The sequence below is a fragment of the Thioclava sp. F28-4 genome (assembly GCF_002020045.1).
GTDB lineage: Bacteria > Pseudomonadota > Alphaproteobacteria > Rhodobacterales > Rhodobacteraceae > Thioclava > Thioclava sediminum.
Window position 1 is genome coordinate 55,603 of the sequence record NZ_MPZQ01000005.1, and the last position, 224,459, is coordinate 280,061.

At 64.1% G+C, this 224,459-nt stretch carries 227 protein-coding genes (2 of these 227 only partly in view); 100 read left to right on the forward strand and 127 right to left on the reverse strand.

Annotation, left to right across the window (positions count from 1 at the left end; genetic code table 11):
- Nucleotides 1-21: the start of a YqgE/AlgH family protein gene (locus tag BMI87_RS12065; RefSeq protein WP_078521749.1), read on the reverse strand. It extends 540 nt beyond the left edge of the window; 21 of the gene's 561 nt are visible here — the first part of the coding sequence; the start codon lies at nt 19-21; the stop codon falls past the left edge of the window.
- Nucleotides 22-194: 173 nt separating this feature from the next.
- Between BMI87_RS12065 and BMI87_RS12070 the strand changes: the two genes are divergently transcribed.
- Nucleotides 195-1,052, forward strand: coding sequence for a protein-disulfide reductase DsbD domain-containing protein (locus BMI87_RS12070; RefSeq protein WP_078521750.1), 858 nt, complete (start codon nt 195-197; stop codon nt 1,050-1,052).
- A 25-nt stretch (nt 1,053-1,077) separates the two neighbouring features.
- Here the strand turns inward: BMI87_RS12070 and BMI87_RS12075 are convergent, their stop codons facing one another.
- The 3 genes from BMI87_RS12075 to BMI87_RS12085 all read right to left on the reverse strand — a co-directional run bounded on the left by BMI87_RS12075 (nt 1,078) and on the right by BMI87_RS12085 (nt 6,895).
- Nucleotides 1,078-4,446, reverse strand: a complete 3,369-nt coding sequence (locus BMI87_RS12075) for an efflux RND transporter permease subunit (RefSeq protein WP_078521751.1) — start codon at nt 4,444-4,446, stop codon at nt 1,078-1,080.
- A 1-nt stretch (nt 4,447) separates the two neighbouring features.
- On the reverse strand, nt 4,448-5,908 hold the full coding sequence (locus BMI87_RS12080) for an efflux RND transporter periplasmic adaptor subunit (RefSeq protein WP_078521752.1): 1,461 nt from the start codon (nt 5,906-5,908) through the stop codon (nt 4,448-4,450).
- Nucleotides 5,909-6,070: 162 nt separating this feature from the next.
- On the reverse strand, nt 6,071-6,895 hold the full coding sequence (locus tag BMI87_RS12085) for a uracil-DNA glycosylase family protein (protein WP_078521753.1): 825 nt from the start codon (nt 6,893-6,895) through the stop codon (nt 6,071-6,073).
- 98 nt (nt 6,896-6,993) lie between these two features.
- On the opposite strand from BMI87_RS12085, the gene BMI87_RS12090 reads away from it, so the two are divergent.
- The 4 genes from BMI87_RS12090 to plsY are packed head-to-tail and all read left to right on the forward strand — an operon-like array spanning nt 6,994 to nt 10,356.
- Nucleotides 6,994-7,959 carry an aspartate carbamoyltransferase catalytic subunit gene (locus BMI87_RS12090; protein ID WP_078521754.1) on the forward strand — a complete coding sequence of 322 codons (966 nt, stop codon included), beginning with the start codon at nt 6,994-6,996 and terminating at the stop codon, nt 7,957-7,959.
- Nucleotides 7,952-8,437, forward strand: coding sequence for a hypothetical protein (locus BMI87_RS12095; RefSeq protein ID WP_078521755.1), 486 nt, complete (start codon nt 7,952-7,954; stop codon nt 8,435-8,437). Before BMI87_RS12090 ends, BMI87_RS12095 begins: the two co-directional genes overlap by 8 nt.
- Nucleotides 8,438-8,447: 10 nt before the next feature.
- On the forward strand, nt 8,448-9,728 hold the full coding sequence (pyrC, locus tag BMI87_RS12100; protein ID WP_078521756.1) for a dihydroorotase: 1,281 nt from the start codon (nt 8,448-8,450) through the stop codon (nt 9,726-9,728).
- A 19-nt stretch (nt 9,729-9,747) separates the two neighbouring features.
- Nucleotides 9,748-10,356, forward strand: coding sequence for a glycerol-3-phosphate 1-O-acyltransferase PlsY (plsY, locus tag BMI87_RS12105; protein WP_078521757.1), 609 nt, complete (start codon nt 9,748-9,750; stop codon nt 10,354-10,356).
- A 6-nt stretch (nt 10,357-10,362) separates the two neighbouring features.
- On the opposite strand, the gene BMI87_RS12110 is transcribed toward plsY, so the two are convergent.
- Nucleotides 10,363-11,094, reverse strand: a complete 732-nt coding sequence (locus tag BMI87_RS12110; protein WP_078521758.1) for an SDR family NAD(P)-dependent oxidoreductase — start codon at nt 11,092-11,094, stop codon at nt 10,363-10,365.
- A gap of 149 nt (nt 11,095-11,243) precedes the next feature.
- Between BMI87_RS12110 and argB the strand changes: the two genes are divergently transcribed.
- The 4 genes from argB to BMI87_RS12130 all read left to right on the forward strand — a co-directional run bounded on the left by argB (nt 11,244) and on the right by BMI87_RS12130 (nt 14,358).
- Nucleotides 11,244-12,122 carry an acetylglutamate kinase gene (argB, locus tag BMI87_RS12115; protein WP_078521759.1) on the forward strand — a complete coding sequence of 293 codons (879 nt, stop codon included), beginning with the start codon at nt 11,244-11,246 and terminating at the stop codon, nt 12,120-12,122.
- Complete coding sequence (locus BMI87_RS12120; protein ID WP_078521761.1) at nt 12,115-12,753, forward strand: ferredoxin; 639 nt, start codon at nt 12,115-12,117, stop codon at nt 12,751-12,753. The genes argB and BMI87_RS12120 overlap by 8 nt, the downstream gene beginning before the upstream one ends.
- Entirely contained in the window at nt 12,750-13,268 is a 519-nt protein-coding gene (locus tag BMI87_RS12125) for a histidine phosphatase family protein (protein WP_078521763.1), read from the forward strand. Before BMI87_RS12120 ends, BMI87_RS12125 begins: the two co-directional genes overlap by 4 nt.
- Before the next feature lie 106 nt (nt 13,269-13,374).
- Nucleotides 13,375-14,358, forward strand: coding sequence for a malate dehydrogenase (locus BMI87_RS12130; RefSeq protein WP_078521764.1), 984 nt, complete (start codon nt 13,375-13,377; stop codon nt 14,356-14,358).
- Nucleotides 14,359-14,488: 130 nt separating this feature from the next.
- On the opposite strand, the gene BMI87_RS12135 is transcribed toward BMI87_RS12130, so the two are convergent.
- From BMI87_RS12135 to rplO, 18 genes are all read right to left on the reverse strand, one after another.
- Complete coding sequence (locus BMI87_RS12135; RefSeq protein WP_078521766.1) at nt 14,489-15,280, reverse strand: amino acid ABC transporter ATP-binding protein; 792 nt, start codon at nt 15,278-15,280, stop codon at nt 14,489-14,491.
- A gap of 16 nt (nt 15,281-15,296) precedes the next feature.
- Nucleotides 15,297-16,616, reverse strand: a complete 1,320-nt coding sequence (locus tag BMI87_RS12140) for an amino acid ABC transporter permease (RefSeq protein ID WP_078521768.1) — start codon at nt 16,614-16,616, stop codon at nt 15,297-15,299.
- 1 nt (nt 16,617) lies between these two features.
- On the reverse strand, nt 16,618-17,880 hold the full coding sequence (locus BMI87_RS12145) for an amino acid ABC transporter permease (RefSeq protein WP_078521770.1): 1,263 nt from the start codon (nt 17,878-17,880) through the stop codon (nt 16,618-16,620).
- Between the two features lie 137 nt (nt 17,881-18,017).
- Nucleotides 18,018-19,034 carry an amino acid ABC transporter substrate-binding protein gene (locus BMI87_RS12150; RefSeq protein WP_078521773.1) on the reverse strand — a complete coding sequence of 339 codons (1,017 nt, stop codon included), beginning with the start codon at nt 19,032-19,034 and terminating at the stop codon, nt 18,018-18,020.
- Nucleotides 19,035-19,253: 219 nt separating this feature from the next.
- Nucleotides 19,254-19,964: an ATP12 family chaperone protein gene (locus tag BMI87_RS12155; RefSeq protein ID WP_078521775.1), complete on the reverse strand. Its 711-nt coding sequence runs from the start codon at nt 19,962-19,964 to the stop codon at nt 19,254-19,256.
- Nucleotides 19,961-20,626, reverse strand: a complete 666-nt coding sequence (locus BMI87_RS12160; protein ID WP_078521777.1) for an HAD-IA family hydrolase — start codon at nt 20,624-20,626, stop codon at nt 19,961-19,963. The genes BMI87_RS12155 and BMI87_RS12160 overlap by 4 nt, the downstream gene beginning before the upstream one ends.
- Nucleotides 20,623-21,663, reverse strand: a complete 1,041-nt coding sequence (locus BMI87_RS12165; protein ID WP_078521779.1) for an RluA family pseudouridine synthase — start codon at nt 21,661-21,663, stop codon at nt 20,623-20,625. Before BMI87_RS12165 ends, BMI87_RS12160 begins: the two co-directional genes overlap by 4 nt.
- On the reverse strand, nt 21,660-22,037 hold the full coding sequence (crcB, locus tag BMI87_RS12170; protein WP_078521781.1) for a fluoride efflux transporter CrcB: 378 nt from the start codon (nt 22,035-22,037) through the stop codon (nt 21,660-21,662). The genes BMI87_RS12165 and crcB overlap by 4 nt, the downstream gene beginning before the upstream one ends.
- Before the next feature lie 44 nt (nt 22,038-22,081).
- Nucleotides 22,082-23,398, reverse strand: coding sequence for a replication-associated recombination protein A (locus BMI87_RS12175; protein WP_078521783.1), 1,317 nt, complete (start codon nt 23,396-23,398; stop codon nt 22,082-22,084).
- Nucleotides 23,399-23,484: 86 nt separating this feature from the next.
- The gene (locus BMI87_RS12180) at nt 23,485-24,075 is read right to left on the reverse strand and encodes an acyl-homoserine-lactone synthase (RefSeq protein ID WP_078521785.1); all 591 of its coding nucleotides are present in this window, start codon (nt 24,073-24,075) and stop codon (nt 23,485-23,487) included.
- A 53-nt stretch (nt 24,076-24,128) separates the two neighbouring features.
- Nucleotides 24,129-24,740, reverse strand: a complete 612-nt coding sequence (locus BMI87_RS12185) for an autoinducer binding domain-containing protein (RefSeq protein ID WP_078521787.1) — start codon at nt 24,738-24,740, stop codon at nt 24,129-24,131.
- Between the two features lie 245 nt (nt 24,741-24,985).
- Nucleotides 24,986-25,405: a 50S ribosomal protein L17 gene (gene rplQ / locus BMI87_RS12190; RefSeq protein WP_078521789.1), complete on the reverse strand. Its 420-nt coding sequence runs from the start codon at nt 25,403-25,405 to the stop codon at nt 24,986-24,988.
- A 140-nt stretch (nt 25,406-25,545) separates the two neighbouring features.
- Nucleotides 25,546-26,562: a DNA-directed RNA polymerase subunit alpha gene (locus BMI87_RS12195; RefSeq protein ID WP_078521790.1), complete on the reverse strand. Its 1,017-nt coding sequence runs from the start codon at nt 26,560-26,562 to the stop codon at nt 25,546-25,548.
- A gap of 120 nt (nt 26,563-26,682) precedes the next feature.
- Nucleotides 26,683-27,072 (reverse strand): 30S ribosomal protein S11, encoded by a 390-nt coding sequence (rpsK, locus tag BMI87_RS12200; protein ID WP_078521791.1) that lies wholly within the window; start codon nt 27,070-27,072, stop codon nt 26,683-26,685.
- A gap of 15 nt (nt 27,073-27,087) precedes the next feature.
- Nucleotides 27,088-27,456 carry a 30S ribosomal protein S13 gene (rpsM, locus tag BMI87_RS12205; RefSeq protein ID WP_078521793.1) on the reverse strand — a complete coding sequence of 123 codons (369 nt, stop codon included), beginning with the start codon at nt 27,454-27,456 and terminating at the stop codon, nt 27,088-27,090.
- 184 nt (nt 27,457-27,640) lie between these two features.
- Complete coding sequence (locus BMI87_RS12210; RefSeq protein ID WP_078521795.1) at nt 27,641-28,291, reverse strand: adenylate kinase; 651 nt, start codon at nt 28,289-28,291, stop codon at nt 27,641-27,643.
- Between the two features lie 30 nt (nt 28,292-28,321).
- On the reverse strand, nt 28,322-29,692 hold the full coding sequence (secY, locus tag BMI87_RS12215; protein WP_078521797.1) for a preprotein translocase subunit SecY: 1,371 nt from the start codon (nt 29,690-29,692) through the stop codon (nt 28,322-28,324).
- Nucleotides 29,693-29,795: 103 nt separating this feature from the next.
- Complete coding sequence (gene rplO / locus BMI87_RS12220) at nt 29,796-30,263, reverse strand: 50S ribosomal protein L15 (RefSeq protein ID WP_078521799.1); 468 nt, start codon at nt 30,261-30,263, stop codon at nt 29,796-29,798.
- 421 nt (nt 30,264-30,684) lie between these two features.
- Here rplO and BMI87_RS12225 point away from each other — a divergent pair, with 421 nt between their 5' ends.
- Both BMI87_RS12225 and BMI87_RS12230 read left to right on the forward strand, forming a co-directional pair.
- The gene (locus BMI87_RS12225; RefSeq protein ID WP_078521801.1) at nt 30,685-31,698 is read left to right on the forward strand and encodes an SDR family NAD(P)-dependent oxidoreductase; all 1,014 of its coding nucleotides are present in this window, start codon (nt 30,685-30,687) and stop codon (nt 31,696-31,698) included.
- Nucleotides 31,699-31,782: 84 nt separating this feature from the next.
- Nucleotides 31,783-32,961, forward strand: coding sequence for an MFS transporter (locus tag BMI87_RS12230; RefSeq protein ID WP_078521803.1), 1,179 nt, complete (start codon nt 31,783-31,785; stop codon nt 32,959-32,961).
- Here BMI87_RS12230 and BMI87_RS12235 read toward each other — a convergent pair.
- The 7 genes from BMI87_RS12235 to ectA all read right to left on the reverse strand — a co-directional run bounded on the left by BMI87_RS12235 (nt 32,958) and on the right by ectA (nt 41,782).
- Nucleotides 32,958-35,240 (reverse strand): FdhF/YdeP family oxidoreductase, encoded by a 2,283-nt coding sequence (locus BMI87_RS12235; protein ID WP_078521805.1) that lies wholly within the window; start codon nt 35,238-35,240, stop codon nt 32,958-32,960. The two genes, BMI87_RS12230 and BMI87_RS12235, sit on opposite strands and share 4 nt — an antisense overlap.
- 186 nt (nt 35,241-35,426) lie before the next feature.
- On the reverse strand, nt 35,427-36,440 hold the full coding sequence (gene cydB / locus BMI87_RS12240; RefSeq protein ID WP_078521807.1) for a cytochrome d ubiquinol oxidase subunit II: 1,014 nt from the start codon (nt 36,438-36,440) through the stop codon (nt 35,427-35,429).
- Nucleotides 36,437-37,855, reverse strand: a complete 1,419-nt coding sequence (locus BMI87_RS12245) for a cytochrome ubiquinol oxidase subunit I (protein ID WP_078521809.1) — start codon at nt 37,853-37,855, stop codon at nt 36,437-36,439. Before BMI87_RS12245 ends, cydB begins: the two co-directional genes overlap by 4 nt.
- A 165-nt stretch (nt 37,856-38,020) precedes the next feature.
- Nucleotides 38,021-39,451 (reverse strand): aspartate kinase, encoded by a 1,431-nt coding sequence (locus tag BMI87_RS12250; RefSeq protein ID WP_256376241.1) that lies wholly within the window; start codon nt 39,449-39,451, stop codon nt 38,021-38,023.
- A gap of 10 nt (nt 39,452-39,461) precedes the next feature.
- Nucleotides 39,462-39,863 carry an ectoine synthase gene (locus BMI87_RS12255; RefSeq protein WP_078521813.1) on the reverse strand — a complete coding sequence of 134 codons (402 nt, stop codon included), beginning with the start codon at nt 39,861-39,863 and terminating at the stop codon, nt 39,462-39,464.
- A gap of 53 nt (nt 39,864-39,916) precedes the next feature.
- A complete protein-coding gene (ectB, locus tag BMI87_RS12260; RefSeq protein ID WP_098409932.1) occupies nt 39,917-41,203 on the reverse strand; it encodes a diaminobutyrate--2-oxoglutarate transaminase in 1,287 nt (428 codons plus the stop codon).
- Between the two features lie 48 nt (nt 41,204-41,251).
- Nucleotides 41,252-41,782, reverse strand: a complete 531-nt coding sequence (ectA, locus tag BMI87_RS12265; RefSeq protein WP_232621702.1) for a diaminobutyrate acetyltransferase — start codon at nt 41,780-41,782, stop codon at nt 41,252-41,254.
- Nucleotides 41,783-42,035: 253 nt separating this feature from the next.
- On the opposite strand from ectA, the gene BMI87_RS12270 reads away from it, so the two are divergent.
- Nucleotides 42,036-42,515, forward strand: coding sequence for a MarR family winged helix-turn-helix transcriptional regulator (locus BMI87_RS12270; RefSeq protein WP_078522117.1), 480 nt, complete (start codon nt 42,036-42,038; stop codon nt 42,513-42,515).
- Between the two features lie 15 nt (nt 42,516-42,530).
- Here the strand turns inward: BMI87_RS12270 and BMI87_RS12275 are convergent, their stop codons facing one another.
- Both BMI87_RS12275 and BMI87_RS12280 read right to left on the reverse strand, forming a co-directional pair.
- On the reverse strand, nt 42,531-43,316 hold the full coding sequence (locus BMI87_RS12275) for a metallophosphoesterase (protein WP_078521819.1): 786 nt from the start codon (nt 43,314-43,316) through the stop codon (nt 42,531-42,533).
- Nucleotides 43,313-44,398, reverse strand: a complete 1,086-nt coding sequence (locus BMI87_RS12280; protein WP_078521820.1) for a diacylglycerol kinase family protein — start codon at nt 44,396-44,398, stop codon at nt 43,313-43,315. Before BMI87_RS12280 ends, BMI87_RS12275 begins: the two co-directional genes overlap by 4 nt.
- Before the next feature lie 250 nt (nt 44,399-44,648).
- Here BMI87_RS12280 and BMI87_RS12285 point away from each other — a divergent pair, with 250 nt between their 5' ends.
- The 3 genes from BMI87_RS12285 (at nt 44,649) to BMI87_RS12295 (ending at nt 47,753) form a co-directional block, all read left to right on the forward strand.
- Entirely contained in the window at nt 44,649-45,656 is a 1,008-nt protein-coding gene (locus tag BMI87_RS12285) for an ABC transporter substrate-binding protein (RefSeq protein WP_078521822.1), read from the forward strand.
- Between the two features lie 92 nt (nt 45,657-45,748).
- A complete protein-coding gene (locus tag BMI87_RS12290) occupies nt 45,749-46,660 on the forward strand; it encodes a proline/glycine betaine ABC transporter permease (RefSeq protein WP_078521824.1) in 912 nt (303 codons plus the stop codon).
- Complete coding sequence (locus tag BMI87_RS12295) at nt 46,653-47,753, forward strand: glycine betaine/L-proline ABC transporter ATP-binding protein (RefSeq protein WP_078521826.1); 1,101 nt, start codon at nt 46,653-46,655, stop codon at nt 47,751-47,753. The genes BMI87_RS12290 and BMI87_RS12295 overlap by 8 nt, the downstream gene beginning before the upstream one ends.
- Nucleotides 47,754-47,803: 50 nt before the next feature.
- Here BMI87_RS12295 and BMI87_RS12300 read toward each other — a convergent pair whose 3' ends face one another.
- On the reverse strand, nt 47,804-48,106 hold the full coding sequence (locus BMI87_RS12300; RefSeq protein WP_078521828.1) for a hypothetical protein: 303 nt from the start codon (nt 48,104-48,106) through the stop codon (nt 47,804-47,806).
- Nucleotides 48,107-48,424: 318 nt separating this feature from the next.
- On the opposite strand from BMI87_RS12300, the gene BMI87_RS12305 reads away from it, so the two are divergent.
- Together BMI87_RS12305 and BMI87_RS12310 are read left to right on the forward strand one after the other, a co-directional pair.
- Nucleotides 48,425-49,693 carry an efflux RND transporter periplasmic adaptor subunit gene (locus BMI87_RS12305; protein WP_078521830.1) on the forward strand — a complete coding sequence of 423 codons (1,269 nt, stop codon included), beginning with the start codon at nt 48,425-48,427 and terminating at the stop codon, nt 49,691-49,693.
- 10 nt (nt 49,694-49,703) lie between these two features.
- Nucleotides 49,704-52,772, forward strand: coding sequence for an efflux RND transporter permease subunit (locus tag BMI87_RS12310; RefSeq protein ID WP_078521832.1), 3,069 nt, complete (start codon nt 49,704-49,706; stop codon nt 52,770-52,772).
- A 143-nt stretch (nt 52,773-52,915) separates the two neighbouring features.
- Here the strand turns inward: BMI87_RS12310 and ptsP are convergent, their stop codons facing one another.
- From ptsP to BMI87_RS12330, 4 genes are all read right to left on the reverse strand, one after another.
- Entirely contained in the window at nt 52,916-55,159 is a 2,244-nt protein-coding gene (gene ptsP, locus BMI87_RS12315; RefSeq protein ID WP_078521834.1) for a phosphoenolpyruvate--protein phosphotransferase, read from the reverse strand.
- Nucleotides 55,160-55,199: 40 nt separating this feature from the next.
- Nucleotides 55,200-56,453 (reverse strand): aspartate kinase, encoded by a 1,254-nt coding sequence (locus tag BMI87_RS12320; protein WP_078521836.1) that lies wholly within the window; start codon nt 56,451-56,453, stop codon nt 55,200-55,202.
- Between the two features lie 156 nt (nt 56,454-56,609).
- Complete coding sequence (locus BMI87_RS12325) at nt 56,610-57,044, reverse strand: DUF1178 family protein (protein ID WP_078521838.1); 435 nt, start codon at nt 57,042-57,044, stop codon at nt 56,610-56,612.
- Between the two features lie 67 nt (nt 57,045-57,111).
- On the reverse strand, nt 57,112-58,320 hold the full coding sequence (locus tag BMI87_RS12330; protein ID WP_078522118.1) for a 3-deoxy-D-manno-octulosonic acid transferase: 1,209 nt from the start codon (nt 58,318-58,320) through the stop codon (nt 57,112-57,114).
- A gap of 168 nt (nt 58,321-58,488) precedes the next feature.
- Between BMI87_RS12330 and BMI87_RS12335 the strand changes: the two genes are divergently transcribed.
- Nucleotides 58,489-60,084, forward strand: coding sequence for a GMC family oxidoreductase (locus BMI87_RS12335; RefSeq protein WP_078521840.1), 1,596 nt, complete (start codon nt 58,489-58,491; stop codon nt 60,082-60,084).
- 156 nt (nt 60,085-60,240) lie between these two features.
- Here the strand turns inward: BMI87_RS12335 and BMI87_RS12340 are convergent, their stop codons facing one another.
- Complete coding sequence (locus BMI87_RS12340) at nt 60,241-60,993, reverse strand: EcsC family protein (RefSeq protein WP_078521842.1); 753 nt, start codon at nt 60,991-60,993, stop codon at nt 60,241-60,243.
- Nucleotides 60,994-61,044: 51 nt separating this feature from the next.
- Nucleotides 61,045-61,527: a GNAT family N-acetyltransferase gene (locus BMI87_RS12345; protein WP_078521843.1), complete on the reverse strand. Its 483-nt coding sequence runs from the start codon at nt 61,525-61,527 to the stop codon at nt 61,045-61,047.
- Nucleotides 61,528-61,599: 72 nt separating this feature from the next.
- Here BMI87_RS12345 and BMI87_RS12350 point away from each other — a divergent pair, with 72 nt between their 5' ends.
- Nucleotides 61,600-62,199, forward strand: a complete 600-nt coding sequence (locus tag BMI87_RS12350) for a flavin reductase family protein (RefSeq protein ID WP_078521845.1) — start codon at nt 61,600-61,602, stop codon at nt 62,197-62,199.
- On the opposite strand, the gene BMI87_RS12355 is transcribed toward BMI87_RS12350, so the two are convergent.
- Nucleotides 62,189-63,067 carry a DMT family transporter gene (locus tag BMI87_RS12355; RefSeq protein WP_078521847.1) on the reverse strand — a complete coding sequence of 293 codons (879 nt, stop codon included), beginning with the start codon at nt 63,065-63,067 and terminating at the stop codon, nt 62,189-62,191. The two genes, BMI87_RS12350 and BMI87_RS12355, sit on opposite strands and share 11 nt — an antisense overlap.
- A 137-nt stretch (nt 63,068-63,204) precedes the next feature.
- Between BMI87_RS12355 and BMI87_RS12360 the strand changes: the two genes are divergently transcribed.
- From BMI87_RS12360 to BMI87_RS12370, 3 genes are read left to right on the forward strand one after another with little or no spacing between them, the layout of a single operon-like run.
- Nucleotides 63,205-64,077: an S-methyl-5'-thioadenosine phosphorylase gene (locus BMI87_RS12360; RefSeq protein WP_078521849.1), complete on the forward strand. Its 873-nt coding sequence runs from the start codon at nt 63,205-63,207 to the stop codon at nt 64,075-64,077.
- A gap of 7 nt (nt 64,078-64,084) precedes the next feature.
- On the forward strand, nt 64,085-64,615 hold the full coding sequence (locus tag BMI87_RS12365) for an adenine phosphoribosyltransferase (protein ID WP_078521850.1): 531 nt from the start codon (nt 64,085-64,087) through the stop codon (nt 64,613-64,615).
- Nucleotides 64,612-65,034 (forward strand): NUDIX hydrolase, encoded by a 423-nt coding sequence (locus tag BMI87_RS12370; protein ID WP_078521852.1) that lies wholly within the window; start codon nt 64,612-64,614, stop codon nt 65,032-65,034. Before BMI87_RS12365 ends, BMI87_RS12370 begins: the two co-directional genes overlap by 4 nt.
- 123 nt (nt 65,035-65,157) lie before the next feature.
- Here BMI87_RS12370 and BMI87_RS12375 read toward each other — a convergent pair whose 3' ends face one another.
- From BMI87_RS12375 to coxB, 10 genes are all read right to left on the reverse strand, one after another.
- Entirely contained in the window at nt 65,158-66,561 is a 1,404-nt protein-coding gene (locus tag BMI87_RS12375) for an FAD-binding oxidoreductase (RefSeq protein WP_078521854.1), read from the reverse strand.
- A 110-nt stretch (nt 66,562-66,671) separates the two neighbouring features.
- Entirely contained in the window at nt 66,672-67,256 is a 585-nt protein-coding gene (locus tag BMI87_RS12380) for a GNAT family N-acetyltransferase (RefSeq protein ID WP_078521856.1), read from the reverse strand.
- On the reverse strand, nt 67,256-68,515 hold the full coding sequence (locus BMI87_RS12385) for a pitrilysin family protein (protein ID WP_078521858.1): 1,260 nt from the start codon (nt 68,513-68,515) through the stop codon (nt 67,256-67,258). The genes BMI87_RS12380 and BMI87_RS12385 overlap by 1 nt, the downstream gene beginning before the upstream one ends.
- Nucleotides 68,512-69,909, reverse strand: coding sequence for a threonine synthase (thrC, locus tag BMI87_RS12390; RefSeq protein ID WP_078521860.1), 1,398 nt, complete (start codon nt 69,907-69,909; stop codon nt 68,512-68,514). Before thrC ends, BMI87_RS12385 begins: the two co-directional genes overlap by 4 nt.
- Nucleotides 69,910-69,918: 9 nt before the next feature.
- Nucleotides 69,919-70,599: an SURF1 family protein gene (locus BMI87_RS12395; RefSeq protein WP_078521862.1), complete on the reverse strand. Its 681-nt coding sequence runs from the start codon at nt 70,597-70,599 to the stop codon at nt 69,919-69,921.
- 72 nt (nt 70,600-70,671) lie between these two features.
- Entirely contained in the window at nt 70,672-71,475 is an 804-nt protein-coding gene (locus BMI87_RS12400; protein WP_078521864.1) for a cytochrome c oxidase subunit 3, read from the reverse strand.
- A gap of 17 nt (nt 71,476-71,492) precedes the next feature.
- A complete protein-coding gene (locus BMI87_RS12405; protein WP_078521866.1) occupies nt 71,493-72,086 on the reverse strand; it encodes a cytochrome c oxidase assembly protein in 594 nt (197 codons plus the stop codon).
- Nucleotides 72,083-72,277 carry a hypothetical protein gene (locus BMI87_RS12410; RefSeq protein WP_078521867.1) on the reverse strand — a complete coding sequence of 65 codons (195 nt, stop codon included), beginning with the start codon at nt 72,275-72,277 and terminating at the stop codon, nt 72,083-72,085. Before BMI87_RS12410 ends, BMI87_RS12405 begins: the two co-directional genes overlap by 4 nt.
- Before the next feature lie 3 nt (nt 72,278-72,280).
- Complete coding sequence (gene cyoE, locus BMI87_RS12415) at nt 72,281-73,216, reverse strand: heme o synthase (protein ID WP_078521869.1); 936 nt, start codon at nt 73,214-73,216, stop codon at nt 72,281-72,283.
- A 34-nt stretch (nt 73,217-73,250) separates the two neighbouring features.
- Nucleotides 73,251-74,129: a cytochrome c oxidase subunit II gene (gene coxB, locus BMI87_RS12420; RefSeq protein ID WP_093476891.1), complete on the reverse strand. Its 879-nt coding sequence runs from the start codon at nt 74,127-74,129 to the stop codon at nt 73,251-73,253.
- 168 nt (nt 74,130-74,297) lie between these two features.
- On the opposite strand from coxB, the gene tldD reads away from it, so the two are divergent.
- The 5 genes from tldD to BMI87_RS12445 all read left to right on the forward strand — a co-directional run bounded on the left by tldD (nt 74,298) and on the right by BMI87_RS12445 (nt 81,322).
- The gene (tldD, locus tag BMI87_RS12425; RefSeq protein WP_078521872.1) at nt 74,298-75,722 is read left to right on the forward strand and encodes a metalloprotease TldD; all 1,425 of its coding nucleotides are present in this window, start codon (nt 74,298-74,300) and stop codon (nt 75,720-75,722) included.
- A 195-nt stretch (nt 75,723-75,917) separates the two neighbouring features.
- A complete protein-coding gene (dprA, locus tag BMI87_RS12430) occupies nt 75,918-77,048 on the forward strand; it encodes a DNA-processing protein DprA (protein ID WP_078521873.1) in 1,131 nt (376 codons plus the stop codon).
- Between the two features lie 102 nt (nt 77,049-77,150).
- Nucleotides 77,151-79,754, forward strand: a complete 2,604-nt coding sequence (gene topA, locus BMI87_RS12435; protein ID WP_078521875.1) for a type I DNA topoisomerase — start codon at nt 77,151-77,153, stop codon at nt 79,752-79,754.
- A gap of 230 nt (nt 79,755-79,984) precedes the next feature.
- Nucleotides 79,985-80,689: a CoA transferase subunit A gene (locus BMI87_RS12440; RefSeq protein ID WP_078521876.1), complete on the forward strand. Its 705-nt coding sequence runs from the start codon at nt 79,985-79,987 to the stop codon at nt 80,687-80,689.
- Between the two features lie 3 nt (nt 80,690-80,692).
- Nucleotides 80,693-81,322: a CoA transferase subunit B gene (locus BMI87_RS12445; RefSeq protein ID WP_078521878.1), complete on the forward strand. Its 630-nt coding sequence runs from the start codon at nt 80,693-80,695 to the stop codon at nt 81,320-81,322.
- 36 nt (nt 81,323-81,358) lie between these two features.
- On the opposite strand, the gene BMI87_RS12450 is transcribed toward BMI87_RS12445, so the two are convergent.
- Complete coding sequence (locus BMI87_RS12450) at nt 81,359-82,249, reverse strand: lytic transglycosylase domain-containing protein (RefSeq protein WP_078522119.1); 891 nt, start codon at nt 82,247-82,249, stop codon at nt 81,359-81,361.
- 354 nt (nt 82,250-82,603) lie between these two features.
- Between BMI87_RS12450 and BMI87_RS12455 the strand changes: the two genes are divergently transcribed.
- From BMI87_RS12455 to BMI87_RS12515, 13 genes are all read left to right on the forward strand, one after another.
- Nucleotides 82,604-82,876, forward strand: a complete 273-nt coding sequence (locus BMI87_RS12455) for a hypothetical protein (protein ID WP_078521880.1) — start codon at nt 82,604-82,606, stop codon at nt 82,874-82,876.
- A gap of 193 nt (nt 82,877-83,069) precedes the next feature.
- The gene (locus BMI87_RS12460) at nt 83,070-83,291 is read left to right on the forward strand and encodes a hypothetical protein (RefSeq protein ID WP_078521882.1); all 222 of its coding nucleotides are present in this window, start codon (nt 83,070-83,072) and stop codon (nt 83,289-83,291) included.
- A gap of 115 nt (nt 83,292-83,406) precedes the next feature.
- Nucleotides 83,407-84,276 carry a Flp pilus assembly protein CpaB gene (gene cpaB, locus BMI87_RS12465; RefSeq protein WP_078521884.1) on the forward strand — a complete coding sequence of 290 codons (870 nt, stop codon included), beginning with the start codon at nt 83,407-83,409 and terminating at the stop codon, nt 84,274-84,276.
- A 210-nt stretch (nt 84,277-84,486) separates the two neighbouring features.
- Nucleotides 84,487-85,878 (forward strand): type II and III secretion system protein family protein, encoded by a 1,392-nt coding sequence (locus tag BMI87_RS12470; RefSeq protein ID WP_078521886.1) that lies wholly within the window; start codon nt 84,487-84,489, stop codon nt 85,876-85,878.
- A 17-nt stretch (nt 85,879-85,895) separates the two neighbouring features.
- Nucleotides 85,896-86,525 (forward strand): OmpA family protein, encoded by a 630-nt coding sequence (locus tag BMI87_RS12475; RefSeq protein ID WP_078521888.1) that lies wholly within the window; start codon nt 85,896-85,898, stop codon nt 86,523-86,525.
- A 261-nt stretch (nt 86,526-86,786) separates the two neighbouring features.
- Nucleotides 86,787-88,055, forward strand: a complete 1,269-nt coding sequence (locus BMI87_RS12480; protein ID WP_078521890.1) for an AAA family ATPase — start codon at nt 86,787-86,789, stop codon at nt 88,053-88,055.
- A 19-nt stretch (nt 88,056-88,074) separates the two neighbouring features.
- Nucleotides 88,075-89,529 carry a CpaF family protein gene (locus BMI87_RS12485; protein ID WP_078521892.1) on the forward strand — a complete coding sequence of 485 codons (1,455 nt, stop codon included), beginning with the start codon at nt 88,075-88,077 and terminating at the stop codon, nt 89,527-89,529.
- A gap of 12 nt (nt 89,530-89,541) precedes the next feature.
- A complete protein-coding gene (locus tag BMI87_RS12490; protein ID WP_078521894.1) occupies nt 89,542-90,501 on the forward strand; it encodes a type II secretion system F family protein in 960 nt (319 codons plus the stop codon).
- Between the two features lie 10 nt (nt 90,502-90,511).
- Complete coding sequence (locus tag BMI87_RS12495) at nt 90,512-91,519, forward strand: type II secretion system F family protein (RefSeq protein WP_078521896.1); 1,008 nt, start codon at nt 90,512-90,514, stop codon at nt 91,517-91,519.
- A gap of 4 nt (nt 91,520-91,523) precedes the next feature.
- Nucleotides 91,524-92,093 carry a tetratricopeptide repeat protein gene (locus tag BMI87_RS12500; protein WP_078521898.1) on the forward strand — a complete coding sequence of 190 codons (570 nt, stop codon included), beginning with the start codon at nt 91,524-91,526 and terminating at the stop codon, nt 92,091-92,093.
- Nucleotides 92,094-92,120: 27 nt separating this feature from the next.
- The gene (locus BMI87_RS12505) at nt 92,121-92,993 is read left to right on the forward strand and encodes a lipopolysaccharide assembly protein LapB (RefSeq protein WP_078521900.1); all 873 of its coding nucleotides are present in this window, start codon (nt 92,121-92,123) and stop codon (nt 92,991-92,993) included.
- Between the two features lie 4 nt (nt 92,994-92,997).
- Complete coding sequence (locus BMI87_RS12510; protein ID WP_078521902.1) at nt 92,998-93,498, forward strand: prepilin peptidase; 501 nt, start codon at nt 92,998-93,000, stop codon at nt 93,496-93,498.
- Between the two features lie 142 nt (nt 93,499-93,640).
- The gene (locus BMI87_RS12515; protein WP_078521903.1) at nt 93,641-94,951 is read left to right on the forward strand and encodes an ATPase; all 1,311 of its coding nucleotides are present in this window, start codon (nt 93,641-93,643) and stop codon (nt 94,949-94,951) included.
- Between the two features lie 5 nt (nt 94,952-94,956).
- Here the strand turns inward: BMI87_RS12515 and BMI87_RS12520 are convergent, their stop codons facing one another.
- The 17 genes from BMI87_RS12520 to BMI87_RS12605 all read right to left on the reverse strand — a co-directional run bounded on the left by BMI87_RS12520 (nt 94,957) and on the right by BMI87_RS12605 (nt 111,012).
- The gene (locus BMI87_RS12520) at nt 94,957-95,811 is read right to left on the reverse strand and encodes a LytTR family DNA-binding domain-containing protein (RefSeq protein WP_146681594.1); all 855 of its coding nucleotides are present in this window, start codon (nt 95,809-95,811) and stop codon (nt 94,957-94,959) included.
- A gap of 105 nt (nt 95,812-95,916) precedes the next feature.
- Entirely contained in the window at nt 95,917-96,819 is a 903-nt protein-coding gene (gene folD, locus BMI87_RS12525) for a bifunctional methylenetetrahydrofolate dehydrogenase/methenyltetrahydrofolate cyclohydrolase FolD (protein ID WP_078521907.1), read from the reverse strand.
- A gap of 12 nt (nt 96,820-96,831) precedes the next feature.
- On the reverse strand, nt 96,832-97,710 hold the full coding sequence (locus BMI87_RS12530) for a bifunctional 5,10-methylenetetrahydrofolate dehydrogenase/5,10-methenyltetrahydrofolate cyclohydrolase (RefSeq protein ID WP_078521908.1): 879 nt from the start codon (nt 97,708-97,710) through the stop codon (nt 96,832-96,834).
- On the reverse strand, nt 97,691-98,011 hold the full coding sequence (locus tag BMI87_RS12535; RefSeq protein ID WP_078521910.1) for a chorismate mutase: 321 nt from the start codon (nt 98,009-98,011) through the stop codon (nt 97,691-97,693). The genes BMI87_RS12530 and BMI87_RS12535 overlap by 20 nt, the downstream gene beginning before the upstream one ends.
- A 67-nt stretch (nt 98,012-98,078) precedes the next feature.
- A complete protein-coding gene (locus tag BMI87_RS12540; protein WP_078521912.1) occupies nt 98,079-99,746 on the reverse strand; it encodes a formate--tetrahydrofolate ligase in 1,668 nt (555 codons plus the stop codon).
- An 81-nt stretch (nt 99,747-99,827) separates the two neighbouring features.
- The gene (locus BMI87_RS12545) at nt 99,828-100,418 is read right to left on the reverse strand and encodes an MOSC domain-containing protein (protein WP_078521914.1); all 591 of its coding nucleotides are present in this window, start codon (nt 100,416-100,418) and stop codon (nt 99,828-99,830) included.
- Entirely contained in the window at nt 100,418-101,227 is an 810-nt protein-coding gene (locus BMI87_RS12550) for a methyltransferase domain-containing protein (protein ID WP_078521916.1), read from the reverse strand. The genes BMI87_RS12545 and BMI87_RS12550 overlap by 1 nt, the downstream gene beginning before the upstream one ends.
- Nucleotides 101,228-101,245: 18 nt before the next feature.
- The gene (gene ftsH, locus BMI87_RS12555; RefSeq protein WP_078521918.1) at nt 101,246-103,159 is read right to left on the reverse strand and encodes an ATP-dependent zinc metalloprotease FtsH; all 1,914 of its coding nucleotides are present in this window, start codon (nt 103,157-103,159) and stop codon (nt 101,246-101,248) included.
- A gap of 82 nt (nt 103,160-103,241) precedes the next feature.
- A complete protein-coding gene (tilS, locus tag BMI87_RS12560; RefSeq protein ID WP_246832691.1) occupies nt 103,242-104,504 on the reverse strand; it encodes a tRNA lysidine(34) synthetase TilS in 1,263 nt (420 codons plus the stop codon).
- On the reverse strand, nt 104,476-105,309 hold the full coding sequence (gene ybgF, locus BMI87_RS12565; RefSeq protein WP_371326885.1) for a tol-pal system protein YbgF: 834 nt from the start codon (nt 105,307-105,309) through the stop codon (nt 104,476-104,478). The genes tilS and ybgF overlap by 29 nt, the downstream gene beginning before the upstream one ends.
- 5 nt (nt 105,310-105,314) lie before the next feature.
- Nucleotides 105,315-105,842: a peptidoglycan-associated lipoprotein Pal gene (gene pal / locus BMI87_RS12570; RefSeq protein WP_078521920.1), complete on the reverse strand. Its 528-nt coding sequence runs from the start codon at nt 105,840-105,842 to the stop codon at nt 105,315-105,317.
- 71 nt (nt 105,843-105,913) lie between these two features.
- Nucleotides 105,914-107,236: a Tol-Pal system beta propeller repeat protein TolB gene (tolB, locus tag BMI87_RS12575; RefSeq protein ID WP_078521923.1), complete on the reverse strand. Its 1,323-nt coding sequence runs from the start codon at nt 107,234-107,236 to the stop codon at nt 105,914-105,916.
- Nucleotides 107,237-107,338: 102 nt separating this feature from the next.
- Nucleotides 107,339-108,583 carry a cell envelope biogenesis protein TolA gene (locus BMI87_RS12580; protein ID WP_168175209.1) on the reverse strand — a complete coding sequence of 415 codons (1,245 nt, stop codon included), beginning with the start codon at nt 108,581-108,583 and terminating at the stop codon, nt 107,339-107,341.
- 19 nt (nt 108,584-108,602) lie between these two features.
- Nucleotides 108,603-109,082 carry a protein TolR gene (gene tolR, locus BMI87_RS12590; protein ID WP_078521929.1) on the reverse strand — a complete coding sequence of 160 codons (480 nt, stop codon included), beginning with the start codon at nt 109,080-109,082 and terminating at the stop codon, nt 108,603-108,605.
- Between the two features lie 2 nt (nt 109,083-109,084).
- On the reverse strand, nt 109,085-109,780 hold the full coding sequence (tolQ, locus tag BMI87_RS12595) for a protein TolQ (RefSeq protein WP_078521931.1): 696 nt from the start codon (nt 109,778-109,780) through the stop codon (nt 109,085-109,087).
- 115 nt (nt 109,781-109,895) lie between these two features.
- The gene (gene ybgC, locus BMI87_RS12600) at nt 109,896-110,297 is read right to left on the reverse strand and encodes a tol-pal system-associated acyl-CoA thioesterase (protein ID WP_078521933.1); all 402 of its coding nucleotides are present in this window, start codon (nt 110,295-110,297) and stop codon (nt 109,896-109,898) included.
- The gene (locus BMI87_RS12605; RefSeq protein WP_371326886.1) at nt 110,287-111,012 is read right to left on the reverse strand and encodes a hypothetical protein; all 726 of its coding nucleotides are present in this window, start codon (nt 111,010-111,012) and stop codon (nt 110,287-110,289) included. The genes ybgC and BMI87_RS12605 overlap by 11 nt, the downstream gene beginning before the upstream one ends.
- Before the next feature lie 384 nt (nt 111,013-111,396).
- On the opposite strand from BMI87_RS12605, the gene ileS reads away from it, so the two are divergent.
- Nucleotides 111,397-114,381: an isoleucine--tRNA ligase gene (gene ileS / locus BMI87_RS12610; RefSeq protein ID WP_078521935.1), complete on the forward strand. Its 2,985-nt coding sequence runs from the start codon at nt 111,397-111,399 to the stop codon at nt 114,379-114,381.
- Nucleotides 114,382-114,443: 62 nt separating this feature from the next.
- Here the strand turns inward: ileS and BMI87_RS12615 are convergent, their stop codons facing one another.
- The 3 genes from BMI87_RS12615 to motA form a co-directional block, all read right to left on the reverse strand.
- Nucleotides 114,444-114,836 (reverse strand): DUF805 domain-containing protein, encoded by a 393-nt coding sequence (locus BMI87_RS12615; RefSeq protein ID WP_078521936.1) that lies wholly within the window; start codon nt 114,834-114,836, stop codon nt 114,444-114,446.
- Nucleotides 114,837-114,915: 79 nt separating this feature from the next.
- A complete protein-coding gene (locus tag BMI87_RS12620) occupies nt 114,916-115,347 on the reverse strand; it encodes a flagellar FliJ family protein (protein WP_078521938.1) in 432 nt (143 codons plus the stop codon).
- Nucleotides 115,348-115,354: 7 nt separating this feature from the next.
- A complete protein-coding gene (gene motA, locus BMI87_RS12625) occupies nt 115,355-116,224 on the reverse strand; it encodes a flagellar motor stator protein MotA (protein ID WP_078521940.1) in 870 nt (289 codons plus the stop codon).
- Between the two features lie 232 nt (nt 116,225-116,456).
- Here motA and BMI87_RS12630 point away from each other — a divergent pair, with 232 nt between their 5' ends.
- Genes BMI87_RS12630 through BMI87_RS12640 form a run of 3 tightly spaced genes read left to right on the forward strand, consistent with a single transcriptional unit; the run spans nt 116,457 to nt 120,796 of the window.
- Nucleotides 116,457-117,593, forward strand: a complete 1,137-nt coding sequence (locus BMI87_RS12630; protein ID WP_078521942.1) for a hypothetical protein — start codon at nt 116,457-116,459, stop codon at nt 117,591-117,593.
- Nucleotides 117,594-117,596: 3 nt separating this feature from the next.
- Nucleotides 117,597-118,943 (forward strand): FkbM family methyltransferase, encoded by a 1,347-nt coding sequence (locus BMI87_RS12635; RefSeq protein WP_078521945.1) that lies wholly within the window; start codon nt 117,597-117,599, stop codon nt 118,941-118,943.
- The gene (locus BMI87_RS12640) at nt 118,940-120,796 is read left to right on the forward strand and encodes a hypothetical protein (RefSeq protein WP_078521947.1); all 1,857 of its coding nucleotides are present in this window, start codon (nt 118,940-118,942) and stop codon (nt 120,794-120,796) included. The genes BMI87_RS12635 and BMI87_RS12640 overlap by 4 nt, the downstream gene beginning before the upstream one ends.
- A 21-nt stretch (nt 120,797-120,817) precedes the next feature.
- Here BMI87_RS12640 and BMI87_RS12645 read toward each other — a convergent pair whose 3' ends face one another.
- Nucleotides 120,818-122,167: a FliI/YscN family ATPase gene (locus tag BMI87_RS12645; protein ID WP_210402477.1), complete on the reverse strand. Its 1,350-nt coding sequence runs from the start codon at nt 122,165-122,167 to the stop codon at nt 120,818-120,820.
- A gap of 86 nt (nt 122,168-122,253) precedes the next feature.
- On the opposite strand from BMI87_RS12645, the gene BMI87_RS12650 reads away from it, so the two are divergent.
- Genes BMI87_RS12650 through flhB form a run of 8 tightly spaced genes read left to right on the forward strand, consistent with a single transcriptional unit; the run spans nt 122,254 to nt 128,490 of the window.
- Entirely contained in the window at nt 122,254-122,625 is a 372-nt protein-coding gene (locus BMI87_RS12650; RefSeq protein ID WP_198453236.1) for a flagellar basal body protein, read from the forward strand.
- 21 nt (nt 122,626-122,646) lie between these two features.
- A complete protein-coding gene (gene flgC, locus BMI87_RS12655; RefSeq protein WP_078522122.1) occupies nt 122,647-123,057 on the forward strand; it encodes a flagellar basal body rod protein FlgC in 411 nt (136 codons plus the stop codon).
- Between the two features lie 7 nt (nt 123,058-123,064).
- On the forward strand, nt 123,065-123,385 hold the full coding sequence (locus BMI87_RS12660) for a flagellar hook-basal body complex protein FliE (protein ID WP_078521952.1): 321 nt from the start codon (nt 123,065-123,067) through the stop codon (nt 123,383-123,385).
- Between the two features lie 16 nt (nt 123,386-123,401).
- Nucleotides 123,402-123,671, forward strand: coding sequence for a flagellar biosynthesis protein FliQ (fliQ, locus tag BMI87_RS12665; RefSeq protein WP_078521954.1), 270 nt, complete (start codon nt 123,402-123,404; stop codon nt 123,669-123,671).
- Nucleotides 123,671-124,483, forward strand: a complete 813-nt coding sequence (locus BMI87_RS12670; RefSeq protein WP_078521956.1) for a lytic transglycosylase domain-containing protein — start codon at nt 123,671-123,673, stop codon at nt 124,481-124,483. The genes fliQ and BMI87_RS12670 overlap by 1 nt, the downstream gene beginning before the upstream one ends.
- A gap of 7 nt (nt 124,484-124,490) precedes the next feature.
- Nucleotides 124,491-126,581, forward strand: a complete 2,091-nt coding sequence (gene flhA, locus BMI87_RS12675; protein ID WP_078521957.1) for a flagellar biosynthesis protein FlhA — start codon at nt 124,491-124,493, stop codon at nt 126,579-126,581.
- 3 nt (nt 126,582-126,584) lie between these two features.
- Nucleotides 126,585-127,346, forward strand: coding sequence for a flagellar biosynthetic protein FliR (locus tag BMI87_RS12680; RefSeq protein WP_246832692.1), 762 nt, complete (start codon nt 126,585-126,587; stop codon nt 127,344-127,346).
- Nucleotides 127,347-127,356: 10 nt separating this feature from the next.
- The gene (gene flhB / locus BMI87_RS12685; protein WP_246832693.1) at nt 127,357-128,490 is read left to right on the forward strand and encodes a flagellar biosynthesis protein FlhB; all 1,134 of its coding nucleotides are present in this window, start codon (nt 127,357-127,359) and stop codon (nt 128,488-128,490) included.
- Between the two features lie 54 nt (nt 128,491-128,544).
- On the opposite strand, the gene BMI87_RS12690 is transcribed toward flhB, so the two are convergent.
- From BMI87_RS12690 to fliL, 4 genes are read right to left on the reverse strand one after another with little or no spacing between them, the layout of a single operon-like run.
- Nucleotides 128,545-129,177, reverse strand: a complete 633-nt coding sequence (locus tag BMI87_RS12690) for a MotE family protein (RefSeq protein WP_078521961.1) — start codon at nt 129,175-129,177, stop codon at nt 128,545-128,547.
- Nucleotides 129,171-129,548, reverse strand: coding sequence for a hypothetical protein (locus tag BMI87_RS12695; protein WP_078521963.1), 378 nt, complete (start codon nt 129,546-129,548; stop codon nt 129,171-129,173). The genes BMI87_RS12690 and BMI87_RS12695 overlap by 7 nt, the downstream gene beginning before the upstream one ends.
- Nucleotides 129,532-130,485, reverse strand: a complete 954-nt coding sequence (locus BMI87_RS12700) for a flagellar motor switch protein FliM (RefSeq protein WP_078521965.1) — start codon at nt 130,483-130,485, stop codon at nt 129,532-129,534. The genes BMI87_RS12695 and BMI87_RS12700 overlap by 17 nt, the downstream gene beginning before the upstream one ends.
- A gap of 2 nt (nt 130,486-130,487) precedes the next feature.
- Nucleotides 130,488-131,024 (reverse strand): flagellar basal body-associated protein FliL, encoded by a 537-nt coding sequence (gene fliL / locus BMI87_RS12705; protein ID WP_078521967.1) that lies wholly within the window; start codon nt 131,022-131,024, stop codon nt 130,488-130,490.
- Between the two features lie 195 nt (nt 131,025-131,219).
- On the opposite strand from fliL, the gene fliF reads away from it, so the two are divergent.
- The 5 genes from fliF (at nt 131,220) to BMI87_RS12730 (ending at nt 135,927) form a co-directional block, all read left to right on the forward strand.
- On the forward strand, nt 131,220-132,872 hold the full coding sequence (gene fliF, locus BMI87_RS12710; protein WP_246832694.1) for a flagellar basal-body MS-ring/collar protein FliF: 1,653 nt from the start codon (nt 131,220-131,222) through the stop codon (nt 132,870-132,872).
- A gap of 1 nt (nt 132,873) precedes the next feature.
- Nucleotides 132,874-133,524, forward strand: coding sequence for a FliH/SctL family protein (locus tag BMI87_RS12715; protein WP_078521969.1), 651 nt, complete (start codon nt 132,874-132,876; stop codon nt 133,522-133,524).
- Nucleotides 133,525-133,926 carry a FliM/FliN family flagellar motor switch protein gene (locus tag BMI87_RS12720; protein WP_078521970.1) on the forward strand — a complete coding sequence of 134 codons (402 nt, stop codon included), beginning with the start codon at nt 133,525-133,527 and terminating at the stop codon, nt 133,924-133,926.
- A complete protein-coding gene (gene fliP / locus BMI87_RS12725; protein ID WP_078521972.1) occupies nt 133,923-134,786 on the forward strand; it encodes a flagellar type III secretion system pore protein FliP in 864 nt (287 codons plus the stop codon). Before BMI87_RS12720 ends, fliP begins: the two co-directional genes overlap by 4 nt.
- A 124-nt stretch (nt 134,787-134,910) precedes the next feature.
- Nucleotides 134,911-135,927, forward strand: coding sequence for a flagellar motor switch protein FliG (locus BMI87_RS12730; RefSeq protein WP_078521974.1), 1,017 nt, complete (start codon nt 134,911-134,913; stop codon nt 135,925-135,927).
- A 24-nt stretch (nt 135,928-135,951) separates the two neighbouring features.
- Here the strand turns inward: BMI87_RS12730 and BMI87_RS12735 are convergent, their stop codons facing one another.
- The 7 genes from BMI87_RS12735 to BMI87_RS12765 all read right to left on the reverse strand — a co-directional run bounded on the left by BMI87_RS12735 (nt 135,952) and on the right by BMI87_RS12765 (nt 140,693).
- Nucleotides 135,952-136,782, reverse strand: a complete 831-nt coding sequence (locus BMI87_RS12735) for a DUF1217 domain-containing protein (protein WP_078521976.1) — start codon at nt 136,780-136,782, stop codon at nt 135,952-135,954.
- The gene (locus BMI87_RS12740; protein WP_078521978.1) at nt 136,776-137,210 is read right to left on the reverse strand and encodes a flagellar biosynthesis repressor FlbT; all 435 of its coding nucleotides are present in this window, start codon (nt 137,208-137,210) and stop codon (nt 136,776-136,778) included. The genes BMI87_RS12735 and BMI87_RS12740 overlap by 7 nt, the downstream gene beginning before the upstream one ends.
- A gap of 13 nt (nt 137,211-137,223) precedes the next feature.
- A complete protein-coding gene (locus BMI87_RS12745) occupies nt 137,224-137,625 on the reverse strand; it encodes a flagellar biosynthesis regulator FlaF (protein WP_078521980.1) in 402 nt (133 codons plus the stop codon).
- A gap of 159 nt (nt 137,626-137,784) precedes the next feature.
- Nucleotides 137,785-138,612, reverse strand: a complete 828-nt coding sequence (locus BMI87_RS12750) for a flagellin (protein WP_078521982.1) — start codon at nt 138,610-138,612, stop codon at nt 137,785-137,787.
- A gap of 119 nt (nt 138,613-138,731) precedes the next feature.
- Nucleotides 138,732-139,226, reverse strand: coding sequence for a hypothetical protein (locus tag BMI87_RS12755; RefSeq protein WP_078521984.1), 495 nt, complete (start codon nt 139,224-139,226; stop codon nt 138,732-138,734).
- Nucleotides 139,219-139,536, reverse strand: a complete 318-nt coding sequence (locus BMI87_RS12760; RefSeq protein WP_078521986.1) for a rod-binding protein — start codon at nt 139,534-139,536, stop codon at nt 139,219-139,221. Before BMI87_RS12760 ends, BMI87_RS12755 begins: the two co-directional genes overlap by 8 nt.
- On the reverse strand, nt 139,536-140,693 hold the full coding sequence (locus BMI87_RS12765; RefSeq protein ID WP_078521988.1) for a flagellar basal body P-ring protein FlgI: 1,158 nt from the start codon (nt 140,691-140,693) through the stop codon (nt 139,536-139,538). The genes BMI87_RS12760 and BMI87_RS12765 overlap by 1 nt, the downstream gene beginning before the upstream one ends.
- Before the next feature lie 152 nt (nt 140,694-140,845).
- Between BMI87_RS12765 and BMI87_RS12770 the strand changes: the two genes are divergently transcribed.
- Entirely contained in the window at nt 140,846-141,598 is a 753-nt protein-coding gene (locus BMI87_RS12770) for a response regulator transcription factor (RefSeq protein ID WP_078521990.1), read from the forward strand.
- 9 nt (nt 141,599-141,607) lie between these two features.
- On the opposite strand, the gene BMI87_RS12775 is transcribed toward BMI87_RS12770, so the two are convergent.
- From BMI87_RS12775 to BMI87_RS12790, 4 genes are all read right to left on the reverse strand, one after another.
- Nucleotides 141,608-142,675 carry a flagellin gene (locus BMI87_RS12775; RefSeq protein ID WP_078521992.1) on the reverse strand — a complete coding sequence of 356 codons (1,068 nt, stop codon included), beginning with the start codon at nt 142,673-142,675 and terminating at the stop codon, nt 141,608-141,610.
- A gap of 12 nt (nt 142,676-142,687) precedes the next feature.
- Nucleotides 142,688-144,100, reverse strand: a complete 1,413-nt coding sequence (gene flgK, locus BMI87_RS12780; protein WP_078521994.1) for a flagellar hook-associated protein FlgK — start codon at nt 144,098-144,100, stop codon at nt 142,688-142,690.
- A gap of 27 nt (nt 144,101-144,127) precedes the next feature.
- Complete coding sequence (locus BMI87_RS12785; protein ID WP_078521996.1) at nt 144,128-145,426, reverse strand: flagellar hook protein FlgE; 1,299 nt, start codon at nt 145,424-145,426, stop codon at nt 144,128-144,130.
- Between the two features lie 133 nt (nt 145,427-145,559).
- The gene (locus BMI87_RS12790) at nt 145,560-147,314 is read right to left on the reverse strand and encodes a lipopolysaccharide assembly protein LapB (RefSeq protein ID WP_146681595.1); all 1,755 of its coding nucleotides are present in this window, start codon (nt 147,312-147,314) and stop codon (nt 145,560-145,562) included.
- Between the two features lie 170 nt (nt 147,315-147,484).
- Here BMI87_RS12790 and flgF point away from each other — a divergent pair, with 170 nt between their 5' ends.
- The 5 genes from flgF to BMI87_RS12815 are packed head-to-tail and all read left to right on the forward strand — an operon-like array spanning nt 147,485 to nt 150,909.
- Nucleotides 147,485-148,222 carry a flagellar basal-body rod protein FlgF gene (flgF, locus tag BMI87_RS12795; protein WP_078521999.1) on the forward strand — a complete coding sequence of 246 codons (738 nt, stop codon included), beginning with the start codon at nt 147,485-147,487 and terminating at the stop codon, nt 148,220-148,222.
- Nucleotides 148,223-148,245: 23 nt separating this feature from the next.
- Nucleotides 148,246-149,031 carry a flagellar basal-body rod protein FlgG gene (flgG, locus tag BMI87_RS12800; protein WP_078522000.1) on the forward strand — a complete coding sequence of 262 codons (786 nt, stop codon included), beginning with the start codon at nt 148,246-148,248 and terminating at the stop codon, nt 149,029-149,031.
- Between the two features lie 4 nt (nt 149,032-149,035).
- Entirely contained in the window at nt 149,036-149,713 is a 678-nt protein-coding gene (flgA, locus tag BMI87_RS12805) for a flagellar basal body P-ring formation chaperone FlgA (protein ID WP_078522001.1), read from the forward strand.
- Nucleotides 149,710-150,465 (forward strand): flagellar basal body L-ring protein FlgH, encoded by a 756-nt coding sequence (gene flgH / locus BMI87_RS12810; protein ID WP_348638856.1) that lies wholly within the window; start codon nt 149,710-149,712, stop codon nt 150,463-150,465. The genes flgA and flgH overlap by 4 nt, the downstream gene beginning before the upstream one ends.
- Before the next feature lie 9 nt (nt 150,466-150,474).
- Nucleotides 150,475-150,909, forward strand: a complete 435-nt coding sequence (locus BMI87_RS12815) for a hypothetical protein (protein WP_146681596.1) — start codon at nt 150,475-150,477, stop codon at nt 150,907-150,909.
- 39 nt (nt 150,910-150,948) lie between these two features.
- On the opposite strand, the gene BMI87_RS12820 is transcribed toward BMI87_RS12815, so the two are convergent.
- The 6 genes from BMI87_RS12820 to BMI87_RS12845 all read right to left on the reverse strand — a co-directional run bounded on the left by BMI87_RS12820 (nt 150,949) and on the right by BMI87_RS12845 (nt 156,279).
- Nucleotides 150,949-151,620: a flagellar hook assembly protein FlgD gene (locus tag BMI87_RS12820; protein ID WP_168175210.1), complete on the reverse strand. Its 672-nt coding sequence runs from the start codon at nt 151,618-151,620 to the stop codon at nt 150,949-150,951.
- A 10-nt stretch (nt 151,621-151,630) separates the two neighbouring features.
- Nucleotides 151,631-153,001, reverse strand: a complete 1,371-nt coding sequence (locus BMI87_RS12825; protein ID WP_078522004.1) for a flagellar hook-length control protein FliK — start codon at nt 152,999-153,001, stop codon at nt 151,631-151,633.
- 13 nt (nt 153,002-153,014) lie between these two features.
- Nucleotides 153,015-153,779, reverse strand: a complete 765-nt coding sequence (locus BMI87_RS12830; RefSeq protein ID WP_078522005.1) for a hypothetical protein — start codon at nt 153,777-153,779, stop codon at nt 153,015-153,017.
- A 10-nt stretch (nt 153,780-153,789) separates the two neighbouring features.
- Complete coding sequence (locus BMI87_RS12835) at nt 153,790-154,533, reverse strand: sigma-70 family RNA polymerase sigma factor (RefSeq protein ID WP_078522006.1); 744 nt, start codon at nt 154,531-154,533, stop codon at nt 153,790-153,792.
- Between the two features lie 240 nt (nt 154,534-154,773).
- Nucleotides 154,774-155,181, reverse strand: coding sequence for a hypothetical protein (locus tag BMI87_RS12840; protein ID WP_146681597.1), 408 nt, complete (start codon nt 155,179-155,181; stop codon nt 154,774-154,776).
- A 348-nt stretch (nt 155,182-155,529) separates the two neighbouring features.
- A complete protein-coding gene (locus tag BMI87_RS12845; protein WP_078522008.1) occupies nt 155,530-156,279 on the reverse strand; it encodes a winged helix-turn-helix domain-containing protein in 750 nt (249 codons plus the stop codon).
- 322 nt (nt 156,280-156,601) lie between these two features.
- Here BMI87_RS12845 and BMI87_RS12850 point away from each other — a divergent pair, with 322 nt between their 5' ends.
- From BMI87_RS12850 to BMI87_RS12860, 3 genes are all read left to right on the forward strand, one after another.
- Nucleotides 156,602-156,871 (forward strand): MucR family transcriptional regulator, encoded by a 270-nt coding sequence (locus BMI87_RS12850; RefSeq protein WP_078522009.1) that lies wholly within the window; start codon nt 156,602-156,604, stop codon nt 156,869-156,871.
- Nucleotides 156,872-157,040: 169 nt separating this feature from the next.
- Nucleotides 157,041-157,505, forward strand: coding sequence for a MucR family transcriptional regulator (locus tag BMI87_RS12855; RefSeq protein WP_078522010.1), 465 nt, complete (start codon nt 157,041-157,043; stop codon nt 157,503-157,505).
- Between the two features lie 199 nt (nt 157,506-157,704).
- Nucleotides 157,705-158,868 (forward strand): flagellar motor protein MotB, encoded by a 1,164-nt coding sequence (locus BMI87_RS12860; protein WP_078522011.1) that lies wholly within the window; start codon nt 157,705-157,707, stop codon nt 158,866-158,868.
- Nucleotides 158,869-158,944: 76 nt separating this feature from the next.
- Here the strand turns inward: BMI87_RS12860 and dapA are convergent, their stop codons facing one another.
- On the reverse strand, nt 158,945-159,817 hold the full coding sequence (gene dapA, locus BMI87_RS12865) for a 4-hydroxy-tetrahydrodipicolinate synthase (RefSeq protein WP_078522012.1): 873 nt from the start codon (nt 159,815-159,817) through the stop codon (nt 158,945-158,947).
- Nucleotides 159,818-159,975: 158 nt separating this feature from the next.
- Between dapA and BMI87_RS12870 the strand changes: the two genes are divergently transcribed.
- Nucleotides 159,976-161,919, forward strand: coding sequence for a lytic transglycosylase domain-containing protein (locus BMI87_RS12870; protein ID WP_078522013.1), 1,944 nt, complete (start codon nt 159,976-159,978; stop codon nt 161,917-161,919).
- A 64-nt stretch (nt 161,920-161,983) separates the two neighbouring features.
- On the opposite strand, the gene BMI87_RS12875 is transcribed toward BMI87_RS12870, so the two are convergent.
- A complete protein-coding gene (locus tag BMI87_RS12875) occupies nt 161,984-162,856 on the reverse strand; it encodes a DMT family transporter (RefSeq protein ID WP_078522014.1) in 873 nt (290 codons plus the stop codon).
- The gene (mnmD, locus tag BMI87_RS12880) at nt 162,849-163,523 is read right to left on the reverse strand and encodes a tRNA (5-methylaminomethyl-2-thiouridine)(34)-methyltransferase MnmD (protein ID WP_078522015.1); all 675 of its coding nucleotides are present in this window, start codon (nt 163,521-163,523) and stop codon (nt 162,849-162,851) included. Before mnmD ends, BMI87_RS12875 begins: the two co-directional genes overlap by 8 nt.
- 49 nt (nt 163,524-163,572) lie before the next feature.
- Here mnmD and BMI87_RS12885 point away from each other — a divergent pair, with 49 nt between their 5' ends.
- A complete protein-coding gene (locus BMI87_RS12885) occupies nt 163,573-164,622 on the forward strand; it encodes an FAD-binding oxidoreductase (protein ID WP_078522016.1) in 1,050 nt (349 codons plus the stop codon).
- A gap of 212 nt (nt 164,623-164,834) precedes the next feature.
- Here BMI87_RS12885 and BMI87_RS12890 read toward each other — a convergent pair whose 3' ends face one another.
- The 7 genes from BMI87_RS12890 to BMI87_RS12920 all read right to left on the reverse strand — a co-directional run bounded on the left by BMI87_RS12890 (nt 164,835) and on the right by BMI87_RS12920 (nt 171,924).
- A complete protein-coding gene (locus BMI87_RS12890) occupies nt 164,835-165,578 on the reverse strand; it encodes a sterol desaturase family protein (RefSeq protein ID WP_078522017.1) in 744 nt (247 codons plus the stop codon).
- Between the two features lie 101 nt (nt 165,579-165,679).
- Nucleotides 165,680-166,096, reverse strand: coding sequence for a Na+/H+ antiporter subunit G (locus tag BMI87_RS12895; RefSeq protein WP_078522018.1), 417 nt, complete (start codon nt 166,094-166,096; stop codon nt 165,680-165,682).
- A 7-nt stretch (nt 166,097-166,103) separates the two neighbouring features.
- A complete protein-coding gene (locus BMI87_RS12900) occupies nt 166,104-166,373 on the reverse strand; it encodes a K+/H+ antiporter subunit F (RefSeq protein WP_078522019.1) in 270 nt (89 codons plus the stop codon).
- Nucleotides 166,370-166,861: a Na+/H+ antiporter subunit E gene (locus BMI87_RS12905; RefSeq protein WP_078522020.1), complete on the reverse strand. Its 492-nt coding sequence runs from the start codon at nt 166,859-166,861 to the stop codon at nt 166,370-166,372. The genes BMI87_RS12900 and BMI87_RS12905 overlap by 4 nt, the downstream gene beginning before the upstream one ends.
- A 13-nt stretch (nt 166,862-166,874) precedes the next feature.
- A complete protein-coding gene (locus tag BMI87_RS12910; protein WP_078522126.1) occupies nt 166,875-168,590 on the reverse strand; it encodes a monovalent cation/H+ antiporter subunit D in 1,716 nt (571 codons plus the stop codon).
- The gene (locus BMI87_RS12915) at nt 168,590-168,928 is read right to left on the reverse strand and encodes a Na+/H+ antiporter subunit C (protein ID WP_078522021.1); all 339 of its coding nucleotides are present in this window, start codon (nt 168,926-168,928) and stop codon (nt 168,590-168,592) included. The genes BMI87_RS12910 and BMI87_RS12915 overlap by 1 nt, the downstream gene beginning before the upstream one ends.
- Nucleotides 168,928-171,924, reverse strand: a complete 2,997-nt coding sequence (locus tag BMI87_RS12920) for a monovalent cation/H+ antiporter subunit A (RefSeq protein WP_078522022.1) — start codon at nt 171,922-171,924, stop codon at nt 168,928-168,930. The genes BMI87_RS12915 and BMI87_RS12920 overlap by 1 nt, the downstream gene beginning before the upstream one ends.
- Before the next feature lie 416 nt (nt 171,925-172,340).
- Here BMI87_RS12920 and BMI87_RS12930 point away from each other — a divergent pair, with 416 nt between their 5' ends.
- The 4 genes from BMI87_RS12930 to BMI87_RS12945 are packed head-to-tail and all read left to right on the forward strand — an operon-like array spanning nt 172,341 to nt 177,207.
- Nucleotides 172,341-173,993, forward strand: a complete 1,653-nt coding sequence (locus BMI87_RS12930) for a glucan biosynthesis protein (RefSeq protein WP_078522024.1) — start codon at nt 172,341-172,343, stop codon at nt 173,991-173,993.
- Nucleotides 173,990-174,202: a hypothetical protein gene (locus BMI87_RS12935; protein WP_078522025.1), complete on the forward strand. Its 213-nt coding sequence runs from the start codon at nt 173,990-173,992 to the stop codon at nt 174,200-174,202. Before BMI87_RS12930 ends, BMI87_RS12935 begins: the two co-directional genes overlap by 4 nt.
- A gap of 1 nt (nt 174,203) precedes the next feature.
- Nucleotides 174,204-176,018: a glucans biosynthesis glucosyltransferase MdoH gene (gene mdoH, locus BMI87_RS12940; protein WP_078522026.1), complete on the forward strand. Its 1,815-nt coding sequence runs from the start codon at nt 174,204-174,206 to the stop codon at nt 176,016-176,018.
- A complete protein-coding gene (locus BMI87_RS12945; protein ID WP_168175211.1) occupies nt 176,011-177,207 on the forward strand; it encodes an OpgC family protein in 1,197 nt (398 codons plus the stop codon). The genes mdoH and BMI87_RS12945 overlap by 8 nt, the downstream gene beginning before the upstream one ends.
- A 1-nt stretch (nt 177,208) precedes the next feature.
- On the opposite strand, the gene BMI87_RS12950 is transcribed toward BMI87_RS12945, so the two are convergent.
- Nucleotides 177,209-178,105 carry a LysR family transcriptional regulator gene (locus tag BMI87_RS12950; protein ID WP_078522028.1) on the reverse strand — a complete coding sequence of 299 codons (897 nt, stop codon included), beginning with the start codon at nt 178,103-178,105 and terminating at the stop codon, nt 177,209-177,211.
- A 123-nt stretch (nt 178,106-178,228) separates the two neighbouring features.
- Here BMI87_RS12950 and BMI87_RS12955 point away from each other — a divergent pair, with 123 nt between their 5' ends.
- From BMI87_RS12955 to trmD, 8 genes are all read left to right on the forward strand, one after another.
- A complete protein-coding gene (locus tag BMI87_RS12955) occupies nt 178,229-178,801 on the forward strand; it encodes an FMN-dependent NADH-azoreductase (RefSeq protein WP_078522029.1) in 573 nt (190 codons plus the stop codon).
- A gap of 207 nt (nt 178,802-179,008) precedes the next feature.
- Nucleotides 179,009-180,508 (forward strand): signal recognition particle protein, encoded by a 1,500-nt coding sequence (ffh, locus tag BMI87_RS12960; RefSeq protein WP_078522030.1) that lies wholly within the window; start codon nt 179,009-179,011, stop codon nt 180,506-180,508.
- Nucleotides 180,509-180,512: 4 nt separating this feature from the next.
- Nucleotides 180,513-181,055 carry a GNAT family N-acetyltransferase gene (locus BMI87_RS12965; RefSeq protein WP_078522031.1) on the forward strand — a complete coding sequence of 181 codons (543 nt, stop codon included), beginning with the start codon at nt 180,513-180,515 and terminating at the stop codon, nt 181,053-181,055.
- Nucleotides 181,052-181,348, forward strand: a complete 297-nt coding sequence (locus BMI87_RS12970) for a chorismate mutase (protein ID WP_078522032.1) — start codon at nt 181,052-181,054, stop codon at nt 181,346-181,348. The genes BMI87_RS12965 and BMI87_RS12970 overlap by 4 nt, the downstream gene beginning before the upstream one ends.
- A gap of 45 nt (nt 181,349-181,393) precedes the next feature.
- On the forward strand, nt 181,394-181,765 hold the full coding sequence (gene rpsP / locus BMI87_RS12975) for a 30S ribosomal protein S16 (RefSeq protein ID WP_078522033.1): 372 nt from the start codon (nt 181,394-181,396) through the stop codon (nt 181,763-181,765).
- Between the two features lie 83 nt (nt 181,766-181,848).
- Complete coding sequence (gene rimM, locus BMI87_RS12980) at nt 181,849-182,355, forward strand: ribosome maturation factor RimM (protein WP_078522034.1); 507 nt, start codon at nt 181,849-181,851, stop codon at nt 182,353-182,355.
- Nucleotides 182,356-182,359: 4 nt separating this feature from the next.
- Entirely contained in the window at nt 182,360-183,175 is an 816-nt protein-coding gene (locus tag BMI87_RS12985; protein ID WP_078522035.1) for a hypothetical protein, read from the forward strand.
- Complete coding sequence (trmD, locus tag BMI87_RS12990) at nt 183,168-183,977, forward strand: tRNA (guanosine(37)-N1)-methyltransferase TrmD (protein ID WP_078522036.1); 810 nt, start codon at nt 183,168-183,170, stop codon at nt 183,975-183,977. The genes BMI87_RS12985 and trmD overlap by 8 nt, the downstream gene beginning before the upstream one ends.
- A 36-nt stretch (nt 183,978-184,013) precedes the next feature.
- Here the strand turns inward: trmD and BMI87_RS22555 are convergent, their stop codons facing one another.
- Nucleotides 184,014-184,487, reverse strand: a complete 474-nt coding sequence (locus BMI87_RS22555; protein WP_168175212.1) for an SRPBCC domain-containing protein — start codon at nt 184,485-184,487, stop codon at nt 184,014-184,016.
- A 433-nt stretch (nt 184,488-184,920) separates the two neighbouring features.
- Between BMI87_RS22555 and rplS the strand changes: the two genes are divergently transcribed.
- From rplS to BMI87_RS13010, 3 genes are all read left to right on the forward strand, one after another.
- Nucleotides 184,921-185,298 (forward strand): 50S ribosomal protein L19, encoded by a 378-nt coding sequence (gene rplS / locus BMI87_RS13000; protein WP_075775806.1) that lies wholly within the window; start codon nt 184,921-184,923, stop codon nt 185,296-185,298.
- An 11-nt stretch (nt 185,299-185,309) separates the two neighbouring features.
- Nucleotides 185,310-185,531, forward strand: a complete 222-nt coding sequence (gene rpmE / locus BMI87_RS13005; protein WP_078522037.1) for a 50S ribosomal protein L31 — start codon at nt 185,310-185,312, stop codon at nt 185,529-185,531.
- A 105-nt stretch (nt 185,532-185,636) separates the two neighbouring features.
- On the forward strand, nt 185,637-186,131 hold the full coding sequence (locus BMI87_RS13010; RefSeq protein WP_078522038.1) for a YbjQ family protein: 495 nt from the start codon (nt 185,637-185,639) through the stop codon (nt 186,129-186,131).
- Between the two features lie 29 nt (nt 186,132-186,160).
- On the opposite strand, the gene BMI87_RS13015 is transcribed toward BMI87_RS13010, so the two are convergent.
- Nucleotides 186,161-186,871: a YoaK family protein gene (locus BMI87_RS13015; protein WP_168175213.1), complete on the reverse strand. Its 711-nt coding sequence runs from the start codon at nt 186,869-186,871 to the stop codon at nt 186,161-186,163.
- A 166-nt stretch (nt 186,872-187,037) separates the two neighbouring features.
- Here BMI87_RS13015 and BMI87_RS13020 point away from each other — a divergent pair, with 166 nt between their 5' ends.
- Together BMI87_RS13020 and metG are read left to right on the forward strand one after the other, a co-directional pair.
- Complete coding sequence (locus BMI87_RS13020) at nt 187,038-187,499, forward strand: GNAT family N-acetyltransferase (protein WP_078522040.1); 462 nt, start codon at nt 187,038-187,040, stop codon at nt 187,497-187,499.
- Between the two features lie 101 nt (nt 187,500-187,600).
- Nucleotides 187,601-189,310 (forward strand): methionine--tRNA ligase, encoded by a 1,710-nt coding sequence (gene metG / locus BMI87_RS13025; protein WP_078522041.1) that lies wholly within the window; start codon nt 187,601-187,603, stop codon nt 189,308-189,310.
- Nucleotides 189,311-189,452: 142 nt separating this feature from the next.
- On the opposite strand, the gene BMI87_RS13030 is transcribed toward metG, so the two are convergent.
- From BMI87_RS13030 to argC, 4 genes are all read right to left on the reverse strand, one after another.
- Nucleotides 189,453-189,947: a holin family protein gene (locus BMI87_RS13030; protein WP_078522042.1), complete on the reverse strand. Its 495-nt coding sequence runs from the start codon at nt 189,945-189,947 to the stop codon at nt 189,453-189,455.
- Nucleotides 189,938-190,549, reverse strand: coding sequence for a holin-associated N-acetylmuramidase (locus BMI87_RS13035; protein WP_078522043.1), 612 nt, complete (start codon nt 190,547-190,549; stop codon nt 189,938-189,940). The genes BMI87_RS13030 and BMI87_RS13035 overlap by 10 nt, the downstream gene beginning before the upstream one ends.
- Before the next feature lie 85 nt (nt 190,550-190,634).
- Nucleotides 190,635-191,078, reverse strand: coding sequence for a cytochrome c maturation protein CcmE (gene ccmE / locus BMI87_RS13040; RefSeq protein WP_078522044.1), 444 nt, complete (start codon nt 191,076-191,078; stop codon nt 190,635-190,637).
- 63 nt (nt 191,079-191,141) lie between these two features.
- The gene (gene argC, locus BMI87_RS13045; protein WP_078522045.1) at nt 191,142-192,170 is read right to left on the reverse strand and encodes an N-acetyl-gamma-glutamyl-phosphate reductase; all 1,029 of its coding nucleotides are present in this window, start codon (nt 192,168-192,170) and stop codon (nt 191,142-191,144) included.
- A 103-nt stretch (nt 192,171-192,273) separates the two neighbouring features.
- On the opposite strand from argC, the gene BMI87_RS13050 reads away from it, so the two are divergent.
- On the forward strand, nt 192,274-193,089 hold the full coding sequence (locus BMI87_RS13050) for a DUF805 domain-containing protein (protein WP_078522046.1): 816 nt from the start codon (nt 192,274-192,276) through the stop codon (nt 193,087-193,089).
- An 18-nt stretch (nt 193,090-193,107) separates the two neighbouring features.
- On the opposite strand, the gene BMI87_RS13055 is transcribed toward BMI87_RS13050, so the two are convergent.
- The 3 genes from BMI87_RS13055 to BMI87_RS13065 form a co-directional block, all read right to left on the reverse strand.
- Nucleotides 193,108-193,920 carry a glutamate racemase gene (locus BMI87_RS13055; protein WP_078522047.1) on the reverse strand — a complete coding sequence of 271 codons (813 nt, stop codon included), beginning with the start codon at nt 193,918-193,920 and terminating at the stop codon, nt 193,108-193,110.
- Nucleotides 193,921-193,960: 40 nt separating this feature from the next.
- Complete coding sequence (locus BMI87_RS13060; protein ID WP_146681598.1) at nt 193,961-194,863, reverse strand: lysophospholipid acyltransferase family protein; 903 nt, start codon at nt 194,861-194,863, stop codon at nt 193,961-193,963.
- A 77-nt stretch (nt 194,864-194,940) separates the two neighbouring features.
- Complete coding sequence (locus BMI87_RS13065; RefSeq protein WP_078522048.1) at nt 194,941-198,351, reverse strand: indolepyruvate ferredoxin oxidoreductase family protein; 3,411 nt, start codon at nt 198,349-198,351, stop codon at nt 194,941-194,943.
- A gap of 157 nt (nt 198,352-198,508) precedes the next feature.
- On the opposite strand from BMI87_RS13065, the gene BMI87_RS13070 reads away from it, so the two are divergent.
- The 6 genes from BMI87_RS13070 to grxD all read left to right on the forward strand — a co-directional run bounded on the left by BMI87_RS13070 (nt 198,509) and on the right by grxD (nt 204,555).
- Complete coding sequence (locus tag BMI87_RS13070; RefSeq protein ID WP_078522049.1) at nt 198,509-199,411, forward strand: LysR family transcriptional regulator; 903 nt, start codon at nt 198,509-198,511, stop codon at nt 199,409-199,411.
- Nucleotides 199,412-199,837: 426 nt separating this feature from the next.
- Complete coding sequence (locus BMI87_RS13075; protein WP_078522050.1) at nt 199,838-200,434, forward strand: hypothetical protein; 597 nt, start codon at nt 199,838-199,840, stop codon at nt 200,432-200,434.
- 141 nt (nt 200,435-200,575) lie between these two features.
- Nucleotides 200,576-202,738: a phosphoribosylformylglycinamidine synthase subunit PurL gene (gene purL, locus BMI87_RS13080; RefSeq protein WP_078522051.1), complete on the forward strand. Its 2,163-nt coding sequence runs from the start codon at nt 200,576-200,578 to the stop codon at nt 202,736-202,738.
- A gap of 101 nt (nt 202,739-202,839) precedes the next feature.
- Nucleotides 202,840-203,832 carry an FUSC family protein gene (locus tag BMI87_RS13085; RefSeq protein ID WP_168175214.1) on the forward strand — a complete coding sequence of 331 codons (993 nt, stop codon included), beginning with the start codon at nt 202,840-202,842 and terminating at the stop codon, nt 203,830-203,832.
- Nucleotides 203,833-203,910: 78 nt separating this feature from the next.
- Nucleotides 203,911-204,153 (forward strand): BolA/IbaG family iron-sulfur metabolism protein, encoded by a 243-nt coding sequence (locus BMI87_RS13090; protein WP_075775791.1) that lies wholly within the window; start codon nt 203,911-203,913, stop codon nt 204,151-204,153.
- 42 nt (nt 204,154-204,195) lie between these two features.
- Nucleotides 204,196-204,555, forward strand: coding sequence for a Grx4 family monothiol glutaredoxin (grxD, locus tag BMI87_RS13095; protein ID WP_078522053.1), 360 nt, complete (start codon nt 204,196-204,198; stop codon nt 204,553-204,555).
- Between the two features lie 105 nt (nt 204,556-204,660).
- On the opposite strand, the gene BMI87_RS13100 is transcribed toward grxD, so the two are convergent.
- From BMI87_RS13100 to BMI87_RS13110, 3 genes are all read right to left on the reverse strand, one after another.
- Entirely contained in the window at nt 204,661-205,284 is a 624-nt protein-coding gene (locus tag BMI87_RS13100; protein WP_078522054.1) for a DUF1523 family protein, read from the reverse strand.
- Nucleotides 205,285-205,291: 7 nt separating this feature from the next.
- Nucleotides 205,292-205,570, reverse strand: coding sequence for a hypothetical protein (locus BMI87_RS13105; protein ID WP_146681599.1), 279 nt, complete (start codon nt 205,568-205,570; stop codon nt 205,292-205,294).
- A 61-nt stretch (nt 205,571-205,631) separates the two neighbouring features.
- Nucleotides 205,632-205,940 (reverse strand): hypothetical protein, encoded by a 309-nt coding sequence (locus tag BMI87_RS13110; RefSeq protein WP_078522055.1) that lies wholly within the window; start codon nt 205,938-205,940, stop codon nt 205,632-205,634.
- Nucleotides 205,941-206,056: 116 nt separating this feature from the next.
- Here BMI87_RS13110 and BMI87_RS13115 point away from each other — a divergent pair, with 116 nt between their 5' ends.
- On the forward strand, nt 206,057-207,337 hold the full coding sequence (locus BMI87_RS13115) for an acetylornithine deacetylase/succinyl-diaminopimelate desuccinylase family protein (RefSeq protein WP_078522056.1): 1,281 nt from the start codon (nt 206,057-206,059) through the stop codon (nt 207,335-207,337).
- 139 nt (nt 207,338-207,476) lie between these two features.
- Here the strand turns inward: BMI87_RS13115 and panC are convergent, their stop codons facing one another.
- The 3 genes from panC to BMI87_RS13130 all read right to left on the reverse strand — a co-directional run bounded on the left by panC (nt 207,477) and on the right by BMI87_RS13130 (nt 210,262).
- On the reverse strand, nt 207,477-208,316 hold the full coding sequence (panC, locus tag BMI87_RS13120) for a pantoate--beta-alanine ligase (RefSeq protein WP_078522057.1): 840 nt from the start codon (nt 208,314-208,316) through the stop codon (nt 207,477-207,479).
- On the reverse strand, nt 208,313-209,137 hold the full coding sequence (panB, locus tag BMI87_RS13125) for a 3-methyl-2-oxobutanoate hydroxymethyltransferase (RefSeq protein ID WP_078522058.1): 825 nt from the start codon (nt 209,135-209,137) through the stop codon (nt 208,313-208,315). The genes panC and panB overlap by 4 nt, the downstream gene beginning before the upstream one ends.
- Nucleotides 209,138-209,329: 192 nt before the next feature.
- Nucleotides 209,330-210,262 carry a L,D-transpeptidase gene (locus BMI87_RS13130; protein WP_338113658.1) on the reverse strand — a complete coding sequence of 311 codons (933 nt, stop codon included), beginning with the start codon at nt 210,260-210,262 and terminating at the stop codon, nt 209,330-209,332.
- 199 nt (nt 210,263-210,461) lie between these two features.
- On the opposite strand from BMI87_RS13130, the gene BMI87_RS13135 reads away from it, so the two are divergent.
- From BMI87_RS13135 to BMI87_RS13160, 6 genes are all read left to right on the forward strand, one after another.
- Nucleotides 210,462-211,907 (forward strand): aldehyde dehydrogenase family protein, encoded by a 1,446-nt coding sequence (locus BMI87_RS13135; protein ID WP_078522059.1) that lies wholly within the window; start codon nt 210,462-210,464, stop codon nt 211,905-211,907.
- Between the two features lie 174 nt (nt 211,908-212,081).
- Entirely contained in the window at nt 212,082-212,822 is a 741-nt protein-coding gene (locus BMI87_RS13140; protein ID WP_078522060.1) for an SDR family oxidoreductase, read from the forward strand.
- 63 nt (nt 212,823-212,885) lie between these two features.
- Nucleotides 212,886-213,878, forward strand: a complete 993-nt coding sequence (locus tag BMI87_RS13145; protein WP_078522061.1) for a P1 family peptidase — start codon at nt 212,886-212,888, stop codon at nt 213,876-213,878.
- 51 nt (nt 213,879-213,929) lie between these two features.
- A complete protein-coding gene (locus tag BMI87_RS13150; protein ID WP_078522062.1) occupies nt 213,930-215,408 on the forward strand; it encodes an NAD-dependent succinate-semialdehyde dehydrogenase in 1,479 nt (492 codons plus the stop codon).
- Nucleotides 215,409-215,520: 112 nt separating this feature from the next.
- Complete coding sequence (locus tag BMI87_RS22770) at nt 215,521-216,924, forward strand: YcjX family protein (RefSeq protein ID WP_078522063.1); 1,404 nt, start codon at nt 215,521-215,523, stop codon at nt 216,922-216,924.
- Nucleotides 216,921-217,919, forward strand: coding sequence for a YcjF family protein (locus tag BMI87_RS13160; protein WP_232621692.1), 999 nt, complete (start codon nt 216,921-216,923; stop codon nt 217,917-217,919). The genes BMI87_RS22770 and BMI87_RS13160 overlap by 4 nt, the downstream gene beginning before the upstream one ends.
- 96 nt (nt 217,920-218,015) lie before the next feature.
- On the opposite strand, the gene BMI87_RS13165 is transcribed toward BMI87_RS13160, so the two are convergent.
- The 4 genes from BMI87_RS13165 to ruvC form a co-directional block, all read right to left on the reverse strand.
- Nucleotides 218,016-218,423, reverse strand: a complete 408-nt coding sequence (locus tag BMI87_RS13165; protein ID WP_078522064.1) for a group III truncated hemoglobin — start codon at nt 218,421-218,423, stop codon at nt 218,016-218,018.
- A complete protein-coding gene (ruvB, locus tag BMI87_RS13170; protein WP_078522132.1) occupies nt 218,416-219,450 on the reverse strand; it encodes a Holliday junction branch migration DNA helicase RuvB in 1,035 nt (344 codons plus the stop codon). Before ruvB ends, BMI87_RS13165 begins: the two co-directional genes overlap by 8 nt.
- Before the next feature lie 85 nt (nt 219,451-219,535).
- Nucleotides 219,536-220,204 carry a Holliday junction branch migration protein RuvA gene (gene ruvA, locus BMI87_RS13175; RefSeq protein WP_078522065.1) on the reverse strand — a complete coding sequence of 223 codons (669 nt, stop codon included), beginning with the start codon at nt 220,202-220,204 and terminating at the stop codon, nt 219,536-219,538.
- On the reverse strand, nt 220,201-220,734 hold the full coding sequence (ruvC, locus tag BMI87_RS13180; RefSeq protein WP_078522066.1) for a crossover junction endodeoxyribonuclease RuvC: 534 nt from the start codon (nt 220,732-220,734) through the stop codon (nt 220,201-220,203). Before ruvC ends, ruvA begins: the two co-directional genes overlap by 4 nt.
- A gap of 216 nt (nt 220,735-220,950) precedes the next feature.
- On the opposite strand from ruvC, the gene BMI87_RS13185 reads away from it, so the two are divergent.
- Nucleotides 220,951-221,136, forward strand: a complete 186-nt coding sequence (locus BMI87_RS13185; RefSeq protein ID WP_078522067.1) for a DUF1127 domain-containing protein — start codon at nt 220,951-220,953, stop codon at nt 221,134-221,136.
- A 78-nt stretch (nt 221,137-221,214) separates the two neighbouring features.
- Here the strand turns inward: BMI87_RS13185 and BMI87_RS13190 are convergent, their stop codons facing one another.
- The 4 genes from BMI87_RS13190 to BMI87_RS13205 all read right to left on the reverse strand — a co-directional run.
- On the reverse strand, nt 221,215-221,562 hold the full coding sequence (locus BMI87_RS13190) for a hypothetical protein (RefSeq protein WP_078522068.1): 348 nt from the start codon (nt 221,560-221,562) through the stop codon (nt 221,215-221,217).
- A 92-nt stretch (nt 221,563-221,654) separates the two neighbouring features.
- The gene (locus BMI87_RS13195; protein ID WP_078522069.1) at nt 221,655-222,524 is read right to left on the reverse strand and encodes a 50S ribosomal protein L11 methyltransferase; all 870 of its coding nucleotides are present in this window, start codon (nt 222,522-222,524) and stop codon (nt 221,655-221,657) included.
- Nucleotides 222,525-222,603: 79 nt separating this feature from the next.
- Nucleotides 222,604-223,248, reverse strand: a complete 645-nt coding sequence (gene msrA / locus BMI87_RS13200; RefSeq protein ID WP_078522070.1) for a peptide-methionine (S)-S-oxide reductase MsrA — start codon at nt 223,246-223,248, stop codon at nt 222,604-222,606.
- Between the two features lie 68 nt (nt 223,249-223,316).
- On the reverse strand, nt 223,317-224,459 hold the 3' portion of the coding sequence (locus BMI87_RS13205) for an MFS transporter (protein WP_078522071.1). 90 nt of this gene lie beyond the right edge of the window; the window shows 1,143 of its 1,233 coding nt (coding positions 91-1,233); its start codon lies beyond the right edge, outside the window; the stop codon is at nt 223,317-223,319.

Sequence of the window (224,459 nt, forward strand, 5' to 3'; positions counted from 1 at the left end):
AAACTTGCCTGTCAGGTCCATCTCGCTCCCCTTCGCAGTTGCATCCCATCTCTATTCAAGGTGGCGCGAGGGGCGCGTCTATTCAAGCCAGACGCAGGAATTGTTTCGCATTGCGGCGCGCCGGGACAAAATGTTGCACGCTTCTGTCGCGTTTGTGACTTCTGAACGTGCAGGGAAGCGACTAGGTAAAACATATGACACGTTTGTTACCAGTCATGGGGATCCTGCTTGGCTGCTGCCCGCTCGGCGTGGCGGCCCAGGAAGCTGTCGCGCAGATCGCCGCGCAAGAGCAGGTCACGCCGCAAGACGCGTCCATGCCCGCACTGCCGACGCCCCCGGGGCTGGAACAGGCGCAGCTGCGCGCAGGCGGAAAAGGCGCCAACGGCACCCGCATGGCGGCGCTGGAGATCGCGCTCGCGCCCGGCTGGAAAACCTATTGGCGCTCGCCGGGCGATGCGGGCATCCCGCCGCATATCCAGTTCACCGGGTCGAGCAACCTCGCCTCGGCCGTGGTTCACTGGCCCGCGCCGGAAGTCTTCCTGTCCTCCGGCATGCGCACCGTCGGCTATCACGACGGCGTCGTGCTGCCGATTTCGGTGACGCCGAAAGATCCGGGCAAGCCGGTGCAGTTGAAAGCCGATGTGATGATCGGGATTTGCGACAATATCTGCGTGCCGGTCAGCCTGCATCTGCAGACCGAGGTCACCGGAGACGGCACGCCCGACCCGAAAATTCAGGCGGCGCTCGCACGTGAGCCGCGCCAGATCGACCCGCAGACGCGCTGCGAGACGGAGCCGATGAAGGATGGGGTCCGGTTGACGGCACGGGTCGATCTGCCGCCCGCGATCGGCACGGAAAACGCGCTTCTGGAACTCGCCTCGCGCCCGGTCTGGGTCTCCGAGGCCGAGAGCCACCGCGAGGGCGATACCCTCGTGACCAGCGCCGATTTCGTGCCGCCGGACGCGAAGCCCTTCGACCTCGACCCCAGCGATCTGCGCATCACCGTGCTCTCGGATCGCGGCGCGGTCGAGATCATGGGCTGCACCGAGTAATCAGCTCTCTCAGAGGTCAGGCTCGTCAGGCTTCCGGCGGCGGTCTGTGGCGGATATGGCCGCGCAGCAGCCGTGGCGCGATCAGCCCTGCCCCCATCGCCACCATCCCCGCGATCAGCGCAAAGCCTCCGAAGGCGGGCATCAGCGCCTGCCCCTCCCACATCGCGCGGCCCAGCGTGAGCGCGAAGCCCACGATCATCAGCGCCGCGACACCGGCCAGCACGGCGCGCAGCCGCACGACCCGCACGCCGTGACGCACCGCCTGCACCTGCCGCCCGAAATCGAGCTGCACCGCGAGCACCGCAGGCACGACCAGCAGCACGATGATCATCCCAAAGCCCAGACCGTAGACCAGCGTGATGACGGTGGATTTCAGGAATAGGGCCGAGCTGGACTGTTCATATAGAAGCGGCGCGAGGCCCAGAACCGTCGTCAGCGTCGTCAACAGCACGGGGCGCAGGCGATCCGAGACTGCATCGACGATGGCGGGCACGATCCCCCGCTTCTCGGCATATTCATCCACCGTCGAGATCAGAACGATCGCATCGTTGATGATGATCCCGATCATCCCGATCCCGCCGACTACGGCAAACATCGACATCGGCAGGTTCCAGACATAGTGGCCCCAGATCGCGCCGACCGCGCCGAAGGGGATCACCGACATCACCACGATCGGCCGCGTCCAGCTCGCGAAGATCCACGCGAGCACGATGTAGATGCCGATCAGGCACATGATCAGACCGATCATCGCGTCGTTCATGAAGTCGCGTTCTTGCTCGGCCTGCCCGGTGAGCGTATAGGCCACGCCGCGTTCTTCGGAGATCCGCGGCAGGATCTCGTCGGAGATACGCGCCAGAATTTCGTTGGCCAGCGCAGGATCGTCTTCGGAGACATCGCCCGTGACCGAAACCTGCCGTACGCCATCCTCGCGCCGGATCGTCGAGAATCCCGTCTGGCTGCGCACCGAGACGATATCGGCCAACGGCACCCATTCGCCACCGGGCGCGCGCAGCTGCATCCGGTCGATGAAATCGGCGGCCAGCTCCTCCTCGGGCAGCTCCACACGGATCGTGGCCGAGCGCACCCCGTCGGGGAAGCTCGCAGCTTCGGTGCCGTTCAGACGCGCGCGCAATTCGCGGCCCAGCGTCGCGATGTCGAAGCCCAGCGCTTCGCCCTGCGGGGTGAGATCGAGGATCAGCTCCTGCTTGTCATAGGCGAGGTTGTCCTCCACCGCCGAAACCTCGGGGAATTGCGCAAGCTGCGTCTTCAGGTCTTCGGCGGCGTCTTTCAGTATGCGCGTCTCGTTGCCCGAGAACTGCACCGCGATCCCGTCCCCGGCGCCGCCGGAGCGGAAGCGGCGGAAGCTGATCTCTTCGACCAGCGGCAGGCGCGGTGTTTCGGCCTGCAGCCGCGAGACGAAATCGAAGCTGGAATAGGGCCGGTAATCGGGATCGATCACCTCGATCGAAAGCGAGCCGAGAAGATCGGCATCCTTGGTATCGGCAGAGGCCAGCCCCCGCCCCGAGGCGCCGCCGATCTGCCCGATCGCGTATTCGACGGGGTTCACGCCGTATTCGTCCTCGAATTCCTTGGCGACCTTGGTCACGGTCGCCTGCATCGTGCGCATCATCTCTTCGGTATCGGCGCGGGTCGCGCCCTCGACCATCGAGAAGGCGCCGTTCACCGTCGATTGCTCGGGCGGATTGAAGAAGCGCCATTGCACCTTGCCCGACATCACGAAACTGACCTGCCACAGCAGGAGCGCGATCGCCGCCGCGATCACCGGGTAGCGCCCGATGACGATCAGCCGGGTCAACGGCTTCATCACCACGCGGCGGAACCAGTCGAGCCCGCGGTTCACCTGCCGCGAGGGCCAGTCGTACCATTTGCCCTCGGAGGTGTGGCGCAGCGCGTGGCTCATATGGTTGGGCAGGATCACGAAACACTCGATCAGCGAGGCGGCGAGCACCGCGATCACCGTATAGGGAATGTCGACGATCATATTGCCCATGCGCCCGCCGATCACGGTCAGCCCTGCGAAGGCGATCACGGTCGTCAGGGTCGAGGCGAAGACCGGGGCGGCCATGCGCCGCGCGCCGTTCTCGGCGGCGAGCGTGGGATGCTCGCCCAGATGGCGCGCGCGGAAATCGGCATGCTCGCCCACCACGATCGCATCGTCGACCACGATCCCCAGCGTCAGAATGAGCGCGAAGATCGAGATCATGTTCAGCGTCATGCCGGTGAAATACATCACCGCCAGCGCCGCAGCCATCGAGGTCGGGATCCCCATCGCCACCCAGAAGGCCGTGCGCGCGTTGAGGAACAAAAACAGCAGCACCAGCACGAGGCTCAGCCCCAGCACCCCGTTGCCCACCAGCAGATCGAGGCGTTGTGTGATCGCATCCGAGCGCGTCCGCACCAGATCCATCGTGGTGCCCGCAGGCAGGGTCGGCTGCATCTGGTCGATCACGCCTTCAACCTTGTGCTGGATCGCGATCGCATCGCCCGCCGCCGAGCGCGCGACATTGATCACCACCGCCGCGTTGTCGCCGACGAAATAAGCGCGATTTCGGTCGCCGCCTTCGACGCGGATATTGGCCACGTCGCCCACGGTCAGCTGCGAGCCGTCCGGTTCGGTGCGGATCACGAGGTTCTCGATCTCGGGAGCGGACCTGCGCTCTTCGCCCGTGCGCACCCGCGTGGCGCCGCCCGCCACCTCGCCCGCCGGATCGGTATTCGCCTCGGCCGAGATCACGTCGATGATCTGGGTCAGCGTCACGTCATGCGCCATCATCGAGACGGTCGGCACTTCGACGACCGTCTCTGGTGCCGCGATCCCGGCAAGCGAGGTACGCGTGACGCCCTGCTGATAGAGCCGCACCACCGCCTCGTCGCCCAAGCGGCCCAACTGCTCCGGCGAAAGCGGCCCGGTGATTACCAGATCGGTCACCGTGTCGCGCCAGACGCCGCGCGCCACTTCGGGCTCCTCCGCGCCCTCGGGCAGATCGCCTGCCGAGGCCAGCGCGTTCTCGACATCATTGACCGCGCGGGACATGTCCCAATCGGGTTCGAAATCGAGACTGATCCGCGCCGAGCCTTCTGAGGCGCGGCTGTCCGAAGCCTCCACCCCTTCGACCGAGATCAGCGAGGGCTCGAGCACCTGAACGATGGCCCGATCGACCTCCTCCGCGCCTGCGCCGTCCCATTGCACCGAGACGGTGATCGATTCCTCAACCGAGTCCGGGAAGAACTGCGCGCGCATCCGCGGTAGGGCGACGAGCCCGGCGCAGATCATCACGACCAGCACGATGTTCGCCAGCGTCGCGTGGCGGGTGAAGAGGCCGATCAGCCCGCGGCCGGGCGGCAGCTCTCTGGGATCGAGGCCAGACGCCATCTCAGCCTCCGATCCGGGATTCGAGCTTCTCGACGGTGGCGACGGGCACCTCCTCCTGCTTCAGCTCGGCAAGGAAGCGTTTCTTGGCGTTGTCGGGCATCGCGGTATTCGTCTCGACGAAACTGACCAGCTTGGCGCGGCGCTCGGGCTCGAGCTTGATCGTCTCGGGCGCGGTGGCCGCCTGCGGCTGACCGGGGCGCATCGGGCGCAGCTTGATCCCGCGGCCCAGAAGCGGTGTGCGCTCGGCCACGATCTCGGTGCCGGGCGCGAATTTGGCGCGGATGATGACCGCATCGCCCTGACGGCGCAGCACGGTGACATCGGCGCTTTCCAGACGATCCTCCGGGCCGAGCACCAGAACCGTGCTATCCGCATCGACCGCTGCCGCAGGGATTTCCGCGACATTCTCGAGCGCGGGCTCTTTCAGGCGGACGGTCACGAAATCGCCCGGACGCAAATTGCCCAAGCCGTCGGTGACGCGCGCAAACAGCAGGCGCCCCGTCACCCCGTCATCGACCGCCGCCGAGACGCGCGACAGCTCGGCCTTGGCGGTCAGCGTCTCCTCGCCTGCGACCAGTTCCACCCCTACGGGCAGATCGCGCAGCGCGCCTCGATCGTCGATCAGGCGCGCGAATTGCGCGGTCGAGACGCGGAAGGCGATTTCCAGCGCGTTGGGATCGATCAGCTTGCCCAGCATCTCGTTATTCGACACCAGCCCGCCCGCGACCGCGTTCACCTCGGCCAGACGTCCCGGGAATTCGGCGCGAATTTCAGTATCGGCCAGTTTGCGGTCGGCTTCGGTGAGGCTGATCTTGGCGCGGGTCAGCGAGGTGCGCGCGGTATCGAGCTGCGCCTGCGCGGTCGACAATGCCGAGCGGCGGTTCAGCACCGCCTGATCGGCCGCCGAGGCCGCCAGTTCCGAGGTCTCCAGATTGGCCGCCGAGCCGACGCCCCGCTCCGAGAGCGAGCGCTGCCGGTCGAGCGCCTTGAGCCGCAGGTCCGCCTGCCGCTGCGCCGCTGTCACATCGTCCTTCGATATGGCCAAAGCGCGTTCCGCCTGCGCAAGCGCGGCCTCTGCCTCGGCCACGGTCGCCGCGGCGCTGTCGCGCGCCGCCTGCGCCTCCGCCGGGTCCAGCTTGACCAGAAGCTCACCCTTCTCGACCTCCGCGCCATCCTCGAAATCGGGGGCAAGTTCGACAATCGTGCCCGCCGCCGAAGCGCGCAGCTCCAGCTCGCGGGTCGAGCGCACCTCGCCATAGGCGGTCAGAACCGGCGACATCGTCTTGAAGGTGACCGGGATCACATTGGCCGCAAAAACCCGTTCGCGCGCGGTGGGCGCACGCCCGCTCTCGGCATTGCGAGCCTGCATCGCCTGAAAGATCGAGAAGCCACCCATCGCCAGCAGGCCGACGGTCAGCGCCAGAAGAAACAGCCCCATCAGGGAGCGGGTGAGAAAGCGCATGGCGTCTCCGATCTGTCGTCAGTGCCGCGGGCGCTCGCAATTGCCCACGGTCGCGCGATTTCCATGTTACCTTGCCGAAATAGGTGCAGGGAATGGTTATCTCTACGCGTCACGGCGCCACGTCCGTCACTTTTTCACGAAAGCGCGACCGTTTGGCGCGGTTTACGCTTGATCGAGACGGGCCCGAATTTGCAGAAGATCGGCCCAGGCTTCGCGCTTGGCGGCCGGATTGCGCAGCAGATAGGCCGGGTGCGTCATCGGCAACGTGGGCCGCCCGAAGGCCTCGGCCCAGGTGCCCCGCAACCGCAGGATGCCCCGCTTGCCCAGCGCCGCGGCACAGGCGGCATTGCCCATCAGGACGATCAGGTCGGGATCGGCGAGATCGACATGGCGGGCGAGGAAGGGGAGCATCTGCGCGATCTCGGCAGGCGAGGGATCGCGATTGCCCGGCGGACGCCAAGGCAGGACATTGGTGATATAGAGTGCCGCTTCGGCATCGGGCGATTGCCGCGAGAGGCCGATCGCGCCGAACATCTTGTCGAGAAGCTGACCGGCGCGGCCCACGAATGGCAGGCCCTTCTGATCCTCCTCGCGCCCCGGTGCCTCGCCGATGATCATCACACGCGCGGCGGGCTTGCCATCGGCAAAGACCGTGCTGCGCGCCCCGAGCTTCAGATCACACATCTCATAGGAGTCGATGGCGGCGCGCAGCGCTTCGAGCGTGTCGGCCTTGCCCGCCGCATCGCCTGCGACGACGACCGGATCGGGACCCTCGATTTTCGCCATCTGCGCGACTGGCGGCAACTCCCGGTCCGCCACAGGCGCGGCCTCGGGCGCCTTCGCCTTGGCCTGCGCCGATTTGTCGGGCAGCTCGTAGCAATCGACAGGCGTATCGCCGATGACCGTATCGACGCCCATTTCCAGCTGCCATTCGAGGGCGGCCAGAGCGGCGTGATAGTCGAGTTCCGGGGTCGGCTGAGTCTCCATTGCGCGACCCTACCTCATGGGTGCTGCGACGGTAAAGCGGCTGGACGCCCGCCCCCCCGTTTGCCATAAGCATCGAAGTCTAACCGGAGCATCGCGCAATGGCTTTTCGCCCAAGGCACCTGCTGGGGATCGAACATCTGAGCCCCGAGGATATCCTCACCGTTCTCGACCTCGCCGAAAAATATGTGGATCTGAACCGTCGCACGGTGAAAAAGACCGACGCGTTGGCCGGGATGACCGCGATCAACATGTTCTTCGAGAATTCGACGCGGACCCAATCCAGTTTCGAGCTTGCGGGCAAGCGGCTCGGGGCGGACGTGATGAACATGTCGATGCAGACCTCGTCGGTGAAGAAGGGCGAAACCCTGATCGACACCGCACTGACGCTGAACGCGATGCATCCCGATCTGCTGGTGGTGCGGCATGGCTCGTCCGGCGCGGTCGATCTTCTCGCGCAGAAGGTCGAATGCGCGGTGATCAATGCGGGCGACGGCAAGCATGAGCACCCGACACAGGCGCTTCTGGATGCGCTGACCATCCGGCGCGAGAAGGGCCGGATCAAACGCCTGACCGTCGCGATCTGCGGCGATGTCGCCCATAGCCGCGTCGCGCGCTCCAACCTGATCCTGCTGGGCAAGATGGAAAACCGCGTGCGCCTGATCGCGCCGCCGACCCTGATGCCCTCGGGCGTTCAGGAGTTCGGCTGCGAAGTCTATCACGACATGCGCGAAGGCCTGCGCGACGCCGATGTCGTGATGATGCTGCGGCTTCAGAAAGAGCGGATGGATGGCGGCTTCATCCCCTCCGAGCGCGAATATTTCCACCGTTACGGGCTGGATGCCGAGAAGCTCGCCTTCGCCAAGGAAGATGCGATCGTCATGCATCCCGGCCCGATGAACCGCGGCGTCGAGATCGACGGCACGATCGCCGACGACATCAACCGCTCGGTCATTCAGGAACAGGTCGAGATGGGCGTGGCGGTGCGCATGGCGGTGATGGACCTCTTGGCGCGCAACTTGCGGGCCGAGCGCGGGCGCGCGCTCACGGAGGGCACCTATGTCTAAGATCGAGCGCGACGAAGTTCTCAACTACCGCCCCGGCCCCGAAAGCGAATTGCCGCTGGACGAGGGCGAGAAGGTTTTGGCCGTCTTCACGGCGGACAAGAAACGCTACTGGACCGATCACGCGGTGCTGGCGGTGATCGGCGCGGTGCTGATCTCGACGGTGCTGTTCTGGCTCGGCAAGCCCGATCAGGTGGTGATCGCGAGCTTCGCCGTCGTGGTCGGTATGGCGGCGCGCGGGCTCTATTTCCGCTCGGAGGCCTTTGCACGGCGCTGGCAGCTGACGGACAAGCGGCTGATCGGGCCGCAGGGCAAGCAGGTGATGCTGCTGCAAATCTCCGGCGTGCGCTCGCTGATGGGCGATGTGCAGGTCGTGACGAAGGCGGGCGACAAGCATCTGATCCGCCACCTCGCCGATGCGGGGCCCGTGGTGCGTGAGATCGAGAGCGCGCAGGCCGCGCGCAAACTGGTGGCGAAGTGAGGCACGACGCATGACCCTTTTCCTCGAAAACGCCAAGCTGATCGACCCCGAGGCGCTGACCGAAACCACCGGCAACGTGGTGATCGACGGAGGCCTGATCGCGGCGATCGGCGATATGTCCGCCCCCGCCGATGCCGAGGTGATCGATTGCGGCGGCAAATACCTCGCGCCAGGGATCGTCGATCTGGGCGTGAAGATCGGCGAGCCGGGCGAGCGCCATATGGAAAGCTTCCGCACGGCGGCGCTCGCCGCCGCAGCCGGGGGTGTGACAACCATCATCGCCCGTCCCGACACGCTGCCCGCCATCGACAATCCCGAGACGCTGGAATTCGTCACCCGCCGCGCGGCGGATGCGCCGGTGCGCATCCTGCATATGGCGGCGCTGACCAAGGGCCGCGACGGGCAGGAAATGACCGAGATCGGCTTTCTGAAAGACGCGGGCGCGGTGGCCTTCACCGATGTCACCCGCGTCTCGGATCAGACCAAGGTGTTGCAACGCGCCTTTACCTATGCGGCCCATCTGGGCGCTCTGGTGATCGGCCATCCGCAAGAGCCGGTCCTGTCGAAAGGCACCGCGGTGACTTCGGGCAAATTCGCCTCGCTGCGGGGTTTGCCGGGCGTATCCCCGATGGCCGAGCGGATGGGGCTCGACCGCGATCTGGCTCTGGTGGAGATGACGGGCCTCGCCTATCACGCCGACCAGATCACCACCGCGAAAGCCCTGCCCGCGCTGGCGCGCGCGAAAGAAGCCGGGCTCGATGTGACCGCCGGGGTCTCGATCCATCACCTGACGCTGAACGCGCTCGACGTGGGCGATTACCGGACCTTCTTCAAACTGACGCCGCCGCTGCGCGACGAGGAAGACCGGCTTGCGGTGATCGAGGCGGTGGCCGACGGCACGATCGACGTGATCTGCTCGCTGCACACCCCCGCCGACGAGGAATCCAAGCGTCTGCCCTTCGAGGAAGCGGCCTCCGGCGCGGTCGGGCTCGAGACGATCCTGCCCGCCGCGATGCGCCTTTACCATGCGGGTCAGCTGAGCCTGCCGCAGCTGTTCCGGGCGATGTCGCTGAACCCGGCGAAGCGTCTGGGACTGCCGCAGGGACGGCTTTGCGAGGGAGCTCCGGCCGATCTCGTGCTCTTCGATCCAGATGCGCCTTTCGTGCTCGATCGCTTCAAACTGCGCTCAAAATCGAAGAATACCCCCTTCGATACTGCTCGAATGGAAGGCAAAACGCTTGCCACATTCGTCGCGGGGGTGCAGGTTTATGACAACAATAACGACTCATAAATGAGGCGAGGGCAGGCTTATGCCGGGAATTGAGAACGGGTCAGCATGGCTCGGGCTGGTGGCTGCACTGGGCTACCTGCTCGGATCTGTGCCGTTTGGGCTCGTTATCACCAAGCTTTTCAAACTGGGCGACCTGCGCAAGATCGGCTCCGGAAATATCGGCGCGACGAATGTTTTGCGCACCGGCAGCAAGAGCGCGGCCCTTGCGACCCTGCTCCTCGACAGCGGTAAAGGCGCGATTGCGGTTCTCATCGCACGCTACACGCTGGGCGAAACCGCCGCACAAGTGGCGGGCGCGGCCGCCTTCATCGGTCACATCTACCCGGTCTGGCTTCGCTTTCAGGGCGGCAAAGGGGTGGCGACCTTCCTCGGCACGATGATCGCGCTGGCTTGGCCCGTGGGCCTTGCGACCTGCGCCGTCTGGCTGGTCACGGCGCTGCTGACGCGGATTTCCTCGCTCGCGGCGCTGGTTTCGGCGGCGGCAACGGTGCCGCTTGCTTATTTCCTCGGCTATCGCGAATTGATGATGCTGGCGGCGGGCCTGTCGGTGCTGATCTTCTGGCGGCACCGCACCAATATCGCGCGTCTCGCGATGGGCACGGAGCCGAAAATCGGCAAGAAGACCTGAGCCACTTCAGACGTGCTGGCCCGCGTTCACCTCGATTTCGGTGCCGGTGACGTAGCTCGACGCGTCCGAGCACAGGAACCAGATCACATCCGCCACTTCCGAGGGTTGCCCAAGGCGGCGCAGCGGCAGTTTCTCGACGATCTTCTCGGTGCCGGGGCTGAGGATCGAGGTTTCGATCTCACCCGGCGCGATGGCGTTCACGCGCACCCCGAGCGGCCCGAAATCATGCGCCATTTCGCGCGTCAGCGCCTTGAGCGCGGCTTTCGAGGTGGAATAGGCGGCCCCAGCGAAAGGATGCACCCGCAGCCCCGCGATGGAGGTCACGTTGACCACCGCCCCCTGCGCCGCCGACAGCTCCTCGACCAGCCCGCGCGCGAGCACAATGGAGGCGAAGAAGTTCACGTGGAAGACCTGCCCCCAGGTGCGCAGATCGGTGTCGAGCGTATTGAGCCGCTCGCCTTCGGGCCCTTTCGGCGAGATGCCTGCATTGTTGACCAGCGCATGAAGCCGCCCGTCGATCCGGCTGCGAATATCGGCAATCGCGTCGATCACCTCGTCGGGCTTGGCGAGATCGACCTGGATGTGATCCTCGCGCCCGCCGCCCCACGGGCATTGCTCGGGGAAAGGCTGGCGCGAACAGGTGATGACGCGCCACCCTTCGGCTGCGAAGCGTTTCACCGTGGCGTGGCCGATGCCCCGGCTCGCCCCCGTCAGCAGCATTACTTTGCGATCATCCATTACTCGAACTCCCCGTCAGCGCGCTCCCGACCCTAGTCGGTTTTATTCCGAGCGCAACGGCCCCGATTGCGCCCTTCCAAACCCGGCGCGAACGGTCTAGCAAGATGGGACCACCCTGCCCGAGGACCAGCCAGATGAGAAAGCAGACCATGGATCGTGACTGGATCGCCACCGCCCGCACCCTCTCGGAAGCCTTGCCCTACCTGCAACGCTATTCCGGCGCCGTGGTCGTGGTGAAATTCGGCGGCAACGCGATGGGCGACGAAGAGGCGATGGCCGATTTTGCCCGCGATATCGTGCTGATGCGTCAGGTCGGCATCTTCCCGGTCGTAGTGCATGGCGGCGGGCCGATGATCAACGAGATGCTGGGCAAGCTCGGCATCGAAAGCCAATGGGTGCGCGGCAAGCGCGTCACCGACAAGGCAACCGTCGAGGTGGTCGAGATGATCCTCTCCGGCCTCGTCAACAAGCGCATCGTGCAGGCGATCAACGATCAGGGCGGCCGCGCGGTCGGGATCTCGGGCAAGGATGACGACCTGATGGTCTGCGAGGCGGACGATCCCGAGTTGGGCTTCGTCGGTCGCCCGGTCGAGATGAACGTGCAGGTGATCCGCGACCTCTATAACGCGGGCATGATCCCGGTGATCGCGCCGGTCGCGACCGGCATGGCCGATAATGAGACCTTCAACGTCAATGGCGACACGGCGGCGGGTGCCATCGCGGGCGCGCTGCGCGCCGATCGCCTGCTGCTGCTGACCGATGTGGCGGGCGTGAAGAACAAGGCGGGCGAGGTCATGACCCAGCTCACCCCCGAGGACGTGACCGCCCTGATCGAAGACGGCACCATCGCGGGCGGCATGATCCCCAAGGTCGAGACCGCGCTGAAAGCGGTCGACGAGGGCGTGCGCGCGGTGGTCATCGTCGACGGGCGCGTCGCCAATGCCTGCCTGCTGGAGCTGTTCACCGAACATGGGGCGGGCTCGATGATCCGCTCGACCGAGCCGCGGGTGAAACCGCGCAGTGAGTGAGACGCCGCCGGTAATCGCGGCCCTCGCCGCGGCGCTGGCCCCGCACCGGCTCTTCGTGTCGGGGCTGCTGCATGAGGATGGTGAGACGATCGCACTGATCTCGCCCGATGAGCCGGGTTTCTGGGATCACGTCACCGCTCAGCCGGAATTCGCCGAGGTCGCATCCGATCCGCTGGACCGCTGGTCGGAGCGGGTGATCGGCGCCCTCGCACGGCAATTTGAAGCCCGCGCGCTTTTCCCCTTCACCGGCCCGCCCTGGCAGCCTTTCGTGAGCTGGGCCGTGAAAAGCGGACAGAGCTTCGCCTCGCCGGTCCATCTGATGTGCCATGCGCATATGGGCCTCTGGGCTTCGGTGCGGGGCGCGCTGGCCCTGCCTGGCTTGCTTCCCCTGCCCGCGCCCGCCGCCAATCCCTGCATCGGATGCCCTGCGCCCTGCGCCACCACCTGCCCGGTCGATGCGCTCAAACCCGACGGTTACGACACGGAAAGCTGTCACGCGCATCTCGACCGCCCCGAAGGCGCGGCCTGTCGCGATCACGGCTGTCTTGCAAGACGCGCTTGCCCGGCAGGTGAAAGCTATGGCAGGCTGCCTCAGCAATCCGCATGGCATATGAGGCAGTTCCACCCATGACACCGCTCGGCTATCGCCGCCTGATCCTGACCCGTCATGCCAAATCCAGCTGGGACGACCCGGCGATGGAGGATCGCGATCGCCCGCTCAATGCGCGCGGACGCGCGGCGGCGCTTGAACTGGGCGATTTCCTCGCCTCGCGCGGGCTGGAGCCGGAAGAGGTGCTCTGCTCCTCGGCGACTCGCACCCGCGAGACATGGGACCGGGTGGAGCGCGCGGTGATCGAGACACGGCCGGAGGTGAGCTATGTCGAAGACCTCTACCATGCCGCCCCCGAGATGATGCTTCAGGTCCTGCGGACCGCCTCCGCGCCGACCGTGATGATGCTGGGCCACAACCCGGGCATCGCGGAATTCGCCCATCGCCTGCCTGCACGCGCGCTGCACGATCCCGATTTCCGCCGCTTCCCGACCTGCGCTACGCTCATCGTCGATTTCCAGATCGACAGCTGGGACGAGGTGCAGCCGGGTCAGGGATCGGTGCTCGATTTCTTCACGCCGACCCGGCGGGGCTGAACACAGCTTTTCCCTCCCGTGATCGTGACGTTAGGGCACGGTTTTCTATGGCCAGCCGCGCGCCTGTGCCCTATCTCTCTGGCGTAATCATCACAGGAGGGTTTCCATGTCCGCTCAAACGCCGAAACGCATCGCCGTCACCGGGGCTGCCGGTCAGATCTGCTACGCGCTGCTGTTCCGCATCGCCAAGGGGGATGTCTACGGTCCCGATCAGCCGGTGATCTTGCAGCTTCTGGACCTGCCGCAGGCGCTCGACGCGGTGCGTGGCGTGGTGATGGAGCTGGAAGACTGTGCTTTCCCGCTGCTCGCCGGCACCGTTGTGACCGATGATCCGGTCACCGCTTTCTCCGATATCGACGCCGCCTTCTTCGTGGGCTCGCGCCCGCGCACCAAAGGCATGGAGCGCCGCGACCTGCTGTCGGCCAATGCCGAGATCTTCCGCGTGCAGGGTGAAGCGCTCGACAAGGCCGCCAAGCGCGACGCGAAATGTGTGGTCGTCGGCAACCCGGCCAACACCAACGCGATGATCCTTGCGGCCAACGCGCCGAACTTCCCGACCGAGAACATCACCGCGATGATCCGGCTCGACCATAACCGCGCGCTGACGCAGTTCGCCTCGAAAGCCGATCTGCATGTCGACGACATCGAGCGCTTCGTGGTCTGGGGCAACCACTCCCCCACCATGTTCGCCGACTGGACCGAAGCCGAAGCGAAGGGTCGCAAGCTCTCCGAGATCATCGGCGACGAGACCTGGTATCGCGAGACGCTGATCCCGCAGGTCGCGACCCGTGGTGCTGCGATCATCGAAGCGCGTGGCGCCTCTTCGGCTGCCTCCGCCGCCAATGCCGCGATCGATCACATGCATGACTGGATCCACGGCACCGATGGCAAATGGGTGTCGATGGCCGTGCCGTCGACCGGCCTCTACGACATCCCCGAGGGGCTGATGGTCGGCCTGCCGGTAATCTGCAAGGACGGTCATTACGAGCGCGTCGAAGGTCTGGAATTCAACGATTTCCAGAAAGAGATGATGGCCCGCACCGTCGGCGAACTGGAAGAAGAACGCGAAGCGGTTTCTGACCTGCTTTAAATCAGACGCGAATATAGAAAAGGGGCGGCACGAGTATTCGCGCCGCCCCTTTTTTAATTCTTCGCCTTGGCGGAAATATCCCACGGGGGTCTGGGGGTGTGAAACCCCCAGCCTTTGCCCCGGCTCTGTCTCAGTGCCCGAGGATCTGGCTCAGGAACTGCTGGGTCCGCTCGGATTTCGGGTTGTTGAAGAAGTCATGCGGGTTGTTCTGCTCGACGATCTGACCGTCGGCCATGAAGATCACCCGGTTCGCCACCGCCTGCGCGAAGCCCATCTCGTGGGTCACGCAGAGCATGGTCATCCCCTCTTCCGCGAGCTCGATCATCGTGTCGAGCACTTCCTTGATCATCTCCGGATCGAGCGCCGAGGTCGGCTCGTCGAACAGCATGATCCGCGGCTTCATGCACAGCGAGCGCGCGATCGCCACACGCTGCTGCTGACCGCCCGAAAGCTGGCCGGGATACTTGTCGGCCTGCTCGGGGATTTTCACCTTCTCGAGGTAGTGCATCGCCGTCGCTTCGGCTTCCTTCTTGGGCGTCTTGCGCACCCAGATCGGAGCCAACGTCAGGTTCTCGAGAATGGTCAGATGCGGGAACAGGTTGAAGTGCTGGAACACCATGCCGACTTCGCGGCGGACCTTGTCGATGTTCTTCAGGTCATTCGTCAGCTCGATCCCGTCGACGACGATCTTGCCCGCCTGGTGTTCCTCCAGACGGTTGATGCAGCGGATCAGCGTCGATTTCCCCGAGCCCGAAGGCCCGGCGATGACGATACGCTCGCCACGCTGCACGGTCAGATCGATGTCGCGCAGGACGTGGAACTGGCCATACCACTTGTTCATGTTCGCGATCTGGATCGCGACCTCGTCGGAGACCTGCATATGGCTGCGGTCGACCTGACGTTCGAATTGCGGTTCGGTCATTGTGTCTAGTCCCCGATTAATGGTTATCACGCTGCAGTCGACGCTCGAGAGACATCGAGTAGCGCGACATGGCGAAGTTCAGGATAAAGAAGATGGCGCCGACGAAGATGAAGGGCTCCCAGTAGATGCCTTTCCAGTTGAAGTCGGCGCGGATGAAGTCCGGGATGCCCTTGAGCGGGTCGAAGAGACCCACGAACACGACCAGCGTCGTATCCTTGAACATGCCGATGAAGGTGGAGACGATGCCCGGGATCGAGATCTTCAGCGCCTGCGGCAGGATGATCAGCCGCTGCGCCTTCCAGTAATCGAGCCCCAGCGCATCTGCCGCCTCGTATTGGCCCCGCGGAAGTGCTGCCAGACCGCCGCGGATCACCTCGGCGATATAGGCCGCAGCGAAGAAGGTCACGAGGATCATCACCCGCAGGATGATATCGAAATTCGTGCCCGGCGGCAGGAAGTAGTTCAGCAGCAGCGAGGCCACAAACAGCAGCGTGATCAGAGGCACGCCGCGGATGAATTCGATGAAGACCACCGAGAAGCCTTTGACCAGCGGCATGTCGGATTGCCGCCCGAGCGCGAGCACGATCCCCAGCGGCAGCGACATCATGATGCCGCCCACGCCCAGCGTGATCGCCAGCAGGAAGCCCCCGAATTTGGCGGAGTCCACTGATTCCAGCCCCCAAGGCAGGATCGCCTGCAACCCGTCGATGAGCGGGCCCACCACGAAGAGGAAGTAGAGGATCGCGACGAAAGCGCCGATCGAGAAGGCCATGATCGAGCCAAGCCGCGGTGACAGCAGCAACAGGATCGCCGCGCCCAGCACGAAGCCTGCGAAGATCATGAGCGGCGTCCAGCCCGAGCCGCCCCAGAGCAGCCAGACGGCGAGGAACGGGTAGACCGGCGTGAACCAGGCGAGCACGCGCGGCACCCAGGTGAAGAGAAGCGGGCCAACCGCCACGAAGAGCAGCAGGAAGGTCAGGATCGGGCGCCAGTACAGTTCCGGCGGGTAGAAGCCGAAGATGAACTGGTGCCAACGCTCGCGGATCACCGCCCAGCAGGCGCCGGTCGCGCCTTCGCCGTAACGGTCGGTGATGATCGTGCGGCATTCCTTGATCGAGTTGGCGTCCCAGACGCCATGCAGGAACCAAGGCAGGAAATGCATGACCAGCGTGTAGATCAAGGCCACACCCAGAAGGGTCAGCAGGGTGTTCAGCCAGCCCGAGAACAGGTTCTCGCGCAGCCATTGGACCGCACCGGACTGCCCTGCGGGGGCAGGCTGTTGCGGCAGCATCGTGTCGCGGACATAGGCGACGGAATGGGCTTGTGTATCGCTCATCTCACCGCTCCTTCAGCTTCACGCGATTGTTGTAGACGTTCATCACGCCCGAGATCGACAGCGAGATCGCGAGGTAGATCAGCATCATCAGCGTGATCGCCTCAAGCTCGCGCCCGGTCTGGTTCAGGGTGATGCCGCCCAACGTGCCGCGCAGTTCCAGATAGCCCACGGCGATCGCGAGCGAGGAGTTCTTCGTCAGGTTCAGATATTGCGAGATCAGCGGCGGGATGATGACCCGCAGCGCCTGCGGCAGGATCACGAGGCTCATCGTGCGATTGGCCCGCAGACCCAGCGCGAAGGCGGCCTCGGTCTGGCCTTTCGAGATGGCGAGGATGCCGGCGCGGACGATCTCGGCGATGAAGGCCGCCGTATAGAGCGACAGGCCGAGCCAGAGCGCCACGAAGGAATTCGACACGTTCGTGCCGCCGGTGAAGTTGAAGCCCTTGATCTGCGGCTCCTCGGGATTGATCCCGAGCGCAATGGCAAGGATCACGACGGGCGCGATCAGCACGAGCGCGCTCTTCCACCACATTGTAGGTCGGACCCCGGTCGCCTCCTGCACCTTGGCGGCGTGGGTCAGCATCCGCTTGTTCACCCAGATCGAGGCGATCAGCACGATCACCAGCGCAAGGAAGTTGAGCGAGATCGGTGCGAGCGCCGTGTCGAGCGAGCCGAGCGAGCGATCGAAATGCACCGATGGGATCGCGGTGTAGCGGTTGGTGAAGGCGACCGAGTCGAGCAGCATGGAGGCCTGTGCCTCGCCCGTCTGCTGGTTCACCTTATAGGCGTTGGGCGACGGGGCCACATCAGTCAGCAACGCGATCGCCACGAGGATCCACAGCAGCACCGGAATGTTGCGGAAGACCTCGACATAGACGGTCATCAGCCGCGCCACGAGCCAGTTCTTCGACAGGCGCAGCACGCCCACGAAGATCCCGATGATCGTCGCGGCGACGCAGCCCAGGAAGGACACCCAGAGCGTGTTGATGAGGCCGACAAGCAGCGCACGTCCGTGGCTCATGTCGTTGTTATATGGGATGATCGCATTGCCGATATCGTAACCGGCCCTCTGCCCGAGGAAGGAGAAATTGAAATCCTTCCCGAGGTCGTTGAGGTTCTGGATCACATTGTCCACCAGCCATGCCGCGCCGCCCATCACGAGGATGAAGACGATCGCCTGAATCGTCAGGGAGCGATAACGCGTGTCATAGATAAGCTGGCTGAGCCGGAAGCCCTGCTCCGGCGCGTCGGGCGCGCTTGTCATTCTTATTTCCCCTGTTGCCGCGTCGTTATTTTTGTCTGGCCATTCTTGCGGGCCTTAGTGGGGATGTCTCCCCTACGCACGGTCTCTTGAAAACGGAACAGGGGCGCGGATTGAACCGCGCCCCTGCCGGGCCCTTCTTAGCGGAAGGGAGGAGCGTACATCAGACCGCCTTGGGTCCACTGAGCGTTCAGGCCACGGGCCAGACCGATCGGGGTCTGCTCGCCAATGGTCGCGGCGAAGATTTCACCGTAGTTGCCGTTGGCCTTGATGGCTTTGACGGCCCAATCCTTGTCGAGGCCGATCATCGCGCCGAGGTCACCCTCGGTGCCGAGCAGGCGGTTGACTTCCGGGTTGTCGGTGCCTTTGGCCAGCTCGTCGATATTGGCCGAGGTCACGCCATATTCTTCAGCGCCGATCAGCGCGAAGACGGTCCAGCGGACGATGTCGGTCCACTGATCGTCGCCCTGACGGACGGCCGGAGCCAGCGGCTCTTTCGAGATGATTTCCGGCAGGATCACGTAGTCGGAAGGGTTCGCGAAAGCGGCGCGGGTGGCTGCGAGGCCCGACGCGTCGGTCGTGTAGGCGTCACAAGCGCCGGCGAGGAACTGCTGTTCGCCTTCGGCGTTCGAATCAACCGTGATCGGCTGATAGGACATGTTGTTGGCCTTGAAGTAGTCGGCGAGGTTCAGCTCGGTCGTGGTACCGGTCTGGATACAGATCGACGCACCGTCGAGTTCCTTGGCCGAGGTCACGCCCGAATCCTTGCGGACCATGAAGCCCTGACCGTCGTAGTAGTTGGTCGCGGTGAACTGAAGCTTCAGGTCGGTGTCGCGCGAGAAAGTCCAGGTGGTGTTGCGTGCGAGCAGGTCCACTTCGCCCGAACCGAGCGCGGTGAAGCGCGTCTGGCCCGAGGTGGGGACGTATTTAACCTTCGAGGGGTCGCCCAGCACAGCGGCGGCGACGGCCTGGCAGACCGCGACGTCGAAGCCGGACCAGTTACCGTTGGCATCCGGCGCGGCGAAGCCCACGAGACCGGTGTTCACGCCGCAGATCAGCTCTCCGCGCGATTTCACGTCATCGAGCGTGGCCGCGCCAGCCAGACCGGCAGTCAGCGTCGCAGCCGTCAGCGCGCCGAAAAAGACGGATTTCTTCATTTTTACCTCTTCCTGTTGTCGCCGCTCTGACAGAGCGGTTCTTGGTCCCTCACGGACCTGGTCGATCGTGTCTCCATGACACGGAGTAACGAAAGTTTGGTCCATCCGATCAAAGAAGGTCAAGGCTAGTTTCCGGAATTCGTGAGGGCCCCTGCGTAAATCGTCAGCAAGTGATGATGCTTTTGGCAGGTCAATAAGCGGCGTGAGAATCCGCGGCGGTCACCTTTCGGTGAGCGTCCAGATTCGAGCCGCGTCACACAGCGCCTCGCGCTTGTGTGCAGCGATCTCCGCCGCCTCTTCGTCGTCGCCCCATTGAGCGATTTGCCAGTCCTCGTCGAGCCGCGAAATCTCCCATGCTTCCTCGGCCGAGAGCCTGCCGCGGGTGACGGCCAGCCCCAGCACAAGGGAGCCCGTGATGCCCACGAGATCATGCAGAGCCGCCAGCGCAAAGGGGTCGAGGTTCGCCACCTCCGCCTCCAGCCGCGCCAGATGGTCGGCAGGCTGATCGACCGGCAGGATGCCCGTCGTGACCTTCAGCTCCGCGCCATAGGTTTGCGCCGCCCATTCCAGCAGCGGGTCCCATTTCGCGGCCTGAAGCTCGACCAGTTCCGTCGGAGCCTCGGCGCGGTAGCACAGAAGATCGGTGCCGCCGAATTCGCAGACATGGGTGACGACTTCGGGATGCTGATGCGCCACTTTGTCGATCGCCGCATTGGCAGAGCGGGTGACGGGCATCGTATGGGGTTTGATCGCGCCGTCCTGCGCGTCCCATTCGGCCGCGATGGCCTCGGCATAGGCGCGGGTCGGCACGGTCAGCGCGGCTTTCGCCGGCGTCTTCACCGCACGCCCGTCCAGCGCCACGCCGAACCCCTCGGGGTGCTCGGTGACGGTGGTTTCTTTCCAGAACCGCTTCGCCGCCCATTCGCTCATGCGCTCATCTCCCACAGATCCAGAAGTGTCGTTTCCAGCCCGTCGAAATCATCGACCATCTGATGCGCGCCCGCCGCTTCGAGCAGGTGCGGCGCGTGGTAGCCCCAGCGCACGCCGATGGTCGCGACGCCCGCGCTGCGGCCCATCTCGATATCGAAGCTGGTATCGCCGATCATCACCGCGTCGCGCGCGTCCACGCCCGCCTCGCTCAACGCCGCGCCAATCATCGACGGGTGCGGCTTCGAGGGGTGATCGTCGGCGGTCTGCTGGCTGACGAAGAGACCTTCCAGACCGTGATGCTCGATCAGCGCGCGCAGGCCGCGGCGGGACTTGCCGGTGGCGACCGCCAGAAGCATGTCGTCGCGCGCGGCGAGCTTGCGCAGCAGCGCCTCTGCCCTGGGATAGAGCGGCGCGGGCGAGGCCGCGCGCGCGGTCTTGTAGCTTTGTTTGTAGCCCTCGACGATGCGCGCCTGCGTCTCGGCATCGTGCTCCGGCGCAAGCCGCGCCACCGCGAGCGGCAGCGACAGACCCACGATCTGGAGGACCGCAGAGGCCGGCGGGGCTGGCAGACCTGCCGCCTCGAACCCGATCGTCATCGCGTGGGTGATGTGGTTCTGGCTGTCCGAGATCGTGCCATCGACGTCGAAGATCGCGAGCTTCATTTCAGATCCTCGAACGGGTCGGCGGGCACGTCTTTTTCGTGCCAATCCAGCAGGTCCCAGGTCCGCTTCATGTGCTCGGGCAGCGGCGCGGTTAGCGTGATACGCTTGCCGCTGATCGGATGGTCGAAGCTGATCTGACGGGCATGCAGGTGCAGCTTGCGGGAAATCTCGCCGCCCAGTTGCGCACCCCAGCCGTCGCCCATGTTTTCCTGGCTCGAACCGCCATATTTGCCGTCGCCGATGATCGGGCTGCCGATCTCGGCCATATGCGCGCGCAGCTGGTGGGTGCGCCCGGTGATCGGCACCAGTGCGACCCAGCTCACTCGCTGACCGAGGATGTGGAGCGTGAAGTAATCGGTCGTGGCCCGCTTGGCGCCTTCAGTCTTGTCGACCTTGGCGGGATGGATGCAGATCATCTTCTCGCCCTCGCCGCCGCGCCCGTGACCCGGCGCTTTCACCAGACCGAAGCGGATCGTGCCGGTCTTCGGCTCGGGCGCGCCTGCGACGGCCGCCCAATAGATCTTGCGGGTGGTCTTGCCGCGGAACGCCTCGGACAGGCGGCGCGCGACGCGGTCGGTGCGCGCGAGCAGCAGAACGCCGGACGTGTCCTTGTCCAAGCGATGAACCAGCTTCGGCTTGTCCTTGTAGCCGAATTTCAGCGCCTCGCTCAGCCCGTCGACATGGCGGTTGCCTTGCCCCGAGCCGCCCTGCGAGGGCAGCCCCGGCGGCTTGTTGAGCGCGATGATATGCTCATCCTTCCAAAGCACGCAGCTCTGGATGAATTTCGCATCCTCCTCCGAGATGCCCTCGGTCCTCGGCGCGGGCGCGGAATCGGGGATCGGCGGCACGCGGATTTCCTGCCCCGGCGCGACGCGCGAATTGGCCTTCACCCGACCCTTGTCCACGCGCAGATCGCCCTTGCGACAGAACTTCTCGATCATGCCTTGGGACAGATGCGGGAAATGCTTTTTCAGGAACCGGTCGAGGCGCTGTTCGCCCTCGTCCTCGGTGACGGTGATATGCTGGACGCCGCTCATAGCATGGCCCTCATCAATAGAACGCCCGCGACGAGGCCAAGAAGCCCCGCGCCGACCGACAGTCCGATATAGCTGACTGCCAATGTGACATCGCCTTTCTCGATCAAGCGATACGCTTCGAGCGAGAAAGAGGAGAAAGTGGTGAAGCCGCCGAGAAAGCCGGTCGCGAGAAAGGCGTTCCAATGGGTCAGCTGCTTGTCACCGAGGAACACCACGAGCGCGCCCATCAGGAACGAGCCGAGGATATTCACCGTGATGACGCCCAGCGGGAAAGGCTGCGCGCCAAAGCTGCGCATCATTCCGACGCCAACGAGGTAGCGCCCCGATGCACCCATCGCGCCGCCTAGCGCGACCTGCAAAATCGTAGAAAGCATCGCTGTCTCCTTTGGCGCCCTAAGAGCGGTCACAGGCCTGAATGTCAAGATTTGCGCTGTTCACGCAGCTTGGCAAACCAGTCGACCCGCTTTTTCAACTCGCGCTCGAAGCCACGCTCGACGGGCTGGTAGAGGACCGGGCGCTTCATCGTGTCGGGGAAATAGTTCTGACCCGAGAAGCCGTCCTCGGCGTCATGGTCATATGCATAGCCCGCGCCGTAGCCCTGTTCGGACATCAGCTTGGTCGGAGCGTTGAGGATATGTTTGGGCGGCGGCTCCGATCCGGTCTTCTGCGCCTGCGCCCGCGCGCCCTTATAGGCGACGTAACCTGCGTTGGATTTCGGGGCGAGCGCGAGGTAGATCACCGTCTGCGCCAGTGCCAGCTCGCCCTCGGGCGAACCGATGCGCTCGTAGATTTCCCACGCATGAAGCGCATGGGTCTGGGCCTGCGGGTCGGCCAGCCCGATATCCTCGACCGCCATGCGCACGAAGCGCCGCGCGAGATAGCGCGGGTCCTCGCCGCCCTCCAGCATCCGCGCAAACCAATAGAGCGCGGCGTCGGGGTCCGAACCGCGCACGGATTTATGGAGTGCCGAGATCAGGTTGTAATGCTCATCGCCGGATTTGTCGTATTTCGCCGCACGGCGCATCAGCCGGGTCGAGAGCTGGTCGGTGTCGAGCGTGCCGGTGACTTTCCACGCCGCGACCTGCTCGATCAGGTTGAGAAGCGCGCGGCCGTCGCCGTCGGCCATTTCCAGCAGCGCCTCGCGCGCTTTGCCACTGAGCGGCAGTGGACGATCGAGCGCCTTCTCGGCGCGCTGTGCGAGGCGTTCGAGATCGGCGAGATCGAGCCGCTCCAGCACCATGACCTGCGCCCGGCTGAGCACAGCGGCGTTCAGCTCGAAGCTCGGGTTCTCGGTGGTGGCGCCCACCAGCATGATCGTGCCGTCTTCCATATGCGGCAGGAAGCTGTCCTGCTGCGCCTTGTTGAAGCGGTGGATCTCGTCGACGAAGAGGAGCGTGCCCCTGCCCTGCCCGCGCCGCAGCTTGGCGGCCTCGAAGACTTTGCGCAGTTCCGGCACGCCGGTGAAGATTGCGGAAATCTGGACGAAGGCGCGATCTGAGGCATCGGCCAGCAGTCGCGCGATGGTGGTCTTGCCGACCCCCGGCGGCCCCCAGAGGATCAGCGATCCGAGCGAGCCTGCCGCCAGCATCGCCCCCAGAGGCCCATCGGGGCCAAGCACCTGTTCCTGACCGATCACCTCACCCAGAGTTTTCGGGCGGATGCGATCAGCGAGCGGGCGCGGCGCTTCGGGCGCGGGCGCGTTGGGATCGGGGGGCGTGTCGAATAGGTCGGCCATGATGGCGTGAACCTAGTGTCTAGCTCCGCCAACGAAAAGCCCCCGCGCGTGTGGGGCGCACGGGGGCTCTAATCTTTCCCATCCCTTTAATGAAGGTTCTGGGAGAAGTTCATCGATACGACCTGGTTCTTGATCCCGTCGATTTCCATCACCGGGCCCATCGCAGTCATGTCCACGCCAACCCGACCCGCCCAACGCGGCCAATTCGCGTTCAGAAGGGTAAGGGCAGAGCTGGCGCCAAGCTCACGCGCCGAGTTGCCGATTTCCTGCACGAGACGCGCATGAACCTTGCGGCGCATCGCCATCGGAACGTCATGGGACACGAAGAGACGCGAGCTTTCCCAGACGGTCTCGCTGACCGGAGCTTCGTCATAGAGAAGATTGGACGGGATCGTCGCGAGCAGCCCCCGCTGCGCATCGCGGATCATGTAGCTGTAAATCCCGCAGGTCGCCGTCGTGGGCGTCAGGCGGTTGCCTGCCAATACCTTGCCCAACTCGTCATGGACCACCACCCAGCGGCTCGCAGGGGTGTCATACTGGTCATATTCCATGCCCATCGCTTCTGGGAGGTCCCATTTGTTCTGGACAATGAAGAGCTCGCGCCTGGCGCGCAGCATGTTTGCGAATAGCTCACCGTGATTATGAAAATTGGTGAACGAAAGCGTAGTGGTCTGCATGTCTTCCTCCTGCAGGGTTAGTCACAGTACAGCCGTGCGGAGGGTCAACAACACTATAACAGACGGAAATCCTTTGCGCGCTGAATAGCTTCGGCGGTCGTCCGAGCCATCAGTCTTGCGCGCGCAGAATTCAGCCGCGCCTTGAGCGCGCTTTCCGAAATCCCAAGTTTCGCGGCCGCCGCCGCGTGTCGGTCACCCCCAGCAACACAGCGCAGGGCTTCGATCTGAGCTCTCGTGAGTTCCTCAGGCGGTTGAGTCATGTCGTGCAATTCACGCACGATAAGCTCAAAGGTCTCGATCTCGGGTAGGTCGAATTCCCGATCATCGCGCGCCATGCTTGCGATAGTACGGGACCGGATCGGGCCGCATGAGACTGTCGCCCCGTAGATCAGACCATAGTGTTTGGCCTCATCGAAGAGACGGAAAGGATCGGGTAACCGCGGGTCGCTCCACCGGATTGAGCCGGTCTCGCTAAACCCCCAAGCAGTCATAGGGTCACGGAGCACATAGCCGTTTGCGGTATAATGATCGAGCCAGGCTTTGTCGTAAGTCTGGAACGTCATCAAAGGCGCCGTAAAACGAATATGCAGTCCAACAAAATAACCGCTTGGAGCTAAACGATCCAAGTCACGAAGTTTCAAATCGATTCTGCTCTGTATCGACATATCTTTTTAGACAGTTTGGAATTAACCCGGTCAACTTAAAAGTGTTCGCGCCGTGCGGAGTTCGCTCCGACAGTGACATTACGTCCCTACCCGCCCACGCGCTTACACTCGCGAATGCGCATCATCTGCGCAATAACCTTTTGCGTGAGAAATGCGGGAAAATGCAGGCGGAAATAAGAAAATCCCGCCTAATAGGCGGGATTTCGCAATTCTCATTGATTTCGCAGGGAAATCGGTCGCGAGGATCAATCCTCGGCAGCCTCTTCGGCTTCGACGCGTGCCTTATCCGCCGCACCTTTTGCGTCCAGATCGCGCTCGACGAATTCGATGATCGCCATCGGAGCCATGTCGCCGTAACGGAAACCGGCTTTCATAATGCGAACGTAGCCGCCCTGACGGTCCTTGTAGCGCGGGCCGAGGATGTCGAAGAGTTTCGCGACATACTGGTCCTGCTTGAGCTGCGAGGCCGCCTGACGGCGTGCGTGCAGATCACCGCGCTTGGCGAGCGTGATCAGCTTCTCGATGACCGGGCGCAGTTCTTTCGCCTTCGGCAGGGTCGTCTTGATCTGCTCGTGCTCGATCAGCGAGCCGGCCATATTGGCGAAGAGCGCCTTGCGGTGCTCATGGGTACGGTTGAGGCGGCGGTAGCCACGTGCGTGACGCATTGTCTATCTCCAATCTTGCGTTTTGCTTTGTCAGGCCAGCGATGCGTGTCACCGGCTCACCTTGGGGTCTTGTGACCCAGATCGTCCCCGGCAGTCCGGGCATTGGAGGGGCGTTTAACCAACGCCCCTCAATTCGTCAATCAGAACTGGTCTTCGAAACGCTTGGCCAGATCTTCGATGTTCTCCGGCGGCCAATCTTCGACTTCCATCCCGAGATGCAGGCCCATGCCCGAGAGCACTTCCTTGATCTCGTTCAGCGACTTGCGGCCGAAGTTCGGGGTACGGAGCATCTCGGCTTCGGTCTTCTGGATCAGGTCGCCGATGTAGACGATGTTGTCGTTCTTCAGGCAGTTCGCCGAACGCACGGACAGTTCCAGCTCGTCCACTTTCTTCAGCAGAAGCGGGTTGAACTCGAGACCGTCGTCCTGGTCCTGCTTGCCGGCCGATTCCGGCTCTTCGAAGTTCACGAAGATCGACAGCTGGTCCTGCAGGATGCGAGCAGCGAAAGCCACCGCGTCCTCGGCCGAGAGCGAACCGTCGGTCTCGACCTTCATGGTCAGCTTGTCATAGTCCAGAACCTGACCTTCACGGGTCGGCTGCACTTCGTAGGCGACTTTCTTGACCGGCGAGTAGATCGCGTCGACCGGGATCAGGCCAATCGGCGCATCCTCGGGACGGTTCTTGTCGGCGGCGACGTAGCCCTTGCCGGTATTCACGGTCAATTCCATGAACAGGTCGGCACCATCGTCGAGGTGGCAGATCACGTGATCCTTGTTCAGGATCTCGATGCCCGCGGTCTCGGTGATGTCGCCAGCGGTCACGACGCCCGGGCCCTTGGCCGAGATCGAGAGGCGCTTCGGACCTTCAACGTCCATACGCAGAGCCACGCCCTTGAGGTTCAGGACGATGTCGGTCACGTCTTCACGAACGCCTGCGACCGAGGAGAACTCGTGCAGCACGTTGTCGATCTGTACGCTGGTGATCGCGGCGCCCTGAAGCGACGAGAGCAGCACGCGGCGCAGCGCGTTGCCGAGCGTCAGGCCAAAGCCACGCTCGAGCGGTTCAGCGACGATCGTCGCCTGACGCAGCGGGTCGTTGCCGGGCTTGATTTCAAGCTGCGTCGGCTTGATGAGTTCAGCCCAATTCTTGTGGATCATGCGTTTGCCTCCATACCTGTCCCAGACCCATGCCCAAAGTCGAGGACGCCCGAGGATAAAACCGAAAAATGCGGGCGGGCCGCACGGGAAATCCGCACGGCCCGACCGTCGTAATCTTGATTAGACGCGGCGACGCTTCGGCGGGCGGCAGCCGTTATGGGCGATCGGGGTCACGTCACGGATCGAGGTGACGGTCAGACCGACCGCAGCCAGCGCGCGCAGCGCCGATTCACGACCCGAACCGGGGCCCTGAACTTCGACGTCCACGGTGCGCAGACCGTGATCCTGAGCCTTCTTGGCCGCATCTTCTGCAGCCATCTGAGCGGCGTAGGGGGTCGACTTACGCGAGCCCTTGAAGCCCATCGTGCCAGCCGACGACCACGAGATCGCGTTGCCCTGCACGTCAGAGATCAGGATTTTGGTATTGTTGAACGAGGAGTTCACATGAACGACGCCAGCGGCGATGTTCTTGCGTTCCTTGCGCTTAGCGCGAACCTTATCACGAGCCATTTGTCCTGCCTCCCCTTACTTCTTCTTGCCAGCGATGGGTTTCGCCGGACCTTTGCGCGTACGCGCATTCGTATGGGTGCGCTGACCGCGCACGGGCAGGTTGCGACGGTGACGCAGGCCACGGTAGCAGCCGAGATCCATCAGGCGCTTGACGTTCATCTGAACTTCACGGCGCAGGTCGCCCTCGACGGTGTAGTTGGCGTCGATATGTTCGCGGATTGCGAGCACTTCGGAATCCGAAAGCTCGTTGACGCGGCGGGTCACGTCGACACCGGTAGCTTCGCAGATCTGCTTAGCCGAGTGAGGACCGATCCCGGTGATGTAGGTAAGTGCGATCGGGACGCGTTTCCCGGTCGGAATGTTGACGCCAGCAATACGTGCCAAAGCGTGTGTCCTTTCGTTGCGAGCCCGTAACCCCAGGCCCTTTTTTCACAACACGAGGCCCGAAACTGGCGCTTCGGACCCCACGATTAACTCCCTCGAGAATCTTCCCTTCTCGGAAACGATTCCCGTCGGAGACGCCGTGACCTAGAGGTAAACGCCCTCCGGGTCAAGGCTTCATTTACGATTACTCTTGCTGATCGAGAATTCGTGCGATCGACGTCGCCACGGTCTCGATTTCGGCCAGCCCGTCGATCGTGAACAGATCGCCCGCGTGGTAGTAGTAGCCGATCAGCGGAGAAGTCTTCTTGTAATACTCCATCAACCGGGTGCGCAGACTGTCTTCGTTGTCGTCCGCGCGGCGCTTCACGTCGGTGCTGCCGCACTTTTCGCATTTGCCGTCTGCGGGCCAGGGCTTGGTCTGGTCGTGATAGACTTCGCCGCAGCCACCGCAGGTCGAGCGACCGGTGATGCGGGCGACGAGCGCTTCGTCATCGACCTGCATCTCGATCACCGCGTCGAGCTTGGTGCCCATCTTGGCGAGCAGCTTGCCCAGAGCGTCGGCCTGTCCCAGCGTGCGCGGGAAGCCGTCGAAGATGAAGCCCTCGCCACCGGCGGCGAGCTTTTCCTCGATCAGACCGATGACGATCTCGTCGGTCACGAGCTGGCCCTTGGCCATGACATCGGCGACGAGATTGCCCATCTCGGTGCCCGAGTCCTTCGCTTCACGCAGCATGTCGCCGGTGGAGAGTTGGACCATGCCGCGCTCTTCGACGAGACGGCGGGCCTGGGTGCCCTTGCCCGCGCCGGGCGGGCCGAGAAGAATGATATTTGCCATGTCGGCTCCCCCTGAAAACGCTTGGCGGATTTAGCGGCGCGCGGGCGGCTTGCGCGGCCCCTTCTTCTTCTTGCCCGAACGGCCGCGAAGCTGCGAGCGCTCGATCAGACCCTCGTATTGGTGGGCCAGAAGATGCGACTGAATTTGGTTGATGGTGTCCATCGACACTGTGACCACGATCAGAACCGAGGTGCCGCCGAAGTAGAACGGGATGGACAGCTGCGAACGCAGGATCTCGGGCAGAAGGCAGACCGCGGCGAGATAGGCGGAACCGATCACGAGAACGCGGCTGACGACGTAGTCGAGATATTCCTCGGTCTTCTTGCCGGGACGGATGCCGGGCACGAAGCCGCCTTGGCTCTTCAGGTTATCCGCGACCTCGTCCGATTTGAACGACACGTTCGCGGTGTAGAAGTAGGCGAAGAACACGATCATCGCGACGTAGAACAACAGATACAGCGGCTGACCCGGACCGAAATAGGCGAGGATCGTCGACATCACCGGACCGGTGTTCTGGCCCGAGAAGGTCGCGATCGTGGTCGGCAGCAGCAGCAGCGACGAGGCGAAGATCGCCGGGATGACGCCCGCCGGGTTCACCTTGATCGGCAGGTGGCTGGAACCGCCGTCATAGACCTTCATCCCCACCTGACGGCGCGGATACTGGATATGGATCTTGCGCAGCGCGCGTTCCATGAAGACGACGAAGGTGATCACGATCGCGATCATCAGGATCACCCCGAGGATCACCGGAGTGGAGATCGCACCGGCGCGGCCCTGCTCGAGGAAGCGGGCCAGAGCCGCCGGGATTTCCGCGACGATACCGACGAAAATGATCAGCGAAATGCCGTTGCCGATGCCGCGTGCGGTGATCTGCTCACCCAGCCACATCAGGAACATGGTGCCGCCGACGAGCGTGATGACCACGGCAGCGACGAAGAACAGGCCCGGATCATGCGCCAGATCGCCCTTTTCGAGCGAGACGGCCAGACCCCATGCTTGGAAGGTCGCCAGAGCCACGGTCGCATAGCGCGTGATCTGGTTGATCTTCTTGCGGCCCTGTTCGCCTTCCTTCTTCATCTGCTCGAGTGCGGGCACCAGAGCGGTCAGAAGCTGGATGATGATCGAGGCCGAGATGTAGGGCATGATGCCGAGCGCGAAGACGCCCATCCGGCCGAGCGCGCCGCCCGTGAACATCGACAACACGCCGCCGAGGCCGGAGCCCGCGCTTTGCATGAATTCGCGCAGTGCCTGCGCGTCGATGCCCGGAACCGGAATATAGGTCCCGAGGCGGTAGATGATCAGCAAACCAATGGTGAAGAAGATGCGCTGGCGCAGCTCGGTGGCTTTGCCCAGGGCGTCCCAGCTGAGGTTCGCCGCCATTTGCTCTGCAGCAGATGCCATATGCTCGTCTCTTTCATGTAAAGCGCCGCCCAACCGGTTCCCGGTCGGCGGCGCCTAGAAAACCTTCGCCTATGTAATCGGGCCGGGGCCCGCTCACAACAGCTTATTCAGCGGCCTGCGCCACCGTGACCGAGCCGCCAGCCTTCTCGACAGCCTCAACGGCCGATTTCGAAGCGCCGGTGACCTTCAGAGCCACTTTCGACTTGATGTCGCCCTTGGCGAGAACACGCACGCCATCGAGCTTGCGGCGCACGACACCGGCCGCGACCAGCGCGTCTTCGGTGATGTCCGACTTCGCGTCGAGCTTGCCGGCCTCGATGAATTTCTCGATCTGGCCGAGGTTCACGACGTTGAACTTCTTCGCGTTCGGCTTGGTGAAGCCACGCTTCGGAAGACGACGATAGAGCGGCATCTGGCCGCCTTCGTAACCGTTCAGGGCCACACCCGAACGCGACTTCTGACCTTTGATACCACGGCCAGCCATCTTGCCTTTGCCCGAGCCGGGACCGCGGGCGACGCGTTTTTTCTTCTGGGCCGCGCCGTCGTTGTCGCGCAGTTCATTGAGTTTCATATCGCTTCTCCTTGCCGGAACACCTTCCCGAAGCGAGTGCGGAAGGGACACGGCTTTTCATGTTGATTCTGATGCGGCCGTCGGGCCACCGGGGGCGTATAGTGCGTTTGCCCCGCGCACGCAACTCCCGCGTTTTCGCGCAATCGGGGCGGTGTCGCGGCCAGCGCGCGCCCTGCCCCACCGGGCTTGCCGCCGGGAGGTCACGCACCTCAGGCGTGGTATGGCGCCGCCGGTCTCTCGCCGCCCTATCACGATACCGCGATGAACCAGCTGGTGGTCTATATAGACGCCAACGCGCCGGTCGGCGAGCCCGAGCAAACGAAGCTGTCCGCACGACCGGGGCCTTCTCATATTCCGCGCGGCGCTTGACCTTCCCGCCCCCCGCTCGCTACTGCACAGACAGCATTGGCGAGGGACTTTCATGACGCGCATCCTGATCACCGGCACCGCAGGTTTCATCGGCTACCATCTGGCGAAGCTGCTGCTCGACGAGGGCTACCGGGTGCATGGCTATGACGGGATGACCGACTATTACGATGTCGCCCTGAAACAGCGCCGCCATGCGATGCTGCTGCAGAGCCCGAATTTCTCCGCGACCGAGGGGATGCTCGAAGATCTCGAAACCTTCGACGCGATGGCGGATGAGTTCAAACCCGAGATCATCGTCCATCTCGCAGCCCAGGCCGGCGTGCGCTACAGCCTCGAGCAGCCCCGCGCCTATATCGACGCGAATATCGTCGGCACCTTCAACGTGATGGAAGCCGCGCGCCGCCACGAGGTGCAGCACCTTCTGATGGCCTCGACCTCCTCTGTCTACGGGGCGAACGAGGACATGCCCTATGCCGAGACCGACAAGGCCGACACGCAGCTAACGATCTATGCGGCGACGAAGAAGGCGACCGAGTCGATGGGCCATTCCTATGCCCATCTGTGGAACCTGCCGACGACGATGTTCCGCTTCTTCACGGTCTATGGACCGTGGGGCCGTCCCGATATGGCGCTGTTCAAGTTCACCGACGCGATCCTCAACGACCGCCCCATCGACATCTATAATCACGGCGAGATGTATCGCGACTTCACCTATGTCGAAGACCTCGTGCGCGGCATCCGCCTGCTGATCGACGCAGTCCCCGAGCGCCCCGCGTCGCGCGACGAGATTGCCGAGGGCGACAGCCTCTCGCCCGTGGCCCCCTACCGGATCGTCAATATCGGCAATTCCGACAAGGTGAAGCTTCTGGATTTCGTCGATGCGCTGGAGGCCGAGCTGGGCCGCCCCGCAAAGCGCAATTACATGGAGATGCAGAAAGGCGACGTGCCCGCGACCTGGGCAGATGCCTCGCTTCTGCAATCCCTCACCGGCTATCGCCCGCAGACCGATGTGCGCGAGGGGATCGCGAAATTCGTGGCGTGGTTCCGCGACTATTACGGGAAATAACCCCTCTTCCCCTTGCCGCAGCGCAGCGATCGCCTAAGTCACGGGGCTGATACCCGGCGCTACACCTATTTTCGGAGACTACCCATGACGCTCGAACCCCGCCACGCGCGGGCCGTGATCCTGTCGCTGGCCCTTGGCACTTTCGGTATCGGCGTGATCGAATTCGCGTCCATGGGGCTGCTGCCCTATTACGCGTCCGATTTCGGGATCTCCGAGGCGCGGGCGGGTCATGCGATCTCGGCCTATGCCCTTGGCGTTGTGATCGGCGCGCCGCTTCTGGCGGTGATCGGTGCGAAAATCCCGCGCAAGCAGTTCCTGATCGGGTTGATGGGGTTCTATGCGGTGGCGAACCTGCTGGCCGGGTTCGCACCGAATATGGATAGCTTCATGGCGGCGCGCTTCGCCTCGGGCCTGCCGCATGGCGCCTATTTCGGGATGGCGATGCTGTTCGCCGCCGATCTGATGCCCGTGGGCAAACGCGCGCAAGGCATTGCGATGGTGATCACCGGGCTGACCATTGCAAATATCGTGGGCGTGCCACTCGCGGGTGCGATCGGTCAGAATTTCGGCTGGCGCTGGGGCTTTGCCATCGTCGCGGTGATCTGCGCGGCCTCCGCATTGATGATCGCGCGCGTCGCCCCCGCGACGCCGCGCGACCCGAATGCCAGCCCGATGCGCGAGCTGGGCGCGCTGGCCAATCGCTCGGTCTGGCTGACGCTGCTGGTGGGTTCGATCGGCTTCGGCGGCATCTTCGCGGTCTATTCCTACCTGTCGGCGGCGATGATCGACACGCAGGCGGGCCCCGCCTGGACGATCCCCGTGGCGCTGTCGGCCTTCGGCGTGGGCGGCACGCTGGGCAACTGGATCTCGGGCAAGCTGTCTGACTGGTCGCGCTTCGGCGCAGGCGTGATCCTGCTTTGCGGGATGATCGTGATGTCGATCCTCTACACCTTCACGATCGGCAACTGGGTGGCGATGTCCGTGGCCATGATCGCACTGGGGTCGACCGCCGGGATGGTGATCCCGATGCAGATGCGGCTGATGGAGGTCGCGGGCGAGGCGCAGACGCTCGCCGCCGCGCTCAACCACGCGGCTTTCAACCTTGCCAATGCGATCGGGCCGTTCCTTGCCGGGATCGCACTTGCGAACGGCTATGGCTGGACGGCTACCGGCTATGTCGGCGCGGGGCTGGCGGCGGCGGGGCTCGTCTTCCTTGCCATCGCATGGCTCGATAGCCGCCGCCCCGCCGCCGTTCCCGCTTAGGCCTTCTCGATGCGAACCGGGACGCCCTTGGAGCCGGGCGTCTTCGACAGCTCGTCATTGAGCCCCACCGGCACCAGCACGTTGCATTCCGGGTAATAGCCCCCGACCGTGCCGCGCGGCAGCTCGAAGGTGATGACCTTCAGCCCGGTCTTGCGGCGCGCGACGCCGTCATCCATGTCGCCATGGACCACGACCGGATCGCCGTGCTCGAGCCCCAGATCGGCCATGTCGATCTTGTTCATCAACAGCACGTCGCGCGTCCCTTCGATGCCGCGGAACCGGTCCGAATAGCCGTAGATCGTGGTGTTGAACTGGTCGTTCGAGCGCATGGTGATCATCCGGAAACGACCCGGCTTGTCCTCGAAGCCAAGCGCGTTGAGCTTGGACGGCGTGGTGAATTCCAGCTTCCCGCTTTCCGTCTTCCAGATGCGATCATGCGCCGGGTTGCCGCGCCAGAAGCCGCCCGGCTCGTTCATCCGCGCGTTGAAGCCGCGGAAGTCGTCTGGGTAAGTCGCCTCGATCAGATCGCGGACCACGGAATAATCCTTCACCCATTCGTCCCATTGCAGTTTCGGGTTCGGATCGCAGGCGGCTTTCGCGATGCCGCAGGTAATAGCCAGTTCGGATTTCAGCTTGTCCGAGGCGGGCGCGCTTTTGCCAAGCGAGCCGTGGATTTTCGAGAAGCTATCCTCGACCGAGACATATTGGTTGCCGGTTTCTTGCTCGTCCCTCTCGGACCGGCTGAGACACGGCAGGATATAGGCCACCTCGCCCGGATAGAGATGCGAGCGGTTGAGCTTGGTCGAGATCATCACCGTCAGCTTCTGCTTCGGCCACGCCTCTTCGATCCGCTCGCTATCGGGCAGCGCACGCACGAGGTTACCGCCAAGCGAGAACATGGCCGAAACCTTGCCTTCCATCATCGCCTGCGCCGCATCGACGATGTGGAAGCCGTCTTCCTGCGGCGGCTCGAAGCCGTAAAGCTCGCGGAGCTTGTCCATCGGGATCAGCTTGGCCTTCTCGGCAATGCCGACGGTCCGCTGGCCCTGAACGTTGGAGTGTCCGCGCACCGGACAGCAGCCCGCGCCCTTGCGACCGATATTTCCGCGCAGCGCGAGGAAGTTCACCAGCATCCCGATATTGGTCGCGCCATGGGCATGCTGGGTCAGCCCCATGCCATAAACGCCGATGACCTTCTCGGCGTGGATATAGATGTCGGCCGCCTGCCGTAGCTCGGCCTCGGACAGCCCGCATTCCTCGGTGATCTTTTCCCATGGCGTCGTCCGGCAGAAGGTCAGGAACCCGTCATAATTGACAGCGTGTTCCTTCAGGAAGTCCCAGTCGATGATCGCTGAGCGGCCCTGTGCCTGCGCCTTCTCATCCTCTTCGATGACCGCCTTGCACAGGCCGGTCAGCGCCGCGATGTCCGAGCCCGCTTTGAGTTGGTGATACTGATCGGAGATGATCGTCTCACGCCCAGTCGCCATGTCACGGATGTTCTGCGGATCGACGAAGCTGACGAGCCCCTGCTCTTTCACCGGGTTGAAGGTGACGATCTTCGCGCCCCGATCCTTCGCCGCCTTCAGCGGATGCAGGAAGCGCGGCGAGTTGGTGCCGGGGTTCTGTCCGAAGAAGAAGTAGCAATCCGTTTCTTCCAGGTCTTCCCAAAGTACCGTTCCCACCGACGAGCCGATCACCTTCTTCAGGCCGACCGAGGTCGTCTCGTGACACATGTTCGAGCTTTGCGGCAGGTTGTTGTTGCCATAGGCGCGCGCCATCAGCGCCCAGAGATAGCTGGCCTCCAGCCCGGCGTGGCCCGAGGAATAGAATACGACCTCTTGCTTCGGCAGGCCTTTCAGGATCGACCCGATCTCGGAGAAGGCCTCGTCCCAGCTGACCTCGACATAGCGATCACTGGCGCGGTCGTAGCGCATAGGCGCGGTCAGACGGCCGGTCTTCTCCAGCTCGTGATCGGACCAGTCCATCAGGTCCGAGACCGTGTGGTCGTCCCAGAACTCGGGCGTGTGGCGCGACTTGGTCATCTCCCACAGCGTCGCCTTCGCCCCGTTCTCGCAGAATTCGAACGGGTGGTAATTGGCAGGTTTCGGGAAAGCACAGGACGAGCACATGAGACCGCCCGGTTTGTTCTGGCGCTCCAGCTCGCGCAGCACATCGGGCGAGGGCCAGGACTCGCCGAAGACCCGGGCAATGCCCCGCATCGAGCCCCAACCACCGGAGGGGCCGCTTTCTTCGGGTAGTTTATCAAGCTTGTCAGACATGGCGCGTAGCTCCTCCGGGGTCGATCCGCGCACATAAAATTGCGCGCGCCCCGACGGGCGCGCGCAGGCCAGCCGACCGGCTGAAGTCCGCAGAGGGAAAGGCTCTGCTTATGATGCGCGGGATGTTGGTCACATCGTTCCAACCCTGCCTGCGCCCGGTCGGTTCCGGCCGTCCCGTAGTCTCACTCAGTAGTGATGCTCATGCTCCGACGTCTTGCCGCGGAACACCCAATAGGCGTAGGCCGTATAGGCGAGAATGATCGGCAGGAAGATCGCCGCACCGACCAGAATGAAGCCCTGCGACATTGCCGTGGTCGACGCCTCGCGGATCGTGATCGAGGCGGGCACGATATAGGGAAAGATCGACAGGCCGAGCCCCATGAAGCACAGGATAAAAATCGCTATCCCCGAAAGATAGGCGACCACGCCGCGATCCGATCGAATGGCAGTCCAGTAGCCGAAGCCCGCCACCATCAGCAACAGCGGCACCACGGCGCTCCAGATGACGCCCGGCCACTGGAACCAGCGGTGATAATATTCGGGATGCAGGAACGGCGTCGCGAGCGAGGCGAGAGCGATAAACCCGAGCGTCACGATCAGCGACACCTGCCCGACGCGCCGCGCCAGATCGTAAAGCCCGTGCGAGGTCTTGATGACAAGCCAGGCCGAGCCCAGCATCACATAGCCCGCGACCAGCGCCAGCGCCGTGCCGAGCGAGAACCAGCTCACCCAGTCGAACGGGCCGCCGGTGAAGGTACGGTCGGTCACTTCGGGGCCGCGCAGCAGCCCGCCGAGGATCGCGCCCTGCGCCAGCGTCGCGATCAGCGAGCCACCGAAGAACGCCTTGTCCCAGAGTTTCTGCCAGCGCCGGGTCTTGCCCCGAAACTCGAAGGCCACGCCACGAAAGGCGAGCGAGAGCAGCATGATGATGATCGGAACATAAAGCGCGTTCAGGATGATCCCGTAAGCCAGCGGGAAGACGGCGAGCAGACCGCCCCCGCCCATCACCAACCATGTCTCGTTACCGTCCCAGACCGGCGCGACCGAATTCATCGCGCGGGTCCGGTTCTCCTCGGAGCCGAGGAAGGGAAAGAGGATGCCGATGCCGAGGTCGAACCCGTCGAGGACGACATAGGTCAGGATCGCGAAGGCGATGATCGCGGCCCAGATGTCGGGCAGATAATGGGCGAAGCCGCTCATACGTGGGCCTCCTCTTTCTCGGTCGTCACATCATTGGCGAGCATCGCGCCCGCCACGCCGCCGGCGCGCTGGGGTGTATTCTCCACCGGCTCCGCCGACTCCGGCCCGCGCCGCATCAGTCGCAGCAGGTAGAAGGTGCCCGAGCCGAACAGGAAGGCATAAACGACCACGAAGCCGATCAGCGCCGCCCAGGCTGCGCCATGGCTGAGGTTAGACACCGACTCCGCCGTCGTGAAATGGCCATAGACCGTATAGGGCTGGCGGCCGAATTCGGTGGTGAACCAGCCCATGATGATCGCGAGGAACCCGCCCGGCGCGAAGACCAGCGCCACTTTATGGAACAGCCCCGGCTCGTGCAGGCGCTTGCGCCACATCAGCCAGCCGCCCCAGAGCCCGATCGCCGCGAAGGCGAAGCCAAGACCCACCATGATCCGGAAAGTGAAGAAGACGATCGTCATCGGCGGGCGTTCATTCGGCGGGAAGTCCCCGAGGCCGGGCACTTCGCCGTCAAGCGAGTGCGTCAGGATCAGCGAGGACGCATAGGGCACCTCGATCTTGTAATCGGTGCGCTCCTGGCTCGGGTTCGGGATGCCGAACAGGATCAGGCCTGCGCCCTTGCTGGTCTCCCAATGCCCTTCCATCGCCGCGATCTTGGCAGGCTGATGTTCGAGCGTGTTAAGCCCGTGCTGGTCGCCTGCAAGGATCTGGATCGGCGCGGTCACGAGGATCATCGCCACTGCCATGCGGAACATCGTGCGCACCGCATCATCCGCCGTACCCCTGATGTGATGCCAAGCCCCGACCCCGGCCACGACGAGCGCCGTGGTCAGGTAGGCCGCCAGCACCATATGCACGAAGCGATAGGGCAGCGAGGGGTTGAAGATCACCTCCCACCAGTCCTTCGGAATGAACTGGCCGACATCGTTCATCGCAAAGCCCGCGGGCGTCTGCATCCAGCTGTTCACGGAGAGGATCCAGAAGGCCGAGAGCAACGTGCCGAAGGCCACCATCGTCACGGCGAACATGTAGATCCACTTGTTCACCCGGTTGCGCCCGAAGAGCATGATCCCGAGGAAGCCCGCCTCTAGGAAGAAGGCCGTCATCACCTCGTAACCCATCAGCGGCCCGATCACCGGTCCCGCCTTGTCGGAGAAATGCGCGAAGTTCAGGCCGAACTCGTAAGACATCACGACGCCCGAGACGACGCCCATGCCGAAGACCACCGCGAAGATGTGTTTCCAGAACTCGAAGATCCTCAGGAAGACCTCCTTGCCGGTAATCATCCGCAGGGCTTCCAGCACCATCAGGTAACTTGCCGTCCCGATGGAGAAGGCTGGAAAGACGATATGCGCCGAGACGACGAAGGCGAATTGTGCCCGCGCCAGATCGAGTGTCGGTATGTCGAAAATGCTCATGGCCGTCCGCGTTTCTGCACGTTGCGTGATAAGAACTAGACTTGCCCGAGGATACGGCAACCGCCGGAGCGTGGTTCAAAGCCCAACTGGGACGGGTTGTCGCAGCCAAAGAAAAAAGCCCGCACGGAGATCCGCACGGGCTTCATCAGTTCAATGTCGCTTATTTCAGGCGACTTGTTTGAGGGCGCTTTCTTCCGGGATGAACTCCTCATGGAGCGCCTTGATAACGGGTTTCAGATCACCGCGTTCGAGCACGAATTGCACATCGACATTGCGCGGACCTTGGGTCGCGCCGAGGCTTTCCATGCCGTCCTTGGCGATTGCCTGCAGACCCCGGGTCAGAACCGAGAGGCCCTTCAGGTCACGCCCGATGACCGAGGCCATCGACAGCATCCGCGCCGAGATTTCCGCCGACGGGTAAATCTCGCAGAGGTCTTTCTCGACCTTCTGGAGCACTTCGATCGGCGCGTCGACATAGTGCGTGATCGTGTTCGCGTTCGACGCTTTCGACACGATGCGCACGCCATGACGCGTCAGCACTTCGAGGATCTTGGCGTCGTAGCCCTTCACACCGACCATGTCCTGTTCGAACACTTCCAGCGCGATGATATCGAGGCCGGTCACCATCTCGACCGCCGCTTCCTTGGCAGGCTTGTCGTCGATCAGCGTGCCCGGATCGCCCGGATCGAACGCGTTGGTGACGCGCAGCGGAACATCCGCCTGGCGCAGGGTCTTGGCGGCTTTCGGGTGGATCGCCTCCATGCCCATGTTCGACATCTGGTCGGCCACGTCATAGTTCGTGTGACCCAGCTTGCGCACCTTGCCTTCGCCCACCAGCTTCGGGTCGGCAGAGGACAGGTGGAATTCCTTGTGAATGATCGCCTCGCGCGCGCCGGTGAGGGCTGCGAGTTTCGAGAAGGTCACCTCGGAATAGCCACGGTCAAATTCCCGCATCAGGCCTTCGGCGCATTGCGCATATCCCGTCACGATCGGCATTTCGGACGCAGGGTCGACATCCTTCATCGCTCCCATGATCCGGCCTTCGAGGTCGTGATCGGTCTCGTCGCGCCAACCGGAGAGGTCGACGAGACGTGCGTTCACGCCGTTGCGCTGCAGCAGGAGCGTGGTGACGAAGGCCGAATGCGCCTCGCCCAGACCCGACAGCAATTCGCGGATCTGCAGCATGTGCTGCGAGAGGCGGAAGTGCCCGTAGGAGCACAGGCGCTGCAGGTCGATCAGGCAGTTGCGCGCGCCTTCGATACGCTCACGCACGAATTCGGTGGCCTGCGCGATGTCGCCCGGATGCGTCAGCACGCTCTCATGAGCTTCGACCATCGCCGACGAGACGCGGCTCAGCGCCTCGTGCCAGCCATGTTCGCTATCGGCCTTGGCGAATTGCGCATAGACGCCCGCCTCGCCCGACTTCTTATGTTCGAGCAGCAGATTGGTGATGCCACCAAACGCAGAGACGACGAAAATGCGGTTGTAAAGATCGGCGCCCTTGCGGTCTCCGATGAACAGCGTGTCGAGCAACTCGTCCACGCGGCTCATCGAGGTGCCGCCAATCTTTTCGACTGTGTGATTCTGGTGGGTCAATTTGGCCCCCTTACGAATTTTCCAGTTCTTCGGCCGGCGCATACGAGCCGTCCTCACGGTGAACCTCGTTACCGGTCACCGGCGGGTTGAAGCAGCAAGCCATGACGAGGTCTTCGTCACCTGCGACCAGACGATGGTGGTCGTTCAGGTTCAGCGCATACATGACACCCGGCTTGATTTCGTGGCGCGTGCCGTTGTCGAGCTCGGTGATGTGGCCGTTGCCCGAGATGCAGTAGACGCTCTCGAAATGGTGCTTGTAGTGGAACGTGTGGTCCGAACCGGCCTTCAGCGTGGTGATGTGGAAGCTGAAGCCCATCTTGTCGTCGGCGAGCAGCATGCGCACGCTGCTCCAATCGGCGTCGGACACGTCGCGGTCGGTGTTTTTAAGCTTGTTGAAATCACGAACGATCATGTGATGTGTCTCCGTATCTGAATTTCTTGGTCGCTGGGGGAGGCGGCGGCGGATTATTCCGCCGCGATATCCGTGCGCTCGCCCGTCACCTCGGTGGCGGCTTCGCGCAGGATTTCCAGACCCTTGCGGAATTGTTCCATCGGCGTGGTCAGCGGTGCGAGGACCTTCACGACCTGGTCGTCATTGCCCGAGGTCTCAATCACGAGACCTTTTTCGAAGCAGCGGCCACAGATCGCCGAAGCCAACTCGCCGGTGCCGACATCGACACCCTGCATCAGGCCACGGCCCTTGAGGAAGGCACCCGGCACGAGATCGGCCACAGCAGCCAGACCTTCACGCAGGACGTCCGATTTCACAGCCAGTTCCTTCTGGAACTTGTCGTCGGCCCAGAACTTCTCGATCGCCACGGTGGCGGTCACGAAGGCATGGGTGTTGCCGCGGAAGGTGCCGTTATGCTCGGCCGGGCCGAACACGTCGTAGTCGGGACGCACCAGAACCAGCGCCATCGGCATGCCGAAGCCCGAGATCGACTTCGCTTGGGTCACGACGTCCGGCATCACGTCCATCTCCTCGAAGGAGAAGAAGGTGCCGGTGCGGCCGCAGCCAGCCTGAATGTCGTCGATGATGAACAGCGCACCGTGCTTGCGGGCGACTTGCTCGACGCCTTTCACGAATTCCGGGCTTGCGGCGTTGAGACCGCCCTCGCCCTGAACCGTCTCCAGCATGATCGCCGCCGGAGCGTCGATACCGCCCGAGGCGTCCGAGAGCATCTGGTCGAGCAGCGCGACCGAATCCACACCATCGGCATAGGCGTCGTACGGCATGCGGGTCACGCCATGCGTGTCCATGCCGGCGCCACCGCGGTGGTAGCCGTTACCGGTCGCCGCCAGCGCACCCATGGTCACGCCATGGAAGCCGTTGGTGAAGGCGATGATGTTGGTGCGGCCGGTCGCCTTGCGCGCGATTTTCATCGCGGCTTCGACGGCGTTCGCACCGGTAGGGCCGATGAACATCAGCTTATGGTCCATGCCGCGCGGGGCGAGGATGTGCTCCTCAAAGGCGCTCAGGAACTTGCCCTTGCTGTCAGTATGCAGGTCGAGCGCGTGACCCATCTTGTTTTCGGTCAGGTGCTCGATCAGCGCCTGCTTCATGTCCGGGTCGTTATGCCCGTAGTTCAGCGACGAGCAACCGGCGAGGAAGTCGATATAGGTGTTGCCCTCGGCGTCGGTCAACTCCGAGCCTTGCGCGCTGGTGAAAACGGTATCGAAGCCACGGCAGTAGGAGCGGGCCTCAGATTCGCGTTGGGTAAAGATCGTCTTATCCGTCGAATGAACGGTCATGGGGGACTCCATAGAATTGGGGGAATGAGGAGGGTGCGCGGCCTGAGATCAGGCGGCGGCACGCGCCTCCTCGGGGAAGGTGATGGTGACCATATGCTCGGTCGAGGCGTGGCCGTCGAAATGGTCTTCTTCGTGGAAGTGCGCCTCATCGGTCAGCTCGCCGCCCATCGAACGTGCGAAGGAGCGGAAGAGCGCCCAGCTCGCTTCGTTGCTTTCGGTGATGGTCGTCTTCAGCTTGGTGCAGTCTTCGGCGACGTCGCGCTGGATGAGGTGGCGCAGCATGCGCTTACCAAGGCCAAGACCGCGTGCGTCGGGGGAAACAGCCACTTGCCACACGAAGAACGTGTCCGGCTCGGACGGGGCGATGTAGCCCGAAATCCAGCCGACGACTTCGCCTTCGCGCTCGACGAGGACACAGGTGTCCCCGAAGTGATCGCACTGCAGAAGGTTGCAATACATCGAATTTTCATCAAGCGGCTTGCAGCGACGGATCAGCTTCCAGATTTCGCTGCCGTCTTCGGACTCCGGCTTACGGAAGACCAGTTTAGAACCCTTCTTGATAGACTCGACTTGCGGCACGGCTCTTTCCTCTCGTTTGCTTCGGTAGCCTAAGTAGTTCATGTGGTCGAAAATTTCAACCACCTAACTAATGGAACCCGGAAAAGTTCCGCTTATAGCCTTATATTCTTGCTTATAAGCCCTAAATACCATTAGCATGACAAAGCAAATGAGTAAAAACGAACACGATAAACTTAGCAAAGCCAAGCAATTGCAGAGCACGGAACTCTCTGCGATACTGGGTCGTCTTGATAAAAAAGGGGCCCGCCGCCTGATGGAGCGTGTCGATACGAGCCTGATCGCTTTGCGTAGAATCCTGCGCGCGACCGAAATGTTCGGCCGCGACCTGGCCAAGGCTGCCGGGCTGACGCCTGCGCAGTTCCGGGTCCTTCAGGTGATTTCCGAAAAAGGTTGGTCCACGCCGAAGGCGATCGCACAGCGCATGGGCGTGAGTCAGGCGACGATGACGGCGCTGATAGACAAGCTCGAGCGCAAGGGCATGGTGACCCGTCAGCGGTCCGAGCGGGATCGCCGTCAGACCGATATCGTGATTACCGAACTTGGCGCGAGCGCGATCGACGAGGCCCCCGACGCGTTGCAGCAGATCTTCGTGCGCCGTTTCGAGGCGCTGGAAGATTGGGAGCAGGCGCAGATCATCGCCTCGCTCGAGCGCGTGGCCTCGATGCTCGACGCGCATGATATCGACGCGGCGCCGGTTCTGGACTGGGGCGATATCTCGGGCAAGCCGAACTGATCGGCCCCAAACCGATCAGGCTTTGACCCATGCCCCATCGGGGCCCCGCGTGAATTCATCGGCCCCGATCGGCTCGAAGCTCATGTCGCGCGCCCCGTAAAGCGTGATCGACAGAGCGTCGCGCCCCCCTTCAATCACATTGAACGTATTGGGCTCGCCGCGCAGGCGCGAGGACAGCCCCGTCCCCGCCTGCACGAACAGGATGCCCGGGACCGCCGAGAAAGGCGCCACCGATCCGCTGTGCAGATGCCCCGAGAGCACCAGATCCGCGCCGCAGTCCGACATCCCCTCCAGCGCATCCCCTGCCCCGTCCATAAGCGCCTTGTCGACCTCGGGCCCATGTTCGAGCGGATGGTGCATCACCGCGATTCGCAGTCTTTCGCCCGCGCCGTCGAACTCCCGACAAAGCCGAGAGATCGTCCGCTCGGGCACCTTGCCGCGCTGCCAGGCGAACCGGTTCACCGTATTCACACCGACCGCCTTCACGCGATCGGTCTCGAAAACCGGCTCCAGATTATGATTGATCGCGGATCTGTAGCGCCCGAAGGGCTTGAGCATCCGCAGGAAGAGGTTGTCGAGCGGCGTGTCGTGATTGCCGGGCACCGAAAGCGTCTCGCTTTCGATCTGTTCCACGAAGCGCCGTGCCTCCGCGAACTGGCCGCGTCGGGCGCGCTGCGTGAAGTCTCCGGAGATCACCGTCAGGTCCGGCGCGAGGCGGTTCACCGCTGTCAGCAGTGGCGCCTCGAGCTCGGGCAGGCTGCGCCCGAAATGCAGATCGGAAAGGTGAACGATACGGGTCATGCGTTAGCGTCTTGGGTCTCGGTGTCCGTGTCCTTGGCTGGCAGCACGATCCAGAGCGGCTCGTCGGACATCTTGAAGCGGAACGGGCTTTCTTCGCGGCATTTCTCACCGTCGAAGGCCAGCAGGCCGCGCCCTCGGGCGGTTTCGATCTCGAAGGATTTCGCGCGGATCAATTCGTAATCCTCGCCCTGTTTGGTCTTGCGGCGCACCAGCCGCGCCGACAGGCGGAAGAGGTCGCGACGGCTCTGCGCCTTCGCGACCAGCACGGCGAAAGCGTCGTCGCTGATGACCGTCGCCCCGTCGAGCCCGAAGAAATCGAGCTGATAGGCCGAGCGCGCAATGAAGACGAGCGCGGTGCGACGGTTCCGGGTTTCCCCGTCCGCCGTAATCTTCAGCCGCATCGGGCGCTGAAAGCGCAGGAAGGTCTTGAAGACCGACCAATGCGCCACGATCCGGCGACGGCCCCAGCGGGCGTAAATATCTTCGCGCGCCTTGAGGATCGACGGGTAGATACCGAGCGACGCATTATTCAGAAACACCCGCCCGTTTACCTCGCCGACCCGGATCGGATGTGCATTGCCCTCGCGGATCGCGCGCGCCGCCTCCTCCGCATTCTCGGAGAGTCGCAGGCCGCGCGCAAAGAAGTTGAACGTGCCGAGCGGCAGCACGGCCATCGGCACCTCCTGCCCCACCAACGCGCCCGCGACGGCCATTGCGGTGCCGTCACCGCCCGCCGCGACGATCATCTCCGCACCGTCGTCGAGCGCCTTGCGGACGGTCGCCACAATGTCGCTTTCCGGCGACCACCGGTAAAGCGACGCACCATCACCAAGCGCATCCATCGCGCGGCGGATCGCCTCTTCATCTTTCGCGTTGCCGCCCGAAGAGGGGTTCGCAATCAACGCGACCGCCTGTCGGCGCAATGCGACGCTTGGCTCCGGCGGGGTGCCATTCGTCAATTTTTCATCGCCTTTTCCGCCATTCACCCCGGACTCGAGCGCGGATTTCGCGTCTCGATCCACGAGGCTGTCAGGCCCCGTATCATTCTCCGGTTTGACGGAATCCTTCGGCTCGGTCGTCATGATGTTACCTCTTCGTCGCGGCTGTAACGCCGCAGGGAGGTTGAAAGGTCCGTGAAAAGGTTGCGCCTCGGGACTTGGTTATTTACGACATAGAGTGTCGGAATTTGGCAAGTCTTGCGACCGTTATCGCGTGAGCGTGGCTGTGCGAAGATTCCAACCTGGGGAAAAACCGGGACTTATCGCGACCGATATCGCGGCGGCAGCCCGCGCGGATCGCATCAATCAAAGCTGCCGCAACAGGAGGACCTGGATGAACAAGAAAGCGCTTGCCGCGTTACTGACGGCGCTGCCGCTGGCGACCTTCTCGGCGCCTGCTTTCGCCGCAGACGGCGAATGTGGTTCCGTTACCGAAGCCGAAATGAACTGGGCTTCGGCCGGGGTCGCTGCTTGGGTCGACAAGATCATTCTCGAAAACGGCTACGGCTGTGACGTGACGCTGGTGACCGGCGACACGATGCCCACCTTCACCTCGATGAACGAAAAGGGTGAACCCGACATCGCGCCCGAGCTTTGGGTGAACGCGGTGAAGGTCGCGCTCGACAAGGCCGTCAGCGAAGATCGCCTCGTGATCGCTGCCGAAATCCTCAAGGATGGCGGTGAAGAAGGTTGGTGGATCCCGAAATACGTCGCCGACGAGCACCCCGACATCAAGACGGTCGACGATGCGCTCAAGCACCCCGATCTGTTCCCCGATCCGGAAGAACCCTCGATCGGTGGCGTCTACAACTGCCCGTCGGGATGGAACTGCCAGATCTCGACCGCGAACCGCTTCAAGGCCCACAAGGCCGAGGAGAAGGGCTTCAAGCTGGTCGACACCGGTTCGGCTGCGGGCCTCGACGGCTCGATCGCCAATGCCTACGAGTCCAAGAAGGGCTGGCTGGGTTACTACTGGGCCCCGACCGCGATCCTCGGCAAATACCCGATGGTCAAGCTCGACGCGGGCGTCGAGGGCGACAAGGAAGCCTGGGACAAGTGCAACTCGCAGGCCGATTGCGTCGATCCCAAGCCCAACGCCTACCCGACCTCGGACGTGTACACGGTCGTGACAAAGGAATTCGCCGAGAACAACGCGGTGGCGATGGACTACCTCGGCAAGCGTGAATGGTCGAACAAGACCGTGGGCGAGTTCCTCGCATGGCAGGCCGACAACCAAGGCACCAACGAGGACACCGCTTACTACTTCCTCGAGAACTATCCGGACGTCTGGAAGGCATGGCTTTCCGACGATGTGATCAAGAAGGTCGAGGACGCGCTCTGAGCGGGCGATCCGAGATTTTGGCGCGCGTGAGGGGAGCCTCGCGCGCGTTTTCTTTTAACCGGCGCACATAATCGACCGGAGGACATAACAAGATGGCATCTTCATGCTGGGGCTTGCCGGAACTGCTCTGTGAGTTCCCTTCCCTTCCCAACTCCACCCTGCGTCACATGCGTATGGGCATCGACGACGGGTTTCGCGGCATCGTCCGCGCTTATTCCGATCAAATCGACGCGGCCACCCGACCGCTTCAATGGTTTCTCAACACCCTAGAACACGCCTTCGTGGACACGCCGTGGTTTATCATCTTCGCGCTGATCCTCGTCGTGGTGTGGTTCGCTTCGCGCAATCCGAAGATCGTGCTCGGCTCGTCCATGGGGCTTGCCTTCATCGGCATCTTCGGCCTTTGGGAGGACACGATGACCACCCTCGCGATGGTCACGGTGGCGACGCTGATCGCGATCATTCTGGGCCTGCCGATCGGCATCCTGATGGCGCGCTCGGACCGGATGCAGAAAATCCTGACGCCGGTGCTCGATGTCATGCAGACCATGCCATCCTTCGTCTACCTGATCCCCGTCGTCGTGATCTTCGGTATCGGCAAGGTGCCGGGCGTGATCGCCGTGGTGATCTACGCGATCCCGCCGATGATCCGGCTGACCAATCTGGGCATCCGCCTCGTGGACAAGGAAGTCATCGAAGCCGCGGACGCCTTCGGCGCCAATCCCCGTCAGAAGCTTTGGGGCGTGCAGCTTCCGCTGTCGCTGCCGACGATCATGGCGGGCGTCAACCAGACCATCATGATGGCGCTGGCGATGGTCGTCGTGGCCTCGATGGTCGGCGTTGGTGGCCTCGGTAAAAACGTGCTGCAGGCGATTAACAACCAGTTCTTCACCATCGGCTTCCTGAACGGCTTCGCACTCGTTGCGATCGCGATCATCTTCGACCGCGCGAGCCAGGCGTTCGGCAAGCGGCTGCAGAAACATTCGGAGGCTGGCCATGACTGATGCGACGACCAACACCGATACCGGCAACCGCTCGGGCATCGAGATCCGCAATCTCTACAAGATCTTCGGGGCGCGCCCCAAGGATTACGTGGAGAAGGTGCAGGCCGGCATGGGCAAGGAAGAGCTCAACGACAAGCACAAGCACGTTCTGGGCCTGCAAGACATCAACCTTACCCTGCCGCCGGGCAAGATCTCGGTGATCATGGGTCTGTCGGGCTCGGGCAAATCGACCCTCATCCGCCACATCAACGGGCTGATCATGCCCACGGCCGGGGAGATCCTCTATAACGGCCGCGACGTGGTGAAGATGAACGAGGAGGAGCTGCGGGAATTCCGTCGCCATGAGACGGCGATGGTGTTCCAGAAGTTCGCGCTTCTGCCGCACCGGACCGTGCTGGAAAACACCTGCTACGGGCTGGATATCCAAGGGGTCGACCGGTCGAAATCGGGACCGATCGCGAAGAAATGGATCGAGCGCGTCGGGCTCGCGGGCTACGAGGATAACTATCCGAACCAGCTCTCGGGCGGGATGCAGCAGCGGGTGGGCCTCGCCCGCGCGCTGGCCAACGATGCGGACATCCTGTTGATGGACGAAGCGTTCTCGGCACTCGATCCGCTGATCCGGATGGATATGCAGAAGGTGCTTCTGGACCTGCAGGCCGAGCTGAAGAAGACCATCGTCTTCATCACCCACGACCTCGACGAGGCGCTGCGCCTTGGCGACAAGATCGCGATCCTGCGTGACGGCGCGCTCAATCAGGTCGGCACGGGGCAGGAAATCGTGCTGCGCCCGGCGAACGAGTACATCGCCGAGTTCGTGCGCGAGGTGAACCGTGGTCGCGTGATCCGCGCCGAAACCATCGCGCTGCCGCTGCCCGAGGGCGAGTTGCCGAAGATGAAGGTGAAAGCCAGCTCGGTGCTCGAAAAGATCGCGCGCCGGATGGCCGATGCCGAGGTGCGCACGGCGACGGTTGTCGACGCGGCCAACAAGCCGATCGGCATGGTCGACATGACGACGATCCTGACCGCCATGGTGACGCCCGCAAGCGTCGAAGAAGGCGATGACGAGGTCGAGGAAGACAGCGCCGCCTGATGACTACGGGGTCGCCGCGTCAGCGTGGCGGCCCTGCCCGGCTCGTGCCGTCAGAGCCAGCTGGGTCCACGACGCGACAATCGCGTCATGTTGGCGCTGGTGTGATTTCCGATCTGCGTCATCGACGCCGAAATCGCGCGATCTGCCGTTTGCCCCCGTAGAAGCGCGAATGCCGCAGCCTCCGCTGCAGCTACGACCGCCACGGGCTTTTCCTGCACCATCTGGAGCGATTCGAGCGGGGAGACATCCCAGAGCCCCATCATTCCCGCGACGCGCATCGAAATCACCGCTTGCGCCTCAAAGCCGATCCGCGCGGCCTCGAAGCCGATGCGCATAAAAGACAGGGGATCCATATAAACTCCTAAAACCAGACATCGCTGCAAAGCGACGTCAGGTCGTCAGGATCGCAGGTACAGGTTGAGATAATGCACTCTTCTTCACCGTCGAGCACAGAAAAATCAGATTTTCGCGAGGTGAGCATTCGTGAAGCCCTGTAATTGCTCTGACGCACAGACTTTCCGCCTTGCCTTCACAGCACTGTGACCCATCCTTTTAACGTCACTCGCGTATTGACATGACAAGGACGTGAACCAAATGGTTCAGAAATCGCGCGCAGCTCGGCCGGCGGGGTCGTATTTGCGTGCAAACAGGGATTTTGACGGGACAGCCAAATGATCAAACGCCTCCTCATCGCCCTCGTCGCGCTCATCCTCGTGGTGGGTGGCGTCGTCGGCTACAATCTTTTCCGCTCGAAGATGATCGCGCAGTTCTTCGCAAACATGACACAGCCCCCCGTGGCGGTTTCGGTCAGCGAAGTGAAGCCGATCACCTGGCAGCCGGGCCTCGAGGCGATCGGCACCGCCGCCGCCGTGCGCGGCACCGAACTGGCCGTCGAAATGGGCGGCACGGTTCAGGAGATTCATTTCAAGGCGAATGACAAGGTCGAGAAGGGCCAGGTCCTCATGCAGATCGACGACAGCTCCGAGCGCGCCGATCTGGCCTCGGCCAAGGCCGCTCAGGACCTCGCAGAGACCAATCTCAAGCGCGCACGCCAGCTTGCCGACCGGGGCGTGTCCGCCACGTCCAATCTCGATCAGGCTGAGGCCAGCGCGCAGGAAGCGCGCGCAAGCGTCGCGAAGCTGCAGGCCGTGCTCGAGAAGAAGCGCCTGACCGCGCCCTTCGCGGGCATCATCGGTATTCCGCAGGTGGAGGTCGGCCAGTATGTCGGCACCGGCACCACCTATGCGACGCTGCAGGATCGCGACCACATGCGCGTCGATTTCACCCTGTCCGAGCAGCAGGCGCGACACGCCGAAGCGGGCCAGACCGTCAAGGTGAAGACCGAGGACGGCTCGGTCGATCTGGAAGGCAAGATCACCGGCATCGAACCCAAGATAGACCCGAATTCGCGGCTCGTGACCCTGCGCGCCGAAGTCCCCAATGGCGAAGGGAAGCTGACGCCCGGCCAGTTCGTCCATGTCACGGTCGTGCTGCCCTCCGAGGACAACGTGATCGCGCTGCCGCAAACGGTCGTGAGCTCGAACCTCTACGGCGACTCGGTCTTCGTGGTGCGCAAGCAAACGCCCGAAGGCGCGGATCAGCCGCAACTGGTGGCCAAGCAGGTCTTCATCACGCTCGGCCGCCGCTCGGGCACGCTCGTCGAAGTGACGAAGGGGCTGAAGGCAGGCGACATGGTCGTCAATGCGGGTCAGAACAAGCTGAACTCCGGCGCGACGGTGAGCATCGACAACGCGATTTCGCCCGACCCCGACGCGCCTTCCACCGAAGAGGTGATGAAAGCCTTCGGCATGGAGGGCAACGCGCAGGCAAACTCCGACGCGACGTCGGACGCTTCCGCGGATAGCGCTTCGGACGCCGCCTCTGACGAGGCATCGGACACGACGTCGGACACGACATCAGACGGCGCGAAGGCGCAGTAAGGCCAAGCCCATGAACATCTCCGAGATCTTCATCCGCCGCCCCGTCCTGTCGATGGTGCTGGGCGCGTTCATGCTCCTGCTGGGCGCGCAGGCCTATTTCAACCTGCCCGTCCGCCAATATCCGGAAGTCGAGGAAACGGTGGTCACCATCACCACCGCCTATCCCGGCGCCTCGCCCGAACTGATTCAGGGCTTCATCACCTCGCCGCTGGCCGCCGCCGTGGCGACCACTGAAAACGTCGATTACGTCACGACCCAGTCGCGGCCCTCGGCCTCGGTCATTTCGGTCCATATGAAGCTCGGGTCGAACTCCGACGCGGCGATGACCGAAGTGCTCTCGAAGGTGCAGCAGGTCAAAGGCCAGCTGCCCTCGGCGGCGAAGGACCCGGTGATCCAGAAGGGCACCGGCCAGACCTTCGCGCTGATGTATCTCGCGGCGCTCAATCCCAACATGACGCCCGAGCAGCTGACCGAATATCTGCGCCGGGTGATCCGTCCGCGCATGTCCACGATTCCGGGCGTGGCCCAGACCCAGATCATCGGCGCCTCCGATTACGCGATGCGGGTCTGGATCGATCCGGACAAACTCGCCGCGCGCGGCGTCACGGCATCGGAAGTCGTGGGCGCGATCCAGGCGTCGAACTTCCTCTCGGCCCCGGGCAAGACGAAGAACGAATACGTCGCCCAGTCGATCACGCTGCAATCCACGCTGCAGACACCCGAAGCCTTCGGCAAGCTGCCGATCTCGGGCAAAGGCGACGACGTGGTGCGGCTGCGCGATGTCGCGAAGATCGAACTGGCCAAGGCCTCCGAGAACGAGATCGTCACTTTCGAGGGCAAGGAGGGCACGTTCCTCGGCGTCTACCCGACCCCCGCAGCCAACCCGCTCGATACGGCAGCGGCGGTGCGCAAAGCGCTGCCCGACATCAACGCCTCGCTCCCCGAAGGGATGAAAATCCAACTGGTCTACGACTCGACCGAGACGATCTCGGCCTCGATCCACGAGGTGTTCAAGACCATCGGCGAAGCGGTCGCAATCGTGACCGTGGTTATCCTCCTGTTCCTCGGGTCGCTGCGCTCGGTGGCGATGCCCATCGTGACCATTCCGCTCTCGCTGATCGGGGTGCTCGCGGTGCTCTTGGCGCTGGGATACTCGATCAACCTTCTCACACTGCTGGCAATGGTGCTGGCGATCGGCCTCGTGGTCGATGACGCGATCGTGGTGGTGGAGAATATCCACCGACATATCGAAGAGGGGATGAAACCGATCCCAGCCGCCGTGCAAGGCATGAAAGAGATCACCGGGCCGGTCATCGCGATGACGATCACGCTGGCCGCGGTGCTCGCCCCTCTGGGCTTCACCGGCGGGCTGACGGGGCAGTTGTTCCGGGAATTCGCCTTCGCACTGGCGGGATCGGTGATCCTGTCGGGGATCATCGCATTGACGATCACGCCGATGATGTCGGGTCGCCTGCTGAGACATGGCGAGTCGAAGGGCTTCCAGGCCTTCGTCGACCGCAATTTCGACCGGCTCTCGGGCTGGTACGGGCGGCGCGTCGATGGCTCGCTCGATCTGCGGGGGATCACCCTGCTGATTGTCGCCTCTCTCGTGGGTGTGACCGGGTTCATGCTGATGAACACCAATTCCGAGCTTGCCCCGGATGAGGATAACGGTGCGCTCTTCGCGATCCTGAACGGGCCGCGCTACGCGACCAGCGAGTACACCCAGAAATATATCGACCAGGTCGGGCGCGACACGGCCGATATTCCCGAAGTGCGCACCGATTTCTCGATCGCGGGCTTCGGCGGGGACAGCTCTCAGGGCATCTATATCTGGGCGCTCAAGGACTGGGCAGATCGCAACCGTAGCCAGAAGGAAATCCAGCAGGAGATTCAGGGCGATCTCGGCAAATCGACCGGGTTGAAAGGTTTTGCCTTCGCCCCGCCGTCGCTGCCGGGCACCGGGGGCGGTTTGCCGATCTCGGTCGTGATCCAGTCGATCCACTCCGCGAAACGCGTCGCCGAGGTGGCCGAGGAGATCAAGAACAAGGCGCAGGCCTCGGGCAAGTTCATCGTCGTGCAGAACTCGCTCAACTTCGACAGCCCGCAGGTCAATGTCACGATCGACCGCGACCGGGCGGCGGCGCTGAACGTGCCGGTCTCTGATATCGGCTCGACCTTGGGCTTGCTGGTGGGCGAGGCGTCGGTGGCGCAGTTCGACCGCGACTCCAACAGCTACGACATCATCCCGCAGGTGCCGCAGGAGTTCCGCGCGAATCCCGAAGAGTTGGGCCGTTACTTCGTGCGCTCGTCCTCGGGGGCGATGATCCCGCTGTCGTCGCTCGTGAAGATCGACACCGGGGTGAACGCGTCTTCGATCGAACAGTTCGATCAGTTGAACGCGGCCACGATCACGGCGCTGCCGCTGCCCGGTGGCTCCACCGGCGAGGGCGTGCAGACCATCGTCGACATCGCCAAGCAGGTGATGCCCGAAGGCTTCTACGTGAACTATTCGGGCCAGTCGCGGATCGAGACGCAGCAGGGCAACACCATCCTGATCGCCTTCGCGGCGGCCGTGCTGGTGATCTACCTCGTGCTCGCCGCGCAGTTCGAGAGCTTCCGCGACCCCTTCATCATCATGATGACGGTGCCGCTGACGATCTTCGGGGCTGTGCTGCCGCTGAACCTCGGGTTGGGCACGCTCAACATCTATTCCGAGGTGGGGTTGATTACGCTGGTCGGCCTGATCACGAAACACGGGATCCTGATGGTCGAGTTTGCCAATCAGCAGCGCGAGCAGTCGGGCCTCACCCGCAGGCAGGCCATCGTGAAGGCCGCGCAGACCCGTCTGCGTCCGATCCTGATGACCACCGCCGCAATGGCGCTGGCCGTGGTGCCGCTGATCCTCGCGCAAGGCGCGGGCGCAGAAGCGCGCAAGGCGATGGGCCTCGTGATCTTCTCGGGGATCCTGATCGGGACGATGTTCACGCTGTTCGTGGTGCCGATGTTCTACACCTTCATCGCGCCCTCGGATAAATCCTTCAAGGAAGCGGAAGCGAAGCGTCTGGCCGCAGGCTGACGCATGAAGACAAGGCTGGGGGCTTCGCGCCCCCAGACCCCCGCGGGATATTTGGGCCAAGGCGAAGTGTCAGAGCTTCGCCTTGGCCCAAAATCATTCCGGGGGTGTGATTTCGTGGATAGGAGCGGCAGCCCCTGCCCCGCTCAGAGATGCGCGAGGTAGCTCGTCACGGCGGGGCGCACGCTGGATTGGCCAGCATTGCGCGCCTGCTGGATCACCTGCCGCAGCTCGCCCAGATCGGCGCGACGGATCAGGTGTTTGACCGGACCGATCGAGGCGGGCCGCATCGAGAGCGTGCGGATACCGAGCGCCGCGAAGGTCAGCGACTCGATCGGGCGGCCCGCATCCTCGCCGCAGAAGCTGAGATGGGTGTCCGAGACCGCGCAGCGCGCGATGATCCGTTCGAGGAAGTTCAGGAACGACCCGTCGAGCGTATCGTAGCGGCGGCGCACCCGTTCGTTTTCGCGGTCGGCGGCGAAGAAGAACTGCTTCAGGTCGTTGCCGCCGATCGAGATGAAATCGCAATCGCGGTAGAAGCTGTCGGGCGCGAAGCCGAGGCTCGGGGTTTCCAGCATCGCCCCGATGCGCAACTCCTCGGGGACGGGGCGGCCCATCTGCGCCTCGCGGTCGCGGACCCGCAGCAGCGTGTCGCGCGCGGCGTAGAATTCCTCGGGCAGCGCGATGAAGGGGAACATGATCGAAGTCGGGCGGCCGTCGGCGGCGCGCAGAAGCGCCTGCAGCTGCATCCGCAGGATCCCCGGCTTGTCGAGCCCCACCCGCAGCGCACGCCAGCCCATCGCGGGGTTCGGCTCGTCCTGCGGCTTCATGTAGGGCACGACCTTGTCGGAGCCGATATCGAGCGTGCGGAAATTCACCCGCTTGCCGTCGGCGGCATCCATCACCCGCTTGTAGAGCTGCACGAGTTCATTGCGGCGCGGCACCTTGGTGCGGGTCAGGAATTGCAGCTCGGTGCGGAACAGGCCCACCCCGTCAGCGCCGGAGCCCTTCAGCGAGGGCAGGTCCGCCATCAGCCCCGCATTCATCATCAGCGAGACGGTCTGGCCCGATTTGTCCATCGCGGGCTGGTCGCGCAGCGAGGCGTAGCGTTTCTGCGCCTCCGCCTGCATCGCGATCTTGTCGCGGAAGGCATGGGCCACGCTTTCCTCGGGGCGCAGATGCACCACGCCCTGATCGCCGTCGACGAGGATCGGATCGCCGTTCAGCGCCTCGGCGGTGATCCGGCCCGCATGGATCACCAGCGGGATCGAGAGCGCGCGGGTGACGATCGCGGCATGCGAGCCAACGGAGCCCTCCTCCAGCACCACGCCCTTGAGCTTGCGGTCATAGTCGAGCAGCTCCGCCGGACCGATATTGCGCGCCACCAGAACCGGATTCTCCGGCATCTCGGCGCCGGTATCGCTACCCTGTCCCGTCAGTTGCCGCAGCAGGCGGTTCGAAAGGTCGTCGAGATCGTTGAGCCGTTCACGCAGGTAGGGATCGGGCGCCTTGCGCATCCGGTCGCGCGCGGCGTTCTGTTCCTTCTCGACCGCGGCTTCGGCGGAAAGGCCGGCGGCGATGTCTTCGAGCATCCGCCGCTTCCAGCCCTTCGAGGCCGCGAGCATCTTGAAGGTTTCCAGCACCTGCCGCTGATCCTTGTCGATCAAGGTCGGGCTGGCCAGCATCTCGTCAATCTTGCCGCGCAGTTCGGTGATCGCCTCTTCGAGGCGCGCAGCCTCGGCCTCGGGATCTTCGGCGACCGGGTTCGTCACGACGACGCGCGGCTCGTGCAGCCAGACGCGCCCCTCGGCCGCGCCCTCCTGACCCGTCGCGCCGCGGAACATGACCGGGAAGCGATGCGTCGCGCCGATCTCGGAATTCTCGCCGCCGGTGAAGGCACCGAGTTCGGTCATTTCGGCCAGCACCATCGCGACGACCTCGAGCCCGTAAAGTTCGTCATCCGAGAAGCTGCGCTCGTCCTTCGACTGCACGACCAGAACGCCCAGCTTCTCGCCCACGCGCTGGATCGGCACGCCGACGAAGCTGGAATAGATCTCTTCGCCCGTCTCCGGCATGTAGCGGAAGCCCGGCTCGGAGGGTGCATCGGCGGAGTTGATCGGACGACCCGACCGCGCCACCCGACCGACGAGACCCTCGCCCAGCCGCATCCGCGTGTGGTGGACAGCCTCTGCCTTCAGGCCTTCGGTCGCGCACAACTCGAGCGTTTCGGGATCGCGGAACAGGTAGATCGAGCACACTTCGGTGCCCATCGAATCCGCAATGATCTGCGTGATGTGATTGAGCCGGTCCTGCCCGTCGCCCTCTGTGGCCAGCGTATCGCGCAGGCGTCGCAACAGCGTGCGACTATCACTTTCGCTCAGTTCCACCATCCGCGCAGGTTGCCCCTGTTGCTGCGGCCCTTCGGGTTACTCAGGCCTTGTCGAGTTCGAAGGCATCATGCAGGGCCTGAACCGCCAGTTCCAGATATTTGCGGTCGACCAGCACCGAAATCTTGATTTCCGACGTAGCGATAACCTTGATGTTGACGTTTTCAGCGGCCAGCGCCTTGAACATCTTCGCCGCGACCCCCGCGTGGGAGCGCATACCGATGCCCACGACGGAAATCTTTGCCACGTCTTCGTCGGCGACCAGCTCGTCGAACTTGATCAGCCCGGCGTCGCGGGCGTCTTCCATCGCCTTGCGGGCGCGGGCGACCTGATTGACCGGGCAGGAGAAGGTCATGTCGGTGACCTTGACCTCATGCTCGGCCTGACGCTCGGAGATGTTCTGGACGATCATGTCGACATTCACCCCCGCATCCGCGAGCGGTCCGAAGATCGCGCTGGCGATGCCGGGGCGGTCTTCGACCGTCACGAGGGTCATTTTCGCTTCGTCGCGGGAAAAGGCGACGCCGGAGACAACTTTCGATTCCATGATTTTATCCTCGTCGCAGACCAGAGTGCCCGAATTCTCCGTGGTTTCCTCGAAGGAGCTTAGCACGCGCAGCGGCACCTTGTAGCGCATCGCGAGCTCGACCGAGCGGGTTTGCAGAACCTTCGCCCCGAGGCTCGCGAGTTCCAGCATCTCCTCGAAGGCGATGCGGTCGAGCTTGCGCGCCTTGGAGGAGACGCGCGGGTCGGTGGTGTAGATGCCGTCGACATCGGTGTAGATGTCGCAACGCTCCGCGCCGAAGGCGGCGGCGAAGGCCACGGCGGTCGTGTCGGAGCCGCCCCGGCCGAGCGTGGTAATCCGGTTTTCCGGCGAGAGGCCCTGGAAGCCCGCGATCACCGCGACCTTGAAGCCTTCGGAGAATTTCTGGTCGAGATTTTCGCGCGGGATCGACACGAAGCGCGCCGCGCCATGCGCCGAGGTCGTGTTGATCGGCACCTGCCAGCCCTGCCAGCTGCGCGCGGAGACACCCATCTCCTGCAGGCGCAGCGACATCAGACCGGCCGTGATATTCTCGCCCGAGGCGACCACGGCGTCATATTCGCGCGCGTCATAGAGCGGCGAGGTCGTCTCGACCCAGTTGACGAGTTCATTGGTCTTGCCCGACATCGCCGAGACAATCACGATGACATCGTAACCGCGTTCGACTTCGCGCTTCACCTTTTCGGCAGCGTTGGCGATCCGGTCGAGATCGGCGACGGAAGTACCGCCGAATTTCATCACCAGAATGGGCATGGAAATCCCCCTTGGGCAGAGTCGGGCCTCTGCTAGCTCAAGCCGTTGGGCCGCGCAAGAGATTTGGCGTTTCGAGGGTCTCAGATCGGCGCTGGGGCGCTGCCCCTCTTCGCTCGCGCGAATTCACCCCGGGATATTTGGAAAGAGCGAAAAGGGTCAGTTCGTCTTGCGCGTGGACAGGAAGGGCAGCGGCAGAACCGGCAGCCCGTCCTCCAGCATCTTGCGCGCCTCTTCGGGTTTCGCCTCGCCGTGGATCGCGCGTTTCTTGGCGGTGCCTTCGTGCATGGCGCGCGCTTCGGTGACGAAGTTCATGCCGACGTAATCGGAATTCTTCTCGATCTCGCGACGCATCGCGGCGAGGGCCTGTTCGGCCTCGGATTGCGGCTGCGAAAGGGGGCGTTCGGCGGCGGGCTCGCCCGTCTTGCGCGTCTGTGCGACAGGCGGCGCCATCAGGGATTTCTCGACCTTTTTCGAACCGCAGATCGCACATTCCAGCTGGCCTGCGGCTTTGAGCGCCTCGAACCCGGAGGCCGAGGGGAACCAACTGTCGAAGCGGTGCTCATTCTCGCATTGCAGCGTATAACGGATCATGTCTGCATCTCCCGGATGCATATGGAAATAAGCGTTTCGCGCCGCGATGCAAGCGCATCGCCGTCGCTCAGAGCCGTGCGAGGAGCGCCTTAGCAAGGCTTTCGACATCGGCAGGCGGACCGAGAGCCCCCCGTGCGGCACGCGCCATTTCGGCCTGCGCGTCGGCGTCGAGCGTGGCAAAGGCGGTCGCAATATCGGCTTCGGTTTCGCAAAGCCGCGCCCCGCCTGCCGCATCGAGCGCGGCATAGGCATCGGCGAAATTCGCGACATCGGGGCCGTGCAGCAAGGCGCAGCCGAAGCCCGCGGGCTCATAGGGGGTATGGCCGCCCTTTTCGACGAGCGAGCCGCCGACGAAACACAGGCCTGCGCTCGCATACCAGCGGCCCATTTCGCCCAGAGTATCGGCCAGATAGACCTCCGCCGTCGGAGGCTCGTCCTTCGAGCGAGTGGTATGACGCAGCCCGGCCCTGGCGATCAGCGCCGCGATCTCGGGCGCACGGCGCGGATGGCGTGGAGCGAGGATCAGGCGCAGGCCGGGGCGGCGCGCGCGCGCCTTTGCGAAGGCGGCAAGGATCGGCGCGTCTTCTCCCTCATGGGTCGAGGCAGCCAGAACCGTATCGCTGCGCGGCCAGTCGAGCGGCGTGCCGGGCGCGACGGTGATCGCCGTCTTGAGATTGGCGGGGGGCATTAGCCGCTCTCGCGGCAGGCCGAGATCGACGAACCGCGCCTCGGACCCCGCATCCTGGGCCGAGAGCGCGGTGATCTGGGCGATCATCGGCTGCGCGATCCCGATCTTCGCCCAGCGCGCGGCAGAGCGGGCCGACATCCGCGCGCCGATCACGAAGATCGGCCGCGCCGCATCGGCCATCAGAGCCATGCGGTTCGGCCAAAGCTCGTTCTCGACCACGACGAGCGCGTGGGGATCATGCCGCGACAGGAACCTCCGCAGCACCGCCCGATGATCGAGCGGCGCCATGCGGATCGCGATGCGCGGATCGGCCCAGCCCTGCCCCAGCTCGCGCGCCGTCACCGTGTTCACCGTCACCAACAGGTGCACCGCGGGATCTGCGGCCAGCAGCGCATCGATCAAAGGCTTGGCGGAGGTCAGCTCTCCATTCGACGCGGCGTGCAGCCACAGACGGTGCGGCGCGGCCTTCCCGCCGCCCAACCGCTCCGCCAGGGCGGTCCGGCTCTCCCGCCCACGCAGAACGCGCCAAAGCAGCGCCGCCAGAACGGGCAGGCTCGCGATACTGACGAGAAGGCGGTAAAGGACCATGAAAGGCTCCGGCGAGATTTGCGCCATAGAACGGATCACCCCCCTCGCAGGCAAGCCCCTCCTTGCGTTTTCGCAAAGCGACTTTGCGCGAATGAACGGTCCATGGCCTTGTTTCCCGGGCGGCAGCTTGCGAAAGTCTTGCCCGGAGGCGCAGTTCGGGAGGGGCTTATGGAGCAATACGATTATATCGTGGTCGGCGGCGGCAGCGCGGGCTGCGTTCTGGCGAACCGCCTGTCGGAAGATCCGAAGAACAAGGTGCTGCTGCTGGAAGCGGGCGGGCGCGACAATTACCACTGGGTCCATATCCCGGTGGGCTACCTGTACTGCATCGGCAATCCGCGCACCGATTGGGGCTACAAGTCGAAAGCCGATGCCGGGCTGAACGGGCGCGAGCTGCTCTATCCGCGCGGACGTATCCTCGGCGGCTGCTCCTCGATCAACGGCATGATCTACATGCGCGGTCAGGCGCGCGATTACGATATGTGGGCGCAGTCGGGCAATCCCGGCTGGAGCTGGGACGACGTGCTGCCGCTGTTCAAGAAGCAGGAAGATTTCTATCGCGGCGAGAGCGATCTGCACGGCGCGGGCGGCGAATTGCGGGTGGAGGAAGCCCGCGTGCGCTGGGAGATGCTCGACACGTTCCTCGAGGCCGCCGAAGAGGCCGGCTTCCCGCGCACCGACGATTTCAATACCGGCACGAACGAGGGCGGCGGCTATTTCCACGTCACGCAGAAAGCCGGCTGGCGCTGGAGCGCGGTGAAAGCCTTCCTGAGACCCGCGATGAAACGGCCCAACCTGCGGATCGAGACCAATTCGCAGGTCGAGAAGCTGCTGATCGAGGAGGGCCGCGTCGTCGGCATCCGCTACAATCAGAATGGCCAGAGCCATGACGTGAAAGCGGGCGAAACCGTCCTCTCCGCCGGTTCGGTAGGTTCCGTGCAAATCCTTGAGCTGTCGGGGATCGGGCGCGGCGACGTGCTGTCCGAGCATGGCATCACCCCGGTGGCCGAGGTCGATGGCGTGGGCGAGAACCTGCAGGACCACCTGCAACTGCGCCTCATCTACAAGGTCTCGGGCGTCAAAAGCCTCAACACCATGTCCTCGACCCTCTGGGGCAAGGCGAAGATCGGTATAGAATATGCGCTGTTCCGCTCGGGGCCGATGTCGATGTCGCCCTCGCAAGCCGGGATCTTCACGCGCAGCTTCCCCGAGAAGGAAACGCCCGATCTGGAATATCACGTCCAGCCGGTCAGCCTCGACAAGTTCGGCGATGCGGTCCACCCCTTCCCCGGCATGACGGCGAGCGTGTGCAACCTGCGCCCCGAAAGCCGCGGCCATGTACATATCACCTCGCCCGATTTCCGCGCCCATCCCGAGATCGCGCCGAATTACCTCTCGACCGAGGGCGACCGCCGCGTCGCCGCCGAAGCGATCCGGCAGGTCCGCCGCGTCGCCTCGCAACCCGCTTTCGCGAAATACAAACCCGAGGAATACAAGCCCGGCCCGGACTATCAGACCGAGGCGGATCTCGTGAAAGCGGCGGGCGATATCGGTACCACGATCTTCCACCCCGTCGGCACCTGCCGGATGGGCTCGGATGACGGCGCGGTGGTGGACTCGCGGCTGCGGCTGAAGGCGCTGAAAGGGCTGCGCATCGCGGATGCCTCGGTGATGCCGACGATCACCTCGGGCAACACCAACGCGCCGACGATGATGATCGCCGAGAAGGCCGCGCAGATGATCCTCGAAGACGCGAAGGGCTGAGGCTCCGCCACCCCTGAAATGCGGAGGGGGCGCTGCCCCCGCTCCTTCGGAGCCCCCCGGGATATTTTCGCCAAGGGGAAGAACGGCTTTCCTTCCTCTTGGTCTAAATATCCCCGCCGGAGGCATCCGACTGCAGCCAGAGGCGCGGCGTTTCGATCACTTGGCGATGCGAGCGACCAACTCCTCGCGCAGCACGCCCTCATCGGTGCCGGTGTCGCGGGCTAGGCGCTTGAGACCGAAATGGACGCGAGCCATTTCCTGATAATAGCTGGTGAAGGCGTAGTTGACGGCCGCGCCCGCGACCGCGCCCAGAAGCGGCGCGGCTTGGGCGGCGAGTTTCTGGCCCAGCACGATCGACAGGCGCGGCGCGACCTTGGCGATAAGGGATTTCATGCTCGGCCCGGTGATCGTCGCCCGCGCGGCGAGGAAGCTCAGGTCCATCCCGTCGTCGTCTTCGAGCGGCCCGGCAGAGGCGAAAACGCGCAGACATTCCAGCCGCACTTCCTCGGACGCCGGGTCGAAGCCGTGCTCGGCGGCGATGCCTTGGATCGCGCGCAGCAGCATCGTGACCGTGAACGGCAATTCGGCGAGCGAACTGCCCAGCCCCCCGACGCCGCCCGCAGCCCCCATCGCGGTGGTCAGCGTGCGATTCATCCAGTCGGGCCGGTCCGAGACGATCCCGCGCGAGCGCTCGGCAGCGGTCATCGCCCCTGACAAGGCGCGTTCGGTCGCCCCGTCCAGCCCATTGCGCACGGGGCTGGGCAATTTGCTCAGAAGCCCTTCGGCAGAGCCTCCGACATAGCCGATCAACTGCATCACCACGCCGCCCGCCGCGCGGTGGCGTTTCGCGAGCGAGTCGAGTTGGCCCAGAATCGCCGGGTCGCTCACGGGGGGAAGAATATCTGCCATTATCGCCTCCTTGCCTTTCCCAGATATGGGGCGGCGGAGGCGCTTCGGCAATCAGTCGTCTTTCTCGACTTGGCCTTTGACGCCGTCCCATGCGCCGGGCACCAGTTCGAGGCCCAGAACGCGGTCGGGGTTGGTGGGCGGCGGCATCTCCACATCGTGGAGCTTCTCGAAGCCAAAGCGTTTGTAATAGGGCGCATCGCCCACCAGCAGCACCCGCTCCCAGCCCAGATCGGCAGCGCGGGAGAGGCTTTCATGCATCAGGATACCGCCCAGCCCTTCGCCCTGCCGCGTCGGGTGGACCGCGATCGGCCCAAGTAGCAGCACGCGCTTGCCGCCGACCCTGACCGGCCAGAAGCGGATCACGGCAGCGAGGATACCATCCTGGCGCAGCGTGAGGCAGAGCTCCCGGACCGAGTCGACCCCGTCGCGAAGGCGATAGGAGGACAGCGCCGTGCGGCCCGGCGCGAAGCAAAGGTCGTAGAGCGCCTCGACCTCCCACCAGTCCTCTGCCGTCTCTTGCGCGAGCTCGTGCATCGCCGCCCCTTTCAGGCTGCCCCTTTCCTGCGCGGTAGCATGCGCTAAGTTCGGGATCAAACAGGAGAAAGCATGTTCTATCGCACTTCGGATGGCCACCCTCTCGCCCATAACCCGTTCAATTCCATCGTCGCCCCGCGTCCGATCGGCTGGATTTCGACGCGCAGCGAGATGGGCGATAACCTCGCGCCCTACTCCTTCTTCAACGCGGTCGCCTATACGCCGCCGCAGGTGATCTTCTCCTCGACCGGTGTGAAGCCCGACCGCGACGGCACGAAGGACAGCGTCTCGCAGCTGCGCGAAGCGGGTGTGTTCTGCGCCAATCTCGTGACCTATGCGCTGAAGGATCAGATGAACGCCTCCTGCGCCAACTATCCCGCGGGCACGGATGAGTTCGCCGAATGCGGGATCGAGAAGGCGGAATGCGAGACGATAGATTGCCCGCGCGTGGCGGCGGCGCCGGCCTCGCTCGAATGTCGCGTGGTGCAGGTGATCAAGTTGCTGGGCGAGGGGAATTACCTCGTGCATGGCGAGGTGACGGGCATCCATATTGCGGACGATTGCCTGAAGGACGGGCTCTATTCCCCGCCCGATCGTCTCGTGCGGCTCGGCAATCGCGGCGATTACGCAGCTGTCTCGGAAACCTTCGAGATGCTGCGGCCTAAGCTCTGACCCGTGCGCGCGCCCGGCTGCGGCGGCCTTCGACAAGCGTGTAGAGGCCGCTCGCCACGATCAGCGCCGCACCCACGATCATCGCCGCATCGGGCCGCTCGCCGAACACCACCGCACCGAGGATCAGCGCGAAGATCAGGCGGGTGTAGCGGAAGGGCGTGATGACCGAGACCTCGCCCATCCGCATCGCTTTGGTCAGCGACCAATAGGCGAGGCTGCCGAAGGCCACCGCACCGGCCACGTCGCGCAGCGCAAAGAGATCGGGCGTCGTCACACCGCCGAAAATCAGCAGGATCAGGACACCGGTCGGGATCAGCATCATGAAACCGTAGAAGCTGAGCTGGAAATTCGACAGGACCGGCGGGCAGGCGCGCGTCGCCAGATCGCGCCCCGCAAAGCCCAGCATCCCCAGCACGGTCCAGAGCGCTGCCGGGACGAAACCGTCGAGGCCGGGGCGCAGCACGATCAGCACCCCGAGGAACCCGATCCCCACCGCGACCCAGCGGCGGATGCCGACGCGTTCGGAAAACACCACCGCCGCGCCTGCGACGACGACCAGCGGCGTTGCCTGCAGGATCGCAGAGGCATTGGACAGCGGCGTCAGCGCGATCCCCAGCGTGTAGCCGAGACGCCCCACCACTTCGAGCGCGAGCTTGATCAGGAGCGGTTTCGAGGCGAGCGCCGGATGCAGCAGTCGCTGCCCGCGCGCGGTGATGAGCACTGCGAAGACCGCCATCCCGCCGAGGCCGAACAGCATCAGCACCACGCCGACCGCGAGATGGGTCGAGGCGGATTTGACGAACATGTCTTCCATCGCGAAGGCCGCCATCGCAACGACCATCAGCACCGAGCCGCGGATATTTTCCATAGATCCTCCCGTGGGGACTCCCATATCCCCCTGCGCCGATAGACCGCGCGGCAAGTGGCTGCAATCCCTCTTTCCTCCCGGGGCCGTGGCGCTTAGGCTCGCCGCGACGCGGAAAAGACAGGCGAAGGATGCGCAGAATGGACAGAATGATCGGGGTGATCGGCGGCTCGGGCGTCTATCAGATCAACGGGCTCGAAGGGGCCGAATGGATCACCGTCGAGACGCCGTTCGGCGCGCCCTCCGATCAGGTACTGACCGGCACGCTGGACGGTGTGAAGATGGCCTTCCTGCCCCGCCACGGGCGCGGCCATGTCGAGACGCCGACCACCGTCCCCTACCGCGCCAATATCGCCGCGATGAAACAGCTCGGCGTGACCGATCTGATCGCCGTCTCCGCCGTGGGCTCGCTGAAGGAGACCTATGCGCCGGGCGATTTCTTGATCGTGGACCAGTATATCGACCGCACCTTCGCCCGCGAGAAGACCTTCTTCGGCCCCGGCATGGTGGGCCATGTCTCGGTGGCCCACCCCGTGTGTGCAGAGCTGTCGGCCGCCTGCGCCGAGGCCGCGCGCAAGACCGGCGTGAGCGTCCATGAGGGCGGCACCTATGTCGCGATGGAGGGGCCGCAATTCTCGACCAAGGCCGAGAGCGAGCTTTACCGCCAATGGGGCGCCGATGTGATCGGCATGACCGGCATGCCCGAGGCCAAGCTCGCCCGCGAGGCGGAGCTGCATTATGCCTGTGTCGCGATGATCACCGATTACGACTGCTGGCACCCCGATCATGATGCGGTGGATGTGGCGCAGGTCGTTGCCGTCGCGATGAAGAACGCCGATAAGGCGCGCGATCTGGTCGCGGCTCTGCCCGGTCTGCTGAAAGGCCCTGCGGGCGATTGCGCCACCGGCTGCACCCACGCCCTCGACAGCGCGATCATGACCGCCCCCGACAAGCGCGTCCCCGAGATGGCGCGCAAACTCAAGACCATCGCGGGCCGCGTGCTCGACCTCTGAGGATCCCATGACCAACGTCAAAGACTATATCCGCACCATCGCCGATTTCCCTCATGAGGGGATCATGTTCCGCGATGTGACGACCCTCTTCGCCGATCCGCGCGGCTTCCGCATGGCGATCGATCAGTTGCTGCACCCTTGGGCGGGCCAGCAGATCGACAAGGTGGTGGGTCTCGAGGCGCGCGGCTTCATCATCGGCGGTGCGATCGCGCATCAGCTGTCGAAAGGCTTCGTGCCGATCCGCAAGAAGGGCAAGCTCCCGGGCCAGACGATTTCGCAGGCTTATCAGCTGGAATATGGCGAGGCGGTGATGGAGATGCATGAGGATGCGATCAAGCCCGGCGAGAAGGTTCTGGTCGTCGACGATCTGCTGGCCACCGGCGGCACCGCGCAGGCGGGCATCCAACTGATCGAGCGCGTCGGCGGCGAGATCGTGGGCCTCTCCTTCATCGTCGATCTGCCGGAACTGGGCGGACGCAAACTGCTCGAAGATCGCGGCATGAATGTCAGCGTTCTGTGCGAATTCGAGGGGGCGTGAGCCCCCGTCCCGTCCCCGCCATTCTCGCCGTCGTGATCCGCGACGGTCAGGCGCTGCTGGTACAGCGGGCGAACCCGCCAGATGCCAGGCTCTGGGGCTTTCCCGGCGGCAAGGTCGAGTTCGGCGAGACGCTTCTTGCCGCGGCAGAGCGCGAATTGCTTGAAGAGACCGGCGTGCAGGCGCGGGCCACCCATGCCTTCAACGCGCTCGACGTCCTCGCCGAGGATGGGGAGGGCACGCTGGAACATCACTTCGTGCTGGTCGCGGTCGAATGCCAGTGGCAGGCCGGAGAGCCGGTCGCGGACGACGACGCGCTGGATGCGCGCTGGGTCGATCTCGACCGGATGGAGGGGGACCTGCCCCTCAGCCGCGACGTGGCGCGGATCGCGCGGCAGGCCGCCGCGCTGGGACCGCGTTAACGTCTTTCTTACGCGAATCGACTTACCCTGACCGGGCCTGATGGTTCGGCTGCTTGCAATGACACGTGAACCAGAACGCCGCGCTCCGCCTGCTCTCCTGGCGGGGCGCGTTTCTCTTGACCCTCAGCGCTCCGCCAGCACCGCGCCGGGGTTGAGAATGCCCTTGGGGTCCAGCGCCGCCTTGATCGCGCGCATCGCGGCCAGTTTGCCCGGATCGCCGTAACACTCCAGATCGCCCACTTTCAGCCGCCCGATCCCGTGCTCGGCCGAGATCGAGCCGCCGAAACGGTCGACCAGATCGTAGACCGTTTCGGGGATCGCGCGGCGCAGGTTCTCGTATTCCTTGCGGTCGCGCCCCTCGGCGGGGAAGGCGTTGAAATGCAGGTTGCCGTCGCCGACATGGCCGAAGCAGTTGATCCGGATATTGCCGAGGTCGAGAAGCGCGCCGCGCGCCTCTTCGATGAAATCCGCCAGTTTCGGCAGCGGCAGCGAGATGTCATGGCTCGAGATCGACCCGATCCGCTTGTTCGCTTCCGGAAGGCTCTCGCGCAGGGACCACATCTGGGCGCGCTGGCTCTCGGAACTTGCGATCACGCCGTCGCTGACCAGTCCCTCGGCCGCCTCGAACAGCTCTGCCAGCGCCTCCTCCGGTGCCAGCCCTTTGGGCAGACCGATCTCGATAAGCACCGACCAGTCGGGGCGCGCCTCGAAAGGTTGATGCACCTCCGGCCCGACCTCGTCGAGAAAGCGCAGCCCCTGCCCCGAGATCATCTCGAAGGCCGACACGCAGCCCGGCATCCGCGCCTCGGCCAGTTCCAGCAGTTCCAGCGCGGCGGCGGGGCTTTCGACCACCATCATCGCCGTGCCGACCGCCGCCGGGCGCGGGAACAGCCGCAGGGTCGCCGCCGTGATGATCCCGAGCGTGCCCTCGGACCCGATCAGCAGGTCCTTCAGATCGTAGCCGGTATTGTCCTTGCGCAGATGCTTGAGGCCGGAGATCACCGTGCCATCGGCCAGCACCGCCTCGACGCCCAGACACAGCTCGCGCGCGTTGCCATAGCGCAGTACGTTCACCCCGCCCGCATTGGTCGCCAGCACACCGCCGATCCGGGCAGAGCCCTGGCTTGCGATCGTCAGCGGGAACAGCCGCTCCGCGCCTTCCGCCGCCTGCTGGGCCTCGAGCAGCGTCGCGCCGGCCTCGATCTCCAGAACATGGCCGGTGACCGCACGGACGGCATTCATTTTTTCGAGGCTCAGGATGACTGGCACGGGACCGTCTTCGGTGATCTGGCCACCGACCAGACCGGTGCCGCCGCCATAGGGCAGCACCGCGACGCCCGCCGCGTGACAGTGCTTCAGAACCGCTGCGACCTCTTCGGTCGACGTCGGCTTGACCAGAACTCCGCCGAGACCGTGATACCGCCCACGCGGCTCTTCCAGATAGGACGCGCCCGGCGCCCCGAGGCTCAGGCCCGGCACCGCGTCCCGCAGCGTCTCGACGAAACTCTCATCAGCAGCGGTGCGCATCTCTGCCTCCTTCGGCTTGGTTCAAGTATCCCGGGGGGCTGGCTGCGCCAGCGGGGGCAGAGCCCCCTCGACCGCTCGCCCCGCACCATGTCGCGCGGACGCAGGCGTTCCTATCGGACATCCGTCCGTCCCCGGCGATCCGAGCGCAGGTTGGAATAAAGGACATGATTGCGCCAGCGCCCGTTGATCTGCAGGTAGCTCTGCGCAACACCCTCATATTTGAAACCGGACTTCTCCAGCACCCCGCGCGAGGCCGCGTTCTCCGGCAGGCAGGCCGCCTCAATGCGGCTCAGGTCGAGCTTCGTGAAAGCGTAATGAACCACGGCCTCGATCGCCTCGCGCATATAGCCATGACGCGCGTGGCGTTGGCCGATCCAATAGCCCAGCGTGCCCGCCTGCGCGGGCCCACGCCGGATATTGTCGAGCGTGATCGCCCCCAGAAAAATGTCATCGCGGCGCGAGAACAGGAAGACGGGAACGGCGGTGCCATTCGCGATCGCGCGCGCCGCCCAATAGACCCGGTTCGAGAACGCCTTGCGGCTGAGGTGGTCGGAGGACCAACTCGGCTCCCACGGGGTCAGGAAGTCGCGGCTGTCCTCGCGCAGGCTGGCCCACGGACGATAATCCCCATGCTGCGGCGGACGCAGGATCATTCGATCCGTATCGATCCGCAGCTGACGACGACGCGCGAACATCAGGCGGCGAGCCTTTCGCGCAGCTCCCCGAGCTCGGGCGCATCTTTGACCGGGCCGTAAAGCGCCATGGCCGTGCGCCCGCCGATGGCGAGCCGTTCGCCGAAATCGCGCACCGCATCGCGGGTGACGCTGTCGATCCGCGCCGAGGCCTCGTCTATCCCGGGCACGCGGCCCCAGATATAGAGGCTGCGCGCCATGCGTTCGGCACGCGCCGAGGCGCTTTCCAGCCCCATCAGAAGCCCTGCCTTGATCTGGGCGCGGGCGCGGGCGATCTCGACCTCGGTCATGTCTTCGGCCGCGCGTTTCAGCTCGTCGATGGTCAGTTCGGCCAGACCGCGGACCTCGTCGCCGGAGGTGCCCGCATAGACGGTGAACATGCCGGTGTCCTCGTAGGCGCCTGCCTGCGAGAAGATCGTGTAGCACAACCCGCGTTCTTCGCGGATCTTCTGGAACAAGCGCGAGGACATGCCCCCGCCCATCGCCACCGAATAGACCTGCGCGGTGTAGAGATCAGCGTCGCGATAGCTGGGCGACTCAATACCAAGCGCGAAATGCGCCTGTTCGAGCTGTTTGATCTCGCGCCGCTCGTTGCCGATCCATTTCGCGGGATAGGGCGCGGGGTTCAGCGCGGGGCGCAGGTCGCCGAAGATATCTTCGGCGCGTTTCACGATCTCCGCGTGATCGACCGCACCAGCCGCCGAGAGGATCATCTGATCGGGGCCGTAATGTTCGGTCACGAAAGCCGAGAGATCGTCGCGCGCGAAGCTGCGGACCTTCTCCGCCGGGCCGAGGAGCGTGCGGCCCATCGGCTGATCGGGATACGCGGCCTCCTGCAGCCAGTCGAAGATCACATCGTCGGGCGTGTCGAGCGACTGGCCGATTTCCTGCAGGATCACGCCGCGCTCCACCTCGATCTCGCGCTGATCGAAGACCGGGTTCAAGAGGATGTCCGAAATCACGTCGAGCGCGAGCGGCACGTCCTCGGCCAGCACGCGGGCGTAATAGGCGGTCATCTCGCGCGAGGTATAGGCGTTGATATAGCCGCCCACGTCCTCGATGGCTTCCGCGATCTGCAGCGCCGAGCGCGTCTTGGTGCCCTTGAACGCCATGTGCTCGAGGAAATGCGCGATGCCGTTCTGCTCGGGGCGCTCGTGGCGCCCACCGGCCGTGATCCAGACGCCGATCGCGGCAGAGGCGAGGCCCGGCATCGACTCGGTGATGATGCGCAGACCGTTCTTCAGGGTGGTCATTTCGATCATGTGCGGCGGCGCTCCCGGATCAGGGCTTCAAGGTCTGCAAGGTCATTCGGCACGCGGGTCACGCGCTCCTCGCGGGTGAACAGGTCGGCCATGCGCGGCGGCAGGTCGGGACGGATGCCCGTCGCCTCTTCCACCGCATCGGGGAATTTCGCGGGATGCGCGGTGGCGAGCGTGATCATCGGCGTGGCCGGGTCGCGCGCGACCGCCGTTTTGCCGACGTTCACGCCGACCGCCGAATGTGGGCAGAGCAGCTCGCCCGTCTCCTTGAGCGTGTCGCCGATCTCTTCCATCGTGCGCGCCTCGCCGACCGAGCCGCTGTCATAGATATCGCGCAGCGCACCGATGGCGTTTTCGGAGACGGTGAAGGAACCTTCGGTTTTCAGCTCGTCCATCAGCTTCTCGATCGCGGCCCCGTCCTTGCCATAGGCCCAGAACAGCGCGCGCTCGAAGTTCGAACTCACTTCGATATCCATCGACGGCGAGATCGAGGGCGTGACGCCCTGCTTGGTGTAATCGCCCTTCTCGAGGCAACGATGCAGAATGTCGTTCTGGTTCGTCGCGATCACCAGACGTTCGACCGGCAGGCCCATTTCCTTCGCAAGGAAGCCCGCAAAGATATCGCCGAAATTGCCGGTGGGCACGGTGAAGGAGACCTTGCGCTGCGGCGCACCGAGCGCCACGGCCGAGGAGAAGAAATACACGATCTGCGCCAGCACACGGGCGAAGTTGATCGAGTTCACACCCGCCAGACCGACCTCGTCGCGGAAGTCGAAGTCGTTGAACATGTCCTTCAGCTTGCCCTGACAATCGTCGAAATCGCCATCCAGCGCGAGCGCGTGGACATTGCTCTCGATGGGCGTCGTCATCTGGCGGCGCTGCACTTCGGACACACGGCCATGCGGGAAGAGGATGAACACATCGACATTGTCGAGCCCGCGAAACGCTTCGATCGCCGCCGAGCCGGTATCGCCCGAGGTGGCGCCGACGATGGTGATCTTCTGATTGCGCTTTTGCAGTTCGATCTGGAACAGCTGCCCGATCACCTGCATCGCGAAATCCTTGAACGCAAGCGTGGGGCCGTGGAACAGTTCCAGCAGGAAGTGATTGGGCGCCAGCTGCACCATCGGCGCGCGGGCGACATGGCCAAAGCCGGAATAGGCACGGGTGATGGCGCCGCGCAGTTCCTCGTCCGAGAAGGTCTCGGAGACAAACGGCTTCATCACGCGGAACGCGACTTCCTCGTAGGGCTGCCCTGCGAGCGCGGCGATCTCATCGGCGGAGAACTGCGGCACGGTCTCGGGCACGTAAAGCCCGCCGTCGCGGGCAAGCCCCGTCAGCATCGCATCGCCGAAATTCAGAACCGGGGCTTTGCCCCGAGTGGAAACATAACGCATCGTCAATCCTCAGGCCTGTTGCCGCCTGATACGCCAGAGAAGAAAGATTGTCATCCCAGCCCAGACGATTGCGAGCAAAAACCAGGTGATTGCGTAGCCGAGGTGGTCATTCGGGATGCCGGTGATGGTGACTGGGACCGGCGTTATGCCCTGCGCGGCGCCTTCGACGGTGCGGGTGACGATCAGGATCGGCTCGGTCCCGAGCTTGGCGGCCATCGCGGGAACGTCGCGGGCAAACCAGATGCCGGTCTTGGCATCGGGCTCGGGCGTGTAGCTGTCAGTCTCTTCTGGCCAGTGCAGGTTGCCGGTGACGCTGAGCGCCGTGGCGGGGCGGTCGGTGCCCTTTTCGCCCTCGGGGATGAAGCCACGATCGAGCAGGATCTTGCGGCCCTGATCGGTCTCGAACGCGTCGATGACCCGGTAGCCCGCGCCGACGCCCTTCTGGCCCGAGAGCACGAGGATCTCCTGCCCCGTCGTGCGCCCGCTTACCGTGACGGGTTCGTATTTCAGCGGCTTGGTGTCGGTGCCCTTGGTCGGCAGCGCCTGCGGCTGGCCTTCGATCTTGGCGGAAATCTCGGCCAGCATCGCCTCTTTCCAGCCCAGCCGCTGCACCTGCCAGATACCGAGCGAGATCAGGATCGCGCAGCCGACGATGCCCAGCAGTAGCGGAAAGATGTAGCGTTTCATCAAGCCTCCAACAAAGCGGCGCGAGGGTCGCCCCCCGCGCCGATCTGCGCATTTGCGTGTTAATGCCGGGGGCGCTTACGCGCTGCCCCAGATATAGATCGAGGCGAACAGGAAGAGCCAGACCACATCGACGAAGTGCCAGTACCAAGCGGCGGCCTCGAAGCCGACATGCTCGTTCTGGGTCATCTGGCCTTTGACGATCCGGATCAGGCAGACCAGCAGGAAGATCGTCCCGATAATGACGTGCGCCCCGTGGAAGCCCGTCGCCATGAAGAAGTTGGCGCCGTAGATATTGCCCGCCAGACCGAAGGCCGCGTGGCTGTACTCGTAGGCCTGCAGCACCGTGAAACAGGCACCGAGGATCACCGTCAGGATTAGGCCCTGCTTGACTTGGCTGCGGTCGTTTTCATGGACCAGCGCGTGGTGTGCCCAAGTGAGCGTCACGCCCGACAGGAGCAGGATCACGGTGTTGATCAGCGGAAGGTGCCACGGATCGAAGGTCACGATACCTTCGGGCGGCCAGACGCCATCCTGAATGGGGCTCATCGGGCCCATCGGATACATGGCGTGCTTGAAGAAGCTCCAGAACCAGGCCGCGAAGAACATCACTTCGGACATGATGAACAGGATGAAGCCATAGCGCAGGCCGATCCGCACCACCGGGGTGTGATCGCCCACTTCGCCCTCGTGGACTACGTCCGACCACCAGCCATACATGGTGTAGAGCACCACGAGCAGGCCGCCGAAGAAGACGTAATGGGTAATGCTCTGCATCCAGAGCACCGCCCCGAAGAGCATGATGAAGCCGCCCACGGCGCCGAGGAAGGGCCAGATCGAGGGTGGTAGGATGTGGTAGTCGTGGTTCTTTGCGTGGGCCATGCGTCTCCCTCCGATGGCTAGTTGACCGTCTCCGTCTCCCTTTGACGGACCGAGGCAGTTTCCTCCGGCTCGGGAAGGTCGGTTTCATAGAAAGTATAGCTCAACGTGATCGCGTGAATCCGCTTCGCATCGGCATCCTCGACGATGTCGGGATCAACGAAGAAGCTCACCGGCATCTGCACCCTCTCCCCGGGTTGCAGCACCTGTTCGGTGAAGCAGAAACACTGGATCTTGTCGAAATAGTAGCCAGCCACGTCGGGCGAGACATTGTAGCTCGCCGTGCCCGCGATCGGATGATCGGTCGGGTTGTAGGCCTCGTAGAAGGCGAGCCCGTTCTGCCCGATCTTCAGTTTCATCTCGGTCTGGACCGGCTTGAACTCCCACGGCATGCCGCGCGCGACATTGGCGTCGAAACGCACGAGGATCTCGCGGTCGAGCACTTTGTCGGGCAGCACTTCGGCGGTGTTGGTCGTGCCGCCATAGCCGGTCGTCTTGCAGAACCAGTTGTAGAACGGCACCGCAGCCCAGGCCCCTGCCCCCATCACGACGATCACCGCGAGCAGCGAAAGCAGCACGCGGGTGTTCGACCGATCTGCGGGGCGTTGGGTCATTGCTGCGCCCCTTCCGCCGGCAGCACGGAGGCGCGCGGCTGGTGGTCGTAGGCTTCCATCTTCGAGCCGTTCTCGACCTTGACCACGGTCAGACCGAAGACGATTGCGACGAACCCGAGAAGAACCGCGCCCAGCCCCGCATTGCGCGAGAACCGACGGATATGAAGGTCACTGTCCCGGGTGATTGCCATCGCTTACCAGACTCCCAAACCGATATAGCTCAGCCCCGCTTCGGCCAGCAAAGCCGCGAAATGCGCGAAGAGGTAGATGAGCGAGAAATAGAAGAAGCGCTTCTCGACCGCGTATTTGTCGGCCTCCGCCTGCGCTTCGGTGCGGGCATGGATCTCGATCGCGCCCTTGATGAACAGCGCATTCATGATCAGCGCCGTCGCGAAATAGACCGGGCCGCCGATCGAGGTGAAACCGGTGCCGACCGCGATGGGGGCGAGAATGAAGGCGTAGAACAGGATGTTCTTGCGCGTCACCACCCGACCGTGGGTCGAGGTCAGCATCGGCACTTTCGCCTCGTCGTAATCGGCCTTCATGAACAGCGCGAGCGACCAGAAATGCGGCGGCGTCCAGAGGAAGACCAGAAGGAACATCGCCACGGATTCGATCGAGATACCGCCCGTCGACACGGCCCAGCCGATCATCGGAGGGAAAGCGCCCGCCGCGCCGCCGATCACGATGTTCTGCGGCGTCGCGCGCTTGAGCCACATCGTGTAGACGACGACGTAGAAGAAGATGGTGAAGGCGAGGAACAGGCCCGAGAAGATATTCGTGGCCAGCGCCAGCATCACGCAGGAGATGCCCGACAGCGCGAGGCCGAAGCCCAGCGCCTCGCGCTCCGACACGCGGCCCGCCGGGATCGGACGGTTCCGGGTGCGGCGCATAATCCGGTCGATATCCGCGTCATACCACATGTTCAGCGCGCCCGAGGCACCGCCGCCCAGCGCGATGAACAGGATCGCGACGAAGCCCACGAAAGGATGCACCGGATTCGGCGCCACCACGAGGCCGACGAAGGCGGTGAAGACCACCAGCGACATCACGCGCGGCTTCAGAAGCGCGATGTAGTCGCCGAACCGCGCCTCGTTGTCCTGTTGGCGGATATAGCTGATGTCACTCATGAAAGCGTCCCTCGGGTGTTATCGCACAATGAATTCAGTTCTGTGCGACCCGAACCGCGCCATCCGTCTCGACCGAGGCGAAGTCATTCTTCGCACGCTCAAGCCAGTTAGCGTAAACTTCCGGTGAGACAACTTTGACCACGATGGGCATGTAAGCGTGGTTGGTGCCGCAAAGCTCCGAACACTGGCCGAAATACACACCTTCTTGATCGGCCTTAAACCACAATTGCGCGATCCGGCCCGGCACGGCGTCCTGCTTCACGGCGAAGGCGGGCACGGTCCAGCTGTGAATCACGTCCGCGCCAGTGACTTGCACGACGATCGTCTTGCCCGCGGGCACCACCATCGCGTTGTCAGCTGCCAGCAGATATTCGTCGGGCGCATAGCCATGATCTGCGAGCTCGTCTTTCGCCAGCATCAGCGAATCGAACGCCACGCCCTCATCGGGGTATTCGTAGCCCCAGTACCACTGGTAGCCGGTCACCTTCACGGTGATGTCGCCTTCCGGGATTTCCTGCTGATTCCACAGCGCGGGCAGCGAAAACGCCCCGATCGCCACGAGAATCACGATCGGCACGAAGGTCCAGGTGATCTCGAGCGGCGTGTTATGCGTGAAGCTGCGCGGCGTCGGATTGGCGCGGCTGTTGAAGCGCAGGATCGCGTAGATGATCAGTGCGAACACGAAAACGCAGATCGCGGCGATGATCACCAGCAGCATATGGTCGAGCCATTGCTGATCTTCCGCGAGGTTCGAGGACGCGGGCTGGAACCCCGTGCCGCCCAGATGCGGCTTACCGATCACCGGCAGCCCCTTGATCATGTCCTGAGCCGAGGCCTGCCCGGCGACGAGCGTCAACATAACAGCCGACGTGACAGCGGCCGCGATGCCGCGGCCCTTGCTTGCAAAGCGCATAAGTCCCATGTCTCCCTTTTGGCGGCGTTTCTCCCTGCCGCCCGACGGCGTTCGGATCTCCCAAACCGTTCACCGTTGCGTGTTCTCACTTTAAAATCATATTGGGAGGGTGGCGCAAGCAAAAGCTGCGACATTTTGTCAAAATTGATCGCCTTAGCAGGAGTCCAGATGACCAAGCCCGACCGTTTCGCCCCTTTCGAGGACAAGCTCGACCAGGATCGCGCGCTGCATCTGCTGCGTGAAGCGACCGCAGGGGCCGAGGATGGCGAGCTGTTTCTCGAACAGCGCCGGTCCGAGGCGCTGGTCTTCGACGATGGCCGGGTGAAAACCGCCTCTTACGACGCCTCCGAAGGATTCGGCCTGCGCGCGGTGAAAGGCGATGTCGCGGGCTATGCCCATTCGACCGAGATTTCCGAGGCCGCGCTGAAGCGCGCGACAGAGACGGCGCGACTGGCCGTGGGCGATGGCGGCGGCACGATGGCACCGCCACCCAAAGGCACCAACGCACATCTATATAGTGACACCGATCCCGTCTCGGACACGCCCTTCGCCGCGAAGATCGACATCCTGCGCGAGATCGACGCGTTCGCCCGCGACCTCGACCCGCGCGTGGTTCAGGTCTCGGCCTCGATGGCGGCGAGCCTGCAGGAAGTGTTCATCCTGCGCCCCGAGGGTGGGCTGGTCTCGGATATCCGCCCGATGGCGCGGATCAACATCTCGGTCATCGTGGAAGAGAACGGACGCCGCGAATCCGGCGGTCATGGCGGCGGCGGGCGGTTCGGCCTGTCGGGCCTGATCGAGCCCGCGCATTGGCAGCCGGTCGCGCGCGAGGCGCTGCGCTTCGCGCTGGTGAACCTGCGCGCCGAGCCCGCACCTGCGGGGGTGATGGATGTGGTGCTTGGGCCGGGCTGGCCGGGCGTGTTGCTGCACGAGGCGGTGGGCCATGGTCTGGAAGGCGACTTCAACCGCAAGAAATCCTCGGCCTTCGCCGGGCTGATGGGGCAGCAGGTGGCGGCGAAAGGCGTCACCGTGCTCGATGACGGCACGATCCCCGACCGGCGCGGTTCGATCACGATCGACGACGAGGGCACGCCTTCGGGCAAGAACGTGTTGATCGAGGATGGCGTGCTCGTGGGCTACATGCAGGACCGCCAGAACGCGCGCCTGATGGGCGTGGAGGCCACCGGCAACGGGCGGCGCGAGAGCTTTGCCCATGCCCCGATGCCGCGGATGACCAACACCTATATGCTGGGCGGCGATGCCGATCCGGGCGAGATCCTCGCCGATCTGAAGGACGGCATCTATGCGGTCGGCTTCGGCGGCGGTCAGGTCGACATCACCAATGGCAAGTTCGTCTTCAACTGCACCGAAGCCTATCGCGTGAAGAACGGTGTCGTCGGCGCGCCGGTACGCGGGGCTACGCTGATCGGCGACGGGCCGACCGCGATGCAACATATCCGCGCCATCGGCAACGACCTCGCGCTCGATCCCGGCATCGGCAATTGCGGCAAGGCGGGCCAATGGGTGCCGGTGGGCGTCGGCCAGCCGACCCTGATGATCGGCGGGCTGACCGTGGGCGGCTCTGCTGCGTAGACGATTCGCCGACGGGCGTGGGGGAGATGATCCGGAAGGTCCTCCCCCGTGGCCCCAAGCCGCAAATCGATAGCGCCAAAAATCTGCAACCAAAACGTGAAAAATTTATCCCAAACCCGTCGCGATACGGGGTTTGGTAACGAGTTATTAAGACTAACGCGGCAGAAAGGGTGAGCGATTGAGGCGGAGGGTCGGATGGAAACAGATTTGTTTTCTTACCCCACCCCCTTCACCCCACCCACCACGGAAGAAGATGAACTGCCGGTTCTTCGCCTCATTCGTTCCCGACGTGTCGGACCCACAACCTTCCACAGATTGATCGGTGAACATGGCTCAGCGGCGGCAGCGCTCGCGGCCCTGCCGGAAGTCGCCCGCGCGGCGGGCGTCGCCGATTACATCCCCTGCCCCGAGAAACACGCCCGCGCCGAGATCAAGGCGGGCAAGGCGACCGGCGCGCGGCTGTTGATCCATGGCGGGCCGGGCTATCCCGCAGCGCTTGCCGGGATTGACGACGCGCCGCCCGTACTCTGGGCGCTCGGTCAGCTGGAATTGCTCACCCGCCCGATGATCGCACTGGTCGGCGCGCGCAATGCCTCTTCGCTGGGGCTGCGCATGGCGAAGCGGCTGAGCGAAGGTCTGGGCGCGGCAGGCATCTGCGTGGTCTCCGGGCTGGCGCGCGGGATCGACGCCGCCGCCCATGAGGCCGCCCTGCCCACGGGCACGATCGCAGTGCAGGCGGGGGGCATCGACGTGATCTATCCGCAGGAGAACATGGCGCTCGCCCAACAAATGGCTGAGACCGGACTGCGGCTGACCGAGGCCCCGCCCGGCACCCAGCCGCAGGCGCGCCACTTCCCCGCGCGCAATCGGATCATCTCGGGGCTGAGCGCAGGCGTCGTCGTGGTCGAGGCGGCGCTGAAATCGGGCAGCCTGATCACCGCACGCGACGCCCTCGATCAGGGGCGGGAGGTCATGGCCGTGCCGGGCCATCCGATGGACGGGCGCGCAGGCGGCTGCAATGCGCTGATCCGCGACGGAGCGACCTTGGTGCGCGGGTCCGAGGATGTGCTGGCCGCGCTGAACGCCCGCGCGGCGCCACCCGAACCGCGGCCTGCGCCAAACCCTCCGCCAACGCGCCGCGCCGTGAAAAGCGGCGATCTCGGCGCGAAGATCCTCGAACGGCTCGGCCCGTCCCCCACCGCCGAGGATCAGGTGATCCGCGATCTCGACGTGCCCGCGGCGGCCTTCTCGCAAGCCCTCACTGCGCTCGAAATCGAAGGCCGGATAGAGCGGCATCGCGGCGGCCTGATCAGCCGTCCGCTCTAAGGGGGAAGGGATTACCTCAGGGTCAGGACGCATTGACAATTCGCCCCAAACGCCCACATGTTCCGCGCCCAGACCCTTTTTGCACTGAATAGTGAGGACCTTATGGCTGTTGTTGTCGTCGAATCCCCTGCCAAGGCCAAGACGATCAACAAGTATCTAGGGTCTGACTACACCGTGCTCGCCTCTTTCGGCCACGTTCGCGATCTGCCTCCGAAGGATGGCTCGGTCGATCCCGAGCACGATTTCGAGATGAAATGGGAAGTCGCGAGCGACTCGAAAAAGCACATCAAGGCGATCACCGACGCGCTGAAAGATGACGACACGCTGATCCTCGCAACTGACCCCGATCGCGAAGGCGAAGCGATCTCGTGGCACCTGCAGGAAGCGCTGGAGAAGAAGCTCAAGGGCAAGAACGTCTCGCGCGTCACCTTCAACGCGATCACCAAGAGCGCAATTCAAGAGGCGATGAAACATCCGCGCGATGTCGATGCGCCGCTGGTCGAGGCCTATCTGGCCCGCCGCGCGCTCGACTACCTCGTGGGCTTCAACCTCTCGCCGGTCCTGTGGCGCAAGCTGCCCGGCGCGAAATCGGCGGGCCGTGTGCAGTCGGTCTGCCTGCGCCTCATCGTCGAGCGCGAGATGGAGATCGAAGCCTTCAAGCCGCGCGAATACTGGACGGTGAAAGTGATCCTGACGACGCCGCGCGGTCAGGAATACGAGGCGCGCCTGTCGGTTCTGGGCGGCAAGAAGCTCGAGAAATACGACCTCGAGAACGAGACCGCGGCCGAGATGGCGGTGCAGGCGATCACGTCGCGCGATCTCAGCGTGACCTCGGTCGAGGCGAAACCCGCCAATCGCAACCCCTACCCGCCCTTCATGACCTCGACGCTCCAGCAGGAAGCCAGCCGCAAGTTCGGCTTCGGCGCGCGGGCCACGATGTCGGCGGCGCAGCGTCTCTATGAAGCGGGTCACATCACCTATATGCGGACCGACGGCATCGACATGGCCCCCGAGGCCGTGATGCAGGCCCGCGATGCGATCAAGGACAAGTTCGGCGACAGCTACGTTCCGAAGTCCCCGCGGATGTACAAGAACAAGGCGAAGAACGCGCAAGAAGCGCACGAATGTATCCGCCCGACGGATATGTCGAAATCGCCCGACAAGCTGAAGCTCTCCGACGATCAGTGGAAACTGTATGATCTGATCTGGAAGCGCACGATCGCGTCGCAGATGGAGGCCGCGCGGTTCGAGCGCACGACCGTTCTCGTCGGCTCTGGCGATGAGCAGGTCGAGCTGCGCGCGACCGGCTCCGTCGTCGTGTTCGACGGCTTCCTGAAAGTCTACGATCAGGGCCGCGACGATGACGAGGGCGAAGACAGCAACCGCCTGCCGCAGATTCACGAGGGCGAAGAGGCCAAGAAGGGCGACATCACGCCCGAGCAGCACTTCACCCAACCGCCGCCGCGCTACACCGAGGCGACGTTGGTCAAGCGGATGGAAGAGCTCGGCATCGGGCGCCCGTCCACCTACGCCTCGATCGTCACGACGATTCAGGATCGCGGCTATGTGCGCAAGGACAAGAACCGCCTGATGCCCGAGGATACCGGGCGGCTCGTGACGGCCTTCCTGTCGAATTACTTCAAGCGCTACGTCGAATACGATTTCACCGCCGATCTCGAAGATCAGCTCGACGATATCTCGGCCGGCGATCGCGACTATAAGGAAGTGCTCAAGCGCTTCTGGCGCGATTTCTCGGCGGCTCTGGAAGAGACGTCGGAGCTGCGCATCTCGGAAGTGCTCGACAAGATCGACGAGGTTCTCAGCCCCCATCTCTATCCGCCGCGCCCCGACGGGTCCGACCCGCGCATCTGTCCGCTTTGCGGCAATGGCAAGCTGCATCTGAAGACCGCGCGCTCCGGAGGGGCCTTCATCGGCTGCGGCAACTACCCCGAATGCCGCTTCACCCGGCCTCTGTCGGCGCCCGATGGCGATGACGAGGTGCAGGCGCTCGACGGCAAGGTACTGGGCTATGATGAGGATCAGGCGATCACGCTGCGCGTCGGTCGCTTCGGGCCCTATGTCCAGAAGGGCGAGCCGACCGAGGATGTGCCCAAGCCGCCGCGTGCTTCGCTGCCCAAGGGTTGGAAACCCGAGGAACTCGATCTCGAGAAAGCGCTGCTGCTACTGAGCCTGCCGCGCGAGATCGGCCCGCACCCGGAAGATGGCGAGCTGGTCGAAGCCGGGATCGGGCGCTACGGGCCCTACGTCAAGAAGGGCCGGATCTACGCGAACCTGCCCGAGGTCGACGAGGTCTTCACCATCGGTATGAACCGCGCCGTGGAAGTGATCGCTCAGAAAGCCGCCAAAGGCGGACGTGGCGCGGCCGCGAAACCGCTCAAGGAGCTGGGCGAACACCCCGAGGGCGGCCCGATCGCGGTCATGCCGGGGCGCTACGGGCCTTACGTCAAATGGGGCAAGATCAACGCGACCCTGCCGAAAGAGCTGGAACCGGAATCCGTCACGCTCGAAGACGCGCTTCCGCTGATCGAGGCGAAAGCGGCGAAGAAGGGCGGCACGAAGAAGAAAGCCGCCCCCAAGAAGACAGCCGCGAAAAAGCCCGCTGCTAAGAAACCGGCCGCCAAGAAGACCGCCGCGAAGAAACCCGCGGCGAAAAAGACGGCGACCAAGAAGACCGACGAGGAGTGAGGCCCCCGCGTCCCACTTCCTCTTGGTAAAAAATCCCGGGGGAGCGCGACAGCGCGGGGGCAGAGCCCCTCTCTCTTAAGTCTTGTCGCCCTACGGCGACGGGGGCAGAGCCCCTCCTCCGGTCTATTTACGCGTGAAGTTGATCTTGGCACCCGCCTTCGCCGCATCGCAGCAATTGACTCCCCCCCGCCCCGGCGTCATCTTCACGCGCACATGAGCGGAGGATATCCATGAACAAGATTTACGGTTCCGCGGAAGAGGCCCTGGACGGGCTTCTTTTCGACGGAATGCTGATCGCGGCCGGGGGCTTCGGGCTTTGCGGCATCCCCGAAATGCTGATCGACGCGCTGGTCGAGAGCAAGGTCAAGGACATCACGGTCGCGTCGAACAACTGCGGCGTGGACGGGTTTGGCCTCGGCAAGCTGCTCGATACCAAGCAGATCAAGAAGATGATGTCGTCCTACGTGGGCGAGAACGCGGAATTCATGCGCCAGTATCTGAGCGGCGAGCTCGAGCTGGAATTCAACCCGCAGGGCACGCTGGCAGAGCGCATGCGCGCCGCCGGTCACGGCATCCCCGGCTTCTACACCAAGACCGGCTACGGCACGCAGATCGCCGAGGGTAAAGAGGTGAAGGTGTTCAACGGCGAGCACTACATCCTCGAAGAGGGCATCTTCGCCGACGTTTCCATCGTGAAGGCGTGGAAAGCGGACGAGACCGGCAATGCGATCTTCCGCAAGACGGCGCGCAACTTCAATCCGCCGGCGGCGATGTGCGGCAAGGTCTGCGTGATGGAAGTCGAAGAGATCGTGCCCGTGGGCTCGCTCGACCCCGACTGTATCCACCTGCCCGGCATCTACGTGCACCGCCTGATCCAGGGCGAGCACGAGAAGCGCATCGAGAAAGTCACCACCCGCGAAAAGAAGGAGGCCTGACCCATGGCATGGGATAGAAATCAGATGGCCGCCCGCGCGGCGCAGGAACTCGAAGACGGCACCTATGTGAACCTCGGCATCGGCATCCCGACGCTGGTCCCGAACTTCATTCCCGAGGGCGTGCACGTCACGCTGCAATCGGAGAACGGCATGCTGGGCATGGGCCCCTTCCCCTATGAGGGCGAAGAGGATCCCGACCTGATCAACGCCGGCAAGCAGACCATCACCGAACTGCCCAACACGGTCTATTTCGACAGCTCGATGAGCTTCGGCATGATCCGCGGCGGCAAGATCGCGATGGCGATCCTCGGCGCGATGGAAGTCGCCGAGAATGGCGATCTGGCGAACTGGATGATCCCCGGCAAGCTGGTGAAGGGCATGGGCGGTGCGATGGACCTCGTGGCGGGCGTGAAGCGCGTCATCGTCGTGATGGACCACACCAACAAGCATGGCGACAGCAAGCTGCTGAAGGAATGCACCCTGCCGCTGACCGGCACCGGCGTCGTCAACCGCATCATCACCAATCTCGGTGTGCTCGATGTGGTCGAGGGCGGGCTGAAGATCGTCGAATGCGCCGAGGGCGTCACCGAAGACGAAATCCGCGAAGCGACCGAGGCGACGATCGTCAACTGATCGCCTTCCATAGGCTAGAGACAGAAAGAGCGGCCCTCAGGGGCCGCTCTTTGCCATTTGGGTGACCTGGAAGACGCAGCCGTCGCTCACCAGCTGCGGGCGCGTCGCACAGAGCCCCCGCGCCACGTTCCACGCCGCCAACACCTTCGGCACGTAGTCACGCGTCTCCGCATAGGGCGGCACACCGTCATTCTTCTTCACCGCGTTCTCGCCTGCGTTATAGGCGGCGATGACCATCAGCGGATCGCGGTCGAATTCCTTCATCAGCCAGTCGAGATAGCTCACCCCGCCCGCGATGTTCTGCGCGGGGTCCTTGCTGTCTGCGACGTCGAACCGTTCGGCCGTGGCCGGTATCAGCTGCATCAGCCCCACGGCCCCCGCATGGCTTTGCGCGTCGAAGCGCCCGCCGGATTCCACCGAGATCATCGCCAGCACCAGCGCGGGCGAAACTTCGGTTCCGATGGTGGAGCGCAGAATATCGGTTCCATGGGCGCGCGCGATCTTCGCGAGATCATTGAGCCGCGGCTCGCGCACCCGAGTGCCCTTCGGCCCTTGCGACAGCGCGGAGATCGCCTGATCGAACCGCCCCGCCCGCTCTCCAAGGCGCGGCGAGACCTTGTTCCAATACCACGCGTAATGCGCAGGCGCGCGCGGCGTGGGCGTAGAGGCCGGTGCATCGCCCGTCGCGCTGTCGTCTTTGGCAGGCGCTGTTTCCGGCTCCCAAGGCTGCTTGGCCATCGCGGCAAGCTGGCGCTTCTGTTCCTCAGGGTCGATCTGGATCGTGATGAAGCGCTTGGTGCCGGGCGCAGGCGGCTTGACCGTCTTGGGCTTCACGCTTTTGAACACGGGGGCTGCAGGCTCGGCCCCCACGGGCGCGACCACGGCCACCATCGCACTGCAGAGAATCCCTGCGAAAACCTTGCGCATCTGCGCCACCTGCTCACTGCCTCGCGCGGCTCTCGAGGGCCGCTTTGGCCCGACTATCCCCGAAAACCCGGAAAAATTCCAGAAAATCCGCCCTTTTCAGGCCGACGAATCGTGGTTTGGCGGCCGAAACTCGGACGCAAAATGCAAATCTCACAAAAAGTCAGTTTTTTGTTTCTTTAATTAACAATGACTTAGCACCTTCGTCAGGCAGGATTTTCATTTTCGCGAAATCGCCTGCGATGTGCCCAAATCGCGCCACGTTCCGGGGGCCATATGTCCCCATACCGCGAGACGGAAACCGGCACGGACGCCAACCGAGACCGCGGGGCAGAGACAAACCTTAGGAGAGACACCATGATGAAGTTTTTCAAAATCAAGAAGTTCCACGACGAAGAAGACGGCGCTGTGACCGTTGACTGGGTTGTGCTGACCGCTGCTGTCGTCGGCCTCGGCGCTGCTGCGCTGGCCCTGGTCCGCACCCAGACCGCTGGCCTGTCGGGCAAGATCGCTGAGTACCTCGACGGTGCGGAAGTGACCAAATCTTTCACCGGCACCGAAGTTTCGGGTGGCATGGACAGCGGCTTCCTTCCGACCTCGTCGGACAGCAGCTCGGGTGGCGAAGGCTGATCGTTTCACTACGTCTGATTTTGGACAGGCCGCCCCGGGGCGGCCTGTTTCATATCTACCTCCAGCAACTTCGAGGAAGACAAAAGCGCATTCACGGTTTCGCGGAAAAATCGCGAGCGCGCCCAAATTCCGCCACCTCTTTACGTCAACCCTTTAATACAAACGCTCCGCGTGGAGATTACGAGGCACTGAAATGCGCAGCTTTACATCGAGACTGAAGACCATCCTGTGTGAAGAAGACGGCGCGGTCACGATCGACTGGGTCGTGCTAACATCGTCTCTCGTTGCCCTGGGCTTCATGGCAACCGCATTGATTTGGCAGGAGACCGCCGGCGCATCCGGCAAAATCTCGAAATTCATCGACGAGCAAGAGGTCGTCCCGGCCTTCGCGGTTGAAGAACTCAGCGACGGCTAGACCGGCTAATTCCACGCCGAGACCGTTCATACGACAACGTTTCGCCATTTTTCTCTGCAATTAAACGACTCTCGTCGCGGTATTGTCGCCGTTCAGAAAACAGAAGGATGAACCAATGCGACTGATCTTTGTTCTCTTCCTTGTCGCAGGCGTCGGCCTCGCGGGAGTGGCAGTCATGATGGCGCGGGGGCAAATTGCACAGTTTCAAGCCGAACGCGATCAGCTGGCCGCGCTTCAAAAAGACGCGCCGAAACTTGCCGATGTAGTCGTGGTCCGCAAGCCGCTGAGATACGGCGAGCAATTCGGACCGAAGGATCTGGCCGTGATCAAGATGCAGGCCAATGCGGTCCCGCAAAATGCCTTCACCGTCATCGCGGCAAAGGAAGGCACGCCGGAAGCAGCACGTGCCGCGTTCTTCGAAGGTGACACCCGCGAACGGGCTTCGATGCGCTCCCTGACACCCGGCGAAGTACTCCTGGCCTCGCGCGTGACGCAACCCGGTCAGAATGCCGGTATCATGGCGAGCCTTCCTGACGGACGCCGCGCCTTTACGATCCAGGTGTCCTCGACCTCGGCTGTGTCTGGCTTCCTGCGTCCGGGCGATCTGGTCGATGTCTATTGGTCCGGCTCAATCGGCGGTGAACCGGTTACGAAGCTGATCGACAGCAACCTGAAACTGATCGCGATCGATCAGAGCACCGATCCTGACCGCACGAAAGCCACCCAAATCGCCCGCTCGGTCACCGCCGAAGTCAGCCCCGAGCAGGTCGCGGCACTGACGCTCGCGCAGAATACCGGGCGCCTGACCCTCTCGCTCGTCGGCCTCGACAACAGCGCACAGCTCGGCCAGATCGAAATCAACCGTGACGAGCTGCTTGGTATCCAGAAGCAAGAGGCCAAGAAGGTAGAAAAAGCGCAGGTCTGCACGATCAAGACCCGCAAGGGCACGGAAGTCATCGAGACGCCGATCCCCTGCACCAACTAAATAAATGACAAATATCAGTCATTTGCGCGGGGTCCTACGGGGCCCCGCCTTCACATGTGACCGTTTATCCACATCAAGAACGCCGCTCAATCCATTGATTCTTGCAAAAAAACAGGTCTTGGCGCATTCTCCTTTGCAATAACGGACCAAAACAGTCCCTAAGCAGACAAAAGATTTGCGAGTGGCGTGATCGGAGAGGCAGGGTCACAGATGAAATTGAAAACCTTAATGCAGGCCTGCCTATGCGGCATGGCGCTGAGCGTCGCGGTAATGAGCCCGGCGCAAGCAGACACGTTGCGGATTCTGTCCGGGGCAACTCAAGCTCCGCTGACGGTTCCGTTGAACCGCGCGGTGGTCGTGGAAAGCGACACGCCGTTTTCGGAACTCTCGATCGCCAACCCCGGCATCGCAGACATCCAGACCCTTTCGGATCGTTCGATCTACGTGCTGGGCAAGGTGCCGGGCCGGACAACGCTGACGATCCTTGGTGCCGACGGCAAGCTGGTTTCGAATGTCGACGTTCAGGTGACCCCGGACCTCGCGGAGTTCAAGGAACGCCTCAAGCAAATCCTGCCCGGCGAGAACATCCAGGTGCGCACTGCGAATGACGGGATCGTCCTTTCGGGCACGGTCTCCTCGGCGCAGAAACTCAGCCGCGCGCTGGAACTGGCCAATCGCTACGCGCCGGACCGGGTGTCGAACCTGATGATGGTTGGCGGTACGCAGCAGGTGATGCTGAAAGTGCGCTTCGCAGAGATGCAGCGCTCGGTTGCCAAAAGCCTCAGCTCATCGATCAATGCGGGGGTTGGGCCTCGCGGAACGTACGGGCAGGCCGGAGGCTACGGCGGGATCAATCTTGACGAGACGACCGCGCGCACCGGCACCTACGACAACGGAATCGGCCTTGGCCTCACCAGAGGCACGTTCCAGCTGGGCGTGCTGATCCAAGCGCTTGAAAACAAAGGTGTCGTACGCACCCTCGCGGAACCGAACCTGACCGCTCTTTCGGGCCAATCGGCAGACTTCCTCGCCGGTGGAGAATATCCGATCCCGGTGCTTAACAACGGCGATGTCTCGATCCAGTACAAACCCTTCGGCGTCGAGATGTCCTTCACGCCGCGTGTAGTGGACGGCGACGTGATCAACCTCGAAATCGCCGCCTCGGTCTCCTCGATCGACACGGCGAACGGTTATACGAGTGGTACGTTCAACGTCAGCGCCTTCAAGAAACGCTCGACCTCGACCACGGTCGAGATGCGCGACGGCGAAAGCTTCGCGATCGCGGGCCTCCTTCAGGACGACTTCAACGATTCCGTGGGCCAGATCCCGTGGCTCGGCGATGTTCCGGTGCTCGGCGCGCTGTTCCGCTCGACCGAATTCGAACGCAAGCAATCCGAACTGGTGATCATCGTGACGCCGCATCTTGTCTCGCCCGTCAAGGGTGACACGCTGGCGCTGCCGACGGATCGCCTGAAGCCGCCAACCGAGTCCGAGCTGTTCCTCAACGGCAGAACCTCGGGCGGCAAAGCGCCGCAAAAAGGCCCTGCCGCGGAAGTCGCCAAGCAGGACTTCTCCGGCTCCTATGGCTATGTGATGGAGTGAGCGAGATGGCTGGAAACATGAAACTGCGCACTCTCGCGATCACCGTCGGCACCGTCGCGGCACTGGCCGGCTGCGCCGAAGGCACCCAGACCTTCAACTCCGAAGTCGGCTCGACCACGGAAGGATCGCTGGGCTTCGGTTCCGCCATTGCACAGAATCAGGCGATGATGAGCGGCGACAAAAGCTACGTCATCAATATGACACGCAAGTTCGCCGCCGATGTGCCGAACACGGTGCACTTCGCCTTCAACTCGTCGGTGCTTGATGCGCAGGCGCGCAATGCGCTGTCGCAGCAGGCAAACTGGATCCGGCAGAACCCGGAAGTGCGCTTCCGCGTCTACGGACATACCGACCTTGTCGGCTCCAACGCTTACAACAAGGCTCTCGGGCTGCGCCGCGCGCGGGCCGTGGTGAATTTCCTCGTCTCGCAGGGCATCTCTCGGTCTCGGCTCGAGGCGCTCGTGTCCTACGGTGAAACGCATCCGCTGGTCTACACGCAGGCCCCGAACGAACAGAATCGCCGCACTGTCACCGAGGTCTCGGGCTTCGTGACCAAGGGCAAACCGATGCTGCTCGACGGCAAGTACGCGGCGGTGATCTATCGCGACTACATTGCCTCGGCGAGCGCCGGGGGCGAAGGCAACTAAGGCTCTGGATTCACCTATTTGTCTCGCTGCGGCGAGACGACACAGTACCGAACGGCGGGCGCTTTCAACAAAGCCCGCCGTTTTTCTTTATCGTCTCTCTTTATCCCACAATTGAAACAGTCTGGCCCCAATGTCGCCCAGATTGGAAACGAGATTGATCCTCGACGGAATAGGCGCGTCCAGCGAGTCGCGTCCGGTCTGCGGCGTAGCAACAGAGTTAACCGAACCCCGCCGCGGGTCACGAAAAAGAGGACAGAGGCAATGACTGCAGCAGCTATCATGACTTCGGAGCCGGCCCCGATTCAGGCGTGCACCGTGTCACGCGATGTGTCGAATTTCGACCTGTTGATCGAGGATATGGAGACCGAGCTTGGTGAAAGCTGGGGCGACCTTACCTTTGACGAAGCGGCAATCTTCCTGAGCCAACCCGATGCGGAACAGCTCGAGTTCATCGCGATCGCCGTGGATGGCGAAGACGAGGATGAGCTGACCAAGATCTCCGGCATCATCACCGAGGCCAAGGACCGTAATATTCGCGTCATCCTGATCGCCGACGAGGTCAGCCCGATCGCGCTGCATCAGCTGCTGCGCCTCGGGGCCGATGATTTCGTCCCCTACCCGCTTCCCGAAGGTGCGCTCCATGACGCGATCGAGCGTCTGGGCCAAGCCGCGCCCCCGCCCGAGATGTCGACCCCCATGCACGCCCCGACCTTTGCGGCGACCGGCAACCATGATGGTGTCGTTCTTCCGGTCCACGGCCTGTCCGGCGGTGTCGGCGCGAGCACCTTCGCGATGAACCTCGCCTGGGAAATGGCGACGATCCACGACGGCAAAAAGAAGAAGAAAGCGCCGTCGACCTCGCCGAAGGTGTGCCTGCTCGATCTCGACCTGCAATTCGGCGCTGCGGCGACCTATCTCGACCTGCCGCGCCGCGAGGTGATCTACGAGATGCTCGCCGATACCGAGCATATGGATAAGGAAACCTTCCGGCAGGCGATGCTCAGCTTCAACGACAAGCTCGATGTGCTGACCGCGCCGACCGACATGCTGCCGCTCGATCTGCTGAGCGGCGAGGATCTGGAGCGCCTGATCGACATGGCGCGCGCGCATTACGATTTCGTCGTGATCGACATGCCCTCGACCGTGGTCAGCTGGACCGAGACGGTGCTGAACAAGGCGCATCTCTACTTCGCGCTGATCGAGCTGGACATGCGCTCGGCCCAGAACGTGCTGCGGATGCAGCGTGCTCTGAAATCCGAAGGGCTGCCGACCGAGAAGCTGCGCTACGTGCTCAACCGCGCGCCGAAATTCACCGATCTGAACGGCAAGGCGCGCGTGAAGCGACTGGCCGAGAGCCTCGATATCTCGCTCGAACTGCTGATGAGCGATGGCGGCAAGCAGATCACGCAGGCCAACGACCACGGGCTTCCGCTGGCGCTCTCGGCGCCGAAAGTGCCGCTGCGCAAGGAATTCCAGAAGCTCGCCGGCTCGCTGGTGGAGCTGAACGAAGCCGTCGAAGCGGCCGCCTGACCCGAAAGGACACGTCCAGATGTTTTCGCGCTACAAGAAAGACGGGGCAAAGCCCACCAACGGCAAGGCCGCCCCCCCGCCGCCCGCGCCCGGTGCCGCCAAGCCGCCGCCGATCGACGCTGCGCCGAAGACGCAGGTGCATCGCAAGCTGGCGCCTCAGAAGGTCGCAGCCGACCCGGTGGCCGTCGACAAGGAAAAGAAGCGCAAGCAGCGCCTTCAGGAACTCAAGGTGGAGCTGCACAAGCGGCTACTGGAGAACCTGAACCTCGCCGCGCTCGAGCACGCATCGGAACGCGAGCTGCGCGCCGAGATCGCCGACATCACCGCCGAGGCGATGACCGAGCTTTCGGTCGCGCTGAACGCGCAGGACCGTCAGGCCCTACAGCAGGAGCTTTACGACGAGGTCATGGGTCTCGGCCCGCTCGAGCCGCTGCTCAAGGACGAGACCGTCAACGATATTCTGGTCAACGGCCCGCAGCAGATCTTCATTGAACGCGATGGCAAACTCGAACTGAGCGACATCACCTTCAAGGATGAACGCCACCTGCTGCGCATCATCGACAAGATCGTGTCGGCCGTGGGTCGTCGCGTCGATGAATCCAACCCTTACGTGGACGCCCGTCTTGCCGATGGCTCGCGCTTCAATGCGATGGTACCGCCGATCGCGGTGGACGGCTCGCTCGTCTCCATTCGTAAGTTCAAGAAGGACAAGCTCGGGATCGACGATCTCGTCAATTACGGCGCCTTCACCGAGGAAATGGCGGCCTATCTGCAAGCCGCGGTCGCGACGCGTCTCAACGTGATCGTCTCGGGCGGGACGGGCTCGGGTAAGACGACGACGCTCAACGCGCTGTCGTCCTTCATCGACAACGCCGAGCGCATTCTGACGATCGAGGACACGGCCGAACTTCAGCTGCAACAGACCCATGTGGGCCGGATGGAAAGCCGTCCGCCGAACGTCGAAGGCAAGGGCGCGGTCACGCAGCGCGACTGTCTCAGGAACGCTCTGCGGATGCGTCCCGACCGTATCATCGTCGGCGAAACGCGCGGCGAGGAAGTGATCGACATGTTGCAGGCCATGAACACCGGCCACGACGGGTCGATGACCACAATCCACGCGAACTCCGCCCGTGACGGCGTGGCGCGTCTGGAAAACATGATCTCGATGTCGGGCATCGAGATGCCGATGAAGGCGATGCGTAGCCAGATCGCGTCGGCTGTGAACCTGATCGTGCAGGCCTCGCGTCTGCAGGACGGCTCGCGCCGCATGGTCTCGGTGACGGAAGTCACCGGCATGGAAGGCGACGTGATCTCGATGCAGGAAGTCTTCCGCTACGAGCGTCTCGGCCTCGCCCCCGACGGCAAGATCATCGGGCGCTTCACCGCGACCGGCGTGCGCTCGCATTATTCCGATCGGTTCCGGCAATGGGGCTACGACCTGCCGGCTTCGATCTACGAACCCGTGCAGGACTAAGGACACCCCGCCATGGCGACCCCCATTATCTACCTGCTGATCTTCGTCGCAGTGCTACTGCTCGTCGAAGGCGTCTATCTGCTGTTCTTCGGCAAGTCGATCTCGCTCAACAAGCGGGTTAATCGCCGCCTCGAGATGCTCAACAAGGGCGAGCGGCGCGAAGAGGTGCTCGAACGCCTTCGCAAGGAAGCGACTCAGCATAACGATGCGCGCTCGATCCCGCTTTATTCGCTGCTGGCCGACAAGGCGCAGAAAGGCAATATCGCTTTCTCGCCGATGGCCCTGATCGGCATCATGGCCTTCGCCTGCTTCGCCGCCTTCATCGCGCTCACAGTGGCCTCGCAGGCGGGTCTCTTCATCCGTATTTTCCTCGCGCTCTTCATGGGCGTGGGCGGCGTGTTCTTCTGGGTCAGCTCGAAGGCCAAGAAGCGCATGGCGCTGATGGAGGAGCAACTTCCCGATGCGGTGGAACTGATGGTGCGCAGCTTGCGCGTGGGCCATCCGCTAGCCTCCGCGATCCAGGCAGTTGCACGCGAAATCCCCGATCCGATGGGCACCGAGTTCGGCATCATCGCCGACGAGGCCGCCTATGGGCGCAACGTGGCCGAGGCAATCTCGGAAATGGCCGAACGTCTGGATATGCAGGATCTGCGCTTCCTCGCGGTCGCCGTGTCGATCCAGCAGACCTCGGGCGGCAACCTCGCCGAAGTTCTCGAAGGCCTGTCGAAAGTCATCCGCTCGCGCTTCCGGCTGTTCCGCCGCGTGAAGGCGATCACTGCAGAGCCGCGCTGGTCGGGCATCTTCCTGTCGGCCTTCCCCGTCGTGGTGATGGTGATCATTCAGGTCGTCTCGCCCGATTATTACGACGAGGTGAAAACGACCGCCGCCTTCATCCCGGCCGCCATCGTGGTGTTCCTGCTGCTCGGCGCCAACGTGATCTTCATGAAGGTCATGACAACCATCAAGGTCTGAGGAGAGCCCAATGGATTTCGCTGCCATCAACCAGATGCTGACCGATGCGCTCGGGCCGATGGGTCCGATGATCGCTCTGGCGGCGCTCGGCGGGCTTCTGGTGCTCGCCGCGATCCCTGCGCTCCTGAAGAAGCGCGAGGATCCGTTCGACAAGATTCGTGGGAAAGCCCCGCGCCAGCCGCGCCAGAATACCGGCGGCAACGCGGACAAAACGAACCAGAAGCTGCGCGATACCCAGAGCGACAAGCTGCAGAAATATTCGGCCTTCCTCGAGCCACAAAACGCCGAGGAACTGTCGGAGTCGCGGAAATGGCTGCAATCGGCCGGCTATCGCGGCCCGAATGCCGTGCGCACCTTCCACGCGGTCCAGTTCGCGGCGGGCATCGGCCTGCTCGCGCTCGGCTCGCTTTATGTCGTGCTCTACAACTCCGGCGCGCCCGAGGGGCAAAGCATGGGGATGCTGGGCACGGTGCTCTGGGTGCTCGGCCCCGGCGGCGTAGGCTATTACGGCCCGAAATACTGGGTGAACAAGCGCGTGAAAGCGCGCACCGACGAGATGCAGAACGGCTTCCCCGACTCGCTCGACATGCTGCTGGTCTGCGTCGAGGCTGGCCAATCTCTCGATCAGGGGATCATCCGGGTCTCAAAAGAGCTGAATAAATCCTACCCGGCCCTGTCCGAGGAATTCGCGATGGTCGCCCACGAGATCAAGGCCGGTCTCGACAAGTCGACCGTGCTACGCAATTTCGGCGAACGTTCTGGCGTGCCGGATATTGCAAGCTTCGTGACCGTGATGATCCAGTCGCAGCAATTCGGCACCTCGATCGCCGAAGCCCTGCGCCTCTATGCCGCCGATATGCGCGACAAGCGGATCATGCGCGCCGAGGAAGCCGCCAACAAGATCCCGACCAAGATGACGCTGGGCACGATGATGTTCACCGTGCCGCCGCTTCTGATCATTCTTGTTGGCCCGTCGATCCATGATATGCTTGAGAACTTCAAGAATATGGGCATTTGACGGCATGATCCCAAAGCGCCGCGGCCTGATACTGGCCGCGCTGACAGTAACCACACTGGCCGCCTGCAACCCGGGCGGCCTTTCGGCTGAGAAACGGGGCGCGTTCGCCCCCGGCACCAAACCCGGCGCGCAGGCGGTCGACGGGCTTCTCGTCGGCCACCGGCTGATGGAAGCGGGCGAATACGAGCTTGCTCTGAAAGCCTATTACCGCGCGGCGGGCCAGCATGGCGCGACGGCGGAAATCCTCTCGGGCATCGGCTCGGCCGACCTGAAACTGGGACGCCTGAACCAAGCCGAACAGATGCTGCGCCGCGCGACCGAGGCCGATCAGACCTTCGTGCCGGCGTGGAACAACCTTGGCGTCGTTCTGATGGAGCGCGGCAAATACGCCGAAGCCGCGCGCGTCTTCAAACTCGCCTTCGCGCTGGACAGTGGCCAATCGGACGCGATCAAGCAAAACCTAAAGCGGGCGCTCGCAAAAATAGAAGAGCCGGGTTACGCTGCGCCACAGGACAAGCAGTTCACGCTCGTCAGGAAAGGGGTCGGTGACTACCTGCTGCTGACGAAGCACTGAGGCTCGAGCAAAAAGGACGCAGGTAACATGCGCCACCCGATCTTTCTGGCAGCCTTGGCTGGCTGCGCGATGACTCTCTCCGGCTGTATGGGCAATAACAGCGACGCCGAAGTCGCGCGCGCGATGAAAAGCGTGAATGCCGTTGATGAGACCAACCTCACCGACATCATGCTGACGGTCGCCGATCCGAACGAGGCCGTGACCTATTTCACCCGGCTGTCCAACGACCATCCCGACCGCATCGATGCCAAGCGCGGGCTCGCGAAATCGCTGGTGCGCGCGCAAAAGCCCGTGCAGGCCGTGAAGGTCTGGCAAGAGGTTCTCACGATGCCGGGCGCGACCAATGACGACCGCGTGTCGCTGGCCGAGGCGCAGATCCGCTCCAATGACTGGTCCGGGGCGAAGGCCACGCTGAACACCGTGCCGCCGACCCATGAGACCTATGACCGCTACCGTCTCGAAGCGATGGTGGCCGATAGCGACAAACAGTGGAAAAAGGCCGACAGCTTCTACGAGACCGCGGCGGGCCTGACCACGAAGCCCGCGGGCATCTACAACAACTGGGGCTTCTCCAAGCTCAGCCGCGGAGATGCCGCAGGCGCCGAGAAGCTGTTCAAGGAAGCGCTCACCTACGATCCGACCCGCTTCACCACGAAGAACAACCTCGTGCTCGCGCGGGCCAGCCAGGGCAAATACGACCTGCCCGTGATCGACATGACCCAGACGGAACGCGCGCAGCTTCTGTATACGGCGGGTCTGGCCGCGGTGAAGCGCGGCGACGTCAATATCGGCAAGACGCTGTTGCAAGACGCGATCGACACCAATCCGCAATATTTCGCGGAGGCCGACCGGGCGCTTAAGGCGCTCGATCAGGGATCGTCGAGCGCACTGAAAGGCTAAGAGGATGCTCGGTCTCGCCCCGCCCCTGTCGGCGCTGATCTTTCTGGTGCTGATCACCCCGGTTTGCGCCTGGGTGGTCTTCACCGACCTCAAATACATGAAGATCCGCAACAAGGCGGTGCTGGCGCTTCTGGTGATCTTCGCATTCGGGGGACCGTTCCTCTTGCCGATCGATGTCTATGCCTGGCGGTGGAGCCATGCGCTGGTCGTCTTCGTGATCGGTTACATCCTGAACCAGATCGCGCATTTCGGTGCGGGCGACGCGAAATTCGCAGCCGCCGCCGCGCCGTTTTTCTCGCATGAGCTGTTCGACGTGCAGCTGACGATGTTCCTGCTCTGCGCCTTCCTGCTCGCGGCCTTCGCCGCGCACCGGATCTTTCGCGCAATCCCGGCCGTGGTGAACGCCACGCCCGACTGGGTGAGCTGGAAGCGCAAAGACTTCCCGATGGGGCTGGCGCTGGTCGGCACGCTCTGGGCGTATCTCCTGCTCGTGGCGCTAGGCTGATTGTTCAGCCCAGCGATCGGGTATCGCGGCGATTACCCGGTTTTTCCAACATTTGGCCACAATCACCGGCAAGATTGGCCCGGACTGATCTTAGCCCCCGCGCAGGACCAAAGCGGGGTGCACAGCCGAGAGGACGCGCCAGATGAACATGATGACCTCGAATGTCATCGCCCCGGCCCCGCCGCGCGCGCTGGAGGAAACCGGGCTGAACGTCGTGATGATGCGGGACATCCTGCTCAAAACGATGTTCCGCACCAATACGGACACGGCCTCTGCGCTGTCCAAGCTCGTCTGCCTGCCGATGACGATGGTGCAGGACCTGATCGACATGTGCCGCAAGCAGGGCCTGTTGGAGGCGATGGGCACGCTGCACGCCAATTCCGGCGGCGAGATGGGCTTCCAGCTGTCGGACACCGGCAAGGCGCGCGCGCTCGATGCGCTGGCGCAGTCGGAATATTACGGCGCAATGCCGGTGCCGCTGACCGTCTATCGCGAGCAGGTGAAGCGCCAGTCGATCCGCAACATCCAGCTCACTCGCCAGCAGCTTCTGGGCGCGATGGGCCACCTGATCCTGCCGCCCGACCTGATCGGCCAGCTTGGCCCGGCGGTCTCCTCGGGGCGCTCGATCCTGATGTATGGCCCGCCCGGCAACGGGAAATCCTCGATCTCGAACGGCATCCGCGACGCGATCGGCGACAATATCTTCATCCCCCGCGCCATCGAATATGCGGGCCAGATCATCACCGTCTACGACCCGATCGTTCACACCCCCGTTCCGGTCGAAGAAGACGACCCGACCTCGCTGCGCAAGCGCGGGATGCAGTTCGATCAGCGCTACGTCTATTGCGAGCGCCCGACCGTGATCACCGGCGGTGAACTGTCGCTCGACATGCTCGACCTGAAATACAACGCGACCGCGCGCACCTATACCGCGCCGCTGCAGTTCAAATCGGCGGGCGGCGTCTTCATCGTGGACGACCTTGGCCGTCAGGCCGAACCGCCGCAGAAGCTGGTGAACCGCTGGATCGTTCCGCTGGAAGAGAACCGCGATATCCTCTCGCTGCAATCGGGCGAGAAATTCGAGGTACCTTTCGACACGCTCGTGATCTTCTCGACCAACTTCCACCCGAACGAGATCTTCGATAAGGCGGCGCTGCGTCGTATCTTCTTCAAGATCAAGATCGACGGGCCGAACCAGTCCGACTATCTCAAGATTTTCCAGATGATGGCGAAGAAGCGCAACATGCCGCTCGACGAAAAGGCGCTGCTGCATCTGCTGAAGGTGAAGTACCCCACCATCGACAATATCTACGCGAATTATCAGCCGGTCTTCCTGATCGACCAGATGATTTCGATCTGCGAATTCGAGGGCATCCCCTATCAGATGACGCCGGAATTGGTGGATCGCGCCTGGGACAACATGTTCGTCAGAGACGAGGTGATCGTCCACTAAGGGTGTTACTGCGCGGCCATCCCATCTGCACCGGGCGCGCGGAACCGCGCCGCCTCGACCTGCGGCTGATAGGTGCGCGAGACGGGCACCTCTTCGCCATCGGCCATCTGCAGGAAGACCCGCCCCTTCTCCTTGCGCAGGCCGCGAACCGCATCACGCGCGACCCAATGCGAGCGATGGACCTGCAGGCCCGGCGTGCCCTCGGTCTCGGCAATCGCATCGGCAAGCCGGATCAACAGGCTCGTCTGCCCGGCTTCGGTCACCACGTCGACATAGTGGTCGTTCACCGCAAGGCGGATCAGCGGCGCGCGCAGGTCAGGCTCAAGCCGATACAGCAAACGCGGCGTGGACGAAGACAGAGCCCCCTCATCGGCACGCTCCACGTCCCGGCGGGCCTGTTTCGGCGCGGCGGTCACCGGGGCCTCCTGCCCCTGCCTTGGACGCCCCTGCTGAGGCGCCATCCAGTGCCGCAGGGTGGAGCCCGCCATCGAGAGGCCGAGGATATAGCCCGCCATGTGGAAGATCTCGAACCCCCGGAAGTTGGGCTTCGCCGCAAGTAGCAGGACGAGCAGGTAAAGCGGCACAGTCAGTACCAGAGCGGAAAGGCCGGCAAGCGTGGGCGCCTCGTAACGGAACCGGCGCAAACCCAGCTTCCGCCGCACAAAAATGCGGATCGCCGCGCCAATCAGGATGCCGACCGCGACACTGAGCGGCCAGAAAATCACGCGCGCACCGAGCGACATGGATTCGAGAGTGTTGAACGGGCCGGCCACGATGCCGAATAGCGATGCCACGACCCAGATCACCGGCAGAGCCGGGATCTTCAATGCCCGCCAATATATTTTCCAGAAACCTGCCATTGCCGTCACGCCCCAATGACGCTTGGGTAACGCAAGCGTTACGGTTCCGACAACGGCAAAGGCCGCTTACCCCACCCAACCTGTGGAAATCCTTACCTACCTTTGTCAGGCAGTCAAACCCTCAGGTTCGGGCAGGTTGTTCGCGCGGCAGCAGGCGGTGACCGTGTTGGCCAGAAGGCAGGCGATGGTCATCGGGCCGACGCCGCCCGGCACCGGGGTGATCGCGCCCGCGACCTCCTTGGCGCTGTCGAAATCGACATCGCCCACCAGCCGGGTCTTGCCCTCGCCCTTCTCGGGCGCGTCGATCCGGTTGATACCGACATCGATCACGGTCGCGCCGGGCTTCACCCAGTCGCCCGGGATCATGCGCGGGCGGCCCACGGCGGCCACGAGGATATCGGCGCCCCGGCAGACATCAGCGAGATCCTTGGTGCGGCTATGAGCGATCGTGACGGTGCAGCTGTCGCGCAGCAGCAGCTGCGCCATCGGCTTGCCGACGATATTCGAGCGGCCCACCACGACGGCGTTCAGCCCCGACAGGCTGCCCAGCTGGTCGCGCAGCATCATCAGGCAGCCCAGCGGCGTGCAGGGCACCATCGATTTCTGCCCGGTGCCCAGAAGGCCCACATTGAGGATATGGAACCCGTCGACATCCTTCGCAGGTGTGATCGAGTTGATCACCTTCTCCTCGTCGATGTGATTGGGCAAAGGCAGCTGCACGAGGATGCCATGCACCGCCGGATCGGCGTTGAGCTTCTCGACCAGAGCCAGCAGATCGGCCTCGGAGGTCTCCACGGGCAGCTTGTGCTCGTAGGAGTTCATCCCGGCTTCGAGCGTCTGCTTGCCCTTGTTGCGCACATAGACTTGGCTGGCCGGGTCTTCGCCCACCAGAACCACCGCGAGGCCCGGCGTGATGCCGTGCTCCTCTTGCAGCCGGGTGACATGCTCGGCCACTTTCTCGCGCACGCTCGCTGCGAAGGCCTTCCCGTCGATGATCGTCGCCGTCATTTCATTCCTCCGTCACTCCGCCGCCGCGAAGGTCGTGCGGTAATGGTCCATCTGCATGCGAGTCGCGCGGACCGCGTTGTTCATCAGCGTCGAGACCGTGACCGGCCCCACCCCGCCCGGCACGGGCGTGATCCAGCCCGCCACTTCGGCGCAGCTGTCGAAATCGGCGTCGCCCACGGTGCGCCCCTCGACCCGGTTGATGCCGATATCGATCAGCGCCGCGCCGGGTTTGAGCATCTCGCCATGCACCAGCCCCGGCTTGCCCACCGCGACGAACACGGCATCGGCGGCGCGCGAATGCACCGAGACCTGACGCGTCATGTGGTGGCACACGGTGACGGTGGCGCCGAGCCCCATCATCAGGAAGGCGATCGGCTTGCCCACGATCTCGGAGTGGCCGATCACGCAGACATTGAGCCCTTCGGTCTGGAGCGGCAGGGATTTCAGGATTTCCACCGCCGCGACGGCGGTGCAGGGGCCGAGCTCCAGCTCGTTATAGACGATGTTGCCGATCGAGGCGGGGTGCATCCCCTCCACATCCTTGAGCGGATGCACCGCCTTCTGCAGAACCTTGACCGGGATATGGGCGGGCAGCGGGCGCTGGATGATGATGCCATTGACGCGCGGGTCGGCGTTCAGACCGGCCAGCACGCCCTGAAGCTGTTCGAGGCTGATCGTCTCGGGGTAGTTGCGCACCTCGAAGGCCACGCCGGCTTTCTCGGCGTATTTCTTCTGGTTGCGCACATAGAGTTCGGCCGCCGCGACATCGCCGACAGAGATCGAGACGAGGCGCGGCGCCCAGCCTGCCTCCGAAAGCCTCTGTGCCTCGGCATAGGTCTCGTCCAGCTTGACCTGCGCAAGCGCCTTTCCGTCAATGATCGTGGCGCTCATCGGGGTCTCCCTTGCCCAGAACCTGTTCTTCCTGCGCGATGAAATGCTCGATCATCTCGCGCCACAGTCGGTCGGCGAGATCGGGATCGAGCCCGGCAGGACCGGCGGCGGCGCGTACTTTCGCCACCACATCCTCGACCCGGTCGGGGATGCGTGCGGGCCAGCCATTTCCCTGTTTGAGTTCCGCCGCACGGGCGATCAGCCGGGTGCGCGCACCGAGCATCTCGACCAGCTCCCGGTCGAGCGCATCGATGGCGACGCGCAGCTCTTCCATCGTGTGCAGGTCTGACGGAGATTTCATCGACAAGGCTCCCGGAACACTCGCGCCCCCTATCGCAGCTTGGCCCAACAAGCTCAAGACCGCGCGCCTAGAACAAACCCGTGATGCGGCCTTCGGCATCGAGGCCGATCGTCTCCGCAGCCGGGTGCCGGGGAAGGCCCGGCATGGTCATGATTTCACCGCAGATCACCACGACGAAGCCCGCCCCCGCCGAGAGCCGCACTTCGCGGATCGGCAGCGTATGGCCCGAGGGCGCCCCGCGCAGCGTCGGGTCCGCGCTGAAGGAATACTGCGTCTTGGCCACGCAGATCGGCAGGTTTCCATAGCCCGCCGCCTCCCAGTCATGCAGCTGGTTGAGGATCTTCTGATCGGCATAGACATCGCTCGCGTGGTAGATGCGCGTGGCGATGGTCTCGATCTTCTCAAACAGCGGCATGTCGTCGGGATAGAGCGGCGCGAATTGCGACGGGCTCTCGGTCAGCGCGACGATCTTTTCTGCCAGCGCCTCGGTCCCCGCGCCGCCATCGACCCAATGGGTGCACAGAACCGCCTCGACGCCCTGCGCTTCGGCGGCGGCGCGCACCGCTGCGATCTCGTCCTCGGTGTCCGCGGTGAAGCGGTTGATCGCGACCACGACCGGCACGCCGAATTTCTTCATATTCGCGATGTGACGCGCGAGGTTGGCGCAGCCCGCCTCGACGGCGGCCACGTTCTCCGCGCCGAGATCCGCTTTCGCGACACTGCCATTCATCTTCAGCGCCCGCACCGTCGCCACGACCACCGCAGCATTCGGGCTCAGCCCGGCCTTGCGGCATTTGATGTCGAAGAATTTCTCCGCGCCGAGATCGGCCCCGAAGCCCGCTTCGGTCACGACGTAATCGGCCAGCTTCAGCGCGCTTTGCGTCGCGATCACCGAGTTGCAGCCATGCGCGATATTGGCGAAGGGGCCGCCATGCACGAAGGCCGGCGTGCCCTCCAGCGTCTGCACGAGATTGGGCTGCAGCGCGTCTTTCAGCAGCACCACCATCGCACCATCCGCGCCGATCTCGGCGCAGGTCACGGGCGAGCGGTCGCGCCGATAGCCCACGACGATCCGACCCAGCCGCTCCTGCAAATCCGTCAGATCGCGGCTGAGGCAGAGGCAGGCCATGACCTCCGAGGCCACGGTAATGTCGAAGCCGGTCTGGCGCGGAAAGCCGTTCGAGACACCTCCAAGGCTGACGACGATGTCGCGCAGCGCCCGGTCGTTCATGTCGAGCACGCGCCGCCACGTGATCCGGCGCGCGTCGATCTCGAGCGCGTTGCCCCAATGGATATGGTTGTCGATCATCGCCGAGAGCAGGTTATGCGCCGCGCCGACCGCGTGGAAATCGCCGGTGAAATGAAGGTTCATCGACTCCATCGGCACGACCTGCGCATAGCCGCCCCCCGCGGCCCCGCCCTTCATCCCGAAATTCGGACCGAGCGAGGCTTCGCGCAGGCAGATCGCGGCGCGTTTGCCGATCCGGGAGAGCCCGTCGCCCAGACCCACGGTCGTCGTCGTTTTGCCCTCGCCCGCGGGGGTCGGCGAGATCGCGGTGACGAGAATCAGCTTGCCGGTCTCGCGCGCGTCCAGACCCGCGATGAACTCCGCCTCCAGCTTCGCCTTGTCGCGGCCATAGGGGATCAGCGCGTCTTCGGGAATATCCAGCTTCGCCGCGATTTCCGGCATCGGGCGCAGCGTCGCGGCACGGGCAATCTCTAAGTCACTCGTCATCGGGTCCTCCTGCTGAGGGAGGGTAGCCATTTGACGGCGCAGCGAAAGGGAAAGAAGCGACCGTTGCGGGATTAAATCGCCTCAGCGGACCTCGTCCATCAGCTCCCAGGCGCGCTGATCGGGGATATGCAGCCGCAGGGTTTCGCCCACGACCAGACGGCCGGGACGCTCTACCCAAGCGGTGACGCCGCGCCGACCTTGGGCGGCCGGTTTGTAGCGCTTGCCCTTCTCGGGATAGTGCTCCTCGATCACCCGGCCCGGCAGGACACAGGGACGGTTCTCCATATCCACCACGAAGGTCAGCCCGGTCTCGTTCTGCAGCCGCGCCGAGGGCGGGATATGAGTCAGATCCGGCAGGCCGCGCAGCACGATCGTCGCGCCAACCCAGGAGGGATCGATCTCCGGTACGCCCATCGCGAAGGCGGTCTCGGCCAGTTCCTCCGCCGAGAGGATCGTCAGCTGGCGGACATTGGCGATCTCGGTGCCCTTGGGATGCTGATCGGTCACGCGCGAGCAGGAAGGGCGCGTGCGCCCGCCATGCAGTTCTCCCACGGGACCGTCGAAGGTAAAGTCGATCTCTTCGACCGGGGTCGAGGTCAGTTGTCCCTCGGTGGTCACCAGGCCGAGCCAGACGACCTCCCCTTGATACTGCGTGGGTTTCAGCGCGGCCATCAGCCCCTCTTTGACAAGACGACAAACAGACGACGGAACGGGAAAAAGACGCTGCCGTCGTCCCGCAAAGGATAAACCGTCTCGAGCGCGGTTTCATAGCGTTCGATGAGAACCTGCGCTTCAGTGTCGCCTAGGAGACGCAGGAAAGGACGCATCGCCGTGCTTTCCGTGAAGCGGCGCACCGGATGCGCCCCCGGCGTGGGCTGCAACTCCTGCAGATATTCGGTGTGCCAGATATCGACCTCGCCCAGAGGGCTAAGCATTTTTGCGTAATCCACCGCCGGGGCCACGGGCGGCACCCAGCCCGCGAAGTTGAACCGGTCGGGGAACATCTCCTGCGACAGCTCGCGCAGGATGCGATGCGACGGCGCACCATGCTGGGCGGGCATCTGCACGGCCAGAACGCCGCCCTCGCGCAGCTCTCCGGCCAGACGCGGAAACAGCGCGGCGTGATCGGGGAGCCAATGCAGCGCCGCGTTGGAGAAGATCATCGCCGGCGGCTTGTTGGGCGTCCATTCGGAAATGTCGACCAGATCGCAATGGTGATAGGCGCCGATCGCCGCGGCGCGCTTCAGCATCGCCTCGGAATTGTCGACGCCCACGATCTTGCGCTTGGGGTAGTGGTGGTTCAGCGCCTCGGCCACCGCGCCGTTGCCGCAGCCCAGATCGATGATCTTGCCGCGCTCGGGCAGTTGCGGCACCCGGGCCAGAAGGTCGAGTGCCGGGCGCAGCCTCAGATTGCGGAACCGCGCATAAGCGTCTGGGTCCCAATCGGCTGCGCCCGGCACTGAAGCGTCACGCGTGACCATTCTCGCGAACCTTCGCGGTCAGGCCGAAGGCTCGGGGGTGGTTTCCGCCCCGCCGTCGCCCTGATCCTTCTTCTTGGACGTTTTGGGCAGCGCGGTCACCGACGGCAGGCTCCCCGAGGAGCTGTCGTCGTCGTCGCCGCCCAGCGGCTCTCCGGAGAGGACCTTCTTGATCTCGTCGCCGGTGAGGGTTTCGTATTCCAGAAGGCCTTGCGCCAGACGTTCCCAATCCTCGATCCGCTCGGTCAGGATGCGGCGCGCCTCCTGATAGCCGTCTTCGATCAGGCCGCGCACCTCTTCCTCGATCAGCTCTTTCGTCTTGGTCGAGACCGAGAAGCCGGCGGTGTTGCCCTGATAGCCCTCATGCGCCTCGGCATAGTCGATATTGCCGACCTTCTCGGACATGCCCCAGCGCATCACCATGGCGCGGGCAATCGCCGACGCCTGCTGAATGTCACCCGCGGGGCCGTTCGAGACATGCTCTTCGCCCCATTTCAGGATCTCGGCTGCCTTGCCCGCCATGGTCATGGTGATCTTCTGCTTGGCCTCATCCTTGTGGTAGTTGAGCTTGTCCATCTCGGGCAGCGAGACGACCATACCCAGCGCCTGACCGCGCGGAATAATCGTGGCCTTGTAAACCGGATCGCATTTCGGCAACGACAGGCCGACGATGGCGTGACCGGCCTCGTGATAGGCGGTCATTTCCTTCTGCTCGGGGGTGAGCACCATCGAGCGGCGCTCGACACCCAGCATCACCTTGTCCTTCGCGTTCTCGAAATCTTCCATCGAGACGAAACGACGCCCGACGCGGGCTGCCATCAGCGCAGCCTCATTGACGAGGTTCATCAGGTCGGCGCCCGAGAAGCCCGGCGTGCCGCGTGCGATGGTGCGCAGATCGACATCCGGCCCCACCGGAACCTTGCGCGAGTGAACCGTCAGGATCTTCTCGCGGCCCTTGATGTCGGGGTTCGGGACGTGGATCTGACGGTCGAAGCGGCCCGGACGCAGCAGCGCGGGGTCGAGCACGTCTTTACGGTTCGTCGCCGCGATGATGATGATGCCTTCATTGGCCTCGAAGCCGTCCATCTCGACCAGAAGCTGGTTGAGGGTTTGTTCGCGCTCGTCATTGCCGCCGCCGATGCCGACACCGCGGGCACGACCCACCGCGTCGATCTCGTCGATGAAGACGATGCAGGGCGCGTTCTTCTTGGCCTGCTCGAACATATCGCGGACACGGGATGCACCCACACCCACGAACATCTCGACGAAGTCGGAGCCCGAAATGGTGAAGAAGGGCACGCCCGCCTCGCCCGCAATGGCCCGGGCCAGAAGCGTCTTACCGGTACCCGGAGGGCCAACCAGCAGCGCGCCTTTCGGGATCTTGCCGCCGAGGCGCGAGAATTTCTGGGGGTTGCGCAGGAATTCCACGATCTCTTCGAGTTCTTCCTTGGCTTCGTCGATGCCCGCCACGTCGTCGAACGTCACGCGGCCATGTTTCTCGGTCAGGAGCTTCGCCTTGGACTTGCCGAAGCCCATCGCGCCGCCTTTGCCGCCGCCCTGCATCCGGTTCATGAAGAAGATCCAGATGCCGATCAGCACGAGGAAGGGAAGCCAGACGCCCAGCAGCGACATGAAGCCCGACTGCTGCTGTTTGACGACGCTCACCGCGATGCCCTTGTCGATCAGCTTCTCTGCGATCTGATCTTCCATCGGCTTGATGGTGGTGAAGCTTGTGCCATCGGCGAGCTGGTAGCGCACCTCTTCGCCATCGAGGCGAACGTTCTTCACCTCGCCTTTATCGACGGCGTCCATGAACTCCGAGTAGGTCGCTTGGGACGAGTTCATCGAAGATTGCCCATCACCGAAAAGGTTGAACAGGGCTAAAATCAGCAGGAACAGCACCGCCCAAAAGGCCAGATTGCGCGCATTACCCAAGGAATATCCTCCAATCGTATCGGGCGGCTGACCTGCGGTCGCCGCCTCTTCCTCAGTGAAAATAGGCATTACGCGCCGGGGTTCAACGTCGAATTAGCCAAGTGGCGAATGCGTCGCGGGAAATCCGCGCCCGCCAGCCTGCGCCAAAGCCCGCGATCGGCGCCGCGAGAAGCGTCTCGCCGCGCCAAATGGCGGGGCTTGCGGCAAGCGAGGCACGCGGAAGGCCCGTGTCGCGCCAGTCGGGGCATTGGCGCAATCCCGCCTCCCCCAGCGCCGCGACTTCCGCCACGTCGGTTGCGGGTCCGGTCACCTCCCAACGGTCCCAAACCGCGGCCCCAGCTTCGACAGCCACGCGCAGATCGGCCACGGCCTGCGCCTCGCGGGTGATGCGGATCGCGTCTTTGCCTGAGGTGATGCGGCAACCATGCAGGGTGCGATCGCCGGGCTGCGCGATCTCCGACAGCAAGCCCTGCACCTTGGCGGCGCGCGGCGCATACTCCGCCCCGGAGACCCAGCGCAGCGCAGCCACGATCAGGCGACGCTGCAATTCCGGGTCCATCGCTGCGAAGCCCTTGGCATCGATCAGCAGATCGCCCGACGGCTCGGAAACGTGACGTGCGACCTCCGCCGACAGCAACCGGTGCAGCGCCGCATTCGCCGCCGAGAGGTTCGCCGTGACCCCGGCTATCGCCTGCGCATCGACGCCCAAAGGCGCGAGCGCCCCGAGCGCCTGACGCGCCTTGACCCGGTCGAAGCGGTCATTTGCGTTAGAAGGGTCGTCGATCCACGTGATGCCTTGGGCGCGCAGATGGTCGCGCAACGACTCGCGTGTCTGGCCAAGAAACGGACGATGCCATGTCATGCCTTCGGCCTCGAACCGCGGACGCATGCCCGACAGCCCCTCCAGCCCCGCCTCGCGGGCGAGCCGCATCAGGAAGGTCTCGGCCTGATCGTTGGCGGTATGCCCCAGCGCGACATGGGCAATCCCGTTTTCGCGTGCCCAAGCGCCGATCAGCCGCAACCGCGCCCGACGCGCTGCATCCATCAGGTTGCCCTCGGCAGTGGCGCCGTTCCAGCGCAGGACGGTATGCGCAATGCCGCGATCCGCGCAGAACCGCCCGACAAAGGCAGCTTCCTCGGCGGCCTCGGGGCGCAGCCCGTGATCAACCGTCACCGCGGCGACCTCGAAATGCGCAGCCAGCAACACCAGCGTCGCCATCGAATCCGAGCCCCCGGAAACGGCAACCCCGACGCGCCGGGGCGCATCGGGGTCAAAACCGTGTCTTGCGATGTCGTCCAGCGTCACCGGACCGCGCTCACTGGCATCCCAGCGATTGCTGCGCACTCTGCGCCTCGCCCGCCGCCGAAGAGCCCGGGAAGCGTGCGCTCACCTGACCCAGCGTGGTGCAGGCCTCGCTCTGCTGGCCAAGCTGCCCCAGCGCCTTGCCGAGCGACAGCAGGTTGTCCGCCGCCCGCGACCCTTTCGGATCGGCGGAGAACCCGTCGAGCCATGCCCGTGCAGCGCCTGCCTCGTCGCCCTGCTTTTGCAGCGCGAGACCGCGATAATACATCGCGTCGCTGGTCAGCGGAGAGCCGGGATAGGTCTGCCGGAAAGTGGTGAGAAGATCAGCCGCCGAGGCGTAATCGCCATCCTCGAAGGCTTTCTTGCCCGCCTCGAAATCCGATTTTTCGTTGATCGCGAGATCGGGACCGGGCGTGGAATCCGGCGCAGGGCCGGTGACCGAGGGCGCATTGGTCGGCGCGTCGCCCCCCAGCGGCTTGGCCTTGCCCAGCTGCGAGATGTCGCAATTCTCTTCCATTTCGCAGACCCGGAAGTTCAGATCTCCGATCCGCTTCGTGCCATCGGCGACAACGCGGTTGATCTTGTTTTCCAGCTCTTCGACGCGGTCGGTCATATGCGACAGCGACAGCTCCATCGAATCCATCCGCTGCAGAGCGGAATCGCCACCCGCTTTCTGCAGACCGGCCTGGCCCGAGGCTTGCAGCTCCTGACGCAGACTGCCGATCTCGGTCTGAAGCTGACCCAATTCGGTCTTGATGTCAGCCAGCGTCTGGGCGCGGTTCGCGTCCTGAGCCAGCGCGGGCGCGGCTGCGAGAACAGCCGCACCGAGAAGCAAAGCTCTCAGCATCGCGATCAGCTCCCGACCGCCGATTGCGAGATCACCGTCACGGCGCGACGGTTCTTCTGGTAGCACTCTTCAGTGGAGCAGATCGCCAACGGGCGTTCCTTACCGTAGGACACCGTGCGCAGACGGTTGCCGGCCACGCCTTGGCTGATCAGGTATTCCTGCACGGCCGAGGCACGGCGTGCGCCGAGCGCGAGGTTGTATTCGCGTGTGCCCTGCTCGTCGGCATGGCCTTCGATAATCGCAGTGTAGCTCGGGTGGCTCACCAGCCAGCTTGCCTGTTGGGACAGGATGCCGCGCGCGGTGTCGGTCAGGGTCGACTGGTCAACCTGGAAATGCACCATGTCGCCGATGGTCTGGCTGAAATAGGCCGGCGAGTTCGGATCGTTGATCCCGCCCTGGCTGATGCCGCCTGCACCGCCCGGACCGAGCGCGCCGCCGGGGCCGGTCGCGCCGGAGCCGTATTGATCGGGGTTCGAACAGGCCGCGAGGCCCAGCATCGAGATGGCCAGAACGGCCTTCACTGCAAAATTCATAGTTTCCGCCTTTGTTGATCTGCCCTTTTCGGGCGAGCCTACCAGTTTCTCTAACGCTTGTTAATCCGCTCTCATGGCAGAAGCGGCGACCAGGCCGGGTCCGATGCGGCGCCCGGCGTGGAGACTTTCTTCAGGTTGCGCCCGGAGATGTCGACCGAATAGAGCGAGGCCGACCCTTGGGCGCCGGGGCTCTCCCGGGTGAACATGATCACGCGGCCATTGGGCGACCAGGTCGGGCCCTCGTCGAGGAAGGACGAGGTCAGCAGGCGCTCTTCCGAGCCGTCGGTACGCATCACGCCGATATGAAAACGGCCCTGATTTTGCTTGGTGAAGGCGATCATGTCGCCGCGCGGCGACCACACGGGGGTCGAATAGCGCCCGTCGCCGAAGCTGATCCGCGTCGCGTCACCGCCGCTTGCGGGCATGATATAGAGCTGCTGCGTACCCGAGCGGTCGGATTCGAACACGATCCGCGAACCGTCGGGCGAGAAGCTGGGCGAGGTTTCGATCGCAGGCGAGGTCGTCAGGCGCTGGGTCTGGCCCGAGCTGATATTCATCATCCACAGATCGGTATTGCCGTTCTGCTCCATCGAATAGACGATCTTCGTGCCATCGGGCGAGAAGCGCGGCGCGAAGGTCATCGTGCCGGGCACTTCCGGCAGAAGCCGCGCCGAGGCGGTGGCCACGTCGAGCATTTTGATCCGGGGGAAGCCGGTCTCGAAGGTGGTGAACAGTACCTTCGTCCCGTCACGCGAAAAGCGCGGTGCGAGCACGATGGTCGAGGCATCGGTGAGATAGGTCACGTTCGCGCCGTCGTAGTCCATCACGGCCAGACGCTTCTGGCGGTTGTCCTTCGGCCCGCTTTCCGAGACGAAGACCACGCGGCTGTCGAAATAGGGCCCCTCGCCCGTGATGCGCGAATAGATCACGTCCGAGACCTTGTGCGCCAGACGCCGCCAGCTTGCGGGCGAGGCCGCAAGCTGCTGCCCATCGCCCATCTGCTGACCGGAGAACACGTCGAAGAGGCGGAACTTCACGACCACCTTGCCGCCCTGCATCCCGACCGAGCCCACGACCAGCGCCTGCGCGTTGATCGCCTGCCAGTCGGAATATTTCACCGGTGTGTCGAAGCTCGACACGTTCTGGATATAGGCGGATTTCGGGATTTCGCGGAACAGGCCCGTTCCCGTCAGGTCGCTCGAGATCACCTGCGTGATCTGGCTCGCCATATCGGCGGCCTCGGAACTTTCGGGGATGAAGCCCGCGATCGCGAACGGCATCGGCTCGATCACGCCATCGGTGATCTCGATATGCAGCGGTTCGGAATCCTGCGCGGTTGCGGCGATGGGTGCCAGCATCACAGCCGCCAGCAAACTGAGAACGAAACGCATCATGTCACACACTCCCTTTCCGGGTCTTGCCCGGTTTGTAACGCGCTGCGGCACGATCGTGCATCACAACCCCATGACACCGCGCGGAAACTCGCCGATCCACCGTCATTTCATCCTCATTTTTTCGGGATTGAAGTCGATGGTGATCGTTTTCCAGCGGTCGTATTTCTCCGGCGGCAGCGGGAACCCGTCCGAGCCGCACAGAACGATAGCGCGACGCCCGGCCTCGAAAGCCTGATCGACCGCGTTGCCGGTGCCACCCGTCGCCCCGACCAGCTTGATCGAGGAGATGATCGGGTGGCCGTCGGGCTGCATGTCGACCGACAGCGTCACCGTGGTGCGCAGCGCATCCGAACTGAGCGCGCCGGTGTTCCAGCACTGCTTGATGTCGACGATCAGCGCGTCTTTCTCGCCCGCGGTGATCGGCGGACCGGTCGGCGCAGAGCCGGTGCCGCCCGTGCCCTCTCCGCCCAAGGCTGCCGCCAGAGCATCGTTGACCGAGGCGCTGTCGACCTTCTTGGGCTCGCTCGGCGCGGGCTTGGTCTCTGCCGGTTTCGGCTCGGCGGGCTTTTTCTCCGCGGGCTTCTTCTCGGCAGGCGCGGCAGCCGTCTGCGTCTCTTTCGGCGCGGGCGGCTTGGGCTTGGCGCTCGGACGCGGCGAGGCCAGCGGCGCAGAGCTTTCCGGCTTGTCTTCGGTCTTGTTCGCCTCGGTCACAATCTCCGTCGAGGCTTCCGGCGGCGCGGTCGCCTCCTTCGGCTTCTCGACCGGCTGATCGGGCGTGTCGGCGGGCTTGGGGGCCTCTTGCGGCTGCGCCTGCGGGTCGACCTTCGCTTCGGGCGGCGGCTCGGGCGCAGGGGTCGGCGCAACGCGCGGCGCCTGTTTCGGCTTCGGCGCGGGAGAGATATCGGGCGTGACCGTCGGCGAGGGCTCCTCGACCGGCGGGACGATTTCGGGCGGCGTGTCGCTCACCTCTGCGGGCGGCGTCGGCTCTTGCAGGGCCGAGACGTCGGGCTGCGCATCAGGGGCCGGATCGGGCTGCTGCATCGCCTGCGGCTCGGGTTCCGGCTTGGCCTGCGGCTCGGGCGCGGGCGTCTCAGGCGGCGGTGTCGTCTCGGAAGGTGTATCGGGCGCCGTGGGCGCAACCGGATCCGGCGTCGGCTGCGGCGCATCCTTCGGCGCCGAGGCCATCATCGTGTTGAAGTCCTGCTCGGACATCACCGCGACCTGGCTGATCACCACCGGCTTGTTCGGCTTCGGGAAGAACCACTGCCCCCCGGCAATGACCCAGAAGAGCACGCCCACATGCAGCGCGCCCGACAGGCCGTAACCGATCTTGTCCGCACGGTTCATGCGATGCTGCCCCCTGGGCTCAGTTCCCCGCAGGCGCCGTCAATTGCGGCCCTCCGGTATCGGTGACGAGCGTGATGTTCGAGAACCCCGCGCCGTTGAGCGCGCCCATCACCTGCACCACCTGAGAATAGGAAATCTTGCCGTCGGCGCGCAGGAACACCTTATCGCTGTTACGCTCTGCCGCGATCGCCTTGAGACGGTCGATCAGTTGATCCTGCGGCACTTCCGAGTTCATCAGCGAGACCTTCCCGTCCGCCTGGATCGAGACCGTCAGCGGCACTTCCTGCTCGGTCGGCACGGCCTTGGCCGCCGTCTTCGGCAGCTCCAGCGGCACGCCCACCGTCATCATCGGCGCGGCGACCATGAAGATCACCAGCAGCACCAGCATCACGTCGACCATCGGCGTGACGTTGATCTCGCTCATCGCGGCATGACGGCCCCGCCCGCTCCTGCGGCGCCGCGATCCGCCCGATTCGCGTTTTGCAACACCCGCGCCCATGATCAGCTATCCAACTGGCGCGACAGGATGGTCGAGAACTCGTCCGCGAAGGCCTCATAGTTGCCCGCGATGCGATCGGCATCGGACGACAGCTTGTTGTAGAAGATCACCGCCGGGATTGCCGCGAGCAGACCCAGCGCGGTCGCGACGAGCGCTTCCGAGATGCCGGGCGCCACGACGGCGAGCGACGTGTTCTGTGAGATCGCGATCTCCTCGAAGGCGACCTTGATCCCCCAGACCGTGCCGAACAGGCCCACGAAGGGCGAGATCGAGCCCACGGTCGCAAGGAAATTCAGCCCGTAATTGAGGTTCTCGGTGGCTTTCTGGATCGCGACATCCATCGAGCGTTCGATCCGCGCCTGCGCGCCGGTGATCAGCGCGCCGTCCTGACGGTGCGACCGACGCCATTCAAGCATGCCGGCGGCGAAGATCTTCTGGCTCGCGCCCTCGGGCGCAGGGCCGATCTGGTCGAACAGCTCATCGAGCGGCTCACCCGACCAGAAGGCCCGGTCGAAGGCTTCCGCCTCGGAGCGCGCCGCGCGATAGGCGATGAATTTGCGGATGATGATCGCCCAGGACCAGAAGCTGGCCACCACGAGAATGATCATCACGAGTTTGACGGTCAGCGATGCGCGCAGAAAGAGCGCAAGCAGGGAGAAGTCGATCTCCTGCGCCATCGCAAGCGAAGATTGGTCCATAGGTACTGCTCGCCGGTTGGGGCCACGTTATCGGGCCTCTGATTACCAGCGATTCTATATCAGCAGTAAGGGGAACGCCATAACAACAATGTAACCGGCGAAACCCCGCCGCTTTTCAATGCAGTTTCGGGGCCAGTTTCCGGCGAATATCGGCGGGAAGCCGCTGAGCCGCGCCCGCCTCATTGAGACAGACGATGGTGACCTGCGCGGTGAACAGCACCTCGCCGTCGCGCTGCACGGTCTGCTCCATCACGAAACGCGCGCCCGTCTCGGCCACCAGATCGGTCGTGACGACCAGCTCGTCGTCGAATTTCGCGGGCCGCAGGTAATCGGCCTCGACCCGTCGTACCGCGAAGACCACGCCGTGATCGGCCTTCAGCGCGACCTGATCCACGCCCAGCGCGCGGACGAATTCGGACCGCCCGCGCTCGATGAACTTCAGGTAATTGGCGTAATAGACGATCCCCGCGAGATCAGTGTCCTCGTAATAGACCCGGATCGGAAACTCATGCGCCATTCTCGTTCTCCTGATCGTCCGGCTCCGCCTCGCCCACTTCGCGCGACAATTCCCGCACCGCCTCTGCGGCCTCGCCCTGACGCAGACCTGCGCGGGCGGCAAGGCGCAGCGCGTGGCTCGGATCTTTGGCAACCGCCGGCATCGTCGGATCGTAGCCCGCCGCAATGATCGCCGCGATCTCGGGGCGCAGCACGGTCACCCCGCGCGCAACCGCCAGCGGCGAGCGTTTCACGAAAGCCTTGTCGGACCACAGCAGGATCATCTGCACCGCCTGGCTCAGCGCGATCACCTCGGCAGGCACCTCATCGAGCCCCGCATCCATCCGCACGAAGGCGAAACATGCCCGGATCGCGCCGTCCTTGTCGAAGCGGAAGACGCGATACTGGTTCGCGCCCTGATCGTCGAGCCGGATGACCAGATCCTGCAGACCATCGATCAGGTGATCGAGATTGGGCACCTCAAGCAATTCCTGCCAATCGCGGAAGAAGAAGATCATCAGGTTCGCGCCAAGCTCGGGATCGGTCTCGGCCATCTTGTGCCCGGCCAGCGCGACCACAGCCTCGACCGCGCCTTTCACGGTCGCCAGCGTCGCAGCTTCCACCCCGAACACCACCGGCACGACCGGACGCCCCCAGCGCGCGAACAGATACTCGTCGGAGGAACGCCGGAAGAGCTGCTCCACCATTTCGCCCGTGATCTCTGCCTGTTCCGACATGCCGCCTCCCTCGCTTCGCCCTGACCCTAAGAGATCGCGCCGGAGGGGGAAAGGGGCCAACCCCATCTGCCGCGCATCCCCGGCTCTTGCCTCCAGCCTTATTTCGGCTTGGCACAAATATCCCGGGGGAGCGCCCGACAGGGCGTGGGGGCAGCGCCCCCTCTTCTTCGGCCTCTCGGGCCCCCACAGTGACGGGCGGCAGCCCTCCCTGATCTGCGCTTGCCGCCCTGCGGTCGCACGCCTATAAGGGCCGCATGTTCTTGCTGGCTGCATATCCGCGAATTACCTGCCCGGCGCTCTGACGCGTCAGGGTAGCCGGGATATTGCGCCAAGCCCCGAGGCGTGCGCGCGCACGCCCTTCCCTTTCCCAAGGACGACAATTCCATGAGCTCCGACCAGACCACCGAGACGACCGCCCCCGATTATCGTGGCACCGTCTTCCTGCCGAAAACCGACTTCCCGATGCGCGCAGGCCTGCCCATGCGCGAGCCCGACTGGCTGGCGCGTTGGGAGAAGATCGGCGTCTATGACCGCCTGCGCGAGAAGGCCGCGAAGGACAACCGCCCGAGCTTCGTTCTCCATGACGGCCCTCCCTATGCGAACGGCCATCTGCATATCGGCCACGCGCTCAACAAGATCTTGAAGGACTTCATCACCCGCTCGCAGCAGATGATGGGCCGCGATGCGCGCTACGTGCCGGGCTGGGACTGCCACGGCCTGCCGATCGAGTGGAAGATCGAAGAGCAGTACCGCGCCAAGGGCCTCGACAAGGATAATGTGGACGTGGTGGCCTTCCGCCGCGAATGCCGCGCCTTTGCCGAGAACTGGGTCGACATCCAGCGCGAGGAATTCAAGCGTCTGGGCGTCTATGGCAACTGGGCCGATCCGTATCTGACGATGAACTACCATGCCGAGGCGGTGATCGCCGAGGAGTTCATGAAGTTCCTGATGAACGGCACGCTCTATCAGGGCTCCAAGCCCGTCATGTGGTCGCCGGTCGAGAAGACCGCGCTGGCCGAGGCCGAGGTCGAATATCACGACCACACCAGCCACACGATCTGGGTGCGTTTCAAGGTCCGCCGGGGCGGCAACGCGGCGATGCCGACCGAGGATGCGGTCGAGTATGACGCGGCCGATCAGGCGCTGCTGGCCGATCAGCTGCATGAGGCCAGCGTCGTGATCTGGACCACGACGCCGTGGACGATCCCGCAAAACCGCGCCGTCTCCTTCCATCCGACGATCGGCTACGGCCTCTACCGGGTCGACACGCTGGGCGAGAAATCGACCGCCGAAGAAGGCGAGCTTCTGCTGATGGCCGATGCGCTGGCGCAATCGGTGATGGATCAGGCGAAGGTCGAGAGCTTCACCCGCGTGCGCGACGTGTCGGCAGCGGAGCTGGAAGGACTGACCCTGTCGCACCCCTATGCCGGCGTCGACGGCGCGAATGGCGAATGGGATTTCGACGTGCCGGTCCTGCCGGGCGATCACGTGACCGACGAGGCCGGGACGGGCTTTGTCCACACCGCGCCGTCGCATGGTGACGACGACTATCAGATGGGCCTCAAGTTCGGTCTGCCGATGACCTACAACGTCGAACCCGACGGCACCTACCGCAAGGATCTGCCGCTGTTCGGCGGCGAGGCGATCGTCGCGGCGGACGGCAAGGACGGCCCGGCCAACGTGTCGAACATCAAGCAGCTCGCTTGGGCCGGTGCGCTTCTCGCCAAGGGCAAGATCAAGCACTCCTACCCGCATAGCTGGCGCTCGAAAGCGCCGCTGATCTATCGCAACACGCCGCAATGGTTCGCCGCGATCGACCACACGCTCGACGATGGCATGGGCACCTATGGTGACACGATCCGCAAGCGCGCGCTGACCTCGATCGAGGAGCTGGTGACCTTCACGCCCGAGAAGGGCAAGAACCGCCTGCATTCGATGATCGAGAACCGTCCCGACTGGGTGCTGAGCCGTCAGCGCGCCTGGGGCGTGCCGCTGACCTGCTTCGTCAAGAAAGGCGCCAAGCCTACCGACGAGGACTTCCTGCTGCGCAATGCCGAAGCCAATGCGCGCATCATCGCCGCCTTCGAGACCGAGGGTGCGGATGCGTGGTATGAGGATGGGTTCAAAGCGAAGGTTCTCGATGGTCTGGTGAACCCCGACGATTACGAGCAGGTCTTCGACGTGCTCGACGTGTGGTTCGACAGCGGGTCCACCCATGCCTTCGTGCTGCGCGACCGCGCGGACGGGGCCGAGGACGGCATCGCCGATGTCTACCTTGAGGGCACCGACCAGCACCGCGGCTGGTTCCACTCCTCGCTGCTGCAGGCCTGCGCCACGAAAGGCCGCGCGCCCTATCGCAACGTGGTGACGCACGGGTTCACGCTCGACGAGAAGGGCATGAAGATGTCCAAATCGCTGGGCAACACGATCGTCCCCGAGGAAGTCATCAAGCAATACGGCGCGGATATCCTGCGCCTCTGGGTCGCGCAGACCGACTTCACCGAGGATCAGCGTATCGGCCCGGAGATCCTGAAAGGCGTCGCGGACAGCTATCGCCGTCTGCGCAACACGCTGCGCTTCATGCTGGGCAATCTCGACGGGTTCTCCGACGCCGAGCGCGTCGATCCGGCGGAGATGCCGGAGCTGGAGCGCTGGGTGCTGCATCGTCTGGCGCAGCTCGATGTGGAGGTCCGCAAGGGCTATGACGCGTTCGACTTCCAGGGCGTGTTCCAGCAGCTGTTCAACTTCTGCACGGTGGATCTGTCGGCCTTCTATTTCGACATCCGCAAGGACGCGCTCTATTGCGACCCGGAAGACGGCCTGCGTCGCCGTTCGGCGCGCACGGTGCTCGATCTGCTGTTCCACCGCCTGACGACCTGGCTGGCGCCGATCCTCGTCTTCACGATGGAAGACGTGTGGCTGTCGCGCTTCCCGGGCGACGATGCCTCGGTTCACCTGCAGGACATCCCCGAGACGCCCGCGGACTGGGCCGATGCGAGCCTTGCCGCGAAATGGGACGGCATCCGCCGCGCCCGTCGTGTGGTGACGGCGGCGCTGGAAGTGCAGCGCTCGGCCAAGGTGATCGGGGCCTCGCTCGAGGCGGCACCTGTCGTGCATGTCGAGGATGCGGACGTTCTGGCGGCGCTGAAATCGGTGCCCTTCGAGGATCTCTGCATCACCTCGGATATCGCGCTGACCGCCGATCCGGCTCCGCAGGAAGCTTACCGCCTGCCCGAAGTCTCGGGCATCTCGGTGGTCTTCGAGAAGGCAGATGGCGAGAAATGCGAACGCTGCTGGAAGATCCTGCCCGATGTCGGCACGCATAAGCATCCCGGCACCTGCAAACGGTGCGATGCGGCGCTGGACTGAGCAGCTCGCTTCCGACGACAGAATAAAGGGCACCCCGCGCGGGTGCCCTTTTTCATGTCACCTCAGGACGGCATCTGATGCGGCGGCAGAGCGGGAGGACCGAACCGGTTGCCGCCCGTGGAGCCGCGCTGGACGGTAAAGAAGAGCAGGACCAGCGTCCCGATCACCGGGATCAGCGTGATCAGGGCCCACCAGCCGGTCCGGTCGATATCGTGCAGCCGCCGCACCAGCACCGCGAGCGCTGGCAGGAACACGACGAGAGAGAAGATCCCGCCGAGCAGCGACGCGTCGTGCCGCATCATCATCGGACCGAAAAGGATACGGTCCAAGATGCCGAAGACGATGTTGCCGAGAAAGATGAACAGAACGAACCACCAGAATTCGGGCCGGGCCGCGCGGCCGGTGAAGGTCACGTAGTTCGAGAAACATTTGCGGATTGCGTCGCTGAACTCCATCGGAGCGTCTCCCTCTGTTTATGTGCCGTAGGGAAAGCTTAGCCGCAGGGTCGCTCTCGACGCCAGCCTCAATGCAGATTCAAACGGCGTCCCTGTCGCGCAGCCAGCGCTGCAGAGTGCGCTCTTCGGCCTGTGCCTGCTCGCGCTTTGCCAGTTCCGCCGCGCGTTCGGCGCGGGCGCGGTCGAGAAGCGTGTCGTAGGTTTTCGCCTCTCGAAACAGCTCTCGCATCCGGTCTTCCAGCGGCACGCGGCGTTCGTTCAGCGTGCCGATTTCCTGATCGAGCCAGGAGACCGTCTCGCGCACCGCCTCGCGAAACCCGGCGGCATAGGGCGCGGTCTCGGGCGAGGTGACGTGAAGCTCGGCGCGGGCGCGCTCCGTCAACGTATCGCGCTCGCCTTCCAGCCGCGCGACCTGCGCATTCAGTTTCGATAGCTCGCCAGCCTGCTCTTCGAGCTCGCGCCTGCGCAGCCGCCCTATCACCTCCAGAGCCGCGATCCGGTTGCGCGCCATCGCCTGTTTACGCCGCCTGCGGCAGCTCTTTCTGCGCCTGTTCGACGGCGTAGAAATCGGGCTGATAGACGGTGGGAATGCTGCCGCGACCGATCTCGATGCAGATATTCGGCGGGTGGTCACTCACCAGCGCCACGAAGATATCGCGGATCACGGCATAGAACGCGGAATCCTCTTCTTCGATCTGGCGAAGACGCCCGGACATCGGCTGCACGAAGCAATAGGCAAGGAACACGCCAAGGAAGGTACCGACGAGCGCGCCACCGATCATGCCGCCCAGAATTTCCGGCGGCTGGTCGATCGCCCCCATTGTTTTGATCACGCCCAGAACGGCCGCGATGATGCCGATGGCAGGAAGCGCGTCAGAGACGGTCTGCAGCGCCGAGGCCGGTGCCATGACCTCGCGGTGATGCTTCTTGAGCTTGCGGTTGATGACGTCCTCGGTCTGGTATTTGTCATCGAAGTTCATCGCCAGCATCCGGAAGCTGTCAGTGATCAGCTGGATCGCGAAATGGTCCTTCAGGATGCGCGGATAGCGACCGAAGATCTCGCTCTCTTCCGGGGTCTCGATATGCGAGTCGAGCGCAATGATCCCCTTGTTGCGATAGAGCCGCGACAGTTCGAACAGCAGGTTGAGCAGATCGGTGTAATCCGCCGTCTTCCACTGGCTACCCTTCATCACTTTCACAAGCCCGCGCCCCGAGCGGCGGATCATGCTGAACGAGTTCGCGATCAGGAAGGAGCCCAAGGCCGCGCCGCCGATCATCATCCCCTCGAAGGGCAGAGCGTGAATGAGAACGTCCATGCTGCCGCCGGAGAGAAGGAAGCCGCCGAACACGAGGCCCACGACGGCCAACAGGCCAAGGATGATCGTCATTATTCTTTGTCCGTGTGTTTCGCGCCCTGCGGTCTTTCACCGACAGCCGCCGTTTCCTGAAATTCTTGGCTAAATCTCCGGCGACGCTCCCGTTAAGTCAAGTATAAATGCCGGAATCGCGAGCAATATTAAGCATAAATCTAAGATTTCGGAGGCTTAACAAGGAAACTTGACCGATTATTCATGAATAGATAAGTTCAATCCAACACGGATCTTGCATTCAGGGCATTTCATGAGCGCCAGCGCGGAAGCCATAGCCTTTCTGCTCGAAGAGCAGGACCTGCGCCATCTGTTCCAGCAATGGCCGCAGCAGATGTGTCTGGCTGTGGGCCTCGACCCGGAAGGCGGCTGCGCAATGCTGGTCTTTCACGCAAGCGAGGCCGAGCGCGTCCTGCCCCGGCTCGCGCGCTCGATGAACTGGCGCGCGGATGAGTTCAGCGTCATTCCGAAGATCGACGGGTATCGCACCCGGCGGATGCTGTTTTCCGACGAGCAGAAGATCCTGTCCCTCGTACATGAGACCGACGATCTTCCCGAGATCGCGCGCGATTACGCGATCAATTTCGCCTATGCCGCCGATGAAGGTCTCGATCCGGAAGCGCTGACCGATGCGAAATCGGCCTCGGTCTCGCCCGCGATGCGCGAGGTGGAGCGGCTTCTGTCGGAGCTAAACCCGGAACAATCCACGACGACGGCGCCCGCGAGCAAGATCGCCGCGTCCACGTCACGTGCCAACGCGGAGGCCGCGCGCCAGACCGGCGAGGATGGCGGTCCGCCCGGCTTCCGGCGGCTGAGCGACACCCACCGGGCCGAGGCGCTGATGGCGACGTGCGAACTGAGCCTCAGCGGCGCCACCGTGCGCATTTCCATCGAAGACGCCGGTGCCGATGCACAAAGCTTCGGGGTGCGGGACGTCTATTTCCGTGACGATCTGCACAGCTTCGCCATTCCGGTCGCCGAACTGGCGCGACAGGGCGCGACCGCCATGCCCGGTCAGATCCACGCCCCCGCAGACCATTTCCCCGCCTCGCTCCTTGCGACCCTGCGGCGGACCCCGCTTTCGGCGCGACTGACCGCGCTCGACCACTTCATCTTCATCGCGCCCGAAGCCGCGAAGCCGCAGGCTACCCCCCTCGCCGCCCCGCCGCGCGAGGCCGCCGGCAAGCTCCCGGTGAAGCGCGCGGGCGCGAAGCCGCAGATGCGCACGATGCTGGGTGGTGCGGCACTGATCTTCTTCTCCGCGCTGGCGCTGCAACTTGGTCTGACGCCCGCGCTCAGCCACGGCGAGGCGCGGAAGGTCTCGCTCGATACGATCCGCGAATCCGTCTTCCAGTCGCTTGCGGACGACCAAACAGGCGAGGAGCGCTGAGCCATGGATTGCGCCATCATCACCCCGATAGGCCCCGGCCACCGCGCGCTGTTCGAAGAGAGCTGTGCGCCTTCCGTCGAGACCGCGATCGGCTTTTCCAAGGGCCCGTTCGATCAGATCCATCACTACGCCATGGACGACACGCAAGGGCTTCACGGCCGGTCTGCGCGCCGCAACGCCGCGATCCGGCAGGCGCAAGAGGCGGGCATCGCATGGATATTCTTCCTCGATGCGGACGACGTGATGACCCCGAACGCCTTTGAGGCCTTCGGCGCGCGGCTTGCGGCGGAGCCAGACCTCGACGCGCTTTGGGGTCTGATCTGCGAACTCGACGCGGCGGGCGAGCCGCAACTGCGCGACGGCCAACCGGCGAAGATTTCCGCCTATGCGGAGTTTCTTGCCACCCCACCCTTCTTCGCGGTTCAGATCGGCGCCTTCATCCGCACCGAATTGGTCGCGCGCTTCGGCTTCGATGAAGCGATGGATACGGGCGAGGATTACAAGCTTTACCTGCAGCTTTGGCAGACCGGGAATTGCGCGAAACGCCCGGAGATTTTCTTCGTCAATCGCCGCGATCAACACTCCACCGGTCCACGCTCTGCGACGGGGGCCGATTGGGCCCGGCAGGTCGAGCGGATGTGGGCCGACGCGGTCGAGCGCGATCCGGTCTGGGCGCAGCTCGAGCATCGGGGCGTAGCTGCGAAAATGCAGATCACCAATCCGCTCGACATCATCCAGAACACCCACCTTCAGGGACGGTTCTTCGAGGATAGCTCGCTCGAAAAGCTGCGCGATCTGATCGGCGTGGCGCATCCGCATATCGTCGAGGTCGGCGCGAATATCGGCAACCACGTCGTCTGGTACGCGCAGCATCTGGACCCGGCGCGCATCTATCCGGTGGAGCCGAACCCCGCGGCGCTGACGCTTCTGGACGGCAATATCGCCGCAAACGGGATCGAAGACCTGATCGACCGGCGCGGGATGGGCTTCGGCGTCGGACGCGCGGAAGGTAGCTTCCGCGCCGAGACGACGGAGGAAAACAACCTCGGGGCCACGACACTGGTCGCCGACGAGGCGGGCGAGTTGAAGGTCGTGACGCTGGATGCGCTGATGGCCGATGCCCGCGCCGATTTCCTCAAGATCGACGCCGAGGGGATGGAGCTGGACGTGCTCGCCGGGGCAGAGGCGCTGATCGCGCGCGACCGCCCGCTGATCTGGGTCGAGACCCGCCGCGACAACCTCCTCGCCTTCGCGCAGGAGTGGTGCCGCGCGCATGACTACGTGCTGATCGACAGCGTGTTCTACGTCCACTCCATCGACTACTTCGCCATTCCGAGGGAACGCGCATGACCCAGACAACCCTCTCGCGCAAGGACCGGCGCGCCCGGGCCGCGAAAGCCGCGAAGTATTACGGCATCGCTGATGGCGCCGCGGCACTGACGATGCACGAAGCCTATGAGGCGCTCGCTGCGGCCGACGGCCCGAAAGCCGCGCGACTGGCGCATGAGGTCAGCCAGACGCATCCGGCCAACCGCCATCCGTGGCTCGTATTGGGCACTGTGGCGCTGGATCGCCGCGAGACCGAGGCGGCGGCGCAGTTCTTCGACCGCGCGCTGCTGATTGCGCCCACCGATGCGATGGCGCTGGCGGGGCTGGGCAAAGCGCGGGTTCTGAAGGCCGACATCTTCGCGGCCATCGATCTGTTCGCGCAGGCGATCGAGCGTGGCAGCGAAGACGTCCCGATGGCCCGCCTTTATGCCGATCTGATGGGGCGGCTCGATCGCTCGACCACGGCCGGACGAAATCTGCGCAAGATGGCTCAGCGCATGAAAACGGCCGAGATGTGGCTCATCACCGCCGATGCCTTTGCCACCGGCGAAAGCAACGCCGAGGCCGCACCGGCCTACGAGGAAGCCGCGCGTCTCGCCCCGCAGCCGCTTTCCCATCGGATCGGCCTGCTCAAGGCGAAACTTTTCCGGCAGGACTATCAGGGTCTCATCGCCGGAGCCGACGCCCTCCTGTCCAAACTTGAGGAAACGAACGCGCATCGCGACGACGTCGTGACCCTGCGCATGGCCGCGCTGCGGGCACTGGGTGACATCCCGCGCGCGCTCGAAACCCTCTCGCATCGCTTCCAGGATCCGGCCCAGTTTCAGCGCGCCCTCGGGTTTTCCGCCAATTGCCACCTCGACCGCGAGGCGTTCCATGAGGCGCATATTGCCTTCCGGGAGGCGCTGCATCTTGTCGATGGCGGCGGGCTCTGGGTGAAGCGCGCCTATGGCACCTTCCTGATGGGACAGGGCGATTTCGCTGGCGGCGCGCCTTACTACGCGGGACGTCAACCCGAGGCGAACCGCCGCCGTATTCCCTACGAGAACTCCGAACCCGATCGCCTCACCGCGCGCGAGCGTCTCTTTCTGATCGACGAGCAGGGGATCGGCGATCAGCTTGCGCTGCTGCCGATCATCGACCGTGCGCCCCTGCCCCCTGGGGCGAAGGTGACTTTCGTGGGCGAGGTTCGGATGAAGCCGCTGATCGAGCGCTGCGGCCTTGGCGTCGATTTTGCGGAGACCACCGAGGTCGACAAGATGAACGTCGCGCCGGAAGAGATGATCTTCGTGGGCGACGTTGTGCGCTATCTCAGCGTCGAGGCGCTCGCGGAACAGCCGCTGGGCGGCTATCTGCGCGCGGATGTCGAGCGGGTCGAGGTGATCCGCTCCCGCTACCGCGAGATGGCGCAGGGCGGCCCGGTCGTGGGCATCGCCTGGCACAGCAACGACCCGATCACCGGCGCGCATCGCTCCCTCGCGCTCGAGACCCTGCTGACGGCGCTGCCCGAGGGCGCGCTGGTGGTGAACCTGCAATATGGCGACCGGGAAGCAGAGCTTGCACAGGCCGCCCGCACGCGCCCCGATCTGACACTTTTCGGCGATCCAGAGATCGACCAGCTCGCCGATCTCGACGGGTTCGCGGCGCAGATCATGGCGCTCGACCGGGTGGTGAGCATCGACAACACCACCGCCCATGTCTGCGGCGCGTTGGGGCATCCCGACAGCCATGTGCTGATCCCGAAAGGGGCGGCCTGCATGTGGTATTGGGGCCGTCACGGAAGCCCGGATCGCTGGTATGGCAATCTGCAACTTCATCGCCAGACGCAGCTTGGCGACTGGAGCGGTCCGCTCTCCGAGATCGCCGCGCTTTAAGGGGCGCTCAGGACCGAGGGCTTACGCGCCCTCGCCATCCACTTCTTCGGGAAGCGGCACGTCGAACCCCGCCTCCAGTAGCAGCCTGTAGGTTTCCGCGAAGGCCCGCATCGACCCAAGCTGCTCCGATTTCCGCTGCGAGAAGAACACCGTCGCGCTTTGGTGGAACCGGATCGCGGCATCGGTGTCGGGATCCGCGCCGGGGCGATAGGCGCCCACCCGGATCAGATCCTCCATATCCGCATATTTCCCCAGCGCACGCCGGGCCGCCTGCATGATGCGATACTCTGCATCCGTGTGGCAGTCAGGCAGCATCCGCGAGATGCTTTTCTGCACGTTCACCGCCGGGTAGCGGTCCTGCTCGGCGATGTGGCGGTCGAGCACGATATGGCCGTCCACGATCCCGCGCACGGTGTCGGCGATGGGCTCGTTCATGTCGTCGCCATCCACCAGAACCGTGTAGAGCCCGGTGATGTCGCCCGCCCCTTCGACGCCGGGCCCGGCCCGTTCCAGAAGATGCGGCAGCTCCGCGAAGACGGTCGGCGGATAGCCCCGGGTGGTCGGCGGCTCGCCCCCGGAGAGACCGATCTCGCGCTGCGCCATCGCGAAGCGGGTAACGGAATCGATCAGCAGCAGCACTTGCTTGCCCTGATCGCGGAAATGCTCGGCCACCGCCGTCGCAGTCCAGGCCGCCTGACGGCGCAGCAAGGGCGGCTCGTCGCCCGTCGCCACCACGACGATCGCGCGGGCCATTCCCTCGGGGCCCAGATCGTTCTGGATGAAGTCCTGCACTTCGCGACCACGCTCGCCAACCAGCCCGATCACGATCACATCCGTATCGGTATTGCGCGCGAGCATCGCCATCAGCGTCGATTTCCCGACGCCCGAGCCCGCGAAGACGCCCATGCGCTGGCCGCGGCAGATCGGGGTGAAGATGTCGAAGACCTTGATCTGCGTCTCCAGCTTCGCGCCGACCCGCTTGCGGTCGAAGGCGCGCGGCGGGGCGGCCTTGAGGTCGCGCGCCGTCTCGCCGGGAACCCAACTAGTGCCGCTGCGCACCGGACGACCCAGCGCATCCACGACCTGACCGATCCAGCTTTCATCGGGATGGATCAGATCGCCGTGTTGATCAAGTTCGACCCGATCCCCCACCGAGACGCCATCCCAGCTGCCGAAGGGCAGAACGCGGGTTCCCGCCTCGTTCAGCCCGACCGCCTCGGCCAGCACCGGACCACGCCGCCCGTGCACGATGCACCGCTGACCGATTCCCATCGCGCGCTCGAGCCCGACGACAGTCAGCGACAGGCCGGTCACAGAATGGACATGGCCGACAATTCTTGCCTCGTCGGCCTCATCAACCGCATAATTCAAGGAAGAAAAAATCGTATTCACAAGGATAAACCCTACCAATCCATTCTCATACCGATATACTATCCATGAAAACGGAGCGATCCAACGTGAAACTTGATACGATATCCTTTTTTAACCTCGCATCGGATCGGATGCAGTGGCTTGCGGCCCGCCAGAAGGTGCTGGCCGAGAACATCGCCAATGCCGACACGCCGAATTATCGCGCGCGGGATGTGACCGACTTCCAGAGCTTCCTCGAGAAGAGCGACGCGAACCGCTCGGCGGGCGGCCCGCTGCACGAAACCACGGTCGAAACCGTGGGCGGCAGCGGGGCGTGGGACAGCAGCCTCGACGGCAACGACGTGGCGCTGGAACAGCAATCCGTGATGGCGAGCGAGAATGCCGATCAATACCGGCTGGCGGCGAACCTTTATCGCAAGGCCTATCAACTTCTCAACGCCGCCAGCGGCAAGGAATAACGCGAGGAGACAACCATGAGCATGGACCCTCTGAAATCAATCGGTGCGATTGCAGCAAGCGGGCTGCGGGCACAAGGGGAACGGCTGAAGGTCGTCTCCGAAAACGTGGCCAATGCGGATTCGACGGGCTCGACGCCGGGCGCAGATCCGTATCGCCGCAAGACCATCTCCTTCGGCGAGCTGGTCGATGACGCCTCGGGCGCCTCGATGGTCGATGTGACCGATGTCGGCCGCGACACGTCGGATTTCGTGCTGAAATACGACCCCGCCCATCCGGCGGCCAATGCCGAGGGTTTCGTGAAACTGCCGAACGTCAATCCGATCATCGAGATGAGCAACATGCGCGAAGCCGCGCGCAGCTACGAAGCCAACCTGAACATGCTCGAGACCGGCCGCCAGATGCGCCGCGAGATGATCGACCTCCTGAAATAGGTGAAGCATGAGCGATCCAGTCCTCTCCAATGCAGCGATCCGGGGCGCCTATGGCGCCTCGCGCAGCCTGAGCGGCGGCCCGGCCTCCGCACATGAAGCCAAATCCGCCGGGCAGAGCTTCGGCGACATGCTCAAAGGCGCCGCCGAAGAGGCGGTGCAGACCATGCGCGCGGCCGATACGACCGCGCAGGCAGGTCTGACCGGGCAGGTCAGCACGCAGCAGGTCGTCGAGGCGACCATGGCGATGGAATCCACCGTCAAGGTCACGGTGGCGATGCGCGACAAGCTGGTCGAGGCCTATCAGGAAATCATGCGGATGCCGATCTGAGGCAGGCGGGGACGACATGGAAGAAGCCGATGTCTATGCGATCATGTCGGACACGATCTGGACGATCCTTATGGGGGCCGGCCCTATTCTTGCGCTCGCGCTGATCGTCGGGCTCGGCATCGCGATCTTTCAGGCTTTGACGCAGGTTCAGGAGATGACGCTGACCTTCGTGCCGAAGATCGTCGCGATCTTCGTCGGTCTCGTGCTTGCCCTACCGTTCATCTACGCAACGCTGTCGCATCTGTCAGACACCGTCTTCGATCTCATCATGAACGGACCCGCGTGATGGCGCGGGCGGGGTGGTTTCAGGCCTTGGCGGCGCTTGCGATTGCGAGCCTCGCCGCCACCGGCCCCGCACGGGCCGAAGGCTGGGCGGGGTTCTACACCTCCAGCCGCCCCAGCGTGCCCGAGGCAACGACGCCCCTCCCCTCCACCTTCGGCAATGACCAGCAATGCCTGCGCCAGATTTTCGCGGCGCAGGACCGCTACGGCATCCCCGACAACCTGCTGCTCGCGATCGGGCTGCAGGAGGCTGGGTTTCGTAACGAGGGCCGTCTGACCGTCTGGCCGTGGAGCGTGAACGCTGCGGGTGAGGGCCGGATCTTCGACAGCCGCGAGGCGGCGATGGCGTGGGTTCACCAGAAGCAGGCCGCGGGGGTCACCTCGATCGACACGGGCTGCATGCAGGTGAACCGCAAGTGGCACCCCGACGCGTTCGACTCGCTGGCCCAGTCCTTCGATCCGGCGGCGAATGTGGATTATGCCGCGCGGTTTCTGGTCGATCTGCACCGGCGCACCGGGGATTGGTGGATTGCCGCGGGCTCGTATCATTCTTTCACGCCAGAGGCACGCCAGACCTATCTGACCGCGCTCAAGCGCAATCTCGCGGTGGCGCAGAAACGTGGCGATTATTTCGTCCAGCTCGCAGGCGCCGCCCCCGTGGATGCGCCCGCGCCGAGTACCTCGCCGCGCCCTGCGCGCCGGAAACTTCCCGTCTTCTGGTCGGCCGACCTGACCGCGGATCAGGAGATGCGGCTGTCGATCTATTCGACCAACGACCTGCAACCCGTGCTTCCCAATTTCACGCGAACGAATTGAGCGACGGATGAGCCAAAATCAGACCAGTTTCGGCAAGAACCTCGTAGGGCTTGGCATCAAGAACCGCGATATCGGGTTCGCGATTGGCGTGACGCTGATCCTCGGGATGCTGTTCGTCCCGCTGCCACCGATCATCCTCGATTTCGGCCTCGCGATCTCGCTGTCGTTGTCGGTGCTGATCCTGATGGTGGCGCTGTGGATCCCGAAGCCGCTGGAGTTCAACTCCTTCCCGACGTTGCTGCTCGTGGTGACGATGCTGCGGCTGTCGCTCAACATCTCCTCGACGCGGCTCATTCTCAGCCAGGGCCATACCGGGACCGATGCGGCGGGCGGCGTCATCGAGGGGTTCTCACGCTTCATCGTGGGCGGGGATTTCGTGATCGGGATCGTGATCTTCGCGATCCTCGTGGTGATCAACTTCGTGGTCATCACCAAGGGCTCGACCCGGATCGCCGAGGTCTCCGCGCGTTTCTCGCTCGATGCGATGCCGGGCAAGCAGATGGCGATCGACGCCGATCTCGGCGCGGGGCTGATCGACGAGGTGGAGGCCAAGCGCCGCCGCAAGGAGCTGGAGGACGAGAGCGGCTTCTTCGGCGCGATGGACGGTGCGTCGAAATTCGTGCGCGGCGATGCGGTGGCGGGGATCATCATCACGCTGATCAATGTCGTCGGCGGCATCCTGATCGGCGTCGTCCAGCACGGGCTGAGCGTCTCTCAGGCGGCGGGCAATTACACCGTCCTGACGATCGGCGACGGGCTTGTGACGCAGATCCCGGCGCTGGTGGTCTCGCTGGCGGCAGGCCTGATCGTCACGAAAGGCGGCACAGAGGGCGCGGCAAACGAGGCGGTGCTGGGGCAGCTGTCGAACTTCCCCAAGGCGCTCTACATGGCGGCGGTGCTGCTGTTCGGGATCGGTCTGCTGCCCGGCTTCCCGATCGTGGTGTTTTTCGCGCTGGCCGGGCTGCTCGCCGGGCTGGGCTACGTGATGCAGGAGCAGGCTGCGCTGCGCGCCAGCGACGAGGCGGCGGCAGAAGCCCGCGCGGCCCAGATGGAAGAAACGTCGGCCGAGACCACGCAGCAGCAACTCAAGCTCGACGAGCTGCGCCTCAGCCTCGGCGCGGGGCTGGTGCCGCTGATCTCGAGCATGGATGCCGCCCTGCCCGGCAAGGTCAAAAGCCTGCGCAATCTCTTCATGAAGGATTACGGTTTCGTCCTGCCCTCGGTCCGCATCAAGGACGACCCGATGCTGCCGACGAACAGCTATTCGATTCTCGTGCAGGGCGTCGAAGCGGCGAAAGGCGAGCTGCGCCCCAATCTGGTGATGGTGATCGACCCGTCCGGCGATCAGGTGAAGCTGCCCGGCGAGCGGATCAAGGAGCCCACCTTCGGGCTGAGCGCAGTCTGGATCGACCCGGCCCGCGCCTCCGAGGCCGAACAGCAGGGCCATACGGTCGTGGACCCCGAGAGCGTGATCACCACCCACCTCACCGAGATCATCAAGGAGCATATGTCCGAACTGCTCACCTATGGCGCGGTGAAGAAGCTCTTGGCCGAGCTGGACCGCGACTACCAGAAACTCGCGAGCGATATTTCCAACTCCGCGCCGGAGATTCTGCTGCAACAGGTGCTGCAATCGCTGCTGGCCGAGCGCATCTCGATCCGCAACCTGCCGCTGATCATCGAGGCGGTGGCCGAGGCTGCGCCGTCGAGCACCAACCCCGCCGTCATCACCGAGCGGGTCCGTGCGCGCCTCGCGAACCAGATCTGCCGCGCGCTGGCGGATGGTTCGGGCTTCGTGCCGGTGCTGACCATGTCGGGCGCGTGGGAGCATGAATTCGGCGAGGCGGTGAAGATCAACGGCAAGGACCGGACCTTCCTGATGTCGCCGCAGCGCGTGCAGGAATTCGTTTTGGAGGCCCGTCAGGAAATCCAGCGCCACGCGGCGCGCGACGAATGGCCCGCGCTGATGGTCGCACCGGAAGTGCGTGGATATGTCCGCTCGATGCTCGAACGCGTGAGCCCGATGACGCAGGTGATCTCGCATAACGAGGTCCACCGGAAGGCCGCGATGAAGACGGTCGGGACGATCGGGGCCTGAGGGGTGAGCGGGCTGAGCGCATTTCTCGACGGGCAGCTCTTCGGCTATCTCATCGTCTTCGCCCGGCTGGGCAGCGCGTTGATGTTCATGCCGGGCTTCGGCGAGATGCAGGTGCCGACCCGCAGCCGTCTGGCGATGGCGGTTGTGTTCAGCCTCGCGCTTTATCCCGCGACGCCGGTGATGCCGATGCAGCCCGACAATCTCGTGACCTTCGCGATCTATCTCGGGCTCGAGGTGACCACGGGCCTCTGGATCGGGCTGACCGCGCGGGTGCTATTCAGCGCGCTGCAATTCGCGGGCCATCAGGCTGGTCAGGTCTCGGGCCTCGCCAATGCTTTCGCACCGAGCCTCGGATCGTTCGAGGGCTCCACCATGATCGCGAGCTTCCTGCTGATCTCGGGCGTTGCGCTGATCTTCGTCACGAATACGCATCACGTCATCATCCGCGCGCTGCTCTATTCCTACGACGTTTTCCCGCCGGGCACGCTTCTGCTGGGCGACATGGCGAAGCAGATCGTCAAAGCCGCGTCGGCCAGCCTCTATATCGGGGCGGCGATCGCGGCCCCGTTCTTCGTCATGGGGCTGATCTTCAATCTCGGGATGGGGCTCGCGAACCGGATGATGCCCGCTCTGCCGGTCTTCTTCGTCGCGGCGCCTGCGCTGATCGCGTCGGGCCTGCTGATCCTCGCGGCCGCCTCGCCCAGCATGCTGCATGTCTTCCTCGGCCAGTTCACCGACTGGCTCGGCACTTTCGTCATACCCTAAGGAGTGCGCCGTGGCCGAAGGCGACGAACAGGACAAATCCTCCAAGACCGAAGAGCCGACAGACAAGCGGCTGAAATCGGCGCGCGAGAAAGGCGACGTGCCCTCCTCCCGCGAGACCGGCAACATGATGTCGGTCTTCTCCTTGCTGATGATCGTGGTGTTCGTCCTCCCGGTCGTCGCGGGCCGGGCGATGACGTCGCTCGGTCAGGTCTTCGCAGGGGCAGGCCAGGTGACGATCGGCCAGGGGTCGGCAGGTGCGCGCGATATCGGCGATATCCTCAGCCTGCTTTTCGGCGAGATCGCGGGATGGGCCGCTCCGATCTTCGGCGTGATGCTTCTGGCCGCGCTGTTCGGCGTGTTGATCCAGGGCGAGACCGTGGTCTCGTCCGAGCGCATGAAGCCGAAACTGTCGAAGCTCTCGCCGCTCGGGGGGCTCAAAAAGATGTTCTCGCCCGGCGCGCTGGTCGAGTTCGCGAAAAGCATCACCAAGGTTCTGGTCATCGGTGCGCTCGCGCTCTGGGTTGCGAAACGCGCGGTCACGGGGATCTGGCAGGGCGAGAATTTCCTGCCCGAGCATATCCCGAGCTACGCGGCCCATTGGGCGAGCTGGCTGCTGAGCGCGGCGATGGTGTTTCTCGTGCCGATCACCATCGGCGATATCATCTGGAAGCGGTTCGAGTGGCGGCGAAAACTGCGCATGTCGCTCAAGGAAATCCGTGACGAGATGAAGGATTCCGAGGGCGATCCGCAGATCAAGGGCCGCCGCGCCGAGATCGCGCGCCAGCGGGCCCGGCAACGCATGGCGCAGGCGGTGCCGACCGCGAGCGTGATCGTGACGAACCCGACGCATTACGCCGTCGCGCTGAAATACGAACAGGGCAGCGACGCCGCGCCGGTCTGCGTCGCGAAAGGGGCCGATGCCGTGGCCGCCCGCATCCGCCAGATCGCGCGCGAGAACGAGGTGCCGATCGTCGAGAACAAGCCCCTCGCCCGCACGCTTCACGCGACGATCGACGTGGACGACACCGTGCCGGTCGAGCATTGGCAGGCGGTCGCGGAGATCATCGGCTACGTCATGGACCTGCGCCGCAACATCCGGCGCGCGCCGCCGAAGGGCTCGGTTCTGCGGGTCGACGAGGACTAAAAAAGGGGGCTGCGCGCCCCCTTTCCCCAATCAGCAACAATTGCGCCGCGCGGATCAGTTTAGCTTGACGTTGACCAGCTTCTGGTCGCCCGGCAGCTTCGAGCGTTCGAGAATGATCTTGGAGACCGCTCGCGCGCGCACCGGGTTCATCTCGGCCATGATCGGGGCGACCTCGCGCTCCTTCATCGTGGCCAGCACCATGACCGTCACCTCGATATCGAGGTCGTTCATGATCGAGGCCGCCGCCGCGGGCTTCATGTTCTTGTAGATCGACACCAAGCGATCCACGTCGTCGCTATGCGATTTGTCGACCTTGTCGAGCAGCTTGGTCACCTTGTCCTTCAACTCGGTCAGATGCTGCGACTGGGTGTCGAGACCCTGCTTGGCAAGCTCGATCTCGGCGCTGCGGGCGTCGAGTTTCTTCTTCTGCTCGGCGAGGAGGTCGCGCTCCTGCCGCACGGACATCAACAGCTCTTCCGGCGTCGGTCCGCAGCCGCCGGTCGCATCGGCAGAGGCATCGCTCGCCGGCGTCGCGGCGGCATCCTTCTCCGCCCCGCTTGCAAGCGCGGCCTGCAACAGCGAATCCGGAAACGGGATCATATCCGAGGGAAGGCTGGTCGCGAGTTTCGCACCGCCGGAGAGCAGCAATACGCCCACGAGAACCTGAAGCGGACGGCCCTTCACCATTGGCCCTGCGCCTCCCGGCGCACGCGGGTCTGCTCGAAGAAGCTTTTGACCAGTTCGGCCTTGCCGGTCACACGGGTCAGACCCATCGGCGCTTTCGGCGCGGCGCGGCGCGAGTTGAAGGTCAGGACGGGCGCGGCCTCTTGCGCGGGGGCCGGTTCGGGCGCGGGCGCTTTCTGCGCCTCGGCCACCGCCTCTTTCATCTCCTCGACCGAGAGTTGCGACTTGTCCACGGCCGCGGAGAAGGCCGCGACCAGCGGCTCCATCTCTTCGAGAACGAGCATGAGCTTTTTCACCCGCCGCGTGATCACCACGCCATAGGCCATCAGCCCGACAAGAGACACGAGAATAACCGCGTTAATCAGCATCGACATCATTGCTCCACTCGTCCTTTCCCATGAGGTTCGCAGTCACTTTCAGTGCCATCGACCCGTTTTGCTTCTTGCCCATTTCGCCTTCGAGAACCGGGCTCCCGGCGCAGAGCAACAGGACCGGATGGCTGTCGTCGATCCGCAGATCGAGCGTGTCCCCGACTTTCCAATCCAGAATCTCGCGCATCGGCACCACCAACTCGTGCAGCTGCGCGGTAAGCGCCACCGAAGACCCTTCGATCTTCTGTTTCAGTTGCGTGCGCCACGAGCTGTCCGCCCCGAGCCGATCGCCGAAGAAGATCTTGGTGAGCAGCGGGCGCACCGGCTCGAGCGTCGCATAGGGCAGGATCAGGTGGACCTCGCCGTTATACCCTTCGAGGCTGACCTTGAGCGGCACGCGGACCGTGGGGCTGTTGGGCTGGGCGATATTGGCGAATTGCGGATTGCTCTCCATCCGGTCGACCTGGAACGAGACCTCGCAAATCTGTCGGAAACCCACCGCCATATCGGCAAGGATGCGTTCGGCGACCTGCTCGCCCATCCGGCGCTCGATCGTGGTGAAACCGTGCTTGGCATCCTTCGCCCGGCCCGACGGCTGGCCGCCCAGCATCAGTTCGAGCGCGGAGAACAGGAAGACCGGATCCTGCGAAAGAATGAACTGGTCATCCCAAGGATCGGCCTGCGCGACCGCGATCAAACCATGCTTGGGCAGGCTCTTCATCGCGTCGGCAAAGGGCAGGTATTCGACCTCGCCCAGCGTCACATCCAGCACCGAGCCGGTCAGCGATTTGAGCGAGCTGGAGAAGGACAAAACGAAGCGCTCGAAGATCACGTCGAGCATCGGCAGACGCTCGTAATTGAGCATCGACATGCGGATGATCTCGTCTTCGACCTCCGCGGTCGTTGTGGCCGCCGTCGCCATGTCCGCCTGTTCCGCCATCGTCACTGCACCACCAGATCGCTGATGAGAATTTCGCTCGGCGTGTCGTCGCCCACGACCGCGCGGGCGCGCTTGAGCAATTCCGCCTTGAGCTTGATGAGGCCGATGCTGCCGCGCAGATCCTCGACCGTCATCTGACGCAGGAAGCCGGTGAAAGTGTCGCGGATGAAGGGCTTCTTCGCGGTCATCTCCGCGTCCGCCTCATGCGATTCGGGATAGACCAGAGCGAGGTGAATCTTGAGGTAGCGCGCGGCGGGCGTGCCGTCTGCGGTCGTCTCGGTGATGTTCACCACGATGTCGTCGAAATCCAGCAGCGCATCCGCACCGGCTGCGCCCGAAGCGCCATGCCCGGCCGACTCGGCAGCGCTTCCCCCGGTGAGCGCCGAGACGCCGCCGAAGGCCACGAAGCCGCCGCAGAACATGGCCACGACAGCGAGCGCCCCCGCCGCCATGACGAGACGCTTATGGTCGCGCAAGGTCCGCCAGCGCGTTTCGGGCGCCTCGGCAACCTCTTCTTCATCAACGGCCGCATCAATCATCGGCTATCGCGCCTCTCTTCGTCGAATTTAAAGATAAAACCCGATCCTCACTGGATATCGTGAAGTATATACATCCGCACTTTACTTGCAATACAAAGATAGAATAGCTTCTACAGGATCAATTAAGAATAACTGGTGTTCGCCGTGCAGCAATTCTTGCAGAACCTTCAATCCTTAGGACGGCGCAAGCTCCTGATGCTTGGGGCTGTCGGTGTCGTCAGCGTTCTCGCGCTGGTCTTCGGCCTCTCCGTCGTGACCGCCCCGAGCTACAAGCTGCTCTACAGCCAGCTTTCGCCCTCCAGCGCCGCGGGAATCGTCGACGCGCTCGATCAGGCGGGGTTCAAGACGCAGCTATCCGCAGATGGCAGTGCGGTATCGGTTCCCGAGGGCGATATCGCTCGCGCCCGCATGGCACTGGCCGAGAAGAACCTGCCCGTGGATGGCGAACCCGGCTGGGAGCTGTTCGACAATGCGAGCGGCTTTGGCATGAACACCTTCATGCAGCATGTGAACCGGCTGCGCGCGATGGAGGGCGAGCTGGCGCGCTCGATCCAGACCATCGACGGGGTGCGCAGCGCCCGCGTCCATCTGGTTCTGCCCGAGCGCGAAGCCTTCTCGCGCACCAGCCCCGATCCGAGCGCCAGCGTCATCGTGCGCGCCGCCTCCACCCGCGGCATCAGCCGCAAGGAGGCGCTGGCGATTCGCAACCTGATCGCGGCCGCGGTGCCCAATCTCGACGGCAACCGGGTGACGGTGCTCTCGGCCAGCGGCGAGACGATCCTCGCGGAGAACTCCGATGCGGCCGGGCAAGCGACGCTCCAGTCGAACAAGGCCGCGACCGAAGACCGGATGGCGCGCTCGATCGAGCAGATCCTGACGGCGCGCGTCGGTGCGGGCAACGCCCGCGTGCAGGTCAATGTCGATCTGTCCAACCAGCGCGAAGTCGTGGTTCAGCAAAGCTTCGATCCCGATCAGCAGGTCGTCCGCTCCACCCAGAACAATGCCGAGCAGCAGAAGGGCGTGCAGAACGGCGATTCCGGTGTGAACACCGGCAACAACATCCCCGGCGCGCTTGGCGGTCCGGGTGCGAGCAGCACGACCGACAGCCGCAGCAAGAACGGCGAGTCGGTGCAATACGAGATCGGCAACACCCGGCGCGAGACCACGACCGAAGCCGGTGCGGTGCAACGCGTCTCGGTCGCCGTGCTGGTGAACGGAATCTACAACGTTCAGGACGACGGGTCGCTGAAATACGAACAGCGCTCGCCGGAAGAAATCGCGCGCCTCACCGCGCTGGTGAAATCGGCGATCGGCTATGACCAGAACCGCGGCGACACCGTCTCCGTCGATAGCCTGCGCTTCATCGATTACTCGATGGAGGTCGGCGGCCCGGTTGGCCCGACGCTGATTCAGCGCCTGTCGAACAATATCGTCTCGATCCTGCGCTGGGTCTTCGCCTTGCTGATCGTGGTCGCGGTGCTTGTCTTCGGTCTGCGCCCCCTGCTGAACCGGGCCGACCGCGAACGCGCGCGGCTGAGCGAGGCGACCGGCGCCGGGGCGCTCGCAGCCCCCGAGGGCGAGGCGGAAGCAGCGGCGCCGGCGAGTAACAACCTGCCCGCCGCGCCCGTCAACGCCGTAGCACCCCGCACGCAGGAGGCCGCCGAGCCCGCAGCCCCCGTCCAACGTGCGGAGCGCTACGACCCCGCCGGGGATGATGAACTGATCACCAATTTCGCGATCAGCGGTGCGATCCTGAAGCGCAAGGTCTCCGCGATCCAGAAGATCGCCGAAGACGAGCCGCAAGAGGCCCTCAAGGTCCTGCGCGGCTGGCTGCTGAACGAGGCGTGAGATGACGGTTTTCCAGCGCGATTTCGATGAAGAGATGCAGGCGGAAGATGCCCGCCGCGCCGCCGAACGGCTGAAGGTCTTCACCCAGGCCGATCTCGATGCGGCAGCGGCGGCTGCGCGCGCCGAGGGTTTCGAGGCGGGCCGTGCGCAGGGGCGCAGCGAGGCCAGCGCCGAGATCACGGCCTCGCTCGAGGCGCGTCAGACCGAGGCGCTGGAGAAATTCTCCCCCGAGATCGTGACGCTTTTGGGCAATCAGCTAGCCCATCAGGCCGCGCTGGAGCGGCACCTTTGCGGTTTCGCGCTGCGCGTTTGCGAGAAGGTCTTCCCCGAATTCATCGCGAGCTGCTCGACCGCGCGGGTCGAGACGCAGATTCGGCGGGCGATGGAGATCGCGCTGCGCAAACCGTGTCTCACGATCCGCCTCTCCCCCGCCAATGTCGCGGGGCTGACGCCGGTGATCGAGGCCAGCGCCGGGCCGAACAGCCCCGCCCTGAACATCGTCGCGGACCCGGCGCTTGCCGATGGCGACATCCATGCCGACTGGGATGACGGCGTGATGGATTACAGCTTCGAGACGGTCTGCCGCAGCATCCTCATCGCTTTGCGTCAGACCGTCTCGCCCCAAGCCACACCAATCAGGAAAGCCGTGTAAATGTCCGACAACGATACGCCCGAATCCACGCAACCGCCTGACACGCCGGAAACCGAAGTGCAGCCGACGCAGGACGAAGTCCGCGCGGCTGCGGCGGAGAGTCTGCTGCACAGCCTCGCCAGCAAGCAGGCCGCGAACGACGGTGACGGACAGAACGTAAACGCGATGCTCAATGTCGGGCTCTCGGTTCAGATCGTGCTGGGCCAGAGCCGTATCCCGATCTCGCAGCTTCTCAACCTCAGCCGCGGCTCGGTCATCGAGCTGGAGAAGAAGATCGGCGAGCCGGTGGACGTGGTGATCAATGACCGGCTCGTCGCGCGCGGCGATCTGGTGAAGGTGGGCGAAAACCGCCTCGGCGTCACCCTGACCGAGATCGTCAAAGACTACGTCCCGACACGATGACCACCCTCGCGAAGCGCCCCTTGACGGCGAAGGCTGGCCTGCCGCTCTTCGTTCTGACCCTCGCCGCGTCGCTCGCGTTCAGCGGCAGCGCCGAGGCGCAGGAGGCGGGCAGCTTGCTGGGCGATCTGGCGCAGGGGCTCAACAATGCCGCCCCGGGCAGCGACGCCGCGGCCAGCCTGAGCGGGCGGATCATCCAGCTGATCGCGCTGATGACCGTGCTCAGCATCGCGCCGGGCGTCCTCGTCGTCATGACCAGCTTCACCCGCTTCGTGATCGTCTTCTCGATGCTGCGCTCTGCTCTGGGGCTGAACCAGACGCCGCCGAACATGGTGCTGAGCGCGATGGCGCTGTTCATGACCTTCTTCGTGATGCAGCCGGTCTTCGACGATGCCTGGACCGGCGGGCTGCGGCCGCTTCTGAACAACACGGTGACCGAGGAACAGGCGCTCGTCGGGATCGGCGCGCCGTTCAAGGCCTTCATGTTTGCCAATACGCGCCCCAAGGATCTGAAGCTCTTTGCCGATCTCGTCCGCGACAACGAAGCGGGGCAAAACGTCGAACCCGCGCCCGAGACGCCCGCCCCGGCCACGGCGGAAGAGGCGAGCTGGCGCACCCTCGTCCCCGCCTTTATGATCTCCGAACTGCGGCGCGCCTTCACGATCGGCTTCCTGATCTACCTGCCCTTCATCGCGATCGACCTCATCGTCGCCTCGGTGCTGATGAGTGCGGGCATGATGATGTTGCCGCCGGTGATGATCTCTCTGCCCTTCAAGGTGATCTTCTTCGTGCTGATCGACGGCTGGTACATGCTCGCAGGCAGCATGATGCAATCCTATGTTGCCTATGGCGGGGGCGGCTAAGCCTCGGCGGCGCCCCTATCCTTAGAAAACACCTCACCACAAAGAATAGCGCGCGATCCTGATTGAGAATACAAGGATAGACTGCTATTCTTGCCGAGACCTCAGAACAGATCGAGCGCCGACGATGAAAACCTCCCGGGATTACAAGAAACTCCGCGGCCCCGAGAAGGCGGCAATCCTTTTCCTCTGCCTTGGGGAGAAGCATGGCGCCGGGCTGATGCAGAGGCTCGACGATTACGACATCCACTCGATCACCCACGCGATCTCGTCTCTGGGCACGATTCCCGCCGATGTCGTGGAAGAGGTGATGAGCGAGTTCATGGAAACCGCAGGCGATGGCGGCGGTATCGTCGGGTCGATGGAAATGGCGCAAAGCATGCTCAAAGGCTTCCTGCCCGAGGATCGGGTGAGCGACATCATGCAGGAGATCCAGGGCCCGCTGGTGGGGCGCAATATCTGGGAGAACTTCTCTGCGCTCAACGAACAGGTCATCGCCAATTACCTCAAGGAAGAGCACGATCAGACGGTTGCGGCGATCCTCAGCAAGGTGAAGCCCGAGGTGGCCTCGAAAGTGCTGCCGCTTCTGGGCGAGGAGCGCATGATGGAGGTGCTCGAGCGGATGATCGGCATCGACACCGTGCCGCGCTACGTCTTCCAGAATATCGAGGAGACGCTGCAGAAAGAGTTCATGAGCTCGGCGACGCGCAACACCGGGCCGGACCCGCAGCAGCGCATGGCCGATCTCTTCAACAAGCTCGACAGCAAGCTGTTCGACGACATCACCCAGCGTCTCGAGAAGCGCATCCCGGATGCCTTCGGCGCGATCAAGGCGAAGATGTTCACCTTCGACGATCTGTGCAAGCTCGACCAGCAGAGCCTCGTCAAAGTCATGCGCGGGGTCGAAGGGCAAACGCTTCCGCTCGCGTTGCGCGGGGCGAAGAAGGAGGTGCGCGATTACTTCCTGAGCGCCCTGCCCGCCCGCTCGCGCGACATGCTGAACGAGGAAATGACCGCGATGGGCCCGGTGCGCGGGCGCGAAGTGCAAGAGGCGCAATCCGCGCTGGTGGACTATGCGCTGGAGCTGTCGCGCGACGACGAGATCCGCATCCCGCTCGACGATGACGACGTTATTATCGACTGAGGTCTGCCGCGATCTAAGGCAGGCTTACCGGTAGCGCGAGGCCGAGAAGGTCGCGATCGCGGTCAGATCGAAGGTCGCGGGCACGAACTGGCCCGAGCCGCCCTGAACCGCACCTTGCATCAGCGTCACCGCAGCATTCCCCGCCGCCCCGCCGGTCGAGAAATTGTTCGCATCGGACACGGCGACGAAATGAGAGACCAGATTGTCGACCTCCTTCGGGTCCTTGAGCTTCGTGATGTCGAACTTGTCCTCGAAAATCTGTTTCTGCCGTTCGACATCGAGCTTCACCACGTCATTCGGGATGCCCAAGGCCGTGCGCATGAACTGCGCCGTATCCTTGTCTTTCAGGACGGAATACCACGTTTTGAGGCCACCGACCTTCTTGCGGAATTCGAGAACGGACCCGACCGTCGGGTTCTGATCATTCTCGCCATTGATGAACTGCTGGCTGACATATTGATCGACGATCTTGTCCTGCCACGCGGTCGAGGAGGTGTTCGCATTCGCCGTTCCGCCATTGGTGAAACCTAGCGCATCGTAGAGCTTGCGAAATCGCGGATCGGTAAGCTTGTTCACCAGCGAGGTCTTGTCGGCGGAATCGCTCGACAGGATTTCGCGCATCATCGCCTTGCCGAACATCTGGTCTTCCAGATCGAAGGCTTTCATGACGAAGCTATAGGCGTCGTAATTGTCCACCAGATCGGCTGCGGTATGGATATCCGCGATATTCTCGCGGAAACGGCTGATCGCGCGGGCGTGCTGGGGCTCTGCCGCCAGTTGGTCCAGCTGCTTGGCTTGCGTCCGGTCGATCAGTTTCAGCGCGAGGCGGCTGCTCATGCCCGAAATCGTCAGCATTCTTCCCCCTCCAGCGCCACCGCCGGGCTCGCATCTCCGGAGAGGCGCGCGAACAGTTCCTCTTCGCGTCGCATGACCGGGCGCAGTGCGCTCAACGCCTTGTAGTAATCGCCCTGGGAGACCCAGTTCGCGGCCTCGAAGACACCGCCGACCACGGGAGCACTGAAAATCGTGGCAAGATCGGCGAGCTTTTCCTGAATGACCGGCACTAGCGTGTCGCGCGTATCGGCGCGGATCAGCGCGGTCTGGATCAGGAAATAGGCCTGCTTCACCGGGGTCGGCTCGCAGTTTTCATCCAACAAATCCTCCGCCCGGATCACGTCGGCGGTGTTCTCGATCTGAAGCGTCTGTCGGCGGTTGGCATTTCGGATCACGCATCCATTGACCACGATCCGCTCGTTCGGTTTCAACGTCAGTCGTAGTGCCATGACCCGCGCCCCTTTATTCCGCAGCCACCGGCTCGCCAGCGTCGCCGCTGAGCCCGCGGATGATGTTGCGATTCACCTCGACGAGGGGCGAGACCGTGCCACCGCCGCCCATTACGACCTGCGTCTCCCGCTCGACCCAGAGCGCGAGAGAAATCAGCGCCGCTTTCAGTTCGGCGGGGAACTGGTTCGCCGGCTCCGCGAGGTCATCGCGCAGTGCGGTCCAGATGCGCTCGTTCTCCCAGAGCGCAGTGCGCAGACCCTGCGCGAGGATCGCCCCGCGCCCGGCCTGCGACGCGCTGTCATAGTCGGCCAGAAAGGCTTCAAGCTCTCCGGTGACGCGGGACAGGATACGACGCTCGATCTGCCGCGGAGACTCGGTTTCGGAAATGGTTCGCTTATACGCGGCGACGCTCATGCAAGCTCTCCTCTCGATATTCTTTTGTTCTCTTTGCCCGAACTTAGCACGCCCCGGTTAAAGGCGTTTTTAAACTTTTCCAGAAAAGACAACCCAAGCGCGACAAAAGAAAAGGCCCCGTACTGCACGGGGCCTTTCCATTCAGTTCATCGCCACGATTTAGCGGAACAGGCTCAGAAGGTTCTGAGGGCCCTGGTTCGCGATCGAGAGCGACTGCGTCGCGAGCTGCTGCTGGACCTGGTAGGACTGCAGGCGAGCCGCCTCCTTCTCCATGTCCGCATCGACCATGTTGCCGACACCGGTGTCGAGCTTGTCGGTCAGCTTGCCGAGGAAGTCTTGCTGGGATTCCAGCGACTTCTCCGCAACACCGAGCGAGGTCGCGTTGTCGATGGCCGTCGACAGGGCGCTTTGGGCGCTCGTCAGCGCGCTGGTCAGAACCGCCGCCGAACCACCAGAGATATCGATCCCGCTCAGCGTCGCCTGAAGCGAAGAAAGATCGACCGCCTGGAAGGTCATCGACGTGGTCGCGAAGGAACCGCTTGCGCGGCTGATCCCGGTGACGACCGTCACGTTGGCCGAACCGTCGACGAGGCTGTCGCCGTTGAAGGTTGCCTGGCTGATCGTGGTGCCGATCTGATCGACGATGCTGCGCAGTTCCTTCTGAACCGCAGCATGATCAACCGCGTCGCCCTGAGCGAACGAAACACGCTCGACGAACTGCTGGGCGAGATCCTTCACCGACTCTGCACCAAGACGCGCGGTCGAAACCGAGTTCTTGGTCAGGGTCAGACCTTCGTTGATCGACTTGTACATGCCGCTGTCGCTGTTCATCGATTCCGAGATCGAGAAATATGCGGCATTGTCTTTCGCCGAGTTGATCTTCTTGCCGGTCGAAATGCGGTTCTGCGTGTCTTCGAGACCCTTGTTGACCCCACGGAGGGTCGCAAGAGCATTCATCGCGGAGGTATTGGTAAGAATGGACGACATTTCTAGTCACTCCTCATTCTGAAAGATATTTGTTTTCGTCTTCTGACAGAAAAACGGCGCGAGCCGTGGAGAGGAATTTTGGGCCGAAGATTAAGCGCGAGTTAACGTTTGGGCGAAATCTAGAATTCCCTATCGATATGCATCTGCGGCCCGTCCTGTCCTGTGACCGGTTTGCCACTCTTTCCATAGAGGCCATCGAGACTGTGCCGGTTCCGGATCTTCTCGATCTCGCGCACGATGTCCCGGGTCGCCTCGGACATTCGCGACAGCAGAACGCTGTTATCCTGCACGGCGGTCTTCAGTTGGCGGAGCTTTTCGCGAAGCGCGGGCGCAGCATCCTCAGACGCTTCGAGGAACGGCTCGATCACGGGTATCTTCAACTCGATCCGCTTCAGCAGGTCCGCCTTGCGATCATAAAGCTCGGTGACGCGATCAAGATGCCCCGCCTCGACCGCCGCGATTTCGTCACGCAACAGATCGAGCGTCGCATCGATATTCGCCTCAAAGCTGGCGAGGTTGGCGTCGTCTTGTTCCGTGAGGACAGGACCCTCGGCGGAAATCTCGCGCCGGGCCTGCATGCGCTTGCGAAAACGCGACGGGGTCTCATCAGCCATGGTCATCTCCGTTCGAGTTGTAAGCGCCGATCATCCGCTCGACGCTCTGCGCGATCCCGGTCCGGCCGGAGGCGGCGATCTCATCCGCGATGCCGCGTGCAAGGAAGGATTTCCACATCTCCTCGGCGTGGCCGCCATCCAGCCCGCCCATCTTCACGGTCTTCATCATTTCGCCCACGGCCTGCTGCAGGAAGGTCGCCTCGAAATCCTTGGCGATCTCCTTCGCATCCTGCGTCTTCGCACCGGAGGCAGCAGGCGCCTTGAGCGACGCAGCCGAGAGCGACGCCTTCGACGGATCGAGCGGATTCATCAGATGATCTCCAGATCGGCATGAAGCGCACCCGCGGCCTTGATCGCCTGCAGGATCGAGATCGTCTGCCGGGCGCCCACCCCGATTGCGTTGAGACCGTCCACGAGGTCCTGAAGGCTGACATCGCCCCCCTGGAGCACGCTGAACTGGGTGTTTCTCTCTTCGACCTGCACATCCGTTTCGGGCACAACGACCGTCTCCCCGATCGAGATCGGCTTCGGCTGGCTGACCGCGTAGCTTTCCTTGACCTTCACAGTCAGGCCACCCTGACTGATCGCGACCTGATCGATCCGTACATTTGAACCGATCACGATGGTCCCGGATTTCTCGTCGACCACCACCTTGGCGACGGAATCGGGCGTGACAGGCAGGTTCTCGATCATCGCCAGCAGCTCCGGCACGCCGTATTTGCCCTTCGCCTGCACCTCGATGGTGGAGGGGTCGAGCATCTGCGCCGTATTGTGGCCAAGCTTGTCGTTGATCACCCCGGCGACGCGCGACGCGGTCGTGAAATCGGGCTCGCGCAGGGACAGGCGCACGGAATTCATCGAGTTCAATTCGAATGCGATTTCCTTCTCGACGATGGCGCCGTTCTCCATCCGCGCGACGGTCGGCACACCGTCCACGATGCTCGCCGCATTGCCCTTCGCACTATAGCCCGCGACCGAGATCGGCCCCTGCCCCACGGCGTAGATCTCGCCATCCGCCCCGACGAGCGGCGTCACGATCAGCGTGCCGCCGCGCAGGCTGTCCGCATTGCCGAGCGAGGAGATCGTCACGTCGATCGTCGAACCACGGCGGGCGAAGGGCGGCAGCTTTGCCGTCACCATCACCGCGGCCGTGTTCTTCGTCTTGATCGCATCGCCGGAGAGATTGCCGACCCCGAGCCGTTCGAGCATCCCCTCGATCGACTTCTTGGTGAAGGGGCTGCCGTTGAGGGTGTCGCCGGTGCCGTTCAGGCCGACCACGAGACCGTAGCCCACGAGCTGGTTCTCGCGCACGCCTTCGAAACTGGCGATATCCTTGATGCGAACCTGTGCGGCGGCCGGGATCGCGCAGAGCGTCCCTGCAATGACGGAGAGCGCGACGAGCGCCCCACGAACCCCGGCGCGAGAAAACGACTCCCGATTACCTTTTCGGCGCAAAGAAGCAAGCATAGTTTCCTCACATCACCAGCACATTCCGCTAAATTAAAGCAAAGCATAAATATTGTCCAATATAAATCAGTACTATTCTTGACTAATCCTTTGTGGCAACTTAGCGTGATCTTGCCGCTTGTGCGAGAAACTTGCCCGGGATGGAGGCCTGCATGAATATTTACGTCTTTGAGCCTCGCGATGGCCGCGTTCGCGGCCTGCTCAGCGAGCTGGAGAGCGTTGGGCTACAACCCGCCCTCGTCCCCGCCTCCTTCTTCGCGTCCGATCTCAGCACGCTGAACCAGAAGGGCGTCGACACGCGGGCGATCCTGATCGGCGACTGCCCCGAGGTGACCGACTATATCCGGGCCATCCGTAGCTGCGGCTGCCGCAATCCGGTTCTGGTGATGCGCGACTTCAAGAACTCGCGCGATGCCTCGGAAGCGCTCGATGCCGGGGCTGACGATGTCATGGTCAGCCCGATCAAGGGGATCGAGGCGCTGTCGCGGATCAATTCGATCATCCGGCGCTCCTATGGCCACGCCGCCGAGAGCATCAGCGTCGGCGAGATCACCGCTTTCTTCGACGGTCGCGACCCGCTGGTCTCCGGCGCACGGCTGAAACTTTCGAACCGCGAACATGCGATCTTCCAGCACTTGGCACTGAACGCGAACAAGGTGATTGCGAAAGGCGCGATCTATGACGCGGTCTACGGGATGAGCGACGACCAGCCCTTCGACAAGGTCATCGACGTCTATATCTGCAAGCTGCGCAAGAAGATCGCCGATGCGGCCGATAGCGGCCACCAATATATCGAGACGGTCTACGGTCGTGGCTACAAGTTCAGTGAGCTGGAAAGCACGAGAGATGTGAAGCTCGCAGCCTATGAGCAAACCGACGCGCGGGGCACGGTAGCCGCGCGATAAACGCGCGGCTCAGAGATAATTCAGGATCGACAGCTTCGACATCTGCGCGGCTACGCTGTAGCTCGCGCTGAGTTGCGTCTGGAGCGCGGTCATCCGGGTCGCGGCCTCATAGGGATCGACCGAGACGCAATCCGACAGGCGGCTATTCAGGACCGAATCCATCGATTGCTGCTGCGTCAGCTTGATGTCGAGCCGCTTCTGCTTCGCACCCAGCGCAGTCTCGGAATTGCGCAGCCCTTCGACGCCATCGCTCAGCGCTTTGACGCCGGCGGCTATCCAGCTTTTATAGGCATCCTGATCAGTGATCTTCGACACGTCGGTCGAGGCGAACAGCGCGAGCCCTTTAATCAGGTTGCGGAACTCGGGATCGTCCGCCTGCATCCCGTAATCGAGCGTCTCGCCATCCCCGATCAGCGCCGTTTTGCGCGGCGTCCCGGCTGTCGCATCGCCCTGGAAGAAGGTCGAGCTGTAGCGTTTGGCCGGATCGGCATTGGTGTCGTCGAATACGCTGCCGATCTGCGACAGCATCGCCGCGGCCTGGGTCGCATCTGCGGGGCCGCTGCCCACGATCCCCGACAGGACATCCCCCGCCGAGAGGCCCGTCGCGCCATTCGTCGCGTCATAGCCCCGCAGCGCGGCCTTGTCCGAAGCCACCCCGGAGAACAGATGCTCCCCGTCGAGTGAGACATTCAGGCTCGTCATGATGGTGTCGAGGGCGGCGCGCGCGCTTTGCTGCAGGGTCGCCGCCGAGGCGCCGGGGCGCTCTAGGTTCCCGACCGCGAGCCCGAGCACATCCTGCGCGGCCCCGCGCGCCGTCGACGCGCTGGATGCGATCATATCCAGCTTGCTCCCGAGGAGCTTGTTCGAGGTAATGAAATGCGAATTGGTCGTCGCGCGATCTTCCAGCGCGAGCACGAAGGCCGATTTCGCCCCCATATCCGCATAGACATCGGATTTGCGCCCGGTCGCGACCTCGTCGCTCGTCCGCTGTAGCTCTGCCGTGGTGCGGCTGACCGACCGCCGCGAGATCACGCTCATCTGCAGGGTCGACAGCGAATTCCGGATTAGGGGGATCATCGTTCAGTCTCCTCAGACGGCTTCAAGCAACGTGTCCATCATCTTCATGACGGCAGTCATCATCTTCGAATTCGCGGCATAGCTCTGCTGAATCGTTATCAGCTTTTGCATTTCATCGTCGATGTTCACGCCCTGAATGCCCTGGCGCGTGCCGTTCACCGTCTCGGCGGCGGTGCGCGCGGCGGCGAAACGCTCCTGCGCGCGGGTGCCCTCGAACTCCTGCGCCGAGATCATGTTGCTTCCATAGTCGCGCAGCGACAGCGACGTCTCCAATCCCGTGCCCGGGTCCGCCGAAAGCGGATCGTCGAACATCGAAACGCAGGCTTCGATCTGGGTCGAGTCGCCTGCGGCACCCGGCGTGGTGGCGCCGATCCCGTCGCGCAAACGCGACAGCTGCCCGCCCTGCGCCGGGTCCACCGCCGCATTGACCGAAATCCGACCCGCCAACCCTTGGAGATTTGCGGGATCGTAGGCCGCGCCTGCATCGGTGAAGAGCCCCGCCTGCCCCGGCGCGAGCGAGGCGTCCGCACTCTCGAAGCCCTGCACGAGCCCCCGAGCCATCTCGTCGAGCTGAAGCTGGAAGCGCGGCAGAACATCTTTCTTCACTGCGAACAGACCGGCGAGACTGCCATTCTGGAAGCCGCGCGCGTCGGTGGAGTCCGGGGTGATCTCCGTCTTCCCTGCGAACAGTTTTCCGGCCACCTGATCATAGGTGATGTAGCTGGCCTGATCTCCGTCGACGAGCGGCGTGCCCCCGGCGGTGTAGAGCGTGGCCCGCCCGTCGGTGGAGCGGCGCACCTGCATGTCGATCAGCTTCGACGCCTTTTCCACCAGCACATCCATCCGGTCCCCCAGATCGGCGGCACCGAGCGAGCCGGGCGGCGCGTCCGATATCTGCTTGTTGAGCGAGGTGATCTTGTGCAGCGTCTCGTTGAAATCGGAGACGTCGTATTTGATCTCCATATCGACCTCGCCGCCGACCCGCGCGAGCATGTCGCTGCTTTGGTTCAGCGAGGTCACCATCTCCTGCGCGGAGGACGCCACTCCGGTCTGCGCGGCGTTGCTGCCGGGATTGTTCACCAGTGCGATCATCGAGCTGCGCAGATCGGTCAGCCGATCCGCGGGCGACAGACCGTCGCCCGGCTGGCCGAGGGTCGCGGTATATTCGCCCACCGCCTCGTAGATCGCCTGCTCGCGCGCCATCGCCGAGGAATGCTGCCGATACATGCGGTTGAGCGAGGCGTCGACTTCACGCCGCGCCTCGCCGGTTTGCACAAGGCCGCCCGCGGTCGTGACCTGCGGCAATTCCTTGCGCACATAGCCTTCGGTGCTCGCATTCGCGATGTTGCGCGAGGTCGCTTCCGATTGCATCTGCGCCGTGCGCAGACCGCTCGTGCTCGCCTGGAGGGCGCCCGTCAGGCTCATCGGCTTACTCCGTTCTCAGCGTGTCGATCAGCGCTTGAGACGCGTGGTCTCGTCGAGCATCTCGTCCATCGTGGTGACGATCTTCGCGTTGGTGGAATAAGCTCGCTGGGTGCGGATCAGATCGCTCAATTCCTGCGCGATATCGACATTCGACCCTTCAAGCGTTCCCGAGGAAATCGTGCCCACCGGGCCCTCGTTCGCCTTGTGGATGGTGAAGTCGCCACTGTTGCGGGTCAGCCGATAGGCGTCGCCATCGACCTCCTGCATCCCGTTCGGGTTCGCCACATGGGCGAGCGGAATCTTGTAGAGCGCCTGCCGCTGGCCATTGTCGAAGATCCCGTACATCGTGCCGGTATCATCGACCTCCATCCGGGTCAGCGCGCCGGCGGACGAGCCGTCAGTGTCGAATTTCTGCGGGGTGAAATCCCCGGCGAACTGGGTCATCCCATCGAAGCTGTTCAGCGCACCGAGACCGACGTCGATCGGCTGGGTCGTGCCACCGTCGTTCATCGTCAGGCTCATGATGCCCGTGGTCGTGTCCATCGAGAAGGCGCCGGGCGCCGTGGCGAGATTGGTCACGCCGGAATAGCTGACCGGAGCCCCCGCGTTGGGCCCGCTGGCGGCGAAATCGACCGTGACCTGACCGTAGGGAACGCCGTCACCATCGGACACGGTGACGTCCCACTGGTTCTGGGTCGAGGTCGGCTGCCAGGAATATTCGAGCCGCTTCGCTGCACCGAGCGGCGTGAAATATTGCGAGGACGAGGTGAAGGGCGCGCCCGGCGTCGCGTTTCCGGTTTCCTGAGAGGGCAGATTGCCTTGCACACTGACCGTGGTCGTCGCCTTCGCGCTCAGCGTCGCATCGGTCACGTTCACCGTCTTCAGCCCATTGAAGCTGTTGCCGTCGATCGAGCCGAGCTTGCCATCGGTATAGGGGTAGCCCGAGAGGAAATAGCCTGCCGAATTGACAAGATCGCCGTTCTCGTCGGGCTTGAACGACCCGGCGCGCGTCAGGACGTAATCGGACTCGACGCTCGTATTGGCTCTGCCAGAAACAACGAAGAACCCGTTCCCGTTCACCGCGAAATCGGTTGCGGAACTGGTGGGGATCACCGCGCCCCCGTTCGTCACGTCGGAGGAAACGACAGCATTGACGCCCGAGGGCGCATCGAGCCCGCCGCTCGGCGTCATGGTCACCATCTGGGCGAAGCTGCGCTTGTAGCCCGTGGTATTCGCATTCGCGATATTCTCGGAAATTTCGCCAACGGCGACGGAGTTTGCGTTCAGGCCGCTCACGCCGGTCTGCATCGCGCTCGAAATACTCATGGTTTTATCCTCTCATGTCCGAAGAGAAGGGGTTCCTATCTAGGAGATATGCGACTGATGTTTAACTGGAGTTAAAAATATCTGCGTTTTGTCTTTGACGATGTTTGTGAGAGGCAATGCATAGCAAAGATATCTACCCGCCAGCCCGCTTCGCCTCCGACCCGACCATCTCGAGCGCGTCATCCGCCTTGCGCAGCCGGTCCCGCGCAGCCGCGTCCATCAGCGGACTGAGCTTGGCGGGCTCCGCCAGAAGGCTTGCGACGAGCTTGTTCAGATCTTCGCGCCCCGCCAGACGCGGGAAGACCTCGGCGACGCTGCGGGCGGTGGTCAGATCGCCGGAGCGGTAAGCGGCCAGCAGCAATTCGACCGCGTCGGTCTCGGAGAAATCGTCCGGGGCCTTCTTCCACAACTCGCGATAGGACTGGGTCGCCGCCTTCCAATCGCCCTTCTTCCAGTGGAGCCGCGCCTGAAGCTTCAGATGATCGACCGAGTGCGAGGTGACCTTGGCCTGCAAGGCCGCATCGGTCTTCCCGGCCTCGGCCAGAACACGGGCCTGTAGCGCGTTGAACTGGTTCAGCTCCTGCGCATCGGCGGGACGCTCGGAGGTCTCCAACACCTTGGCAGCGCGGGCGAATTGCCCCCCGCGCGCAAGCGCCTCCGCCTCGCGCAGTGCCAGATAGGCCATCCTGTCTTGTGAAACCGCCTCGGGGTTGTCCTTGCGCTGTGCGCTCAGAGCTTCCCGGATCTTGCGATATTCCGTGGCGGCCTGAGTCGTCGCGCCCAGCTCCAGCAGGCGATCCGCGAATTGCTCGGCATAGGTCTGAAAATCGGGGCGGACCTCGTAATAGGCCTCCAACCGCTGATGCCCGTCGGCAAAATCCGTGAGCGAAATCTTCCCCGCCGCACCCTTCGCATAAAACGCCTTGAGCAGCTTGTCGGCGGCCTGCGCCGCCGCGCGCGCCTGTGGACGCTCGGGAAACCGGGTGAGGATTTCACCATAAGCGATCAGCGCATCCACATCGTGGCCGGACGTCTCGCCCAGATGCGCGCGCTGTTCGAGCGCCTGAAGGTCGAACCTGTCGCCGCGCCACGCAAGGTTAGCCTCGGCGAGCATCGACAAACCTTGGTCGGGCGTCAGCGCTCCATGTTCGAGCCCCAAGCTGACCAATGCAAGCCGCGCCCGCTGCGCGTAACGATCCTGCCCCTTCGCTGCTTCGCGATAGGCGGCATAGGCCTTGTCGGGATGATGCGACTGCTCCGCCACTCGCCCAATAAGAAAGCTATAGACCGGCTGCGATTTCAGCTCGGGGTAGCCGTCGAAATCCCGGCTCAGCCGCTGAGCCAGCGGCCATTTCTTGACCGCGATCGCGCCTTCCAGAAGCGCGGGCAGGCAGGCCTCGACGAAAACGGGCGGATAGGTCGGAAGCCGGTCAGCCGCGCCCGCGAGATTGCCGTCAAGCTCCACCGCGTCGCCCTGCGTGATCGCGTTCAGCGCCGCCCAGAGGTGATAGTCCTGCCAGTTCGCCCAGTCGGCATTCGGCAGGAGCGTGCCAGTCGGAACGCCCTCCCCCTCCATGATGCTGAACCCTGCCGCAATCGCGCGCCAGCGCGCCTGCTCTGCCGGGATCAAACCGTCGGGCATTTCGTCGCCCAGCAGCGAGCGCCCCTCGGGAAGCATGACATGGGCGAGATAGAATTCCGCAAGATCGAGCCGCGCAATGGCGCGCGACGGCCCCGGATCGGCCGCAGCGAAGCCAGCGTCCAGCGCATCGCGATCCGCGAGGAACCCCGCCTGCGTGTATTGCGCGAAATCGAAAGGAGGGGGCGCGGGGAGCGTCTCCGCCGCAGCGCCGCCGCACAGAAGACAGAGCGCCAAAACGCCGCCCATGAAAGGGAAACCGCCTCGCAATTCCATCACCTCTTGCCCAAGCGCACCAGAATTCCTTCGTGCATTAAAGAATAGTATTGATTATTCCAAGATTAGCAAACATTATTGAATAGGAATTGGCAGCGATCCAAGCACAAAGCCACAAGATCCATTCTCGCGGACGGAAATTCATGGATAGCTCAAATTACGTCTCCCTATCCCTCGCCTCGACGCTGTGGCGCAGCCTCGACATTTCGGCCAACAACATGGCCAACGCCAACACGGCTGGCTTCAAGGCCGAACGCTCACTGACCGAGAGCTTTGAGTCGAAGGGCAATGCGGGCCCCGAGGATGACGTGAGCTACGTGCTCGAGAAGGGCTCCTATCTCGATGACCGGCAGGGCTCGCTGACCAAGACGTCCAACCCGCTCGATGTCGCGCTGAACGGGGACGGCTGGCTCGCCTATACCACGCCCGAGGGGCAGACGGCTTTCGGGCGCGACGGGCGGCTGACCGTCGACCCGCAGGGCAATCTCGTGACGCTGACGGGCAACAAGGTTCTCGACCGGGGCGGCGCGCCGATCGCGATCCCGCCGGGCGAGAAGATCACGATCTCCCGAGACGGCACGATCTCGGGGCCCAATAGCGGCACCATCGGCACGCTGGGCATGTTCACCGTGCCCGACATCCAGAGCTTCAACCGGCTGGGCGGCGGCCTCTTTGCCGCGCCCGGAGGTGCCGCCCCCGCCTTCACCCCGTCTGACACGACGCAGGTTGCGCAGGGCTTCGTCGAGGAGAGCAATGTCCAGCCGGTGGTCGAGATGACCCGGATGATGGACATCCAGCGCTCCTACGAGCGGGCGGTGAAATTGATGGATGAACAGAACACCCTTCGTCAGGAAACACTGCGCAGGCTTGGCAAAGTCTGACCGGCGCGAAAAGGAGCTGAACCATGAGAGCACTTGGAATTGCCGCGACGGGGATGCTGGCCCAGCAGACCAATGTTGACGTGATCTCGAACAACATCGCGAACGCGAACACCACCGGCTACAAGAGCAGCCGCGCCGCCTTTCAGGATCTGGTCTACCAGTCGCTGCAACGCGAAGGCTCGCTGACCTCGGCCGACGGGACCGCGCGCCCTGTGGGCGTCGATATCGGCCTCGGCGTGCAAAGCGCGGGCGTGGTGCGGCTCAACACGCAAGGCGGGCTGGTGCAGACCGAAAACCAGCTCGATCTCGCGATCGACGGCGGCGGCTATTTCACCCTCAACATGCCCGATGGCAGTCAGGCCTACACGCGGGCTGGCACCTTCCAGCTGAGCCCCGAGGGCCAGATCGTGTCGATGGACGGCTATGAGGTCGCACCCGGGATCAACGTCCCGGCCAACACCACCAATGTCGAGATCAACCAGCAGGGCCTCGTGATGGCCTATGTCGGCAAGGACCCGACCCCGGTGCAGATCGGCCAGATCACGATGTCGACCTTCGTCAACGAGGCGGGGATGAAACCGCTGGGCAACAACCTTCTGCAGGCGACGACCGCCTCGGGCGAGCCCACCGAGGCACTGCCGGGCGATCCGGGCGTCGGCATCCTGCGTCAGGGCTATCTGGAGAGCTCCAACGTCAACATCATCCAGCAGATCACCGACCTGATCTCGGCGCAGCGCGCCTATGAGATGAACTCGAAGGCGATCGAGACGGCCGACCAGATGATGTCCACCTCGAACCAGATCAAGTGATGCCATGATCCCGAAATTCGCCTCTGCGACTGCCGTTTTCGCCACGCTCGTCACCGCGCTTCTCGCCGGTCCCGCGAGCGCGGAATCCGTGCGGGTACTCATCGCCGAGAAGGCGGAGCAGTCCTGGGGCCTCGAGATGCCGCCGAGCGGCCATTTCGAGATCACGCTGCAAGACAGCGCCCCCGGCGACGCGGAGATGATCAGCGATTTCTGGATGGACCGCTCCACGGGGCAGTTTCTCGCGAATGCGGTCGAGGCTTCGGGCGATGTGCGCCGCCTCGCGGGGCTTGCCCTGCTAAACCTGCCCGTTCCGGTGCCGACGCAGCAGATTCTCCCCGGCGCCATCCTGTCGGGCGACGATTTCCAGATGGTCGACCTGCCCTATGGCCAAGTCGGCGCCTATGCCGTGACCCAGCTCGACCATCTGGAGGGGATGCAGGTTCGGCGCGTGCTCGCGCGTGGGCGTCCGGTGATGAGCCAGTCGATCACCGAGCCGGTCATCATCTCGCGCGGCGACCCGGTCTCGATCGAATATTCGAAAGGCGCGATGTCGCTGACTGCGCCCGGCAAGGCGATCTCCGACGCCCATGCGGATCAGTCGGTGCGCGTGGTCAATCTCGTAAGCAACAAGATTGTCGAAGGCATCGCCAAGCCCGACGGCAAAGTGGAGATTCAGAAGTGAGACATCCGTTCTACATCCTGCCGATGCTCGCGCTGGCCGCCTGCGGTCCCGGCACGGCCTTCGAGCGCGACCCGAAAGTGAGCGACATGGTCGTCGATGGCGACACGATCCCCGAGGTGAACCGGGTCAGTGTGCCGATGCCGCCGCTGGAGCCTGCGCGCGTTCCGCAGCGGGCCGAGGCCGCGTCGCTCTGGCAGACAGGCTCCACCGGTTTCTTCGGCGATCAGCGTGCCGACAAGGTGGGCGATCTGCTGACCGTCGATATCGACATCAACGACGAGGCGCAGCTTCAGAACGCCTCCCAGCGCAGCCGCGACGGCAGCCAGAGCGTCGGATTCCCGACCTTCCTCGGCTATGGCGGAAAGATCGCGAAGATCCTGCCCGGCGTCAGCGAGAAAGACCTGCCCACGGGCAGCAACATCGTCGATCTCAGCTCGCAATCGAGCGCCAGCGGCACCGGCTCGATCAAACGCAATGAGACGATCAGCCTCAAGGTAGCAGCCCTCGTGATCCGGAAGCTGCAAAACGGGAATTTCGTGATCGCCGGACGCCAGGAGGTGAAGGTCAATCACGAGCTGCGCGAATTGCGCGTGGCCGGGATCATCCGCCCCGAAGACATCCGGATGGACAACACCATCCCCTACGAGAAGATCGCCGAGGCGCGCATCTCCTATGGCGGGCGCGGCCAGATCAGCAAGGTGCAACAGCCCCGCTACGGGGAAGACGCGCTCGACGTCGTCCTGCCCTACTGAGCGCGACCGATGCCGCGCTGGAGAACACTCGTCCTGCTCATAGTGGTGGTGCCGATCGTCGCGGCGGGCCTGGGCTATCTTGGCGGCAGCCAGATCGCGCCGGAGCCCAAAGCGCCCGAAGCCCCGCCCGAGCCTGCCCCGCGTGACATCGCCTTGGGTGCGATTACGGTCCCGATCTTCCGGGCGCGTGCGGTCAGCTACCTGACGGTCGACGTGACGCTGGTGCTGAAGGGCAAAGAGCTTCCCGATGGTCCGGCGCTCGTGCCGAAACTGCGCGACGAGACGCTCGATCTGCTGACCAGACTCGCGGATAATCGGATCTTCGAACCCGATACGGTCACGCCTGACGACCTCGTCCCGCTGCTCGAGCGTGGCCTCAAGGACCGTGTGCCCGGCTTCCAGGCGGCGAAGGTGAACAGCGCGGCACCATTCAAGCAAGGATAAGAAAGCCCCCGTCGCGCGCCGCGCCGGGGAACACTCGCGTCAGCCCGACACTGCAACGATGAGCGAGCTGGGCACTTCCTCGCCATTGCGCAGAACCAGCGACTGCCCCTGCGATGAGAAGCGCACCTGCTCGACCTGCGTGCTGGGATAGGTGTCGTAGGAAACCGCATTGCCATCGGTATCCTGCGCGTCGATCTCGACCCGGAACGTGTCATCGGGCACCGGCAACCCCGCAGAATCGCGCCCGTCCCAGTTCAGCGCGATCTTCTCGCCCGAACGTCCGGGCAGGCCTGTGATCCGGCGCAGTTCGGTCCCGTCCTCCGTCTTGATGATCGCGGTCACCTTGTCGGCGGGTGCGGCAAGCTCGTAGCTGGTGCTGGCCTGACCGTCGCGCAGCTCGATCCGGTCGGAGGCGAGCGACACCGTCTTGCCCATCAGGGCCACATCCGACATCCCGCCGATCGCGCTCAACTTGGCGTCGATCGTCTTGAGGTTGGTATTGGTCTGCACCGATTGCTCGACCTGACTCAGTTGCGCCAGCTGCGAGACGAATTGCGTCGAGTCCATCGGCTTCAGCGGATCCTGATTTTTGATCTGCGCCGTCAGCAGCTGCAGGAAGCTGTTGTAATCCGCCGAGAGCTTCGACTGCGCCGGATTTGCCGTGTCGGTCGCAGTCGCGGCCGGATTGGTGCTTGTCGGGGAGATGCTCATCTGGGGCTCCTCAGGTCCTGATATCCAGTTGTCCGTCGTCGATGGTGGGCTGCCAATCGGCGCCCAGCACGGGGACGTCTTCGTCAATGCTCGCGCCTTGGCCGGAGGAGCGTTCTTCTTCGCCCTCGCCATGACCGCCGAATTGCTCGAAATCGAGCGCGCCGCTATCCATCTGCAGGCCCTGCCCCGCCAGGATCGCCGCGAGCGTCTCGCGATCCCCGCGCAAGGCGCTCAGCACCGCCGGACTTTCGGCCCGAACGACCACGTTGACCTGACCGTGCTTGTCGCGCTCCACGTCGATCTCGATATCGCCCAGCCCGCGCGGGGTCAGGGCCACGCGAGTGCGCCCCTCCTGCAGATCGGCGCGGCGGAGTTGCGTCGCGACAAAGACCGCAAAGCGCGGCGAGGGCTGGGCTGTCTGCCCCGGTTGCGCCGGAGCCTCGCTCCGGGCTGTGTGACTTGCGTCATGCTGCGTGAGCCGTGCCACGGCCGCATCGGGCAGCGCCCCGGCGCGGGCGGCCTCGGCGAATGGCTGCGCCGGTTTGGGATCGCCCTTGCCCGGCGCGGCGGATAGCACTGCCGCCTGCGCCTCGGTCTTGCCCGTCTTCCCCGCGCCGTTCGCGGCGGCTTCCAGAACGGCACGCACGCGCGGGTCCATGTCGTTCTGGGGGACCTCCGGCGCCAGTGGCGCAGGCACCGCCCCGGCAAGCCCCTGCGGAACGGAGGTGATGACCTGCGACTGCGTCTGCAGCGCCTCAGACTTCGGCTGCGCCACCGGAGAGGAAATGTCGCCCGCAGAATGCGCGGGCATGAGCCCGGCGACCGATGGGGTCTGCGCGCCGACCTTTTGCGGCGATGCGGGCTCAGGCGGCTTCGCTTGCAGACCGAGCGAGACCAGAAGGCTCGCAAAGACCTCGTCGATCGTGTCGCTTTTGTCGTGCGCATGATCCGAAGCGGGCTTTGCCGCCGTGCCGCCAGTTTGCAGCGGCATCCCCTTTAGCGCTTGGGCGAGAGCTTCCTGCAATTTCGTGCCATGCGCGGCGTCGAACTCGGCGAGCGCCGTCGCGAGAGACGCGCCCAGCTCTTTCAGCACCGCCCCGACCGGCGTGCCCTGCGCCAATTCGGCCAGCGCACCGTCCCGAAGCTTCTGCAGCTTCCCAGCCAGCTCGGCCTGAAGCGCGGGATTCCCCGCAAGGATCGCCGCTGTCGCACCCTTGGGCGAAGCGGCCACCGCCGACGCCCCCGCCTTCGCGGCACTACCCGCATCCGGTTGCACGCCTTGCAAAAGCGATCCGAAGCCGGTCGCCTCCGATGACGACTTCCGCCCGGCCCCTGCGCCAGAGGCCGTCGTCTTCAGCAATGTCGCAGCTATCGCGTCCATCTCATCACCCTCGTCACACCAAACCCAAGCGCTTGCTCCGGCGCCCCGACGCCGCCTGCCACTCCATGAAGGGCGCGAACCAATCGCGGTTCTTTTCGTAGCCAAGCTGCTCGAGCAGATCGAACAGCACCGGGAAGCGCGAGAATTGATCGTAGATGCGCGCCCGATGTTCTTCGTCGCGCCACTTCGCGCGGGCCTTCTCGACCGGACGAATGCCGTTGAGCGGGCCTTTCAAATCCTCCGGGATCTCGGCCGCACCGAAATCGGAAAAACGCCCCTCGAACTTCAGATCGAGCGCATCGCGCAACTTCTCCTGAATCCTGTCGGGATCATCGGCAAGGTCTTCGTATTTCAGAAGGAAGACGCCTTGCGGGAAAATGCCGGATTTCAGCACGATCGCGATCGCCTCGTGGATCTGCAGCAGCCCCGGCATGACCGGCGCGGGCGCATCCGGGCCGCCGATGAAATACATCGCATCTGCCGAGATGAAGTAATCGTCCGGCACCGCCGAATGACGGCTCACGAGGATGTCGCGCGGATCACGCAGAGGCACGATCAGATCGATCCGCTTGTTGCGGACATTGGCCCGCGCGATATTCGCGATCTGGAAGATATCCAGCGGCCGCTTGCTGACCCAGTCTCCCCGCTGCCCGATCGTGGACAGTGCGCTGGTCTCGCGCGGCGGAATCTCGAACCCTTTGAGGGTCTCGCGCAGCATATTGTAGAACAGCGTCGTACCCGCGCGCCCATGTCCTGCGATCATCAGATGACGTGCCATCCCAGCCCTCTCAGTTCAGCATCGCTGGGCTGAACCCGCGCTTTTCAAGGCAGCGCTTCAACCGCATGAGCGCGCGCTTTTCGACCTGCCGGGCGCGCTCGCGGCTCATCCCGAGATCGCGGGCCAGATCGTCGAGTGGCTCCGGCGGCGTCTGCAATTTACGCCGCAAGACCATCTCGCGATCCGGCGCATCCAGATCGTCCAGCGCATCTTCCAGAACCTCGTGCGCCGCGCGTTCGGCGGATGCGGCCAGAGTCTGCTCCTCGGGCGTGAGGTCCGGGCTGCGCATCATTTCCATCATCTCGGCATCGCTGTCGTCGAACGACTTGGCATCCAGCGCCACCAGTCCGGTCAGAAGCTGGCTCGCCTCGGGATTGTCGAGCCGCCCCATCCGCGCATCGAGATAGACCCGCGCCGGCACATCTATCACCGTCTTGATCCGGGCGAGCGCATTTAGGACGCAGGTCATCACCCACCAGTGCGAATAGGTGGAGAACCGCACATCCTGCGTCAGATCGAACCGTTCGGCGGCACGCATCAGACCGATGATCCCTTCCGCCACGAGGTCTTCGAGCTCGACCGGATTGGTCGCCCAGCGACGCGCCTGCGCATAGGCCTGACGGACATGCGAGCGCAGGAGAATTTCGAGCGAGTCCCGATCTCCGTATTCCTGCCAGCGCGAGATGGCCTGCCGTTCTTCTTCAACATTCAGAAATGGCGCATCAAGTGCAGCACGGAAGCTCAATGCAAACATTACTCCGCCTCTATCCGCTCTATTCTTGAAGAACAGAAGACCACGGGGGCATGTCTGGAGAAAGCTTTACTTGATTAAAGGCAAGTTAATCGGAGGCTTTTCTGGTTAACCTCGGATTAATGCCGCGGTAGGCCGCGCCGCCTCTCGAGACGGCGCGGCATACTCATGACTTTGTCAGACTGGCTCGGTCCGCCAACCGAGCGCAGAACGCATAGCGGCCGTTTTCCACGGCCTTCGCGCTCACAGGTGACTGCCCGTCGCGGTCGCGCCGCGATCCCGCGCATCTTCGTGCAGCGAAAAGCCACCACGTGCGGGCGACGCCATCGCCGGCAGCCGGAGGTCGATCGCACGGTCCCCAAAACCATGCTTCACCCCTGCGACTTGCGTCGGCTCGATCACCACGAGGCTTCCATAGGGCACCTCGATTCCAAGCTCTTCCGCAAGAATATCACCAAGCGAGATTCCCGGCAGAAGCTCTTCGGCTTCGGGCAGCACGAGCAAGCTTGCATCCTTGCGAGTCGAGCGCAGCAAAACACTGTGCGCAGGCAGAAGCGCAGCCGCCACCAAACTTCCCTGAGACCCTGCGCCCGATGACGTTTGCGTCACCGAACCTTCCCAAATCTGCGCTAACAAATCGTTATTTTTCATGGACATCCCTAATCCCCGAGTCCCCAAATTCCAGTAACGGCAGATTACCAGTGTTTCACGATCCGGTAAGGTTAAGGATTGTTAAACCGTAAGGCGAGTAAGGATAAATTCTACGTGAAGGCGGCGAGCCCGTGACCGCCAAGTTATCCCCAGACCGACAACGGGCGAAGTGTTGGAAAGCCTAATTTTCATAGGTTCAAACACTATCGGTTGTGGGCACCCCCTCAATCATCCACAGTCTGTCGATGGTGCGACCACAGATTGTGTGCTCACGATCAGTCGCCGAGATGTTAACAATTAATAGCTTGACAGCGACTACCGCTAAAACAGTCCCAGAGACTCAACAACTCAATCTGAAGCTGTAAGGCTGCGCGACTTCCCGACGGGAATCTCGTAGAACGAGTATCCAGCCGAACGCACTGTTTCCACGACATATCTCTCGCCGAACGCGTCACGCAGCTTCTTGCGAATCTTGGTGATGTGAACGTCGAATTTGCGATCACCATAGACCCACATGCAGTTGTCGATTCGTCGCGACAGCGCGTCCCGCGTGACGATTCGTCCGCCGCTCCGGATCAGCTCGATCATGATCTCCCCCTCCGTGGGGGTAAGCTGCACCGCCTCGACGGCATCAGGGCCGGTCAGGCGGTTTTCCTCGTCGATCTTGAGGCGAGCGACCCGCTTTTCTTCGCTGGGGAAGCTGATGGGCAGACTGTTGCCCGCCCGAAGCCAGAGACGCGCGGCCAATTCCCTCTGAGAATAAGGCTGTCGGATCACATCATCGGCGCCGGCCAGAATCATCTCGGCAGCAAGCTCTCCGTCCGGAGTGGAGTCGACGAAGAAGATCAGGCTCTCCTTCGTACTGACGCGCGCAGTTCGGATCAGATCCGCGGCACCCTCTGCGTCGGCAAGGCTGATCAGCAAGATACATGGGGTTCCATGCAGCAGAATATATTGCTCGGCCTCAATCGCGGTTGCGAAAGGCAAAGGCTCCCAGCCGCAGCACGCGCGAAAGAAGTCGGCCAACTGTCCTTGCTTAGCGCCTTCTTCCGCTACGATGATGACGTTCTGTCTCCGCATGGCGTCCGAGCCAAACAAAAGGCAACTCCCCGTATCCCTCAGCGCTTTCGGGGCGAAACTCAGGCCTCACGCCCATCCCCGTTGCACCGTCACTTCCGAATAAAGCCGAGCGTCAGATTGGATGGCAGAGCATAAATCCGCCGAGCCTGACATCTTTGCATTTTCGAATTATAATCCCTGCGATATGCGATAATTCACGTGTTTTTGCCAGACAAGTCCAGCCTATGCCTTGAAATAGGACGCATCGACGGACGTTCAGCGGAAAAATTGGATTTCTTTGACCTAACTTTAAGAATTTCTTCAATCTTTCCCCTAAGAACAAAACCATGTGAGAGTAGACATGACGCAACAATCCCCGGCTTGCGCCGGCGAGCCAGCGACTTCCCGCACCCCGGCAGTGCCGATTTCGGAGAGTGTCTTTCCTGATCGGCTGATCTGCCTGGAGACGGGCCGCCCGATCAAGATGTTGAAGCGTCATCTTAAAAACCTGCTCGGAATGACCTTCGAGGAATATCGCGCCAAATGGGATTTGCCGCCGGACTATCCTACGAGTGCCCCGGACTATCAGCTCGCCAAGCAGCGTTGGCGCACGCGCGACAAACTGCATTGATCACCGCTAGGACAGCCGAAGCACTCGCCATAACAATCCTGCCAAAAAAATGTATCTTTGCAGGAAACCCAAGCACAGTTACCCGCGTTTGTTGACAGAAACGCATGTTGCACGTAACTTTCTCTACTAATCCGGGGATAGTGCAAAATTTAAGCATTGGAGAGACCACATGTCGAAGGATCGGCCCACGGATGCAGCTAACATTATCGCGACAGTGGCTGCCGCCTATGCCGCCCGCGCGGATGTAACGGCGGATCAAGTGGTCGACCTCGTGGCGAAGCTCTCCGCGCAGTTTGGCGAGGAGCTGGGCGAGGCAAGCGCCTCTCATGCAACGGACACAGCCACGGCGAACGCCAGCCATGCACGCCCGCAACCCGCACTTCCTATTGAAGACGCGGTGACCGAGGATAAGGTCTTCTGCCTGTGCTGCGGGCGCGGCTTCAAGATGCTCAAGCGCCATCTCGGCTCGGAACATGGGCTGAGCGAAGACGAATATCGGACCCTGTTCAATCTGCCCGCCGATATGCCGCTTGTCGCCCCCAGCTATTCGGCGCGCAAAGCGGCCTATGCCAAGAAAGTCGGCCTGGGCAAGCACAGCCGCGACGACCTCGAAGCCTCGCTTCACGACGCCTGATCGCGCGCGGGCCGCACAACGCCCGCCGCCCGAAAACGGTTCCAAAGCTACCATTGCGCGGCTTTGTTTCCAGATCATGAACGATTATCGCCCTCTTTTGGCCCATTTTTAATCCGACAACCCACAGTCAGGGGCTGCAGGACACGTATGCCCTGAGAATACAGCTGGCTCCGGTCGGCGAGGTGGGAAAGGGCAATCCATGGCACGGTCGAACCAAGCGCCGATCATTGTGAAGCGGAGCGATGACGATCACGAATCCGAGCATCACGGCGGAGCGTGGAAAGTCGCCTACGCGGACTTCATGACCGCAATGATGGCCTTCTTCCTGCTGATGTGGATCCTGTCCGTGTCGGATGAAAACCAACTGACCGGGATCGCCGATTACTTCGCGCCGGCGAAAATCTCGATGCAGGCGCCCGGTGGCACCGGTCCGCTCGCTGGCGAGACGATCGGGCCGAAAGGCGTCCTGAACGCCTCGCGTGCCAATGATGCCATCCCCGCCAATCCCGGCATCGGAAGCGAGACCGATCCCTCGACTGAGATGGCCAACGCCTCCGGTAAATCCAAGGACACCACGCCCGACGCGACGACCGACAAGCTCGCAGCCGCGGCAATGGCAACGACTGAGGCCGGAGATGCGACCGACGCGAAGACCGCTGCGGTCACGCCGCATGCCGTCGACGACGCCCGCTTCGAGACGCTTCAGACCCGGATCACGCAAGCGATCCAGCACGTCCCGGACCTTCGTCCGCTGCAGCAGAACGTGTTGTTCCGCCGCACGCCGGACGGGCTGAATATCGAGGTCGTGGATCAGGCTGGCAAAGCCATGTTCGCCTCGGGCAGCGCGAAGATCGACGGGCCGACATTGAAGCTGATGGATCAGCTTGGCCGCGCCCTTTCCGATCTGCCCAATGACGTACTGATCGCGGGTCACACCGACTCGGTCCCCTATCAGAAAGCGGGCGGCACCTATGGGAACTGGGAACTGTCCTCGGACCGCGCCAATGCGACGCGCCGGGCGCTCGTGACCGCCGGGGTCGCTCCGGAGCGTATCACCCGCGTCTCGGGCCTCTCGGACACCGATCCGCTGAAACCGGCAGAGCCCCGCGATCCCTCCAACCGCCGGATCACCGTGACCCTCGCCTATCTTCATCCGAAAACCGATGCGCCCGCGCCGACCGATACGGCGACGCCGCGGCTCGAGGCGAATGCGGAGCCCGCGGCCCCGCAACCGGCCCCGGCAGTCGAACACGCGGCCCCCGAAGCCGTCGCGCCCGCTGCACCCGCCGCGCCGAGCACGTCGGAACAGCCTCAGAAATTCAGCTCCGTCGCGCTCGACGATCTGCGCAGCGCCCTGCAATAACCCCCATCATCAAAGAAAAACGCCGGCGCGATCCTCATCGCGCCGGCGTTTTCTTGTCTTCGCTTGGCTCGGACCCTCAGATCAGACCGGCATGCGCCATCGCGGCGTCGATCGCGGTCTTCGTCTCGGGCAGAAGCTCGGTCAGCGGCAGGCGCACCTCGGCCGAGCACATGCCCAGCTTCGACATCGCGTATTTCGCGCCCGCAACACCCGGCTCGAGGAAGATCGCCATGTGCAGCGGCATCAGCTTGTCCTGATAGCTCAGCGCCTTGGCGTAATCGCCCGCAAGCGTCGCCTCCTGGAATTCAGCGCAAAGTTTCGGCGCGACATTCGCGGTCACCGAAATGCAGCCCACGCCGCCATGCGCGTTGAAGCCGAGCGCGGTCGCGTCCTCGCCCGAAAGCTGGATGAAATCGGGCCCGCAGGTCGCGCGCTGCATCGAGACACGCTCCAGCTTGCCGGTCGCGTCCTTCACACCGACGATGCGCGGCAGCTTGGCCAGCTCGCCCATCGTCTCGGGGATCATGTCGATCACCGAGCGGCCGGGGATGTTGTAGATCACGATCGGCAGCTCGCAGGCATCGTGCAGCGCGCGGTAATGCTCGATCATGCCGCGCTGCGTCGGCTTGTTGTAGTAGGGCGTCACGACGAGCGCCGCATCGGCCCCGGTTTCAGCTGCGTGCTGGATCAGCCGGACGCCTTCCGCGGTCGAGTTCGAGCCCGCGCCCGCGATGATCGGGATACGCCCCTTCGCGGCTTTCACGACCTCGGTGATGACGGTCATGTGCTCAGCGTGGCTCACCGTCGGGCTTTCACCGGTGGTGCCGACCGGCACGAGGCCGTGGCTGCCCTGGTCGATATGCCACTCGACGAGTTTCTTGAGCGTGTCCAGATCCAGTTCGCCGTCCTTGAACGGCGTGACCAGTGCGGGAAGAGACCCTTTGAACATGACACGCTCCTTTTTTTGGTTGGGCCGGGAAGGTGAGTCGTCCCGGCGGAAATCGGCCGGGTTATAGGCGGTTGCGCGGCGGTTGCCAACTTGTGATTCATCCCCATCTGTGAGAGGCCCGTAGCAAAGGGACAAACCCGCGACCACGAGCAGCCATTATGATCCGACGCCAGTTCCTCGCCGCACTTGCGGCTTCGAGTTTCGCGCTCTCGCCGGCCGCGCTTCGCGCCGCGAGTTCGGCGCTGTCCGATGCTTTCGCCGCGGCCAATTCCGGCAACTGGGACGAGGCTGAAAATCTCGCGCGCCGCGTCGGTCCCTTGGGCTTCGATGTCATCGAGTGGAAGCGCCTGCGCGACGGCGAAGGAGACTTCGCCGACTATCTCGATTTCGCCACCCGCCGCGCCGACTGGCCCGGCATGCCGTGGCTGCGCGAGAAGGGCGAGGCGAAGCTCGACGGCATCCCGCCGCGCGAGGTGATCGCCTATTTCAAACTCGGCCCGCCGCAGACCGGCACCGGCGCGCTGGCGTTGATTGGTGCGCATCTCGCCTTGGGCCAGAAGGCATTGGCCGCCGAGGTCGCCAAGACCGCATGGCGCCAACTGCCGATGGACGAAGACGAGCAGGCGAAGTTCTTGGCCGACTACCCCTCGCTCATCTCCGCCGATCATGGCGGGCGGATGCAGAACATGCTCGATCGCGGGCATCTCTCGGACGCGCGCCGGATGATCGGTCTGGTCACGCCCGGCACCAAGGCCGTCGCCGAGGCGCGGATCGCCCTGCAGGCGCGCGAGCATGGCGTGGACGATCTCGTGGCCGCCGTGCCCGGCTATATGGTCGAACGCTCCGCCGGACTTGCCCGCGACCGCGCGATGTGGCGCTGGCGCGCCGGGCTGGAAGACGGCGCGGCGGAGCTGATCCTAGAGCGGTCGAAATCCGCAACCGATCTGGAAGACCCCGGCCTTTGGGCGACCCTGCGCGGCTATCAGTCGCGCTGGGATCTGCGCGCGGGCAATACGCAGCGCGCCTATGATCTGGCCTCCTCGCACCATCTGGAACCGGGCGGGGCGGATTACGCCGATCTCGAATGGGTGGCGGGCTATGCCGCGCTGAAACTGGGCCGCGCCGATACGGCCTACAGCCATTTCCACAATCTCGAAAAGGCGGTGGACGGGCCGATTTCGTCGTCGCGGGCATGGTATTGGCAAGGTCGCGCGCTGGAGGTTCTGGGCCGCAGCGACGAAGCCAAGGCCGCATGGCGCAAAGGCGCGGAAAATCAGGACGCCTATTACGGGCTCCTGTCGGCGGAGCGGCTGAACCTGTCCCTGCCTGCGAATTTCTCCAAGGGGCCCGAGCTGCCCGACTGGCGGCGCTACAAGCTACGCCATTCTTCCGTCTTCAAGGCCGCGCAGCTGCTCTACGAAGCAGGCGAAAACGAGCTGGGTGCGCGCTTCGTGCTGCATCTCGAGGAAAGCCTCGGGCCGGGCAATTTCGGCGCGCTCACGAAGTACGCGCTTGAGGAGGACGACACCTATCTCGCGCTGATCATCGGCAAACGCGCCGCGCTGAAGGGCGAGATCATCGCGCAGGCGCTCTGGCCGATCCCGGGGCTGACGAGCCACGATCTGGGCGTGCCGGAAGAAGTCGTCCTCGCGGTCGCCCGGCGCGAGAGCCAGTTCGCGATCGGCGTGGGCTCTCCGGTGGGCGCGCAGGGCCTGATGCAGCTTATGCCCGGCACCGCGAAGATGATGGCGGATAAAACCGGCCTGCCCTACGAGAAGGCGCGGCTGACGACGGATGCGACCTATAACCTCAAACTGGGAGGCGCCTATCTTGCCGAGCTGCGCGACGAATTCGGGCCGTCTTCGGTGCTGGTCGCCTCGGGCTACAATGCCGGGCCCGGACGCCCGCGCAACTGGATGGAAGATCGCGGCGACCCGCGGATCGGCACGGTCGACGTGATCGACTGGGTCGAGATGATCCCCTTCACCGAGACCCGCAACTACGTCATGCGCGTTTCCGAGGCGATCCCGCCCTACCGCGCGCGGCTGGGCAAGGGCGAGGTGAAATTCACCGACATCCTGCGCGGTGACGTGACCGATTGAGGGGCGCTGCCCCTCGGCCTGACGGCCTCACCCCGGGATATTTGAACCAAGCCGAAAGAGGCGGTCACGCCTCTTGGGCCACCCGTGCGCGCCACAGGGTAAAGAGCCCCGCGCTGACCACGACCCCCGCGCCGATCACCACGTTCCACTCCAGCGACTCGCCGAAGACCACGACGCCCAGCGTCGAAGCGAAGACCAGTTGTAGATAGGCGAAGGGCTGGATCGCCGAGGCCTCGGCCACTTCATAGGCCTTGATCAGCAGGAAATGCCCGGTCGCGGCGGTGAAGCACAGCACGACCATCCACGCCCAGTCCGACGCGATCATGTTCTCCCAGTGCCAGATGCCGACTGCCGTGATCACCAGCGCCCCGATCACGCCGGTGTAGAAGAAGGACACCGAGGCCGGATCGACGCGGCCCACATAGCGCGTCATTAGCGAGTAGAGCGCGAACAGCGTCGCCGCCGCCAGCGGGATCAGCGCATAGGGAGAGAACACACCGAAGCCGGGCTTGAGGATGATGAGCACCCCGATGAAGCCCACACCGATCGCCGCCACGCGCCGCCAGCCAACCTTCTCGCCCAGCACCGGCCCGGAAAGCCCTGCGACCAGCAGCGGGTAGCAGGCGAAGACCGCATGGGAATGGACGAGCCCGAGATAAACGAAGGCCTGCACCATCACGATCACCTCGGTGATCAGGATGATCGAGCGGATCACCTGCGCCCAAGGCAGGCCCGAGCGGGTCGCCCGCTTGATCCCGCCGGGGCTGCGCGCCGCGATCACCAGCACGAAGGCGGCGAAGAACCAGAAGCGCACCATCAGCGCCATGTAGACGTTATAGGTCTCGGCCAGATGGCGCGAGATGCCGTCCTGAAGCGCGAAGATGAAGGTCACCGCGACCATCAGCGCGATGCCGCGGCGGGTCGATTGTTCAACCATGTTTCACCCCGTGCGACATGTGGCGTTTGCGCCCGAAGCCGGGGCTCCGGTTCACCTCGAAGCCCGCGGCCTCGAGGGCGCGGCGCACGAAGCCTGCCGCCGTGTAGGTCGCGAAGGAGCCGCCCGGCACCGTATGCGCGCCGACCTCGGCCATCAGATCGTCGCCCCAAAGCTCGGGATTCTTCGCGGGCGAGAACCCGTCGAGGAACCACGCATCGGCTTTCCCCTCCCAAGCGGGAAGCGCCGCGCGCGCATCCCCCTCGATGATCTCCACCGCAATCGGACCGAGTTGAAACTGGCGCTGCCCCGCAGCCCAGGCTTCCAGATAAGGACCGGCCACGGGTGCGACCTCCGGAAATGCCTCCAGCGCCCGTGCGATCTCGTCCGCCTCCATCGGGTAGGCCTCGAAGGAGGTGAAGCGGATCGGGCAGTCCTCGGGGCAGGCCAGCCGCAGCGCAAGCAGGTTCAGCCCCGTACCGAAGCCCAGTTCGGCCACGTGAAAGCCAGGACGCAGCCGCGCGGGTAGATCATTGCCCGCCAAGAACACGTGTCGCGTCTCGTCCAGACCGCCCGCAAGGCTGAAATAGGGATCGTCGAACCGCCGCGAGACCGGCACAAGGTCATCGCGCCAATCGAGATCGGCTTTGCTCTGGTCAGGGGCGTTCATCGGGGATAGTCCACAGTCTCCGGCCCAGCCTTGAAGCAGGAGGCGCGAAATGACAAGCGGCAGACACGACATAACCGTGCGCGGCGGCGGCATCTTCGGCCTCGCGATCGCGTATCAGGCAGCAAAGCGCGGTGCGAAGGTCCGGCTCATCGAACGCAGCCGCATCGGCGCGGGCAGCTCGGGCGGCCATGTCGGCGCGCTCGCCCCGCATGTGCCGGAGAACTGGAACCCCAAGAAACAGTTCCAATTCGAGAGCCTGCGCATGGCGGAAGCCTTCTGGGCCGAAGTGCAGCGCATTGGCGGCGGCGACCCGGGATATGCCCGCCTCGGGCGGCTACAGCCGTTGGCAGACGAGGCGCAGATCGCACGCGCCAAGGAGCGAGCGGCAGGGGCGGCCGAGCTGTGGCAGGGCTTCGCCACATGGCGCGTGGCCGAGGCCGCGGAATTCGGGGCCTTCGCACCGCCCTCGCCCACCGGGCTCGTGATCCATGACACGTTCACGGCGCGCGCCAACCCGCGCGCCGCCGGGGCCGCGCTGGTCGCGGCGCTCGACGCGATGGGCGCGGAGATCGTGATCGGCGAGGCCGAGGAGGTTGGTCCGGTCATCCACGCGACCGGCGCCGAAGGTCTGGCCGAGTTGAACGCGGTGGTCGGCAAAACCGTCGGCACCGGCGTGAAGGGCCAATCGGCGCTCTTCCGATACGCGGCTGGCGACGTGCCGCAACTCTTCGCGGAGAGCCTCCACATCATTCCCCATTCAGACGGCACGGTCGCGATCGGGTCGACCTCCGAGCGCGAATTCGACGCCCCAGACACGACCGATGCACAGCTCGACGCGCTGATTGAGAAAGCCCGCGCGCTTTGCCCGCCACTCGCCGAGGCTCCGGTAATCGACCGTTGGGCCGGGGCGCGCCCGCGCGCCAAGTCGCGCGCGCCGATGCTGGGTGATTGGCCCGACCGTCCGGGGCATTTCATCGCCAATGGCGGGTTCAAGATCGGCTTCGGCATGGCGCCGAAAGTGGCCGAGGTGATGGTCGATCTGGTGCTGGAGGGGCGCGACACGATCCCCGAAGGCTTCCGCGTGACGGACAACCTGTAAGGGGCTCCGCCCCCGGCCTGCGGCCTCCCCCGGGATATTTATGCCAAGAGGAAGAAAAACGCCCGGCTCGAACCCGGTTGCGGGCGGCTGGCCGGGCGCTTCCCCTTGGGCGGCCATCGGCGTCCCCGCCTGTTCCGCGAGATCAGGGTCAGGCGATTCTGGTTACGGAAGGTTTAACTTCCTCTTGGCGGAAATATCCCGGGGGGGGCGCGTCAGCGCGCGGGGGCAGCGCCCCCTCCGACATGACCCGCCCGCGAGACCTCTGCCTCGGTGATCCCGAAGCGCGGCGCGAATTTCTCCCGCGCCGCGATCAGGCGCGGATCGTCGGGGCGCAGGCCGAGGGTCCGGATGAACTCGACACGGCTTTGGGTCTTGAGCTGATCGCGCGAAATCGCGGTGCCCATCAGCCGGTCGATCACCTCGCCGCCCGCGGTGACGTGAAACCATTTCGAGAAGTCGCGGAAATGGTGCTGGTTGTGCAGCGTCGAGACATGGCGCTCGATCGCGGTCTTCTTCACGGTGACATGGGCGGTGGTGTGGAACCATTCATAGGCAAGGAAGGTGGCGGCTCCGCCAAGCGGCACGACGGCCACGGCGATATCGAACGCATACGGCACGCCGATCAGCGACAGCACCGCCCAAAGCAGCGCGGTATTGCCCACGAGCACCGGCACGATCACCGAGAGCGGCGCGAACAGAAGCGGCCAGCAGGTCGGGAATTCGTGGTGGCCGTAATGCACCCGGTAGAGCCAGTTGAAGGCCCATTGCCGCTTCGGCGGCGCCATGTGGAAGATGTAGCGGTGGAGCCCGTATTCGTTGAGCATCTGCGCCGGGATCCCCAGCAGCGCAACCGCCCAGAGCCACCAAGGCCCCTGCGCGATCCAATAGACCGCTGCGGCGACGACGGCGATCATCACCCAGATCGACAGATGGGACAGCATCAGCCGCATCCGCATCGCGAAAGTCTCCCGAAATCTCCTCCGCGGATAAGCCTGCCACGGGTTACGCGCGCGTCAAAGCGTTTCGCAACGTCAGGGGCAGTCCTTCGTTCTCGTCGTCAGTCGTTCTCGTGCGGGATGTTCTTTTCCCGCTCGACCGCCAGTTCGCCCTTCGAGGTATCGGCATCGGCGGTGTGCACCGCCCAGTCGCCCTCGCCCGCAGGTCGCGGCAGCTTCTCGGCCGGCCAGTCGCGGAATATATTGGCTTTCGAGATGAAATGCGCGGTGATCGGGGCCGTCAGGAAGATGAAGATGGTGACCATCAGCTCGTGCAGGGTCAGGTGACCCTGCTTCACCGCGAACCAGACCATCGAGGCGATCAGGATCGCGCCCACGCCCAGCGTCGCGGCCTTGGTCGGCGCGTGCAGGCGGGTCATCGGGTCGGGCAGTTTGACTAGGCCGAAGCTGCCGACGAGACCGAAAATGCCGCCGATCACGAGCAGCGCGGAAATCAGGATGTCCCAGAACAGTTCCATCACGCCCTCACTCGATAATGTCGCCGCGCAGGATGAACTTGGCGAAGGAGACCGTCGCCACGAAACCCGTCATTGCGTAAAGGATCGACGCTTCGAAGAAGAGCGCCGTGCCCTCCCAGATGCCGAACAGCACGATCATCGCGATCGCGTTGATCGCCATCGTGTCGAGCGCGAGGACCCGATCGGTCACGCCCGGCGCCTTGACGACCCGGTAGAGGTTGAACAGCAGCGCCAGCGAATAGCAGGCGATGGCGAAGATCAGGGCGTAGGTGATCATTCGAAAATCTCCTTCAGGCGGGCCTCGTAGCGGGACTTGATCTCGTCGCGCACCTCGTCGGCGTCGGGCGCATGCAGCGCGTGGACCAGCAGCGAGTGCCCGTCGGCGGCCAGCTCCGCCGTCAGCGTTCCGGGGGTCATCGTGATCGTGCCCGCCAGAACCGTCACCGCCTCGGGCGTGACGATGTCGAGCGGCACCGTGACCCAGGCGGGGTGCAGCTTGGAATTGGGCATGAAGAGTACGATCTTCGCCACGGTGATATTCGCGACGATGATATCCCAGATCACGATGAAGATGTACTCGATGATCTTCAGCGGCTTCGCGAAACGCGGGCGCGCGGGCCAGTAGGGCGCGGTTATCCACGGGATCACGAGCCCGACGAGGATCGCGAAGACCAGCGAATTGAGCGTGTAGCTATTGGCCAGCATCAGCCAGACCATCACCAGCGTGACGGTCAGGTAGGGGTGGGGAAGGATCTTGCGGATCATCTCTTTGCTCCCCTCAATGCGCCGCGGCGGGGGCGTCCTGCCCCGTCTCGGTTCCGGTGTGGGTGTCGGCCTGATCGGCGGGCTGAGCGTCGGCATGCGGGTCGGCGGCACTGGTGTCGCCGCCATGGCCGTCCTCGGCCTGCATTTCCTCGCTCACCTCCATATGGCCATGCTCATGCGCCCCGATGCGTGCCGCCTCCTGCGCGCGCTCTTCCGCGCCGGCGAGAACCGCGTCGATATATTGCGACGGCGTGAACAGCTGCGCGGAGGTGCCCTGCAGCCAGGTGCTCGCAGGTCCGGCCAGCGCGGTCAGCGCCACCGACCCGGCCAGCAGGATACCGGTCGCGGTAAAGGCGAGGCCCGGCGAGCTCGCATCCTTCGGCGCGGGCGGCAGATCGTCTTCCTCAACCTCGACCGCGTAGGAGCGCCAGAACACTTGGCTACCCGCACGGGCATAGCCCACGATGGCAATCAGCGAGGTCACCAGAACCGTGGCCCAGAGCGCCCATTGGCCGCGCGTCGCATCGAGGATCATCAGCTTGCCGAGGAAGCCCGAGAGCGGCGGCATCCCGGCCATCGCGATCGCGCCCATGAAGAACATGCCCGCCATCAGCCCGTGGTTCTTCATCAGCGGCGCATCTGTAAAGCCGAGCCCCCAGCGCCCGCGCCGCTCGCGCACGAGATCGGCGATGAGGAACATCGCCCCGGCGATCAGCGTCGAATGGATCATGTAGTACAGACCCGCCGTGGTCGCGCCTTGGGTGAACTGCGCAAATGCCAGCATCATCGTCCCGACCGAGCCGATCACCGCATAGGCGACCGTGCGGCCCATATCGCGGGCGCCGAGAATGCCGATCATCCCGATCGCGATCGTCAGGAAGGCCGAAGGCAGCAGGATGTCATGGGCAAGCGTGCCGATCGTACCGGTGATCGGGAAGATCAGCGTGTAGACGCGGACGATCGCATAGGTGCCGACCTTGGTCATGATCGCAAACAGCGCCGCCACCGGGCCGGGTGCATTGGTGTAGGTCGCGGGCAGCCAGAATTGCAGCGGCACCAGCGCGGCCTTGACCGCGAAAACCAACATCAGAAGCGCCGCACCAACCTTGATCAGCGCCGTCTGCTCGGAGGGCATCTCGGCCACCTTCACCGCCAGATCGGCCATGTTGAGTGTGCCCGCCGTCGCGTAGATCGTCCCCAGCGCGAAGAGGAACAGCGTGGAGCCCGCGAGGTTGTAGACCACATATTGCACGCCCGATTTCAGCCGCGCGCGCCCGCCGCCATGGATCATCAGACCGTAGGAGGCGATCAGCAGAACCTCGAAGAAGACGAACAGGTTGAACGCGTCGCCAGTAAGGAAGGCGCCGTTGATCCCCATCATCTGGAACTGCATCAGCGAATGGAAATGCCAGCCGCGCTTGTCCCAGCCCGAACCGATCGCATAGAGCACGATCACGAGGCCGAGGATCGAGGTCAGCAGCAGCATCAGCGCGGACAGCCGGTCGAGGACCAGCACGATGCCGTAGGGCGGCTCCCAGTTGCCGAGGCGATAGACCTCGGGCGGGCCCATCGAGGCCGAGGTCATCAGCACGATGGCCAGCACCAGAAGCGCCGACATGCCGAGGATCGAGGCCACGCGCTGCGTGACCAGATCGTAGCGCATCCACAGCACGATCAGCGGCGCGAGCATCGCCGGGATCAGGACGGGCGCGATGATCCAATGCTCCATCATTGGCCGTCCTCCTCTTCCTCGAGGTCGATGCGGTCATTGCCCGCCTCGATGAAGGCGCCAAGCGCGAGCATCACCACAACCGCAGTCATCCCGAAGGAAATCACGATCGCGGTCAGGACCAGCGCCTGCGGGATCGGGTCTGTATAGGAGGTCACGCCGTCGCGCAGGATCGGCGGCTGGTTGATCACCAGACGGCCGGTGGCGAACAGGAACACGTTCACCGCGTAGGACAGCAGCGACATGCCCACCACCACGGGGAAGGTGCGCAGACGCAGGATCATGTAGATGCCAGCGGCGGTCAGCACGCCGATGGCCGATGCAACGAGCACTTCCATCAGTGATCGCCCCCGTTGGTCTTCTTGTTCTCGTGCACGGTGTCACGCTCGTTCTGGGTGGCTTCGCGCGCGGCGCGGGCGGTCTTCCACCAGCGGCGCGGCACTTTGGCTTCGGGCGGATAGGGCCCGGCCGAGAGCGGCGCGAGCACGCGGGCCTCGGGCTTCTCGGCCGCGATATGCGCGCCCTCCTCGCCGCCTTCCTCGCCCATCGCGGCGCGGCGCGCGAGGCGGCTCAGCCCGCCAAGCGCCAGCATCACCGAGCCGACGACGCCGAGGAACACGCCAAGGTCGAAGCCCGCGGCGGTCGCCAGCTCGAACTTGTCGAGGCCGGGCAGTTTCACATAGCCGAAATCGGAGGTGAGGAAGGGCATGTCGTTGAAGAACGCCCCGGCCCCGGTGATCCCCGCGACCAGCACGCCGGATGCGATCAGCACGTGGTAATAGACCTTCTGGCGCGCCTGCGTCCACGCGAAGCCCGAGGCCATGTATTGCGTCACCAGCGCGATCGCGACGACGAGACCGGCGATGAAGCCGCCACCGGGCTCGTTGTGGCCGCGCAGGAAGATATAGAGCCCCACGACCAGCGCGATCGGCATCATCACCCGCGTCACGATCAGCAGCATCAGCGGGTGCTTGTCGCCGCCACGCGGCACGTCGGGCCGCCACGCGATCAGCTTGCGCGAGGACGCGCCCTGCAGCAGCGCCTCGGTCAGCGCGAAGATCACCAGCGCGGCGATGCCGAGCACCGTGATCTCGCCGAACGTATCGTAGCCACGGAAGTCCACGAGGATCACGTTCACCACGTTGTCGCCGCCTGCGAGGTTGTAGCTGTTGTCGAGCATGTAGCCGGACATCGTCGGGAAAGCGAAATCGCGGGTCAGCAGCGCATAGATCAGCCCCGAGACCGCAACGCCCGCCGCGACCGAAAGCCCGACGTCGAAGCCGATCTTCATCCGGCTGGATTCGATCGAGGTGATCTTGGGCAGGAAGTTCAGCGCAAGAAGCATCAGTACCGTCGTCACGATCTCGACCGAGATCTGCGTCAGCGCGAGGTCGGGCGCCGAGAGGAAGATGAAGGAGATCGACACGGTCAGGCCGACGATCCCGATCAGCACCAGCGCGAGGATGCGGTTGTGATGGAAGGCGACGATACACATCGTGGCCGTCAGCAGCAGCAGCCAAGAGGTCACGGCCGCGCCGTTCACCGGCGTCAGCGCGCGGGTCTGCGGCCCCAGCGTGCCGCTCATGAAGGCATAGAGCCCCACCCCGACCGCGGTAATCGTGAACAGCATCAGGTAACGCGCCATCGCGCCGGTATGCAGCCCTTGGGTGATCCACGCCGCAAGGCTCTGCACCTTCGCGACCACCCAGTCGAACATCACCTTGGCCTCGGGGCGCGGAGTGGCGTCCCAGATGCGCTGGAACGGGCGATGCGCGGCGAGCAGAGCGATACCGCCGGTGACGGCAATGGCCGACATGATCAGCGCCGGCGTGACGCCGTGCCAGATCTTCAGCTCGTGCATGTGATAGCCGCCACCGACGACCGCATTGGTCGCCATCTGGACATAGCTGCCCGCCACCGCCATCGGGAACAGACCGATCGCGATCACGAGGAAAGCGAGGAAAGCCGGGCTGATCCACATGCCGAAGGGCGGATCATGCGGGGTCTTCGGCAAATCCTGCGGCGGCGGGCCGAAGAAACCGTGGCTGATGAAGCGGAAGGCATAGGTCGCCGAGAACAGCGCTGCGATGGTGGCCAGCACCGGGATCAGCCAGCTATTGTCGAGCCACTTCGTATGTGCGGCAGCCTCCAGCATCATCTCTTTCGACAGGAAGCCGTTGAAGAAGGGAATGCCCGCCATCGACAGAGCCGCGATGGTCGCGATCACAAAGGTGATCGGCATCAGCTTGCGCAGCCCCGAAATGCGGGTGAGGTCACGCGTGCCCGCCTCGTGATCGACGATGCCCGCCGACATGAACAGCGCCGCCTTGAAGGTCGCGTGGTTGATGATGTGGAACACGGCGGCCAGCGCCCCGGCCTCGGTCCCCAGTCCCAGCATGAAGGTGATGAGCCCCAGATGCGAGACCGTCGAGAAGGCCAGAAGGGCCTTCATGTCGTGCTTGAAGATCGCGATCTTCGCGGCGATCAGCATGGTGATCAGCCCGACGCTCGCGACGATGTAAAACCACTCCGGCGTGCCCGAGAGCACGGGCCACATCCGCGCCATCAGGAACAGCCCCGCCTTCACCATCGTGGCGGAGTGCAGATAGGCCGAAACGGGCGTCGGCGCCGCCATCGCGTGCGGCAGCCAGAAATGGAACGGGAACTGCGCGGATTTGGTGAACGCGCCGCCGAGGATCAGCAGCAGCGCCGGGATGTAATAGGGGCTCGCCTGAATGGCGTCCTTGTGCTGCAGGATTTCCGAAATGTCGTAGCTGCCCGCGATATTGCCGAGGATCAGCATCCCCGCGATCATCGACAGGCCGCCCAGACCGGTCACGGTCAGCGCCATGCGCGCGCCCTGACGGCCCGCAGGCAGGTGCTTCCAATAGCCGATGAGCAGGAAGGAGCTAAGCGAGGTCAGCTCCCAGAAGATCAGCAATAGCAGGATGTTGTCCGACAGGACGATCCCCACCATCGCGCCCTGGAACAGCAGCAGATAGGTGTAGAACTGACCGACCGGGTCCTTGTTCGACAGGTAGAACCGCGCATAGAGGATGATCAGCAGCCCGATCCCGAGGATCAGCGTCGCGAACAGCATCCCCAGACCGTCGATCCAGAAATTCACGTTCAGGCCCAGCCAGGGCAGCCAGTCGATCTTGGTCTCGACGACACCGCCTGCCATAACGGTCGGCAGGTTCAGCAACAACCCAAGCAGCGCCAGCCCCGTAAACAGGGCCGAAACCGCGGCGGCATTGGTGCGTCCGGTGCGGATAAGGATCGACGGCATGGCTGCGCCCAGGAAGGGCAAAGCGGCGATCAAGGCAGGCGACATCTTCTCTCCGGTCCGTTCTTTGGCGGGCCTTGGGGCGATGGATGCGACCGCACTCTCCCCCCGCGCAAGCATTACTTTACCTGCGCACAGGGGGCATGTCTGTCAAGCTTCGCGACGGCGTTTCCTGAGTAGAATCGCAAGGCATTGTGCGGAGGCCGCCTCAAAGCGGCAGCGATCGACCCTTCTCCCGCCATTTTGCACATGCGGCATTCTGCGGCACAAATGTCGCTGAATCGGCGGGAAATCGCGCTTTTCGATGCATGGATGGGCGATGTTATGCGAGAATCGCATGGCTCGGCCCTGTCCGCCCGATGGGCCTCGCATACCCTCTTGCAGTTTTTCCGGGCATGTGGCTATGCAAAATGCAGCACGGTGGTTTTTCTCCGTGCGAAGCGACTGTAATCGCAGGGAAACAGATGCCTAATCCCCGCACTGTGCAAGTGCCCCATTTCTCCCGCCGACAGCTCCTCGCCGCCGGCTCCGCTTTTGGCGCGTTCGCCGCCGCGGGAGGCTGGCCCGGCCATGCGCTCGCGCAAGATAGCGCCCCCGCAGCCGACCCTTCGCCCGCGCCTGCCCCGCCCCCTGCCGCACCGCAGCAATCGCCGTTTTCTTTCGACGATCTCGCGGCACGGATGCAGAAGGCCGCGAAGGGCGACGCCGTCCCGCCCGAGACCAGCTCGGCCGATTTCCTGAGCAAGCTGGATTACGACAGCTACCGGATGATCCGCTTCGACCCGGACAAGTCGCGCTTCGAGAATATCGAAGACACGCGCTTCGAGTTGCAGGCCTTCCATCTGGGCTGGCTTTTCAAAGAGCCGGTGCATCTCTCCAGCGTCGAGAACGGGCAAGCGAGCCCGATGAACTTCTCGACCGACGATTTCATCTACCAGAGCAAAGCGCGCAAGATCGTCCCCGAACATGCCGATCTGCCGGGCATCGCGGGCTTCCGGCTGAACACGCCGCTCAACCGCCCCGATGTCATGGACGAGTTGATCGCGTTTCAGGGCGCGTCCTACTTCCGCGCGCTCGGCCGGGGTTCGGCCTATGGCCTGTCGGCCCGCGGGCTTGCCGTGAACACCGGCGTCTCCGTCGCCGAAGAATTCCCGCGCTTCACCCAGTTCTGGGTCGAGACGCCGACCTCGGGCGCGACCTCGATTACCGTCTTCGCCGAGATGCATTCGGCCTCGCTGACGGGGGCCTACAAATTCGTCATCACCCCTGGCGAGGCGACCTCGGTCGACGTGACCGCACGGCTCTTCATCCGCGAGGACATCCAACAGCTCGGTGTGGCGCCGCTGACCTCGATGTTCCTCTACGGGCCGCGCAACCGGCATAATTTCGACGATTACCGTCCGCGCGTGCATGACAGCGACGGGCTCGCGATCGAGCAGGCCGATGGCGACAAGCTGTGGCGCCCGCTGCAGAACCCGAACAAGCTCGCCTCCTCCTATTTCGCCGAGAGCGCGCCGCAAAGCTTCGGCCTCTATCAGCGCGAGCGCGAATTCGATCACTATCAGGACGCCTCGGCCCGCTACGAGCGCCGCCCCTCTGTCCGCGTGACGCCGCAGGGCGACTGGGGCAAGGGCATGGTTCGGCTGGTCGAGATCCCCTCGAAACTCGAGGTGAACGACAATATCGTCGCCTTCTGGGTGCCCGAAGCTCCGGCAAAAGCAGGCGATGCGCTGGAATTCGCCTATCGGCTGGAATGGGGCGATCTGCCCCCCGATCCGAGCGATCAGCGCGCCTATGTGGACCAGACATGGGCCGGGACCGGCGGTGTCTCGGGCGTCGAGAACACCAAGGGCACCCGGAAATTCGTCATTGATTTCAAGGGCGGAGAGATTTCGCGCCTGCCAGCCTCGGCTGTCGACGAGATCAAGCCGGTCACCCATGCCAATAAGGGCAAGATCGAAACGCAAACCCTTTCGAAGGTCGAACAGGACAATGTCTGGCGTCTCGTTCTGGATATTTCCGCCGATGGCGACGCGCCCGTGGAACTCTCTGCCACTCTTGCCGGTTTTGGACGGAACCTCTCCGAGACCTGGCTTTACCAGTGGACCAAATCATGAATTCTATTTTGACGCTGCCGGCAGTGCCGGCGCTGACCGACCAGCCGCGCGCCCAGCGCCGGCTATCGCCCGAAGACCTCGTTGCCGGGCCCGCCGCGCTGCCGGTGGCCCCGATGGCCATGCCTGCCCAACAGATCGAACCCGATCTTCGGCTGAGTACCCGGCTCGCCCGGATGCTGACCCGCCGCCCGGTCGGGGAAGGCACCTGACATGTCCGCGCTCGCGCGTCCTCGCGGCGCACTGCTGATCGGCCTGCGCGCTCTGGCGCTCGGGCTGGCGGCGCTTGCGGGTATCGGAGCCTTCGTTCTGTTCATCCAGTTCGGGCAGGCCGACGGCTTGCAGACGCTCGACGTGGTGCGCGCGCTTCTGATCCTGATCTCGACGCTCTGGCTCGCCTGGGGCGCGGTGCAGGCGCTGATCGGGCTGACCTCGCGCGCCGAGCCGCCGCCGCGCGTGGACCCGCATGCGCGCATCCAGGGCCGCACGGTCGTGTTGGTGCCGGTCTATAACGAAGACCCGGTCTCCACCTTCTCGCGCGTGGCCGCGATGGACGCCTCGCTCGCCGCGACCGGCGACGACGCGGAGGTGCATTTCGCGATCCTCTCGGACACCCGCAAGGACGACATCGCCCAGCGCGAGGTGCAGGTCTTCGCCCATCTCGTCGAAGAGCGTGACGCGCTTGGCCGGTTCTTCTATCGCCGCCGCACCAACAACGTGGGCAAGAAGGCCGGGAATATCGAGGATTTCATCACTCGTTCCGGCGCAGCCTATGATTTCGCGCTGATCCTCGATGCCGACAGCCTGATGGAAGGCGAGACGATCCTGCAGATGATCCGCCGGATCGAGGCCGAGCCGCGTCTCGGCCTGCTGCAGACCCTGCCGAAAGTGGTGCGGGGGCGCTCGCGCTTCGCCCGTGCGATGCAATTCTCCGCCAGCTTCTTCTCGCCCGTCTTCGCCCGCGGCCTCGCGATGTTGCAGGGCAGGACCGGCCCGTTCTGGGGCCACAACGCCATCGTGCGCACCCGCGCCTTCGCCGAAAGCTGCGGCCTGCCCGCGCTGAAGGGGCAGCCGCCTTTCGGCGGGCATGTGATGAGCCACGACTATGTCGAGGCAGCACTTCTGGCGCGCAACGGCTGGCTCGTGCGGCTCGACGACGATCTGGAAGGCTCCTTCGAGGAAGGCCCCGAGAATATCGTCGATCATGCCAAGCGCGACCGACGCTGGTGTCAGGGCAATCTGCAGCACGCACGCATCATCGGCGCGCCGGGGCTGCGCGGCTGGTCGCGGTTCGTCTTCGCGCAGGGCATCATGGCCTATATCGCGCCGCTGTTCTGGCTGGGCTTTCTCGTGGCCTCGGTCGCGGCGCCCCTGTTCGTGCCACCGCCGGATTACTTCCCCGAGCCCTATTGGCCCTTCCCCTATTTCCCGCCGTCGGAGGCCTCGAAAGCGATCGGCCTCGCCATCGGCATCTTCGGGCTGCTGCTGGTGCCGAAACTGCTGATCGCCGCGCGTGCGGCGATGAATGGCACGGCGCGCGGCTTCGGCGGCGGCAACATCGCCTTCGCCTCGACGCTGAGCGAATTGCTGTTCTCCTCGCTCACGGCCCCGGTGCTGCTGGCCTTCGCCACGCGCTCGGTCTTTCAGGTGCTGTTCGGCGCGGATGGCGGCTGGCCCACCAACAACCGCGGCGACGGGCGGTTGAGCGTGGCCGACGGGTTCAACGCGGCGTGGTGGATCGTCGCCATCGGGGCTGCGGGCCTTGCAGTCACGTGGTGGCTCGCGCCGGGTCTGCTGTTCTGGCTGCTGCCGGTCGGTCTGCCGATGATCGCCGCGCCGTGGCTGATCTCATGGTCGTCGCAGCCCTCGCGCTCGCAGCTGATGCTGGTGCCGAGCGAGATCGAGACACCCCGCATCCTGCGCCTGCACGATGCGATCTTCACCCGCTGGGAAAACGCTTTCCCGGCCCCCGAGGACGACCGCGCCGGTTTCGCGGACGCCCCTCACCGGAGCCCCGCACATGCGTAATATCGCGCTGATGAAACCCGGGCGCGACCTGCGGATCGACCTGTTCCGCGGTCTCGCGCTGGTGATGATCTATATCGATCACATCCCGGGCAATCTCTACGAGCATTTCACCTCCCGCAATCTGGGCTTCTCGGATGCGGCGGAGGGCTTCGTCTTCATGTCCGGCCTCGCCGCCGCACTGGCGTACGGTCCGGCGCTGGCGAAGGGGCTGAACTGGGAGGGGACCTCGCGGCTCTGGGGCCGGGCGTGGCTTCTCTACCTCGTGCATATCCTGACCGCCGTCTGGGCGATCGCCATCGTCTCGGCCGCCGTGCAGTTCTGGGGCAACGAGGCGATGCTGTCCAAGAACGCGATGAAGATCTATGGCACCGATCCGTTCGGCTTCCTGATCGGGATCGCCACGCTGGGCCACCAGCTGGGCTATGTGAACATCCTGCCGATGTATATGGCGCTCCTGTTGATGGCGCCCGCGCTGATCCGCATCGGTCAGCGCAGCAAATTGGCATTGCTGGCGACCTCGGTCGGGCTTTGGGTGGCGACGGGACTGTTCCGGCTCAACCTGCCGAACTACCCGATGGAAGGCGGCTGGTTCTTCAACCCGCTGGCGTGGCAACTGGTGTTCAGCCTCGGCATCCTGACCGGGCTGTCGCTGCGCCAAGGCAAGCGGCTCGTGCCGGTGAAAGGCTGGATCATCGCCCTCGCGGCGGGCTGGCTGGCGCTGACCTTCATATGGGTTCACAACGGCTGGATGCTGAAGAATTTCGGCCACGCGGTCTGGCAGTTGCGCCAGTGGAACGTGCCCTTCTTCATCGCGGGCTTCGACAAGACCTTCGTGTCGCTGCCGCGCCTGTCGCACCTTCTGGCGCTCGCCTACATCCTGTCGCTGCCGGGGATCATCCCGCGCATCGCCGAGGCGCGCGTGCTGGAGCCGATCCGGATGCTGGGCCGTCACTCGCTGCCGATCTTCGCGCTCGGCACGGTGCTGGCGATCGCGGGCCAGACGGTGAAGCAGGTGCATCCGGGCGGGTTCTGGCAGGACAGCGTGCTGATCTTCGGCGGGCTCGCGCTGCAATTCGCCTTTGCCTACGGGCGCGACAATTTCGGCGCGAAGGCCGTGGCGCGACGCCGGAAAGCGCGCGAAGAGGCCGAACCGGCACCGGCCCCGGTCCGGCTGCACGCAGCCGAATAGCTCAGCTCAGGATCAGACCGTCCGAACGGGCCGCCTGTTCCTTGATCGCCTTCACGGCGGCCTGAACCTTCGGCGTGCGGTGCAGATCGACATGGGTCACCAGCCACAGGTTGGTGTCCCAGGTCTCGTAAGGTTTCACCACCTCTTCGAGTGTCGGATCGGCGCGGCCCATCGGCACGGTCAGGAAGCCCAGGCCAAGCCCCGCCTTGATCGCATCGACCTGGCTTTCATGCTCGTTCGCGCGGAACACGACCTGCTCGTCGGGGACGTTGTCGCGCAGCCAGCGATAGAACGGCGCGCGGCTGTCGCGGTTGTCGTTCGAGACGAAGCGATGCTTGGCGAGTTCCTCCTTGGAGCGCGGAATCCCGAAACGCTCTACATAGGCGTGGCTCGCATAGAGCGCATTCTGCATCCGGCCCAGCGACTGCACCACGTTATCGGGTTCGGTCGGGCGGTTGCCGGCGCGGATCGCGACATGCGCCTCGCCATATTCCAGCCGGAACACGCGCTGATCGGTGAGATAGCGCAGCCGCAGCCCGGAATATTCGCCCAAGAGCTTTTCCATCGCGGGCAGGACAAGCACCGAAACCGCGGTCAGAGAGGTCACGATCAATTCGCCCGTGACTTCGTCGCCCGCGCCTGCGATCCGGGCGGCGAGCTGGCTGAACTGGTCCTCTGTCGCCTGCCCCACGGAGAGCAATTGCTGCCCCGCTTCGGTCGGCGTATAGCCGCGCGGATGGCGCTGGAACAGCTTGGTGCCCAGCTTGTCTTCCAGGGCGTCGACATGGCGGATCACCGTTGCGTGGTGAACGCCCAAAACCTCTGCCGCCCCCGAGACGGTGCCGATGCGCGCCACGTGGAAAGCGGTGCGGATTTCATCCCAACTGTCAAAGCTCATGCTGTGCATCCGTGAACATAATCTGCTCGATCATGCCCGTTGCGTTCTGGATTGCAAGAGACAAGTAAGGCGCAGACCGAAATTCACGACCCCACATCGAACACGTTTTACGGAGTCCTCCCCATGGCCAAGACCCTTCGTATCGACAGCTCCATCAAGGGCGACGCGTCGATCTCCAAACGCCTCACCGACAAGATCGTCGAGCGGCTCGGCGGCGACGTCACCACCCGCGACGCGACCGCCATCCCCACCATCGACGGGGCGTGGCTCGGCGCGGCCTACACCCCCGCCGACCAGCGCAGCGACGAGCAGAAAGAGCTGCTCGCCCTGTCCGACGAGCTGATCGCAGAGGTGAAAGCCGCCGACACGATCGTCATCGGTTGCGGCGTCTACAACTTCGGCGTCACCGGCCCGCTCAAACACTGGATCGACATGGTCTGCCGCGTGGGCGAGACCTTCCGCTACACCGAGGCTGGCCCCGAAGGCCTCGCCGGTCCGAAGCGTGTTGTCATCGCCTACTCCTCGGGCGGCGTGCCGCAGGGCTCCGCCTTCGATTTCGCGACGCCCTACATCAAGCAGATCCTCGGCTTCATCGGCATCACCGACGTGACCGTGGTGGCCGCCGAGGGCGTGAACCTCGACGAGGCTGCGGCGGTCGCCAAGGCCGAAGAGCAGATCATCCACCTCGCGGCCTGATCCGCTCAAGCCTGCAAAGACGTTCCTACCTCCCCAGACTGGCCCCGTGGTTGACTCCGCGGGGCCTTTGTCATAGTTCACGCGAGATTTCCCCGGAGGACGAATCCCTCCGGTCCCGGCATGAGGTCGGGATCGCCACCAGTCAGCGCGTTGCGCCCACTGGTGCGCTTGTCGTTTGTCCCGGCCCCAATCACAGGAGGGTGGCCCATGTTCGAAAGTCTATCAGAGCGCCTAGGCGGCGTCTTCGACCGGCTGACCAAACAAGGTGCGCTTTCCGCCGATGACGTGAAAACGGCCATGCGCGAAGTGCGCGTCGCGCTTCTCGAAGCCGACGTTTCGCTGCCGGTCGCCCGCCAGTTCATCAAGTCGGTCGAGGGCAAGGCCACCGGCGCCGCGGTCACCAAATCGGTCACGCCGGGCCAGCAGGTCGTCAAGATCGTCCATGACGAGCTGATCAAGATGCTCGCGGGCGAAGAGGCCGCCGATGCGCTGAAGATCGACAACCCGCCCGCGCCGATCCTGATGGTCGGTCTGCAGGGTTCGGGTAAGACCACCACCACCGCCAAGCTCGCCAAGCGTCTCAAGGACCGCGAAGGCAAGCGCGTGCTGATGGCCTCGCTCGACACCAACCGCCCGGCGGCGATGGAGCAGCTGCAGATCCTCGGCACCCAGATCGGCGTCGACACGCTGCCGATCGTGAAGGGCGAAAGCGCCGTGCAGATCGCCAAGCGCGCCAAGCAGCAAGCGACGCTGGGCGGCTATGACGTCTACATGCTCGACACTGCGGGCCGTCTGCATATCGACGAAGTGCTGATGGACGAGGTTCAGGCGGTGCGCGATGTCGCGAACCCGCGTGAGACCCTCCTCGTCGTCGATGGCCTGACCGGTCAGGACGCGGTCAACGTCGCGACCGAGTTCGACGAGAAGGTCGGCGTCTCGGGCGTCGTGCTGACCCGGATGGACGGCGACGGTCGTGGCGGTGCGGCGCTCTCGATGCGCGCGGTCACCGGCAAGCCGATCCGCTTCGTGGGTCTGGGCGAGAAGATGGACGCGCTCGAGACCTTCGAGGCCGAGCGTATCGCGGGCCGCATCCTCGGCATGGGCGATATTGTCGCCCTCGTGGAGCGCGCGCAGGAGACGCTGGAACAGGAACAGGCGGAGCGCATGGCCAAGCGCTTCCAGAAGGGCCTGTTCAACATGAACGACATGAAGAACCAGCTCGATCAGATGATCAAGATGGGCGGGATGCAGGGCGTCATGGGGATGATGCCGGGCATGTCGAAATACGCCAAGCAGGCCGAAGATGCGGGCCTGAACGACAAGACGATCACCCACCAGATCGCGCTCATCAACTCGATGACCAAGAAAGAGCGCGCCAACCCGCAGATCCTTCAGGCGAGCCGCAAGAAGCGCATCGCGGCGGGCGCAGGCCTCGAGGTCTCCGACCTCAACAAGCTGCTGAAGATGCACCGCCAGATGTCCGACTCGATGAAGAAGATGGCCAAGATGGGCAAGGGCGGCATGATGAAACAGGCGATGAAGATGATGGGCGGCAAGGGCGGCGGTGCGCCGGATCTGGCCAACATGGATCCCGCCGAGGTCGAAGCTGCGGCGAAGGCGATGGGCGGCAAGATGCCCAAGGGCGGCATGCCCGGTCTGGGCGGCGCGCTGCCGCCGGGCCTGTCGGGCTTCGGCAAGAAGAAGTGACCCGATGACCGTCGCGCTCTCCCCCACCCCTGTTCTCGAGACCGAGCGTCTCGTGCTCCGCGCCCCGAAGGCTGCGGATTGGGCGGCATGGCGCGATTTCTACATGTCCGAGCGCAGCCACTGGTTCCGCCCGGTGAATGAGCCGACCCCGGAAGCCGCATGGCGCAGTTTTGCTGCGATCACCGGCCATTGGGTGCTGCGCGGCTGGGGCATGTTCGTGATGACCGAGCGCGGCTCGGATCAGGGTTTCGGCGCGCTTGGCCCCTGGATGCCCGAGAGCTGGCCCGAGGCCGAGATCGCGTGGTCGGTCTGGTCGCAAGACGCCGAGGGCAAGGGCTACGTGGCCGAGGCTGCGCGCGCGGTGATCGACCATGCGTTCCGCGACCTGAACTGGTCCACCGCGGTCAGCTACATCGACCCGAACAACACCCGTTCGACCGCGCTGGCCGAGCGTCTGGGCGCGCGCCCGGACCCGCAGGCCGCCTATCCCGGGGAGCCGCCGATCGTCGTCTGGCGTCACCCCGCACCGAAGGAGGCCGCCGCATGAGCGATGCAACCACCCGTGCCGCTGAGTTGCTGAAAGAGCATCGCGACAGCATCGACCGGCTCGATGCGGTGATGATCTACACGCTGGCCGAACGCTTCGCCCAGACGCAGGCCGTCGGCAAGCTGAAGGCAGAGCACGACCTTCCGCCCTCCGATCCCGATCGGGAGGCCAAGCAGATCGCCCGGCTCGAAAAGCTGGCGAGCGATTCCGGGCTCGACCCGGAATTCGCGAAGAAGTTCCTCAATTTCGTGATTTCGGAAGTGATCCGGCATCACGAGAAATTCCAGAAATGACGGGCCATCCGGCCCATCACCAGCCATCCAAAGGAGACAACTGACATGGCTACGAAAATCCGCCTCGCTCGTGGGGGTTCCAAGAAGCGTCCGTTCTATTCGATCGTCGCTACCGACTCGCGCATGCCGCGTGACGGCCGCTTCCTCGAGAAGCTGGGCACCTACAACCCGCTGCTGCCCAAAGACAGCGAAGACCGCGTGAAGATGAACATCGAGCGCGTGAAGTACTGGCTCGACCAAGGCGCGCAGCCGACCGACCGCATCGCGCGCTTCCTCGAAGCCGCCGGCGAGCGCAGCAAGCCGACCCGCGCCAACATGAAGAAAGCCGTTCCGGGCAAGAAAGCCCAGGAGCGCGCCGAACAGCGTGCCGCCAAGGCCGCCGAGGCGAACGCTGAAGAAGCACCCGCCGAAGAATAATCGGCAGCTATGGATGGCTGGCGGGCCGGGCGCGATATGCGCCCGGCCCCTGCCCCATCCGATCTAGCACAGAGGATCGCATCATGACCCAACCCGAACGCGTCTGCGTGGGTGCCATTGCCGGAGCTTTCGGCGTGCAGGGCGAAGTGCGCCTCAAGAGTTTCTGCGCCGAACCCGAGGATATCGTGGGCTATGCCCCGCTTTATACCGAAGACGGCGCGCGCCAGTTCGACGTGACACTGACGCGGGGCCTGAAGAACGGGCTTGGCGCACGGCTGTCGGGCGTGGCCACCAAGGAAGAGGCCGATGCGCTGCGCGGCGTGACCCTCTGGGCCGACCGCGACAAGCTGCCCTCGCTTCCTGACGACGAATTCTATCATGCCGACCTGATCGGGCTGACGGTGGTCGATACCGGCGGCACCAAGATCGGCACCGTGCGCGCGGTCCACAATCACGGCGCGGGCGACATCCTCGAAATCTTCGCGCCCGGTCGCAAACAGGCGCTGCTGCTGCCCTTCACCAAGGCCATCGTGCCGACCGTGGACCTCGCCGCGCAGCGTATCGTCGCCGACCCGCCCGAGGATCTGTAATCGGATGCGTGTGATCGTCCATCCGGGCTTTCACAAGACCGGCACCTCCACGATCCAGACCGGACTGCGCGAAGTCAGCGCCCATTGGCCCGACTGGGCGATTGCGCTCCGCGAAGACATTCCCGACGCAGCCGCCGCAGCCCGCGCCTTTTCACTGACCCGCGACCCGTTCGAGCTGGGGCTCTATCAGGCCGCGCTGGCCAGTTGGGCCGACGCCCTCCCCGAAGACACCACGCAAGCCGTGATTTCCATCGAAGGGCTCGCGGGACATATGCCGGGCCGCGATGGCGTGCTGGACTATTCCGCGACGCCCGCCCTGATGGGCGCGCTGGCCGAGGTATTCCGCGCGAAATACGAAGACGCGCTGGCGTTGCAGCTCTTCCTGACCACCCGCGAAAAGACCGCGTGGATCGAAAGCCTGCATTGGCAGCATGTGCGCAGCGGCATGCTGACGGACTCGCTCGATACCTTCCGCACCCGGCTGTCGGGCTTCGACCTCGCCCCCATTCTGCGCGAGATCGTGAGCACTGTGGACCCCGCCCCGGTGACATGGATGATGCTCGACGAAGCCCGCGACAATCCCCACGGTCCTCTGACGCCGCTGCTCGATCTGATGGGCGTCCCGCCCGAGGCGCGCGCGTCGCTGGGCCTCGGGGTCACGGCCAATGCACGCCCGCGGAGGGTGGACCGGGCGGCGCTGGCCGACCAACTCGCCGCAATCAACGCGGAAGGGTTGCCGCGCGAGGCCACAAAAGAGAAAAAGCGCGCCATATTGCGGGCAGCATGGCGCGAAGAGGCAGAGGCGAAATCCGATGAGTGACGACAAACCCAAGCTCGCGACCAAGTCGCATGGCCGTCTGACGATCTCGCCGACGCGCAAGCCCAGCTCGCTGATGGACGAGCCGCCGCGGCTGAAAGGCGCGTGGACCGCGAAGATTGTCACGCTCTTCCCCGAGGCCTTCCCCGGCACGCTGGGCCTGAGCCTTCTCGGCCGCGCCCGCGATCTGGGCCTCTGGGCGCTGGAGACGATCGACCTGCGCCCCTTCGGCATCGGCAAACATCGCAATGTCGACGATACGCCCGCTGGCGGCGGCGCGGGCATGGTGCTGCGCGCCGATGTGGTGGGCGAGGCGCTCAAGCAGGCCGCCCACGGCACGCCGGATGACCGCGCGCGCTGGCCGGTCGTCTATCTCTCGCCGCGCGGCAAGCCGCTGACGCAGGAGATGGCGCGCCGCTTCGCCGAGGCCGATGGCATGACGCTCCTTTGCGGGCGGTTCGAAGGCGTGGACGAGCGCGTGCTGGAACATTTCGGTGTCGAGGAAGTCTCGATCGGCGATTTCGTCCTGACGGGTGGCGAAGTGGCCGCCCAAGTGCTGATCGACGCCACCGTGCGCCTGCTCCCCGGCGTGCTCGGCAACGCCGAGAGCGCGGTCGAGGAAAGCCATTCCAGCGGGCTGCTGGAGCATCCCCAATACACCCGCCCCGCCGAATGGGAAGGCCGCTCGATCCCCGAGGTTCTGACCTCGGGCAACCACAAGAAGATTGAAGACTGGCGCCGCGCGATGAGCGAAAAGCTCACGCAGGAACGGCGGCCGGATTTGTGGGAGAAGCGGGAGGGGTGAGGGGTGGCTGGGGGCCCCTCGTGGAGTATCCCGCCGTTATCGGGAAAGGCCGCTCCCGGGAGGTGCGACATGCCGCGCCAGATTGGCGAGGGCTTGGGTATATCCTTCCCGATGACCATCAACCGCATCGGGGCCGACAAAAGACGTGATCTGGTCCGTCAGTTTCAGCGCGGTCATGTTGTCGCTGGCGGATTTCAGTTCGATGGCAATCAACGCAACCGTCAGGATTTGCTCTCCGTCCCAAAGTTCTTCGGTGAACGTGATCAGTCGGTCAGGCTCCACGAAGTGATAGATGACCTTCAACGCCCATCGCAGATCGCCCTTCGCGCCGCACCTCGTGGTTTCCACACCCCCGGTTCGAACGTCGGCGCTGTCAATCTTCACCTCGGCGGTCGGCGAAGGCGTCGACCAGAGCTCCCGCGCCTCTTTGTCGATATAGGCCGCAAATACCTTGGAAGGAGGCGCATCGAGGTCCCGCTCGAATACGAGTGTTTCGTGATGAACGTCCATGAGATCAACGCTCCCGATGATACTCGACACAGGCGGCAAAACTATCATAGAGGGGACGTGCGACGAACTGGTTTCACCTCTCTGCGGTTGGCTGGACGTGGACAGCCCTGCCCCGGCGATCACCCTGTTGCTGCATGCAGCGATCCGCCCGGAGCCGCGATGAGCGCAGCTTCCCCCTTGATCCGTTGCCCATTTCCCCGTAATACGCGCGGGTCCGGAGCCGGAATCGGCCCTCGGACCCTTTTGCTGTTGCCCGGCGGAGCCTTCTTCGGTCCGCGACACGGCACCGGCGAAGGGCGCAAAAAGCGAAAGACGACCTGAAATCTCCCGCGGGCGCGACCCTGAAAAGGCGACCGGACCCGATGAAGACGCGGAGCTCTGAGGCGGCGAAACCTTCACGGGACAAACCGTGAGCATGTGAAAGGACGTTGCGATGAACCTGATCGCACAGCTCGAGGCGGAACAGATCGCCGAGCTCAACAAGACCATCCCGGATTTCAAAGCCGGTGACACCATTCGCGTCGGCTACAAAGTGACCGAAGGCACCCGTTCGCGCGTGCAGGCCTATGAAGGCGTCTGCATCTCGCGCAAGGGCGGCGACACGCTGGCGGCTTCGTTCACCGTGCGCAAGATCTCCTTCGGCGAAGGCGTGGAGCGTGTGTTCCCGCTGTATTCGACCAACATCGACTCGATCGAAGTGGTCCGCCGTGGCCGCGTGCGTCGCGCCAAGCTGTACTACCTGCGCGCGCGTCGCGGTAAGTCGGCTCGTATCGCCGAAGACACCCACTACAAGCCCAAAGCTGCGAAATAAGGAGCGGGACGATGAAAGCCGAAACCCATCCCGACTACCACACGATCACCGTCAAGATGACCGACGGGACCGAGTATCAGACCCGCTCGACCTGGGGCTCCGAGGGCGACACCCTCACCCTCGACATCGACCCGACCTCGCACCCGGCGTGGAACGGTGGTTCGTCGCGCCTCATGGACACCGGTGGTCGCGTGTCGAAGTTCAAGAACAAGTATGCCGGCCTCGGCTTCTGAGCCTGAGCTGCATATCGAGACTAGAAAGGGCGCCTCGCGGGGCGCCCTTTTTCGTTGTATAGAAGACCTCAAAATAATTCGACAAACCAATTTTCAGGAACTCAAATGGCTCGAACCTGTATCGACTGCGGCAAATCGGTCTCGTTCTTTGGAAGCGTCGACGGACGATGCCAAGAGTGCCAGCTTGCTCATATCCGCGAACGTTCCACCGGAGAGACGAGCGCGGAGCACGAAGAAAAGAAGAAGGCGCGGCACAAAGTCGAACAAGCAGTGTTGGATGTGGTCCTTACGACAGAGGCCGTGGCTCCATTCCCGATCCTTGAGCGATTGGATATTGTCACAGCTGAATGCGCATTCGGGATGAACATCTTTCGCGATCTCTTTGCTTCGGTCAGGGACATTACCGGCGGTCGATCCGAAGCGGTTCAGAAGACTATGCGAGATACTAGAAAGGTAGCACTTGATGAATTGCGCCGCGAAGCACACGCCCTCGGTGCGAACGCCGTAATCGGTGTCTCTCTGTCCTACACGGAACTCAGTGGCGCAGGAAACATGGTACTCCTCGTCGCATCTGGTACCGCTGTAAAAGCTGAGTGTTAAACGACTTCTGACAATGCGCTATCACGCTTTCACCGCCCCCCGCGATAGACCTTGCGCAGTTCCGGCACGGCGATGACGATCAGCAGCGCCGCCGCCAGCGCGAAGACCATCGGGCCGATCCGCTCATATCCCAGCACGCCTGCGACACCGCCCGCGAAGAAGGAACACAGCGTCGCGACATGCAGCAGGAGCCGCGAGCGCAGCACCTGCCTGGTCTCCGCATCGCGCGCGCCCGGCAAAAGCGCCGCAAGCTCAAGCCCCAGATCGGTCGCGATGCCGGACACATGGCTCGTGCGCACCCGCCCGTCCGAGATTTTCGTGCTCGCCGCGTTCTGCAGCCCCATCAGGAAGCTGAGCCCGATCATCATCAGATGCTCGCTCATCGCCGCAGTCCAGACCATGTCGAGGATCGTCAGCACGATCAGCAGCGCGGCTTCCAGCAGGATCGACAGCGCGAATATTCCGTGCAGCCGCCGGCGTTGCCCGATATCGATCAGCACCCCAGAGGCGAAGGCCCCAAAGACAAAGGCCAGAAGCAGCAGCAGGAACCAGATCGCCGTGCCGAACCGCCCCAGCGCGAGCAGGTCGGTCGCGGTCGAGACATTCCCGGTCATGTTGGCCGAGAAATAGCCAAGCGCCCGGAACCCGGCCGCATTCACCGCACCCGCGACCAGCGCCAGCCAGACCGCCAGCGCGAGGTCGATCGAAACGCTCCGATCGTCTCCGGCATGTATCAGCACCGCTTGCCCCCTACGCTCGCTCAGTCTCTCGCCCCGACTATCGACGCCACCCGCGCAAAAGCAAGTCTTGGAGGCGTGGCGCATGGCGCCTCGTTTCGTGATTTGCCCCCGACAGGCCCCGCTTCCACAGTCACGCGCGATTTCAGTCAATTGATAGGAGCCGCCCGTGAGAACCCGAAACGCCACGCCCGCAGATGCCGCTGCCTTGGCCGACGTGCTCGATGAACTGGTCACCTCGGACCAGCGCAGCAAAGCCAGCGACGCGGAATTCGTGCGCTCGCATTATCTGGCGCATCCCGACCTCATCCGCTGCGCGATCTGCGAGGATGACGAAGGCCGTGCCCTCGGCCTCCAGTCGCTCAAACATGCGCGCGCGGGCAATCCCTACGGCACACCGGAAGGCTGGGGCATCATCGGCACTCATGTACGCCCCTCGGCCGCGCGGCGCGGTGTCGGGCGCAGATTGTGGGCGTGGAGCCTGAGCGCGGCACGCGGCGCAGGCCTTGTGAAGATCGAAGCCTATATCGGCGCAGAGAACGCTGCTGCGCTTGCCTATTACGGCCAAGCGGGCTTCGAGACATGGCGTGAAACCGACGGTGCGATCGGCAAGGTCTACACGCTCGACTGATCGCAAAGCCGCAAGCGGTGCGTCTCGGCGCTCCCCCCTAGCCCTTCCCATGATTCCCTAGTAAACCCGCGCTCAAACGCTCCACAGCAAGAGGGTCCTACATGGCGCGCCATCTCATTACCTCGGCCATTCCCTATATCAACGGCATCAAGCACCTCGGCAATCTCGTGGGCTCGCAGCTGCCGGCTGATCTCTTCGCCCGCTACCAGCGCGCGCGGGGCAACGAGGTGATGTTCATCTGCGCCACCGACGAGCACGGCACCCCCGCCGAACTGGCCGCCGCGAAAGCGGGCAAGCCGGTCGCCGAGTACTGCGCCGAGATGCATGAGGTGCAGGCCAAGATCGCGGAAGGGTTCCGGCTCAGCTTCGATCACTTCGGGCGCTCGTCGAGCCCGCAGAACCATCGCCTGACGCAGCATTTCGCGGTGAAGCTGGCCGAGGCCGGGCTGATCCGCGAAGTCTCGGAAACGCAGATGTATTCCAAGGCCGACGGGCGCTTCCTGCCCGACCGCTATATCGAGGGCACCTGCCCCAATTGCGGCTTCGAGAGCGCGCGCGGCGATCAATGCGACAACTGCACCAAGCAGCTCGACCCGGTGGACCTGATCAACCCGCATTCCACGATTTCCGGCTCGACCGATCTGGAGATGCGCGAGACCAAGCACCTGTTCCTGCGCCAGTCGGCGATGAAGGATCGACTGGATGCGTGGATCGATAGCAAGTCCGACTGGCCGGTCCTGACCACCTCGATCGCGAAGAAATGGCTCCATGACGGCGACGGGCTGCAGGATCGCGGCATCACCCGCGACCTCAGCTGGGGCGTGCCCGCGCAATTCGAGGGTGCGCCGTGGTCGGGCATGGAAGGCAAGGTCTTCTATGTCTGGTTCGACGCGCCGATCGAGTATATCGCCGCGACCGAGGAGTGGACCGAGAAGACGGGCGGCGATTGGGAGCGCTGGTGGCGCACCGACAAGGGCGCCGACGACGTCACCTACACCCAGTTCATGGGCAAGGATAACGTGCCCTTCCACACGCTCAGCTTCCCCGCGACGATCCTCGGCTCGGGCGAGCCGTGGAAGCTCGTGGATTACATCAAATCGTTCAACTACCTGAACTACGATGGTGGCCAGTTCTCGACCTCGCGCGGCCGCGGCGTCTTCATGGATCAGGCGCTGGAGCTTCTGCCCGCCGATTACTGGCGCTGGTGGCTTCTGTCCCATGCGCCCGAAAGCGCGGATGCCGAATTCACCTGGGAGAATTTCCAGGTCTCGGCGAACAAGGACCTTGCCGATGTGCTGGGCAACTTCGTCAGCCGGATCACCAAGTTCACCCGCTCAAAATTCGGCGAGGCGATCCCGGAAGGCGGAAGCTGGGGCGAGCAGGAAGCGGCCCTGATCGAGGATCTGACCACCCGCATCCGCGCCTACGAGACGCATATGGAAGAGAAGGATATCCGCAAGGCGGCGATGGAGCTGCGCGGAATCTGGGTCGCGGGCAACGAATACCTGCAGGCGTCGGCACCGTGGTCGGTGTTCAAGACCGATCCCGATCAGGCGGCGGCCATCGCACGGCTCGCGCTCAACCTGATCCCGATCTACGCGGTGCTCTCGGCGCCCTTCATTCCCGATGCGGCGAAGATCATGCTCGAGGCGATGGGCGACGAGGATCGCGGTTGGCCGGGCGATGTGAAAACGGCGCTCGAGGCGCTGCCCGCAGGTCATGCCTTCACCACACCCGAGGTGCTCTTCCGCAAGATCACGGATGACGAGCGCGAAGAGTGGCAGGAACGCTTCGCAGGCACCCGCGACTGAGGCGCATCAGGGGCTCTGCCCCTCTTCGCTTTCGCGAATTCACCCCGGGATATTTGACCAAGAGCGAAGACAGCCCCCGCGCGTTTCTTCGCTCTTTCGAAATATCCCGGGGGGCTCCCACAGGGAGCGGGGGCAGAGCCCCCTACTCGTCCTGTTTCTTGAGCGACCGCCAAGCGGAAAGCGCGGCGTTTTCCTCGACCGGAGGCCTAGCGAGAGCGTCAGGCGGCTTCGGCAGAGCCGTCTTCATCCGGAAGTAATGCGCCTCGCGTGCGCCGAAATAGAAGCTGACCACCGCGCCGAGTAGCCACCAAAGCGGCTCGGGCACGTAGCCCAGGCCCACCATCCGCTGCGCGAAGCCGACCGGGTCGAGCATCGCATAGACGAAAAGCCCCACGATCCCGAAGGCGAGCACCGGGCGCGGCAGGCGGTTGAGGCCGTTGACGATGCGATCGAAGCGACCAGGGCGAATGTATTCGAACTCCGCCCCGTGTTCCTGCAGCGCTGCGAGATAGGCCGCCTGCGCGGCCTCAAGTTTCTTCGTGGCATTGGGCACGAAGACCTCCGCCACCGAGCTGGCGGCCTCGCCTGCCGCCTTCACCGCGCCCGCACCGCCGAGCAGTTTCTCGATCATGCCCATTTCGCCACCCGCTTGCGATGCTCGCCCTCGGTGAGGTGAAAGCGCGGCGAGATGAACTCCTCGGCGCGGCGGATCCAGCCGCCCTTCCCGCCCGCCCGCGTCGTCGCGTATTTGCGGCTTGCGGGCCGCGCATCGGCGATCCGGTAGTAATAGTTGCGCCGCGCGATCCCGTAGGCATCGGCGAAATATCCGGGCGCGGCCGCATCGGCGAGTTCTGCGGCGGCGATGGTCTGCGGGCCGATGATCCCGTCCACGACGACGCGCTGGCCCATGTCGCCCAGCAGGCGCTGCAGGATGACGACCGCATTGCCGCCCGCATTCACATACATGTCGAAGACCGAGGCCTGCACCGAGGGCGGCAACCGGTCGATGCGCGGGCTCTTATAGTAATGCTCGATGAAAATCTCGGCGGCTTGGCCCGGGTCGAGCGCGCGGATATCCATCTCGTCCACCCGGCCATCTCCTGTCAGATCGCGCCCCAACCGGCGCAGGGTTCCGAGCGTGACGCCGTGCTTGGTCGCACCGCCCGGATCGTCCGGATCATCGACATAACCGCCTTCGCGCGCGACGATCTCCGCCGCGATCTGGGTGACCGATTTCATGGCCTGCCTCCGTTGATGACAACGTCAGGCAGGCTCGGGCCGTGCGATTAAGAGGGCTAAAAGAGAGCGTTCGCCGGGGTCGCGATTACGACGACGGGCCCTCGTAGACGCCCTGTTCCTTCAGCGCGTCAACGACTTCCTTGGGCATGTAATTCTCGTCGTGCTTGGCGAGAATTTCGGAGGCCACGAACGTGTCGCCTTCCATCTTGCCCGTGCCGATCATGCCCTGGCCCTCTTTGAAGAGGTCCGGCAGGACGCCCGCGAATTTCACCGGGACGGTTGCGCCGCCATCGGTGACCTTGAATTCGATAACCTCGCCCTGACCGCGCTTGAGCGAGCCTTTCTCGACCAGCCCGCCAAGGCGGAACACCTCGCCGGGCTGCGGCGGTTCGGTGGCAAGCTGCGAAGGCGCACGGAAGAAGTTGATGCCGCTCCGCATCGAGTACCCGATCGTGCCGGTCGCGATCACCAAGGCCAGCGCGGCCACGCTGAGCACCTGGATACGACGTTTCTTCTTCAGACTCTTCATCTCTTCGCCTCCTGAGATGCCGCTTCGTCTACCTTACCGCGCCGGCCGTGCCATTGACGCGGATCAAGGGAAGACGGGGGCGAGCATCAGCCCTTCGCTTTCCTCCAGCCCGAGCATGAGGTTCGCGTTCTGGATCGCTTGTCCCGACGAGCCCTTGCAGAGGTTGTCGATGGCCACGACCACGAGCGCGCGCCCGGGGATCCTGTCTCCTGATACACCAATATGGGCATAATTGGAGCCAGTTACAGACCTGGTGGACGGAACTGCGCCGAAAGGTAGCATCTCCATGAAGATTTCGTCTGCATAGCGGTCCGCCAGTGCCTTGTAGACGGCCTCGGGCTCGCCCTTCACATAGGCCGAGGCGAGGATGCCGCGGTTGAAGGGCGCCAGATGCGGGGTGAATTGCACCATTACTGGGCGACCCGCCAAGGCGCTGAATTCCTGATCGAATTCGCCAAGGTGACGGTGCTTGCCGCCTTGCGAATAGGGCGCGACACCGCCCGACAGCTCTGCGTGCAGCAGGTTTTCCTTCAGCGAGCGGCCCGCGCCGGAAACCCCGTTCTTCAGATCGAGGATGATGTCGTCGAGGTCGATCACGCCGGCTTCGATCAGCGGACGGATCGCGAATTGGCCCGCAGCGGCATTACAGCCCGTGCCCGCAACCAGCCGCGCCTCGCGAATCGCGTCGCGGTAGAACTCGGTCAGGCCGTAGACCGCCTCTTTCTGCAACTCGACCGCGGCATGGGGCTTGCCATACCACTTCTCGTAATCCGCCGGATCGCGCAGCCGGAAATCGGCCGAGAGGTCCACGATCTTCAGATCGTGCGGCAGCTCCTTGATGACCGCCTGCGAGGTCGCATGCGGCAGCGCGCAGAAGGCCAGATCGACATTCGAGAAGTCGATCTCTTCGATCTTCACCAGATCGGGCAGGCCCAGATGGCGCAGATGCGGGAACACGTCGCCCATCGCCATACCGGCCTTTCGCTCGCCCGAGAGGGCCACGATGTCCATATTCGGATGGGTGGCGATCAGCCGGACGAGTTCGGCACCGGTGTAGCCCGACGCGCCCAGAATCGCGATTTTCTTCGTCATATCAACCTCCGCGCTTGTCGCTCGGCTCTCCCTTACCCTAAGCTCACACTCAAATAAACTCCGTGTGAACCGGAGTGACGTCCGACAGTGAACGAGGCAGGCCGTGGCAGAGCAGTGGTATTACGCCGATGGGAAAGATCCCGTCGGTCCGTTCCCCGCAGAACATATGACGGATATGGTGCGGGCAGGTCGTATCAAGCCCGAAACGATGGTTTGGCAAGACGGAATGGAAGGATGGGAGCCTGCGGGCGATCACTTCTTCCGGCGAGCCCCGGAAACTGCGGCCACGGGCGCCGACCCGCATAGCGGCGCGACGAATTACGCGGCCCGCATTGCGCAGCGCCATCAGCAGGAGGGCAAGCTCTCCTCCGCCGATCCCCGCGCCTATGCCGATGCCTCGATCGAACGCGAGCGCGCGAAGCGCGGGATTGGCTCGGACGGGATGTATGCCGGGGCGCCTTCGCGCGGCTTCTTCGAGGCGATCAAGGTCTGCTTCCGGAAATACGTGACCTTCAAAGGTCGGGCGAGCCGGTCGGAATATTGGTGGTTCGTGCTGTTCGTGACGCTGGCGGGGTTCGCGGGCGGCTTTGCGGAGGCATCGATGGGTCAGGACGGGGCCGCAATCAGCGCGGTGATCTCCATCGCGACCTTCCTGCCCTCGGTCTCGGTAACGGTGCGCCGGCTACATGACACCAACCGCTCTGGCTGGTGGTTCGGGCTTTATATCCTGATGAGCTTCTTGGGCGGCTTCGTGATCGCCTTCCTCGCCATCTCCTCGGGCATCCGAGACCCGGACGCCATTTTCGCGTCGATGGGGATGCTGACGATGCTCTGGGCCATTGTGATGCTGGTTTGGGGCATCATGCTCTTCGTCTTCATGCTGCTCAGGGGCACATACGGCGAAAACCGTTTCGGCTGACCCCTGAGGCGTGGCGGCTCAGGCCGCTTCGAACCGGATCGCGTAGCGCAGGAATTGCGTCGCGTGGCTCGACACCGAGGCTGGATCGCCGGTTGTCAGGAATTTCGATTCCGTGCCCGCACCTCTGAATTCGGGGCGACGCTCAAGGTAATCCGCGAGGCTCTCGGCCACCAGATTGGCCTGGCTGTAGACGTCCACGCTCGGGCCCAGCGCTTCCTGGAAGGTCTTCTGCATCAGCGGGTAATGGGTGCAGCCGAGGATCGCGGCCTCGGGCTTCGGCATCCGACGCTTGAGCGCCTCGACATGGGATTTCACCAGCGCTTCGGCGAGAATTTCGTCGCCGGTCTCGATCGCATCGACCACGCCGCCGCAGGGCTGCGCCTCGACATCGACGCCAATCGCGCGGAAGGCCAGTTCGCGCTGGAACGCGCGGCTCGCCACCGTCGCGGGCGTTGCAAACAGCGCCACATGTTTCACCGCCACTTCGCGCGGCGGGGAGTTGTCGCCCCATTTGCGTTCGGTCAGCGCCTCGATCATCGGCACGAAGACGCCCAGTACGCGTTTGCCTTCGGGGATCCACGTCTCCTGCATCCGCTTCAGCGCAGCGGCAGAGGCCGTGTTACAGGCGAGGATCACCAGATCGCAGCCCTCGTCCCACAGACGCTCGACGCCCGCGCAGGTCAGTTTGAAGATGTCATCGGCATCGCGCACCCCGTAAGGCGCATGGGCGTTATCGCCATAATAGCAAAAGGCCATGTCCGGCAGCCGCTTGGCGCAGGCATCATAGACCGTCAGCCCGCCCAGACCTGAATCGAAAACGCCTACTGCCATGCTCGCGCCCCTCGCCCGTCCGGGCCGCAACAGGCGCCGGTCAGTTTCTATATTTCGCCTCGAACTCGAAGCCATAGCCGTAAGACTTCAAGGGAGTCGGCGACAAGTCATACGTCGCACGGCGCAGGAAATCCATCATCTGTTTCGGGCTCTCACGCAGCACTGCGAGATCGGCCTGCGGGATCGGCTCACCGACGCAGAGTCGCACCGGCCGATTGGCGTGGCGTTTGAACTCGCGGATCATCAGCCCCATGCGCAGGCTGTAATGCAGATGGCTCGCCAGCTGGAACAGGCGGCTGTTATGGCCCTCGAAGAAGACCGGCACCACGGTCGCGTCGGATTTCGCGATCATCTTGGCGGTGAAATTGCGCCAGCCCGGATCCATCGGCGCACCGAAGGGCTTGGCGGCGGTCGAGACCGTGCCGCCTGGAAACACCCCGATCGCGCCGCCATCGCCGAGGTAGCGCAGGGCGTCCGAACGGGTGCGCAGATTGGCCTTCATGGCGTCTTTGGTTTCGGAGAAATCCACCGGCAGGATGATGCGGTCGATCTCTTCGGCACGCTTGAAGACGTTATGCGCGAGGATGCGAAAGTCGCCGCGAATGCGCGACAGCAGCAGCCCCATGATCAGCCCGTCGAGAATGCCGTAAGGGTGGTTGGCGATCAGCACCAGCGGCCCGGTCTGCGGGATATTGGCCAGCGCGCCGCGGGTCACGTCGATCTGCAGCCCGTAGCGCTCGGCCATCACCTGCCAGAAATCCGCTCCTTGCGCGATGTCGTGCTCGTAGCCGCGGGCACGTTTGATCAGACCGATCCGCCCGGTCGCGTTCTCCATCGCGCGGATCAGAACCCGCGCGCCTTTCGAGCGCGCGGACCATGCGTAGGAAATTTCCTGCGTAGCGTGGCGGACAGGCGTCCGGGGGGCCATCGGGGTGGCGGTCATCTCGAACCTCCGCAACATGGGCTGGCTTCACTCTGCCAGCGCCATGTCACGAAGGTACGACACTCAGATGACAGCCCTCACTCGGCGGCCATTTTCTGCGGAGTACCGCCTGCGCGGAAAGCGGCGAGCAATTCCTCGCGCCGCTTCGCCGCCATTTGCTCGGCCTGTGCCTTGACCGGGCCGAAGCCCCGGATGGTCAGCGGCAGCTCGGCCAGTTCGCGCGCGATCTCCATCGTTTCCGGCGTGACCTTGGGCAGCACTTCGGCCATGTCGGCCTCGTATTGCTTGATCAGCGCCCGCTCCATCTTGCGCTCGGCGGCATAACCGAAGGGATCGAACGGCGTGCCGCGCAGCCCCTTGAGCTTCGCCAGAAGACGGAAGTTGCGCTCCATGCCGGGGCCGAATTCGCGCTTCTTCGGGCGACCGTCCGAGCCTTCCTTGGACAGGATCGGCGGGGCGAGATGGAAGTGCATCTCGAAATCACCCTCGAACTCGGCCCGCGCCTTCTCTGCCGTGGACAGATGCAGCCGCGCGACCTCGTATTCGTCCTTATAGGCCAAGAGCTTGTGATAGCCCTTCGCGACCGCTTCACGCAGCTCCGACGGCACCTCGTCCACCAGTTTGCGGAAACGCTTCGCGAGACGCGCATTCTGGTAATCGACGAGGTGCGAAGCCCGGAACTCGACCGGATCGACCGGGGCCTTCACGACCTCCGCCGCCATCGCCTTCGCGGCTTCCGCCGGATAGGCCATAGCCCAGCGCCCCAGATCGAAGGCGCGCTTGTTCTCGGCGGGTTTGGCACCGTTAAGCTCGATCGCCTCGAAGATCGCCTCGAGGGTCAGCGGCACGAAGCCTTGCTGCCACGCAGCCCCCAGAACGACCATGTTCGAGTAGATCGAGTCGCCCAGCATCTGCCGCGCCAGTTCCGACGTATCGGCAAAGGCCACGCGGTCCTTCAGCCGCGCCTCGAGGCTCAGCCGAAGCTGTTCGCCCGGCAGGCGGAAGTCGCGGTTGCGGGTGAACTCGCCGGTGACGATCTCGTGGCTGTTGATGACGGCGCCGGTGCGGCCCGTCGTCATCAGCCCCAGCGTCTTGGCACCGGCGGAGACCACCAGATCGCCCCCGATCACGCAATCGGCCTCGCCCACGGCGACGCGAATCGCCGAGATATCCTCGGGCTTGTTCGCGATGCGCAGGTGGATATGCACCGCCCCGCCCTTCTGAGCGAGACCGGCCATCTCCATCATGCCCGCGCCCTTGCCGTCGATATGAGCGGCCATGGCGAGCACCGCGCCGATGGTCACGACGCCCGTGCCGCCGACGCCGGTGATCACCACGTTATGGGTGCCGTCGATCGCGGGCAGCGTGGGCTCGGGCAGGTCCGGCAGGTCGAGCGCCTGCGCCTCGGCCTTCTTCACCTTCGCCCCGTGCAGCGTCACAAAGCTCGGGCAGAACCCGTCGAGGCAACGGAAGTCCTTGTTGCAGGACGACTGGTCGATCGCGCGTTTGGTGCCCAGCTCGGTCTCCTCCGGCACGATGGAAACGCAGTTCGACTGCACCCCGCAATCGCCACAGCCTTCGCAGACATCCGTGTTGATGAAGACGCGCTTGTCCGGGTCGGGAAACTTGCCGCGCTTGCGGCGGCGGCGCTTCTCGGCGGCGCAGGTCTGGACATAGATCAGCGCCGAGACGCCTTTCGTCTTCGCCAGACGCTTCTGCACGGCCATCAATTCGGCCCGTTCGACCTTCTCGACGCCTGCGGGGAAGGTGGACAGGTCCAGCTCTTCCTTCTCGTCATAGACCACCACGACCGGCTTCACGCCCATCGCCACGATCTCAGACGCGATCTGCTGCGCGGTCAGCCCGCCCTCGTTCTCCTGCCCGCCGGTCATCGCGACCGCATCGTTGAACAGGATCTTGTAAGTGATGTTGGTACCGGCTGCCAAAGCCGCCCGGATTGCCTGTGCGCCGGAGTGGTTGTAGGTGCCGTCACCGAGGTTCTGGAACATATGCTCGCGCGTGGAGAACGGGGCCTCGCCGACCCAGTTCACACCCTCGCCGCCCATATGGGTGAAGCCTTCGGTGTTCCGGCCCATCCACTGCACCATGTAGTGGCAGCCGATCCCGGCATAGGCGCGCTCGCCCTCGGGCACCTTGGTCGAGCTGTTATGCGGGCAGCCCGAGCAATACCACGGCGTGCGGGTCGCGATCTCGGGCGCGTTGTCGGCGCGTTGGGCGGCTTCGATCTTCTCGATACCCGCCTTGATCGCATCCGTGCCGCGGCCCTCTTCGATGAAGATGTCGCCGAGCTTGCGCGCGATCATCACCGGGTCGAGCGCGTAGCGCGTCGGGAACAGCTCCACCTGACGGCCATTTTCCCAGGTGTCGCCCTTGTGCCAGCCATAGACGCGGCGGCCACGACGGTCGTCGAAGATCGCCTCTTTGACCTGCACCTCGATCAGCTTGCGCTTTTCCTCGACGACGATGATCAGCTCCAGCCCCTCGGCCCATTCATGGAACGAGGTCATGTCGAGCGGGAAGGTCTGGCCGATCTTGTAGGTCGTGATGCCGAGCCGTTCGGCCTCCGCCTCGTCGATCCCCAGAAGCGAGAGCGCATGGGTCAGGTCGAGCCAGTTCTTGCCCGCCGCCACCAGACCGATCTTCGCCCCGGGCTTGCCCCAGACGCGATTGTCGATGCGGTTCGCGCGGGCGAATGCCTCGGCCGCGTAACGTTTGAAGTCGATCATACGCGCTTCTTGAGCCACCGGCGTATCGCCGAGACGGATGTTCAGCCCGCCTTCGGGCATCTTGAAGTCGGGTATCACGAATTGTTGACGGAAGGGGTCGCCGTCGACGACTGCCGTCGCCTCGACCGTATCCTTCATCGTTTTCAGACCCACCCAGACCCCGGCGAAGCGGCTCAGCGCATAGCCGTAAAGCCCGAAATCGAGGATTTCCTGAACGCCTGCGGGCGACAGGACCGGCATATAGGCATCGACCATCGCCCAGTCGGACTGATGCAGCACGGTCGAGGATTCGCCGGTGTGATCGTCGCCCATCGCCATCAGGACGCCGCCATGTTTCGACGTGCCCGCCATATTGGCGTGGCGCATCACATCGCCAGAGCGATCGACGCCCGGTCCTTTCCCGTACCAGAGGCCGAAAACGCCGTCATACTTGCCTTCGCCGCGCAATTCCGCCTGCTGCGAACCCCACAGCGCGGTGGCCGCGAGGTCTTCGTTCAGGCCCGGCTCGAAGCGGACATCGCTCTCTTCCAGCACGGTCTTGGCGCGCGCCATCTGCAAATCGACAGCGCCGAGCGGCGAACCGCGATAGCCTGTCACATAGCCGGCCGTATGCAGTCCCGCCGCCTTGTCGCGCGCGGCCTGAGCGAGAACGAGACGCACCAAAGCCTGCGTCCCGTTCAGCAAAACCGGAGATTTCGTAAGGTCGAACCGATCCGCTAGGGATATTTCTTGCCTTCCCATTAAGCACCTCCCCTTGCTAACTGGGCATGGAGACATGGTAGGTCATAATATCTGACCTAGAAAGCGGAAAATTGTTACTTAGCGGTTTCGTAAATCCTCGACATTAATGTAAAGAAACTTGCGCGGAACAGCAGATGATAAAGCGAAAGTGACCTTGATGGATTGGGACAAGCTCAGAATCTTCCACGCAGTGGCCGATGCAGGGTCTTTGACTCATGCCGGCGACGCACTGCATCTGTCTCAATCTGCCGTGAGCAGACAGATCCGGGCGCTCGAAGAGGCCCTCGGAACGACTCTTTTTCACCGTCACGCCCGCGGACTGATTCTCACCGAGCAGGGCGAATTGCTGTTCGAGGCCACCTCGTCGATGGCGAAAAAGCTCGACAGCGCCTCCGCACGCATTCGTGACAGCGAAGAAGAAGTGTTCGGCGAGCTGCGCGTGACCACCACGACGGGCTTCGGCACGCTGTGGCTCGCGCCGCGCCTGACGAAGCTCTACGAGAAGTATCCCGATCTGAAGATCGACCTCATGCTGGAGGAGCGGGTTCTCGACCTGCCGATGCGCGAGGCCGATGTCGCCGTGCGCATGAAAGAGCCCGCGCAGGCCGACCTGATCCGCAAGCGCCTGCTGAACATCCGGATGCGGCTCTACGCGACCTCCGAGTATCTCGCGAAATGGGGTTCGCCCGAAAAGATCGAGGATCTGCGCAAGCATCGCCTGATCTGCCAGACCCCGCGCACCCCGCAGGTGCAGGCGGGCGCGCAGCTCGCGCGGCAGGTTCTGGCCTTCGATCAAAGCTCGACGCTGACGGTGAACAACTACTTCGGCGTGCTGCAGGCGGTGCTGAACCATATCGGGATCGGCATCCTGCCCGACTACCTGACCGCCGACTTCAACGATCTGCAGCGGGTGCTGCCCGATCTGGAATCGGTCGAGATTCCGATCTTCCTCGCCTACCCCGAAGAGCTGCGCTCTTCGCGCCGTGTGACTGCCTTCCGCGACTTCATTCAGGAAGAGATCACCAACTATCGGCGCTTCCAGGCGGGCGATTCAACCTAGGGTTGCACCGCGACTTTACCGCAACGCATACCGGCCATGATGCGTCCGCAGCATGTTTTCCCTTGATGCGTTAACAAACTGCCCATAAATGAGGCTCAGAAGGGTTGGCCGTGCCGAAAGGCGCAGCACCTTCTACCTCCCTGTTGGACTTTGGCCGAGCTTTGCTCGGCCTTTTTTTTGTCCAACGCCCAGATGCGGCTTTCACGCAGGGCGCGAGAGCCTCTCCCAACAGCCCAGACCTCACGAAATTTCACGCACTCGCGACCGAACAAACCCCGCTCTACGCGCAACTATCCCCTTAGGTTCATTTAAAATTCCACGATCTCGTTCACAAAAATTTCAGTGAACTTTCGGCAGTTCAGCCCGTTCCTTTCCCGACGCCAGCAACGGCGCAGCACTTGAGTAACCAGTTGAAAGGATACTGTTATGACTACCGCGAAAAACATCTTTGCCGCTTCGACCGCTCTTCTTGGCGCGATGACCATCGCAGGCTCGGCTTCGGCCCTCGACCTGTCGAAAGTGCCCTCCACGAACAATGGTGACGGCCAGTATTACGGCATCGCCGACTATCGCGTTGGCGCGGTGCCGGGTCAGGAAACCTCGACGGGCACGCCGCCCGCGGTGACCTCCTCGAACACCTTCGAGTCGACCGACCAGTACGGCATCACCGACGTGAAGACCGGCACCGCGATGTTCGACAGCACCTCGATGGGGGAGGAAATGATCCCCGCGGAGCGCCAGCTGACCGACGAAGCCGGCATCACGGGCATGAAGACCGCCGCCAATGCCGAAGACAAGGCGATGAGCGTCGATGGCAACATCATCGGCATGATCGAGAAGGTCGAGGCGAATGACGGCTACGACACCGTCTATATCCGCACCTCGCCGAAGCTCGACACCACCGTGTCGCTGTTCAAGATCAACGTGCCGAAAGGCGCAGCGGCCAATGGTCAGGTCAAACTCGGCTGGACCGTGTCGGAACTGCTGACCAATCTCGAGACGCAGGTGGACATGCGCTCGTAATCCGGGCGACACCTGATACGCGCTTTTACGACGCGGGGCCTTCGGGCCTCGCGTTTTTTCTTTCCGCAACGTCCGGCCTCTCTTTTCCCCCTGCACATATTCGCCTAATAGGGGCGGCAAAGCCGATGCCGGAGGATCCTCATGAACGAGCCGCAGATCACGCCTGATCTCATCGCAGCCCATGGCCTGAAACCCGACGAGTACGACCGGATCCTCGAGATCATCGGACGCGAGCCGACATTCACCGAGCTCGGGATCTTCTCGGCGATGTGGAACGAGCACTGCTCCTACAAGTCGTCGAAGAAATGGCTGCGCACGCTGCACACCGAGGGCGATCAGGTCATCTGCGGTCCGGGCGAGAACGCGGGCGTCGTCGATATCGGCGACGGGCAGGCCGTGGTCTTCAAGATGGAGAGCCACAACCACCCCTCCTATATCGAACCGCACCAGGGCGCCGCGACCGGCGTGGGCGGCATCCTGCGCGACGTGTTCACCATGGGCGCACGCCCGGTGGCCGCGATGGACAGCCTGAGCTTCGGCATGCCCGACCATCCCAAGACCTCCCATGTCGTGAAAGGTGTGGTCGAGGGCGTGGGCAGCTACGGCAACTGCTTCGGCGTGCCGAATGTGGGCGGCGAAGTGCGCTTCCACCCCTCATATAACGGCAACTGCCTCGTGAACGCTTTCGCGGCGGGCCTCGCGGATGCCGACAAGATCTTCTACTCCGCCGCCTCCGGCATCGGCATGCCGGTCGTCTATCTGGGTGCCAAGACGGGCCGCGACGGCGTCGGCGGCGCGACCATGGCCTCGGCCGAGTTCGACGACACGATCGAAGAGAAGCGCCCCACCGTTCAGGTCGGCGACCCCTTCACCGAGAAATGCCTGATGGAAGCCTGTCTCGAACTGATGCAGACCGGCGCGGTGATCTCGATTCAGGACATGGGGGCCGCGGGCCTCACCTGTTCGGCGGTCGAGATGGGCGACAAGGGCGGGCTGGGCGTGAAGCTCAACCTCAATGCGGTGCCGCAGCGCGAAGCCGCGATGACCGCCTATGAGATGATGCTGTCGGAGAGCCAGGAGCGGATGCTCATGGTCCTCAACCCCGAGAAGGAAGACATCGCACGCGAGATCTTCGTGAAATGGGATCTCGACTTCGCCATCGTCGGCGAGACTATCGCGGAAGACCGCTTCCTGATCATGCATGGCAACGAGGTGAAAGCCGACGTTCCGCTGTCGAAACTGTCCTCGGAAGCCCCCGAATACGATCGTCCGTGGGTGGAAACGCCCATCGCGACCGCTGGCGAGGCACTGCCCGAGATCGGTGCGATCGATGCGCTCAAGGCGCTGATCGGCTCGCCGAACTACGCGCATAAGTCCTGGGTCTACGAGCAATACGACACGCAGGTGATGGGCGACACGGTGCGCCGTCCGGGTCTCGGCGCGGGCGTCGTGCGCGTGCACGGCACCGACAAGGCGCTGGCCTTCACCGCCGATGTGACCCCGCGCTACGTCAAGGCGAACCCCTTTGAGGGCGGCAAGCAAGCGGTGGCCGAAGCCTATCGCAACCTGACCGCCGTGGGCGCCAAGCCGCTGGCCTCCACCGACAACCTGAACTTCGGCAATCCCGAGAAGCCCGAGATCATGGGCCAGTTCGTGGGCGCCATCAAAGGCATCGACGCCGCCGTGCGCGCGCTCGACATGCCGATCGTGTCGGGCAACGTCTCGCTTTACAACGAAACCGACGGCACCGGCATCCTGCCCACGCCGACCATCGGCGCGGTCGGTCTGCTGAGCTCGCTCGACGAGCTGATCGCGGGCCTGCCGACGGCGGGCGACGTGGCGATGGTGATTGGCGAGACCAAGGGGCACCTCGATCAATCCGCGCTGGCATTTGAAGCCTTCGGGCTCGAGTCGGGCGACGCGCCCGAGGTCGATCTCGACGTCGAGAAACGCAATGGCGAATTCCTGCGTGAGAACCGCGCGCTGGTCAAAGGCGCGAGCGATCTGTCGGATGGGGGCCTCGCGCTTGCCGCTTTCGAGATGGCGGAAGAGGCCGGTCTGGGTGTCACGCTCGAGGCTAACGACATCGCGACGCTCTTCGGCGAGGATCAGGGCCGCTACCTCGTGGCCTGCTCCTTCGATCAGGCCGAGGCGCTGATGGTGGCCGCCCGCAAGGCCGAGGTTCCCCTCTACACCGTCGGCCGCTTCGGTGGCGACACGGTCGGTTTCGGTTCGGACAGCGCCCCGCTGGAGGAGCTGTCGGCCCTCTATCGCAGCGCGTTCAAAGCAGCGATCGACGCCTGAGTTCTGTGATCTGACGCAGGGCGGACATGCGCGCCGGGCGGTTCCTGACCGCCCGCGCACAAGCTAATGTCGCGGCGATCCACCGATTTCAGGTTCCCGCTTTGACCAGTTCCACCCTCGCCTATGCCGCCCGGCTGTTCCTCGCCGCGACGCTTGCCCTGACTGCCGCCCGGTTACTGGGCCTGACCAATATCTATTGGGCGGCCATGCCCGTCTGGGTGGTGATCCAGCCGCATCGCGAAGACATGGCCCTGCGCGCGGTGCTGCGGGTCGCCGGCACCTTGGTCGGCGCCGGTATCGGGATCGCCGCTCTGACATGGCTGCTGGTGCCGGGAATCGCACTGACCGTGGCACTCACGGCGGCCGTCGGCGTCGGCATCGCCTATCGGATCGGGACGCACTGGGCCTATGGCTTCACGCTGATGGCGATCACGATCGGCGTGGTGGTGATGCCCGCGCTGGGGATGGGGGCGGATGCAATTCCGCTCGCGCTCGACCGGGTCGCCTGCACGCTTCTGGGCGTCATCTCGGTGACGGCGGTGAACTGGCTCTTCACGCCGGCGCGTCGCGCACCGATGCCGCCGCGCCCGAACCCGCATTTCGTCCAGCAGCTTTGGCTGCGCATGGCGGCGGTGGCGGTGCTCACGGGCGGGGCCACGCTGATCGACGCCCATTTCACCCATCCCGCCGCAACGGCTGCCGCGCTTTCGGTGATCGTCTTCTCCTCGGTGCTGGGCTCGATGCCGAATCCCCGCCCCGCCGTGCGCTTTCTCGTTCCTGGTGTCGCGCTTGGCGTGCTCGCCGCGGTCGCCTATCGCGGGCTCACGCATCTGTCGGACGGCGATCAGACCGAGCTTCTGATCCTCGCCTTCGCCTTCATCGCGGGCGGTGCGCTGCTGCGCGCCCATCCTCGCACCACGCTGATGGGGATCGACATCAACATGTGCTTCCTGCTCGCCGGAGAAGTTGGCGCGCCGGGCCATTCCCTGCCGGTGACGGCCGCCGGAGCCGCCGCGATGTTCATCGGCAGCGTGGTCATCGCGACGCTCATGTTTTTCCTGTCGCGATTGCACCCGCCAGCGGCCACCGCATAGGTCCGCGCCCCCGCGCATCCCCTTGCAGCCAGCCGCCGCGCCACTTAAGTTTGCGGCAAAGGACGAGGAGCCCTATTTATGGCAATGGAAGCCCATGACATCGAAGCCCTGATCCGGGCCGAATTCCCCGATGCCAAGATCACGATCACCGATCTCGCCGGGGACGGGAATCATTGGGCGGCGGAGGTCATCGACGAGAGCTTCCGTGGCAAGAACCGCGTCCAGCAACAGCGCGCGGTCTATGCCGCGCTCAAAGGGGCGATGGACGGGCCGAACGGGGTGCTGCACGCGCTCGCTTTGACCACCAAAGCGCCCGAATGATTTCACACACGTCTCCAAGCGGGACGGAGAAAGGATTTAGCGATGAACGCGCAAGACCAAATCGCCCAGCAAATCTCAGAGAATGATGTCGTTCTCTTCATGAAGGGCACCAAGGACATGCCGCAATGCGGGTTTTCGAGCCGCGTCGCCGGCGTGCTCAACTTCATGGGCGTGACCTACAAGGACGTCAACGTGCTCGCGGATCAGGACATCCGTCAGGGCATCAAGGACTATTCGGACTGGCCGACCATCCCGCAGCTCTACGTCAAAGGCGAGTTCGTCGGCGGCTGCGACATCATCACCGAGATGACCCTCTCGGGCGAGCTGGACCAGCTGTTCGAGACCAAGGGCGTGAGCTTCAACAAGGACGCCGCCGAGCAGATCCGCGCCGCCAACGCCTAAGCGCAGATCACCTGATTATCGAAAGCCCCGCCTTCCAGTGGCGGGGCTTTTGCGTTTCAGCGTCGGTCTGAGTTGGGCGCGGCCTGCCGGCCTTGCACCCGCGTCTCACTTGCGCCCGATGAAGCGGTCGAACCAGCCCTTCGCGCCCTCTTCGGCATCGTCCCAGGCCTCGCTCGCATCCTCGAATAGCGGATCGATCGAGCGTTGGCGGAACTGCCGCCACATCGCCCGGATCGTCAGCAAGACAATCACCAGCAGCGTCAGGATGATGATGCTGCCCCAGGGAATTATCCGCGTATCCGGCCCCGGCACAACCTTCAGTCCGACCGCATTGGGGTAGATCGTCAGCCAGCGCGACCGCCAGCCGTAGCGCGTCACCGACACCCAGATCGGATCGGCCGAGGTCGAGATCAGCGACTCCGCCTGTGCCTGCAGGTCCGAGCTGTCGAGCTTGAAATAGGGCGGCCAGCCCCAGCCGGTGTCCTCGTTGCGGAAGACCAGCGTCTTGCCGTTCGGGCGCACCGTGTTGATGAAGCGCACGTCGCGGCTGGTCGCACTCGCGGTGCCGACGTCGGGCGCCGCCCAGAAGATCGAGTTCTCGCCGAAATCGACGCGGCGCACCTCGGTGCCGACGATCCGCACGATGTCGTGGCGCGGCAGGTTGTAATGCAGGAACACCGCCACGAAGCCGATCACGACCAGCCAGAAGCCCCATTTCACGTAACGCATCGGATTCTCACCTGTAATTCATCAGATAGATAATGAGCCCCACCACGACGATCGGCAGGACATAGACCAGCCAGATCAGCTTACGCAGCAGGCTTTTCTCATAGTCCCGCATCCCGGCCTCGACGAAGGTATCGCGCGTGGTCTCGGCCCGGGCTTCGGCGGCGGCCTCGTTCCAATCCTCTTCCAGCGCCTCGCGCCGGACCGACCGGGCATAGAGACGCACCAGCCAGAACAGAATCGTCAGCACGATCAGCCCGAAGATCGCCAGTCGAATGAAGGCCAGCATCGCGCGCCCTCCTTGCCCCTCGCTGTCGCAAGCCTAGGCCGCGGCGGCGCGGTTGACCAGATCAGCCCTTCCGGCGCGCCATGCCGATCCGGATCAGCTTGATCACGATGGCCGAAGCCGCGACCGGGATCAGCGCGAGCACATAGGTCGCGGCGAACATCTGGCGCGGCACATAGCCGTTCGAGCAGCTCGCCGTGTCGGAGAAGAAATGCAGCACGAAGCCCGCACCGCAGGCGGTGCCGGTCATGTAGAAAGCGGGCACGATCATCGCGACGGGTACCAGCGCCAAAAGCTTCGCCCAGTCGTATTTCGACAGCCACCCTCCGACCGCAATGCAAAGCACGAGCGCGAAGGCCAAGAACAGGTTCATCCGGTCCCTCCGTAGGAATTTGCACCGCAATAGCGCGCGCGGGGGCCAAAAGCCATGTGTTTTCAAACCTTGCGTTTTCGCTTGGCCAGCGGCGGCGCCCGGCGCTAGCCTTGGGTATGGACCTCGCCACTCGCCTGAAATCCGCCATCGACGCGCGCCGCGACGAACTGATTGCGCTGACGCAGGCACTGATCCGTATCCCGACGCTGAACCCGCCGGGGCGCAATTACCGCGAAATCTGCGATTTTCTCGCCGCCTATCTCTCCGAACGCGGTTTCACGACCGAACTGATCCGCGCCGATGGCGCGCCCGGCGACAGCGAGACCTATCCGCGCTGGAACCTCGTCGCCCGCATCGAGGGCGCGCGCCCCGGCGACTGCGTGCATTTCAACTCCCATCACGACGTGGTCGAGATCGGCCATGGCTGGACCCGCGATCCGTTCGGGGCCGAGATCGACGGAGACCGCATCTACGGGCGCGGCGCCTGCGACATGAAAGGCGGGCTCGCGGCCTCGGTGATCGCGGCGGAAGCCTTCCTCGACACCTGCCCCGATTTCGCGGGCAGCATCGAGATTTCCGCCACTGCCGACGAGGAATCGGGCGGCTATGGCGGTGTGGCCTATCTGGCCGAGCAGGGCCGCTTCGATCCCGCCCGCGTGCAGCATGTCATCATCCCCGAGCCGCTGCACAAGGACCAGATCTGCCTCGGTCACCGCGGCGTCTGGTGGGCCGAGGTTGAGACCCATGGCCGTATCGCACATGGCTCGATGCCTTTCCTCGGCGACAGCGCGATCCGCCATATGAGCGCCGTTCTGACCGAGATGGAGGAGACGCTCTACCCGCTCCTTCTGGGCAAGCAGACCGAGATGCCCGTGATCCCCGAAGGCGCGCGGGCCTCGACGCTGAACGTCAATTCGATCCATGGCGGCGCACCGGAGGAGGGGGCCGATTACACCGGCCTGCCCACGCCCTGCGTCGCCGATCGCTGCCGCATCGTGATCGACCGGCGCTTTCTGATCGAGGAAGACCTCGCAGAGGTGAAGGCCGAGATCATCGACCTGATGGAGCGCGTGAAAGTCCAGCGTCCGAGCTTCCGCTATGAAATCCGCGACATGTTCGAGGTGCAGCCCACGATGACCGACAAGGGCGCGCCGATCGTGCGCTCCACCGCCGCGGCGATCGAGGCGGTGCTGGGCCGCGAGGCGGCTTATGTAGTCTCGCCCGGCACCTATGACCAGAAACATATCGACCGGATCGGGCGGCTGCAGAATTGCATCGCCTACGGGCCGGGCCTTCTGGAGCTCGCCCATCAGCCCGACGAATGGGTCGGTATCGAGGATATGGCCGACAGCGCGAAGGTCATGGCGCTGGTTCTGGCAGAACTGCTGGGTCCCTAGGGGCGCTGCCCCTCGACGCGTTCCGCGCCTCATCCCGGGATATTTGGACCAAGGGGAAGGAGCATTCCCTTCCCCTTCGTTCTTGTCGAAAATATCCCGGGGGGCGACGCAGTCGCGGGGGCAGCGCCCCCTCACGACCTCAGACTGCGATATTGTCGATCAGCCGCACATCGCCGAGCCAGATCGCGACGAGCATCCGCGCGGGTTGCGACAAGTCCGTCGCGGGTTTCAGCCCGTCGACCGTGCGCAGTTCGAGATAATCGAGCGCGCCGAAGCCCGCGTCTTTCAGCTCGGTTTTCGCATCGTTGAGCGCCCCCTCGACCGGCACGCCGTCGCGGATCTTCGCGGCCGCTTCCTGCATCACCGTATGAAGGCGCGGCGCCAATTTGCGCTCAGCTTCCGTCAGCCGCACATTGCGCGAGGACATTGCCAGACCGTCCTCTTCGCGGATGGTCGGGCAACCGATGATGCGGATCGGCATGTTGAGATCGCGGGTGAGTTGCTGGACCACCTGCAATTGCTGCCAGTCCTTCTCGCCGAAGAACGCGCGCCCTGCCTGCGTCATGCCGAAGAGCTTCGAGCAGACCGTCGCCACGCCATCGAAATGGCCGGGCCGGAACGCGCCTTCCAGCGGCTCGGTGATGCCCGCGACGGACACGGTGGTGGCGAAGCCGTCGGGATAGACCTCGTCCACGCCCGGCGCAAAGAGCACATCGACCCCTTCCGCTTCCAGAAGCGCCAGATCCTGTGCCTCGTCGCGCGGGTATTTGTCGAGATCGGAGGCGTTGTTGAACTGCATCGGGTTCACGAAGACCGTCACGATCACGCGGTCCGACTGCTTGCGCGCGGCGCGAGCGAGGCTGAGGTGGCCGTCATGCAGCGCGCCCATCGTCGGCACCACGCCGACCAGCATCCCCGAGCGTTTCCACGCCGCCACCTTGTCGCGCAGTTCAGCGGCCTTGCGGATCACCTGCGTCATTTCTTCACCTCGTCGGCGAAGCTGTGCTCGGCTGCCGGGAAGCTGCGGTCGCGCACTTCGGCTGCGTAATTGGCGACGGCGGCTTCGGCTTCCTGACCGAGCTGGCCGAAGCGCTTGACGAATTTCGGTTTGAAATCGGTGAAGAGGCCCAGCATGTCATCGACCACCAGCACCTGCCCGTCGCAGCCCGCGCCCGCGCCGATCCCGACGGTGGGGATAGCGACCATCGCGGTGATCTCGTCGGCCAGCCCCTGCGGCACTTTCTCCAGCACCACCGAGAAGGCGCCCGCGTCGGCGACCGCTTTCGCATCCTTTACCAGACGCGCCCGGCTGTCGCCGCGGCCCTGCACCTTGTAGCCGCCCAACGTGTTCACCGATTGCGGGGTCAGCCCGATATGGGCCTGCACCGGGATACCGCGCGCGGTCAGAAAGGCGATGGTCTCGGCCATATGCGCCCCACCTTCGAGCTTCACCGCCCCCGCGCCGGTCTCGGCCATCAGACGCGACGCATTGCGGAACGCCTGCGCCGGGCTTTCCTCATACGACCCGAACGGCATGTCGATCACCATCAGCGCATTCGAGAGGCCGCGTGCGACCGCCTGGCCGTGGAGGATCATCATCTCCATCGTCACGCCCAGCGTTGAGGGCAGCCCGTGGAGCACCATGCCCACCGAGTCGCCGACCAGCACGAGATCGCAATGGCTGTCGACCAGCTTCGCAATCGGCGTGGTGTAGGCGGTCAGGCAAACGATCGGCGCGCCGCCCTTCATCGCGAGAATATCTGCGGGCATTTTCTGCCGCGTGGTTCCGGTGACGCTCATGGCATCCTCCTGATCTGCTTGCGCGCGAGTCCTAGCGTCACCCGGCCCGCAAGGAAAGACGTGAACGCGCAAACGCTGCGGCATCGGGGCGCGTATCGCGCGATTTGGCGCGGTTCTGAAGAGGCCGCAGCGCAAGAAAAACGGCGCGAGGTTGCCCCCGCGCCGTGAGTGTCATCTCGAAAATCGGCTCGATCAGTTGGTGGTATCGACGCAGGTGCCGGTGCCGGAATAGCCGCAATCGACGGTGGAGCTGGCAGTCTCGCCCGAGCCGCCGACCTCTTGGGCCATCGCAACCGACGCCTGATGCTGCTCTTCCTCGACCTTCTGCTGATCGGGGATCTGGCCGGCTTTCCACGCGGCCTCGTCCTCGTTGATCGCCACCTGATTATAGGCGGAGACCACATAGCCCGAATGCAGCTGCACGACCGGACCTTCCATCTCGAGGCTCTCGGCGCGGCTGCGCACCTTCACCGGCGTGCCCTTCGGTACTTTCGCGAACAGGTCGATGATGTCCTGATTGAACAGACGGATACAGCCAGCCGAGGTCGCACGCCCGATCGAGGACGGATCCATCGTGCCGTGGATGCGGTAATAGGTATCCCGATTACCCTGGTAGAGATAGAGCGCACGCGCCCCCAGCGGGTTGTCCAGACCACCCGGCAGACCGTCTTTCAGCGGCCCGTAGAGGTCGGGATCTTCCTGGATCATGTTCTGCGTCGGCGTCCAGCTCGGATATTCCTGCTTGCGCTTGATCGTGGCATCGCCCGAGAAGGTCTTGCCGTCGCGACCGACTGCGACGCCGTAGCGCTCTGCCTTGCCCGGCGCGGTGATGTAGTAGAGGAAACGCGCATAGGGATCGACGACGATCGTCCCGACAGCCTCGGGCCCGTGATAGGGCACGACCTGGCGGCGGTTCCGCTCCACCAGATATTTCGGACTGATCGCCGGGATGGTTTTCCCGTCATCTTCGCGCGCCTGATATTCGGCGGGCACGGCCTTCGTCGACTGGGTCGGTTGCGCATAGCGCTGTTCCGGCGCACTCGCGCAGGCAGCCAAGATGCCAGCCAGCCCGAAGAGCATGGCCGGGCGGATTGCGCGTTTGAGCGTCGAATAACTCGCGGTCACTTGCAATTTTCCTGTCTCTTTTTCCGGTGGGCCTTCGGCCCGGTTCCGTCATTCAAGGGGCTAGATAGGGGAAAGTTCCCTCCACTCACACTCACATGAATGTGATCAGCCTCACCCCGGCAGATTCCTGCCCTCTTGATTTTCCGCGCGCGCGCGCCGAGCGTGCTGCGAAATCGCGTGACAAGAGGAGGTGCCGCGCATGAATTTGCCGCTTTGGTTCGACCCCGAGGAGATGTTGATCGGAGGCGTCTGGCGCAAGCTCGATGCGCGACTTTCCGTGGAATGCCCCTCGGATGGGCGCGAGATGGCGCAGATCGCCCGGGGCGGCAAGCCGGAGATCGACGCGGCGGTCGAGGCCGCACAGGCGGCGCTTGCGGGCGACTGGGGACAGCTAAGTGCGGCAGAGCGCGGGCGGCTCCTGCTGAAGATGTCCGGGCTCGTGCTGGCCCATGCCGAGGATCTGGCCGTGATCGAGGCGCTCGATGTCGGCAAACCGCTGACGCAGGCGCGTGCCGATGTGGCGGCACTGGCGCGTTATCTGGAATTCTACGGCGGGGCCGCGGACAAGGTGATGGGCGAGACGATCCCCTATCTCAACGGCTACACCGCCTACACGCTGCGCGAGCCGCATGGCGTGACTGCACATATCGTGCCGTGGAACTACCCGATGCAGATCATTGGACGCTCGGTCGCAGCGGCGCTGGCGATGGGCAACGCGGCGGTCGTGAAACCTGCCGAGGAAGCCTCGCTCACCGCGCTGGCCTTCGGGCGGATCGCGCAAGAAGCGGGGATGCCGGCCGGTGCGCTCAATATCGTGCCGGGTCTGGGCGAAGAAGCCGGAGCCGCGCTCTCGGCCCATCCCGGCATCCAGCATATCTCCTTCACCGGATCGGTCGCGGTCGGCCAGCACATTCAGGCCGCCGCCGCAGTGAATGCCGTGCCCGTCACGCTGGAGCTTGGCGGCAAATCCCCGCAGCTCGTCTTCGACGATGCCGATCTCGACCGCGCGCTGCCCTTCCTCGTGAACGCAGGCATCCAGAACGCCGGGCAGACCTGCTCGGCCTCGTCGCGCATCCTCGTGCAGCGCTCGCGCTATGACGAAGTGCTGGAGAAAATGGCCGCGCGCTATCGCGGCCTGACGGCGGGGCCCGCGCTTGGCGATCACGACCTCGGCCCGCTGATCTCGGGGCGGCAGAAAGAGATCGTCGAGGGCTATCTGGCGCTCGCCTCCGACCTCACTATCGCGGCGCAAGGCCGGATCGCCGAGGATGTCCCCGCAGGCGGTCATTACGTCGCGCCGACCCTGATCGGCGGTGGTCACGGCGCGCATCGGCTCGCGCAGGAGGAAATCTTCGGCCCGGCGCAGATCGTCATTCCCTTCGAGGACGAGGAAGAGGCCGTCGCCATCGCGAACGGCACAGAATACGGGCTCGTCGCCTCGGTCTGGTCGGAGAATGGCGGGCGGACGATGCGGCTCGCCCGTCGCCTCCGCGCAGGACAGGTCTTCCTGAACAATTACGGCGCGGGCGGAGGCGTGGAGCTTCCCTTCGGCGGCATCGGCAAATCCGGGCACGGGCGCGAGAAAGGGTTCGAGGCGCTCTACGGCTTCTCCACCCTGAAAACCATCGCCGCCTGGCATGGCTGAGGGTTTCGGCTTGGCGGAAATATCCCGGGGGTGAGGCGGGATCAGCGGCCTTCCAGTGGAAGGACGCCCCGACGAACGCCCGAAGCGCAAGCGAAGGGCCGGCAGACCGGGGGGCAGAGCCCCCTTGCACCCGATGTGTCCTGCGACAACAGTAGGCCCCGAGGAGGAGCACCGATGAGACTGGAAGGCAAAAGCGCGATCGTCACCGGCGCGGGCTCGGGCTTCGGCGCGGGGATCGCGCGCCGCTTCGCCGCCGAGGGTGCGCGGGTTCTGGTCGCAGATCTCAACGCCGAGGCCGCGCAGGCCATCGCCGACGAGATCGGCGGCGTGGCCTGCACCGTGGATGTCAGCCGCGATGCGGATGTCGCCGCACTGGCGCAGACGGCGCGCGAGGCGTTCGGGCAGATCGACATTCTGGTGAACAATGCAGGGACCACCCATCTGCCGAAGCCGATGGAGGAGGTGACCGAGGAGGAGTTCGACCGCGTCCTCACCGTGAACGCGAAATCGGTCTACCTAACGGCGCGCCATATCGTGCCGGGAATGAAAGCGCGAGGTGCGGGCGCGATCCTGAACGTGGCCTCGACCGCCGGCGTCAGCCCGCGACCGAACCTGAGCTGGTACAATGCCTCGAAGGGCTGGATGATCACCGCGACCCGCGCGATGGCGGTGGAGCTTGCGCCCTCCGGGGTCCGCGTCAACGCGATCAACCCTGTCGCCGGAGAGACCCCGCTTCTGAAAAGCTTCATGGGCGAGGACACGCCGGAGATCCGCGCGAAGTTTCTCTCGACCATCCCGCTGGGGCGGTTCTCGACGCCCGAGGACATGGCGAATGCGGCGCTGTTCCTCTGCTCGGACGAGGCGAGCATGATCACCGGCGTCGCGATGGAGGTCGATGGCGGGCGCTGTATCTGAACGCAGGGCATTGAGTTGGGGGCGTTGCCCCCAAACCCCCAGGATATTTGGACCAAGAGGAAGATGAAGGCAGGGCCGAACAATCTGATCACCGATATCGCCGGGCTGCGCGTGGGCAATGCCGAGGATGCCGGCCTGCGCTCGGGTGTGAGCGTGCTGCTGGGCGAGCGCCCCTTCACGGCGGCGGTGCAGGTGATGGGCGGCGCGCCGGGAACGCGGGAGACCGATCTTCTCGCGCCGGACAAGCTGGTGCAGGAGGTCGATGCGCTCGTGCTCTCGGGCGGCTCGGCCTTTGGGCTCGGCGCCTGCGATGGGGTGATGGCGGGGCTGCGCGCGCAAGGGCGCGGGTTCGCGGTGGGCGATCAGCGCGTGCCGATCGTACCCGGTGCGATCCTGTTCGATCTGCTCAACGGCGGCGACAAGAGTTGGACCGAGACGCCCTATCCCGGGCTTGGGCGCGCGGCGCTTGAGGCGGCCACAGAGCGGTTCGAGATCGGCAGCGCCGGGGCGGGCTTTGGCGCGATGACCGGGACCTTCAAAGGCGGGCTTGGCTCGGCTTCGGCGGTGTTAGAGAGCGGCTTCACGGTGGGCGCGCTGGTGGCTGTGAATGCGCTCGGCTCGGTGACCGTCGGCGAGGGGCCGCATTTCTGGGCCGCGCCGTGGGAGATCGCAAGCGAGTTCGGCGGTTTCGGCCCTGCGCCCCAGCATGATCCGAGCGCGATGCCCGAACCGATGAAACGTCAGGGCGAAGCCACCACCATCGCCATCGTGGCGACCGATGCCGTCCTCACCCAAGCGCAGGCGCAACGCATGGCCACGGCGGCCCATGACGGCATGGCGCGCGCCATCGTGCCGTCGCATACACCGCTCGACGGCGATCTGATCTTCGCTGCCGCGACCGGCGAGAAGCCCTTGGCCGATCCGGTCCGCGACCCGTTCCAGCTTGGCCATGCGGCGTCTTGCGTGCTTGCCCGCGCCATCGCCCGCGCCATCTATGAAGCCAAAGAACACCCCGGCGATCTGCAGCCCTGCTGGCGCAGCCGTTACGGAACATAAAAAAGCCCGGCGCATTGACCGGACGACCCATCCAGCCCTTCGGAGGACATCATGCTCGACGACAAGACCGACCTCAAATCCATCCTAAAGGATCCCTCGCTTCTGGTGACCAAGGCCCTCGTCGCGGGCGAATGGGTCGATGCCGATGACGGCACCACCTTCGACGTGACCAACCCCGCGCGGGGTGACGTGATCTGCACCGTGCCCGATCTGGGCCGCGCCGAAACCGCCCGCGCCATCGCCGCCGCCGACGAGGCGATGAAGGACTGGGCCGCGCGCACCGGCAAGGAACGCGCGCAGATCATGCGCAAATGGTACGACCTGATGATGGAGAACCAGGACGATCTCGGCGCGATCCTCACCGCCGAGATGGGTAAGCCGCTCGCCGAGGCGAAGGGCGAGATCGCCTATGGCGCAGGCTTCATCGAGTGGTTCGGCGAAGAGGCCAAGCGGGTCTATGGCGAGACGATCCCGGGCCACCAGCGCGACAAGCGGATCACCGTGATCAAGCAGCCGATCGGGGTCGCAGCCTCGATCACGCCGTGGAACTTCCCCAACGCGATGATCGCGCGTAAGGCGGGCCCGGCGCTCGCGGTGGGCTGCGGTTTCGTCTGCCGCCCGGCCTCTGAGACGCCGCTCTCGGCGCTGGCGATGGCGGTGCTGGGCGAACGGGCGGGCCTGCCCAAAGGCATTCTCTCGGTCATCACCTCCGCGAAAGCCTCCGATATCGGCAAGGAATTCTGCGAGAACCACAGCGTGCGCAAGCTGACCTTCACCGGCTCGACCGAGGTGGGCCGCATCCTGCTGCGTCAGGCGGCGGATCAGGTGATGAAATGCTCGATGGAACTGGGCGGCAACGCGCCCTTCATCGTGTTCGACGACGCCGATCTCGACGCCGCGGTCGAAGGCGCAATGGCGTCGAAATTCCGCAATAACGGTCAGACCTGCGTCTGCGCCAACCGCATCTATGTCCAGTCCGGGGTCTATGACGCCTTCGCCGAGAAGCTGGCCAAGGCCGTCAACGCCCTCAAGGTGGGCGACGGCCTCGAGGAAGGCGTCGAGGCCGGCCCGCTGATCAACGAGGACGCGGTCAAGAAAGTGCAGGAGCATATTCAGGACGTGCTCGACCATGGCGGCTCGATCGTCACCGGCGGCGAACGTCACGAAATGGGCGGCACCTTCTTCCAACCGACCGTGCTGACCGGGGTCACGCAGGAGGCCAAGGTCTCGCATGAGGAAACCTTCGGCCCCGTCGCCCCGCTCTTCAAGTTCGAGACCGAGCAGGAAGCGATCGCCAAGGCCAATGACACGATCTTCGGCCTTGCGAGCTATTTCTACGCCCGCGACGTGGGGCGCATCACCCGCGTGCAGGAAGGCCTGGAATACGGGATCGTCGGCGTGAATACCGGCCTGATCTCGACCGAGCTCGCCCCGTTCGGCGGCGTGAAGCAGTCGGGTCTGGGCCGCGAGGGTTCGCATCACGGGATCGAGGATTACCTTGAGATGAAATATATCTGCCTGTCGGTCTGAGGCCGATCCAGAGCCGATAATTATGTAGAGGGCGGTCCGCGTGTCCGCCCTCTCTTTCCTTAACACTCTCCGCTGCTTATCTTGTCCGTGAACGAGAGTGAGGGGCCGAGCTTTGGGCATTTCCGACATTGCGGACGGGATCACGCGCGGGATCGAGGGCATGGGCCATTCGGTCTCGGAGGCGCTGTTCGAACCGGTGATCCGGCTCGGCGTGACGGGGCTGTCGCGCGCGGGCAAGACCGTGTTCATCACCTCGCTGGTCGCGAACCTTCTGGATCGCGGGCGGATGCCTGCGCTGGGGGCCGCGTCGGATATCACCGCCGCCTATCTGCAGCCGCAGCCCGACGACACGGTGCCACGCTTCGACTATGAGAGCCACCTTGCCGCCCTGACCGGGCCTTCGCCGCATTGGCCCGAGGGCACACGCGCCGTCTCGGAGCTGCGGCTGTCCTTCCGCATCCAGCCGCGCGGAATGCTGGGCGCGGTGCGCGGGCCGCGCGTCGTGCATCTCGACATCGTGGATTATCCCGGCGAGTGGCTGCTCGACCTCGGGCTGATGGACAAAAGCTATGCCGAATGGTCGGCGGAGGCGCTGGCGCGTCTTCCGAACCGCCCGCAAGGCGCGGAGTATCTGGCGCAATCCGAGGCGGCCGATGGCACGGCCGAATTCACCGAGCCGCAGGCCAAGGCGCTGGCGGCAGGCTTCACCCGATACCTCACTGAGGCGCGCGATGCGGGCTTCTCCGACTGCACACCGGGGCGCTTCCTGCTGCCCGGCGAGATGGCCGGATCGCCTGCGCTAACCTTCGCGCCGCTGCCTGCGGGCGATGCCCCGCGCGGCTCGCTCCGGCGCGAGATGGAGCGCCGCTACGACGCCTATAAGCGTGAGGTCGTGCGCCCCTTCTTCCGCGACCATTTCGCCAAGATCGACCGGCAGGTGGTGCTGGTCGATGTGCTGGGCGCGATCCATTCGGGGCCCGCCGCGCTCGACGATCTGCGTCAGGCGATGGCGGATATTCTGGCGGCCTTCCGTCCGGGACGCGCGAGCTGGCTGACCTCGCTGATCGGCGGCAAGCGGGTGGAGAAAATCCTCTTCGCCGCCACCAAGGCCGACCACCTGCACCACACCCAACACGCCCGCCTGACCGCGATCACAGGCGCGCTGCTGCGTGAGGCCAAGGATCGGGCCGATTTCGCAGGCGCGAAGACTCTCGCGCTGTCGATCGCGGCGCTGCGCAGCACCACGGAGGAAACCCTCTCGCATGACGGGGCGGAGTTGCAGGCCGTGCGCGGGCGGCTGGAGAGCGGCAAATCGGTCGCGCTTTATCCCGGCGAATTACCCGCCGACCCGGCGCAGCTTCTCTCGCCCGCGGCGCAAGGGGCCTCCGCATGGCTCGACGAGGATTATTCGATCATGAACTTCGCCCCGGCCCCGGTGATCCTGCGACCCGGCGAAGGCCCGCCGCATATCCGGCTCGACCGCGCGGCCGATTTCCTGATCGGGGACAAGCTATGAAAAAACCGGTGATGATCGAGATCGAGGACGCGCCCTCGCCTGCCGAGGCCGCGCCGATCGAGGATATGCCGAGCGCGACCGAGGAACGGCTGGAGGGCCGCGCCATGCAGATCGCGACCCGGCTGGGGGCGCGGCGCACCTCGCCCATCGTGCGCTTCTTCTGGCGCGCGAGCGTGGCGTTGGTGGGTTTCCTGATCTCGGTGGCGCTCTGGCGTTTCATCGACGGGCTGTTCGCCACCCATCCCATCCTAGGCTGGATCGGCACCGCGCTGGTCGCGGCCTTCGCGCTTGGCGCGCTGCTGATCACGGGCCGCGAGATCGCCGCCTTCTCGCGGCTGGCGCGGCTCGACAAGGTCCATAAGGAAGTCTCGGAAGCGCTGAGCGAAGATGATCTGAGCCGCGCGCGCAAGGTGACGGCCCATGTCTCGGGCCTCTATGCCGCGCGGCCCGAGATGGATTGGGCGCGCAAGCGGCTGGCCGAGCAAACGGGCGAGGTGCTCGACACCGACACGCTGATGGGGCTGGCGGAAACTGAACTGATGGGCCCGCTTGACGCCGCCGCCCGGCTGGAGATCGAGGCCGCCGCGCGCACCGTGGCCACCGTCACTGCTATCGTTCCATTGGCGCTGGCCGACGTCTTCACCGCGCTCACCGCGAACCTGCGGATGATCCGGCGCATCGCGGAAATCTATGGCGGGCGCTCGGGCACGCTCGGCTCGATCCGGCTGGCGCGCACGGTGATGACCCATCTCGTCGCGACCGGTGCTGTGGCGGCGGGCGACGATCTGATCGAGACCGTCACCGGCGGTCATCTGGTGTCGAAACTCTCGCGCCGGTTCGGCGAAGGCGTCATCAACGGAGCACTGACCGCGCGCGTCGGCATCGCCGCACTGGAAGTCTGCCGCCCGATGCCCTTCCGCAAGTTGCAAAAGCCCCGCGTGACCAATCTGATCGGCCGGTCGCTTACCGGGGTCTTCGGCAAGAAAGAGGACTGAGCCTCTTCCTCTTGGCTGAAGTATCCCGGGGGGCTCGTGAAACGAGCGGGGGCAGAGCCCCCTCCACCTCTAGTTTTGCGCGCCTACGCGCGCGGGTCATTTCAGCTTCGGAATACCGCCCGCAAAGGTCTCGCGTTCGACCACGCCTTGCCGCAGGCTCATCCCGATCCGATGCGCCAGCGCCGACCAGCCCGCCGCCTGTTCGGGCGTGAGCTCCGCGCTCAGCACCTTGTCAAATTCCGCAAGCCAGGTTGAAAACATGCCCGGGCGCACATTGCCTGCTGCGCGGTGGACCTGCATGGGCGAGCCGTCATAGCCCGGTTTGCGCAGGATCGCGTTCTTCCAGAACCGGGCGACCTTGTCTTCATGGGTGGGCCAGTCGGTGACATGCACCGCAAAGACCGGACCGAGCATCGCGTGGCTACGCACGCGCTCGTAGAAGCGCGCGACGACGCGGTCGATCTCGGCCTCGGAGATCTCGAAACGTGCCAAGGGGTCAGCCATCGCCAAAGAGGTCCGTCTGCGGGGTGGCGGGTTTCGGCGCTTCCAGCCCCAGATGCCGCCACGCCCGCGCGCCCAGCATCCGCCCGCGCGGGGTGCGGCTGATCAGGCCCTGTTGCAGCAGGTAGGGTTCGATGACTTCTTCGATCGCGTCGCGGCTTTCTGACAGCGCGGCCGAAAGCGTCTCCACCCCCACCGGGCCACCGCCGTAATGATCGGCCATCAGCATCATGTAGCGCCGGTCCGCCCCATCGAGACCAAGATTGTCGACACCGAGGCGCGTCAGCGCGCGGTCCGCGATCTCGCGTGTCAGACGCCCGTCGCCCTCGACCAGCGCGAAATCGACGACGCGGCGGAGCAAACGTCCCGCGATGCGCGGGGTACCGCGGGCGCGCTTGGCGATCTCGCGGGTGCCCGCGGGGTCGGACGGGATACCCAGAAGCCGCGAACCGCGCGTCACGATCAGGTCCAGCTCGTCCTCGGTGTAGAATTGCAGCCGTGTCGGGATGCCGAAGCGGTCGCGCAGCGGTGTCGTCAGCAGGCCAAGCCGCGTGGTCGCGCCGACCAGCGTGAAGGGCTGCAATTCGATCCGCACAGTGCGCGCGGCGGGCCCCTCGCCGATCACCAGATCGAGCTCGAAATCCTCCATCGCGGGGTAGAGCACTTCCTCCACCGCCGGGTTCATCCGGTGGATTTCATCGATGAAAAGCACGTCGCGCGCTTCGAGATTGGTCAGGATCGCGGCCAGATCGCCCGCCTTGGCCAGCACCGGTCCCGAGGTCATCTTGAAATTCACGCCCAGCTCTCGCGCCATGATCTGCGCCAGCGTCGTCTTGCCCAGACCGGGCGGGCCGTGGAACAGCGTGTGATCCATCGCCTGGCTGCGCATCTTGGCGCTTTCGATGAAGACGCGCAGATTGGCGCGGGCCTCGGCCTGACCGGTGAATTCCTCCAGCGCCTGCGGTCGCAGGGCGCGGTCGGCGTCTTCGGGCAGGCGGTCGGGCCGCAGGGTGGGATCAGGTTCGCTCATCGTCATTTACTGTCGCGCCTTTGACGGAGGGGAGCAAGCGGGGCTCTGCCCCGCACCCCGGGATATTTTCACCAAGAGGAAGAGGTCAATCCTTCGGGGCCAGGAGCCTTAGCGCCGCGCGGATCAGCTTGGCCGTGTCGGTGACCTCCGGGTCGTCATTGGCCTGCGCGACGGCACCGGCCGCGTCCGAGGGCGCATAGCCGAGATTGGTGAGCGCGGAGATCGCCTCGGCGGTGAAATTCACCTTGGGCGTGGCGGCGGGGGCTGCTTTCTTCGCGGGCTTCTTGGCGGGCGCGTCCTCGATCACCTCGGGGGTGGCATCGACGGTGAACTCGGCGCCCATCGCCATGACGGTGGGCGCTTTCTCCTTCAGTTCCAGCACGACGCGCTGCGCGAGTTTCGGGCCGACGCCGGGGGCGGATTTCACCGCCGACCAGTCGCCCAGCGCGATCGCGCGGCCCAGCCCCTCCGCGCCGAGCGTGCCGAGGATCGCGAGCGAAGCTTTCGCGCCGATCCCCTGCACCGAGGTCAGCAGCCGGTGCCATTCCTTCTCCAACAGCGTCGGGAAGCCGAAGAGTTGCAGCAGGTCCTCGCGCACCAGCAGATCGGTATAGAGCGCGCAGGCCTCGCCCACGGGCGGCAGCGATTGCGCGGTGCGCTGGCTGACATGGACGACATAGCCCACGCCGCGCACGTCAATCATGACGTGGTCGAGCGCGCGGTGGATGATGACCCCTGCGATGCGACCGATCATGCGCGCCTCCGCTGGGTTGTGCCCAAGGCATCGCGGGAGAGTTGCGCCGCGTTCATCCGGGCCGCCGATTGCAGGTGGAAGGCGTGGCAGATCGCAATGGCGAGTGCATCGGCCGCATCGGCGCCTTCGAACTGCACGCCGGGCAATTGATGGCGCACCATATGCTGCACCTGCGTCTTGTCGGCATGGCCGACGCCGACGACGGTTTTCTTGATCGCGTTGGGGGCGTATTCGCCGACCTCGAGCCCGGCCTGCGCAGGCGCCAGAAGCGCGATGCCGCGCGCCTGCCCCAGTTTCAGCGTCGCCACCGCGTCCTTGTTGACGAAGGTCTGCTCCACCGCTGCCGCTTCAGGCATGTGGGTCGCGATGACCGCGCTCAGCCCTTCGTGCAGCACCAGCAGGCGCTTTGCCAAATCCTTACCTTCGGAGTGGAGAATCCCGTTCGCGACATGCCTGAGTCGCGATCCGTCCATCTCGATCACGCCCCATCCGAGATTGCGTAACCCCGGATCGATCCCGATCACCCGCATCTGCCCTGCCTCGTTCTCGTGTTGTTTCGCAAGAACTAGCACGAAAAGGGAACATCGGCCAGAGGGGATGCAAAAACCGGCCTCATATCACATGCGATTCCTGCATGGCGGGGCTGCCAAAACTGAGATTGTTTTCGCACCCTGCCAGTCTTATCTGCGCTTCAGAAGATGTAATGCCCGAAACTTGAGCAGTTTGTGAACTGAAGGATCCTCCCCATGGCTTCGATGGATATCAACACCCGCATGAGCCGCAGCGCCCGACCGAGCGTCTTTACCTCGCTGATCGCAGCCCTGCACGACTGGAACGACGCACGCGTCACCCGCAAGGCTCTGATGAAGCTCAGCGACCGCGCGCTGGACGATATCGGCCTGACCCGTCTCGACGTGGCGCGCCTGCGCTAACGCGACCGACAGGTCATGCGAAAAGGGCTGCCCCGGCAACGGCGCAGCCCTTTCTTTATGGCTTAATGGCTTCGGTGCTCAGCCGAAATACGGCGCGAGCAGCCCGGCGATCTTGCGGGTGATGGGGTCGGCATGCATGATCCAGGCCCCCACCCTTTCGAATTGCGACCCACCCGCGAGGCTTGCGACACGCGCCTCGTAGCTCTCCTGGCCCACCTGCGCGAGCATCGCGCCCTTCACCAGCAAAATACCGGCAAAGATCAGCGCCACACCGCGCAGCGGAATACTGCGACGCGACTTCGGGCGCATGGAATCAAAATAGCTGCGCCCCAAGGCACCGGACGCCTCGAATGCACCGCCTGCTTGATGGATCTGGTCGATCCGATGCAGGCGCTTCTCAAAAGACTCTATTTGTGGATCGCGCATGGCAAACCCCGTTAACTGCGATGCCCCCAAAGGCAATTTCTCAGGTCAGGGTAAAGCAATCCTTACCGCAATCAGAGCGGATTTGTGGCGGATTAGGCGCGCTGCATGGCCAATGTCGTCCATTCGCCGAATTCCTTACGCGAATGGGAAACAAAGCCCTGCGCTTCATAAGCGGCGACGACTTCATCGGCCTGTTCGTTGAGGATCCCGCTGAGGATCACGAAGCCCGATTCGGCGCAGTTGCGGCCCATTTCGGGGGCGAGCGCGACGAGCGGGCCTTTGAGGATATTGGCGAAGATCAGATCGAAGGGGGCGGCCTCTTTCAGGCGCGGATCGCCGAAGCCCGCGGCCTCGATGCAGATCACGCGGCCTTCGAGTCCGTTCACCGCGACATTCGCCGCCGCCGTCTCTACCGCGACCGGATCGATATCGGAGGCCAGAACCGGCTTGGGCCAGAGCTTCGCTGCCGCCATCGCCAGAACGGCGGTGCCGCAGCCGATATCGGCGACGTTATGGAAGGTGTGACCCTCGTTCGCCAGATCGTCGAGCGCGGTCAAGCAGCCCGAGGTGGTGCCGTGATGGCCCGTCCCGAAGGCCATCGCCGCATCGATCCGCAGCGCGATCGTATCCGCCGGGATCTTGTCCTCGTCATGGCTGCCATAGAGGAAGAAGCGGCCCGCGCGCACCGGGGCCAGTTCGCGGCGCACGTGGGCGACCCAATCGGTTTCCGGGATTTCCGAGACGACGAAGGGCTGCGCCCCGTGCGAAATCGCCAGCAGGTCCAGCGCCACATCGTCGGGGGCCTCGAGGAAATAGCCCGAAACCTCGTAGCGGCCCGACCCGTCCTCGATCTCGAACACGCCGGTGCCATAGGGGCCGGGATCGAGCTCTTCGAGACGTTCGGACAGCGCCTCGGCGGCCTCGCGATCGGCCAGCGTGGTAAAGGCGGTGAAGGTGGTCATGGGCGCGCTCCTCGGGATGGTTGCGCCCGGGCTTAGGGCCGCGGGCGCGAGCCGTCAAGCGGCCCGCACACGCATCAGATCACGCGTTCAGCCCGATCGGGCAGGTCACGCCGGTGCCGCCGATGCCGCAATAGCCGCCGGGGTTCTTCTCCAGATATTGCTGGTGATAATCCTCGGCATAGTAGAAGGGCGGCGCGTCGATGATCTCGGTGGTGATCGTGCCATAGCCCGCCGCCTGCAGGCGCTCGGCATAGGCGTCGCGCGAGGCTTTGGCGGCCTCTTTCTGCGCATCCGTGTAGGTGTAGATGCCCGAACGATACTGCGTGCCGCGGTCATTGCCCTGACGCATCCCTTGGGTCGGATCGTGGCCCTCCCAGAAGACGCGCAGCAGGTCTTCGTAGCTGACCTTGGCGGGGTCGTAGATCACGCGGACGACCTCGTTATGGCCGGTCATGCCGGTGCAGACTTCGCGATAGGTCGGGTTGGGCGTGGGACCGCCCGCATAGCCGACCATGGTCAGCCAGACGCCGTCGGTGTTCCAGAACATGCGCTCGACGCCCCAGAAGCAGCCCATGCCGAACATCGCCTCTTCCATGCCCTCGGGCACGGGCGACCGCAGGTCGCGCCCCCAGAGGAAATGCGGCTCTGCCAGAGGCATCGCTTCGTCACGCCCCGGCAGGGCGTCGGCTTTGGTTGGAATGGTGGCGGGTTTTCCGAACAGCATGGTAAATCTCCCTTTCGCGCCCCTCTCAGATAGGCGCGGAGCGGCGGAATTTCCAGTTCACGCGGGCGTCACGCCGGCACCGGGCCAAGACCCTGCAGCACCGTCTCGTAGCCTTTCGAAGGGTGACGCGGCACCAAGAGCGCAAGCCCCAGCGAGATCACCGCCATCGAGGCCGCCAGCCCGAAGACCGCGCCGGGCGAGACCATCCACAGATAGCCCAGCGTCACAGGCAGGAAGACAGCCGCGATATGGTTGATCGTGAAGGCGACAGCGGCGGTGGGCGCGATGTCCTCGGGGTCGCAGATCTTCTGGAAATAGGTCTTCTGCGCGAAGGCCAGCGCGAACAGCAAGTGGTCGACCACGTAAAGCGCGCAGGCCAGCCAGATGCCCCAGCCGAACCAGTAGATGCCGCCATAGGCGAGGAACAGCAGCGTCAGCCCGACATATTCGAAGATCAGCGCCCGGCGCTCGCCGAAGCGATGCACGAAGCGGCCCATTGCAGGCGCGGCGGCCATGTTGACCGCGAAGTTGATCAGGAAGAGCGCGGTGATCTCATCCACCCGCAGCCCGAAGCGCTCGACCATCATGAAGGCGGCGAAGACCACGAAAATCTGCCGCCGCGCGCCCGCCATGAAGGTGATCGCGTAATAGAGCCAATAGCGACGACGCAGCACGAACTTCTTCGATTGCGGCTCGCGCGTGTGGAACTGCGGATATATCAGCGCGGCGGCCGCCATCATCACCATCGTCGCGATCCCGGCGGTGGCGTAGACGAATTCGTAGCTGAGGTTGAACGTCTTCCAGGTCAGCACGAGCAGCGCATAGGCCGCCAGCGAGGCCCCCGAACCGATGGCCACGATCCGGCCCAGCGTCTGCGGCGCCTTGGCCTTGTCGATCCACTGCAATTGCAGCGACTGGTTCACCGTCTGGAAATAGTGAAACCCGATCGAGGACAGGAGCGTCACAATGATCAGCCCGGCGAAGCTCGGGAAAAGCGCGGTCACCGCCGTCGCTCCGCCCAGAAGCAGCAGCGAGAGGATCGCCAGCGTCTGCTCGCGCATCACCCACAGCACGACGATCACCCCGATCGCGAGGAAGCCCGGCACTTCGCGGAAACTCTGCAGCCAGCCGATATCGACGCCGTCGAAATTCACCACGTCGATGACGAAGTTGTTCAGCAGCGCCGACCAGGTGGCGAAGGAGATCGGCAT

Coding starts and splice junctions, on each gene's coding strand:
- BMI87_RS12490 (WP_078521894.1), top strand. CDS start 89,542: ATGGCGACCCCCATTATCTACCTGCTGATCTTCGTCGCAGTGCTACTG.
- BMI87_RS13075 (WP_078522050.1), top strand. CDS start 199,838: ATGACTACCGCGAAAAACATCTTTGCCGCTTCGACCGCTCTTCTTGGC.
- ybgC (WP_078521933.1), bottom strand. CDS start 110,297: ATGGCGCATGAGTTTCCGATCCGGGTCTATTACGAGGACACTGATCTC.
- BMI87_RS12955 (WP_078522029.1), top strand. CDS start 178,229: ATGGCCAAGACCCTTCGTATCGACAGCTCCATCAAGGGCGACGCGTCG.
- BMI87_RS12365 (WP_078521850.1), top strand. CDS start 64,085: ATGACCAACGTCAAAGACTATATCCGCACCATCGCCGATTTCCCTCAT.
- BMI87_RS12440 (WP_078521876.1), top strand. CDS start 79,985: ATGAACAAGATTTACGGTTCCGCGGAAGAGGCCCTGGACGGGCTTCTT.
- BMI87_RS12355 (WP_078521847.1), bottom strand. CDS start 63,067: ATGGAAAATATCCGCGGCTCGGTGCTGATGGTCGTTGCGATGGCGGCC.
- BMI87_RS12760 (WP_078521986.1), bottom strand. CDS start 139,536: ATGAATCCGCTCGATCCGTCGAAGGCGTCGCTCTCGGCTGCGTCGCTC.
- BMI87_RS12840 (WP_146681597.1), bottom strand. CDS start 155,181: ATGAAAAATAACGATTTGTTAGCGCAGATTTGGGAAGGTTCGGTGACG.
- ffh (WP_078522030.1), top strand. CDS start 179,009: ATGTTCGAAAGTCTATCAGAGCGCCTAGGCGGCGTCTTCGACCGGCTG.
- fliQ (WP_078521954.1), top strand. CDS start 123,402: ATGGAAGAAGCCGATGTCTATGCGATCATGTCGGACACGATCTGGACG.
- BMI87_RS12090 (WP_078521754.1), top strand. CDS start 6,994: ATGGCTTTTCGCCCAAGGCACCTGCTGGGGATCGAACATCTGAGCCCC.
- BMI87_RS12495 (WP_078521896.1), top strand. CDS start 90,512: ATGGATTTCGCTGCCATCAACCAGATGCTGACCGATGCGCTCGGGCCG.
- BMI87_RS12870 (WP_078522013.1), top strand. CDS start 159,976: ATGATCCGACGCCAGTTCCTCGCCGCACTTGCGGCTTCGAGTTTCGCG.
- flgF (WP_078521999.1), top strand. CDS start 147,485: ATGGATAGCTCAAATTACGTCTCCCTATCCCTCGCCTCGACGCTGTGG.
- argC (WP_078522045.1), bottom strand. CDS start 192,170: ATGACGAAGAAAATCGCGATTCTGGGCGCGTCGGGCTACACCGGTGCC.
- BMI87_RS13070 (WP_078522049.1), top strand. CDS start 198,509: ATGGATTGGGACAAGCTCAGAATCTTCCACGCAGTGGCCGATGCAGGG.
- BMI87_RS12310 (WP_078521832.1), top strand. CDS start 49,704: ATGAACATCTCCGAGATCTTCATCCGCCGCCCCGTCCTGTCGATGGTG.
- BMI87_RS12890 (WP_078522017.1), bottom strand. CDS start 165,578: ATGCGGATGCGGCTGATGCTGTCCCATCTGTCGATCTGGGTGATGATC.
- BMI87_RS12895 (WP_078522018.1), bottom strand. CDS start 166,096: ATGGAACTGTTCTGGGACATCCTGATTTCCGCGCTGCTCGTGATCGGC.
- BMI87_RS12280 (WP_078521820.1), bottom strand. CDS start 44,398: ATGACGACCGAGCCGAAGGATTCCGTCAAACCGGAGAATGATACGGGG.
- BMI87_RS12085 (WP_078521753.1), bottom strand. CDS start 6,895: ATGGAGACTCAGCCGACCCCGGAACTCGACTATCACGCCGCTCTGGCC.
- BMI87_RS12970 (WP_078522032.1), top strand. CDS start 181,052: ATGAGCGATGCAACCACCCGTGCCGCTGAGTTGCTGAAAGAGCATCGC.
- BMI87_RS12835 (WP_078522006.1), bottom strand. CDS start 154,533: ATGTTTGCATTGAGCTTCCGTGCTGCACTTGATGCGCCATTTCTGAAT.
- BMI87_RS12445 (WP_078521878.1), top strand. CDS start 80,693: ATGGCATGGGATAGAAATCAGATGGCCGCCCGCGCGGCGCAGGAACTC.
- motA (WP_078521940.1), bottom strand. CDS start 116,224: ATGACGATCATCCTTGGCCTGTTGGCCGTCGTGGGCCTCGTGTTCGGC.
- BMI87_RS12715 (WP_078521969.1), top strand. CDS start 132,874: ATGACGGTTTTCCAGCGCGATTTCGATGAAGAGATGCAGGCGGAAGAT.
- BMI87_RS12515 (WP_078521903.1), top strand. CDS start 93,641: ATGAACATGATGACCTCGAATGTCATCGCCCCGGCCCCGCCGCGCGCG.
- BMI87_RS13060 (WP_146681598.1), bottom strand. CDS start 194,863: ATGACCGCCACCCCGATGGCCCCCCGGACGCCTGTCCGCCACGCTACG.
- BMI87_RS13090 (WP_075775791.1), top strand. CDS start 203,911: ATGGCAATGGAAGCCCATGACATCGAAGCCCTGATCCGGGCCGAATTC.
- BMI87_RS12605 (WP_371326886.1), bottom strand. CDS start 111,012: ATGTCGGAACAGGCAGAGATCACGGGCGAAATGGTGGAGCAGCTCTTC.
- BMI87_RS13010 (WP_078522038.1), top strand. CDS start 185,637: ATGGCTCGAACCTGTATCGACTGCGGCAAATCGGTCTCGTTCTTTGGA.
- BMI87_RS12500 (WP_078521898.1), top strand. CDS start 91,524: ATGATCCCAAAGCGCCGCGGCCTGATACTGGCCGCGCTGACAGTAACC.
- BMI87_RS12345 (WP_078521843.1), bottom strand. CDS start 61,527: ATGCACGAGCTCGCGCAAGAGACGGCAGAGGACTGGTGGGAGGTCGAG.
- ectB (WP_098409932.1), bottom strand. CDS start 41,203: ATGACCGTTCATTCGACGGATAAGACGATCTTTACCCAACGCGAATCT.
- BMI87_RS12720 (WP_078521970.1), top strand. CDS start 133,525: ATGTCCGACAACGATACGCCCGAATCCACGCAACCGCCTGACACGCCG.
- BMI87_RS12335 (WP_078521840.1), top strand. CDS start 58,489: ATGGAGCAATACGATTATATCGTGGTCGGCGGCGGCAGCGCGGGCTGC.
- BMI87_RS12075 (WP_078521751.1), bottom strand. CDS start 4,446: ATGGCGTCTGGCCTCGATCCCAGAGAGCTGCCGCCCGGCCGCGGGCTG.
- BMI87_RS12765 (WP_078521988.1), bottom strand. CDS start 140,693: ATGCTTGCTTCTTTGCGCCGAAAAGGTAATCGGGAGTCGTTTTCTCGC.
- BMI87_RS13195 (WP_078522069.1), bottom strand. CDS start 222,524: ATGACCACCTTCACCGCCTTTACCACGCTGGCCGATCGCGAGGCCGCC.
- ybgF (WP_371326885.1), bottom strand. CDS start 105,309: ATGCTGAGAGCTTTGCTTCTCGGTGCGGCTGTTCTCGCAGCCGCGCCC.
- cyoE (WP_078521869.1), bottom strand. CDS start 73,216: ATGAGTGACATCAGCTATATCCGCCAACAGGACAACGAGGCGCGGTTC.
- BMI87_RS12635 (WP_078521945.1), top strand. CDS start 117,597: ATGGATTGCGCCATCATCACCCCGATAGGCCCCGGCCACCGCGCGCTG.
- BMI87_RS12875 (WP_078522014.1), bottom strand. CDS start 162,856: ATGGTTGAACAATCGACCCGCCGCGGCATCGCGCTGATGGTCGCGGTG.
- dprA (WP_078521873.1), top strand. CDS start 75,918: ATGGAAACAGATTTGTTTTCTTACCCCACCCCCTTCACCCCACCCACC.
- panB (WP_078522058.1), bottom strand. CDS start 209,137: ATGAGCGTCACCGGAACCACGCGGCAGAAAATGCCCGCAGATATTCTC.
- rpsK (WP_078521791.1), bottom strand. CDS start 27,072: ATGGCTCGTGATAAGGTTCGCGCTAAGCGCAAGGAACGCAAGAACATC.
- BMI87_RS12505 (WP_078521900.1), top strand. CDS start 92,121: ATGCGCCACCCGATCTTTCTGGCAGCCTTGGCTGGCTGCGCGATGACT.
- ruvA (WP_078522065.1), bottom strand. CDS start 220,204: ATGATCGGTCGCATCGCAGGGGTCATCATCCACCGCGCGCTCGACCAC.
- BMI87_RS12340 (WP_078521842.1), bottom strand. CDS start 60,993: ATGGCAGATATTCTTCCCCCCGTGAGCGACCCGGCGATTCTGGGCCAA.
- BMI87_RS12165 (WP_078521779.1), bottom strand. CDS start 21,663: ATGAGCGGCGTCCAGCATATCACCGTCACCGAGGACGAGGGCGAACAG.
- BMI87_RS12820 (WP_168175210.1), bottom strand. CDS start 151,620: ATGAGCATCTCCCCGACAAGCACCAATCCGGCCGCGACTGCGACCGAC.
- BMI87_RS12460 (WP_078521882.1), top strand. CDS start 83,070: ATGCGCAGCTTTACATCGAGACTGAAGACCATCCTGTGTGAAGAAGAC.
- BMI87_RS12290 (WP_078521824.1), top strand. CDS start 45,749: ATGGCATCTTCATGCTGGGGCTTGCCGGAACTGCTCTGTGAGTTCCCT.
- BMI87_RS12145 (WP_078521770.1), bottom strand. CDS start 17,880: ATGACAAGCGCGCCCGACGCGCCGGAGCAGGGCTTCCGGCTCAGCCAG.
- ptsP (WP_078521834.1), bottom strand. CDS start 55,159: ATGGTGGAACTGAGCGAAAGTGATAGTCGCACGCTGTTGCGACGCCTG.
- crcB (WP_078521781.1), bottom strand. CDS start 22,037: ATGCTTTCTACGATTTTGCAGGTCGCGCTAGGCGGCGCGATGGGTGCA.
- rplO (WP_078521799.1), bottom strand. CDS start 30,263: ATGAAACTCAATGAACTGCGCGACAACGACGGCGCGGCCCAGAAGAAA.
- BMI87_RS12630 (WP_078521942.1), top strand. CDS start 116,457: ATGAGCGCCAGCGCGGAAGCCATAGCCTTTCTGCTCGAAGAGCAGGAC.
- BMI87_RS12405 (WP_078521866.1), bottom strand. CDS start 72,086: ATGACCCAACGCCCCGCAGATCGGTCGAACACCCGCGTGCTGCTTTCG.
- BMI87_RS12945 (WP_168175211.1), top strand. CDS start 176,011: ATGCGTAATATCGCGCTGATGAAACCCGGGCGCGACCTGCGGATCGAC.
- BMI87_RS12620 (WP_078521938.1), bottom strand. CDS start 115,347: ATGGCGCGCAACCGGATCGCGGCTCTGGAGGTGATAGGGCGGCTGCGC.
- coxB (WP_093476891.1), bottom strand. CDS start 74,129: ATGCGCTTTGCAAGCAAGGGCCGCGGCATCGCGGCCGCTGTCACGTCG.
- BMI87_RS12740 (WP_078521978.1), bottom strand. CDS start 137,210: ATGGCACTACGACTGACGTTGAAACCGAACGAGCGGATCGTGGTCAAT.
- BMI87_RS12550 (WP_078521916.1), bottom strand. CDS start 101,227: ATGGTCACGCGTGACGCTTCAGTGCCGGGCGCAGCCGATTGGGACCCA.
- BMI87_RS12385 (WP_078521858.1), bottom strand. CDS start 68,515: ATGATCGAAATGACCACCCTGAAGAACGGTCTGCGCATCATCACCGAG.
- BMI87_RS12510 (WP_078521902.1), top strand. CDS start 92,998: ATGCTCGGTCTCGCCCCGCCCCTGTCGGCGCTGATCTTTCTGGTGCTG.
- BMI87_RS12775 (WP_078521992.1), bottom strand. CDS start 142,675: ATGATCCCCCTAATCCGGAATTCGCTGTCGACCCTGCAGATGAGCGTG.
- BMI87_RS12155 (WP_078521775.1), bottom strand. CDS start 19,964: ATGAGCGAATGGGCGGCGAAGCGGTTCTGGAAAGAAACCACCGTCACC.
- BMI87_RS12695 (WP_078521963.1), bottom strand. CDS start 129,548: ATGTCGATGCTGATTAACGCGGTTATTCTCGTGTCTCTTGTCGGGCTG.
- BMI87_RS12920 (WP_078522022.1), bottom strand. CDS start 171,924: ATGTCGCCTGCCTTGATCGCCGCTTTGCCCTTCCTGGGCGCAGCCATG.
- BMI87_RS12470 (WP_078521886.1), top strand. CDS start 84,487: ATGAAATTGAAAACCTTAATGCAGGCCTGCCTATGCGGCATGGCGCTG.
- tolR (WP_078521929.1), bottom strand. CDS start 109,082: ATGGGCGCGGGTGTTGCAAAACGCGAATCGGGCGGATCGCGGCGCCGC.
- BMI87_RS12140 (WP_078521768.1), bottom strand. CDS start 16,616: ATGAGCGATACACAAGCCCATTCCGTCGCCTATGTCCGCGACACGATG.
- BMI87_RS12080 (WP_078521752.1), bottom strand. CDS start 5,908: ATGCGCTTTCTCACCCGCTCCCTGATGGGGCTGTTTCTTCTGGCGCTG.
- BMI87_RS12285 (WP_078521822.1), top strand. CDS start 44,649: ATGAACAAGAAAGCGCTTGCCGCGTTACTGACGGCGCTGCCGCTGGCG.
- rpmE (WP_078522037.1), top strand. CDS start 185,310: ATGAAAGCCGAAACCCATCCCGACTACCACACGATCACCGTCAAGATG.
- BMI87_RS12320 (WP_078521836.1), bottom strand. CDS start 56,453: ATGCCCATTCTGGTGATGAAATTCGGCGGTACTTCCGTCGCCGATCTC.
- BMI87_RS12095 (WP_078521755.1), top strand. CDS start 7,952: ATGTCTAAGATCGAGCGCGACGAAGTTCTCAACTACCGCCCCGGCCCC.
- purL (WP_078522051.1), top strand. CDS start 200,576: ATGAACGAGCCGCAGATCACGCCTGATCTCATCGCAGCCCATGGCCTG.
- BMI87_RS12150 (WP_078521773.1), bottom strand. CDS start 19,034: ATGAAGAAATCCGTCTTTTTCGGCGCGCTGACGGCTGCGACGCTGACT.
- BMI87_RS12350 (WP_078521845.1), top strand. CDS start 61,600: ATGTTCTATCGCACTTCGGATGGCCACCCTCTCGCCCATAACCCGTTC.
- plsY (WP_078521757.1), top strand. CDS start 9,748: ATGCCGGGAATTGAGAACGGGTCAGCATGGCTCGGGCTGGTGGCTGCA.
- BMI87_RS12210 (WP_078521795.1), bottom strand. CDS start 28,291: ATGGCAAATATCATTCTTCTCGGCCCGCCCGGCGCGGGCAAGGGCACC.
- BMI87_RS12160 (WP_078521777.1), bottom strand. CDS start 20,626: ATGAAGCTCGCGATCTTCGACGTCGATGGCACGATCTCGGACAGCCAG.
- BMI87_RS12930 (WP_078522024.1), top strand. CDS start 172,341: ATGCCTAATCCCCGCACTGTGCAAGTGCCCCATTTCTCCCGCCGACAG.
- rimM (WP_078522034.1), top strand. CDS start 181,849: ATGACCCAACCCGAACGCGTCTGCGTGGGTGCCATTGCCGGAGCTTTC.
- BMI87_RS12270 (WP_078522117.1), top strand. CDS start 42,036: ATGGAGCGTGTCGATACGAGCCTGATCGCTTTGCGTAGAATCCTGCGC.
- BMI87_RS12670 (WP_078521956.1), top strand. CDS start 123,671: ATGGCGCGGGCGGGGTGGTTTCAGGCCTTGGCGGCGCTTGCGATTGCG.
- BMI87_RS12125 (WP_078521763.1), top strand. CDS start 12,750: ATGACACCGCTCGGCTATCGCCGCCTGATCCTGACCCGTCATGCCAAA.
- BMI87_RS12330 (WP_078522118.1), bottom strand. CDS start 58,320: ATGGTCCTTTACCGCCTTCTCGTCAGTATCGCGAGCCTGCCCGTTCTG.
- fliP (WP_078521972.1), top strand. CDS start 133,923: ATGACCACCCTCGCGAAGCGCCCCTTGACGGCGAAGGCTGGCCTGCCG.
- BMI87_RS13065 (WP_078522048.1), bottom strand. CDS start 198,351: ATGGGAAGGCAAGAAATATCCCTAGCGGATCGGTTCGACCTTACGAAA.
- BMI87_RS12195 (WP_078521790.1), bottom strand. CDS start 26,562: ATGATCCACAAGAATTGGGCTGAACTCATCAAGCCGACGCAGCTTGAA.
- BMI87_RS12545 (WP_078521914.1), bottom strand. CDS start 100,418: ATGGCCGCGCTGAAACCCACGCAGTATCAAGGGGAGGTCGTCTGGCTC.
- BMI87_RS22555 (WP_168175212.1), bottom strand. CDS start 184,487: ATGGACGTTCATCACGAAACACTCGTATTCGAGCGGGACCTCGATGCG.
- BMI87_RS12885 (WP_078522016.1), top strand. CDS start 163,573: ATGACAAGCGGCAGACACGACATAACCGTGCGCGGCGGCGGCATCTTC.
- BMI87_RS12295 (WP_078521826.1), top strand. CDS start 46,653: ATGACTGATGCGACGACCAACACCGATACCGGCAACCGCTCGGGCATC.
- BMI87_RS13160 (WP_232621692.1), top strand. CDS start 216,921: ATGAAAAAACCGGTGATGATCGAGATCGAGGACGCGCCCTCGCCTGCC.
- BMI87_RS12770 (WP_078521990.1), top strand. CDS start 140,846: ATGAATATTTACGTCTTTGAGCCTCGCGATGGCCGCGTTCGCGGCCTG.
- BMI87_RS12520 (WP_146681594.1), bottom strand. CDS start 95,811: ATGGCAGGTTTCTGGAAAATATATTGGCGGGCATTGAAGATCCCGGCT.
- BMI87_RS12325 (WP_078521838.1), bottom strand. CDS start 57,044: ATGATCCGTTATACGCTGCAATGCGAGAATGAGCACCGCTTCGACAGT.
- BMI87_RS12175 (WP_078521783.1), bottom strand. CDS start 23,398: ATGGCCGACCTATTCGACACGCCCCCCGATCCCAACGCGCCCGCGCCC.
- tolQ (WP_078521931.1), bottom strand. CDS start 109,780: ATGGACCAATCTTCGCTTGCGATGGCGCAGGAGATCGACTTCTCCCTG.
- BMI87_RS12950 (WP_078522028.1), bottom strand. CDS start 178,105: ATGAGCTTTGACAGTTGGGATGAAATCCGCACCGCTTTCCACGTGGCG.
- flgC (WP_078522122.1), top strand. CDS start 122,647: ATGGACCCTCTGAAATCAATCGGTGCGATTGCAGCAAGCGGGCTGCGG.
- BMI87_RS12185 (WP_078521787.1), bottom strand. CDS start 24,740: ATGTCGATACAGAGCAGAATCGATTTGAAACTTCGTGACTTGGATCGT.
- BMI87_RS12300 (WP_078521828.1), bottom strand. CDS start 48,106: ATGGATCCCCTGTCTTTTATGCGCATCGGCTTCGAGGCCGCGCGGATC.
- ruvC (WP_078522066.1), bottom strand. CDS start 220,734: ATGCGGGTGATCGGGATCGATCCGGGGTTACGCAATCTCGGATGGGGC.
- BMI87_RS12130 (WP_078521764.1), top strand. CDS start 13,375: ATGTCCGCTCAAACGCCGAAACGCATCGCCGTCACCGGGGCTGCCGGT.
- BMI87_RS12535 (WP_078521910.1), bottom strand. CDS start 98,011: ATGAAATCTCCGTCAGACCTGCACACGATGGAAGAGCTGCGCGTCGCC.
- topA (WP_078521875.1), top strand. CDS start 77,151: ATGGCTGTTGTTGTCGTCGAATCCCCTGCCAAGGCCAAGACGATCAAC.
- flhA (WP_078521957.1), top strand. CDS start 124,491: ATGAGCCAAAATCAGACCAGTTTCGGCAAGAACCTCGTAGGGCTTGGC.
- BMI87_RS12360 (WP_078521849.1), top strand. CDS start 63,205: ATGGACAGAATGATCGGGGTGATCGGCGGCTCGGGCGTCTATCAGATC.
- BMI87_RS13135 (WP_078522059.1), top strand. CDS start 210,462: ATGAATTTGCCGCTTTGGTTCGACCCCGAGGAGATGTTGATCGGAGGC.
- BMI87_RS12485 (WP_078521892.1), top strand. CDS start 88,075: ATGTTTTCGCGCTACAAGAAAGACGGGGCAAAGCCCACCAACGGCAAG.
- BMI87_RS12410 (WP_078521867.1), bottom strand. CDS start 72,277: ATGGCAATCACCCGGGACAGTGACCTTCATATCCGTCGGTTCTCGCGC.
- BMI87_RS12900 (WP_078522019.1), bottom strand. CDS start 166,373: ATGATCACCTACGCCCTGATCTTCGCCATCGCCTGCTATTCGCTGGCG.
- fliF (WP_246832694.1), top strand. CDS start 131,220: ATGCTTGGGGCTGTCGGTGTCGTCAGCGTTCTCGCGCTGGTCTTCGGC.
- BMI87_RS12910 (WP_078522126.1), bottom strand. CDS start 168,590: ATGGAGCATTGGATCATCGCGCCCGTCCTGATCCCGGCGATGCTCGCG.
- BMI87_RS12850 (WP_078522009.1), top strand. CDS start 156,602: ATGACGCAACAATCCCCGGCTTGCGCCGGCGAGCCAGCGACTTCCCGC.
- BMI87_RS12530 (WP_078521908.1), bottom strand. CDS start 97,710: ATGAGCGCCACGATCATTGACGGAAAGGCGCTTGCGCAGGTCAAGCTG.
- pyrC (WP_078521756.1), top strand. CDS start 8,448: ATGACCCTTTTCCTCGAAAACGCCAAGCTGATCGACCCCGAGGCGCTG.
- BMI87_RS12230 (WP_078521803.1), top strand. CDS start 31,783: ATGACGCTCGAACCCCGCCACGCGCGGGCCGTGATCCTGTCGCTGGCC.
- BMI87_RS12965 (WP_078522031.1), top strand. CDS start 180,513: ATGACCGTCGCGCTCTCCCCCACCCCTGTTCTCGAGACCGAGCGTCTC.
- BMI87_RS12790 (WP_146681595.1), bottom strand. CDS start 147,314: ATGGGCGGCGTTTTGGCGCTCTGTCTTCTGTGCGGCGGCGCTGCGGCG.
- BMI87_RS12110 (WP_078521758.1), bottom strand. CDS start 11,094: ATGGATGATCGCAAAGTAATGCTGCTGACGGGGGCGAGCCGGGGCATC.
- BMI87_RS12700 (WP_078521965.1), bottom strand. CDS start 130,485: ATGGCGGAACAGGCGGACATGGCGACGGCGGCCACAACGACCGCGGAG.
- BMI87_RS12985 (WP_078522035.1), top strand. CDS start 182,360: ATGCGTGTGATCGTCCATCCGGGCTTTCACAAGACCGGCACCTCCACG.
- mnmD (WP_078522015.1), bottom strand. CDS start 163,523: ATGAACGCCCCTGACCAGAGCAAAGCCGATCTCGATTGGCGCGATGAC.
- BMI87_RS12475 (WP_078521888.1), top strand. CDS start 85,896: ATGAAACTGCGCACTCTCGCGATCACCGTCGGCACCGTCGCGGCACTG.
- BMI87_RS12745 (WP_078521980.1), bottom strand. CDS start 137,625: ATGAGCGTCGCCGCGTATAAGCGAACCATTTCCGAAACCGAGTCTCCG.
- BMI87_RS12135 (WP_078521766.1), bottom strand. CDS start 15,280: ATGACCGAACCGCAATTCGAACGTCAGGTCGACCGCAGCCATATGCAG.
- folD (WP_078521907.1), bottom strand. CDS start 96,819: ATGACGGCGACGATCATCGACGGGAAGGCCTTCGCAGCGAGCGTGCGC.
- BMI87_RS12580 (WP_168175209.1), bottom strand. CDS start 108,583: ATGAACCGTGCGGACAAGATCGGTTACGGCCTGTCGGGCGCGCTGCAT.
- BMI87_RS13035 (WP_078522043.1), bottom strand. CDS start 190,549: ATGAAATCGGTCACCCAGATCGCGGCGGAGATCGTCGCGCGCGAAGGC.
- rpsP (WP_078522033.1), top strand. CDS start 181,394: ATGGCTACGAAAATCCGCCTCGCTCGTGGGGGTTCCAAGAAGCGTCCG.
- BMI87_RS12860 (WP_078522011.1), top strand. CDS start 157,705: ATGGCACGGTCGAACCAAGCGCCGATCATTGTGAAGCGGAGCGATGAC.
- mdoH (WP_078522026.1), top strand. CDS start 174,204: ATGTCCGCGCTCGCGCGTCCTCGCGGCGCACTGCTGATCGGCCTGCGC.
- BMI87_RS12235 (WP_078521805.1), bottom strand. CDS start 35,240: ATGTCTGACAAGCTTGATAAACTACCCGAAGAAAGCGGCCCCTCCGGT.
- flgG (WP_078522000.1), top strand. CDS start 148,246: ATGAGAGCACTTGGAATTGCCGCGACGGGGATGCTGGCCCAGCAGACC.
- BMI87_RS13115 (WP_078522056.1), top strand. CDS start 206,057: ATGGACCTCGCCACTCGCCTGAAATCCGCCATCGACGCGCGCCGCGAC.
- BMI87_RS12815 (WP_146681596.1), top strand. CDS start 150,475: ATGCCGCGCTGGAGAACACTCGTCCTGCTCATAGTGGTGGTGCCGATC.
- BMI87_RS13055 (WP_078522047.1), bottom strand. CDS start 193,920: ATGGCAGTAGGCGTTTTCGATTCAGGTCTGGGCGGGCTGACGGTCTAT.
- panC (WP_078522057.1), bottom strand. CDS start 208,316: ATGACGCAGGTGATCCGCAAGGCCGCTGAACTGCGCGACAAGGTGGCG.
- BMI87_RS13140 (WP_078522060.1), top strand. CDS start 212,082: ATGAGACTGGAAGGCAAAAGCGCGATCGTCACCGGCGCGGGCTCGGGC.
- BMI87_RS12255 (WP_078521813.1), bottom strand. CDS start 39,863: ATGATCGTTCGTGATTTCAACAAGCTTAAAAACACCGACCGCGACGTG.
- BMI87_RS12825 (WP_078522004.1), bottom strand. CDS start 153,001: ATGGACGCGATAGCTGCGACATTGCTGAAGACGACGGCCTCTGGCGCA.
- ccmE (WP_078522044.1), bottom strand. CDS start 191,078: ATGAAGAGTCTGAAGAAGAAACGTCGTATCCAGGTGCTCAGCGTGGCC.
- BMI87_RS13145 (WP_078522061.1), top strand. CDS start 212,886: ATGAAGGCAGGGCCGAACAATCTGATCACCGATATCGCCGGGCTGCGC.
- fliL (WP_078521967.1), bottom strand. CDS start 131,024: ATGATTGATGCGGCCGTTGATGAAGAAGAGGTTGCCGAGGCGCCCGAA.
- ruvB (WP_078522132.1), bottom strand. CDS start 219,450: ATGAGCGAACCTGATCCCACCCTGCGGCCCGACCGCCTGCCCGAAGAC.
- BMI87_RS13190 (WP_078522068.1), bottom strand. CDS start 221,562: ATGCGCGATCCACAAATAGAGTCTTTTGAGAAGCGCCTGCATCGGATC.
- BMI87_RS12660 (WP_078521952.1), top strand. CDS start 123,065: ATGAGCGATCCAGTCCTCTCCAATGCAGCGATCCGGGGCGCCTATGGC.
- BMI87_RS13150 (WP_078522062.1), top strand. CDS start 213,930: ATGCTCGACGACAAGACCGACCTCAAATCCATCCTAAAGGATCCCTCG.
- ileS (WP_078521935.1), top strand. CDS start 111,397: ATGAGCTCCGACCAGACCACCGAGACGACCGCCCCCGATTATCGTGGC.
- BMI87_RS13030 (WP_078522042.1), bottom strand. CDS start 189,947: ATGGGCATGATCGAGAAACTGCTCGGCGGTGCGGGCGCGGTGAAGGCG.
- thrC (WP_078521860.1), bottom strand. CDS start 69,909: ATGCGTTATGTTTCCACTCGGGGCAAAGCCCCGGTTCTGAATTTCGGC.
- BMI87_RS12785 (WP_078521996.1), bottom strand. CDS start 145,426: ATGAGTATTTCGAGCGCGATGCAGACCGGCGTGAGCGGCCTGAACGCA.
- rplQ (WP_078521789.1), bottom strand. CDS start 25,405: ATGCGTCACGCACGTGGCTACCGCCGCCTCAACCGTACCCATGAGCAC.
- BMI87_RS12450 (WP_078522119.1), bottom strand. CDS start 82,249: ATGCGCAAGGTTTTCGCAGGGATTCTCTGCAGTGCGATGGTGGCCGTG.
- BMI87_RS12830 (WP_078522005.1), bottom strand. CDS start 153,779: ATGGCACGTCATCTGATGATCGCAGGACATGGGCGCGCGGGTACGACG.
- msrA (WP_078522070.1), bottom strand. CDS start 223,248: ATGCTGTTCGGAAAACCCGCCACCATTCCAACCAAAGCCGACGCCCTG.
- BMI87_RS12070 (WP_078521750.1), top strand. CDS start 195: ATGACACGTTTGTTACCAGTCATGGGGATCCTGCTTGGCTGCTGCCCG.
- BMI87_RS12690 (WP_078521961.1), bottom strand. CDS start 129,177: ATGGTGAAGGGCCGTCCGCTTCAGGTTCTCGTGGGCGTATTGCTGCTC.
- BMI87_RS12755 (WP_078521984.1), bottom strand. CDS start 139,226: ATGGCTGATGAGACCCCGTCGCGTTTTCGCAAGCGCATGCAGGCCCGG.
- metG (WP_078522041.1), top strand. CDS start 187,601: ATGGCGCGCCATCTCATTACCTCGGCCATTCCCTATATCAACGGCATC.
- BMI87_RS12935 (WP_078522025.1), top strand. CDS start 173,990: ATGAATTCTATTTTGACGCTGCCGGCAGTGCCGGCGCTGACCGACCAG.
- BMI87_RS13100 (WP_078522054.1), bottom strand. CDS start 205,284: ATGCGTTACGTGAAATGGGGCTTCTGGCTGGTCGTGATCGGCTTCGTG.
- BMI87_RS13165 (WP_078522064.1), bottom strand. CDS start 218,423: ATGGCTGACCCCTTGGCACGTTTCGAGATCTCCGAGGCCGAGATCGAC.
- BMI87_RS12225 (WP_078521801.1), top strand. CDS start 30,685: ATGACGCGCATCCTGATCACCGGCACCGCAGGTTTCATCGGCTACCAT.
- BMI87_RS12855 (WP_078522010.1), top strand. CDS start 157,041: ATGTCGAAGGATCGGCCCACGGATGCAGCTAACATTATCGCGACAGTG.
- BMI87_RS12730 (WP_078521974.1), top strand. CDS start 134,911: ATGAAAACCTCCCGGGATTACAAGAAACTCCGCGGCCCCGAGAAGGCG.
- BMI87_RS12305 (WP_078521830.1), top strand. CDS start 48,425: ATGATCAAACGCCTCCTCATCGCCCTCGTCGCGCTCATCCTCGTGGTG.
- BMI87_RS12750 (WP_078521982.1), bottom strand. CDS start 138,612: ATGTCGTCCATTCTTACCAATACCTCCGCGATGAATGCTCTTGCGACC.
- BMI87_RS12905 (WP_078522020.1), bottom strand. CDS start 166,861: ATGATCCGCAAGATCCTTCCCCACCCCTACCTGACCGTCACGCTGGTG.
- BMI87_RS12245 (WP_078521809.1), bottom strand. CDS start 37,855: ATGAGCATTTTCGACATACCGACACTCGATCTGGCGCGGGCACAATTC.
- cydB (WP_078521807.1), bottom strand. CDS start 36,440: ATGAGCGGCTTCGCCCATTATCTGCCCGACATCTGGGCCGCGATCATC.
- rplS (WP_075775806.1), top strand. CDS start 184,921: ATGAACCTGATCGCACAGCTCGAGGCGGAACAGATCGCCGAGCTCAAC.
- grxD (WP_078522053.1), top strand. CDS start 204,196: ATGAACGCGCAAGACCAAATCGCCCAGCAAATCTCAGAGAATGATGTC.
- BMI87_RS12275 (WP_078521819.1), bottom strand. CDS start 43,316: ATGACCCGTATCGTTCACCTTTCCGATCTGCATTTCGGGCGCAGCCTG.
- BMI87_RS12480 (WP_078521890.1), top strand. CDS start 86,787: ATGACTGCAGCAGCTATCATGACTTCGGAGCCGGCCCCGATTCAGGCG.
- flgA (WP_078522001.1), top strand. CDS start 149,036: ATGATCCCGAAATTCGCCTCTGCGACTGCCGTTTTCGCCACGCTCGTC.
- BMI87_RS12915 (WP_078522021.1), bottom strand. CDS start 168,928: ATGGAAGTGCTCGTTGCATCGGCCATCGGCGTGCTGACCGCCGCTGGC.
- BMI87_RS12400 (WP_078521864.1), bottom strand. CDS start 71,475: ATGGCCCACGCAAAGAACCACGACTACCACATCCTACCACCCTCGATC.
- dapA (WP_078522012.1), bottom strand. CDS start 159,817: ATGTTCAAAGGGTCTCTTCCCGCACTGGTCACGCCGTTCAAGGACGGC.
- BMI87_RS13110 (WP_078522055.1), bottom strand. CDS start 205,940: ATGAACCTGTTCTTGGCCTTCGCGCTCGTGCTTTGCATTGCGGTCGGA.
- BMI87_RS12455 (WP_078521880.1), top strand. CDS start 82,604: ATGATGAAGTTTTTCAAAATCAAGAAGTTCCACGACGAAGAAGACGGC.
- BMI87_RS13105 (WP_146681599.1), bottom strand. CDS start 205,570: ATGCTGGCCTTCATTCGACTGGCGATCTTCGGGCTGATCGTGCTGACG.
- BMI87_RS12615 (WP_078521936.1), bottom strand. CDS start 114,836: ATGGAGTTCAGCGACGCAATCCGCAAATGTTTCTCGAACTACGTGACC.
- tldD (WP_078521872.1), top strand. CDS start 74,298: ATGACCAAGCCCGACCGTTTCGCCCCTTTCGAGGACAAGCTCGACCAG.
- argB (WP_078521759.1), top strand. CDS start 11,244: ATGGATCGTGACTGGATCGCCACCGCCCGCACCCTCTCGGAAGCCTTG.
- pal (WP_078521920.1), bottom strand. CDS start 105,842: ATGAATTTTGCAGTGAAGGCCGTTCTGGCCATCTCGATGCTGGGCCTC.
- cpaB (WP_078521884.1), top strand. CDS start 83,407: ATGCGACTGATCTTTGTTCTCTTCCTTGTCGCAGGCGTCGGCCTCGCG.
- trmD (WP_078522036.1), top strand. CDS start 183,168: ATGAGTGACGACAAACCCAAGCTCGCGACCAAGTCGCATGGCCGTCTG.
- flgK (WP_078521994.1), bottom strand. CDS start 144,100: ATGAGCCTGACGGGCGCCCTCCAGGCGAGCACGAGCGGTCTGCGCACG.
- secY (WP_078521797.1), bottom strand. CDS start 29,692: ATGGCATCTGCTGCAGAGCAAATGGCGGCGAACCTCAGCTGGGACGCC.
- BMI87_RS12380 (WP_078521856.1), bottom strand. CDS start 67,256: ATGTTCGCGCGTCGTCGTCAGCTGCGGATCGATACGGATCGAATGATC.
- BMI87_RS12640 (WP_078521947.1), top strand. CDS start 118,940: ATGACCCAGACAACCCTCTCGCGCAAGGACCGGCGCGCCCGGGCCGCG.
- BMI87_RS12180 (WP_078521785.1), bottom strand. CDS start 24,075: ATGCAGACCACTACGCTTTCGTTCACCAATTTTCATAATCACGGTGAG.
- BMI87_RS12735 (WP_078521976.1), bottom strand. CDS start 136,782: ATGCTGACGATTTCGGGCATGAGCAGCCGCCTCGCGCTGAAACTGATC.
- BMI87_RS13185 (WP_078522067.1), top strand. CDS start 220,951: ATGGCTTCGATGGATATCAACACCCGCATGAGCCGCAGCGCCCGACCG.
- tolB (WP_078521923.1), bottom strand. CDS start 107,236: ATGATGCGTTTCGTTCTCAGTTTGCTGGCGGCTGTGATGCTGGCACCC.
- BMI87_RS12540 (WP_078521912.1), bottom strand. CDS start 99,746: ATGACGAGTGACTTAGAGATTGCCCGTGCCGCGACGCTGCGCCCGATG.
- BMI87_RS12375 (WP_078521854.1), bottom strand. CDS start 66,561: ATGCGCACCGCTGCTGATGAGAGTTTCGTCGAGACGCTGCGGGACGCG.